The organism is Streptomyces sp. NBC_01618, assembly GCF_045209435.1.
GTDB lineage: Bacteria > Actinomycetota > Actinomycetes > Streptomycetales > Streptomycetaceae > Streptomyces.
The window spans coordinates 6918874-7149559 of the sequence record NZ_CP109297.1 but is presented as its reverse complement, the minus strand read 5'-3'; the positions used below and the strand labels follow the sequence as shown (position 1 = coordinate 7149559).

Sequence of the window (230686 nt, the reverse complement as noted above, 5' to 3'; positions counted from 1 at the left end):
GCGAGTTTGCCGGAGGCGGAGATCCGCTGGTCGGCGAGGAGGCCGGCCAGATCGTCCAGGGCGCCGCGACGGATGTCGACGACGACCGGGGACGGAATGAGTCGGGTCAGTACTGGCACGCGATCTCACGGCCCTTCGCGAGGTCGTCGTGGTTGTCGATCTCCACCCACGTCACTTCGCCGATGGGGGCCACGTCGACGGTGAATCCGCGGTTCACGAGCTCCTGGTAGCCGTCCTCGTAGTAGAGGTCGGGGTCGCGCAGATACGTGGCCTTCAGCGCGTCGGCGAGCTCGGCGGCGGCCTCCGGCTCGATGAGGGTGACGCCGATGTACTCGCCGGTCGCGGTGGCCGGGTCCATCAGCTTCGTGATGCGCCGCACACCCTTGTCGCCCTCGGTGATGACCTTCATCTCCTCGTCGGCGAGGTGCTTCACCGTGTCGAGGGCGAGGATGATCTTTCTGCCGTTGCCGCGGGCGGCGAGCAGGGTCTTCTCGACGGAGACCGGGTGGACGGTGTCGCCGTTGGCCAGGATCACGCCGCGCGTCAGGACGTCACGGGCGCACCACAGGGAGTAGGCGTTGTTCCACTCCTCGGCCTTGTCGTTGTCGATCAGGGTGAGGGTGACGCCGTACTTGGCCTCCAGCTCGGCCTTGCGGTCGTACACGGCTTCCTTGCGGTACCCGACGACGACGGCGACCTCGGTGAGGCCGATCTCCGCGAAGTTCGCCAGCGTGAGGTCCAGCACTGTCCTCTCGCCGTCGACAGGCACGAGGGCCTTCGGGAGCGTGTCGGTGTAGGGGCGCAGACGCCGTCCTGCACCGGCTGCCAATACGAGGCCGATCATGCGGGTTCTCCTTCGTCGTGAACGGCGGGTGCTCCGGAGGACACCCAGAAGCGGATGGACTCCACGAGGACCACGAGTGCCACAGCCGCTGCGAGCGCGGTCAGTGCCACGGTGAAAGCTGAATGCCGGGTGAATACGGCGGCGAGTACGGCCACCACCAGGGTGCGGCCCTCGTGCCCACCGATCGTGCGTACCAGCCACTGGGGCGGCGCGCCGGTGCCGCCGCGGATGCGGTACACGGTGTCGTAGTGATGGTAGGCGACGGCCGAGACGAGTCCGAAAGCTGCCGGAAGGGCTCCCGGGACATCGCTGCGGGCGGCGAGGACGAGGATGGTGCAGTACTCCGCCGCCCTGAATATCGGGGGTACGAGCCAGTCGAGGGCGCCCTTGAGCGGGTGGGCCACCGCCATGCCCGAGCAGATCGCGTAGAAAACCGCGGCGAAGATCATCTGCTTGCTGCCGAACGGCTGCTGCAGCGCGGCGGCGATCAGTGCCCCCGCGCCGACGAGCGCGATCACGGGTGCGCTCCAGGCGCCCCCGATCCGCGGGCCCCACGCCGCCACGATCTGGGCGAGGGGACCGGAGTCGGTCAGGTCGGCGAGTGCGCGGGCGGCTCGGTCGGTGCGCTCCGCCCTGCGGGTCAGCGAACGCAGCAGGCGGCCCGCCGTGGTGTAGCAGGCGGCGAAGCCGCAGCCGATGAGGAGAGCGTAGAAGACGATCCGGGGCGTGGTCACCGCGGTCAGTACCGCGATCAGCGCCCAGCGCTCGCCGATCGGCAGCACTATCATCCGGCGCAGCCAGACCGTCCAGCCGACGCTGTCGAGCCGGTCGGAGAGGGCTGCCGTGGGGCTCGAATTGGCCACCGCGTCGTGGTTGGCCTCGTTGAACGAGAAGTCGATGACATGGCGGCAGGCCTGGAGCACCATCGCGCCGAGGGCCAGTGCCCAGACGTCGTCGCCGCCGCGGGCGGCGCCGAGTGCGAGGCCCGCGTAGTACGCGTATTCCTTGGCCCGGTCGAAGGTGGCGTCCAGCCAGGCGCCCATCGTCGAGTACTGCAGCGAGTAGCGGGCGAGTTGCCCGTCGGTGCAGTCCAGGACGAACGAGAGGAGCAGCAGCAGTCCGGCGGCGATGTAGCCGCCGCGGGTGCCGGTCGCCGCGCTGCCCGCCGCGACCAGCGCGGTGAGCAGGGACGCGGTGGTGACCTGGTTCGGGGTGAGGCCGCGCCGGGCGCACCAGCGGGCGATGTAGCGGGAGTACGGGCTGATGAAGAACGTGGTGAAGAAGCCGTCGTGGGCCTTCACGGCGCTGCGCAGCCGTACCGCCTCGTCGTCGACCGCGGCGAGGTCGCTGTGCGCTGTGGCGCGGGAGTATTCGTCGACCGGTACGGCGGCGACCAGCGAGCCGAGCTCGGGGCGCTGCACGGGGGTGCCTTCGGCGTCCATGGTGACGGCGAGGCGGCCCGGGACGGTGCGGTCGGTGACCGTCGCCGTGGTGCCCACAGCGGTCGGGACGCCCGCGCCGACGGCCGTGGCGGTGGTGCTAAGGGCCCGGACGAGCGCGGGGCGCGCCTCGGACTGCGCGGTGAGCGCGCCGGGCACGGTGGCGGCGGGGAAGCGCGGGTCGGTGAGTCCGAGCCGCAGGGCGTGGACGTGACCGACGAAACGGGGGTCGACCAGTGCGACGCGGCGGTCGGCGGGGACCTCGGCGAGCAGCCGTGCGGCCTGAGTCACATCGGCGGCGACCTGTACGTCGAAGCCCAGCGACCGCAGATCGTCCGCGAGCGACGATCCGGGTACCGGTGCACCGGTGAGGATGGCGGTCGACAGACGAACTCACTCCTTGGTGCTGACGGGGTCGGCGCGCGACAGTGCGGCCCGGAAGCGGGCCGGCGGCACGTCGGCGCATCGGCAGAGGCTATCGGATGAACGGAAGTGGGACTTCACTGCCCGTTTGTGCTCCGTTCGGGGTGGACGGGCATGATGCGGCGCCGCCCGCGATCATCATCGTCGATCCCGGCCTCACCTGACAAAACGCGGTGGCGCGGGCCGGGGACCTTCCGCGGCGACTGAGCCGACCGCGATCGCCCCACGGCTCTGACCTGCGAGCATTTCCGCAGGTCAGAGCATATGACAACGGTGTTCAGTACCGTGTTGCCCGATACCCCCCACCCGTAGTTGACTGACAGTGCTCGGGCGGATCGCGTCCGAGTCCGCGCGACGACCGGGAGGCGTCCCCATGGGGGCAGGGCACGACCACGGGCACACACACGGCGGGCCGCCGCCCACCGGCACGGCAGCCGCCGCGTACAAGGGACGGCTACGGATCGCGCTGTGCATCACGCTCACCGTGACGGTCATGGAGGTCGTCGGCGGACTGCTCTCCGGCTCCCTCGCTCTGATCGCCGACGCGGCCCACATGGCGACCGACGCCCTGGGCCTGGGCATGGCGCTGCTGGCGATCCACTTCGCCAACCGCCCGGCCGGGCTCAACCGCACCTTCGGTTTCGCCCGCGCCGAGATCCTCGCCGCCCTGGCCAACTGTCTGCTGCTGCTCGGGGTGGGCGGCTATCTGCTCTTCGAGGCGGTCCAGCGCTTCATCACGCCGGCCGAGACGAGGGGCGGGCTGACGATCGCGTTCGCCCTGGTCGGCCTGGTGGCCAACATGGTGTCCCTGTCGCTGCTGCTCCGCGGGCAGAAGGACAGCATCAATGTGCGCGGCGCCTATCTGGAGGTGCTCGCGGACACGCTGGGCTCCATCGCCGTGCTGCTCTCGGCGGGGATCATCCTGGCCACCGGCTGGCAGGCCGCCGACCCGATCGCCTCGCTGGTGATCGGCCTGATGATCGTCCCCCGTACGGTGAAACTGCTCCGGGAGACGCTCAATGTGCTGCTGGAGGCGGCGCCCAAGGGTGTGGACATGGGGGAGGTACGGGCCCACATCACCGCCCTGCCCGGGGTCCTGGGCGTCCACGACCTGCACGCCTGGACGATCACGTCGGGGATGCCGGTGCTCTCCGCCCATGTGGTGGTGCGCCAGGACATGCTGGACTCGATCGGTCACGAGAAGCTGCTCCATGAGCTGCAGGGCTGCCTCGGCGTCCACTTCGACGTGGAGCACTGCACCTTCCAGCTGGAGCCGAGCGGCCATGCCGAGCACGAGGCCAGGCTCTGCCACTGAACTGGCGTTCAGCACCGCCGTGTAGGGTGTCCGGCGGGGCGAGGTCCTCCCCGTGTCCGAGAGAGGAGCTGAGGTTGATGACCGTCGCGACGGCGCCCACCCGGCGCAGCATCCGGTCCGTCCTCATCTTCCGGGCCCTCGGCCAGCACGCCGGCTCATAAAGGGTCGACACGTTGGCCGGAGCCCTCGTACACAAGGGTTTCCCACGGTGACCGACAACGATCACGCCTCCCGTTCCGAGGCGTTCTTCTCCCTGCACCACGATCTTCCCCGGCAGAGTCCCGGTTCCGATGCCACCACCCGGCAGCTGCTGGGGCTCGCCGGCCCGCTGCCGCACCGTCCGCGCGTCCTGGATCTGGGCTGCGGGCCCGGCCGCGCCGCGCTGCTGCTCGCCGCCGAGGCGGGCGCCGAGGTGACCGCCGTCGATCTCCACGAGCCGTTCCTCGGCGAACTGCGCGAAGCGGCGGCTGCTCGCGGGCTCGGCGACCGCATCCGTACGGTCCGGGCCGACATGGCCGAGCTCTCCGGACCCGACTTCCCGGCCGGGTCGTTCGACCTCGTCTGGGCCGAAGGGTCCGCGTACATCATCGGTTTCGACACCGCGCTGCGTGACTGGAAGCGGCTGCTCACCCCGGGCGGCACCCTCGTCGTCTCCGAGTGCGTCCGGACGACGGACACGCCGACCGACGAGGCCCGCGCCTTCTGGAAGCAGGAGACGTCGATGCGCCCCGTGGCGGCCAACGCGGCGGCGGCCGTGGCGGCCGGCTATCACGTCCTCGGGGTGCGCGTGCAGCCCGACAGCGACTGGGACGAGTACTACGTCCCGCTCGCCGAGCGCGTCGCGGCCGCCGACACGTCGGCTCCCGGCATGGCGTGGGCGCTCGCGGCGACCCGCGAGGAGCTGGCCATGCGGCGCGATCACGGTACGGAGTACGGCTACGCCGGCTACGTACTGCGCCCCGCCGACCCCCGCTGGCCGACCCGGCCGGAGACGGCGGCGGACGTGGCGGCCGTGCGCGCGGTCAACACCGCCGCGTTCCCGACGCCGGACGAAGCCGCTCTCGTCGACGCGCTGCGCGCCGATCCGGCGGCCTGGCTGCCCGGCCTCGGTCACGTCGCGGCCGGCCCGGACGGCGCCGTCGCGGCGTACGCGCTGCTGACCCGGTGCCGGGTCGGGGACGCGCCGGCGCTCGCGCTGGCCCCGGTGGCGACGGCCCCGGAGCATCAGCGGCGGGGCGCCGGTCGGGCCGTGGTGCGGGCCGTACTCGACGCGGCCCGGCTGCGGGGCGAGTCACTCGTCCTGGTGCTCGGTCATCCGGAGTACTACCCGAGGTTCGGGTTCGTACCGGCGTCCCGCTACGGTATCCGGCCGGGCTTCGACGTCCCGGACGAGGCGATGATGGCCCTGGTGCTCGACGACTCCGTGCCGGTACCGCACGGCACGATCCGCTACCCGGCGGCCTTCGGCGTCTGACGTGCCGTCCGGTCCCGCCGCGCCACGGGGCACGGCGGGGCCGGACATGCAGGACCCGAAGTGCGGACAGGCGGCTTTTGTGCGGCAGACTTGACCGGACTCGACGGGACCGGCGCACGGGGCCGGGACCATAGCGAAGGATGGGTATGCCGACCACACCAGCCACCGCGGCGAACAACTCGTCGAACGGCACAGCAGAAGCGATCATGCTCGAACTGGTCGATGAGAACGGCACCGCCATCGGTACGGCGGAGAAGCTCGCCGCCCATCAGCCGCCCGGTCAACTGCACCGGGCCTTCTCGGTGTTCCTCTTCGACGAGCAGGGCAGGCTGCTCCTGCAGCGCCGCGCGCTCGGCAAGTACCACTCCCCCGGCGTCTGGTCGAACACCTGCTGCGGCCACCCCTACCCGGGCGAGGCGCCCTTCACCGCCGCCGCCCGGCGTACGTACGAGGAGCTGGGGATCTCGCCCTCGCTGATGGCCGAGGCGGGCACGGTCCGCTACAACCACCCCGACCCGGCCTCCGGCCTGGTGGAGCAGGAGTTCAACCACCTCTTCGTGGGCATGGCGCAGGACCCGCTGCACCCGGACCCGGAGGAAGTCGGCGAGACCGCGTTCGTGACGGCCGAGGAGCTGGCCGAACGGCACGCGCAGGCGCCGTTCTCGGCCTGGTTCATGACGGTGCTGGACGCCGCGCGGCCTGCGATCAGGGAACTGACGGGTCCGTCCGCCGGCTGGTAGCGGGCGGGCGGTACCGAATGTCGCAGCGGTTTCGGGGGGTCAGAGCCGCGGGCTCAGCGGCAGTGCCGCCCAGATGATCTTTCCGCCGCCTGCGGTGTGCTCCACATCGCAGGCGCCGCCCGCTTCCCGGGTGATCTCCCGGACGAGCAGCAGGCCGCGGCCGCCGGTCTGCGCGTAGTCGGTCTCCAGGGCCGTCGGTCTGTAGGGATGGTTGTCCTCGACGGACACTCTGACCCATTCCGCTCCGACGGCCACCTCGACGGCGAGCTCCGGCGAGAGCAGCGCGGCATGCTTCACAGCATTGGTGACCAGCTCGGAGACGATGAGCAGCAGGCCCTCCGCGACGTCCTCGTCCAGCGGCACGCCCTGGCGGTTCAGCAGATCGCGTACGGCATGCCTGGCCTGCGGTACGGAGACGTCCACGGCCGGGGCGGTGAACCGCCAGACTCCCTCGTACGACACGGGCCGGGCGGGGACACTCCCGCGGCTCTCCATAGTCCGGTACCCGCTCTCCACTCGGTGGTGACTGCACGTCGAGTACAGAGTGCGGGGCGTAGTCGGTCCGGCTCGCGCTACGAACAGAAGTCGACTTCTATCGACTTGTATCGACAGAATTTGACCGGACATGCATGAACGCGTCAGCTCCTGGAGCGTTTCGGATGCTCTCCGCCGGGTGTGCCCGGCAGCCCTCCGCTCGCCTGCTGATCCGAGACCATGGAGACCACCTGGCGGCCGCCGACCCCGATCGCGATCAGGCCGAGCCCGTCGAAGAGCAGCGCCAGCGAGAAGAACAGACCGAGTACGTAAAGGCTGCTGTGCGGCCAGTCGAAGAGCACCAGCAGCCCCAGGAGCAGGCCGAAGACTCCTTGCAGCAGCGTCCAGCCGAACTGCGGGCCACGCACCACGACGCTGCCGACCAGCCGGAACAGCCCACCGGTCAGGAAGAGCAGCGCGGCGAACATGGTCAGCGCCTCGGCCGTGCCGTGCGGATGGCGGATGACGACGACTCCGGCGGCGATGTTCAGCGCGGCAACCACGACGCCCAGCCAGAAGAAGTTCGTGCCGCGGGACTCGACGGCGTGGAGCAGCCCGACGATGCCGCCGATCAGCAGCAGCCAGCCGAACAGGAGCATCGAGGTGAGCGTCGCGACGCCGGTGTACACGAGGCCGACCACACCGGCCACGACGAGAAGGGCGCCGAGCAGTGCCAGCCAGCCGAAACTACGGCTCAGCTTCTTGCCCTCGGCTGCGGGACCGGCCACGGAATGCTCCTCACGGTGCGTACCTGTTCGGCGACCCCTTCTTGATCATAGGTTCGAACCGTATGGATAGCATCCGGCGCATGGACCGTACGGAACCCCGGCTGGAGCACACCGTCGCGGACGGTGTGGCGACGGTCGTCATCAGCAATCCCGCCAAACGCAATGCGATGACGGCCGCGATGTGGAGCGCGCTGCCCGGTCTGCTGGAGCGGCTGGCCGCCGACGCCTCGGTCCGGGTGCTGGTGCTGACGGGCGCCGGGAACACCTTCTGCGCCGGGGCGGACATCTCCTCGCTCCGGGATCCGGCGGGCGATCCGCAGGCCCTCGCCGTGGCCGCCGAGGAGTCCCTCGCGGCGTTCCCCCGGCCGACGCTCGCGGCGATCCGCGGCTACTGCGTGGGCGGTGGCAGCCAGCTCGCGGCCGCCTGCGATCTACGGTTCGCCGAGGAGGGCGCGTCGTTCGGCGTCACACCGGCCAAGCTCGGGATCGTGTACGCGGCGTCGTCGACCCGGCGGCTGGTGGCGCTGACCGGCCCGGCCACGGCGAAGCATCTGCTGTTCTCCGGCGAGCTGATCGACACCGCGCGGGCGCTGCGGACCGGTCTGGTGGACGAGGTGCTGCCGGCCGGCGAGCTGGACGAACGGGTCGACGCGTACGCACGCACGCTGGCGGCGCGCTCGCAGCTGACGCAGGCGGCGGCGAAGGAGTTCGCCACCGGGCGCGCGGACCGGGACGCCTACTGGACGGACCAGGCGCGCCGCAGCGGTGACACCGCGGAGGGGGTCGGCGCCTTCCTGGAGCGACGCGCGCCGCGCTTCACCTGGACGACCGGGCCGTAACGCCCTTGCGGCTACCGGAGGATGAAGCGGTTCCCGGCGCGGAACTTCTCGACCAGCGCCGCCGGGGCCTTCGCGGGCGAGCCTGCGTCGTACGGCGGCTGCGGGTCGTACTCGGACAGCAGTTGTACGGACATGGCGTGCTCGCCCGCGATACGGACCGCCGGGGACGCGCCGTCGAAGAGGACGACGCGTACGGATCGCTGCGTCATGACCGCCATCCTGGGCAGCCGGGTGCATGGCCGCAATGACGAAGAACCCACCTTTTCCGCCATGCCGGGGTCCGCGCGCAATGGACGTCAACCCGGGGTTACGGAACGTACCAACCAGTCGGTAACGTGCCTGCATGAGTACTCTGCCGCCGCGCGCCGGACGCCGCTGCCACAACGCCATCAACCCGTTGCACTCGACGGTCTACTTCTCCCCCGACCTCGGCGAGGAGCTCGGGAAGCTCGGCATCGACGATTCGAACGCCGCCTACGTCGCCGCGCGGGCGGCGGCGCTGGGCGCCGTCGGCCCCGGCACGGTCACCGCGACCTTCTACAACTTCAACCACGATCTCGTCGCCCGGCACCTGCCCGCCGTGTGGTCCGTCGCCTCGCCGCAGGCGGTCCTGGACGCCCGGCTGCGCGCCGCCGACGCCACGTTGCGCCGGCTGCTGGGCGAGGAGATCACCGCGTCCCCCGAGATGGCCGAGGCGGCCGGGCTGGCGCTGCGCGCCGCCGAGGCGTGCACCCGACACGCCCGGCCGCTCTACGCAGCCCACGCCGATCTGCCGGTGCCCGAGCAGCCGCACCTGGCGTACTGGCACGCCGGGACGCTGCTGCGCGAACACCGCGGCGACGGCCACCTCGCGGCGCTCCTCGCGGCCGGTCTCGATCCGGTGGAGGCCCTGGTCAGCCACACCGCGACCGGCAAGGGGATGAACCCGCGCTGGGTCCTCGCCACCCGGGGCTGGCGCCGCAGCGACTGGGAGGAGGCCTCCGAGCGGCTGCGCGGGCGCGGACTCCTGGACGGCGAGGGCGAGTTGACGGAGGCGGGCGTCGCGCTGCGGGCCGATCTGGAGGAGGCCACGGACCGGATGGACAGTGCCCCGTACGAGCGTCTCGGCGCAAAGGGGGTGGAACGGCTGACCGAGCTCGCGCGCGGGTTCCTGTTCACGGCCGCCTCGGCGGGCGCGTTCCCGGAGGATCTGATCGGCAAGGGCTGAGCGGCACCGGCCCGCAAATGGGTGAGGTGGTCGGGCGACACGGCACCCGACCACCCGGCACAATGCAGGCGGAGGGGCCCCGCCCCGGCAAGCACAGCAAGCACAGCCAGTAGAGCCAGTACAGCCAGTACGAGAAGGCGAGTCGGTAGAACCGTGACGACGTCCATCGAAGGCAGGATCGCCGAGGAGCTCGGCGTACGCGAGCGGCAGGTGAAGGCGGCCGTCGAGCTGCTCGACGGCGGATCGACCGTGCCGTTCATCGCGCGCTACCGCAAGGAAGCGACCGAGATGCTCGACGACGCGCAGCTGCGCACGCTCGAGGAGCGGCTGCGGTATCTGCGGGAACTGGAGGACCGTCGTACGGCGATCCTCGACTCGGTACGCGAGCAGGGCAAGCTCGACGAGGCGCTGGAGGCGCAGATCCGGGCCGCCGACACCAAGGCGCGTCTTGAGGACATCTATCTGCCGTTCAAGCCCAAGCGGCGCACGAAGGCCCAGATCGCCAGGGAGGCGGGGCTCGAACCGCTCGCGGACGGTCTGCTCGGCGACCCCTCGGTGGAACCGCTGGCCGCTGCCGCCGCCTTCGTCGACGCCGACAAGGGCGTCGCGGACGGTGCGGCGGCGCTGGAGGGCGCCCGCGCCATCCTCACCGAGCGGTTCTCGGAGGACGCCGATCTGATCGGTGAGCTGCGTGAACGCATGTGGTCGCGCGGGCGGCTGGCCGCCAAGGTGCGGGACGGCAAGGAGGAAGCGGGGGCGAAGTTCGCGGACTACTTCGACTTCGCCGAGCCGTTCACCGCGCTGCCCTCGCACCGGGTGCTCGCGATGCTGCGGGGCGAGAAGGAGGACGTCCTCGACCTGGTCCTGGAGCCTCAGGAGCCGTCCGAGACGCCCGGCCCGTCGGCGTACGAGAACATGGTCGCCCGGCGCTTCGGGGTGAGCGACCGAGGCCGCCCGGGCGACAAGTGGCTCGCCGACACGGTGCGCTGGGCCTGGCGGACCCGGATCCTGGTGCACCTCGGCATCGATCTGCGGCTGCGGCTGCGTACGGCGGCGGAGGACGAGGCGGTACGGGTCTTCGCGTCGAATCTGCGCGATCTGCTGCTCGCCGCGCCGGCCGGGACGCGGGCCACGCTGGGGCTCGACCCCGGTTTCCGTACGGGTGTGAAGGTCGCCGTCGTCGACGCGACCGGCAAGGTCGTCGCGACGGATGTCATCCACCCGCACGTCCCGGCGAACAAGTGGGACCAGGCGCTGGCCAAGCTGGAGCAGCTGGCGAAGGCCCACGACGTCGACCTGATCGCGATCGGCAACGGCACGGCGTCCCGCGAGACCGACAAGCTCGCCGGTGAACTCATCGACAAGCACCCCGAGTTGAAGCTCACCAAGGTGATGGTGTCGGAGGCGGGCGCGTCGGTGTACTCGGCTTCGGCCTTCGCCTCGCAGGAACTCCCCGACATGGACGTGTCGTTGCGCGGCGCCGTCTCGATCGCGCGACGCCTTCAGGACCCTCTCGCCGAGCTGGTGAAGATCGACCCGAAGTCGATCGGTGTCGGCCAGTACCAGCACGACCTGTCCGAGGTGAAGCTGTCGCGCTCGCTGGACGCGGTCGTCGAGGACTGTGTGAACGGTGTCGGCGTCGACGTCAACACCGCGTCGGCGCCGCTGCTTTCGCGGGTTTCGGGGATCGGCTCGGGGCTCGCCGAGAACATCGTGGCGCACCGTGACGCGAACGGGCCCTTCCGTTCGCGGAAGGCGCTCAAGGATGTGGCCCGGCTGGGCCCGAAGGCGTACGAGCAGTGCGCGGGCTTCCTGCGCATCCGGGGCGACGACCCGCTGGACGCGTCGAGCGTGCACCCGGAGGCGTACCCGGTGGTGCGGTCGATGGTGAAGCGGACGGGCTCAGACGTCGCCTCGCTGATCGGCAACACGAGTGTGCTGCGGTCGCTGCGGGCCGACGAATTCGTGGACGAGAAGTTCGGTCTGCCGACGGTCACCGACATCCTGAAGGAGCTGGAGAAGCCGGGGCGCGACCCGCGTCCCGCGTTCAAGACGGCCACCTTCAAGGAGGGCGTCGAGAAGATCGGTGATCTGGCGTCCGGGATGGTGCTGGAGGGTGTCGTCACCAATGTCGCGGCGTTCGGCGCGTTCGTGGACATCGGTGTGCACCAGGACGGTCTGGTGCATGTGTCGGCGATGTCGCGCACGTTCGTGAAGGACCCGAGGGATGTCGTGAAGCCGGGCGACATCGTGAAGGTCAAGGTCATGGATGTCGACATTCCGCGGAAGCGGATCTCGCTCACGCTGCGGCTGGACGACGAGGCGTCGGCGGGAGGCGCGCCGCAGGGCGGCGGGCCCAGGCGGGAGCGGTCCGAACGGGGCGAGCGCGGCGGCCAAGGAAATGGCAAGGGCGGCCGGCCGCCGCGGCAGCGCCAGGGGCAGGGTGGTCAGGAGCGTGACCGGCGCGGTGGCGGCGGCTCCGCTCGTCCGACGCCCGCACCGGTGAACAGCGCGATGGCGGATGCGTTGCGGCGGGCCGGACTGACGGATCCGAAGCAGGGCGGCAAGCGGGGCTGACGTCGCAGTGGGCGGGGTGGGGTGCGGTCCGCTGCGCGGAGCTGCCCCCCGCCCCCCTGGAGTGTCGCGTGCCGGTGGTTACGCCGGGCGTGGGGCCGGGCCGAGCCAGGCGACGGCCGCGGCGGTCAGGGCCGTGACGCCGTTCGTGAGGGTGGGCCGCATGACAGGTGCGAAGAACGGCGAGTGGTTCTGGGGGATGTCGCGGTTCCGGGTGCCTGCGGCTTCGGCCTTCGCGTAGGCGTCGGGGTCGGTGCCGCCGAGCAGCCAGTAGCAGACCGGGACGTTCGCACTGGTGCCGAAGATGCCGACGTCCTCGCTGCCGGAGGAGGCACCGAGGTCGGTCAGCCTGTCGTGGCCGACCACGTCACCGATGGCGGCCAGAGTGCGGGCGCACGCGTCCTCGTCGTTGACCATCAGCGGGAAGGTGTGCATGGTGCTGATCTCCGGATCCCGCTGTGCCCCGGCGGCCGCCGCCTCACCGCGTACGATCCGCTCCACCGCGCCCAGGACGGCCGCGCGGACCTGCGGGGTGTAGGTGCGGATGTTGAGCTGGAGTTCGGCCTCGTCCGGGATGATGTTGTCCTTGGTGCCCGCCTGCAGGGCGCCGACGGTGACCACGGCCCGGTCCATGGAGGCGATCTCGCGGGAGACCACGGTCTGCAACCGCATCACGGTGGAGGCCGCCATCACCACCGGGTCGATCGCCGCTTCCGGCATCGACGCGTGGGCCCCACGCCCGAACATGCGCACCTTGAGCGCGTCGGTGGCGGCGAAGGCGAGACCGGGGTGGCAGGCGATGGTGCCGGCCGGAATCGACATCACGTGCTGGCCGAGGACGACGTCGGGGGTGCCGAAGCGGGCGTACAGGTTGTCGTCGACCATGGCCTGGGCACCCTGGCCGATTTCTTCGGCGGGCTGGAACACGGCCAGGACGGTGCCCGACCACTGGTCGCGGGCACCGGCGAGGAGCGCCATGGCGCCCAGCAGGCAGGTGACGTGCACGTCGTGGCCGCAGGCGTGCATCACGCCCTCGTTCTTCGAGGCGTAGGGCAGTCCGGTCCGCTCGGTGACGGGCAATGCGTCGAAGTCGGCGCGCAGCAGCACGGTCGGACCCTGGCCGTTCACCAGCTCGGCCACCACGCCGGTCCTCCCGACGCCCTCGATGACCTCGTACCCCAGGTGCCTTGCGCGGCGGGAGACTTCGGCGGCCGTGCGGTGCTCCTCGAAGGACAGTTCGGGGTGGGCGTGCAGGTCTTGGTAGAGCGCTTCGAGGTCCTGGGTCAGGGTGGCGTCCAGACCGGCCAGGAGTCGCTGAGCCGTGTCGCGTGTCGTCATCGTGATAGCCCTTCAAGTCCAACCCGCCCGGGTGTTCCGTCGCCTCGGCGACGAGGACACGCTTGTCCGCTGCCACGGCACGCCCGCTCGGACGCTCATGTGGTGCTGGAGCGTCCGCGTCTCCTCGTCGAGGTGGAACGGGCCAAACAGGCGGACATGTAGCCATCGGGCGTGCAGAGGATGAAACCGTCGGCGTCCGGGCTCTGCGCAGTACGGACCTCCCCGTCGGGTCCTCGGGCCGTGCAGGGCTCCAGGTGCCGGGTACCAACCAGTTGCGCTCCGGGCATCCGCACGTGGCGCTCCCTTCCCATCGGCAGCCCCGCGCCCACCTGTGCCGACGTAACCACACCCGCGGAGCCCCGGCATCCTGACAGGCCCCACCGAGGGGTTCCGCCCCCGGTGGCCGGGGGCGGCGACGACGGCGGATCCCCGTCGAGGCCCTACGCCTGGTGGTCCCTGGGGGTGCGGATGGTGACCGTCCCGGTGAGCTGCAGGTTCGGCGAGGAGTCGCCCACCTGGGCGCGACAGGCGCCGTAGGCGGTCTTCCACCTGCCGGTTCCGGCGCAACCGGTTGTCGCCCGCCTTTGGCAACAGCCTGATGGGATCTTGAATCCGCGGGAGGGTGTCGGGCTGGGGGTCAGAGCTCCGTCACCCGGCCGTCCGCCACCTCGACGCGCCGTGTCGTGCGTACCGCCTCCAGCATCCGCCGGTCGTGCGTGACCAGCAGCAATGTCCCCGGGTACGAGTCCAGGGCCGACTCCAGCTGCTCGATCGCGGGCAGATCGAGGTGGTTCGTCGGCTCGTCGAGGACGAGGAGGTTGACGCCGCGGCCCTGGAGCAGGGCGAGCGCCGCCCTGGTGCGTTCGCCGGGCGAGAGCGTGGTCGCGGGACGCATCACGTGGTCCGCGCGCAGGCCGAACTTGGCGAGCAGCGTGCGGACTTCGGCCGGTTCGGTGTCGGGGACGGCTGCGCAGAACGCGTCCAGGAGCGATTCGGAGCCGTGGAACAGCTTGCGCGCCTGGTCGACCTCTCCGACCACGACGCCCGAGCCGAGCGTCGCGTGTCCGGCGTCCAGCGGGAGGCGGCCCAGGAGTGCGGCGAGGAGGGTGGACTTGCCCGCTCCGTTGGCGCCGGTGATGGCGACCCGGTCCGCCCAGTCGATCTGCAGTGTTGCCGGGCCGAAGCCGAAGTCGCCGCGTACGGCCCGGGCTTCGCGCAGGCTCGCGACGACCGAGCCGGAGCGGGGTGCGGCGGCGATCTCCATCCGCAGTTCCCACTCCTTGCGCGGCTCATCGACGACGTCGAGCCGTTCGATCATGCGCTGGGTCTGCCGGGCCTTCGCGGCCTGCTTCTCGCTCGACTCGCTGCGGAGCTTGCGGCTGGTCTTGTCGTTGTCGGTCGCCTTGCGGCGGGCGTTCTTGACGCCCTTGTCCATCCAGGAGCGCTGCATGTGGGCGCGCCCTTCGAGGGCGGCGCGCTTGTCGGCGTACTCCTCGTACTCCTCGCGGGCGTGCCTGCGCGCCCTCTCGCGCTCCTCCAGGTAGGCGGCGTACCCACCGCCGTAGAGGTTGATCTGCTGCTGGGCCAGGTCCAGTTCGAGGACCTTGGTGACCGTACGCATCAGGAATTCGCGGTCGTGGCTGATGACGACCGTGCCCGCGCGCAGTCCGGCGACGTACCGCTCCAGCCGCTCCAGGCCGTCCAGGTCGAGGTCGTTGGTGGGCTCGTCGAGCAGGAAGACGTCGTAGCGGGAGAGCAGGAGGGAGGCCAGGCCCGCGCGGGCCGCCTGGCCACCGGAGAGCGCGGTCATCGGCAGGTCGAGGCCGACGGTCAGGCCGAGGTCGGCGGCGACCTCCTCGGCGCGCTCGTCCAGGTCCGCGCCACCGAGCGCCAGCCAGCGCTCCAGCGTCTCGGAGTACGCGTCGTCCGCGCCCGGCGCCCCGTCGACGAGGGCCTGCGTGGCGGTGTCCATCGCCGACTGGGCGTCGGCGACGCCGGTGCGGCGGGCCAGGAACTCGCGTACGGTCTCGCCCGGACGCCGCTCCGGCTCCTGCGGGAGGTGGCCGACGGTGGCAGTGGGCGGGGAGAGCCGCAGCTCGCCCTCCTCCGGGTGGTCGAGCCCGGCGAGCAGCCGGAGCAGGGACGATTTACCGGCCCCGTTGACTCCGACGAGACCGATCACATCACCGGGCGCGACGACGAGGTCGAGTCCGGCGAAGAGTGCGCGGTCGCCGTGTCCGGCGGCGAGGTCCTTGGCAACGAGAGTGGCAGTCATCAGGGTGCCGATCCTAATCGGCCGCCGGGACCGGCGCGGGTCCCGGGATCAGCCCGCCCGTGCCTGCGATCAGCCCGCCCGAGCCCGGGACCCGCGCGGGTGCCGGGTCAGCCCGACCGTGCCTGCGATCAGTCCGCCCGGGACCGGGACCGGCGCGGGTGCCGGTACCGCGCCGGGTCGCCGGGGAGGTCCGCCGTCAGCGGCAGATCTCCCCGGCCGCCCGTTCCATGTCCGTCGTGCGGCACGGATGGCGCCTTTCACGGAGGCCGATCAATCACTCTCCGTAGGAAGTGCCACACGTGGCGCTCACCTCACGAGATCAACAAGAGGTATCTCCGGCTGGCCGGTCCACCGGGCCCCGTTGTTGGTCTCGAAGCCGGTACGGGGCTGGGGCTCGGTGTGTGCGGCCTGGGCGGGCACGGTGACCAGGGGTACGGCCAGGACGGCGGCGGCCGCCGTCAGGACGAGGTTACGGCGGACCGGCCCGCGGGCGGTCGGGATACGGGGTGTCATGAGCGGCTGCCTCCCGGGATGCGGTGGGCGGGACGCGGTGGCGTCACGCCCTCGGAGTGGACTGCGCGGGAGGTGGCTGTCGCGGGTGCGGAACCCGCGCCGGCTCGTACGAAGGCTCCGGTGCCACCGGTGAACGGCAGCTTCGCGGACGTACGGGCCAGGTCGAGGGTGAGCGTCGGCGTGGAGTCCGGCGGGTCGATGAGGTCCCGGTCGGTGCCGGCGACGATCAGGGCGAGGCGGTGTCCGGCCGGGACGACGTGGTCGGTGGCCGCGAGGTCGATGGTGCCGTCGTAGCTCTTGCCGATCATTCCCGTGCGCCCGTCGGACCAGTCGGCCGTGGCGCGTTCGCCGCCGGTGCGGGTGGTGTACCCGCGGGCGCGGCCGTTCAGCCAGTCGATGACGGCCTTGGCGGACTGCGCGTCGGAGCGGCCGCCGACGTCGACGCAGCCGTCGGAGCGATTGGTTCCGGCCAGATCGACGGCGACGAACGCGTAGCCGCGCGGCACGAAGTAGTTGTCGTAGTACAGGGGGAACCGGACCGGCCGGCCGTCGGCGTCGTACGTCTTCAGCTGGCTCTCGTTGCCGCGGCCGCAGCAGGAGTAGCACGGGCCGGCGTCCATGATCACGGGTATCTTCCGGCCCTGCCGGGCGGGTTCGCGCGGCCGGACGATGTCGACGGCGACGCGGTCGCTCCTGCCGTTTTTGTCGCCGTCCAGTCCGGTGTCGACCCAGACGGATTCGCGCACGGCGTTCTCGTACGAATGGACGGGGCTGCTCTCCGGTGGCCCGCTCGCCACGGGCCCGCTCTTCCGAGGGCTCGCACCTTGTGCACCTGCCGGTAGGAGCAGGACTGCCATCAGGGCGGCGACGGCCGCCACCACCAGCGATCTGTACGTCAAGCGGGTGCCCCGCGCACGTATCGGCATGGGCGGAAGGTACCCCGGTCAACTCCTGGGCAACAGGGGGCGATCACCGATGAATATGACGTGCCCATGCGGGAAGGACCACCGTGTGCCATGTCGGCCGAATGGCGATCGTGTGACAGGAGCTGCCATGGACACGACTGATGCAAGGGTCGCTGAATAGTCTCTACGTGACGGTTCGAAAGATCCTTCACCCTCGACGAATTGGAGCATTCGTGCACCGCAGATTCATCGTCCCGAGCGCACTCGCGGCCTCCCTGCTGCTGGCGATCCCGGCCTCGGCCGCCGAAGGCACCGCGGGCGCCCCGGGAATCGGCGATCCCTACTACCCGGCCAGCGGCAACGGCGGCTACGACGTGTCCCACTACGACCTGCGGCTGACGTACCAGCCCGCCACCGACCTGCTGGAGGGCACGGCGACGATCCTCGCCACGACCACCCAGGCACTCTCCCGTTTCAACCTCGACTTCGGGCTGGACGTCTCCGAGGTGCGGGTGAACGGCAAGAAGGCCGCCTACGCCAGGAACGGCGAGCAGGAGCTCGAAATCGCCCCGGCGGCAGCGCTGGCCAAGGGCAAGGCCGTCTCGGTCGTCGTGCGGTACGCCGGAAAGCCGTCGGAGGTGAAGATCAACGGCTGGACCTCCTGGGTCCGTACGCCGGACGGCGCGGTGGCCGCGCAGGAGCCGGAGTCGGCCGCGTGGTGGTTCCCCAGCAACGACCACCCGCTCGACAAGGCGACGTACGACATCTCGGTGTCCGTGCCGGACGGCACCCAGGCGATCAGCAACGGCACGCTCCAGTCGCAGAGTTCGAAGCTCGGCTGGACCCGCTACAACTGGCGCTCCACGAAGCCGCAGGCGACGTATCTGACGACGCTGGCCATCGGAAAGTTCGACATCACCACCGACACCACGGCGGACGGGCTGCCGGTCGTCAACGCGTACAGCAGGGATCTCGGCGCCAACGGCGGTGCGGCACGCGCCAGCATCGAGCGGACCACCGAGGTCGCCGAGTGGCTGACGGAGGTCTTCGGACCGTATCCCTTCGACGCGCTCGGCGGGTACTCCCCCAATGTGAAGAGCGGGTTCGCGCTGGAGACCCAGACCAGGCCGTTCTACAGCCCGAAGCAGTTCGCGAACGGTGCGAACGTCTCCGTCGTCGTCCATGAGCTGGCGCACCAGTGGTACGGCGACAGCGTGTCCCTCAAGGGCTGGCAGGACATCTGGATCAACGAGGGCTTCGCCCGCTACAGCCAGTGGCTGTGGTCGGAGAAGGAGGGCGAGGGCACCGCCCAGGAGCTGGCGGACTACACGTACGCGCAGCATCCGGCGGACGACGCCTTCTGGACGGTGAAGCCGGGCGACCCGGGCCCGGACAACCAGTTCGACGCGGCCGTCTACGACCGGGGTGCGCTGGCGCTCCAGGCGCTGCGCAACGAGGTGGGCGACGAGACGTTCTTCGCGCTGCTGAAGGGCTGGCCGGCCGAGCACGCGTACGGGAACGCGAGCGTGGCGGACTTCGTGACGTACGCGGAACGGGTCTCGGGCAAGCCGCTCGCCGGCTTCTTCGACACCTGGCTGTACCAGCCGACGCGGCCCCAGGCCCCGGCAGCGGCCGACACGCACGCGTTGCGCGCTCCCGCGCAGCCCGCGTCGTGGAAGCAGATCGCGGCGACGAACACGATCCACGACCACCGCTGACGGGTCCGCGGGTCGGCTCCGGGCGCCGTCGCCCCTCTCCTCGGTGGGGCGGCGGCACCCGGTGGACTGCCGGGCGCCGCGTCCGCAACGAGGGCGGTTACATCGGATCGGTGATCACGTCGGCCGAGCCGGTGCGCCGCCCTTCCTCCCGGGCCTCGCGCCGTCCCGGACGGCCTCGCGCCGCGCCGCCCGCGCCCGGCGCGCGTACGGCAGGTAACGCAGCCGCTCCGGGAGCACGGGCACGACGCGCCGCACCACTGCGCAGAACCGTCGCAGCTTCCGCTCCTGCGCGTCCGTCCACTCCAGCCCGATCGCCTCCCGCGCCTCGGGCGGCATCAGGCCGATGGTGACGAAGCGGCGGAACCGGGCCAGCGGCGGGAACAACACCGGCCACAGCGCCTTCAGCAGCAGCCGTACCGGCAGCGGTCCCCGGTCCGGCGGCGGTACCGGACCTTCGGTGGAGATCAGGTCCGCCACGACGACGGTCAGCTCGATCTCGTCGGCGAGCACCTTGCGGAAGTACGGCCAGAACTCCTCGATCGTCTGCGGCATGTCCCGGTCGTGGATGCCGAGAATCCGGCCGACCTGGAGCCACTCCCGGTACAGGGCCCGTTCCTGCGCGTCGGTGAGCGGCCGGACGAGATAGCGCGCGGCGTGCTGATAGACGGGGAAGCCCGTGGCGTGCACCCACGCGTAGTTCGCGGGCGACAGCGCATGGTAGCGGCGCCCCCGGGTGTCGGTGCCCTGGATGGTGCGGTGCAGCCTGCGGAGCCTGCGTCCCTCCTCGGCGGCCGCGTCACCCCCGTACACCCAGAGCTGGAGCGAACGCAGGGACCTCTCGCCGCGCCCCCACGGGTCCGTACGGAAGACGGAGTGTTCGTCGACGCCCGCACCGACCGCCGGGTGGGCGACCTGGAGGGTGAGGGCGGCAGGCAGCATCAGCAGGGCGCGGATGTCGCCGGACAGGCTCCAGAGCACGCCGCCGGGCGGCGGCGGGACGGGGGTGTCGCCTCTGACTGCTTCGGTACTCATGACGCTCCCGGCGCTCGGCGGTGTGCCCGACCCTTGTGTGATCCAGTATGCGATCGCTGCCCGGCCGGTGCGCAGGGGCACCCGGGAGGCCCGGGTGCCCCTGCTTCTGGACGGTGCCGGGCTCGCGTGCCCCGGCACGGGGCGCGGGCGGTGTGGCCCGGGACTACCTGCGGTGGAACCGAGTTGACGGTTTCGTCGTCCAGCCAACCCGCGCGGGCCGCATACCAGCCGAGCTGGAAACGGGTCGCGGCGCCGACTTCGTCCATCAGGCCGTGCAGGCGTCGCTGAACGGTGCGATGGCCCATGCCAAGTTGACGGGCGATGGCGGCGTCGGTCAGCCCGACGTGGAGGAGCGCGACGGTCTCCCGGTCGACCGCCGCGACCGGGGACTCGTCCTTGTCCGCGACGCCGGAAACGCTCAGCCGCCACCCCTTCTCGAAATGCTCCTCGAAGAGCGAACCGAGAGCAGTGAGCAGGCTTGTACGGTGCACCACGAGCGCCACAGGTTCGGTCTCGCGCTCCGGGTCCAGGGGCAGCAGCGCGATACGGCGATCCACGATGATGAGCTTGATCGGCAGCCGGTCCGTGACGGAGATGTGCTGGCCCTGGGCGACGCAGGCGGCCATCAGGGTCGCTGTCTCCGGGTGTTCCAGCCATGCGCGTTCGACGACACTGCGCACGGTCACACCGCGGCGCATCAGTTCGGAGTCCGCCTCCTCATGGTTGTCCGCGAAGGAGAGCACCGCGGGCACGTGCCTGGCCGGCACCAGGGTGCACACCTCGCTCCTGGCCTGACGCTGCATGGTCAGCAGGCGTCACCGGATCGCCGCCGGACCGGACAGCACCTCCACGGGTGCTCCCGACGCGTGCGCCTGCGCGGAGCGGTGCCGCTCGGTGAGGTCCCCCACGAGCGACTCGACCCGGTGCAGCGCGGCCCGCCTGGATTCCAGGAGCGGCCCGAGTGCGAGGACGGGCGAGGCGGCACGGTACCGGAAGGCGCCGCCGGCGTCCGGCCGGTCGGCGCTGGCGAGCCCGCGATCGACGAGCGCATCGAGGGCGCGCGCCACCGCGTGTTCGCTCAATGGGCCCGCGAGCGCGGCCGGTTCGCTGTCGGGACGGTCCACGAGCAGCCGGTAGACCGCGTCCTCGTCCGGTCCGAGGCCGAGCAGGGTGAGCAAGGACGCGTCCATCGGGTCGTGCGGCCGGTCGTCGGGGTGCAGGTCTCAGGTCCTGTTCGGACGAGGTGCGAACGCGTCGGACGACGCGGGCCGGTCGTTGCCGGAGCCGCGGGCACCGCCGACCACCGCGGTCACCGCGGTGCGGCCGTCGCCGTCCACGCCGTAACGTTCGCACACCTTGCGCACTGCCTGGACACCCGTCACCGGACCCGCCCTTCCTGGTACGTCGTTGACGGGAGTCAGATTATCCGGCGAGTTCCGTACGGAGCGCGTCGACCACGTTCCGGGGCGCCCTGACGGTGGCACAGGCGGGCCGCCCTGACGGTGGCACAGGCGGGGCCGCCCGGCCGGCATCACCTGCCCGGCAGTTCCCGCGGCCAGCGGCCGATCTCACGGAGCAGTCCCATGAACGCACGCTCCGCCGGGGACAGCACACCCCACCGGCAGCACATGCCGGACCAGGTCAGGCTGACGCAGGGGAAGGGCTGTCCCAATGCGCGATTGGCGAATGCCCCCGATAGCCCCGACCTATCGGGGGGTGGAGCGGGAGCGGGAGTTCACGCCGATCCGGGGTCCGTGCCGGGCCTAGTCGTAGTCGTACACCGTCACCGCTATGCCCCGGCTCAGCAGCCGCTTCGCTATCAGCGGCTCGATCCCGGACCAGGTGCCGCCCGCCAGTCCGCCGCCGATCCGCGGCATATGGACCGAAGCCCCCAGCTCGACGGCCCGGTCGGCCACGGCGCCCAGGGCCGTGTCGATCGCCTCGTAGCGCACCGGGGCCCCCTTGCTGCCCGTGCGTATCCCCCGCTGGCCCACCATGTTCGCCACCCAGAGGTACGGGCTCACCTGGACGAACTGGGCCGCGCCGAGACCGAAGTCGTTCTTCGCGCGCTCGCGGTGCCAGTGGCGGTAGGCCCTTTCCGGTTCGGGCCAGCGACGCGAGACGGCCAGGACGAAGCCCTTGCCCCAGCCGCCCGTGTCGTTGCAGACATGCGCGATCAGCTTGACGCCCTTGCCCTGTGGGGTGGTCGCGTCGCCCCGTACGTACGTGATCTCCGACATGACACCAGCGTAGGAGCCACCACTGACAGCGGGACCGCGCCGGAAGCTTTCACAGCAATGGTGAGACAGCAATACTGGTGCACCTGACTGATGCAGACGCAGCAGTTCACCGCTGGGTCGGAACGCGAGGAGCAGACATGACGACCGGGACCGAGGACCCGACGCTCACCGTCGACGAGCTGGCGGCGCGCGCCGGTGTCACCGTACGCACCGTGCGTTTCTACAGCACCCGGGGTCTGCTGCCGCCGCCGGTGATCGGTCCGCGTCGTGTCGGGCACTACGGGCACGAGCATCTGTCCCGGCTCGCGCTCATCGAGGAGCTTCAGCACCAGGGCATGACGCTGGCCGCGATCGAACGCTATCTGGAGCAGCTGCCGCCGGACCTGAGCGCCCACGACCTGGCGATCCACCGGGCGCTGGTGGCGTCCTGGGCGCCCGACGCGGCACAGGACGCGACGCGGGCGGAACTGGAGCGGCGGGCGGGCCGGGCGCTGAGCGAGCAGGACATGGCGCGGCTGGCCGCGATGGGTGTGCTGGAGCGCGCGGAGCCGGTCGACGGCAGTTACCGGGTGGACCCGGGGCTGCTGCGGCTCGGGGTCGAACTGCTCGGCGTACCGATCGAGCACGAGACGATTCTGGCCGCGCGCACGGTTCTGCTGGAGCACTCCCGGTCGGCCGCGCGGGAGCTTACGCGGCTGTTCCGGGACGAGGTGTGGGGTCCGTACCGGGAGCGGGAGTCGGACCCGGAGCATGTGGCGGCGATGAAGTCGCTGTCGGCCCATATGCAGCCGATGGTGATCCAGGCGCTGGTGACCGCGTTCCAGCGGTCGTTGAAGGAGGAGCTGCGGGCCGCGTTCACGGCACAGTGAACGCGGCCCGCGGGGCTGCCGTCAGTCGTGGAAGGTCTCGCCGTTCTCGGCCTTCTCCACGAGCAGCGCGGGCGGCAGGAACCGGTCGCCGTAGCGCTCGGCGAGCTCCCGGGCGCGGGCGACGAAGCCGGGCAGGCCGCCCTCGTACCCGTTGATGTACTGGAGCACGCCGCCGGTCCACGGCGGGAAGCCGATGCCCATGATGGAGCCGATGTTGGCATCGGCGACCGAGACGAGGACGTTCTCCTCCAGGCAGCGGACACTGTCCAGCGCCTCGGAGAACAGCATCCGTTCCTTCATGTCCTCGAACGGGACATCGGCGTCCGGCTTGGCGAAGTGCTCGCGCAGCCCCGGCCACAGACGCGTGCGCTTTCCGGTCTCGTCGTACTCGTAGAAGCCCGCGCCGCCGCTGCGTCCCGGGCGGTCGAACTCGTCGACCATCCGGTCGATGACCGCGTCCGCCGGGTGTTCGGTCCAGGTGCCGCCGGCCGCCTCCACGGCGCGCCTGGTCTCGTTGCGGATCTTGCGGGGCAGGGTGAGGGTCAGCTCGTCCATCAGGGAGAGCACCTTGGCCGGATAGCCGGACTGTGCCGCGGCCTGCTCGACCGATGCGGGCTCGACGCCCTCGCCGACCATGGCGACGCCCTCGTTGATGAACTGGCCGATGACGCGCGAGGTGAAGAAGCCGCGGGAGTCGTTGACGACGATCGGGGTCTTCTTGATCCGGCGGACCAGGTCGAAGGCGCGGGCCAGGGCCTCGTCGCCGGTCTTCTCACCCTTGATGATCTCGACGAGCGGCATCTTGTCCACGGGCGAGAAGAAGTGCAGCCCGATGAAGTCGACGGGACGCGGGACGCCCTCGGCGAGGACCGTGATGGGCAGGGTCGAGGTGTTGGAGCAGAGCAGCGCGTCCGGCTCGATGATGTCCTGGATCTCCTGGAACACCTTGTGCTTGAGCGCGGTGTCCTCGAAGACGGCCTCGATGACAGCGTCGCAGCCCGCCAGGTCGGCCGGGTCGCCGGTCGGGGTGATGCGGGCCAGCAGTTCGTCGCGCTCGACCTCGGTGGTACGTCCCCGGGAGAGCGCCTTGTCGAGGAGCTTCTCGCTGTACGCCTTGCCCTTGGCCGCGGCCTCCTGCGAGACGTCCTTGAGGACGACCTCGATGCCGGCGCGGGCGCAGGAGTACGCGATGCCCGCGCCCATCATCCCGGCGCCGAGCACGGCGACCTTGCGGACCTGGCGCTCCTCGATGCCCTTGGGGCGGCCGGCGCCGGAGTTGACGGCCTGGAGGTCGAAGAAGAACGCCTGGATCATGTTCTTGGCGACCTGGCCGGTGACCAGTTCGGTGAAGTAGCGGGCCTCGATGGTCAACGCGGTCTCGAAGTCGACCTGCGAGCCCTCGACAGCGGCGGCCAGGATATTGCGGGGCGCGGGCATCGGGGCGCCCGCGATCTGCTTCTTCAGATTGGCCGGGAAGGCGGGCAGATTCGCGGCGAACTTCGGGTTCGACGGAGTGCCGCCGGGGATCCTGTATCCCTTGACGTCCCAGGGCTGCTGGGACTCCGGGTTGGCGTCGATGAAGGCGCGGGCCTTGTCGAGCATCTCCTCCCGGGTGGCGGCGACCTCGTGGACCAGGCCGTTCTCCAGGGCGCGTCGCGGGGTGTACTGGGTGCCCTGGAGGAGGACCTTCAGCAGCGCGTCGGCGATGCCCATGAGGCGTACGGTGCGGGTGACGCCGCCGCCCGCGGGCAGCAGGCCGAGGGTGACCTCGGGCAGGCCGATCCGGGAGCCGGGTGCGTCCAGGGCCACGCGGTGGTGCGAGGCGAGGGCGATCTCGTAACCGCCGCCGAGCGCCGCTCCGTTGATGGCGGCGACGACGGGCTTGCCGAGGGTCTCGATGCGGCGCAGCGAGTTTTTGATGGCGGTGCCGGTGTCGAAGGCCTGCTGGGCGTTCTCGGGACCGACCTTGATCATGTCCTTGAGGTCGCCGCCAGCGAAGAAGGTCTTCTTCGCGGAGGTGTAGATGATGCCGCGGATGGAGTCCTTCTCGGCCTCGGCGCGGTCGGCGATGGCCGCGATGGAGTCCTTGAATGCCTGGTTCATGGTGTTGGCGGACTGGTCGGGGTCGTCGAGTACGAGGGTGACGACGCCTGTCCCGTCCTGTTCCCAGCGGATGGTCGTGCTCTCGGTCATTGCTCTTCTTCTCCGTAAGCAGGGGTGGCCGGGGAACGGTCAGAGACGCTCGATGACGGTGGCGATGCCCATGCCGCCGCCGACACAGAGGGTGGCGAGGCCGTACCGCTGGTCGCGCCGTTCCAGTTCGTCGATGAGCGTGCCGAGGATCATCGCGCCGGTGGCGCCGAGCGGGTGGCCGAGCGCGATGGCGCCGCCGTTGACGTTGATCTTGTCGAGGGAGAGCCCCATGTCCCTGGCGAACCGCAGCACGACTCCGGCGAACGCCTCGTTGATCTCGACGAGGTCGATGTCGTCGATGGTCAGCCCGGCCTTGGCGAGGGCCTTGCGGGTGGCGGGCGCGGGGCCGGTGAGCATGATGGTGGGCTCGGAGCCGGAGACGGCGGCGGAGACGATCCGGGCGCGCGGCGTGAGTCCGTAACGCTCGCCGACCTCCTTGTTGCCGATCGCGACGAGCGCGGCGCCGTCGACGATGCCGGAGGAGTTGCCCGCGTGGTGGACGTGGTCGATCTTCTCGACCCAGTGGTACTTCTGGAGCGCGACGGCGTCGAAGCCGCCCATTTCGCCGATCGTGGCGAAGGACGGCTTGAGCGCGGCGAGCGAGTCGGCGGTGGTACCGGGCCGCATGTGCTCGTCGTGGTCGAGGACGAGGAGACCGTTGCGGTCCTTGACGGGGACGACGGAGCGCGCGAAGCGGCCGTCCTTCCATGCTTCGGCGGCGCGTTCCTGGGAGAGCGCGGCGAATTCGTCGACATCGCGGCGGGAGAAGCCCTCGATGGTGGCGATGAGGTCGGCGCCGACGCCCTGCGGCGCGAATCCGGTGTCGAAGTTGGTCATGGGGTCCATCGCCCAGGCGCCGCCGTCGGAGCCCATCGGGACGCGGGACATCGACTCGACGCCGCCCGCGAGGACGAGGTCCTCCCAACCCGAACGGACCTTGGCTGCGGCCAGGTTGACGGCTTCCAGGCCCGAGGCGCAGAAGCGGTTCTCCTGGACTCCCGCGACGGAGTCGGGGAGGCCGGCGGCGATGGCGGCGATCCGGGCGATGTCGGAGCCCTGGTCGCCGAGCGGGCTGACCACGCCGAGGACGATGTCGTCGATGGCCGCCGGGTCCAGGCCGGGGAAGCGGCTGCGGATTTCGTGGATGAGACCGACGACGAGGTCGATCGGCTTGGTGCCGTGCAGGGCGCCGTTGGCCTTGCCGCGGCCGCGCGGGGTGCGGATCGCGTCGTAGACGAACGCTTCGGTACTCAAGTCAGCAGCCTTTCGAGGGTGGTTGTGCGTCAGGGGTCAGGCGAGCAGCGAGCGGCCGATGATCTCCTTCATGATCTCGGTCGTGCCACCGTAGATGGTCTGGATACGGCCGTCGGTGAACGCCTTGGCGACCGGATACTCCGTCATGTAGCCGTAACCGCCGTGGAGTTGGAGGCAGCGGTCGGCGACGCGCTTCTGCAGTTCGGTGGCCCACCATTTGGCCATCGAGGCGTGCACGGCGTCGAGGGTTCCGTCGGAGTGGTCGACGATGCAGCGGTCGATGAAGGTGCGGGTGACGGTGCACTCGGTGGCGATCTCGGCGATCTCGAACCGGATGTGCTGGAGCTTGGAGAGCGGCCGCCCGAACGCCTCGCGCTCCTTGACGTACCGCGTGGTGATCTCCAGCAGGTGTTCGGCGGCGGCGATTCCGGCGACCGCTATGCCCATCCGTTCCTGCGCGAGATTGGTCATCAGGTGGATGAAGGCGCCGTCGCGCTCGCCGAGCAGGTTCTCCTTCGGGACGCGGACGTCGTTGAAGAACAACTCGGCGGTGTCCTGGGACTTCTGGCCGATCTTGTCGAGGTTGCGGCCGCGCTCGAAGCCCTCCGCGCCGCGTTCGACGACGATCAGCGAGAGCCCTTTCGCACCGCCCTCGGGGGTGGTCTTCGCAACGACGACCACCAGGTCGGCGAGGATTCCGTTGGAGATGAAGGTCTTGGACCCGTTGAGCAGCCAGTGGTCGCCCTTGTCCTCGGCGGTGGTGCGGATGCCCTGGAGGTCGGAGCCGGCGCCGGGTTCGGTCATCGCGATGGCGGTGATGACCTCGCCGGTGCAGAAGCCGGGCAGCCAGCGGCGCTTCTGCTCCTCGGTGCCGAGGCCGGTGAGGTAGGGGCCGATGATGTCGTTGTGCAGTCCGAGCGCGAGTCCGGGTGCACCGGCCCGGGTGAACTCCTCGGCGAGGACGGCGCTGTACCGGAAGTCGGGGTTGCCGCCGCCTCCGTACTCCTCGGGCACCGCGAGACCGAGCAGCCCCTGCCGGCCGGCCGCGAGCCATGCCTCGCGGGAGACGATGCCGTCCTTCTCCCACTGCTCGTAGTGCGGGAGGACCTCCTTGGTGAGGAAGGTGCGGACGGTCGCCCGGAACGCTTCGTGCTCTTCGGTGTAGATCTGCCGCTGCACTACGGGGCCTCCTGGAGCCGGTTCTTGACGGTGGGGATCACGACCTCGCGATGCCGGGTACGTCCCAGTCGGCGGCGACGGCCTCGGTGTCCGCGCCGGGCCGCGCGGGCCCGCTGCGCACGGAGACGGGGGTGGCGGAGAAGCGGGGTGCGGGGGCGGGCTGGGTGAGTCCGCCGTGCTCGACGAAGGTGGAGCGGGCGGCGATGTGCGGATGGTGAGGCGCCTCGCGCAGGGAGAGGACGGGCGCCACGCAGGCGTCCGTGCTCTCGAACACCTCGGTCCATTCCGCGCGCGTACGGGTCCTGAACCGGTCGGCGACGAGCGTGCGCAGCTCCTCCCAGCGGGTGATGTCGCGCCGGTCCGGGGCTTCTTCCCCGATACCGAGGAGGGCGGTGAACTCGTCGTAGAACCGCTGCTCCAGCGGGCCGACCGCCATGTACTGGCCGTCGGCGGTCTCGTACGTGCCGTAGAACGGGCAGCCGCCGTCCAGGAGGTTGGAGCCGCGCCGGTCCTGCCAGCCGCCTGCCGCCAGCATTCCGTGGATCATCGTGGCGAGGTGCGCGGCGCCGTCGACGATCGCGGCGTCCACGACCTGTCCCCGGCCGCCGGGGGTGCGGGCGTGCTGGAGGGCGGCGAGGACGCCGACGACGAGATAGAGCGAGCCGCCCGCGTAGTCACCGACCAGATTGGCCGGGACGGTGGGCGGCTCGCCGGACTTGCCGATCATGGAAAGGGTGCCGGTGAGGGCGATGTAGGCGATGTCGTGGCCGGCTCGTTCGGCGAGCGGTCCGTCCTGGCCCCAGCCGGTCATCCGTCCGTAGACGAGCCGCGGGTTACGGGCGAGGGCGGCATCGGGGCCGACGCCGAGGCGTTCGGCGACGCCCGGCCGGTAGCCCTCGATCAGGATGTCGGCGCGCTCGGCCAGGTCGAGCACCCTGGCGGCCCCGTCATCGGCCTTGAGGTCGATGAGCACGGACCGTTTGTTGCGGTTGGTGAGGTCGTACGCGGGGTCGATGCCGAGCCCGGAGCCGCCGGGCCGGTCGACCCTGACGACATCGGCGCCGAGGTCCGCGAGGAGCATCGCGGCGAACGGGCCGGGTCCGATGCCTGCCAGTTCGACCACGCGCACGCCTGCCAGCGGGCCGTGCTCTGTCGTTGCCATCAAGCCCCCAGCGGTATGACACAAGTGATGTAACAGTGATAATGCTAATAACGCACCGCGCTCCGCAACCCCTTTGGCCGAGCAAGCGCTTAGCACTTTCTCCGGGATCCTCCCTCACGATCGCCGCCCGGCCGCACACCGCCACGACCCCCTCCGCTAACCTCTGCGTGCTATGTCGGCGCCGGCCCCTGCGGAGGCACTCGTGAACAGGCAGAACGGGACCCAACGCCCCTACGACGTGGTCCTCTTCGGTGCCACCGGCTTCGTGGGCGCCCTCACCGCCGAATATCTCGCCGCCCACGCGCCCGCCGGCTGCCGCTGGGCGTTGGCCGGACGCAACCGGGCCAAACTGGAACAGCTGCGCGAACGCCTCACCGCGATCGATCCGCGGTGCGCGGATCTCCCGCTGCTGCGTGCCGACGCCGACGACGCGCACGCGCTGCGCGAACTCGCCGAATCCACCCATGTGGTGGCGACGACGGTGGGCCCCTACGTCTGGTACGGCGAGCAACTGGTCGCGGCCTGCGCCGTGGCCGGGACGGACTACGCGGACCTCACCGGCGAGGCGGAGTTCGTGGACCGGATGTATCTGGAGCACGATGCGCGGGCCCGCGAGACCGGGGCGCGGCTCGTGCACGCCTGCGGGTTCGACTCCGTACCGCACGACCTCGGGGTGTACTTCACCGTCCGGCAGCTGCCGCGGGACGTGCCGCTGAGCATCGACGGGTTCGTCCGCAGCAACGCCGTCTTCTCCGGCGGTACGTTCGCCTCCGCGCTCACCGCGATGGGCCGCGGCCCTCGGATGCTGCGCGCCGCGCGGGAACGCCGCCTGCATGAGCCCCGCCTGGTGGCCCGCCGCGCCCGCGCCCCGCTCGGCGCCCCGCACTTCAGTGCGAAGACCGGTACGTGGGCGCTGCCGCTGCCCACGCTGGACCCGCGGATCGTCGAGCGTTCGGCACGGGTGCTCGCCCAGTACGGCCCCGACTTCCGCTACCGCCACTTCGCCTCGGTGCGCCATCTGCCCGTGGCGCTGGGCGGCACGGCCGCGCTGGGCGCTCTTCTGGGTGCCGCGCAGGTACCGGCCGCGCGGTCCTGGCTGATGGACCGGTACGAGCCGGGCGCGGGCCCGGACGCGGAGCGCCGGGGGCGCAGCTGGTTCACCGTGCGTTTCGTCGGCGAGGGCGGCGGGCGGCGGGTCTTCACCGAGGTGTCGGGCGGCGACCCCGGTTACGACGAAACGGCGAAGATACTGGCCGAGTCCGCGCTCTGCCTCGCCATGGACGAGCTGCCGGCGACATCGGGGCAGGTCACCACGGCCGTCGCGATGGGTGACGCGCTCCTGGAACGGCTGCGCGCGGCGGGACTGCGCTTCCGGGTCGCGGCGACGCGCTGAGCGGACGGGCCGCCGGGCGTTCGGACGCCCGACGGCAAGGTCGGGAAGGACACCTGGCCGCTGCTCATCATGACGATCGACTCGCGTACGCCGAAGTCCGAGGCCGTCACGGCCGTGCAGTACCTGCTTCACCACGCGGGGTGCCGACCGACAGCACCGGCACGTACGCCCCTTCGGCCATGCGGTCGCTGAAGGAGTTCCAGGCGTCCCGGAATCTGCCGGTGACGGGCGTCGGGGACGAGAACACCTGGCGCGCGCTCCTCAACGCCCAGGGCCCGGACCGGCACAAGTAGCGTCGGAGGCGGCGCACGCTCTCGGGTCGCAGTGCCCCGGGGGGGTCAGAGCGCCCAGGCCACCAGCGTGCAGATCATCGAAACGGCCCAGGCCGCTCCCGCGAGAATGCCGAGTGTCATTCCCACCGCGACCCGGCGCTGGGCAAGATAGACGGTTCCTGGTCGCGTGGATGTTCGGTGTTCGGTCATGCGTACCAGTCTGCCGGTCATGATCGGCAGGCGTCATCCGTACGCATACTCAGGCGATCGCTCAGGCGGTCGCTTCCCGCAGGGCCTGGCGGCAGAGTGCGTCGGCCCTGCGGGTGGTCTCCGGCTGACGGAAGTCGCGGGCCAGCAGCAGGGTGTGGGCGCAGGCGTTGTCCAGGCCGGTCCGGTGTCCGACGGAGACGAAGACCGGCTTGACGCCTTCCTGGGTACGCAGTGCCCGGCCCACCTCCTCCTCGCCGTCGAGCAGCGGCGACCAGTCGCCCCGGCGGGGGCCCGGTCGCTCGTACGAGAAGGTGAACGGGTTCTTGGCGACGCCGATCACCTGGAGTCCGGTGAGTACTCCGAGGTGGCTGGCGAGCCCGAAACGGCGCGGGTGCGCCAGGCCGTATCCGTCACAGATCACCAGTCCGGGGTCGACCGGCAGCGACTCCAGCGCGGCCAGCACGGTCGGGATCTCCCGGAAGGCGAGGAGGCCGGGGATGTACGGGAAGCTGATCCGGCCGACGGCGGTGGTCTCGGCGACCACGTCGAGCGTCGCCTCGTCCAGGACGACGGCTGCCGCCACGACGACATCGCGCTCGTCGTCGTAGGCGACGTCGACCCCGGTGACCCGGCCGGTGCCGGACGGCGGGCCGGGCTCGTCGAGCACCACCCGGGAGCGCAGGGCGTCCTGAACGGCTCGGGCTTCGGCCTCGTCGGCGGGCATCGGGAGCGTTGTCATAGTGCCGTCAAGTCTAGGCAACGGGTACGACGCGACCGACCCGGCGATGACGAGGACGGATGCGGGGACGGATGCGTTCAACGGCGGCGGGCCTGAGGACGGGCCTGCCGGATACTGCCCGGGGCCGCTCGCCCTCGTCCCGTAGCCTGACGATCATGTTCGTACTCGAATTGACCTACACCGCCCCCGTCGAGCGCGTCGACGCGCTGCTGCAGGACCATGTCGCCTGGCTGGACGCGCAGTACGCGGCGGGGGTGTTCATCGCGTCGGGCCGCAAGAATCCTCGCGACGGCGGCGTGATCCTTGCCGTCGGGGACGACCGTGCGCGGATCGAGCGGATCGTGGCGCAGGATCCGTTCACGGAGCAGGGCGTGTGCGCGTACCGGATCACGGAGTTCATCGCGACGAAGACCTCGGACGAACTCGCCCCGTACCGCCAGCAGTTGCCCGGGCAGCCGTAGCGAACAGCCGGGCCCGCCTCACGTGCGTCCCAGCCGGTCCCGAGGGACCAGCGGCAGCAGTGCCCGCATCGCCTCCTCGGGGTCGGGGACGGAGATCGCCAGCCGGCTGAACGGTGCGCCTCTGCGCAGTTCCACGCACAGCACCGGCCTGCCCGCCCGTACCCACGCGAAGTCCTGTCCCTCCGGAAGGGGGCGGATACCCGCGCACAGCCGTGCGGGAATCCAGGTGCCCCGGCCGCGCCCACCGCGAAGCGCCCGCCACCAGTCGGGCTCTACGTACAGCCGGCGCAGCGCCGACACCGGAACCCGCACATCGCGGTGGCGGGCCGCCACCTTCTCGCGCCAGGTCAGGCGCACGACGATATCGGTGCCCTGCACCACCACCCGCGCCATGCCCTCTCCCTCGCTGTCGCGGTGCTCGTGAGGCGGCCGCGCGGCGCTGATTCCTCCTGCGTTCACCGTCGGCCACCTGCTGCAACTGTCCCGGGTCGCGGCGGAGTCCGCCTCCGGGGATACCTGCGCAGTTCTGGTCTTCGCCGCTGGACAGACGTATCCGATCGGGTTTCGATGGATATCTGCCGTATTCGTTGAGCGGCCCTACGGAGAGGGGCGGCCGGATTCCCGGCCGTTCGCCGGTGCATGGGCTCCCGCGGCAGCTCCGGGCAGGTGCGCAGCCGGCCCGACAAGGAGGTGTTCCCACCATGGAGCGAGGAAGCAGCCGCGTCAGCCCCCATGAGGACGACCAGCGGAAACACGAACTGCTGGACTTCCTCCGGTCCGGCCACACCTCCCGCACGACCGAGGCGTACGACCCCGAGCCGCCCGCCGACGACGATGTGCGCGTGGACCCGGGCGGCCCCGTCCCGCCACCCGGTGAGGCACGGGAACGGGCGCGCGCCGAGGCCGCGGCCGAGGAAGTCAGAGCCGAACTCGCGCGTCGTCTGAGCCGCACGGCCTTCCCTGCGGACCGCAGGTCCCTCGTGCGGACCCTCTCCGGGGCGTACGCTCCGGACACGCTGGTGGACGCGGTGCGAGAACTTCCCGCGGACGACCGGTATGCGAACGCCGGAGAGATCACCAGGGCGCTGGGATACCGGCCGCGCGTCTAGCCAGGGCCTCTCGTTCGGATCATGCCGGGCTCGCGTATGCACCGCCGTCCGACGCGGGACGTTTGACAGGACTGTCAGCGCGCCGGAGACACGCTCTACATCCTCGCTCGCGCCACTCGCCCGGTCTCGCCCGCCGCCCAGCAGCCGCCGTCCGGTGTGCAGTCGACGGTGTCGTACGACCCCGTGTCGACCGTGCGCCAGGTGCGGCCGCCGTCCGTGCTGAGGTCGGTGCCGGTCGGGCCGACCGCCAGCGCGCCCGACCTGCTGTGCGGCAGCCAGGCGACGCCCGAGCGGTAGGCGCCCGACGGGTTGGGGGACTGTTGCACATCAGTCGTCTCGTCTTCCCCTTGGCCCTCATGGCGCTGGAAGCCGGCCCACACGTTGTGCTCCGTGCAGGGTGCACCTGCGCGCAGGGGGCACACGATCGGTGCGATGGCGTGCGGTGATACAGCTCACGCCACCAACCGGTGCACGGATGAGGGAATTCCGTCGTCTCCCTCAGTGCCGGGAACCGTTCATCTGGCCGAGATAGGGAGCAGGTCTTGTCCACCGTTATCGAGCAGTCCGTGCAAGCCCGCATGGTCGCGTCCGCACCGCGGATGGAGACCCTTCCTGCCACCCTGATGTACGACCGGAGGGATCCGTTCGCCGTACGCATGGCGTTCCCCGCGACGGCGACCCTGGAAGGCACCGATGTGTCCTGGGAGTTCTCCCGCGAGCTGCTCGCGGCGGGAATGGACGGCGCCGCCGGTGTCGGCGACGTACGCATCAGGCCGTTCGGATACGACCGTACGGTGCTGGAGTTCCATGCCGCCGAGGGAATCGCGATGGTGCATGTCCGCACCGCGGAGCTGCGCCGCTTTCTGGAGCGGGCGCAGGAACTGGTACCGGCCGGCGACGAGCACCGGTTCCTGGATCTCGACCGGAGCCTGACCGAGCTGTTCGGCGGGACCTGCTGACGGCGCGTCCGGCAGGGGCGCCTTTCGTGGCGGCAGCACTGCCGCGTGACATCACCGCCGGAGAGAGACACCGCGTCCGCTCCGAGTACGCCGACCACTCTGAGCGCTCCGCGGGCGGGGGCCCGTCCGCCCCGGCGACCGGGCGTAACAGCCCCTTCAGCGCCGTATCGGTGGATCCGAGGGAGTGGCGAACACCCCGGCAAGCCCGGGGGCTGTCAGCCCCCACACCCACTCGACCTGCGTACATAACGTTACGTAATCGGGCATCACGAGGGCTGGCTTGGCGGTGGCCTTACCGCCGCTTTAACCTACGGTCTCGTAACCTACGTACCCGTAGGTACTTCTCCCGTCCCCAGGAGTCCCCCGTGACGATCACCGCTCCCCACCTCGGCAGTCCGAAGGCGTGGACCGACGCCCAGCTGCTGTACGCCCTGGAAGAGGTGGTGGAGAAGGAGCTCAACCGCCATCTCAAGGTCGCCAAGGACTGGATGCCCCACGAGTACGTGCCGTTCTCCGACGGGCGGAACTTCCCGGGCATCTTCGAGGACGGCGAGGCGTGGCAGGCCGACCAGTCCAAGGTCACCGACATCGGCAAGATCGCACTGGTCGTGAACCTGCTGACCGAGGACAACCTCCCCAGCTACCACCACGAGATCGCCTCCCTCTTCGGCCGTGACGGCGCCTGGGGCACCTGGGTGCACCGCTGGACCGCGGAGGAGGGCCGGCACGGCATCGTGATGCGGGACTACCTGCTCACCTCGCGCGCCGTCGACCCGGACAAGCTGGAGCAGTTCCGGATGGCCCACATGGCGGAGGGCTTCGAGTCCGACAACCGTCACTCGATGCTGCACTCCGTGGCGTACGTCGCCTTCCAGGAGCTGGCCACCCGCGTCTCGCACCGCAACACGGGCCACCAGTCGGGCGACCCGGTCTGCGACCGCATGCTGGCGCGCATCGCGACCGACGAGAACCTGCACATGGTCTTCTACCGCAATCTCCTCGGTGCGGCCTTCGAGCTCGCCCCCGACCTGACGATGCAGGCCGTGCGCGAAGTCGTCGTCAACTTCCGGATGCCCGGACACGGCATGCCGGGCTTCGAGCGGGCCGCCGCGCAGATGGCGATCGGCGAGATCTACAACATGCGCATCCACCACGACGACGTGATCCAGCCCGTGCTGCGCTATCTCAAGGTCCTCGACATCGACGGCCTGGGCCCCGACGGTCTGAAGGCCCAGGAGGAACTGGGCCTGTACATGAGCGGTCTGGACAGCGAGGCGTCGAAGTTCGACGAGAAGCTCGCCGCCCGCAAGGCACGGATGGTCGCGCGCGCCCAGGCCTGACGTCCACACGGTCATCACCGGCCGCCGGGCGGGCCCACCGCTCGCAAGCCCGTCCGGCGGCCCGGGTCATATCGTTTCGTGCAGGTCCCGGGCGTAGTGCTCGATCGCCGCGCGGTACTGCCGAACGTGCGGGTCCTCGCTGGTGGCGGCGAGCAGATTCAGCAGCAGCTGCGTCGACTCGTGGTGTTCGCCGGTGTTGAAGAGGGCCATGGCGAGAAACGTTCGCAGCGCCCCGTCGTCGGGGAACCGCTCGACGCCGCCACGCAGCACCTCGACGGCTCTCTCGTACTGTCCGAGCACCCGGCAGGTGCTCCCGAGGCCGAGCAGTGCGCCCCGGCGGTCCTCCTCCGACAGCCCGGTCCCGTCGAGGCAGCGTTCGTAGAACGGCACCGCCTCGGCTTCCAGCCCGAGCACATCGTGGGCCCAGGCGGTCTGGTAGGCGACTTCCGCGTCCGCGGGGAAGGCGGCACAAAGGGCGAGCAGCCGCTGTCGGGCCTCCTCGGGGCGGCCTTCGGTGCGCAGCCGCACGGCCGCAGCGAGCAGCCTGTCTCTGTCGTGATCATTCATGCGGGCATTGTCCCCGGTCAGCGGAACCGTCCGGTTACGTAGGCGCCGCCCGCACAGCGGGGGCGCGGCCCCGTTCCGGACGGGCCTCGGTCTTGCGCGGGCAGGGTGTGCTCAGGCCCGTTCGCGACCGGTTCTGCGCAGCCGGTCCCGCTCCTTCTCCGAGAGGCCGCCCCACACGCCGAACCGCTCGTCGTTGGCCAGGGCGTACTCCAGGCAGGCTTCGCGCCCCTCGCAGGCGTTGCAGAGCTGCTTGGCCTCACGTGTGGAGCTGCCGGGGGCAGGAAAGAAGAATTCGGGCCCCGCCTGTGCGCACAGCGCTGTCTCCTGCCAGGCGAGCGCGGGGGCGGCCGCGGTGTTGATCAGCATGGCACCCACGGTGCCCGGTCGCGATAAACGACTGATCAACGCTCCATCAATGCGGCGCGCCGAAGGCTTCCGGTCAGCTCTCCGGAGTCCGCGTCGGCTGCGCGCTCCTGATCACGGCTGCGCGCTCCTGATCAGGGCGAATTCCGCGCCGTCCGGATCGGCCACGTCGGCGAATTTGCCCACGCCCTCCATCTCCATCGGCTCCAGCGTCAGTTTGCCACCCAGCCGCTCCACCTCCGCGACGGTCGCGTCGCAGTCGTCGACCTCGAAGTAGGGCAGCCAGTGCGGTCCGGCGACCGCCCTGGTCGCAACGGCGTTGAGCGGTACCAGTTCACCGACGCGCGCACCGGGTGGTTCCTGTCGCAGGCCCGTCCCTGCGCGCGGGCCCTGGGGGCGGGCGCGCCGCAACCCGCCTCCCCAGCACACGGCCCGTCCCTGCGCGCGGGCCCTGGAGGTGCTGCTGCTCTCCCCGGCGGAACGCCGGCCGCCCGCGCCCTGAGCCGGAGGCGCTGTCGGTGCCGCGTGGCACGATGTGAATCGCCCGGGGCAGGTGCCGGGCGGGACGGCAGCCGGGCTGCGCGGACAGAGGAACGTACATGACAGAGGCCGGACCGACGGAGGCCGGGGCGAGGACGGGAAGGGCCGCCCGGGAACTGCTGGCGCAGGCCGAGCGGCTGCTGGAGACGGCGCGCGCGGTGCTGACCGATCACGCCCGCGCCGTCGACGCCGTGCACACCGCGCTGACGCCGCTGTTCGATTCCCTCATCCGTCGCGAACTGTCGGCCATCCCGGTCTCCCGACTCAAGGACGTCACCGAGGGACGGCTGCGGCTGGGCGCGGTCGAGCAGGCCGGGTTCACGACCGTCGGCCAGGTTCATGCGGCGAACCGTTACGAGCTCCGCCAGATCCCCGGCGTCGGCGCGCAGACGGCCGACCAGGCGCTGGCCGCGGCCGGCCAGATCGCCCACGCGGTACGGGACACGGTCGCGGTGCGGATAGACGTGGACACCCCGGACGACTCCACGACCGCGCTGGTCATCGCCCTGCACCGACTGGTCGAGGCCGGCCCGGACGTCCGCCGGGCGGTGGACGCGGCGGGCCGGCTCGTGGGGCGTCTCGAACCGTTGCTGGGCGCGGCGGGACCGGCACGGCGGCGGCTGCGCATGTGGTTCACCGGGCGCCGGGCCCGTGCCCAGGCGCTGGAGGCCGTCGCCTCGGTACGGGCAGTGGTCGACGAGGCGGCCGCGCGCGAGCTTGCGCTGCTGTTCGGTCAGGTGTCCGTCGATCTGCTGCGGGCCCCTGATTCGGACATCGCGGCGTGGGTCGACTTCGAGCTGCGGTCCGCCGAGTACTACAGCCTGCTCGCCGAGATGTCGGGCACCGGCCCCGACCGGGACGCGGCCGAGGGCTTCCTGCCGTCCGGGATCGCGGACCGGGTGCGCGGTCAGCGGCTGGACGACGCCCATCTGCGCGTCTCCCTGCGCGGCTACCAGTCGTTCGGCGCCCGGTTCGCGCTCGCGCAGAAGCGGGTGATCCTCGGTGACGAGATGGGGCTCGGCAAGACCGTCCAGGCCATCGCCGCGCTCGCGCACCTCGCCGCGCGGGGCGAGACGCACTTCCTGGTGGTCTGCCCGTCGAGCGTGCTGATCAACTGGGCGCGCGAGGTCCGTGCCCGCTCGACCCTGCACGCACTGCCGGTGCACGGCCCCGAGCGGCAGGGCGCCTTCGCCGAGTGGCGCGAGAGCGGCGGGGTCGCGCTCACCACGTTCGATGCCCTGCACACCCTGCCGGCTGCCCGGGACTGCGGCATGAGGCCCGGCATGCTGGTCGTCGACGAGGCCCACTACGTCAAGAATCCCGAGACGCGCCGCTCCCGGGCGGTGTCCGGCTGGACGCAACGCACCGAGCGGGTGCTGTTCCTGACCGGTACGCCGATGGAGAACCGGGTCGAGGAGTTCCGCAGCCTCGTCCGCCATCTCCAGCCCGAGCTGGCCCCCTCGATCCGCACCACCCACGGGGCCGCCGGATCGCACGCGTTCCGCAGGGCCGTCGCCCCGGCCTATCTGCGGCGCAATCAGGAGGACGTGCTGACCGAACTCCCGGCACTGGTGCAGGTCGACGAGTGGGAGGAGTTCAGCGCGGCCGATCTCGACGCCTATCGCAAGGCGGTGGGCGCCGGGGAGTTCATGCGGATGCGCCGGGCCGCCTACGCCCGGCCCGTCACGTCCGCGAAGCTCAACCGGCTGCGCGAGCTGGTCGCCGAGGCCGCGGAGAACGGCCTCAAGGTCGTCGTGTTCTCATACTTCCGCGAGGTGCTCCGCACGGTCGAACAGGCCCTGGGGCCGGGGGTGTTCGGTCCGCTCTCGGGGAGCCTCCCGGCTGCCCGGCGGCAGCAGCTGATCGACGGGTTCGCTGCCGTCGACGGCCACGCGGTCCTGCTGAGCCAGATCCAGGCAGGCGGTGTCGGACTGAACCTGCAGGCCGCCTCCGTCGTCATCATCTGCGAACCGCAGATCAAGCCGACGATGGAGCATCAGGCGGTCGCCCGCGCCCATCGGATGGGTCAGATACGGACGGTCCAGGTGCACCGGCTCCTCGCGGCCGACAGCGTCGACGAGCGGATGCTCAACATCCTGGCCCGCAAGGAGCGGCTGTTCGACCTGTACGCACGGCGCAGCGACGTCGCCGAGACGACGCCGGACGCCGTGGATGTGTCGGACGGAGCTCTCGCCCGACGCATCGTCGAAGAGGAACAGCTGCGCCTCGCCACGGGAGCGGCCGGGGCAGCCGGTGCGGCTGGTGCAGCCGGGGCGGCCGCAGTGGTTTCGGAGCGCTGACCGGTCAGGACGCGTGCGCCGCCGGGTCGTGGGCGGCCGTACCCTTCGGCGCGTCGAGGTCACCGGAAGCGGTCCCGCCCGAAGCCGTCTCGCCCGGAGCCGTCTCGCCCGGAGCCGTCTCGCCCGGAGCCGTCTTGCCCGGAGCCGTCTTGCCGGGGGCGGGCGTGTCGTGGTTCATCTTGGCGTGCGGGTCGTAGCCCGGCACGGTGCCGTCGGCCTTGGCGACCAGGAGCAGCCCGGCCATGCCCATGTCGGAATGGCTCTGCACATGGCAGTGGTACATCCAGGCACCCGCTCCCACGTGTTCGCCCGCGATGACCTGGAACCCGAAGGAGTCCGCCGGGCCGACGATCTTCGTGTCGATGACGCGGCTCGGGTCGTCCGGGCCGGTGAGCAGCCCGGTCCGGTTGTCCGCCCAGCGATGACCGTGGACGTGGAACGTGTGGTAGTACTCGCCGTGCGTGATCATGACCACTTCGAGCCGGTCCCCCACCGTGGCCCGGAAGTCGGGGGCCTCGTGGGCCGCCTTGTTGTTGATCGTCATGTCGTTGAAGACGATCGCGATCGTCTTGTCCGGCAGGATGTCGCCCTTGCGACGGACGATCAACGGACCGTAGAGGCCCTTTTGGATGCCGCCGGTGCCGTGATCCGAACCGACCACATGGTCGTGGTAGTGCCAGTAACCGGCGCTGCCCGGCTGCCAGGTGCCGTCGTTGCGGCGGCCCGCCGGATGGGTGTGCCAGGTGTAGGTGCGGGTGTCACCCGGCTCGACGATGCTCTTGTTCATCCGGGTGCCGTCGCTCGCGATGTCGTAGTCGACGCCGTGCGGGTGCAGGCCGACCGGCACATCCATCGTGTTCTCGAACTCGATGTGCAGGGTGTCGCCCTCATTGATCTCGATGAGAGGACCCGGGATCGATGCCTTGCCCTTCTCCAGGCCGTATCCCATCTGACCATCCGCCAGCTTCTCCGCGTACAGCTTGAGATGACGGACGGCACCCCCTGCGGGGGCGGTCTTCGGCGGGGGTTCCGCCGAGCTGGCCTCGATCGCACCCAGCGACAACGATGTCACCCCGGTCGCGGCCGCCACCCCGCCGCCCACCAGGAACCGCCGGTTGAAGCTCCTTCTGTCCATGACGAACTCCCCACTGCACTAAGGAATTTACGGAGTTTTACGCACGCACCCGGATCGCGGGGACTGCCCGGATCGCGGAGACTGCCAGGTCGCGGAGACTGCGGGACTGCGGAGTTACGGAGGTTACGGCGATCGCGGCGGCTACGGACGTTACCGGGGTTGGCGGGGCGCGGGTGCCCCCCGGACGGCCCACACCGTAGCCGGGGGAACTCCGTTGTGGTTCCCGGGCCGGCAGTACGGCGACTTCTCGCTGAAGCTCCAGTGGCGCGACGACGCCCCGGCGCGGGCAACGCCGACAGCGGTGTGTGCGTCCGCTTCCCGAACGTCCACGACAACCCCGAGGAGTCGCGTCCGGAGTGGGTCGCCATCAAGTACTCAGGTCTTCGAGCCGTCGCGGGGCGACGGCCCGGGCACCGACGGCCGGCGCTAGGCCTCCGGCGGCATTGGGCTCCAGGTCCACAGCACCACGGACGTGGTCTCGTACCGCGACATCCGGATCAAGGAGCTGTAGCCGGGACCGGCGTCAGATGGCCGTGGCCGCGTGCTGAGGCATGCGGTCACGGCCTCCGGGGTGCCGGTGGCGCCACACCCAGAACACCGTGCAGGAGACCAGCGCCCAGGCCCCGAGGACCAGGTACGGGAAGAGGAACTGGTGCCCCTGGTAATAGACGGCGGTGTGCTGGGCGTTGACCGAGGCCCCCGGGGGCAGCCAGCGGCCGATGTGCCCGAGGACCGACGGCAGCAGCGGCCAGGACACCGCGCCGCCGGAGGACGGGTTGCCAAGCAGCACCATCAGCCCCCAGGTGGGCAGCATCGCCCAGCGGCCCATGAAGGTGTTGAACATGGTGAAGACCATCCCCGACGTGAACATGGTGAAGGCGAGGATCAGCCAGGAGTGGACGAACGGCAGGTCCAGGGCGCCCAGCAGCCAGTCCACGACGGCGGCGATGGCGAAGGCCCCCAGCAGCGAGTACGCGATGATGAAGAGGATCCGCTCCAGCGGCAGCAGCGCCCGGGCGTGCACACTCAGCTGGATCGCGCCGACGAAGCCGACAATCACCGCCGCGAGCGAGATGTAGAAAAGTGCCAGCCCGCGCGGGTCGCCCTTCTGGAGCGGCTTGACGTCCCTGACCGTGACCGGCACACCGATGGTGGTTCCCACCTTCGCGGCGGACTCCGTGAGCAGTTGTGCCACGGACGCCCCCGAGGCACTGGCGACGTCCAGGGTCACTCCGTGGCTGTGCGACCGTACGATCGTGAAGGCCTCCTGTTCCTCCAGCGCCTCGCGTGCCCGTGCCGCCGTCGGATACGGGTGGATGACGAGTGAGGCGTCGAGCGCCTTGTCCATGGCTGCGACGAATTCCTTGCTCCGCGCCGTCGGCGGGCTGACCACGGCGGTCGGGATCCGGTGCGGGGTCGGATTGGCCATCGCGTACGTGTAGGAGCCGGCGAAGAGTCCCGCGGCGGCAGCGACGATGAACAGCAGGACGGTTGCGGGGAAGTACGGCGAGTCCTTGTACGCGGCCCATTTCTGGCCACGGCTCAGCGGCCGGCCATGCGCTCCGTGCGGTGCGGAGGGCTCCAGGTCGGGTGCGCTCATGCAGCGCCGTCCTCGTCGTGCCGGGCCCGGCTCGGCTGGACCCGTTTCGGTTCGCCGGGCATCTTCGGGTACTCCGGCGGGTACGGCAGTTCGCCGAGCCCGTGCTCGCGCTCGTCCCGGTCGGCCAGCTCCAGCAGCGCGTCGAGCCGGAACGCGTGCTCGTCCATGTCCGCGTGCACGTCGCCGCACTCGGCGTAACGCCCGGGCATGGTCCTGATGTCGAAGTCGCGCGGTTCGGCGTCGTCGATCTCCTCCCAGCGCAGCGGCGCGGAGACCGGGGCGTGCGGGAAGGGGCGTACGGAGTAGGCGGAGGCGATCGTGCGGTCGCGGGCGGTCTGGTTGTAGTCGACGAAGATCCGCTCGCCGCGCTCCTCCTTCCACCATGCGGTGGTCACCCGGTCCGGCATCCGGCGTTCCAGTTCCCGTCCGGTGGCGATGGCGGCGCGCCGGACCGTGGTGAAGGTCCACTTCGGCTCGATGGGCACGAAGACGTGGATGCCCCGGCCGCCGGAGGTTTTGGGCCAGCCGCGCAGACCGTGCTCGTCGAGGACGGACCGCAGTTCGTGGGCGGCCCGCACCGCGTCCGCGTAGTCCGTTCCGGGCTGTGGGTCGAGGTCGATGCGCAGCTCGTCCGGGTGGTCGGTGTCGGCCCTGCGGACGGGCCAGGGGTGGAAGGTGAGCGTGCCGAGGTTGGCCGCCCAGATGACGGCGGCGAGTTCGGTGGGGCAGATCTCGTCGGCAAAGCGGCCGCTGGGGAACTCGATCCTGGCGGTGGGGATCCAGTCGGGGAGGTTCTTCGGGGCCCTCTTCTGGTAGAAGAACTCGCCCTCGACACCGTCGACGAAGCGCTGGAGGGTGGTCGGCCGGTCGCGCAGGGCGCGGGTGATGCCGGGGCCCACGGCCAGGAAGTACTCGGCCACGTCCCTCTTCGTATAGCCCTTCGCCGGGAAGTAGACCTTGTCCGGACTGGACAGCCGTACGGCCCGTCCGCCGGCTTCGAGCTCCACCGCTTTTCCCGCTGCACCCATGACGGTCACGGTAGGCCGGGTCCACATATGCCGCATATCGGGAGACGCGGGCGCGTCGGTCGGCAAGAATCGGGGCCATGGACCTGCCGGTGATGCCGCCTGTGAAGCCGATGCTCGCCAAGTCCGTCGCGAAGATCCCGCCCGGTATGCAGTACGAGGCCAAGTGGGACGGTTTCCGCGCGATCGTGCACCGCGACGGCGACGAGGTGGTGATCGGCAGTCGTACCGGAAAGCCGCTCACCCGCTACTTCCCCGAGCTGGTCACCGCCGTCCGCGACAATCTGCCGCCGCGCTGTGTGATCGACGGCGAGATCGTCGTCGCGTACGGGGGCCGGCTGGATTTCGACCGGCTCAGCGAGCGCATCCACCCCGCCGATTCCCGGGTGCGGCTGCTCGCCGAGCGGACCCCGGCCAGTCTGGTCGCCTTCGACATCCTGGCGGTGGGCGACGATTCGCTGCTCTCCGTCCGGCAGTCCGACCGGCGTGCCGTGCTGGAGGCGGCCCTGTCCGCCGCGTCGCCGCCCGTCCACCTCGCGCCGGCGACCACGGACCCGGCACTCGCCCAGGAGTGGTTCGAGCGGTACGAGGGCGCGGGGCTCGACGGTGTGGTCGCCAAACCGCTCGATCTGCCGTACCGCCCCGACACCCGGGTGATGTACAAGATCAAGCACGAGCGGACCGCCGACTGCGTGGTGGCGGGCTACCGCCTGCACAAGAGCGGCCCGGTCGTCGGTTCGCTGCTGCTCGGTCTGTACGACGCCGAGGGCGTCCTGCAGCACGTCGGGGTCTGCGCGGCCTTCTCGATGAGGCGGCGCGCCGAGCTCCTGGCGGAGCTGGAACCGCTGCGCGTCGAGCCGGCCGATCACCCGTGGGCGGCCTGGACGGACGCGGCGGCGCACGAGGGGGCACGGCTGCCGGGGGCACCGAGTCGCTGGTCGGGCAAGAAGGACCTGTCCTGGGTGGCGCTCAGCCCGGAGCGGGTCTGTGAGGTGGCGTACGACCACATGGAGGGCGACCGTTTCCGGCACACGGCGCAGTTCCGCCGGTGGCGGCCAGACCGCACTCCGGACGGCTGCACATACGCACAGCTGGAAGAGGTGGTGCGGTACGACCTGGCCGAGGTGCTGTCAGCCGGCGGGCGCTGAGAGGCTGTCGGGTGACCTCGGATCGGAAAGCGGACGCGCTCTGGTGCGTGCGATTCCAAGGCGGAGGAGGGAGGCGACGCGGAGCGTCGCCGACCGACGACAACGCAGGAAGCGTGCGTGCCAGGGCGTGGCCGCCCGGTCAGAGGTCAGCCGACAGCCTCTGAGCCCGAGGGCGTGGGGCACGGTTCCTCGGTCGCGCCCGGGTCGGGTGTCGCGGACTCGGTGGTTCCGGTCGAGCCGGTGGGGTCCGGGGACGGCGAGCCGCTCGGGCAGCCAGAGTCCGTGCCGGGGTCGGGGGCCGAGGTGCTCGGGTCGGGGTCGGGGCTGGTGCCGGGGTCCGGGGAGGCCGGTCCGCTGTCGGTCGGGTCGGGTGAGGGGGTACCCGGGACGGTGGGGTCCGGGGAGCCGGTGGGGTGCGGGGAGCTTGTCGTTGGGCCGGAGGACTTCGGGGACGTGGCGGGCGAGGGGCCGTGCGAACCGCCGGGCTGCGGGCCGATGACGATGCCGCCGCCCGGGGCGCCGGGACCGCCCACCGGGTGCTTCGGCTTGTTCGGTCCGCCCGCGCCGGGGCTCTTCGGGGCGGTGCCCTTGCCGTCGCACCTTGTCGAGGCTCTTGCGGTTCTTCACCAGCACCGCGGTGACCCGGCCGAGCGCGTCCAGGGTGGGCTTCAGCTGTTTGTTGTTGTCCTCTACGAGACCGGTCAGCTGAGTGCCCAGGTTCCGGGTGCCGGTGAGCAGCAGATGGATGGAGTCGCGGCGCGCCTGGATCTCGCCGAGGAGCAGATTGCCGTCCTCCAGCAGGGTTTCGAAGCTGCTCTTCTTGCCGGCGAGGGTCTTGGTGAGCTGCTTGCTGCCCTTGAGGAGGGTGGCGAGCTGGGCGTCGCGTTCGGAGACCGTCCTGGAGAGGGCGGAGAGCCCGTCGGCGGCGCTCTTCACGTCGGGCGGGGAGTCCTTGAAGGTGGCGGAGATCGTCTCGAAGCTCTTGGCGAGCTGCTGGGTGTCGATCTCCCCGATGGTCAGGCCGAGTCCGTTGAACGCCTGGGTGACGTCGTACGGGGAGGTGGTGCGGCTGACCGTGATCCGCTCGTGCGGGTCCTGCGGGGCGTCGCCGAGCGGGTCGACGGCGAGGTACTTCTCGCCCAGCAGTGTCTTGATGGCGATGCCTACGGTGGAGGAGTTGCCGATCCAGACGTCCTTGACCTTGAAGCGGACCTTCACCTTGGAGCCGTCGAGCGAGACGCCGGTGACCTCGCCGACCTTCACGCCGGCGACCCGTACCTCGTCGCCCTCGTCGAGTCCGGCGGATTCTGTGAAGTCGGCGCTGTAGGTGGTGCCGCCGCCGATGAAGGGCAGCGAGTCGGCCCGGTAGGCGGCCAGGCCGACGAGGGCGAGGACGATCAGTCCGACGAGGGCCACGGCGACGGGGTTGCGTTCCCGTACGGGTTTGATTCTCATGCCCGGCACCTCGGCTTCGCGACGACGATGCCGGTGGGCGGTGCGCTGCCGTCGTCGTTGGTCACACCGCTGACCTTGGCCTCGCAGAGGTAGAGGTTGAGCCACGAGCCGTACGAGGCGAGGCGGCTGATCGCTTCCATCTTGGCCGGGGTCGTGTGCAGGAAGTTCTCGATCTGCGGGGTGCCCTTGCCCAACTGGCCGGAAAGCCGGCCGAGTTGTCTGATGTCGTCCTTGAGGGGTTTGCGGCCGTCGTCGAGGAGGTCCGCGGTGACGGTGGTGAGCGCGCCCATCGCGGTGACCGCCCGGCCGAGCGGTTTGCGGTCGCCGGAGAAGCCGGTGACGAGTTTCTGGAGCGTGACGACGAGGTCGTTGTGGCTCCTCTCCGACCCGGCCCTCCTCGATCAACTCGCGCGGCGCGAGCTGGCTCCGATCGCGGGGATCAGCACCACTCGGCGCGAGCGGCTGATCGAAACGCTCCGCGTCTGGCTCGAAACCCGAGGGACCGCGGCCCATATGGGCGAGCTGCTCGATGTGCATCCACAGACCGTCCGCTACCGGATGCGCAACCTGGAGGCCATCTTCGGTGAACAACTGGTCGATCCCGAAAGCCGGTTCTCGACCGAGGCCGTACTACGGGCACTCCAGTTGCGCGAGCACTGCACCGACGCGTCCGTCTAGCAGCAGCACGTACGTCACGATGGGTCAACTTACCTACGGGTAAGGGAAAATACCCGGTCACTCCCAAACGGTTGCCACACGGAGACGTTCTCAACAAGAAACCCGGAACTGCGTCCCGTACACATGGAGGAGTCCGCCGCCCACCCGGCGGCCGCATCGATGTCCACCTCCTGGCCGACCATCCGAGAGGGCCCCATGACCGCCTCCCACCTCCTCGTCCCCGTGCCGATCCCCGACCGGGTCGCCGCGCTGATCGGCTCCTGCATCCCGCCGCACATCCTGCAGGCGGAGTTCGACGCCGAGTGCGCCGCGCGCGAGGTGCGCAGCTTCCGCGGCCCGCGGCTCTGCGACGAGGACCGGGCCGACCGCGAGCAGGTGCTCTCCGAGCTGGCGCGCGCCAACAAGATCCTGGCCGCCCACCACCCCCGACTGACGGTGCGCCCCGGCAGTTCCTGGTGACCCGCGCGCCCTTCTCGCGAAGGAGCGACCCTCCCGAGACTTACCTTACCCAATAGTAAGATTGCTCTGGAGTAAGGGAACTGGCGTGGCCGACAACAGCAGCGGCAACCTCGTAGCCGAACTGGCCGGGCTCGACTGTGGGTCTGGCCTCGGGTCCGACCCGCTACTTCGACATCCCGAAGGCCTGAGCCCATGAGCTTCTTCCCCCTCGCCATCGGCCCGACAAGACGCTGCACATGGTCCACGGCTCCGCGGACAACGTCTGTACGCGCATCGGCTGACTCCTCGTCCCGGCCGCCTCACGCCGGTCGCCGGTTCACCCCGTAGGGATCGGCCGCGAAGGCGGGCGAGAGAATATCGGGCAGTGGCGACGCTTGCGATGCGGCCGACTCGTGCGGGGCAGACGTCATGACGCTCCAGGGTCGTGAACGGGCAACGCCGTCAAGGTTATTGACCAGCCGTCCACCTACACACCCCCGGGGGAACGCCATGCCGGCCAGCCCGCGCCCGTCCGTCCTCTACGTCACCGACCTCGCCTACGAGGCACGCGGGCGCCGCTACTGCGACGAGGACATCCATCTGACGTCGCGACTGCGCGAGGAGTTCGATGTCGCGCTCTGTCACCCCCTGGACGCCACCGCGCTGCTCGACGGGTTCGACGCGGTCGTCGTACGCAACAGTGGTCCGGTGCTGCACTACCAGGAGGCGTACGACGCCTTCCGTGCGCGGGCGCGAGAGCTGGACGCCCGGGTCTACAACCCGCTGCACGGCCGCGGCGACATGGCGGGCAAGCAGTATCTGGTCGATCTGAGCCGGGCCGGTCTTCCGGTGATTCCCACCGTGGACCGGGCCGCGGACCTGGGGCTGCTGCCCGAGGCCCCGGAGTACGTGGTCAAGCCGAAGCTGGGGGCGGACTCGGTCGGCCTGCGGTTCGTACGGGAACCCGCGCTGCCGGAGGGTGCCGACGGCACGCTGCTCGTCCAGCCCCGGATCGACTTCCGACACGAGGTGTCCTTCTACTTCATCGACCGCGATTTCCAGTACGCGCTGTACGCGCCGCACCCGGACGAGCGGTGGGTGCTGGAGCCGTACGCGCCGAGCGCGGCGGATCTGGAGTTCGCCCGGACGTTCGTGGAGTGGAACAGCCTCGACCACGGCATCCAGCGGGTCGACGCCTGCCGGACGGCTCAGGGCGAACTGCTGCTCGTGGAGCTGGAGGATCTCAATCCGTATCTCTCGCTGGACCGGGTGGCGGAGCCGGTACGGGAGGCGTTCGTGACCCGTATGAAGGCGTCCGTACGGGATCTGCTGGTCTGACGCCCCGTCCGGCCGTCCCCCGCATGCGTCGGCGCGGGGCCGGTGTGAGGGTGCAAGCGTGACCACTGCCAGCGAGACCGCCCCCGCCGCGCAGAGTGCCGCCGCGCCGCCCGTGCTCGATCCGCGCCGCCGGAACATCGTCTTCGCGACGATCGTGCTGGGAATTCTGCTGGCCGCCCTGGACCAGACGATCGTCGGCACCGCACTGCCGACGATCGTCTCGGACCTCGGCGGTGCCGCCCACATGTCGTGGGTGGTCACCGCGTATCTGCTCGCCGAGACGGTGGCGACGGTCCTGGTCGGCAAGTTCGGCGACCTGTTCGGCCGGAAGATCATCTTCCAGCTGTCGGCGATCATCTTCATCACCGGCTCGTTCCTGTGCGGCTTCGCGACCAACATGACGCTGCTGATCGTCTGGCGCGGGCTGCAGGGCATCGGCGCGGGCGGGCTGATGGTCACCTCGATGGCGTTGATCGCCGATGTGATCCCGTTGCGCGAGCGCGGCAAGTACCAGGGCGCGATCGGCGCGGTCTTCGGGGTGTCGACGGTGATCGGGCCGTTGCTCGGCGGGCTCTTCACCGACCAACTGAGCTGGCGCTGGGCGTTCTACGTCAACGTGCCGATCGCGATCGTGGTGGTCATCGCCGCCGCCCGGACGATCCCGTCGGTGAAGGCCGCCGGACGGCCGGTGATCGACTACCTGGGCATCGCGATGGTCACGGTCGGCGCGAGCGCCCTGATCCTGGCGACCAGCTGGGGCGGCAACGAGTACGCGTGGGGATCGCCCGTCGTCCTCGGCCTCTTCGCGGGCGGCGTCGTGGCGCTGGCCCTCTTCTGCCTGGTGGAGTTCCGGGCACAGGAGCCCATGCTGCCGATGCGGCTGTTCCGGAACCCGGTGTTCACCGTCTGCTCGATCCTGAGCTTCATCGTCGGCTTCGCGATGCTCGGTGCGATGATCTTCCTGCCGACATATCTGCAGTACGTGGACGGGGACTCGGCGACCCTGTCGGGGGTGCGGACGCTGCCGATGGTCCTCGGACTGCTGGTCGCCTCGATCTTCAGCGGCAATGTGGTCTCCAAGACCGGCCAGTACCGGATGTTCCCCGTCGTGGGCTCGCTGATCATGGTGGTCGGGCTGTTCCTGCTCTCCCGGATGGGTCCGGACAGCGGGGTGTGGCTGGAGTCCCTCTACATGCTGGTGCTCGGTGTAGGCATCGGTCTGGCCATGCAGGTACTGACGATCGCCGTGCAGAACACGGTCGACTACGCGGATCTGGGTACGGCGACGTCGGGTGTGACGTTCTTCCGTACGCTCGGAAGTTGCTTCGGCACCGCCGTCTTCGGCACGATCTACGCCAACGCGCTGAAGCCGAACCTGTCCGACGGCATCGCCGCGGCGGCGCGGGCGGGCGGCGACCCCGCGGTGCTGGCGAAGGCCGCGCAGAGCCCGGCGGGGCTGCACGCCCTGCCCGCGGCGCAGTCGGCGCCGCTGGCCCAGGCCTACGCCGACACGCTGCACACCGTGTTCCTGTGGACGGTGCCGGTCGCGTTCCTGGGGTTCGTCGTGGCGCTCTTCCTGAAGCAGGTGAAGCTGCGGGACACGGCACGGGTCGGATCGACGGACATGGGCGAGGGCTTCGCCCAGCCCGGCGCCGGTGACTCGGCCAAGGTCCTGGAATTCGCCGTGGCCAAGATCCTGCACGGAGCGGGTCCCGACACGGCCCGGCGGATCGTCGCCGCCTCGGACACCCGGCTGGACATGGCGGGGGCCTGGGCGGTGATGCAGGTGGAGCTGTTCACACGCATGGTGGGTCATGCGGGTCTCGGCCTCATCGCGGCCCGGCACCGGATCCCGCCGGAAGTTCTGGTGCCCGTGTTCGACCGGATGATCGAGGAGGGCTATCTCACCGGCGACGGTCGTCTGTTCACGCATACGGCCGCCGGGAGCCGGGAAACCGCGGCGATCAGCGACGCGTGGGCGCGGTGGCTCAATGAACGGCTGGACGAACACGGGACCCGCCCGGACGACCGGCAGCTGCGCGCGGCGGTGCACCGGATCGCCAAGCGGCTGCTGGCGGAGGACCTGGCGCAGGAGCTCTCGCCGGAGAAGTCGCGGGTGGGGGCCGCCGTCTGAAACGGGCGCCACCGCGCGGCCGGGGTCTTCCGTTCGGATCAGGCCGGATCGGGGAGCCGGGTCGCGACGCCGGGGCACGCGAGCCCGGCACGATCCGAACGAGAGGTACGGGGTCAGTCGGCGAAGACCGCGGTCGCGTACACCCAGGCGCCCTCGTGCCGGACGAAGCGGCTCTTCTCGTGGAGCGATTCGGGCCGCCCGTTCTCCGTGTAGTGCGCGCGGAAGGTGACCGTGCCGGTGGTGTGGAACGCGCTGCCGTCCGTCGTCTCAAGGATCTCCAGACGCACCCACCGCGTCCCGGGATCGAAGTCGACGGCGGGCGGCCGGGTGTCGGGGTGCCAGGTGCGGAGCAGGTACGCCTCGTTCCGGACGACGAACGCGGCGTACCGGGATCGCATCAGCGCCTCGCAGGTCGGCGCGGCGAGGGTCCCGGCGTGCAGGCGGCCGCAGCAGTCCGCGTAGGCGGCGGGCAGGCCGCACGGGCACGGCGATTGCGCGGTGATCGCGGAAGGCCGCGCTCCGGCGGCGGCCGGGCGTCTCGGTCGTGTGGGGCGTCGTGACATGCGTCCATTGTCACCCGCGGTCGGGCCGGCCCGGCGGACCGGGGTGGAGCGGTGACGGCACCGGCCGGTGCTCAGGGCTTGCGGGCCACGCCCGCGTAGCCCGGGATCGGCTCGTCGCCGGTGACGTCGACGGGCTCGCCGAGTTCCGGGTGCCAGTCCGCGGAGAGCGAGACGCCCGGCTCGACGAGTTCGAGTCCGTCGAAGAACGTGGTGAATTCGGCGTGGGAACGCAGGCGCAGCGTCATCCCGCGGGCCTTGTACAGGGCGGACGCCTCCGCGGCGCTCTCCGGGGCGAAGTCCCCCGTGGTGTGCGAGAGCACCAGATAGCTGCCGGGGGCGAGCCGCTCGACCAGGCTGTCGACGAGTTCGGCCGCGCCGTCCTCGTCGTCGACGAAGTGAAGCAGAGCCAGCAGCGACAGCGCGATCGGCTTGCCGAAGTCGAGGACCTTGCCGGCCTGTTCCAGGATGGCTTCCGGCTTGCGGGCATCGGCCTGGATGTACTCGGTGGCGCCCTGCGGGGTGGAGCGCAGCAGGGCCGCGGCGTGGGCGAGGACGATCGGGTCGTTGTCGCAGTAGACGATGCGGGAGTCCGGGGCGGTCCGCTGGGCGATCTGGTGGAGGTTCGGCTCGGTGGGTATGCCGGTGCCGATGTCGAGGAACTGGCGGATGCCGTTCTCGGCCAGCCACCGGGTGGCCCGGTGCATGAAGGCCCGGTTGACCCGGGCCATATCGCGTCCCCTGGCATCAAGGGCCAGCAGTTGACGGGCCATCTGTTCGTCGACCGGGTAGTTGTCCTTGCCGCCGAGGAACCAGTCGTACATCCGGGCGGGATGCGGCTTGCTGGTGTCGATCTCGATGGCTTGAGGGTCTTGCCCGGTCATATGCGCGCTCCATGGGGTTCGTGGGCCGGCGGACAACAAGAGTGTGGGGCGGAATCGGCTCCGGCGCTGCGGATTCGGGTGAGAAGGCCGTCGATTCGGGTCGCAGCGCTGTGGATTCGGCCGCGGGGCAGTCGGTTCAGGTCAGCAGGAAGTCCGCCTGGCCGGACTTGGCGCCCTGGATGAACGCGGCGATCTCGCGGTGGGTGTAGATCAGGGCGGGGCCGTCGGGATCGGCGGACTGGCGCACGGCGACCCTGCCGTCGGACAGCTTCATGGCTTCGACGCAATTGCCTCCGTTCCCACCGCTCCACGGCTTGTACCAGCCTTCGGAGCCGAGTTCGGCGGCCGGCATGCCGTTGTATATGGGATCCATCACAGCTCCTTGCGGAAGTCCCGGAGGATTTCCTTCGTGCGTTGTGCAGTTGCGGCCTGAGCCGCCATGCGGTCCATGACTTCGAGGTAGGAGGCCACCTCGGGGCGCGCGTCGAAGTAGACGGCTCCGGTCAGGTACTCGCTGTAGACCATGTCGGGGAGTTCGGGGACGCCGAAGCGGAAGAGGACGAAGGGGCCGTAGGTGCCGGGGTGGTGGCCGGTGGAGAATTCCGCGATCTGCAACGTCACATGGGGCATCTCGGTCGCTGCGAGCAGCCGGTCGATCTGTCCGCGCATGACGTCGGCGCTGTCGACGGGACGGCGCAGCACCGTCTCGTCCATCACCACCCACAGTTTCGGGGCGTCCGGCCCGAGCAGCAGGGACTGACGCTGCATCCGCAGCGCCACATGGCGTTCGATGTCCTCGGGTCTGGTCTGGCCGACCGCTCCGGTGCGCATCACCGAGCGCGCGTAGTCCTCGGTCTGCAGCAGTCCGGGGACGAAGTGCGGCTCGTACATGCGCAGGAGGCTCGCGGCGCCCTCCAGGCTGACATACATGCTGAACCAGTCGGGCAGCACATCGTGGTAGCGCTGCCACCAGCCGGGTCTATTGGCCTCCTCGGCGAGCCCCACGAAGGCGTCGGCCTCGTCGTCGGCGATCCCGTACGCCTTCAGCAGCATCTGGACATAGGGGATCTTGAGAGCGACCTCGGCGGTCTCCATCCTGCGTATCGTCGCAGGTGCGACCCGCAGCACCTTGGCAGCCTGGTCACGGCTCATACCGACGCGCTCCCGCAGATCCTGCAGGCGCTTGCCGAGAACGACCTGACCCACGGTCGGGGCGGACCGCGGTTCGCTCACTTCAGACCTCCCGATGCGGTGTTTGGCAGCAGTGTGCCATGCGCGGGCCGCCCACGACACAGCCACTCTGAAATTTTCAGAGTGCCCCTTGCCAAGTGTTCCCGACAGGGGGAGAGTTGGTGAGTGAACCAGTTCACGCAGTCACGTCCGCCCCTGTGCACATGGGATGGCGGAGCGTGGCGCAGCCCCCACTGTGAGGAATCGGTTGTGGCACCTGGCAGTGCGCTCGTCCCCCGGCTCATGGACCTCAGGCCCGGCGCGGAGGCGCTCCGGTACTGCTTCGCGCTGCCCGCGCACCCGGAGTCGGTGGCCGGCGCGCGGCGGCTGACGCGGGCCAGACTCGACGAGTGGCGGCTGGACGAGGACACGCACGAGGCGGCGGTCCTGATCGTCTCGGAGCTGTTCACCAACGCGGTCGTGCACACGATGAGCACGCGCGTCGTGTGCGAGCTGCGCTGCCTGGACGGACGACTGCGGATAGCCGTACAGGACCAGGGGCATCAGCCCGGCGGGCCACAGCTGTGCCGCACCGCCGACGACGAGCACGGACGCGGTCTGCTGCTCGTCGACGCGATGAGCAGTTCCTGGGGTTCCCATGGCGCGGGCAACGGCTCGGGACGCATCGTCTGGGCAGAACTACCGCACGGCACGGAGCAGTCATGCTGAAGAACGCGATGTCGCATCTGCTCGGAGCGCGGCGCTCCCACGAGCCCCGGCGCGCCATCGACCCGGGCATGGTGCAGTTGCCGCTGCCGCCCGCACTGTCGGCGAGCCTGGGCTGCGACGCGGTGGGGGTTCCGGCGGGGTACGGCTTCCGGCTGATGTCCCATCTGCCACGCACCGGCTGCGTGTTCGCGGACGCGGACCGCTGGTGGTGGATCGTGCCCGCGGGTTCCGACCTCGATCTGGACTGGCCCCCGCAGGTCGCCTACGCGAAGGGGGCGTTCGTTCCGGCGGTACGGCCCCGGCTGATCCACCAGCCCGACAACCGCACGCCGTACACACCGCCGATCCCGCTCTTCCTGATGGTCTGTCAGGTCACTGGCGTGACACCGTCGTGGGCACCGTCCGGTGGCGCCCGCGCGGTGTCCGCTCCCTGACGCGGCCGGTCCGCTCCCGGCCGCGTCAGGGAGACAGGGGGCGGGGTTCTTTCAGGAAACCCCGCCCCCTGACCTGCTGATTCACCCGTCGGACACCCCGTTCACGCTGCGTTGTCAGTGGCCCGTTCTACTGTGGCACCACTGATCGAAAAGCCCGCGGCGGAGCGGGCTGCGGGCGAGAAGGGGGCGGAGCCGTGCGCCGCTGGGAATTTGTCGAGGGCACTGCGTCGAAGTTCTGGGAGACCGGGGCCGAGGGCGCCGTGGTGACGGTGCGCTACGGACGGTGCGGAAGCGACGGACGTACCCGGACCAAGGAGTACGCGTCGGCCGAGGCCGCGGCGGCACAGGTCGTCAGGACGATCGCGGAGAAGGAGAAGAAGGGGTACCGCGAGGTCGCGGCGTCGGCTTCGGCCCCCGCTGCTGCTGTTCCTGCGCCGGACGCCACGACAGCCGCGACCGCCCCCGGTGCGGTTCCACAGGAGGACACACCCGTTCTCCCGGACGAGAACACCTTCATCCTGCCCACCAACTGGAAGCGGGTGCTCCACCCCCGGCGCGGCGGAGTGCGCCGAGGGCCCGTCAAGATCCGGCGGGAGGCGTTCGACACGATCGAGGCCAGGCTCGCGGAAGACGCCGCCTGGATCCAGGAGTTCGCGGACTCGCCGCGTTCGGACGCCTCGGTGGCCGAGTCGCTGCGCGCACATCTCGGCTCAGAGCCCTCACCGGTCGGTGCGGCCGCACTGACCGCGATCGTCGATGTTTCGGGGTGGGCGGACTTCTGGTCCGAGCGATACGGCCTGCCGTTCGCCGCACGGACGGCGACCGAGGTGTTCTCGGTCGACGCCGACTGGCAGCAGAGCGGCCTACAGCGGGGCGCGCCCCGGCTGATGGCGCTCCCGGGCCCCCGCCACGCGTACTGGTCCTGGCATCACCGAGCGCCGATCGACCGGGTCCGTGCGCTGCTCGCCGCGGCCGACGAAGAGACCTACCGGGCGGCGGTCGAGGCACTGGCCGAGTGCCGCACCGACACCTTGCGCAAGATCATCGTCTCCTACCTGGTGCCGAGCGAGACCGACTGGGTGGACGAGCTCTGCGCGGATCCCGCGGTGAGCGTGGAGCAAGACCGCACCCTGCGTGCCATGGTGTTCAGCTCCCTGTACTCGGCGGACCAGCTGGCGCTGCTTCCGTACCGCCCTGATTTCACCCTCGGTGTCGCGATCATCGCCACGGTGGCCGAGGGCATCGGACCGGCTGTCTCCCAGCCGCTGGCCGCCACGCTCGACGGCAACCACTACTACTCGGACAGCGTGAAGCTCGCCGCCGACGCCCTGGTGGAGCTGCCCACCGACGAGGCCTTTCGCGGCCTGCTGGCGCATGCGGACTCCAAGCATGTCCGCCCCTCGCTCCTGGAAGCCATGCGCCGCTATCCGGTGCGTGCAGTGCGTCTGCTGGCCGCCGAGGCGAGCGGCGGTTCGGCTGCCGCGTCCCGGTCCTTGCAGCTGCTCCGGAGTCATGTCGGCGCCCACCGTGAGCTGCTGACGCCGGTGCTCGGCGATCTCGGCCCCGAGGTCGTGGAGATCGTCGAACCGCTGCTCAATCCTGCGGATCTGATCGCCGACGCGCCGGTGAACGCCCTGCCGGCCGTGCTGACGGCCCCGCCGTGGTCCCGGCCCCGCACCACCGTCAAGACCAAGGCGGTGACGGGCCTGACCGCTGTGTCCGTGCCCTCCCTGGAGTGGCTGCCCGAGGAACAGGCCGCCTGGGCGGCCACCTCCTCCTGGTACACCACGCAGCGCGACAACAGCGATCTGAACGAGTACATCGACGTCCTGCGCCACGGCTCGGGCGCGGAAGATCTGCGACCGGCGTGGGTGTTCGTCCACGGCGACGAGGAAGTGGTCGCCCCGCTGCTGGCCACCTGGGATCCGACCGACCTGTGGGACGGCGAGGACACGTTCAAGCCGATCGCCGCACGCTTCGGCCTGGCCGCACTGCCGTTGCTGTTGCGGGTCGTGCCCCGGCAGCCGAGTTCGCTCGCCCCGCTGCTGCTCCCGTACGTCGATGTGGACGTCGCCCGGTCCATGGCGAACTGGGCGGTCCGGCTCAAGTCCACTGCGACGACCGCCCGTTCCTGGTTCGCCCGGCACGGCGTCGCGGCCGCCCCGCTCCTGGTGCCGGACGCCGTGGGCAAGGCGGGTGCCGCGCGGCGCTCCGCCGAACAGGCGCTGACGCTGATCGCCACGGTGCACGGCGACGCCGTGGTGCGCGAGGCCGCCCGGGCGTACGGCGCGGAGGCGGCGGCCGCGGTGGACGGGCTGCTGGCCGCAGACCCGCTGGAGCGGGCACTGCCCGCCAAGATGCCGGAACTGCCGGGTTGGGCGGAGCCCTCGGTGCTGCCGCAGATCCTGGTCCGGTCCGGCGGCGCGCTGCCGGTGGCATCGGCGCGCCATGCCCTGACGATGCTGGCACTGTCGAAGCCCGGTGAGGAATATCCGGGAATCGCCTCCCTGACCGAAACGGCCACAGCCGATTCGCTCGCCGAGTTCGCCTGGGCCCTCTTCGAGCAGTGGCGGCTGGCGAACATGCCCGCGAAGGAGTCGTGGGCCCTGCACGCGCTGGGGCTGCTGGGTGTCGACGAGACGGTCCGCCGGCTCACGCCGATCCTCCGTTCCTGGCCCGGTGAGGGAGCGCACCACCGGGCGGTGGAAGGGCTCGATGTGCTGGCGTCCATCGGCAGCGATGTGGCGCTGCTGCATCTGCACGGCATCTCGCAGCGGGTGAAGTTCAAGGCGCTCAAGGCGCGGGCCCAGGAGAAGATCGCCGAGGTCGCCGCAGGACTGGGGCTGACCGGGGAGCAGCTCTCCGACCGTCTGGTTCCGGACTTCGGCCTGGACGCGGACGGCTCGACCGTCGTCGACTACGGCACCCGCTCGTTCACGGTCGGCTTCGACGAGCAGCTGCGGCCGTACGTGCTGGACGGTGACGGCAAGCGCCGCAAGGACCTCCCGAAGCCAGGCGCCCGGGACGACGCGGAGCTCGCCCCCGCGGAACGCAAGCGGTTCATGGCGCTCAAGAAAGACGTCCGGACGGTCGCCTCGGACCAGGTGAGGCGTCTGGAGGCCGCGATGGTGACCGGACGGTCCTGGACGGCCCAGGAGTTCCAGGAGCTGTTCGTCGGTCATCCGCTGCTGTGGCACCTGGTGCGCCGGCTGGTGTGGCTGAGCGGGACGGACGGTGCGGCGCGCACCGCGTTCCGGGTCGCGGAGGACCGTACTTTCGCCGACGCCGAGGACGATGTCTTCGTCCTGCCGGAAGACGCGACCGTGCGGCTCGCGCACCCGCTGCACCTGGGCGACGAACTGACCGCCTGGGCCGAGGTGTTCGCCGACTACGAGATCCTGCAGTCGTTCCCGCAGCTCGGGCGCACCGTGCTCACGCTGCCCGAGGAGGAGGCCGGGGAGTACCGGCTCACCCGGTTCGAGGGCCTCAAGGTGCCGATCGGAAAGGTGCTCGGGCTGGAGCGGCGCGGCTGGCGGCGCGGTGTCCCGCAGGACGCCGGGGTGGAGCGCTGGATCTCCAAGCGGCTGAGTGACGACTGCTATCTCGTGATCGCGCTGGACCCCGGCATCGCGGTCGGTGTGGTCGACATGTTCCCCGAGCAGGTTCTGGAGACGGTCTGGCTCGACGATCGGCCCGACGACCACTGGAGGCGGCGCAGCCACTCGCTCCGGTTCACCGGGTTGGACGCGGTGACCATGTCCGAACTCCTCGTCGACCTGGCCGAACTCACCGAGGGCGTCGCGTCGTGACCAAGCGGGACGAGATCCGTACCGGGACAACGGGCGGCGCCGCGGCACCGGTGCAGCGACCCCCGGCCGAGGAGCGGTACGCCGAGGAGCTGGCGGCCCTGCGGGCGGACGACCGCGATCCGCGTCCGCCCGGTTGGGAGCTGAGCCTGCGAGCCGCGCGCCGGTTCATCATCGGTGACGTGGAGACGGGCATCAGCCGGAAGTTCGTCGGCAACCCTTCGCTGGTGGACCGGGCTCTGGTGACGCTGGCCACGAGTCGTGGGCTGATGCTGGTCGGAGAGCCGGGCACCGCCAAGTCGCTGCTGTCCGAACTGATCGCGGCCGCGGTCAGCGGGGACTCGACGCTGACGGTGCAGGGCGGTGCGGCCACCACCGAGGACCAGATCAAGTACGGCTGGAATTACGCGCTGCTGGTCGCCGAGGGGCCCTCCACCCGGTCGCTCGTCCCCGCCCCGATGCTGCGGGGCATGGCGGAGGGCAGGCTCGTCAGGTTCGAGGAGATCACCCGCTGTCCGCTGGAGGTGCAGGACTCGCTGCTGTCACTGCTCTCCGAGCGGGTGGTGGCCATCCCGGAGCTGACCGGGCCCGACGGCATGGTCTTCGCCCGGCAAGGCTTCAATGTCATCGCCACGGCCAACACCCGGGACCGGGGTGTCAACGAGATGAGCGCGGCCCTCAAGCGGCGGTTCAACTTCGAGACTGTCTTCCCGATCCCCGACCTGGACACCGAACTGACCCTGGTGGAGGCCGAGGTGACGGCCCTGCTGCAACGCTCCGGAGTGGAGCCGCCGCCGGACCGGGCTGTGCTGGAGGTCCTGGTCGGTACGTTCCGGGAGCTGCGTGCGGGGGCCGGTGAGCAGGGCGGGTCCGGCGCCGGTCCGGGCCGGCCCTCGGCGGTGATGAGCACGGCGGAGGCCGTGTCCGTCGCCCATGCCGTGGGGGTGCGCGGCTGGTTCCTGCGCGGCGAGCCGGGCAGTGCCGCCGATGTGGTTGCGTGTCTGGCGGGTACGGCGGCAAAGGACAGCCCGGAGGACCTGGCCCGCTTGCGCCGCTATCTGGAGCAGCAGGTGCCGCGCCGTCCCGGTCCGCACTGGAAGGCCCTGCACGACGCACGCCATCTGCTGGCCGACTGATGTCCGCGGTGTTCCTGGGGGTGCGTCACCACTCTCCCGCCTGCGCACGGCTGGTCGAGCGGACCATCGGTGAGCTCCGGCCCGCCCAGGTGCTGATCGAGGGTCCCGCCGAGATGAACGGGCGGCTGGACGAGCTGCTGCTCGGGCACGAGCTGCCGGTCGCGGTGTTCAGTCACTACCGCGACGGGGAGCGGGCCGCGACGTCCTGGGCCCCGCTGTGCGACTACTCGCCGGAGTGGGTCGCGGTGCGGGCGGGGCGGGCGGCCGGGGCGGAGGTCCGCTTCATCGATCTGCCGGCCTGGCATCCGGCCTTCGCCGAGCGCACCAACCGCTATGCCGACGCGGAGGCGCGCTATGCGGAGGCGACGGAGCGGCTGTGCCGGCACTTCGCGGTGGACTCCTCCGACGCCCTGTGGGACCGCCTGTTCGAGGTCGAGCCGGACGAGGGTCTCGCCGAGCGGCTCGACGCGTACTTCGCGCTGGTCCGGGGTGACGCGGAGGCCGACGCGGGCGACCGGGCGCGGGAGACATACATGGCCGCGTGGGTGCGCGCGGCGGTGGATGCCGCCGGGGACCGACCGGTTCTGGTGGTCACCGGTGGCTTCCACCAGCCCGCGCTCCGTGCGCTCACCGGATCCGGTGAGCGGGGCGGCGCGGGCGACGACGGCTGGGAGCGGGGCGAGGACGGCTGGCCCCGGGTGCCCGCCCCGCCGGACGGCGCCATCGCCGGGAGTTTCCTCGTGCCGTACTCCTTCCGGCAGTTGGACGCGTTCGCCGGGTACCAGTCGGGGATGCCGTCGCCCGGCTACTACCAGCAGGTGTGGGAGGCGGGTCCCGAGGCCGCGGCGGACGGCTTGCTGCGGGTGGTCGTCGAGCGGCTGCGGGCGCGGAAGTTCCCGGTGTCCACCGCCGATCTGATCGCCGCTCGGAGCCTGGCCCAGGGACTCACGGCGCTGCGCGGCCATCCGCGCCCCGCCAGGATCGATGTACTGGACGGCCTGGCGGGCGCCCTGATCACGGACGACCTGGACCGCCCGCTGCCGTGGACGGGCCGGGGCACGCTGGCGGCGGGTGCCCATCCCGCGGTGGTCGAGATGGTCGCGGCCTGCGGCGGCGACCGCGCCGGGCGGCTCCATCCCGGCACTCCGGCACCGCCCCTGGTTCACGACGTCGCGGCGCAGCTGGCCAGGCAGGCGCTGGACGGCGGCCCCGAGTCCACGTACCGCCTCGATCTCACGGACGCCGCCGGTCTGGAACGCAGCCGGACGCTCCACCGGCTGCGGGTGCTGGGGATCCCCGGACACGTGCGGACCGCCGGTCCCGCCCACGGTGTGGACCCGGTGTTCACCGAACGCTGGGAGGCACGGTCCGTCGCGGGGCGCGAGGCCGCGCTGGTGGAGGCGGGGGCGTACGGAGCCACCCTGGCCGAGGCAGCGGCTGTCGCACTTACCGAGCGGACGCGGGCCGGCTCGGCGCAGGCCGATCACCTGGCGGGGGCGCTGTTCGACGCCGTGCTGTGCGGGATGGACGGTCTCTCGGACCAGCTGCTCGGCGAACTCACCATCCGGGTACGCGAGTTGCCCGTGGTCGGCACGCTCGGGGAGGTGCTCGCCACGGCGCTCGGGCTGTGGCGGCACGACCGGGTGTTCGGCATGGCGCGTGGTCCGCTGCTCGCCACCGTGATCGACGGGGCGACGGAGCGGCTGCTGTGGCTCCTGGAGGGTGCGCGCGGCTCGTCGGGGGTGGACTTCCCCCGGCTGCGGGCCGTGGTCGCGGTGCGCGACACGGTGCTGCACGCACCGGAGTTGCTCTCCGTGACCCGGGAGACCGCGGCCGGCATCGCCTGGCGGATCGCCGGCGACCCCGAGGCACCGATCGATCTGCGCGGGGCCGCGTTCGGGCTGCGCCGCTCCCTCGGGCAGGTCCCGGGCGCGGCCGGAGACCCGGCCGAGGCGGTGGGTGCGGTGGCGAGAGCCGGTACGGACGCCCTCGGCGACTGGCTGGCCGGGCTGTTCGCGCTCGCCCGCGACGAGGTGACGGGCGCGGTGGGCAGCGACGACGGCGACGGGGCCGAATCGCTGATCGATGTGCTGGACGACCTGGTCTGCGCGCTGCCCGACGACGAGTTCCTGTGCGGGCTGCCGGCGCTGAGGCAGGCCTTCGCGTTCTTCCCGCCGCGCGAGCGGGACCGGATCGCCGGCCGTCTGCTGGAACGGCGCGGGGTGCACGGCTCGTCGCGTTCCCTGCTGCGGACCACCGCGGATCCCCTGCTGATCGCCCGGGCCCGCGCCCTGGAGGAATCCGTGTCCCGACTGCTGGCCCGCTACGAACTGGAAGCCACCCCATGACCACGTCCGAACAAGCCCCCGGCCGGGCACCCGTGCCCGGAGAGGGTCCCGGCACGGCTCCCGACGCGGGCCTGGAGCGCTGGCGGCTGGTCCTCGGCTCCGCCGCCGAACGGCACACCGGGCCGCTGGGGCCGGGCAACGCCGGCCGCGACGCCGCCCTCGACTGGCTCTACGGCCGCGACCCCGACCTCGCCCGGCGGGGGGTGCGGCGTTCCGGCACCACCTCCCGGGAGGGCGGTGACGGCCCGTCCGCGGTGACCGCGATCGACTGGCTCGACGACATCCACCGGCTCTTCCCGAAGGAGACCATCGAGCGTCTGGAGCGCGATGCCGTCGAGAAGTACGGGATCCAGGAGATCGTCACCGACCCCGCGGTGCTGGAGCGGGTCGAGCCGAGCCAGACCCTGCTGCGTGCCGTGCTGCGCACCAAGCATCTGATGAATCCGCAGGTGCTGCGGCTGGCCCGGCGCATCGTCGAGTCGGTGGTGAAGCAGCTCCTGGCCAGGCTCCGGCCGGAGATCCGCCGGGCGTTCCACGGCACCCGCTCCCGCAGGCCGAGCCGGTTCCCGCTGGCGAGGGACTTCGACTTCCGGCAAACCGTGAAGGCCAACCTCGCCCACTACCAGCCGGCCGAGCGGCGCCTGCTCATCGAGCGCGCCCACTTCCACTCCCGTACCCGTCGGCATGTGACGCAGTGGCAGCTGATCCTGCTGGTCGACCAGTCGGGCTCGATGGCCGGATCGGTCATCCACTCCGCGGTGACCGCCGCGTGTCTGTGGGGTCTGCCCGGCCTCAAGACGCACCTGGTCGCCTTCGACACCCAGGTGGTGGACCTGACCGCCGATGTGACCGACCCGGTGGAACTGCTGATGCGGGTCCAGCTGGGCGGCGGCACGAACATCGCACGGGCCGTGGAGTACGGCGCGGGTCTGGTGGAGAACCCCCGGCGCACGATCGTCGCACTGATCACCGACTTCTACGAGGGCGGCGACCCCTACCGGCTGGTGCGGGCGGTACGGGGGCTGGTGGAGCAGGGCTCGACCGTGCTGGGGCTGGCCGCGCTCGACGAGGACGCCGAGCCGGACTACGACCGGCTGACGGCCGGGCAGCTCGCCTCGGCCGGGGCGCACGTCGGTGCGATGACACCGGGCCGGCTCGCCGAGTTCGTGGCCGAGAGGCTGGGCCGATGACCGAGGCAGGAACCCGCGACGCCATGCGCCCCGATCTGCTCGCCCTCACTCCGCAGACCCTCGCCGCACTGGCCAACCGCGGCCTGGTCAAACGCGCCACGAAGGAGCTGGACGCGGGGGCGGTGCCCGCTCTCACGACCGATCCGGACACCACGGTGCACGCCCGGTTCGCCGACGGCACCACCACCGCACTGCCGCCCGGCACCGGTCTGGACGAGGGCGACTGCAGCTGCGCCGCACTTGGCGTGTGCCGCCACCTCATCGCGCTGGTGCTGGCCCATCAGCGCGGCGCCGCGGCCGATCCGGACAGCGCCCCCGCCACGTTCACCGACTGGTCCCCCGGCGGCACCGAAGACGCGGCTCTGACCGAGGCCGTCGGCACCCGCCCGGTCACCTCGGCCCGGCGCACCTTCGAGCGGGGTTACGCCGCCGTTGTGCACCGCCCCTCCCCCGATCACCCCGAGCCCCGGGTCGAGCTCCCCACCTGCGCGGTGCGTTTCCCGGTCCCCGGCGAGATCGCGTACGCGTTGACGGACGCGGCGGCCGCGCTGCGCGGCGAGGTGGTGGCGCTCGCGGTATGGGCGTTCCGGGCCGCCGACGCCACGGACACCGAGGCGCGTTCCGTACCTGTCCAGGTCGGTGGCCGCCCCACCGCACCGGCCACGGCCCTGCCCGCGCTGGACGCGGCCGTAGGGCTGGCGGACGAGCTGCTGGCGGAGGGCGTGGCCCATGTCGGGCCGGTGCACGGCGGAGCCCTGGCGCGTGCTGGTGCCGCGCTGACCGCCGCATCGATGCACTGGCCGGCGGGCGCGATCGCCGAGCTGACGGACCAGCTCACGGCGTACGCCGACCGCAACGCCCACTACCGCCCGGAGTCGGTCGCCACCCTGCTCACCGAGTTGCACGCCCGGCGGCGGGCCGCCGCGCATCCCGGCGTGCTCGGCACCCGCGAGGCCGGGGACACCCCGCTGCGCCGGGTCCGGCTCGTCTCGCTCGGCTGCCGCGTCCACGGCACCGCGCAGTCCCTGATCTCCGAGGTGTATTTCGCCCACCCCGGCGCGGGCACCGTCCTCGTGCTGCGCAGGACCTGGACGGTCCCCGAGGGCAAGGAGCTCTCCTCCCACCAGCTGGCCACCCGTCGTGTCCTCGCCACACCGCTGGGCTCGCTGGCCACCGGAAGCCTGGTCAGCGAGAGCGTCCGGCGCACCCCGAGCCGCGCGCTGACCGTCACCCGGGGCAGGCTCGGCACGACGACCATCACCCCGGTCGGCGCCGCCTGGACGGAGCTTCCCGACCCGTTGCTCGTACGGGATCTGACCACCCTGACGGCAGGCTGGGACGGCAGGCCGCCCCGGCTGATCCGGCCGCGGGTCGAGGCGGAGGCGGTCCATGTCGTCGCGCTGTCGGAGGTGGAGAACGTCGGTTACGACCCGGCCGAGCAGCGCCTCGAAGCCGTTGTGCGCGACGCGGCGGGGACCCGGGCGCTGGTGACGTCGGAGTACCGGCCGGAGTGCCCCGGCGCGCTGGACGCCCTGGCCGACGCGCTGGAGGGCGGCGCCACACACATCAGCGGTTCGCTGCACCGGTCCGGCGGTGGAGTCCGGATCGACCCGCTCGCGGTGCTCACCCCGGCGGGGACGGTCGTGCCCGATCTCGCCGCCGGTGATGGCTCCACGGCGCTGGCAGCGGTAGGACAACGCCCGTCCGAGCCGCTGACGGCGGCGCTGGACGAGGCGATATCCGCCATGTCGGCGGTGCCGCACAGCGGGCTGCGCCATCTGAACGTCCCCGCGCGCGCCCGGATCGACGAAGCGGCGACCACGCTGTCCCGCACCGGCCTGTCCCGCGCCGCGATCCTGCTGCGCGCCTTCGTCGAGACCCTGGACGACGGGGCCATGCCGAACGAGGAGGCCCTCGCCGCCCGTTCCGGGGCGTGGCTGGCGGCCCAGCTCCACCTCCTGGTCAGCAGCGAGCTCCGTTCCTCCGGAGCGGGGTCCGATGTCTGAGGGACGTCAGGGACGGTTCAGGTAGGCGAGGCCAGGATGGACCTTGAGGTATCCGTCGAGGAGACGGCGGGCCACCGTCACCGAGTCGACCAGCGGGTGCAGCGCGAAGGCCTTCAGGGCGGCGGCCCGCGAGCCGCTGTCCGCCGCGTCCAGCACCGCGCGTTCGACCGCCTTGACCGCGGTGACCAGGCCGACGGCATGGTACGGAAGCGGGTCGGCGGCGACGGGATGAGCGCCGTTCGCGTCGACGAGGCACGGCACCTCGATGACGGCGTCCGCGTCGAGCACGGAAAGCGTCGTGCGGTTGCGGACGTTGAGGATCAGCGAGGTCCGTTCGTTGCGGGCGATGGCCCGCATGAGGGTGAGCGCCACCTTCTCGTAGCCGCCGGACTCCAGATCGCTCTCGTCCCGCTCGCCGACTCCGGCGACCTCGCGGTTCTCCGACATGTAGGTGGCCTCGCGTTCGGCGCGGGTGCGGTCCCAGGTCTGCAGCGCGGGGACGGCCGGGTCCTTCATCCGGGCGTAGAAGCCCTCCTGCTGTTCGCGGAGGAAGGCGCCGCGGGTCTGCTCGGCGTCCTGGTAGGCGCGCACGGCCTCCCGGTTGAAGTAGTAGTAGTGCAGGTACTCGTTGGGGATCGCGCCCAGCGACCGCAGCCAGTCGACGCCGAAGAGGCGGCCCTCCTCGAAGGAGCCGAGCAGTTCCGGGTCCGCGAGCAGGCGCGGGAGTTCGTCGCGGCCGTCGACACGCAGTGCGCGGACCCAGCCCAGATGGTTGAGGCCGACGTAGTCGATCCGGGCCCGGTCGGGGTCGGCACCGAGCACCCGGGCGATCCGGCGGCCGAGACCCACCGGGGAGTCGCAGATGCCGATGACCCGGTCGCCCAGGTAACGGGACATGGCCTCGGTGACCAGGCCCGCCGGGTTGGTGAAGTTGATGACCCAGGCGTTCGGGGCGAGCCGCGCGACGCGCTGTGCGAGGTCGACGGCGACGGGCACGGTGCGCAGCCCGTACGCGATGCCGCCCGCGCCGACCGTCTCCTGGCCGAGTACGCCTTCGTCGAGGGCGACGCGTTCGTCGGCCGCCCGGCCTTCGAGGCCGCCGACGCGGATCGCCGAGAAGACGAAGTCGGCGCCGCGCAGTGCCTCGTCGAGGTCGGTGGTGGCGTTGACGGCGGGGGCGTCCGGGACGGTCGCGGCCTGGTCGGCGAGCACCCGGGCCACGGCGGTGAGCCGGTCGGCGTCGGTGTCGTGGAGGGTGACCGCGGTGACGCGGCCCTCGGCGTGATCGGCGAGCAGCGCCCCGTACACGAGTGGAACCCGGAATCCGCCGCCGCCCAGAATTGTCAGCTTCACGCTTCCGCATCGTACGGGGCCGGGTCCGGACGGGGCCCGAGCGACTCCGGACTGCTGCTCCCGCCTTGTGCGCACGGCGCCCGGCCCGGTGGCCGGGAACCCACGGGCGCGCGGGTCCACGGCCACCGGGCCGGTGATCGGTCTCGTCTCCGTCGCGGCGGACGGATCGGGGTCAGTCGCCGCTCCACCAGCGTGAAACGGCGCGCCACAGCCGAGCCGGTGCGGTCCCGCCCCGCTGCTGCGGAATGCGCCCGGCGGCGGACTCCCCGGCAGGGGTGCCTGCGGGCCCGTTGGCAGCCGTCGCACCCGCCCCGGTGCCCGTGGCGGCAGGGGCCGGGGCCGGGGCGCGGCCGGGTGTGGGGGCCGTGTGCCGGACCGTCGACTGGACCTCCCGGTCCTGGCATTGCGGGTTCGGCCTCCCCATGGACGGCGGTTCCTTGTCGTCCTGCGGCGGACGCGCGGCGAAGTCCGCCGGGAGTTCCACCAGGTGCCGCCCCATGAAGTTCCCGATCCAGCTCAGCTCGCTCTCGTCGACGGCGAGTTCGAGATCGGGCAGGCGCATCAGCAGGGCGTCGACGCCGACATCCGCGATGGCGCGTCCGATGTCCTGCCCGGGACATTCGTGGGGGCCGCCGCTGAACGCGAGGTGGGCGCGGTTGCCCTCCATGTCGGCCTTGAGATCGGGCCGTACGACGGGATCGGTGTTGGCCGGTGCGATGCCGACGATCAGGGCATCGCCCGCCTTGATCTGCTGACCGCCCAGTTCGGTGTCGCCCACCGCCCAGCGGCCGAAGACCGCGGTGAACGGTGGTTCGTCCCACAGCGACTGCTCGACCGCCTCGGGCACCGTCATGTGACCACCGCTGAGCCGGGCCCGGAAGCGGGGGTCGGTGAGCACCATCCGCAGGACGTTGGCGATCAGGTTCGCGGTCGCCTCGTACGAGGCGATGAGGATCAGCCGCAGATGCTCGCTGACCTCCTGGTCGGTCATCCCCGCCGGATGCTCGACGAGCCAGGTGGCGAAGTCGTCCGCGGGTTCGCGCCGGCGGCGCCGGACGAGCCGGGTCAGCGCTTCGAGGACGTACGCGTTGCTCGCGATCGCGGTCGCCGTGCCCCGGGTCATGTCGCGGGCGGCCTGGACCATCCGGTCGTTGTACTCCTCGGGCATGCCGAGGATCGCGCACATCACCATCATCGGCAGCCGCTCGGCGAACTGACTGACCAGGTCGACGCGGCCTTCCTGGCAGAAGTCGTTGACGAGCCGGTTGCTGTGGCGGTTGACGTGGCGGCGCACCCCGCGGGTGTCGATGCGGCCCATGCTGTCGGTGACCGCGCCGCGTTGGCGCTCGTGGGTGGCGCCGTCGGCGAAGACACAGATCGGCTGCCAGGTGAAGATCGGGGCGAGCGGGTGGTCCGGGGCGACGGTGCCGTCCTGCAGGGCCCGCCACCGCCGCGAGTCGCGGGAGAACTGCGAGGGGGTCCGGGTCATGTGCACGTTCTCGCTGTGGCCGAGGACCAGCCAGGCGGGCACGTCCCCGTGCAGCAGGACGGGGGCCACGCTGCCGTGTTCGGCGCGCAGTTTGTCGTACAGCCCGTTGGGGTCCCGCTCGGCCTCCGGGCCGTAGATCCGGCGTCGCCCGCCGGGGCCGATACCGAGGCCGTGGGCCGGGCACTCGGGGGGCGGAACCGGCCCCTGGGCCGCTCCGGGCTCGTAGTGGAATGGGGTTGTCACGATCGCTCCAGGGATCAGGATTCCAAGGACCAGACGGATGGGACGCGCGGGGGGGGTGCTGCGGTCAGGCGAGCGGGAGGGCCAGACTGTGCAGATAGCGCATCAGCGTCATCAGTACGTCGCGGCTGGAGGCGCGCAGCCGGGCGTCGCAGTCGATCATCGGAACCTCTTCGGGAAGGTCGAGGGCGCTGCGCAACACCTCGACCGGGTGTTTCGGGGCGTCGGGGAAGGTGTTGACAGCGACGACGAACGGGACGCCGCGCTCCTCCAGCCGCCCGATGACGTCGAAGCTGACTTCGAGGCGGCGGGTGTCGATGAGGACCACCGCGCCGAGGGCGCCCTCGAACAGGCCGTTCCAGAGGAACCAGAACCTTTCCTGGCCCGGGGTGCCGAACAGATAGAGGATCAGTTCCTCACTGATGGAGATCCGGCCGAAGTCCATGGCGACGGTGGTGGCGGTCTTGCTCTCCACCCCGAAGTTGTCGTCCACGCCGACGCCGGCCTGGGTCATGGTCTCTTCGGTGGTCAGTGGCCGGATCTCACTGACGGATCCGACCATGGTCGTCTTGCCGACCCCGAACCCGCCGACGATCACGACCTTCACCGCGGCGGTGGCCGTGGTGGGAAGGACGTCTTCGCGCCGGGGGCCGGTGATCGTGTCAGAGCTTCTGAAGTCCATGCATCACCGCTTCGAGAAGGGACCTGTCCGGGAGGGTGGCGCGGACGATGGGCGCGCGCGATTCGATGAGGTCGGCCGCGAGGAGTTCCGTGAGGAGCGATGTCACCACGCTGAAGGGCAGACCGAGGTACGCCGAGATCTCGGCAACGGATAAGGGCGCCTGGCAGAACCGCAGGATCACGGCCTGCTCGGGCTGGACCGTCGGCGTCGGCTGGGCCTTCGCGACGACCATCGTGACCAGGTCGAGCGGCGCCCGCTCGCTGCCGTCGGGATCGCCGGTGATCACGTACAGCCGTTCCGGATCGCTCAGTGCCGGATCGGCCTCTCGGCGTTCTCGTCGGGGAGAATTCATCCGGCCTGCCCGTCATGGCGCGGCGGGCTCGTCAGGTGGGCGCCGATCCTGACGACCATGTCGCGCATCCGTGCTCCGACGAGCCCCGCGTCGACCGTCTCACCGGCCAGGACGGCGAGGTACGCGCCCGTTCCGGCGGCCATCAAGTAGAAGAAGCCGCCGGTGACTTCGATGACGACCAGGCGCATCAGGCCGTCGCTGTAAGGGATTTCGGAGGCGACGGCGGCGGCCAGGCTCTGAAGTCCGGCGCAGGCCGCCGCGAGGCGGTCGGCGACATCGGGATCGCCGCCGTGCCGGGCGATGCGCAGGCCGTCGGCGGAGAGCACCACGATCTGGTGGATGTCCGGCACATCGTCGGCCAGTTCCTTGAGCATCCAGTCCATATTTCCCCGCTGCTGGATCACTTCAGGTCTCCCTTGTCCCAGGCATTGTCAGAGTCTTCGTCGGTCTTCGGGTCCTGCGGCACGCCGTTGACGGCGTTGGTGAAGGCCTCCAGCCAGAGCCCGGGGGGCTGTTCCTTGCCGCTGTCGGTCCCGCCGTGGCCGTTGCGCTGTCCCGCGGTCGGGTCGACGGGCTGTGCGGGGAGGTTGTGCGAGCCCAGGGGGGCGCGGCCGCGGCTGCGGCGTTGCGGGAGCCCTCCGGCGGTCCACTCGGTCACCACGGGGACGTCGTCCTCCATGGCGGCCGGGGGGAGTGCCGGCCGGGTGACGGGTGCGGCGGGTGCGGCGGGTGCGACGGGTCCGGTGGCGGGGCGCTGGGCCACGGGGCGGGGCTTGCGGCGGGGCGGCACGACGTGCTTCATCGCCTCCTGGTCGATGTCACTGGTGGGCCTCGACGTGGCGCCGATGCCGTGGGCGATACCGGGAGCGGGGCCGGTGGTGATCATCGCGCGGGGCACGATGAGCACGGCGCGGACACCGCCGTACGCGGACTGCCGCAGCGAGACCTGGAGGTCGTACATGCGCGCGAGCCGTCCGACGACGGCCATGCCGAGCCGGGGGGACTCGCCGAGGTCGTTCATGTTGGAGCCGGCCTGGGCCCGGGCGAGCATGTTCTCGGCCCGGGACCGGGCCTCCTCGCTGAGCGAGACACCGCCGTCCTCGATCTCGATGGCAATGCCGGTCTGCACCTCGACGGCGGTGACATGCACCCGGGTCTGCGGCGGCGAGTAGCGCGTGGCGTTGTCGAGGAGTTCGGCACAGGCGTGGATGAGCGGCTCGACGGCCGTGCCGATGATGGCGACCCTGGCGATCGAGTGCAGATCGATCCGCGGGTACTCCAGGATCCGCGACATGGCGCCGCGCAGCACGCTGAACAGCGGTACGGGCTTGGGCCACTGGCGGCTGGGGCGGGCGCCGCCGAGTACCGCGATCGAGTCGGCGAGACGGCCGATCAGCGCGGTGCCGTGGTCGATGCGGAGCAGGTCGTCGAAGACGTCGGGGTTGCGCCCGTGGTGCTCCTCCATCTCCCGCAGTTCACTCGCCTGGCGGTGGACGATCGCCTGGACGCGCCGGGCGACGTTGACGAAGGCGCGCTGCGCGGAGTCGCGCATCGCCTCTTCGTTGTCGATGATGTTCAGCACCGTGTAGACGAGGGTGCGTTGGGCGTCGGGCAGGTCGCGGTACGCGTCGTCCGCGTCGACGACGTCCCGGAGCACCTCTTCGGGTGAATTTCCCACCCGCAGCCGGTGGATGGCGGCCGGCAGGAGCTCCTTGCTGATCCGCACGGTCTCGTCGTCGTGGGTGGCGATGCGCCGTTCCAGGTCGGCGAAGCGCCGTTCGTACGCGGCACGCTGGGCGCGCATATCGCGTGCCCGGCGGGCGAGTTGAACGGTGAGTGCGGTGACCACGACGGTGGCGAGAGCACCGCACCAGACGACTGGTATCCGCGCGGCCGCGGAAACCAGCGCCGCCGCGGCGGCGGTTGCGCCGCCCGTCAGAAGCACGGGCAGCAACATGGCGCGGACGACGGGGATCCCTCGTTCGATCGGCGGTGATTCAGCACGAACCATCTAAAACCTCTGGCGGTTGATTCTGGAGGTAAACGCGCTTGAAGGACACTCAGGAACAAGCGCTCGAAATCATCTCAACTCGACTTCGCTGCGCGTGAGCTTAGTCAGATCGAATCAGGGCTTCGGCACATTCACCCAACCCCCTGCGCGAGCGCTCCCGCGGTAATACACTCACGAGTTTTCGCACGCACCGCCTCCGCGCGTGCACAGGGAGTGACGATCAAGGGAGGTCCGCGATCCGAGGTATCTGCCGTCCCGCAGTACGGGACACTTTCGCGGATGCTCGGCGAATTGCTCCGCCATCGTTGGCAATTGCCCCACGGTGAGGGACGCACGCACGCGTGATCGAAGCGGATCGAAAGGAGCGCATTGATGACCGAAGGACGGATGTACGGCGAGGTCGCCACAGCGACGGGCGCTGCGAGAGATGCGGAAGGTTCGGGCGCTGCGAGCGATGCGGAAGGTCCGCCTAGTGCGGGTGGCATGGAAGGTACGGGTGGCATGGAAGGTACGGCCGGTGTGGGCGGTACGGAGGATGCGAGCAGTACGGGGCCGGCGCGCGGCTACACCATCGAGTCGCTGGACACCGGACTCCGGCTGCTGCAACTGTTCCTGACGCATGACACCCTGACCGTCTCCGAGGCGGCCGGACTGCTCTCCATCGGCCGGTCCACCGCCCATCGGGTACTCAGCACCCTCGAAGGGCGCGGCTTCGCGGTCCGGGAACCCTCCGGGCGGGGCTACTCGGCAGGTCCGGAGCCGGCGCGGCTCGGCCGTCCGGCGGGCTTCGGCGCGGCCGTCCGCGAACAGCTCGGAGCCGTACTGGACGACGCGGTACGGCGCACCGGCGAGACCGTCCAGAGCGCGGCGCTCATCGGCGACCGGATCCTCGTCACCGACGGCCGCGAGTCGCCGCACCCGGTCCGGGTGATGCCGGAGAGGGGCCGTACGCACCCCGCACACGCCACCGCCGGCGGCAAAATGCTGCTCTCCCGGATGGCGGCGGATGAGCTCCACGCCCTCTATCCGCAGGAGCAACTTCCCCGGTTCACGCCGAACACCCTCACCTCACGGTCGGCGCTGTTCGCGGAGCTCGACGCGATCCGCTCCCGCGGATACGCCCTCAGCCGCGGGGAGTCGGTCCCGGGCCTGCATGCCGTGGCCGTTGCGCTGGCCGCGTCGAGCCGCCGGAACTGGCTCGCCCTGATGGCCTCGGCACCCGCCGACCGCGGCGACGACGCGGCGCTCGCCCGTCTGGTCGACGAACTGCGCCGGTCCGCCGCACTGTTCGGCGGGGCCTGATGTCGGCCTGATCCGAACGAGAGGCCCCGGCTAGTTCCAGAGGTCGGTGCTGTGGGCGTCGACGAGGGCGGCGATGCGGGCGAGGACCTCGTCGGCGGGCCGCGGATCGTGCCGGCGTCCGTCACGCAGGCGCAGGGCGACCCGGTCGTGGGTGGCTTCCCTGGCACCGATGACGGCTTGGTAGGGCACCAGCCGGGCTTCCCGGATGCGGGCGCCCAGGGTGCCGCGTTCCGGTCCGGCGGTCTCGGCCCGCAGCCCCAGACCGGTGCAGCGCCGGGCGAACGCCTCGGCGTCCGGCAGTTCGGCTTCGGAGACCGGGAGGATCACCAGCTGGGTGGGGGCGAGCCAGGCGGGGAAGGCCCCGCCGTACTCCTCGATGAGGTGGGCCACGGCGCGCTCGACGCTGCCGATGATGCTGCGGTGAATCATCACCGGCCGGTGTTTCGCGCCGTCCGCACCGATGTAGTGCAGGTCGAACCGGGCCGGCTGGTGGAAGTCGACCTGGATGGTGGAGAGGGTGAACTCCCGGCCGGCGCTGTCGACGAGCTGGACATCGATCTTGGGGCCGTAGAACGCGGCTTCCCCCTCCGCCGCCTCGTAGGGCAGTCCGGAGCGGTCGAGGACGTCGGTCAGCAGTGCGGTGGAACGCTGCCACAGTTCGGGGGCGGCGACGTACTTTCCGCCGGGGCCCGGGAGGGAGAGCCGGTAGCGGGCCGAACCGATGCCCAGCGCCCCGTACGCCCGGCGGATCAGTTCCAGCGCGGCCCGCGCCTCCTCGGCGGCCTGGTCCAGGGTGCAGAAGATGTGCGCGTCGTTCAGCTGGATGGCCCTCACCCGGGTCAGTCCGCCGAGCACCCCGGAGAGTTCGGAGCGGTACATGCCTCCCAACTCGGCCATCCTCAGCGGAAGTTCACGGTAGCTGTGGGAGCGGGAGCGGTACATGAGCGCGTGGTGCGGACACAGACTGGGCCGGAGCACGACCTGTTCCCCGCCCACGTCCATCGGCGGGAACATGTCGTCGCTGTAGTGCGACCAGTGCCCGGAGATCTCGTACAGCTCCCGCTTGCCGAGCACCGGTGAGTACACGTGCCGGTAGCCCGCCCGCCGTTCGGCGGTACGGATGTACTCCTCCAGGGTGTGGCGTACCACAGCGCCGTCGGGCAGCCAGTACGGCAGCCCGGCGCCGATCAGCGGATCGGTGTCGAACAGGTCCAGCTCGCGGCCGAGCTTGCGGTGGTCGTGCATGGCGGTCTCCTCGCGGTCGTGGGGCGGGTGACCGCAAGGCGAAGCCCGGGGCACTCGCCCCGGGGCTTCGGACTGAACAGCTGTCAGCGCGCCGGGACAATCTCCGGCGTCGTCGTCATGGCAGCGCGCTTCATGCGGGGGACGTTAGCAGCGACGTCCCGATGTCCGCGCGGCATTTTCGCCGGGCCGCCCAGCTCCCGGTTCGGCACCGGCCCCCGTTCGGCACCGGCCCCCGTTCGGCACGGGGCCCCGTTCGACACAGGACCCCGTTCGACAGGACCCCGTTCGACACCGGCCCGCGTTCACGTCGGCCTCCGGTTCAGCGTCCGGCGCCGCCGATGCGCCCCTCCAGCTGCACCAGCAACTCGCTGAGCTGGGCGCTGAGCCGGCTGCGGGCCTGCTCGTCGAGACCGGACAGCACCGTGCGTTCGTACGCCAGCTGGCGCGGCAGCAGCCGATCGACCATCTCGCGTCCCTCCTCGGTGAGGCGGACATGGGCGACGCGCCGGTCGCGGGCGTCGCCGCGGCGCTCGACGAGACCCCGTTCCTGAAGGGCCCGCAGACGCTTGGTGACGGCGGCGCCGGAGGAGAACGTCTCCCTGGCCAGCTCGCCGGGGGTGAGTTCGCGGTCGGTACGGCGTACCGCACCGAGCAGGTCGAACTCGGCGCGGGTCAGGTCGGCGGCGCGCAGCGGTGCGTCCTCCGCCTGCTGGAGCAGGGCCGCGCAGCGGTTGATGCGGCCGATGAGTTCCATCGGTCCGGTGTCGAGCTCCGGGTTGACGGCTTGCCACTGCCGTACCACCGAGGCGACGATGTCGTCGGTCACACCGCTCCGTTCTCCTGGACGGGGGCGATCAGCCCCTGCCGCTTCGCTGTCGCCGCGAGCGTACGGTGTCCGGCCTGCTCGGCCGCGAGTACCTGCTCCTGGGGCAGGGCGCGCTGCCACCATTCGCCCGCCGCGGTGTCATCGGCTTCGCGCAGTTCGACGAGCGAACCGGTCAGCCTGCGACGGGCGGCGTCGAGGGCGGCGGGCGTGGGCTGCGGGGCGGCCAGGGCGTGCACGGCGTGGGCGCGCGCCCGATCGGTGGCGGCGAGGGCCTTCTCCAGGCGCCCGGTGGCCCGGCGGTTCGTCACCAGCATGGCGGCGAGCAGGCCCACCGCGGCGCCGATCACGGTGTCCAGGACCCGGTCACCGATGAGTTCACCGGCCGGGTGGGTGCCGCCGAACTCCAGGACCAGCAGGGCCATCGGGGTGACGGCGATGGAGCCGAGCCAGTAGTTGCGGGTGATCAGCGCCTCGGCCGCGAAGCCGAAGAGCAGACAGAAGCCGATGAGGGCCAGGGGGCCGGTGCGGCTGACCGGGAGGACGGCGGCGAAGACGAGTACGCCGAGCAGATTACCGAGGGTCCGTTGGAGTGCCCGGTTCCAGGTCAGGGTCACATTGGCCTGGTAGAGGGAGGCGGCGGTGACGATCGCCCAGTAGGGGCGGCCCACGCCGGCCGCCTGGGAGGCGTATCCGGCGAGGGCGCAGCCGATGAGCACGCGGGCGCCGATGGGCAGCAGCGGGGAGCCCGGAGCGAGGCTGCGCAGCAGTGCGCGGCGGGCGTCGCGGCGGCTTGCGGTGCGCCGGGCGGCCCGTTCGGCGTCGATGCCGAAGAGTTCCTCCGCCGCGCCCGGAGCGGGCGGCGCGGTGGGGACGGGCCCGCGGGCACGGGTCTGCCGGGCCCAGGCTCGCAGCCGGTCCGGATCGGCGGCCGAGGCGTGGGCGGCTGCGGAGAGGGGAGCGGCCGGGGAGTCGCCGAGGGCGCCGCCGGCGAGGACGGCTTCGGCGTGGACGACGAGGCGTTCGAGCGCCCGGCGTACGGGGGTGGGGCGTCCGGCCGCGAGCAGGGTCTGCCAGGCCGCGTGCACGGCGGCGACCGCGGCGTGCCGGGTGCGGTGACCGGGTGCCGTGACGTATGCCGCGGCCGCGTCGAGTGCGCGGGCGGTCGCCCGGCGCTCCGGACCTTCCCTGCGGATCGCCGCGGGACCGACCGCGACCAGCCAGGAGACCGCGCCCGCGACCAGGGTCAGCGCGAGGTGGCCCGGGACCTGCCCGAGGTGCTGCGGGGCGAAGAGCGCGGCCGAGGTGATGAACGTGAAGATCAACGGTCCGGGCGGGCCGATGCGGGTGGCGTCGCAGAGCATCTTCTGCGCGGCCGCGAGAACCGCGCCCACCGCGATCAGCACGACGGTCGATCCGGTGAGCGAGGCCGCGACCAGGGATATCGCCAGGCCGATGACCATGGAGACGACGACTCCGGCGACGGCGCGGGCCCGGCGGGCATACGGCAGGTTGTGGCCGTACAGCGCACAGAGGGAACCGGCCATCGTGTACATCACGAGGTCGAGCCGGTCCATGGCGAACAGCACCAGATCCGGTACGGCGGTGGCGACGACCACACTCAGCGCCGGTTTGAACCACATGTCCGAGGGCCGGGCGAGGCGCAGGGGAGCCACCAGCGGGAGTCTGCGGACGGAGGGCCGACGGGGCCGGATGGTTGTATCACTCACCCAAACACTTTAGCAGGTATTACACCCGTAAAACATCACGCTCGTCCCGGCGCTCTGCCGCACGGCACCGATGGCTGACCTCTCCGTGAAGCAATAGCGTTCAGGCACAAGGACAGAGAGTCACCCATCGGTACGTCCACGTATCCATCCGTCGATGTGTCGATACATCCCGGCATCGGTACGTCCACACTTCACTAAGACCGACCGGCAAATGGGGGGTGGAAGAAGGAGCGGGGCTGGGTGCGTGCAGCTGCAAGGCGGAGGATTGAGGCATGGCGGAGCCATGGTGATTGACGACAACGCCGCAGATGTGCGTGCCCAGCCCCGCGACGCCGCCCCCCATTTGCCGGTCGGTCTAAGTCCACGCGTCCGCCCGCCCGCACATCCGCCCGTCCATGGAGGAAACCGAATGAAGCTCACCGCACCGGTGCCCGGCGGTCCCTGCTGGGTCGAGCTGAGTACCCCCGACATCCCTGCCGCCAAGTCGTTCTACGCGGCGCTCTTCGGGTGGCGCTCCGAGACCGACCCGCGCGAGGAGGCGGGCGGCTACACCATGGCGCACCTCGCAGACGCGCGCGTGGCCGCGCTCAGTCCGATCTACCAGCCGGGACAGCCGCCCGCCTGGACGGTTTCGTTCGCGACCGAGGACACCGACGCGACGGTCGAGAAGGTGAGGTCGGCGGGCGGCTCGCTGCTGGTCGGCCCGATGGACGTGTTCGACCAGGGCAGGTTCGCGGTGGTCGCGGACCCGTCGGGCGCGGTGTTCTCGTTGTGGCAGGGGCGTGCCTTCGCCGGTGCGGAGCTGCTGAACGCCCCGGGCGCGCTCGGCTGGGTCGAACTCGTCACCCGACAGGCCGACCCGGCGCTCGCTTTCTATCCCGCGGTCTTCGGGTGGACGGTGAACGCCGCTTCCGGGAACTATCCGCAGTGGGGCGTGGCCGGCGAGGACTTCGGCGGCCTGCTGGTCATGGACGACAGGTTCCCGCCACAGGCGCCGCCGAACTGGCTGCCGTACTTCGCCGTGCCGGACGTCGACCTGGCGGCGGCCACCGCGCAGGGAGCGGGCGGCGAGCTGCTGATGCCGCCGACGGACGTTCCGGGCGGTCCACGGATCGCGGTGGTACGGGACCCGCAGGGCGCGGCGTTCGGCATCCACCGGGCGGGCGACGAAGGCTAGTGCCCCTCCCGGCAAGAGGGCCTGTCCGACCCCGATCCGCCGGACAGGCCCTGGTGCCCAGCGCTGGTCCCGACACGCACGGACCCGCGTATCCATCGGTTCGACATCCGCCTGCCGGCGGGAACGGCTAACGGTCTTCCTGGAGTTCAGCTGATGTACGAGAGCGATGCCGGACTGCTCGCCCCCGGGCGGGCCGGCTCCCCCGCCGAGGCGGCCACCGGTGACGGCGCCTTTCTGCAGGCGATGCTCGACGCCGAGGCCGCGCTCACCCGCGCCCAGGCCGACTGCGGGCTCGCGCCCGCCGAGGCCGGGCGGGCGGTGACCGCGGCGGCGGCCGACGCGAGCCGGTTCGAGGTACGGAGTCTGGCGCTGCGCGCCCGGACGGACGGCAATCCGGTCATCCCGCTGGTCGTCGACCTGGCCGCCGCGGTGGAGCCCGGTGTCCGGCCGTACGTGCACCGCGGCGCCACCAGTCAGGACATCCTCGACACGGCCGCCATGCTGGTCGCCGCGCGGACCCTGGCCCCGGTGCTCGACGATCTGGTGCGGGCCGCGGACGCGGTGGCGCGGCTGGCCGTCGCCCACCGCAACACCCCGATGGCCGGCCGTACGCTCACCCAGCACGCCGTGCCGACCACCTTCGGGCTGAAGGCGGCGGGGTGGCGTGCGCTGATCCTCGACGCACGGGACCGCCTGTCGGCCGTACGGGAGTCGCTGCCCGCACAACTCGGCGGTGCGGCGGGCACGTTGGCCGTCTTCGACGCCTTCACGCCCATCGGCGCAGCCGATGCCGGTGTTTCCGGCACCGATGCGTCCGGCACCGTCGCCGCCGAGGACGGCGGCCCGGGGCTGCCCCTGCTCCAGGCATTCGCGAACGAACTCGGTCTGGCCGAACCGCTGTTGCCGTGGCACACCCTGCGGACCCCGATCGCGGACCTGGCGGGTGCGCTCGCCTTCACGGCAGGTGCGCTCGGCAAGTTGGCCGCCGACGTGCTCGTCCTGTCCCGTACCGAGATCGGTGAGGTGACCGAGGGGCAGGGCGGTGGTTCGTCCACCATGCCGCAGAAGGCCAACCCGGTGCGCGCCACCCTCGTCGTGGCGGCCGCCCGGCGCGCTCCGGGCCTGGCGGCGACGCTGTACGGCTCGCTCGTCGCCGAGGACGAGCGGCCGGCCGGGGCGTGGCACGCGGAATGGGAGCCGCTGCGCGAGCTGCTGCGGCTCGTCGGCGGGGCCGCGTACGAGGCAGCCGAACTCACCGACGGGCTGCGGGTCGTCCCGTACGCCATGCGAGAGAATCTCCAGCTCACCGACGGGCTGATCGTCGCGGAGCGGCTGGCCGCCGTGTTCGCCGAGCGGATCGGCCGCAAGCGTGCCAAGGAGGTCCTGGTGAACGCCGCCGCCCGGGCCCGCGCGGAGACCACGGACCTGGCCGACGTCCTCACCGACGTACTGGACGAGGAACCCGAACTCGCCGGTCTCGACCTGGGCGAACTGACCGACCCCGCCCGGTACACCGGCTGCGCGGGCTCCCTCACCGACCGCGCGCTCGACCGCGGCTGACCGGCCCGGTGGACCTGGGGTCTTCCGTTTGGATCAGGCCGGATCCGCCTCCTGGCCACACCAGCTGCCGCCGCACACCCAGGTGCCCCCTCGCACGGACCGATCGCGCGAGGGGGCACTTGCACGGCATCCACCCCGTCCACCCCTCATTGAAACTTCACACACCGCGTACGATGGCGGCGATGAACACGCTGAGCGAACGGACGCACCGACGACGGCAGGGCGACCACGCCTCGGCCGTTCTCGGCCTGCTGTTCGTCCTGCTCGCCGTGGTCTCGTGCTGCTCGATCGCGCTGCCGGGTTCGGCCGCGCACCACCAAAGTACCCACACCGCGGCCGTCGACCGGGCCGTGACACCCGCGCACCCCGTGGTCGTACGCACCGTGGTGGCCGACGCCCCGGAGGGCCGGGGCGGGGGCAGTTCCTGCCATGTGACGTCCGACCACGCGACGCCTGTCGTGCTGCCCGGCCAGAACGCACCCGCGGCCCTTCCCGGTGCGACCGTCACGGCCCCGGTCGCCCCGCTCACCGGCGCCGCCGCGATCCGCGGCCCGTCCAATGACGCCGTGCGGGAAGTCGACCATCTCCGTCTGCAGGTTCAACGGATCTAGAGGCAGGGCCCGTTCCTCGGAACACCGAGGACGTTCTCCCCCATGCCCTCAGCTCCATCAGTCGTGTTGAACCGAAGGACATTCCGTGACTTCCGACGAGAAGCAGAACACCGCTGCCGCCGCACGCCGCGCCAAGCTGGAGGAGGCCCGCCGCAAGGAGCGGGCCCGCGAGCGGCGCAACCGGATCATCACTCTCACCGCCTCCGTCGCCGTGGTCGCCGCGCTCGTCGCGGGCGGCGGCTATCTGATGTCGGCCGCAGACGACAAGGATCAGGCCGAGGCCGAGGCCAAGTCCGCGCCCGTACGGGGCGAGCGGACCTGGGACAAGCTCACCCAGGACCATGTCGAGAAGCCGGTCGACTACCCGATGAACCCGCCGGTCGGCGGCGATCACCACCCGGTGTGGATGAACTGCGACGCCGACGTCTACACCAAGGCGATACCGAAGCAGAACGCCGTCCACTCCCTGGAGCACGGCGCGGTCTGGGTCACGTACACGAGCAAGGCGAAGCCTGCCGACATCGAGAAGCTCGGCGAGCGGGTCGGGACGACGCCCTACTCGCTGATGAGCCCGGTCGAGGACCAGGCCGCCCCGCTGATGCTCAGCGCGTGGGGCAAGCAGGTGACGGTGACGAGTGCCACCGACGCGCGCGTGGCGCAGTTCTTCACCAAGTACGTGCAGGGGCCGCAGACCCCGGAGCCGGGCGCGGCCTGCACGGGCGGGGTCGCCCAGTGACGTCCGCGGTCCGCTCCTCGCGCCCGATGGTGGTGGCGGGCGGGGTGGTGCTGCTGCTGGCGCTGGGCCTGGTCGCGCTGATGGTCCTGCGGCCGTCGTCCTCGGCGGGCTCCGCCGCTGCCGCCGCGTCGGCGGGCGCGCCCTCGGACACGTCGGTCGATGCCGGGTTCGCCCGCGACATGTCGATCCACCATCAGCAGGCGGTCGAGATGTCGTTCATCGTGCGGGACCGTACGTCCGACGTGGCGGTGCGCCGGCTCGCGTACGACATCATCAACACCCAGGCCAATCAGCGCGGCATGATGCTCGGCTGGCTGGAGATGTGGGGCCTGGCGAAGTCGTCCGAGGCTCCGCCCATGGCGTGGATGGGGCACACCTTCACGCCGCGCGGCGACGGTTCACTGATGCCGGGCATGGCGACCGACACCGAGCTGGACGCGCTGCGGGCGGCGAAGGGCAGGGACGCCGAGGTGAGGTACCTGAAGCTGATGACGCCGCACCACCGCGCGGGTGCGGAGATGGCGCAGGCAGCGGCTGACGCGGCCGGCACCGAGGAGATCAGGAACCTGGCGGCGGGCATGGTCCGGGGCCAGCAGTCGGAGATCGCGCTCATGGCGGACATGCTCAAGGAGCGCGGTTCGACGGCCTGAGCGCCGGACGTTCCGGCACCCCACGCAGGCCGGTGCGGACGCGTAGGGCACCCGTGCAGCGCTGCGCGGGTGCCCGGTGCGGACGCGTAGGGCACCCGTGCAGCGCTGCGCGGGTGCATGCCCGGCCCGTTCGCGGCGGATTCCTCCGCCGCGAACGGGCCGGCCCCGGTCATGACACGGCGACCTCCACCCGCGCGGGGACCAGCGCGGTCCCGTCCGGCAGCCGGAAGTCCAGCGTGATCCGCTGCGCACCGGTCGCCGCCCGGGCGGTGGCGCGCACCGTCACCCTGGCGGCCGCGCCCCGGGTTCCGTGCACCTTCAGCGTGCCGCTCGCCGGTTCCAGCACCACACCCTCGGGCGCGGTCGCCGCCCAGTGGACGGTGTGACCGGTGAAGTCGACGTCCTGTGCCTCGACATCGAGCGCCGCGGCATCACCGTCCCGTACCAGCGCGAGGAATCCCGGGTCGCCGAATCCGGCGGCGGGACTCGCATAGCTGTCGACGACGTTCTGGCGGATCCTGGCGTCGTCGTACGGCGGCTGCCCGGCCGGACCGTTCCAGCGCCACAAGGCCTGCATGTTGGGCAGGCAGACGCCGTTGAACCGGTTGCGGTGCACGAGCGCCCGGTACTCCCGGCGGGCCGCGTCGACTTCGGCACTGTTCGCCGGTGCCAGACCGATGCGCATGTCGGCCAGCGCGATGTCGATGTTGCGGGTCAGCCGGTCGAGCGCCGTGCGGGCCGCGGCTCCCTTCGCCCGGCCGGTGGCTTCCTGGAGCGCGTCGCGCGCCTGCGTGTAGTTGTCGCTGAGCCGGGCGGCCGCGTGGGTGTCCGGGTCGAGGCCGGTGAGGTCGTAGTAGCGGCGTACGGCGGTGAAGGTCTCCTCGCCGAAGCGAGCCATCAGGTAGCCGTCGAGATACGCTTCGGCGTCCAGGCTGTTGTCCCAGGCCAGCGCGGCAACGAGACTCTGGACGGGTTCGTACGTGATCCAGTCGCCCGGTTCGCTGTACATGCCCATGCCGCCCAGACCGAGCCGGGCCTCGAAGGCGACGTCGCCCGCGATGGTGGCGAACGGACGCACCGGCAGGCTGCGCCAGCGGTAGCGCCGGTTCGACGTCGCCCGCGATGGTGGCGAACGGACGCACCGGCAGGCTGCGCCAGCGGTAGCGCCGGTAGTACTCGTACATCACGAGCGACCCGCGGAATCCGGCCCGCCAGGCGCGCAACGCGTCGGCGAGCCCGGTGTTGGCCTTCACGGCGGGGTCGCCGAGATTCCCGTCGTAGTTACGGGAGTACGGGGCGAAGTCGACGATGACCTCGGGGTCGCACGCGTACTCCGGGTCGGGCGGCCGGACGGTGGACGCGTACGCGATCCGTTCGACCCGGACGCCGGGCAGCTCCTCCCGCAGCACCTGGACGAGCTTGTTGACGACCACCGATTCCGCGTTGGCGGGTTTGCCGTACCGGTCGAGGATCGGCTTCTGGAACGCGCCGACGTCCGGGGGCCAGCAGTCGAAGACGGTGATCTCGGGACGGTCCCGCAGGAAGGTGACGACGCGGTCGATGTAGGCGTCGAGCGCCTCGGGGTTGTAGATGTCGAAGAGCGGCCCGCCTGACTCGTAGTACTGCGGGTAGTCGGCCTTCGGCAGGAAGCTGTCGTAGCCGTGGCCGCCGGTCTCGATGCGGATGCCGCGCTTGGTGGCCTCGCGGGCGAGGACGGTCCGCACTCCGTCGTACGTGGTGACGCCGAGGCCCAGGTAGTCGGTCGGGTAGACGAAGGTGTTGAGCCGGTTCTTCGCCATCCAGTCGAGCAGCGGCGGCAGGCTGGCTTCCGTGTGGCTGAAGCCCTCCTCGGCGTACTGCCGGCGCAGTTGCCAGTCGGGCCGTTCGGTGCGGCGCACGGGCGGGAGGGTGAGGGCCGGGGTGTCGGGGATCTGCTCGGCGTGGCCCTCGTACGCGGGGAAGGACGGGGCGAAGAACCGTACGCCGAGCCGTTCCAGGAGCGCGTAGACGGCGTAGAGCGGGGCCCGGTCGCCGAGCCCGGTCAGGAGCAGGTGGGTGTTGTCGCCGAGCAGGGTGAAGGAGTCCTCGGGGGAGCCGGAGAGTTCCCGGCCCGCGTCGGCGAGCCGGCTCGCGGGGATCGTGGTCTGACCGCCGGTGCCCGGGGCGAGGCTCACCAGGCCGGTGATGCCTTCGGGGACGGTGGTGCCGGGGGCGTGCGCGGCGCGCAGCGGCAGCCGGACACCGGTGATCCGCTGGACGTAGTCCCGCAGTTCGGTGGCGGCGAACCGCGCGCTGCCCTCTCCCCACCACAGGACCGTGGCCCGGGCGCGTCCGCCCGTGACGACACGGAGGGCGGTGGCGGTGGCGGGTACGGCCGCCGCGGCTTCGGCGGCGGTGGTCCAGGGCAGTACGGCTGCACCGGCGAGGCCCGCGGCTCCGGCGAGGAATCCCCGTCGTCTCAGCGCGCTCATGGTGCTCAGGTCGCGGGATGCGTATCCGTCGTCCGTGGCGCTCGGGTCGTTCATGTGTGGTCCGCCTTTCCGGCTGTGGCGTACAGGTCTGCGAGGTAGTAGTCCTTGGCCTTGCCTGCTTCGGGGAGCTTCTTCATCTGGACGAAGACATCGGCGAGTTCGTCGAACCAGCCGTCGACCGTGCCGTCCTTGCTGAGCTTCGTCAGCTCGGCGGACGGGAGGATCCTCACGTACTTCGTGGATCCCTTGAGCTGACCGGCGGGCAGCTTGAGGAAGTCGGCGGCGACGGTCTCCGACTCCTGAGGGTGTGCGGCGATCCAGTCACCGGCCTCCTTGAGGACCTCGGTCACCTTCTTGACGAGTTCCGGGTTTCCGGAGGCCAGCTTCGGCTGGGTGACGAAGACGTTCGGGAAGGTCAGCTTGGGGTAGTAGTCCTGGGTCCGGCTGATCTCCTTGAGATCGGGGACCTTCTTCTTCATCGTGTCGATCAGTGGGTACCAGGTGGCGGCCGCGTCCACCTGGCCGGACGAGAAGGCCGTGACGACGGTCGAGGCGTCCATGGCGACCTTGGTGACGTCGCTCTGCTTCAGGCCGGCCTCGCGCAGCGCCAGGTTGAGGATCATGTCGCCGGAGGTGCCTTCGGCGACGGCGATCTTCTTGCCCTTGAGGTCGGCGGGCTTGTCGATGCCGGAGCCCGGCCGGGCGATGACCCGGTCGGCGAGGCCCAGCATGTTGACGGAGACGATCGAGGCGCGGCCGGAGGCGGGGAGCCAGAGCGCGCCCGGGCCGAGGTAGCCGAAGTCCAGGTTGCCGGAGCCGAGTGCCTGGACCTAGAGCGGGCCGTTGGTGAAGACCTTCAGCTCGGGGGTGATGCCCGCCTTCTTCCACAGGCCCTGCTTCTGGGCGACGGCGAGCGCCGCCGAGCCGCTGTAGTCGGCGATGTAGCCGAAGCGGACCTTGTGGCTGTCACCGCCCGAGGAGCCGGCGGACGAGTCGCCGCCGCATCCGGTGGCTGCGGGGACGAGGGCGAGGGCGAGGAGGAGGCCCGCCGTGCGACGGCCGATGACCCGGGTTTTCTTCACGACGCTGTTCCTTCGAGGGGAGCGGGCTGATGGTGGACGGCATGCCAGACCCGGGCGCGCAGCTCGGCGAACTCGGGCGAGAGGCGGTGTTCCTCGGTGCGCGGGTAGGGCAGCGTGACGGGGATGATCGTGTGGATGCGGCCCGGACGGGCGGCCATCACGACGACCCGGTTGGCGAGGAAGACCGCCTCGTCGACATCGTGGGTGATGAACATGACGGTGCGCCGGTCGCGGCTCCAGGTGTCGAGCAGGGATTCCTGCATCCGGACCCGGGTCAGTGAGTCGAGGGCGCCGAAGGGTTCGTCCATGAGGAGGACCTTCGGGTCGACGGCGTAGGCGCGGGCGATGGCGCAGCGCTGCTTCATGCCGCCGGAGAGTGTCTTGGGCAGGGCGTCGGCGAAGTCGGTGAGGCCGACGAGTTCGATGACCTCGCGGGCGCGGCGGCGGCGTTCGGCCTTGCCGACTCCGGCGACCTTCAGTCCGTACTCGACGTTGGCGGCGACGGTCATCCAGGGGAAGAGCGCGTACTGCTGGAAGATGACGCCGCGTTCGGGGGCCGGTCCGCGGACGGGGACACCGTCGACGGTGACGTCGCCGTCGGTCGCGTCCAGGAGACCGGCCGCGATGTTCATCAGGGTGCTCTTGCCGCAGCCGGACGGGCCGACGACGGTGACGAACTCGCCGTCCTCGATGTCGAGTCCCACCCGGTCCAGGGCCAGGAACTCGCCGTCCTTGACGGCGAAGCCCCTTGATACGTCATGGAAGTTGATGGTGGGCATGGTTACCGCCGTTCCTGCCAGTGGGTGAGCCGGCGCTCGGCCCGGAGCAGCAGCCGGTCCATGGCGAGGCCGATCGCGCCGATCGCGATGAGCTGGACGAAGATGGTCGGCAGGTCGTAGAAGAGCTGTGCCTGCTGCATGCGGCGGCCCAGTCCGTCCTGGGCCGCGATGAGTTCGGCCGCGACAACGGTCGCCCAGGAGGCGCCGAGGCCGATCCGCATGCCGACCAGGATGAACGGCGTGGACGCGGGGACGACGACGCCGAGGAAGACCTGTGGGTCGCGCGCGCCGAGCACCCTGGCCGCGTTGACGAGGGTGACGTCGACCGCGACGACGCCCTGGAAGGTGGAGACGACGGACGACAGGAACGAGGCCAGGAAGATGACGAAGATCTTCGGGGTCTCGTCGATGCCCATGAGGACGATGGCGAGCGGGATGATCGCGAGCGGCGGCACCATGCGGAAGAACTGCAGCCAGGGTTCGATCAGCCGGCGGACGACCGGGTACCAGCCCATCAGGAAGCCGACCGGGATCGCGAGGGCGACACCGAGGACATAGCCGATGAGCACGCGCTTCAGGCTGGCGCCCGCGTCGGCGAAGAGTGTGCCGTCGCCGATGAGGGTGAGGGCCCGGCGGGCCACTTCGACGGGCCCCGGAAAGCCGTCGGTGCCACTGTTGGCGAGGACGAACCAGGCGGCCAGGCCGAGCGCGGCGGAGGCGAGGCCGAGCAGCACGGAACCCAGCCGGCCCGTGGTACGGGCCTTCTTCTTCGGGTACTTCGCCGATTTCGGGGTCTTCACCGGTGCGGCCGTGGGCGGTTGGTCCGCCGGTTCGTCCGCCGGTTCGTCCGCCGGGGCGGGGCCGGACATCAGTTTCTGTCTCATGCGACTTCCTCCGCGACTCCGTCGACGTCCGCCGCACGATCGCCGCCGATGTCCGCCATGTAGCTCATCCAGGTGTAGGCCGGGTCGCCGCGGCGCAGCAGCTCGCGGTAGAGCCGCACGGTGAGGTCGCGCCGGACGCCGGCGTAGGCGGGTGCCTCGTACACGTTGTGCAGTTCGTGCGGGTCGGTCTCCAGGTCGTACAGCTCGTGCACGCTCTCCGGGTTGTGCACCAGCTTGTGGCGCCGGTCGCGGAGCATGCGCTGGGAGTAGGGGAAGTGGTGGCCGTGGAATTCGGCGACGATCTCGTCGCGGGTCTTCCCGACGGACGTCTCGGACGTCTCGGCGGTCCCGGCGGTCCTGGACCTCTCGGCGGCCCCGGCGTTCTCGGCGGTCCCGGCGTTCTCGCTGGTCAGCAGGTCTGCGCAGGGCCAATGAAGCCGCCGTGCTCGGTGAACTGCGCAGGTCGGGCGCGCTGAGCCGCGGCGAGCTCAAGGCAAGGGTCGGGCTCTCCCGCACCACCCTGTTCGCGATCGTCTCCGATCTGCTGGAACGCAAGGCCGTCGTCGAACAGCCCGCCCCCGACCCCGAGCATCCGCGCGGCCGGGGCAGGCCCGCCCTGGAGATCGCGCTCAACGCGCGCGGCGCCGAACTGATCGGCATCGACCTCCAGCGCCACCGGATCCATGTGGTCGTCGCCAACTGCGCCCATGACATCGTCGGCCGGTACAGCGTCCCCGTCCCGGCGGACAGCGGCGCCGCCGAACGGGCCGCGCAGGCCATCGCCGCCGTGGACGAGCTGGTACGGCGCGAGAACATCAGCCTCGCTCCGGTCGAGGGCATCGGCCTCGGGCTCCCCGGATTCGTCCAGAATCCGGCCTCCGGCGACCCGCGCAACATGACACCTTTCGCCAGCCATGTCGCCGCCGAACTCGGCCGGCACTTCGACGCCCCCGTGCTCACCGACAACAACTCCAGGCTCGCCGCGCTCGCGGAGGTCACCTGGGGTGCGGCCCGCGGCCTCGACAACACCGTCTATCTGGGGTGGTCCCAGGGGGTCGGCGGGGGGCTCGTCGTCAACGGCCTGCTGGTGCGCGGCGCCCACGGCGCGGCCGGCGAGATCGGCCACACCAGTTGCGATCCGGAAGGCAAGCCCTGCCACTGCGGTGGCCGCGGCTGTCTGGAGGGCCTCATCAGCGTTCCCGCTCTGCTCGCGGCCTGTGCCGACCGGGGCGTGGTGGTCGAGGACGCCGAGGAGATGGTCGCGCTCGGCGGGGTGGCCCTGCTCCTGCGTACCACCGGCCAGGAACTGGCCGGGCTGCTCGACGACAGACCTGTACCCGGCGACGCCACCGAAGACGGCTCGCCTCTCGTCACCGGAGTGACACGATGAGCGCATGCTGCGGACCGTCCCGAGCGGACGCGACGGTTGCGGCCGCCGCCCCGGCGGACTCCTCGCTCGCCGCCCCGCCGTCGGACGGCTCGCTCCGCCCTCCCCCGGCGGAGGCCTCTCTCTGCCCTCCCCCGGCGGGGGTCTCGCCCTGTCCTCCCCCGGCGGAAGTCTCGCCCTGTCCTCCGCCGGCGGATTTCGCCGTTCCTGTGCGCCGGTCGGCCGACGTCCTTCGAGGCATGGTGGCCATCCCGGGTGGCCCGTTCCTGATGGGCGGCGCGGACGAGGACGGGTTCGCGGCAGACGGTGAGGGGCCCGTACGGGAGGTCATCGTCGGCCCGTTCCACATCGACGCGACGTGTGTGACCAATGCCCAGTTCGCCGTGTTCGTGAAGGCCACCGGCTACCGCACCGAGGCCGAACTCATCGGCTGGTCCTATGTGTTCGGCTCCTTCGTGCCCCCGCAGGCACGACACGCGGTGCTGCCCGGCATCGTCCCCGGTGCCCCCTGGTGGCGGGCGGTGAGCGGTGCGTACTGGCGGGCGCCCGAGGGGCCGGGGACCTCGATCGGTGACCGCCGCAATCACCCCGTGGTCCACATGTCGTGGCACGACGCGACGGCCTACGCCCGATGGGCCGGCAAGCGGCTGCCCACCGAGGCCGAGTGGGAGAAGGCGGCCCGTGGCGGACTGGTCCGGGCCCGCTTTCCGTGGGGCGACGAGCTCACGCCCAGGGGCAGGCACCGCTGCAACATCTGGCAGGGCGACTTCCCCGTGCGCAACACGGGCGAGGACGGCTTCCTCTCCACCGCCCCTGTCAACTCCTACCCGCCGGGCGGCTTCGGCCTGTACAACACCTCGGGCAATGTGTGGGAGTGGTGCGCCGACCGGTTCAGCGCCGACTGGCACGTCGCCGACCGCCCGCAGACCCGCGTCGATCCCGTCGGGCCGCCGGTCGGCGAGAACCGGGTACTGCGCGGCGGCTCCTACCTCTGCCACAGCTCCTACTGCACCCGCTACCGGGTCGCCGCCCGCACCTCCAACACCCCCGACAGCACGACGGGCCATGGCGGATTCCGCTGCGCGCTCTGAGCGGGCCGGGGACATCGCGGAAGGGATCGCACCGGGAGTCGCACAGGGGATCGCATAGGCTCGGATCCAATATGAAGAGCAACCTCGCACCGCTGGGGCCCAAGGCCGACAAGGACACCGTGCGCCGGAGCAACCTCAGCCTCGTGCTGCGGGCCGTCCGCGACGAGGCCGAGGGCGAAGCGACCAGGGCCGGGGTTGCCGCGCGGGTGGGTCTGACCCGGGCCGCGGTGTCCTCGCTCGTCGAGCAGCTCCTCGACATCGGGTTCCTCACCGAGTCCGGCAAGACGTTCAGCGGGCAGGCGGGCCGCCCCGGGACCGCGCTCAAGGTAACGCGCACGGGGCCCGCCGGGCTCGGCGTCGAGGTCAACATCGACTACGTGTCGGTGTGCGTCGTCGATCTGGCGGGCACCGGCCGGGTGCGGCTCACCGAGCACCTGGACAACCGCGGCGCACCGCCCGCGGAGGTGCTGGCGCGGGCGGCCGGGATCGCGGCGCGCACCCTGGAGTCGGCCCGCGAGCAGGAACTCTTCCCGGTCGGGGTGACGCTCGCGCTTCCCGGTCTGGTCTCCGGCGGCGCCGTGCGCCAGGCACCCAACCTGGGCTGGAACCAGGTTCCGGCCGGGGAGCTCTTCGCCGCGTCGCTCGCCGCCGAACGCCCCGGTCGCGCGGCGCTGCCGGTGAGTTCGGAGAACGAGGCCAATCTGGCGGCGCTGGCCGAACTCTGGTTCGGCGGGCTCGGCCCGATCCGCAGTTTCCTCTATCTGACGGGTGAGATCGGGGTCGGCGGCGCCCTGGTCATCGACGGTGAACTGCTGCGCGGGGCGCACGGGTTCGCCGGGGAGATCGGGCATGTGGTGGCCGACGCGGAGGGGCCGGCGTGCCGGTGCGGATCGCGTGGCTGCCTGGAGCAGTACGCGGGACAGGGGGCGCTGCTGCGGGCCGCCGGGATCGAGGAGCCCGGCAGCGGTGCCGGGGTGGCCGAGCTGGAGCGGCGCGTTGGGGCCGGGGACGATCGGGCGGTGGCCGCTGTCGCGGAGGCCGGCCGGATGCTGGGGCGGGTGCTGTCGGGGGCGGTGAACCTGCTCGACCCGGACGCGGTGGTGCTCGGCGGGATCTACCGGAACCTGATGCCGTGGCTGTCACCGCCGGCCGACGAGGAGCTGACCGGCCGCGTGGTGTCCGGGCTCTGGTCCCCGGGGAGCGGCCGGCTGCGCGCCTCGTCCGTCGCGGGTGACGCCGCGCGGGGCGCCGCGGCGCTGGTGATGACGGCGGTACTGGCCGACCCGGTAACGTACGCGGGCGGCCGGGCGGCCTCCTGAACCACGCGAACGCGGGCGGCCGGGTCGTCTGCTGAACCACGCACACACGGGCAGCCGGGTCGTCTGCTGAACCACGCACACACGGGCAGCCGAGCCCGCCTGCCAAACCACGCACACACGGGCAGCCGGGCCCGCCTGCCGAACCACGCGAACGGGTGCGGGCCGGACACCCGGTCCGGTCCGGTGTCCGGCCCGCGCCCCTGGCCGTGCGTCGCTGCGGGCCGGGGTCAGCGGACCCCGAGCAGGTGGTCCATCGCCAGCTGGTCCAGGACCTCGAACGCCATCCCTCGTTCCGCTGCCGCGTCAACGTCGAACTCCTCGAACGCCGACCGGTCGGCCAGCAGTCCGGCCACGCCGTCCGCGGCGGTCGGGCGGGCCAGCTCGTCGAGCCGGGACGTGCGCAGTGCCTCCTGCACGGCGGGGTCGGCGCGGAAGGCGGCGGCGCGCTCCTTGAGGATCAGGTAGTTGCGCATGCAGCCCGCGGCCGAGGCCCACACACCGTCGTAGTCCTCGGTCCGCGGCGGCTTGAAGTCGAAGTGCCGCGGCCCCGCGTAACCGGCCGTCTCCAGCAGGTCGACGAGCCAGAACGCCTGGCGCAGGTCACCCGCGCCGAAGCGCAGGTCCTGGTCGTACTTGATGCCGGACTGGCCGTTCAGGTCGATGTGGAAGAGCTTGCCCGCCCAGAGCGCCTGCGCGATGCCGTGCGGGAAGTTGAGCCCGGCCATCTGCTCGTGCCCGGTCTCGGGGTTGACGCCGACCAGTTCCGGGCGTTCGAGGCGCTCGATGAAGGCGAGGGCGTGACCGATGGTCGGCAGCAGGATGTCGCCGCGCGGCTCGTTCGGCTTGGGCTCGATGGCGAACTTCAGGTCGTACCCCTGCTCCGTGACGTAGTCGCCGAGCAGATCGAAGGCTTCCTTCATGCGGTCGAGGGCGACCCGGATGTCCTTGGCGGCGCCGGACTCGGAGCCCTCGCGGCCGCCCCAGGCCACATAGGTGGTGGCGCCGAGCTCGACGGCGAGGTCGATGTTGCGCAGGGTCTTGCGCAGGGCGTAGCGGCGTACGTCCCGGTCGTTGGCGGTGAACGCGCCGTCCTTGAACACCGGGTGGGTGAAGAGGTTCGTCGTCGCCATGGGGACGACGAGTCCGGCCGCGTCCAACGCCTGCCGGAACCGCTTCACGATGCCTTCGCGCTCGGTGTCCGTCGAGCCGAACGGGATCAGGTCGTCGTCGTGGAATGTCACACCGTACGCACCGAGCTCCGCGAGCCGCCGCACGGAGTCGACAGGGTCGATCGCGGTCCGGGTCGCATCGCCGAAGGGGTCGCGCCCCTGCCAGCCCACCGTCCACAGTCCGAAGGTGAACTTGTCCTCGGGGGTGGGCGTGAAGCGTTCCGTCATCGTCTGGCCGCCTTCAGTGCTGTCGGGTTCCATGACCGGTCGAGGTGGCCGAACCCTATTTGTTTACTGTCATGACTAATCATGCACGCGGGCACCTCGGGCACGTAACCCCCCGTCGGCGGAAATTGGCGGCGATCACTGTTCCCGGCGGACACGATCGCGTAATTTGTTAACCGCACGATCAAATAGATGTGGCGCACAGGAATGAGGTCACCCATGCCGCCGCGTACCGTCGTCATCGGAGTGGACAGCTCCACCCAGTCCACCAAAGCCGCCTTCGTCGACGCCAAAACCGGCCGGCTGCTGGCCGTCGGCCGCGCACCCCATGTCGTCACCGGCGACGCGGGCGCCCGCGAGAGCGACCCGGAGGTGTGGTGGCAGGCGCTGCGGGACGCCGTCGCCGCCGGGCTGAAGGAGTCCGGCGTCGCCGCCTGTGCGGTGGCCGGCATCGCGGTCGCCGGGCAGCAGCACGGGCTGGTCGTCCTCGACCGGGCGGGACGTCCGCTGCGCCCGGCGATGCTGTGGAACGACACCCGCTCCGCGCCGCAGGCCGCCGCCCTCACCGCGGCACTGGGCGGGGCCACGGCCTGGACCGCGCGGACCGGTTCGGTGCCGGTGGCCTCCCTCACCGCGTCGAAGTGGCAGTGGCTGCGGGAGCACGAACCGGCGAACGCCGCCGCGGCCGCGGCCGTCCGCCTCCCCCACGACTTCCTGACCGAACGCCTCGCCGGCGCCGCCGTGACCGACCCCGGTGACGCCTCGGGCACCGGCTGGTACTCCACGGCAATCGGTGCGTACGATCCCGAGCTGCTCGAACTCCTCGGCCTGGACGCCGCGTTGCTGCCCGAAGTGGCCGAGACCGGGGCGACGCGCGTCGGCTCGCTCATCGATGCGGCGGCCGACGCGCTCGGCCTGCCCGCCGCAATCGCCGTGGCCGCGGGCACCGGGGACAACATGAGCGCCGCCGTCGGCCTCGGACTGGGCGGCGCCGGACTGCTGGACCACCCCGTGCTCAGCCTCGGCACCTCGGGAACGGTCTTCGCCGCGTCCCGGACCCGGCCCGCGTCGACGGCGCTGTCCGGCTTCGCCGCGGCGGACGGTACGTACCTCCCGCTGGCCTGCACCCTCAACTGCACGCTCGCCGTGGACAAGGTCGCCGCGCTGCTCGGCCTGGACCGCGACGACGCGGCGCCCGGCGGCGAGGCGGTGTTCCTCCCCTACCTCGACGGCGAACGCACCCCCGATCTCCCGAACGCCTCCGGCCTCCTCACCGGGCTCCGGCACGACACCACCCCGCGGCAACTCCTCGGCGCCGCCTACGAAGGCGCGGTCGTCACCGTGCTGCGCGCCCTCGACGAACTCCTGTCGGCCTGCGGCCTCGACCCGACCGGCCCCGAGGTGGCCGCCCGGCCGCTGCGCCTGGTCGGCGGCGGCGCCCAGGGACGCACCTGGGTGGAGACCGTGCGGCGGCTCTCCGGCCGGCCGGTGATCGTGCCCGGCGGCGGCGAACTGGTGGCCCTGGGCGCGGCCGCACTGGCCGCCGCGGCGGCGACGGGCGGGGACCCGGTCGCGATCGCCACCGGCTGGAGGACCGAGGAGGATGTCCAACTACCCGCCATCGAGCGGGACTCGGCCACCTGGGAGCGGGTCGGCTCGGTGCTGGAGCGGGCCGCGGGCCCTTTGCTGGGCGGCGCCTGACATCCCCGCACCGGTTTGGGGAAGCGAAGCGATCTTCACTAGTATCCGGCGATGATCATAAGAAGAAGGCTGACGGTCGGGGTGGGCATCCTGCTCGCCACCCTGACCGCCGGGCTCGGTTCGGCACTCCCCGCCGCAGCCGATGAAACCCCCACCAAAGCCTCCCCCAAGGTCGAGCTCGTGCTCGACGTCAGTGGCTCCATGCGGACCCGCGACATCGACGGCCAGTCCAGGATGGCCGCGGCGAAGCAGGCGTTCAACGAGGTCCTGGACGCGGTGCCCGAGCAGGTGGAGCTCGGCATCCGGACGCTCGGCGCCGACTACCCGGGCGATGACCGGAAGGTCGGCTGCAAGGACACCAAGCAGCTCTACCCGGTCGGCCCACTGGACCGCACCGAGGCGAAGACCGCCGTCGCCACCTTGGCCCCCACCGGCTGGACCCCGATCGGCCCGGCCCTGCTGGGCGCCGCCGACGACCTCGAAGGCGGCGACTCCACCCGCCGGATCGTGCTGATCAGCGACGGCGAGGACACCTGCGGCCCGCTGGATCCGTGCGAGGTGGCACGTGACATCGCGGCCCGCGGTATCCATCTCGTCATCGACACGCTGGGTCTGGTACCGAACGCGAAGATCCGCGAGCAGCTGACCTGCATCGCCGAAGCCACCGGCGGCACCTACACCGCCGTCCAGCACGCCGATGAACTCTCCAGCCGCGTCAAGCAGTTGGTCGACCGGGCCGCCGAGCCCGTCGTCACGCCCGTGGCGACCGAGGGCGCGAACAGCTGCTCCACGGCTCCCCAGCTCAAGCCGGGCCTGTACACCGACCGCGAGAAGTTCGGCGAGCACCGCTGGTACCGGGTGGACGTGCTGCCCGGCCAGGAGCTGCGCGCCTCCGTCAGCGTCTTCGCCGACCGCGCCGTGAACAACGACTACGGGGTACTGCTGCGAGCGGTGACCGTGCACGGCCGGGAAATCGTCCGGGGCTCGGAGTCGGGCACCGGCCGCACCGACGCGATCTCCTCCGGCCTGCGCTACCCGAAGGCCGAGCAGGACGGCACGGACAGCGGCGACAAGCCCGCCGCCGAGACCGTGTGCCTCCAGGTCAGCAACTCCTACTCGGCCCCCGCCTCGGTGAAGACCACGCCGGGCATGCCCGTCGAGCTGACCGTGGACCTGGTGGACGCCCCGGACGACGCGGCCGATGTCGCCGCGTTCGGTCTCGGCCGCGGCTGGTGGCTGCTCGGCGTACTGGTTCTCACCGGACTGGTCGCGGGACTGCTGACCGGCTGGATCTCGCGCTGGCGCATCGCCGTCTGGAGGACCAACTGATGACGCGTACGAGACGTGTACTCGCGGGTGCACTGCTGACCGGCCTCGCCCTGCTGACCTCGGCGGGCGCCGCCTCGGCGGACGACCCGTCGGCGAGCCCGAGCCCGAGCGCCTCCGACGGCGCGTCCGGCCCCACCGAGGCCGGCACCACCTTCCGTACGGCGACGGCGATCCAGCAGAACCAGCGCGCCACCGCCGGGGCGTCCACGGGTGACTACCTGTACTGGGTGTTCCCCGCCGACGCGGGCCAACGCGCCACCGTCAAGGCGCAGATCACGCTGCCGGAGAGCGCCGCTTGGCACGGCGCGTCGACCTGGCAGGTCGATGTGTACGACGGGCTGCGGCGCCGACAGGCCTGCATGTACGGCCGCCAGACCGGGAAGGCGGCCCCCGACGCGTCGACGGTCGAGCTGACCTGCGTACTGCGGACCGTCCGCGCCTGGTCCGAGCCGTGGGCCAACGACCCGCTGCCGGGCAGTTATTACGTACGACTCACGGTCGTCGACCTGCCCTCGGCGGACCTCGGTCTGCCGGTACGGACCGAGGTCGAGGTCACGTCGGTCGACAAGGGCGGTGCCGGGGACGTCGACGGCATGCTCGCCCAGCCGCTGGTCCCCGGTGCGTCCTCGGTCGAGCAGGCCGCCGACGCATCGGACGCCTCGGCCACGGGTGACGACAACACGGCGCCGGCCAAGGTGGCACTCGGCAGCGAGCCGGAGGACGGCTGGGCATCCGGCTGGTGGACCGACCGCTGGCTGTGGACGGTCGGCGGCGGAGTCCTCGGGGCACTCGCAGCCGTCTTCGGCTACTCCCTCACACGCGGCACCGGCCGCCCCTCCCGGGTCCCGCCCGGCGTCTGACCCGCACACCGCGGGACGGGTTCCGGACCACGGCCCACCGCACCGCCGGGCGGGTTCCGGACCCGTCCGGCGGTGCCGGGCGCCTCCCGGCGTGACAGCCGCTACCCTCGACAACTCACGTACCGCACAAGGCCGATGAAACTTTTTCCACGCCGTGCGGTACAGCTGACGTCAGGTCGCCGCGCACCGATGCGGTGCGCCACAAGGGAGCGGAGACTTTCATGTCCACGGAGACCGGCGAGGCCGTAGCTGCCGAGCCGCGCGGCCACAGGATCGTGCCGGGCCCGAAGGGGCTGCCCTTCCTCGGGAACATGCGCCAGTTCGCGAAGAACCCCCTCGCCTTCTTCGAGCGGCTGCGCGCGCACGGAGACATGGTCGGCTGGCGATTCGGCCCCCACTCATGTGTGTACATAGCCGATCCGGAGTGCATCGGCGAGCTGCTCACCGAGACGGAACGCACCTTCGACCAGCCGGCGCTCGGCATCGCGTTCCGCACGGTGATGGGCAACGGCGTGGTGGTCGCCCGGGGCGCGGACTGGCGTCGGAAGCGGTCGCTGGTGCAGCCTTCCGTGCGCCCCAAGCAGGTGCGGTCGTACGCGGCGACGATGGCGGGCAGCGCGGTGGAGCTGGCGGACACCTGGTCCGGCGGCGAACGCATCGACATCAAGCGGGAGATGGCGGCGCTCACGCAGAGGATCGCGGTCCGTACGATCTTCGGCGTCGACACCCCCGCCGACGCGGATGCGATGGGCCGGGCCATGGATGTGGCGCAGCAGGAGATCGGCAAGGAGTTCGCCGGTATCGGCGCGCTCTTGCCGGACCGGGTGCCGACACCGGGCCGGGCCAGGATCAGGAAGGCCGCCGCGGTCATCGACGCCGAGGTGGGCCGGGTCGTCGCCCGTCACCGCGACGGCGGGGACGATCGCCCCGACCTGCTGAGCCGGCTGCTGACCGCGGTCGACGAGACGGGCGCGCACCTCACGGACCAGGAGATCCGCGACGAGACGGTCACGCTGTACATCGGCGGGCACGAGACGACGAGCTCCACTTTGGTGTGGGCCTGGTATCTGCTGTCCCGCAATCCGCGGGTGCGCGCCGCGCTCACCGAGGAGCTGGACCGGGTACTCGGTGACCGGGAGCCGGAGTTCGAGGACTATGCCCGGCTGACGTACACCCAGTCGGTGGTCAAGGAGACGCTGCGTCTCTACCCGACGATCTGGCTGGTCACCGGCGTCGCCAAGGAGGGTGCGCGGATCGGCGGTGTCCCGATACCGGAGGGCACGAGGGTGTGGACCAGTCAGTGGGCGACGCACCGTGACGAACGGTGGTTTCCCGAGCCGGAGGAGTTCCGCCCCGAGCGCTGGGACCCGGAGCAGGGCGACGACATCGAGGAGTACGCCTGGTTCCCGTTCGGCGGCGGCCCCCGGGTCTGCCTCGGCACCCGGTTCGCGATGGTCGAGGCCGTACTGATCCTGGCCGTCCTGGCACGCCGGTTCGAACTGGACGTGGACCCGGGCACGATCAACCCCGTACCGACACTGACGCTGCAACCGGACCGCGAGGTGATGGCGACGGTCCGGGCGCGGTAGCGGTGGCCGGGGCGCTGGGCTGACGGGCGGGCGACCGTCCGCCCCAAAGAGGCCTGGGGAGCCCGCGGTACTCTCAGCCCACCCGCACCGTCCCCACGCCCTCCCCCGCCGCCCCGTGCAGCAAAACCGGGAAGCACTCCAAGTCGTTCTGCGTCATCACCGGCAGTTTGCGGAGCTCCTTGTCCGGCACAGCGAGCAACAGCCGGGGAAAGCGCCCGAACAGTGCGGGAAGGGCGATGCCCGCCTCCACCCGCGATAGTGCGGCCCCGGGGCAGATGTGCGGGCCGTGCCCGAAGGCCATGTGCCGGATCGGGGCCGGCCGGGTGATGTCGAAGGCATCGGCGTCCGGTCCGTGCTGCTCGACGTCACGGCCGATGACCCGGTAGGAGATGACCACGCCCTCCCCCTTGGCGATCACCTCGTCGCCGACCTGGATGTCCTCGGTGGCGAACCGCATCAGAAGATGGGTGGTGGGAGTGTCCCAGCGCAGCGTCTCCTCGATCACTGTCTCCCACGAGATCTCGCCGTCGAGGACCTTGCGCAGCTGATCGGGGTGGGCGAGCAGGGCCCGTACCGCGTTGAGGATCAGCCCGATGGTGGTCTCGTGCCCGGCCGCAACCATCGCCTTGAGATTGCCGACCACCTCTTCTTCGGTGAGCGGGTCCCCGCCTTCCTCGGCGAGGATGAGCGCACTGGTGAGATCGTCCTTCGGCCGTGCCGTCCTCTCACGGACGAGCGCGGCGTAGAAGACGTCCAACTCGGCCAGCAGCGCCATCCGTTCGTCGTGCGGAGTGAGCATCGAGAAGAAGGCCTTGTAACTCTTCGTCAGCATGGCGTGCTCGGCTTCGTCCACGCCCATCAGCATGCCGACCACGCGCATCGGCAGCGGCTGCGCGAACACGGACTTGAGGTCGACCACACCGTTCTTGCCCTGATCGGCCAGAGCGTCCAGCAGCTCCTCGGTGAACCTCTCGATGTCCGGCCGTATCGCTTCGAGCCGACGTGGCGTGAGGGCCTGGGAGGTCTTCGTGCGCAGCCGCCGGTGCTCCGCGCCGTCCACGGTGAACATCGAACGCCCGGCGTCGATCATGCCGATCAGCGGCCAGGCATGCGTCACCGCTCCGCTCTGCCAGAGCCCCCAGGCGTCGAGGTCCTTCACCAGACGGGTGTCGACGAGCAGCTGGCGGGCTTCGGCGTGCCGGGTGACGGTCCAGGCCGGTACGCCGAGCAGCTCGATCCTCGCGAGCGGTCCTGCGTCGCGCAGCCGCGCCGTCTCACCGTCCAGGTCCTGCACCATGGGGTCGATGACGACGGTCCCGCCGACCCAGGCGGAATCGGCCTGCTGGGCAGCGGCGTGAGGGCAGTTCAAGAGACATCTCCTGTCGTACGTACGGGGGTGAACAGGACCGGCAGTGATTCCATCCCCCGCAGGAAGGCGGACTGCCGCCGCACAAGCATCTCCTCGGGAACCGCCAGGGCGAGATCGGGCAGCCGGTCCAGGAGCACCTCGATTCCGGTACGGGCGGTGATCTCGGCGATTTCCTGAGCGGGGAACGGGCAGCGGTACTCCCCGTGGCTGAACGCAAGGTGCGCACTGTTGCCGCTCTGGCCGGAGGGGTGGCCGGTGGAGAGATGCTGCCGCACATGCGGATCGGAGTTGGCCGCTCCCAGGCCGAGAAGCAGCATGTCTCCGGCCTTGATGTCCCGGCCGGCGAGCCGGGTGTCCCGGGCCGCCCAGCGGCCGGCGAGGATCGGGGTCGGACTCTCCTCCCAGAGAACCTCGTTCATCGTCTCGCCGATGCTGTGCCGGCCGCCGAAGAGGGAGTCGGCGAACTGGTCATCGGTGAGCATCAGCCGCAGGGAGTTACTGATCCAGTCTGCTGTGGGCAGATGCCCGGCAGCCGTGACGGCCATCAGGTCGAGGGCGTACTCCTCATCGGTGAACGGCTCGTGATGGGCCATCATCCGCGTGGTCACGTCGTTCCCGGGAACCGCCCGCTTGGCCGCCACCAGCCGCTGCATGTGCTCCCCGAACCGCGCATACGCGCTCTGCGCCCCGGGACCGCCGTCGGCCAGCTCCTTCAGCACCCGGGCGATGTCCGCGCCTTCCGCGTCCGGGAAGCCGATGAGCCTGGCGAGGACCAGCACGGGCAGTGGCTCGGCGAACTCGGCGACCAGTTCGGCGCTTCCGCGTGTGCAGAGATCATCGATGAGCCGGTCGGCCAACTCCTCGCAGTGGCGACGGATTTCGAACGGATCCGCCCCCTCCAGGGCCGGCCCCACCATCTCGGCGTGGCGGCGGTGCTCGGCGCCCGCGGTGAAGTAGATCGACGGCATGGGTCGCCCGACCATCGGGAGCAGCGGCCAGTCCTCGGGAATGTGCTCCCATTGGTTCCATAACCCGACGTCCCGGGGGAACAACTGGCCGTCGCTGGTGACCTGGTGGAGTTCCCGGTAGCCAATGACCAGCCAGGCCGGAAACCCTCCGGGAAGCTCGACGGGCACCACGGGTCCATGGTCGCGCCGCATGGTGCGGTAGAGGACCTGGGGGTCGGTGTGGAACTCGGGGCCGCTGAGCGGCACTGCGGCCGGGCCGTGCCCCATGGCACAGCCCCCGCCGGTTGCGTCGGGCTCGGGCGGCGCAGGCACGGCGGAAGAGGGGCGCGTCATCGAACTGACTCCTGTGGCGGCGGTTTGGCGTTACGGACCCACGGTCAACGCGGGACCACTATAGGGATGTCCCGTGAAGCTTTAGCTGCCGATCACGACCGTACCTGCCACTTTTATGACAACAAGAGGCGGACAGTGGCGCATGTTTGATCACAAGAGGGGTGAACTCCCCTGCCCATCCCGTCCGTTGACATTCACCTGAGCGATGGAAGCCGCTGAGCTTCGGCCTCCACAGAACCGACAACCGGACCCGGATCTGGCAGGAGGACAAGCTCCTGCGCTGGTCCACCGGCGGTATGCGGCAGAGCCTGGAACGCGGCGCGGACGAACAGTTCTTCGGCGGGGGCGAGCAGAACGGCAGCTTCTCCCACCGTGACAAGACGGTGTACGTCGCCAAAAACACCAACTGGAACGAGGGCGGCTACAACAACTCCCAGCCCAACGACGGTTACGGCTGCGGTTACAAGAACCTGCCGGAGACCGCCAAGGGGTTCCAGGACCACAACGCCCAGCTGGGCCTGTGGACCAGAACGGCCTCGACAAGCTCGGCGAGCAGGTGAAGGCGGGCCAGCGGGTCGCGAAGCTGGACGTCCTCGCCCGGCCGTATTCCCTCTGTCCCACTGAAGCCTGAGACCGTTCGGACGTCAGGGGCGCGAGAATCCGGAGCGGCGCAGGGCCTGGTCCAGTGACCAGAATGCCTTGTCGATGGCGTGGCGGGGAAAGGTCGCGGTACGTGGGGTGCCGGTAAGAACGCTGTCAGCGATCCTGCTGGCTTATTCGGGGTCATACGGCGAGGGAGAGGTCGAGCCGGGCGAGGTGGCTGACGCGGGTGCGGTCCAAAGGATGCCCGTTCCACCAGGCGTCGAGGCGTATGAGGTTGAGTGTTCCGCAGCGTCTCGGTATTCACTCCGAGGTCGATGGCGACCGACTTGATCGTCGCTCCCGGACGCGACCGGTACAACGCGACCGCATCCGCCTTGAACTCGGCGGGGTAGTGCTTCATCCCCACAGGGACTCCGTTCTCCTGGACCATCACGATCCAAGTCTCTCCGGTGTCCAAAACCCGGGGTCAGGGCCCGTAGGACCGTCACCAGAGCCAGCCGGCCCGGTGACCAACCAGGCCGCCCCCGCGCCCCGAACGTCTCGGCGAACTCGGCATCGGTCCCGCGAGCGGGCGCGAGCCGTCACCCTGCCCTTCCGCTGCCCGCCTCCGCGATACTTCTTCGAGACCGTCGGTCCGGTGCCAGGTGCATGGACAAGCCCCTCGCACGATGTCCGCCGGCGCGTTCGGCGGCTTCGCCGAGGGCGGCGTCACCCGGACCGCTGCGGCCCTGACCGCGTGCGGCGTCACCGCCGCCGCTTGCCGCCCCTGCCCCTGCCCTTGCCGCCGGCGCCCGGCCGGCGCCGCTGATGGCTGCGGCCGAGACGCACGACCGGCTGCCGCCGGGCCTGCTCGGCGACCGCCCTCAGGTCTGCCAGGCCCGCCCGGTCGGGGTGACCGGATCCGAGAGCGGCCTCAAGAGCCTTATGGGCAGAGAGTTCCTGGCCTCCCAGGATTGTGAGGAAGCCTTCGGGGCCCGCCGTCTCCAGGAGCTGGAGCAGACTCTCGGCGACCATGAGGAGGCTCTCGGGCTCGGTGAGGTCCTCGGCACCGAGGACCTCCCGGCGTACCAGGACACTCAGGACGGTGGGGGCGAGGAGCGGGTCGCCGCGCAGGCCGCGCAGCATGGCCTCGCCATCCGGGTACGCCTCGACGAGAGCGTCGAGCATGGCTTCGGCGCGGGTGCGGAACGGGCAGGTGCGCACCGCGTCGGTCAGCTTCTCCAGCGCCTCGGCAGGGCCCTCCTGGGCGGCGGTCCAGGCAGCGAGTTCGGTGCGGGCGGCGTCCGGGTCGTAGTGCTCTGCGATGACACCGAGGAGACCGGCGGCGGAGGCGTGGGCGAGTTCACCGATGAGCGGGGCATCGCGCCCCTCGGCAAGCAGCCGACGGCGTACGGAGTCGTGACCGAGGGCGGTGAGACGGATCAACTCGACGGGTCCGCCGACCAGTTCCGCCCGCTGTTCCTCACGCCTCTCTTCGGCCTCCTCGCTCTCCCCCTGTCCACCGGCGACGGCACCGAAGAGCTCGGCGAGCTCCGGCGGCATCCCGGCGGGCGGCAGCGCGTGCTCCTCGAGCGGTATGTCGAGGAAGACCGGGTCGGCCATGCCCTCGTGCCGCTTGATCGCACCCAGGTCCTCCAGCGCGTCCAGTACGGTGCGCAGATCACGGTCCGCGTGTCCGAGCTCCATCTGCCAGGCATAGCGCCCGGTCAGGTCGTACTCGGCGCGATAGCGCAGGTGCAGCGAGTCGCGCAGCCGGGGCCAGGGCATGGCGTGCGGCAGGCTGTAGAGGGCATTGAGGACATCCTGCACGGCGTCCTCGAAGCTGTCGAAGAGCATCGACTCGACGTGTCGGCCGCTGCGGGCGCCCAGGAGCGGCCCGCGCAGCTCGGAGAAGGTCTCGAAGGCGTGCCGCCACAGCCCGAGCGGGTCTTTCATCAGGGGCTGCGCCTTGGCGACCGCGTACAGGCGCCCCTTGGCCACCCGTACCAGCCGCGCCTTCTTCGCCCACTCGACCGCAAGCGCCAGGCGCGGCAGCTGCGTGGAGGAGCGCACCGTTTCCACCGCGTCGTCTGTCCCCAGCTCGGCGACGAGGGCTCGCGCGTCTGCCATGCGCAGGCTGCCCGACGCGGTGAGCACGCGCCCCTCACGGCCCGCCCAGTCGGCGATCCCTCGCAGCCACCGCAGCGCGCGGGACGTGTCGGCGCGTGCGCGCAGCTCCTTCTCCCCGGGCAGCAGGACCGGCAGCTGCGGTTCGGCGCGTGTCACGGCTGCCGGGCCGCGCGTCAGATGGTTCCGCACCACCTGGTCCAGTACGTCTCGGTCGTACGGCACCTTGTCTCGCTGAGCTTGCTCCACGAAGTGCTCGAGCGCCGCCGGATCCTGGATGTCGACGCCTTGCTCGGCTGCGGTGACCGCCCAGAACTTCACCATTCCCCAGCGGCCGCGGTCAGCCATGGCGGGGACGTACCGCGGTACGAGGGTCTCGATCGCAGCAAGGTTTTCGGCCTGCGAGGCCCCGCGCGGGTCGCTGAGGCCCATCGCGTCGAGGTAGCGCAGCAGGACCGCGAGCGTGCCGGGCGCATCCGCCGGCTCTTCGCCGGGCAACACGGTGACCGTGCGCGGCAGCCAGTCCAGCAGATACTCCTCGATGTGCCGGGGTTCCCACAGGCCGAGCCGCCCGTCGCAGGTACCTCGATGGCGATAATCGAGCGCTGCCTCGACGACGAAGGGGTCCATGCTCTCGCCCCGCTCGCGGGCCCACTGCCCCATGCGGTGGATCAGCAGCGAACGCGCTGCCTCGTATTCCTCGGTCTCCTCAGGCGCGAAGAACATCCGCATCACACCGGCCCTGCCTGTCCTGTCGTACGGCCGCGGTCGCAGAGCATGCCGGCGACCTTCGGGCCCGGCGGAGATCGCGGTTCCACGGGACCGGGCGATCACTATTGAACCGTAATCGGTCCACCGGCGACGGCAGCGGCGGACGAGGTCGGACGCGATGATTCGGTCACGGTTGGCAACGGGTCCCCGTCGGGCTCGGGACGCTGCAAATTGTCGGGCAGCGGGGCGCGAGCCGGGCCGGCTCGACCCGCTGCGTGTCCTCGTCGTCGTGCACAACGTGACCGCCGCGACGCGACTGCTCGATGTGCTACCTCTGTTCGACGACGATTGGCGTGTCCAGCAGACGTGCACGGGATCCTCGGCGTTCGCGGCCGGTACCGCCGAGTTTCCTTGCCGATACCGGAATTCCGGTCCTGTCGTGGGAGCAGGCTGTCGAGACAGCGGCGGACCTGGTCGTCCCGGCCAGTTTCGGCGTCCAACTACACCTGCTTTCGGGAAAGTTGCCCGTCCACTCACACGGCGTCGGATACGCTGAAAGGCTGGCAACACCGAACACCGGATCGGGGGCGGAGCCTGCGTCCGTCTTCGGGATGGCTCCGGAGCGGCTGCTGTCACGGGGTGCTCCTGTCGCGGACGCGCTCGTCCTCTCCCATCCCGAGCAGTACGAACGGTTGCGCATCGCCTGTCCCTGGACGGCACCTACCGCCGTACTCGCCGGGGACCCCTGCTTCGACCGGATACTCGCCGCCCGGCCCTGTCGCGAGCGCTTCCGCCGTGCACTGGGTGTGCGGACCGGTCAGCAACTGATCCTGCTCAATTCGACCTGGAATTCCGAGTCGCTCTTCGGTGACGCCGCTCCCACTGCCCGATCACGAGGCCGGGACAACCACCGCCCGCCTGCACGTCCTGTCGCGGGTCCTCGGACAGGGTGAGGTTGCGGTCAGTCGCCGGCCGGGGCCGCGGGCGTCGGTGGGTTCGGTCGACGACTGGGAGCTGCATGTCGCCGTGCACGAGGACACCCGTGACGTGGACCAGTTGGATCTGGCCGATGTCATCGTCCGGATGGAGCACCCGACGATCCGCGTCCCCGTCGATCTGGACCGCCGAGGTGCTCCGGCGCTATCAGGGCTGTTCCCTTGCCGCCTATGTGACCGGACCAAATGTCAGGGGCCGTCCACGGACCGTCCCTGACGCCTGTCCCCCGCCCCTACGACTTGCGGGAAATCGCTCCCTGGTGCGACCGCGGTACGAGCGTCCATGTACCGACGCCCGCCGCGTACGAGGCGGTCCCCCGGACGACCGCACGGACAACCGGGGAGCCGGCAGCCGCCGACAGCCCGCTGAGCGTCACTCCTTGACGCCGATTCCGCCGAAGGCGTCGACATCCGCGGACACGGTCGCGCTGTCGGCGTCGGGCCGCCACTCACTGAGCCGGACGAAGCCGGGGTCGAGGATCCGCAACCCGTCGAAGAGCGTAACGATCTCGCCGGGCTCGCGGACGTAGTACGGCACCGCGCCGCTCTCCATGTACGCCTTCTCCGCGGCGATCATGCCCTCGCTCGTACGCGTGCCGTCGTACAGCACGAGGTGGCTGCCCGCCGGCAGGCCCGCCATCAGCTTGCCCACCACCTCACGGGCCCCCTCGAAGTCGCCCGCGTGGCCGAGTATGCCGAGCAGCATCAGGGCCACCGGCCGGTCGAAGTCGAGCGTCTTCGCGGCCTCGGCGAGAATGATCTCCGGCTGGTAAAGGTCGGCATCGATGTAGTCGGTGACCCCTTCGGGTGTGCTGGTGAGCAGGGCACGGGCGTGCGCCAGCACGAGCGGGTCGTTGTCCACGTACACGATGCGCGCCTCGGGGGCGATGCGCTGCGCCACCTGATGGGTGTTGTCCGCGGTGGGCAGCCCGGTCCCGATGTCGAGGAACTGCCGGATACCCCGCTCCTCCACCAGATGACTCACCGAACGCCGAAGAAACTGCCGCCCCGCCACCGCCACGTCGACGAGGCCCGGAAAGAGCTTCCTGATCTGGTCACCGACCTCACGGTCGACCTCGTAGTTGTCCTTGCCGCCCACGAAGTAGTTCCAGAAACGGGCGGAATGAGGCCGGGTGGTATCGATCCGCTCCGACACCGGCGTGGCGGGAGGGGTGACGGACGACTGCTGCTCACTCATGGAGACCTCCGAACGCGAAAGCGATCAAACTATGGCCTCAACCTACCTGGACGTCAGGGTAATTACGCTCCGTGTACGTCACCGCGCAGGCATCGCCACGATCCGAACGGGCCGACTTCCCTGCCTCGGCGGTCGGTTCACCCGTCGGTGATCCGGGTCCAGTGTTTGCTTCACGACAACACCGGGTCTCGGCCCGGTATTTGGCATCGACCACTATTTGGCATCGACCACGGTCGGGCTGCTTCACCGGCCCGCGGTGAGGGTGTCGAGGAGGGCCGCGGTGAACTCCTTGGGTTTGTCGATGTGGACGGCGTGGCCGGCGTCCGGGATGGCGGTTTCGCGGACGGTGCCGCCCGTGGCGGCGTAGTGATCGAGTGCATGGCGGGTCTGGGCGACCATGGGTTGGGCGGGGCAGTGCGCGGCGCCGGGCCAGCCGGGGACGGCGCCGAGTGCGCCGAGGTGGGCGAGGTCGAAGAGGGAGGTGTCGGAGACGATGAGGTCGTCGGTGCCGCGGATCCAGCCGATCGGCGGCTTGGGGTCGATCCGGTGCAGGTCGTCGATGCGGAAGTGGGTGGGGGCCATGGCGTTGAGGACACCTCGAGGGCCGGGGGCGGTGCCGGGCCAGTGGTCGCTGGGGCGGGTGTCGCCGGGGTAGTGATCGTCTCCCGTGCGGGTGGAGAGCATGGCGTCGACGAAGGCGTCCTCAAGTGCGGGGCGGAGCGGCGGTTTGACGTAGCTGGAGGCGAGGACGGCGCGGGGGGAGAGTGGTGAGTTCTCGCTGCGGTCGCCGTCTTTGAGGCGCTGGACGAATTCGGGGTTGACGGTGCCCGCGCCGGAGCCGGCGCCGTCGGGGTGGTTGAGTCGGCCGTCCGGGCCGTGGGTGCCTCCGAAGCCGTACGGGGAGACGGGGTTGACGAGGGTGAGGCTGCGGACGGCTGTGGGGTGATCGCGCAGGTGTTGGAGGGCGATGCCGCCGCCCATGCTCCAGCCGACGAGGTGGAAGCGGTCGAGGAAGAGGGCGTCGCGGAGGGCGGTGAGGTCGTCGCTGTAGTCCCGGACGCCGCGGGTGGCGTCGACGGGGAGGGAGTCGGTGTCGCCGAAACCGCGGAGGTCGACGGCGAGGGGGCGGTAGGGGCGGGGCAGGTCGAGCATGGTCTGCTGCCAGAAGGTGGCGGCGGAGACGTTGCCGTGGACGAAGAGGACGGGTTCGCCGGTCCGGTCGGGGACTTCGAGGAGGTTGAGGGTGAGCCGGGGGGTGGTGATGCGTCGGGCGTGGATGCCGGGCAGGAGTACGGTCGGGGTCATGGTCCGTCCTTGGGAGTGGCGGGGTCAGCCGAGCCAGGTGGCGATCTGGGCGCAGGCGGAGGAGTGCCAGCCGAGTTGCAGGTGGTTGGCGGTGGAGATGAGGGCGGTTGCGGCAACGTTGGCGATGCCGGTGCGGTCGAGGGCGCTGTTGACGAAGACCACGCCGTCGCTGGGGCCGCGGTTCTCGTTGTAGATGCCGAGGACGCTGGGGGACCCGCCGGCGAGGAGGTAGGTGGCGACGGTTCCGGGGATGCCTGCCTTGTGGAGGGGGGCGATCAGGGAGCCGGCGTCGATGGCGGTCTGGATGCCGCTGCCGGAGGTGTAGAAGCCCTGGCCGCCGTGGTAGGTGGTGTACCAGTCCTGTTGGGTCGTGTCGATGCCGTACGTGGCGTCCCAGCGGGCGAGCATCTGACGCTGTCCGGGGTAGACGTCGTAGCCGCTGGTGGGAGCGAAGGCGAATTCGGGGTGGGCGGTGTACGTGCCGTAGCAGGTCATGTAGAGGTGGGGCGAGGGGGCGTTGACACTGCCGCCGCACTGGGGCCAGATGCTGAAGTCGTGGGCCCAGCCGTGGGCGTAGGGGTAGTCGTAGCCGCCGTTGGGGCCGCCGAGTGTGATGAGGCGGCGTACGTCTCCGGCGTAGGGGCGTCCCCAGGTGGGGCGCACTGAGGACACGTAGGCCCGGGTGGACATCTCCCCCTTGCTCCAGCCGACGAGGTCGACCTGGCTGACGCCGAGCCGGTCCTTGATGACGGCGATGGCGTCGCCGACCTGCTGGGCCTGCATCAGGTTGTCGCCCTGCTTGTGGGCGAAGTTGACGGCGAAGACGCGGTGGCCGCGGGCGGCGAGGTACTGCATGAGTCCGGTGCTGGGACAGGACATGGCCCCGCAGCCGTAGCCACCGGCTTCGCCGGGATTGGCCCAGGCGCGGTCGGCGTTGTCGTTGGCGCCGTGGACGAGGAGGACCGGGGTCTGGTGACTGCCGCTGTTCCAGCCGGGGGCGGAGTAGAGGAGGAAGCGGCCGGAGTAGGGCTGCTTGACGCCGCCGAAGAAGGTGCGTCGCTGGCCGTCCTGGTCGCCACGGCCGTCCGGGGGGTACTGCTCGGCGTGGAAACCGCTGGTGGTGTCGAGGTAGCGGTCGACGCGGTCCCAGCCGTTGGCGACGGTGGTGTACGTGGCTTCGAGGGTGAGGTAGCCCGGTGGGGCGGCGTGGGCCGGTGTGGTCGCTGCTCCGAGGCTCAGCAGTGTGAGAAGCAGGCCGAGCAGTGTGCTCGTTGCTCTGCGCATCGCGGCTCTCCCGTCCGTGGGGGGGGTGGGCTCGGTGGTTCGAGTCCGCCACGGTAGGGCGGTGCGGGTGACCTTCCCATGGGGTGAGCAGCCATAGGTGCGGGGCGCAGGGGTGTGTGGTGCCGCCATGCGCCGGGTCTCGAAACCTGGGCTTCGAGACCCGAATTGCGCTATCGCCCTCCTCACTCCTTCGTGGGTACTCCGCGATGCCGGGCAGCTCCGATTGCGCAGAGCACACCGCACACCCCATCGCGCCCGTTCCCGGGCGACCGGTCACCTACCGGGCCGGTACCTCCGCCCCACATGGCCCTCGAGGTCATCGGGATAGAAGTAGACGGGCCGCAGGTCGCCGCTCGCGTAGCGTTCGGCCTGGTCGTCGAAGTGCGGCGAGTCGGGATGCCCGCTCACCCCGCCCGCCGTCACCGCCCAGGCGCGCAGTCGCGGCCCGAACTCCACCACCGCCACGAAACTGTTGCCGCTGGTGCCGTAGTAGCGCTTCGTTCCCGGGTAGGCCTTGGCTCCGAACGAGGCGAGGGAGCCCCATCGCGCCGAGGTGAAGGGCACGGGGATGCTCGGCTTGGCGTCGCTGAACTCCTGGACGATCGCTCCGTCGTTGCGCTGGTAGCGGTTGATCTCGCCCCACGGCACCTTCCAGCTGCCGAAGTCCCGCCGCAGCCGCTGTGTCGCTGTCTCGAGTGCCCCGAGCCGCTGCGCGTCCGTGGCGCGGTCGGCCATGTAGTCCCATACCGACATCCCGGCTTCCGCCGCCGCCTTAGACGTGAGCGCCCACAGGTCCTCACCCCAGAACACGGCCACCGACGTCGCGGTCGACTCCGCGGCCCACCGGTGGTCCCAGTCGCGAAGCAGGCCGATCGGATCGGCCAGCTTCGCCTTCTGCCCGTTGTGCTCGGGCAGTTGGTCCCACGCGGCGACGAGCCCCGGCACCAGCCGCGCAAAGGCGGTGAGGTACGGATCGAACGCGGCCTCGATCAGCGTCTGCGGGGTGAAGTCGTCGCGCGCGGTCAGCACCCGGACCGCCTGTGGCCCGCGCGGGTTCTCACCGAACCGGTCGAAGTAGCGTGGATGGTCGGCCGCGTCGGGGCTGTCCGCGCCGGCGGCGGTCCAGGGCCAGTTGTTGGTGTTGAACGCCCAGCCGTTCTTCGGGTTCACAGCCTGCGGCAGGCTGTCCAGGCTGTGCAGTCCACGCCAGTCGGTCGCCGGATCACTGCCGTCGACGGGCTTGAGATAGTCGAACCGATCGTCTCTCACCGGCATGAACTGCGGCATCAGGAAAGCGATATCACCCTTCGAGTCCGCGAAGAGTGTGTTGTTCGAGCTGTTCGCCTTCAGTCCCGCGACCTTCAAGTACTGCTTGTAGTCCCGCGTCGTGGTGCGCAGGAAGCTCTGCTTGAGCGCCTCGACAGGCTTGTTCATCAGCGCACACGCGACCCACTTGCCGTCCGCCTCGCGCACGATCGGGCCGTGGTGTGTGGCGAACGTGGTGAAGCTGCGCTTGGCCTGCCCGCCGGTCGCAGTACGGAAGGACAAGGTGATCGTCTTCGTGGTGACGGGGCGCAGTTCGTCGCCGTAACGGTAGGAGCGGGTTCCTTTGGCCCCCGTCACGATCGTCTCGGCGAACTCGTCGATGTTGTCGACGCCGCTCGTCGTGTGCATCCAGCCCGTGTGCGCGTTGAAGCCCTGGTAGATGAAGAACTGCCCCCAGGTGGCGGCACCGTAGACATTGAGTCCCTCGCCGCTCGTCACATGCTGCTCCGCACGGAAGAAGAAGCTGGTGTGCGGGTTGATCAGCAGCAGCGCGTGGCCGTCCCGCGTGTGGCTCGGCGCGATGGCTATGCCGTTCGAGCCGGTGGGTTCACGCAGCACCAGCCCGCGCTCCTCGTCGGTCATCGGCACGTCCCGCTTGCCGTAGAAGGCTTCGAGTTGGGTGAGCAGCACCGACTCGATGTCGCCGCCGATGCTGCCCTCCGAGAAGCTCAACGGCATCCACGGCTCGAACCGGTCGAGCACGCGTGGACGCACATCGGGGTGTGTCGCGAGGTAGTAGTTGAGTCCGTCCGCCCAGGCCTGCATCAACTTCCGCAGCCACGCCGGGCACTTCGCATAGTCCTTCTTCAGCGCCTCGGGGTCGAGGAACAGCCGCTGACGCAGGTCCTGCCAGATCGCGCTCTCGCCCTCGGCCTCGGCAAGACGACCCAGGGCGACGAGGTAGTTCTGCTCGATCCGGTTGAAGTCGTCCTCCGCCTGGGCGTACATCATCCCGAACACCGCGTCGGCATCGGCCTTGCCCACGATGTGCGGAACGCCCCAGTCGTCCCGCGTGATTGTCACCTGGGCAGCGTGTCTGCGCCAGCGGGCCTCATCGGCCGGCGCCGATGCCGCGAACGCGGTGCCGGACGGCAGCCCCGCCGCGGCAACGGCCAGCCCGGCTGCTCCGCCCAGGACGCGGCGTCGACTCAGCCCGGAGTTCTGCGCATCGCTCATGAGTGGCTCCTTCTTCCTTCAAGCATCAGGGGATCGTGCAGCTTTACGTGATCTTGTGGGTGGTGGTCCGCCGCTGGGCCCGCGGCGCTCTGTCCGGCCGGCACGGCATGCCCGTCAGACCGCTGCGTCGCCGCACCGCCCGCCCCGGGCACAATGAGCGCGGCGTTCTCGCGGCATGAAGCCCTGGCCCGGTCCGTGCGCCCGCGCTCCTCACGGCCCACGACCGGACGCATAACCGCCATGCGAGGCTCGGGTCCCGAACAGCCCATTGCGGCCGGCGTCTTCGAGGCGAGCGGAGTGGTCGCCGTCCATGGTCACGAAGGCGCCCGTCGCTCGAGGGGCTCCGCCGGGATCTCACCTCGGTCGCCGACAACCTCACCCACGGCGGCAGCAGGGCAGGCCGGCCGGTCGACAGGCACATCACGCCGGCCTCGGAATCGTGTCGGCAACCTGCCGCTGCAACGCTGCTCGGCCCAACGCCCTTGGTTGTCCCGCCGAGATGACGCCCACGGTCATCGCCCTGATCGTCACCTCCACCGCGCACCCGGCAATCATGACCAGGTGACCTCCCTGACAACACACGCGAGTTCCGTGATCACCCACGCGGACAGTCCTACCCAGGAAGAGGCGCCCTGACAAGGCCTTGCCCCTCTGCAAGCGGAAGCTCTCCGTTCATCGCGGAGCAGGGTGCGTCAATCCCCTCGAACCGCGGAGGCTTCCTGAGGGGCCGGCCCCATGGGGGACTCTGACGCGGCCGGAGCCGCGTACATCACTCCGATGTACGCGGCCCCTGTCGTAACGGAGTGCGCCTGCAATCCGGCGGCGGAGCTGAAGGCCGGGCAGCCAGTCATCCAGTGACGGGGCAGCAGCTGGACCTGTGCCCCGACTCCGGTCCCGGGCACATACGCGGCTCTTCGGAATGACGAAGTCCCGGATCAGACGCGCGTGACCCGGAAGTCGGAGTTCGCGGAGAGCCTGTGGCTGCGTACATCCTCGGCCCATCGGGCCTGAGCCGCGTGCGCGGACGGCACCGGACGGTGCACACGGGCGTCGGCCTTCCCGCGCGGGGCAGCGGAACTACGGGGTTCCTTGCCACGCTGGACGAGGCCACCGGGGGTGAGAGCGAGGCCCGGAGTCTGGATGCCGAACGAGGTCATGCGGCAGGCGGAAAGGGGAACCCATTCGACCGGGGTGTCGGGATACTGGGTTCCGATCTCCACGATGCGCGTGGCTCCGGACGGTCGGCATCGGATGCGAAGGGCGTGACCCTGCCGGTCCACCTGCCAGTTGGCCAGCATGCTGTCCGGGCCGAAAAGCCACTCGATGCCTGCCCATTCGCTCCGGAGGCGAGAGTCGTCCGCCTCCCACAACGCCTTGGACTCGACGGCGAGCTGAACGCGGAGCAGCCGTGACTGCCGTGCCGCACACAGGACCCCGTCCTGGTCCGCCCCATGCTCGGTCCCATGGTCGGCCCGGTGGTCGCGCTGGTTGACTATCGTGGCTGAGCTGGACTGGTTGACTTCCTCCCCCTCGTGAGCGAGGGGGATTCCTACGGCTCGCGCCGTGGGGGTTTCTGCTTCGTCGCCGACTGCCCGCCCGGAGAACTCCGTTGAGGTCTTACACCAGCTCCACAGACTGTTACCGCCAGCCCGGCGGCCAGAAGGTTCTTCGCCGCGTTCACGTCCCGGTCGTGGGTCGCTGCGCAGTCGCACGTCCAGGTACGGACGTTCAGCGGCATCTTCTCGGCGAGGGTGCCGCAGACGGAGCACAGCTTGGACGAGGGAAACCATCGGTCGACGGCGATCACCTCGCGCCCGTACCAGGCGGCCTTGTACTCCAGCATGGAGCGGAACTCGCTCCAGCTCGCGTCCGAGATGGCTCGGGCGAGCGTGTGGTTCTTGACCATGTTGCGCACGGTCAGGTCCTCGATCACGAGCGTTTGGTTTTCACGCACGAGCCGAGTGGTCAGCTTGTGGAGCAGGTCACGGCGACGGTCGGCGATCCTCGCGTGGATCTCGGCGACCTTGCGCCGGGCCCTGGCCCGGTTGGCACCCTCGCCCCTGGCCTTGCGGGACAGTTTCCGCTGAGATTTGGCGAGTCGGGCGCGGTCCCGCCGTTCGTGCCGGGGGTTGGCGATCTTCTCCCCGGTGGACAGGGTCAGCAGGTGGTCCAGGCCGACATCGATTCCGAGCGCGCTGTCGGTGGCGGGGAGGGGCTGGACGGACGGGTCGTCACACAGCAACGAGACGAACCACCGTCCCGCCGCGTCCTGGGAAACGGTCACCGTGGACGGCCTCGCCCCCTCGGGGAGCGGCCGGGACCACACGATGTCCAGCGGTTCGGTCATCTTCGCCAGGGTCAGCTCCCCCTCACGGAAGCGGAACCCGCTGGTGGTGTACTCCGCCGACTTCCGCGACTTCTTCCGCGACTTGAAGCGCGGGTACTTCGCCCGCTTGCCGAAGAAATTGGTGAACGCGGTCTGCAGGTGCCGCAGCGTCTGCTGGAGCGGCACCGACGAGACCTGGTTGAGGAACGCCAGCTCCTCGGTCTTCTTCCACGCCGTCAGCATCGCCGACGTTGCGTTGTAGTTGACCCGCTCCTGCCGCACCCATGCCTCCGTGCGGGCGGCGAGCGCCAGATTGTAGACCTTCCGCACGCAACCGAACGTGCGCGACAGCTCGGCTGCCTGCGCATCGGTCGGATAGAAGCGGTACTTGAACGCCCGCTTCACACGGCTCGTGGTCACGCTCACAAACTAGCGGTGCTGCGAGTTAAGATCAAATCTGCGGGTCACAGCACGGCCTTTCACCCCGGGGGCGACACTCCGCCCCTTACCCTGCTCCGCAGGAGTCCGTTTCCTCCCCGCCCTGAAGGGCGGAGTATCCACGGAGGAATCCGATGAAGGGGCGTGCGGACGGATGGCGTACGGGCTGGCCGGGCGGGTGCGGGTGCCGGTGGGGGACGATGCGGCGCGGTGGACGACCCGGGGCAAGTGCCTGCGCGTGCTCGTCGTCGTGCACAACGTGACCGCCGCGACCCGGCTGCTCGATGTGCTCCCCCTGTTCGACGACGACTGGCGCGTCCAGCTTCTGGTGACCTGTACGGGCTCCTCGGCGTTCGCGGCCGGCACGGCAGAGTTGCTTGCCGATACCGGGGTGCCGGTCGTGCCGTACGAGCAGGCGGCCGAGACGGAGGTGGATCTGGTCGTCTCCGCCAGCTTCGGCGGCCAACTAGACTTTCCTGACGGGAAGTTGGCCATCCTTTCGCATGGGGTCGGCTACACTAAGAGGCTGGCAACACCGGACACCGGACACCGGGTCAGGGGCGGGGGCAGTGCCCGTGCCCGTCTTCGGGCTCGCGCCGGAGTGGCTTCTGTCGCAGGGCGTGCCCGTCGCGGACGCGCTCGTCCTCTCCCACCCCGAGCAGTACGAACGATTGCGCATTGCCTGCCCCGAGGCGGCGCCGACCGCCGTTCTCGCCGGGGACCCCTGCTTCGACCGGATGCTCGCCGCGCGGCCCCGTCGCGAGCGCTTCCGCCGCGCGTTGGGGGTGCGGCCGGGGCAGCGGCTCGTCCTGCTCAATTCGACCTGGAACTCCGATTCGCTGATCGGTGACGGCCAAGAGGGCGGTGGTGACGTCATCGCTGCACTGCTGGATCGGGTCGCCACGGAGTTCCCCGTGGACGAGTACCGGTTCGCCGCCGTACTGCACCCCAACATCTGGCACGGCCACGGACCCGGTCAGATCCGTGCCTGGCTCGATCGCGCGCGGCGCGGCGGGCTGGCGCTGATCGATCCGCTGAAGGGCTGGCGGCAGGCTCTGCTGGCCGCCGATGCGGTGATCGGGGACCACGGTTCCGTCACCTATTACGCGGCCGCCCTCGGCACTCCTGTACTGCTGGGCGCCGCGCCGCTCGACGTTCTCGATCCCGATGCGCCGATCTCCACGTTCATGCGGGAGGCGCCGCAGCTCGATCCCCAAGCATCGCTGGCGGCGCAGATCGATCGACTCATCGCCCGTCACCGGCCGTTGCCGGGGCCCGCCGAGTTCACCACATCCGTGCCGGGCGAATCCCCAGAGCGCCTGCGCAGGCTCTTCTACTCGATGATGGGCGCGCCCGAGCCCGCCCGGCCGGCCTCCTTGAAGCCGCTCCCGCTGCCCGATTACGAGGCCGGAACGGTCACCGTCCCCCTGCGCGTTCTGTCGCAGGTACGCGGGCCGGGCGAGATCGCGCTCAGCCGCTGGGCGGGGCCGCCGCCATGGACGAGTGCGGATGGCGGCGGCGACGGGGACCGGGACGGTGAATCGCACGTCGCCGTGCACGAAGACACCCGCGACGTGGACCAGTTGGATCTCGCCGACGTCATCTTCCGGGACGGGGCGCCGGACGATCCGCGCTTCGGGTCTCCGTCGCTCTGGACCGCCGAGGTGCTCCGCCGCCATCAGTGCTGTTCCCTCGCGGCCTACGTGACCGGGCCGTCGGCGTGTGTGGTCCGGATGCGCGGCGAAGAGCCGCTGCGGGTGGTGGCGGCGCCCACGACCGACACGGAGGGCGCCTGCGGTGTGGATCCCGCCGCGTACGCCTCAGCCCTGTACGCCTGGCTGGCCACGGGCAGCCATGATGCGGCCGCCCCCGACCAGCGGCTCGCGCGAGTGGTGACCGACGGGCTCTGCGTGCGGACAGGTGCTCGGCTGCACCACGTACGCATCGAGCCTCTGGCACCTCCGGGATGACGTAGGTGCCAAAGGTGCCGGAGCCGGGAACGGCGCCTACGGGGCGACGCAGCGTTCTCGCATGCGCCGCAGATGCGTCAGGTGGTACTCCGCGCGCTGGCCGTCGAGTGTGGTGATCGCCTCGTCGATCAGGGGCAGCGCCGCTCCGGTGTCCCCTCCGTCCAGCCAGGTCTCCGCCAGATCGGTGAGCGTCCGGGCCGTGTTGTACGTATCGCCGCTCGCCCGGAATCGGCGTAGCGCGGTCTCCAGCCTCTCCCGGGCCTCCGCTCCGCGCCCGAGCCCGCGCAGGGCCCGTCCGCGGTGGCGCTCCAACAGGGCCTGGGCGCGCGGCAGATCAGCTGCTCCTTCGTCGTGCGCGCCCAGCGTGCTCAGGATGTCGCCCGCTCCTTCGAAGGACTCGTACGCCTCCTGGTAACGCCACTGACGCAGTCTCAGCAATCCCAGGAACTCCACGGCCGAGGCGTGGCCTCGCTTGTGGCCTGCCGATTCCTCGGCCCGCGCCGCAGCCAGCGTCTCCGCCTCCGCTTCCTCCCAGCGTCCCAATTCGGTGAGACCGTGCGCCAGTTGCGCGTGCAGCGCTCCGGCGTCGAGGCTGCCCGGGAGACGGGAGTCGACGAGACGTGCTCCGATACGCAGCGCGGGCAGCAGCATCTCGTGATGCCCCGCCTTGAGCTGCAGCGGCCACAGGGAACGGCACAGGTGTACGGCGGTGTCCGGGTCACCGGACTCCTCGGCGCAGCGAACGGCCTCGACCAGATTGCCCGACTCCGTGAGCAGCGCGTCGAGGGCGGCGCCCCGGTCCTCGTACACCTGCCCGGTCCGATCGTCGGAGGGCGCCGGGACGCGCCAGCTCTCCGGGAGTGCCTGGTGGGCCGCCGATGCCGCCAGGTCCGTGTAGGCGAGGAGCGTGCGGGCCAGGGCTGCTGAGCAGGCCGCGATACCGTCCACGCGGATCGCTGTCGCCTCGGCGTGTGCGCGGACTCCGGGGCGGTAGTGGTAGCGCCCGTCGTCGCTTCCGTTCCGGCTGCGCTCCAGGAGCATCCTGTCGGCGAGATCCTCCAGGAGCCCGGCCGTGACCGCCGGGTCGAGTCCGGTGGTCCGTCCCGCCGCCGCGGCGTCGAAGGCAGGCCAACCGCGCAGCGCCATCAGCCGGTACAGCGTGCCGGCTTCCGGCGTCAGGAGTTGGTAGTTGTCCTCCGCCGCTCCTTGGACCGGGTCGCCGTTCACCACGGCCCTGTGTGGCGCAAGCGTGGGGGCGGAGAGCCGCTCCGCCGCGGCGCGCAGGGCGTACGGCGATCCGCCGCACCGGTCGAGCAGCGACGGCAGTGTGGCGCGCGCGGCGGCGACGGTGGATTTGCCGGTGATATCGGTGAGCAGACGCACGGCGTCCCGGTCGGTGAGCGGACCGACGGGGACCCGTACGGCGTCGAGACCGGGGAACGGGGTCCGGGCGACCACGATCGTGAACACCCCGGGCGCCGACGTGAGGAACGGTCGGACCTGGGCTGCCGAGTGCGCGTGGTCGAGCACGACCAGGAGCCTGCGGCCGGCCACACAGTGCCGGAAGAACTCGCCGAGCCGGTCGGTCGCGGGCGGCATCTCTTCGTCCCGCACGCCCAACTGGCGGAGCAGTGTGCGCAGTACGGTTCCGGAGTCGCGCGCGCTCCCGATGCCCCCGCCTCCGAGGTCGGCGTAGATCTGGCCGTCCGGGAAGAGCCGCGTCGGCCGGGATCCGAAGTGCACGGCGAGCGTGCTGGAACCCATGCCGTCCGGACCGTGCACCAGGGCGAGCCGGGGCCGTCCGTCCGCGCGCCGGGATGCCTCGCGCTGGAGTTGCTTCATCGCTTCCTTGCGGTCCGTGAAGAACCTGATGGAGGCGGGGAGGTGTGACTGCGTGGCTCGGGCGGGAGTGGGGCCGCCGTGCACTCTCGACGCGAACGCGCTCCAGGAGGCGGCCAGTTGTGGGTTCGCGCGGATCTGTTCGTGGACCATGCGAGCGACGTCGTCCCGTTCGCCGGGGGCCACGGGCGCGGGGACCTCCCGCCCGACGATTCTCCGTACGAAACCGCCGGTCGACTCCCAGGCCCATTTGCCGGCCTCGTTGGCCATCCCCGAACCAACCGCGCCGAGTACCGCCGAAATCGCCGCCACCGAAGTGGGATCCAGCATGTCGCGCACTCCTCGTTCCCGGTGTTCCGCGCGATGCGCCCTCCCCGGCACCGCCGCTGCCACCGTGCGGATCAACGTTAGCGTCAGAGGGGCCGGCATCCCTTGGACATGGCAATGGTGATCGTCCGGAGTTGACGCGGGACGATCCGCCCGCCCCTCAGGGCGCCGTGAACAGCCCGGGGAACCGTGGCGCGAGCCAGGGTTTGCGGCCCCAGGTGAGGACACAGCCGCGGGCCATGGCGCCCCACGGGTTGCAGCGGCCGAGTGCCATGAGGAAGAAGGTGACCGGTTCGATGAGAATGACGCAGTCGGGGCGCGAGGGCGGCTGCGGGGTGACGGACACGGCGCCGTCGGTGAACGTGACGCCGAAACGGCCGCCGCCCCACAGCCGGATCGTGTAGCGCGCCGTCAGCCGGGCGGTGGCGTCGGCGTCGGTCACCCGGGGCATCGCCGTGATCAGGAAGGGCAGCGACAACTCGACGCGGGAGCGGTCGATCATGTGCGGGCGGCCCAGCGCACGTGCCAGGTCGTAGCCGTGGCCGAGCATGTGTGTCAGCAGGTACGAGCCCAGCACCGCCCGGCTCATCGGACCCAACGGCGTGACCACGCTCGCGTTCTCGTCCGTCGCGCACCGGTCCACCGCCTTGAGGTACGCGTCCGCGTGCGCCGCGATCAACCCGGCCAGCGGTTCGGCGTCCCGCTCCTCGAAGGCGGCGAGCGCACGCTCGTTGGCCGTGGCCAGGCTCTGCGGCGTGCCGTCCCCGTAGCTGCGTTCCTGCCCGGCCGCGAGGTCGGCCATCAGCTCGTTGGCCTGCGCCAGGTGCGCCGCCGCCTGCCCTACGGTCCACTCCGAGCCGGGCACCGGAACACTCGTGTCCGCAACTCCGCGCAGCACTTCGGCGATCTCCGCGGCGGTGGCACGTATCGCCTCGCCGAGCCCTTCGGGCAGCACGCCCGGGACGTCGCGTGCGTCGTATCCGGTTCCTGGTTCCACAGTTCTCCCCGCCTCGACCACTTCTGTGCACTCGTCCGCATGTGCGCACTCGCCCGTGGACCTCGTCATGGATCGCCCATGGTAGGAGGTCGGCCCGCTCGGCGTCCGCGGTGTAGCGGGGCGCCCGCGGGAGCTCATCTACGATCGTCCGCGTGTGCGCAAACGTCATAGTCGCCGAAGACGACGAGAAGCAGGCCGAACTCATACGCCGCTACCTCGAACACGAGGGGCACGCGGTCAGAGTCGTCGGGGACGGCCTCGCGGCCCTCGCCGAGGTCCGGCACCGGGAGCCCGATCTGCTGGTGCTCGACGTGATGATGCCGCGGGCCGACGGTCTGGACGTCGTACGTGTGCTGCGCGCCGAGCACCGGGAGGTGCCGGTGCTGATGCTCACGGCCCGCAGCACCGAGGACGATCTGCTGCTGGGCCTGGATCTCGGCGCGGACGACTACGTGACGAAGCCGTACAGCCCACGTGAGTTGATGGCGCGTGTACGGACGCTGCTGCGTCGCGCCCGGCGAGTCGCCGCGGAGGTCGATCCCACCTCGGATCAGGTACTGACGGTGGGCGCGCTGACGGTCGATCCGGTCCGGCACGAGGTGTCGGTCGAGGGCCGGTTCGTGGAGTGCACGCCCGGTGAGTTCCGGATTCTCGCCGCCATGGCGGCCGAGCCGGAACGGGTCTTCACCCGGCAGCGGCTCCTGGAGGAGCTGCACGGCTTCGACCGGTACATCAGCTTTCGCACGGTCGACGTGCACATCATGAACCTGAGGAAGAAGATCGAGCCCGCACCGCGTCGGCCGGTGCGGTTGCTCACCGTTTTCGGTGTGGGGTACAAGCTGACGGATCCGGTCAGGAACGCATCGCGTGCGTCGTCGTAGCGAGGGCCGTAGCGAGGGCCGTAGCGGGGTGGGTGACGTGCCCGTTCGTCGTGAGCGGCGGGCCCGACTGCCGCTCCGCAAGAGCCTGTTCGGCCGCCTGCTCGCGGTATCGGCTCTGGTGGCGGCGTGTTCGGTGGCCGCCACCGCCTGGCTCGCCGTCCAGACCACCTCCGGCGCCATCAAGCGGGAGCAGGGGCAGAATCTCACCGCCGACGCGCGGATCTACAACACCCTGCTCGGATATGCGGCGGCCCATCCCACCTGGGACGGTGTCGGGAGCACCGTGCGTGACCTGGCGCGGCAGTCCGGCCGGCGGATCACCCTCACGACCGAACAGCGCCGGCCCCTCGCCGATTCCGTCACCCTGCCGTCACCGCCCGCGCTGCCGCCTCAGGCGTCGGCGATCGTCGATCCGCTGTCCGTGGACACGGCGCTGTCCCGGACGGTGGGCCTGGCGGCGGGTGCCACGTCCGACCGCGTCGACCCGCGCGCGGTCGGTCCGTTCCGGCTCCCGAAGGCCGAACGTGCGGCCCTGCAACGTGCCGCCGAGCGGAGTGTGGCCTGCCTGAGCCGGTCCGGGGTCGCGGCGGACGCGGTCCAGGATCCGAGTGGCCGCCCGCGCATCGAGGTCGTCGGCAACGATCCCGGCCGGGTGGCGGACACCCGGTGCGCGTCCGACGACCTGGTCTACCCGACAGCGACCGAGCGCAAGGCGCTCGGGGAGCTCAACCAGTTGGCCAATGCCTGCCTGAAGCGTCAGGGCCGCGCGGGCGTCGTGCTCAATCTGGACCTGTCCTGGGGCGGCCGTCCCGAACCGGTGCCGAGCGAGGCTGCCGAGGACCGGACTGCCGTCCCCGTACCGAGCGTCCGCACCGGCGACGACGACCGGGCCACCGCCTCCTGTGTGGGCACGGCCCGCCGCGAGCAGCTCAGTTCCTATGTCGCTGCGCCCGCGCTGCTGTTCATCAGTGACGAGGGCAGCACGACCGTGCCCGGCTTCGATCTCTCCCCGGCGAACACCGCGAAGATCGCGGGCGCCGCGGCGCTCGTCCTGGCACTCACCGTCGGGGCCACGGTGCTGGCCGGGGCACGGCTCGTACGTCCGCTGCACGCCCTCACCGGTGCGGCGCAGCGGATGCGGGACGGGGAGGACTCGGCGCCCGTACTGGTCACCGACGACAACGAGATCGGGCGACTCGCCGCGGCCTTCAACGACATGGCCGCCCACCGCGCCCGCCTCGAAGGACAGCGCAAGGACATGGTCAGCGATGTCGCCCATGAACTGCGCACCCCGCTGAGCAATATCCGCGGCTGGCTGGAGGCGGCGCAGGACGGTCTCGCGGAGCCCGATCCGGCGTTCATCTCCTCGCTCCACACGGAGGCCGTGCAGCTGCAGCACATCATCGACGACCTCCAGGATCTGGCCGCCGCCGACGCGGGTGTGTTGCGACTGCATCCTGAGCCGGTACGTATCGAGGAGGTGCTGGACCAGGTCGCCGCGGCCCACCAGGGGCGGGCCGAGACCGCGGGAGTCACGCTGACGGTTCTCACGGCGGCGATCGGCTCCCCCTCTCCCGAGCTGACGGCCGACCCGGTCCGGCTGCATCAGGCCATCGGCAATCTGGTCTCCAACGCGGTGCGTCACACCCTGGCGGGTGGAACTGTCACATTGCGTGCGTACGGCTCATTGCGTGCGGACGGCTCCGAGTCCGCGGACGAGGTGGTCGTGGACGTCGCCGATACCGGCAGCGGCATCTCGGCCGATGATCTGCCGCATGTCTTCGACCGTTTCTGGCGCGCCGAGAAGTCCCGCAGTCGCCGCACCGGCGGCAGCGGTCTGGGCCTGGCGATCGTACGGAAACTCGTCGAGGCGCACGGCGGATCGGTGAGCGTGGTGAGCGTCGAGGGGCAGGGCTCGGTGTTCACGCTCCGACTGCCGACGGACGCGGCGGGGTTGGGACCGGGGACAGGGCCTGAGCCGGGGACGGGGACGGGGCCGGGGCCGGGGACGGGGCCGGGGACGGGGCCGGGGACGGGGCCGGGGACGGGGCCGGGGACGGTTCCGCAGCTGAGGCTGGGTGAGGGGTATGGCTCGGGTGAGTCGGGAGGGACCTCGGCTGTCACGTCGAGGAACGGTTCTGGCGGCGGCGGGAGCGGTGCGGACAGCGGAGAACGCGATGCGGGGCGGATCTGATGCGATGACCACAGCGATCTGACAGCTTCTTCATAACTTCACGCCAGCCTGTCGGCATGCCTTGCGCCCGGTGCGAACCGGTATCCGGGCACCACCGAGGCCGACCTGGAATGGAGCCATGTCCATGCCCCACCGTCTGTCCCTCCGTACCGCCGTCCTTGCCGCTGTCGCGGCCGGCGCGGTACTCGTCCCGTCAGCAGCGGCGTTCGCCGACAGCACGCCCATGCCCGCGCCTTCGGCGCCGTCCGTCGAGCGGTCCACCGTAGCCGCGCAGGGAGCGCAGCCGTCGGTGGCACCCCGTGGCGGCGTCGCCGCCGGCGACACTCCCGCTCCGGTACGTTCCGAGCGAGCTGCCGTGGTCGAGCGGGGAGCGCAGCCCTCGGTGGCGCCCCGGGGCGGGGTCGCCGCCGGCGACACTCCCGCTCCGGTACGTTCCGAGCGAGCTGCCGTGGTCGAGCGAGCGGGTGCCGCCAAGGCTTCGGCTGTCCCCGCTCCGCGTGGCGGAGTCGCCGCGGGTGAGCGACCGGCCGGCACCTCGGGCGACCGCACCACCGCCCTTGCCGGGTCGGCCGCGGCCGCTCTGCTGATCGCGGGAGCGGGAACGGTCGTGCTGCGCCGTCGCTCTGCCGCACAGCAGGGCAGCTGAGCCGACGACATGTCACATCACTTCACAGCATGTGACATTGCACGGAAGTAGCCGTGTTCGACATGTGACGTTGCACAGTACGTGACCGTGCATGACATGTGACATCGCACGAACACGTGACATCACGGCACGTGACATCGCTCGGCACGTGACCGAGCACGGCAGTCGACGGCGCACAGCAGTCGGTCTTCCGCGTGGCGCCGCCCAGCCCGGGCGGCGCCACTCCCCTTCTCCGCATCTTCCTGGAGCCCCCACCATGTCCCGTAAACACCCACCGCTTTGGCGCGCTCTCCTCCCGGCGCTCGCCTGCCTCGCCCTCGCAGGCTGCTCCTCCCCCTCCCCCTCCGACGCCGTGGACGCTTCGTCCGCCGCACCACACGGCAGTGGCGGTTCGTCCGGCGTCCCGGATGCTCTCAACTCCCCGAAGGAAACAGGTTCCAGGGCGGCGAACGAGCCCGGCTCCCCTGAATCCGCCGCTAGCCCCACCCATGTCAGCATCCCGTCGATCGGGGTGAACAGCTCACTGATGCGGCTCGGGCTGAACAAGGACGGCACGGTGGAGGTCCCGCCCGCCGAGAAGGGCATGACGGTCGGCTGGTACACCGGGGGCGCGGTCCCCGGCGAACGTGGCGCCGCGGTCCTCATCGGGCACAACGACACCCGCCTCGGCAAGGCCGTCTTCCACGATCTCAAGAAGATCGGCAAGGGGGCGGACATCGCGATCCGGAACGACCGGGGAGCCGAGATCCACTTCAGGGTCACCGGCACCGAGACCGTCAGCAAGAAGGCATTCCCGACCGAGAAGGTCTACGGTGCCACCAACGCACGCGCCCTGCGCCTCATCACCTGCGACGGCGCCTTCGACGCCCAGGGCCACCCGGTGGACAACCTCATCGTGTACGCCGCCCGGAGCTGAAGGCGCCCGCGACCGTCACCCCCGAAGGAGTTTTTGAAGGCCCAGGGGCCCTTCCGGTGATCTGCCCGGCGATCTTCAACAAACGGTGGTTTATTGAAGATCTTGATCGCTTGGCCTGCGACGGCGGACCTCCGGCACCGGACATCACGAGCCGGTGGCACGGGTGAAGCGGGCAGCCCACTCCCGGACGAAGTCGACGAACTCGGGAGGGCCGAGCACCTCGAACTCCGCACCCACATTACCCAGTGCCTGAGTCGGCCAGTCCAGGGTCTGCGAGGTCATCCGTACCCGGCACCGCTGCTCGTCGACCTCCTCGACCGTTGCCCACGGGCCAACGCGCGCGCGAACAGCCGCTGCGGGGGCGTGCACAAGCGCTTCGACGGTGTGCGGAACGGGGACGCCGCCGCTCCCCGCACGGACGAAGGCCGAGGCGTCGTCGGCAGGTAGCTCGCGTGGGCGGAACCGCTCTCCGGTCCCGCGCGGACCGTCGAGACGGTCGAGGCGGAAGCTGCGCCAGTCCTGCCGGGTCAGGTCGTAAGCGACCAGGTACCAGCGGTACCCGAACGAGACCAGCCCGTGGGGCTCGACATGGCGGACACTGCGCTCGCCACCGCGGGCGGTGTAGGAGAAGCGAAGTCGTTCCTCGTCCCGGCACGCCTGCGCGATGGCGGTCAGCAGACCGGCCTCGACGGTCTTCCCACCGCCCTCGACCGAGGGCACGGTCACCACTCGCAGGGCGTCGACCCGTCGGCGCAGTCGCGCCGGCATGACCTGCACGACCTTGGTGAACGCGCGGATCGAGGACTCCTCGATTCCGGTAACCGCGCCCTGGGCGGCCGCACGCAACCCAATGGCGAGCGCGACCGCCTCCTCGTCGTCGAGCACCAACGGCGGCAGGGCGGCGCCTGCCGTGAGCTGGTAGCCGCCATCGACGCCGCGACTGGCCTCGACCGGGTAGCCCAACTCGCGCAGCCGGTCGACGTCGCGCCGCAGGGTACGCGCAGAAACCCCGAGTCTGTCGGCCAACTCGCCGCCCGGCCAGTGCCGGTGGGTCTGGAGCAGGGACAGCAGCCGCAGAGTCCGTGAGCTTGTGTTCGCCATGTCCTCCAGGATGGCGGCAATTGAGGTCGGAAAGTGACCGCTATGGCTCATAGCGTGGGTCTCACGAGAACGGCACGGGCCCAGGCCGGGTGCGCCGACTGATCGAAACGAGGAGAACCATGACCGACAGCACGATGTCGACGACCCCCGACACGATGTGGGAGGTGCGACTGGCCAAACACCTGAAGGGCGACCTCGGGACCGACACCTTTGACCTCGTACAGGTGCCGACGCCCGAGCCGGCCACGGGAGAGGTACTGGTCCGCACGGACTACCTGGGTCTGTCGGTGGCGTACCTGGAGATGCTGCGGGCCGACTCCCGTCTGCCGATCCCGCCGTGGGAGGTCGGCCAACGCATCGGCGGCGGCGCGGTGGGCACGGTCGTGCGGTCCATCAGTGCGGACCTGGCCGTCGGCGACCAGGTATGCACCGTGGCCGGCTGGTGCGAGTACTCGGCCGGGCCTGCCGACCAGTACCGCAAGGTGGACCCCGACTTGTTCCCGAGCCCGGTGCACTACCTCAGCCAGGGGCCCACCGCCTACTACGGGATGTCCGAGATCGCCAAGGCCGGTGCCGGCGATGTCGTCTTCGTCTCCGGCGCGGCGGGCGGCGTCGGGTCGCTGGCCGGACAGATCGCCAAGTGCCAGGGCGCCGCGAAGGTGATCGGTAGTGCGGGTAGCCAGGCGAAGATCGACTACCTGGTTGAAGAGCTCGGCTTCGACGCGGCGTTCGACTACCACGACGGCCCCGTCCTCGATCATCTGCGGGACCTGGCGCCCGAGGGCATCACCGTGTTTTTCGACAACGTCGGCGGAGAGCAGTTCGACGCGGCGGTCGAGGCGGCGGCGCCGGGGGCCCGCTTCGCGCTGTGCGGCGCGCTGTCCACTCAGATCGGCTACCACGAGGACCGGTTCCCCGAGCCGGATCTCGCTGCGGCGGCCGCCAAGGGGATCGAGGTTCTGCCGTTCTCCACCTATCACACCCCGGAGCAGATCGCGGCGTGGACCGAGCGCTTCAGTACGTGGTTGAGCAAGGACCGCTTCGTGTTCCCCCACACGATCGTGGAAGGCGGCCTCTCGGCAGCTCCCCAGGCGCTCGTCTCCCTGCTGAAGGGCAGCTACAAGGGCAACGTCTCCGTCAGGGTCGCCGGCTGAGGATCGAAGCACGCCGCCCGTCACACACGGACGGGCGACGCGCTCCCGGTGACGTCCCCACCATCCAAGGAGAACCGGCACCACATGACCGACGCCTCCGTGCTGTCCACCCGCACCCTGAACCGGACACTGCTCCAGCGACAGTTCCTGGCCGCCCGAACCTCCCGCCCGGTACTTGACGTCGTCGAACACCTGGTCGCTCTGCAGGGGCAGGAGCCCAACTGGCCTTACGTGGGGCTGTGGACCCGGCTGGCCGACTTCCGACATGACGACCTGATGGCACTGCTCCGCGACGGGCGCGTGGTGCGCTCCGCAGCCCTACGCAGCACCCAGCACCTGACCAGCAGCAACGACTTCCGCTGGCTGCGGCCCGTCGTCCAGCCCGTCCTGGACCGCACCGCCGGGGCGCAGTACTTCGCCGCGCAGACCGCCGAGTTGGACATCGCCGAGCTCACCGACGCCGGTCGGGAGCTGATGGCCGGCCAAACCCTGCCTCGGCGGAAGCTCGCCCTGTCGCTCGCCGAGCGCTTCCCGGGCCGCGACGGCCGCGTGCTCGCGGGGGCGGTGGAGCTGCGGGTACCGATGGTGCACGCCCCGGCCACCGGCGCCTGGGGCGCCTGGGGCAACCGCCCCAACATCGCCATCACCCTCGCGGAGCACTGGATCGGCCGACCGATGGCAGCGCCACGAGTCGAGACGATGATCCGCCGCTACCTGGCGGCGTTCGGCCCGGCCGGCGTCATGGACATCCAGACATGGTCGGGGCTGACCCGCCTGCGTGAGACTCTCGACGGGCTGCGGTCACAGCTGCGCGTCTTCCACGACGAGCGGGGCACTGAGCTCTTCGACCTGCCCGACGCGCCGCTCGCCGACCCGGACCTGCCCGTCCCCGTGCGATTTCTGCCGGCCTTCGACAACCTCCTCCTCGGGCACACGGACCGCGCGCGAGTGATCAGCGAGGCAGACCGCAAGCTGGTGATGCCGGGGCAGGCCATGTTGCGGCCCACCTTCCTCGTTGACGGCTTCGTCCACGGCACGTGGTCGGTGAAGGGCTCCGTACTGCTCATCTCCCCCTTCCGGCCGCTGTCGCAAGCGGGCACACAGGCAGTACTGGACGAGGCCGAGCGACTTCTCGCCTTCATCGCACCTGATGCGACCGAGCGGGGGGTCACGTTTACCTGAGAACGACGGGACGTTTTTCCCTCATGCGGCGGCCGCCTCGTCCTCGCCGAGCACGCTGAAGTCCATGTCCAGGTGGGCGTCGTAGTCGTCCGGGGTGATACCGAGTTCGTGGGTGGAGTACTCGCCGAACCGTTTGATGTGCTCGGTCAGGTAGGGGAGCCCGGACTGGACCGACCATGCACACCCAGAGGTGACCGGGCCCACCGACGTTCAACGCGCCGTCACGCATACCCACGCCGGCCGACCTGAACTCCGCTTCCACATCGATACGATCCTCGGCACCGACGATTTACTGTCCGTGGTCGGCGGCGTCGGCCACGAAAGTCGCCCCGGCACCATCGACAGCCATCTCATCTGGCTGATCCGACTCCTCGACGGTCAGATGGCCGAGATGTGGACCTACCGCCGGAGCGCTCCCTGATACTGCTGATCCACAAGTCTTGACGATTACTCGCGGGCCCAGAGGCAGGCTTGCCATGATGGCGGCCATGCCTTCTCTGGTCGCTCCTGTCATGCCCCCTGGCAGCCTCAACGCCTCTACCCAGCCGACGCTGCCGATCGACGACGACTTGCTTCTGCGGCCATGGCTGCCTTCCGACGCAGCCACCGTCGCGCGAGTGTTCCAGGACCCAACGATCCAGCACTGGCACCTGCGCAAGGCGGACTCCGAAGACGAAGCCCAAGAGTGGATCAAACAGTGGCGACGTGGCTGGGAGAGCGAGACCGCCTGCCATTGGGCCGTGGTCGATGCCGGCGGCGACAGGGTTCTCGGACGGGTCTCCCTCCAGTCCGTCATCATGGTCGGCGGCCAAGCAGAGATCTCCTACTGGACCACCCCGGAGTCCCGTGGCCAGGGTGTCTGTTCCCGGGCTGTGGCCCGAGTATCGAGCTGGGCACTGGAAGAGGCCGGCTTCAACCGACTCGAACTCAGCCACTCAACGGTAAACATCGCATCCTGCCGCATCGCCGAGAAGACAGGCTTCGCCCTGGAAGGCGTACGACGTCAAGCGCTGCTCCACGCCGACGGCTGGCACGACATGCATCTGCACGCCCGAGTCCACGAAGCCTGACGAGGAGACGGCGGAACCAGGTCTGACCGACCCGGCTCTTGGTTCGACTCCTTGCGCCGCTGCTTCTTCCGCGCCTGCTGCCACCCGCCCCTCCAGAGCCCGCGGGGGTCAAGGCCGGCGGTTCGGTCCCGAGCGGGAGCCGCCGTGTCCCTGCAGACCGAGGGTGCCGTGGCCGTGAGCAGGACGACGACGGCCGCGGCGTCGACCTCCACCCCGTTCAGGCGACGGCGCTTTACCCTCGGTGAACCGCGTTCTACCCTCCGATAGGCAGTTGACCTGCAAAGAAGCGGCGCGGTTCGACCCTCAGGCGAAGAAGGTGGGGTTTCGGCCACCCACCGCGTCCTGGCTGCTGGCCCAGCACGTCGGACGCCCGACGCCACCGAGTGGGCAGGACCCTGACCTGAGTGTGAGAATTGGGTACTGGATCGCAGTTCGGTGTCCAAGGCACGCCCGGCGATGCATGGGAGCGGGCGCATCACCTGAGGTCCCCCTCCCCTTGATCCCATCGACACGCTGGGAGGCTCTCCGTGAGCGAACGTCTCAATGCGTGGCCGACGCTGGTCTATGAGGACCTGGCGCCCATGGTCGACTACGTGAACCGGGTGGTACAGGTCGCAGGCAAGTACACCCTCGACGAGCCCTTCGAAGTCGGCTGGGGAAACATCGTCCTCAATGTCACCCCCCGGGGGCTCAGTACGCCAACCCTTCGGCAGCGAGGCGTGACCTTCACGGTGCACTACAGCCTGCTCGACGGACGCGTGGTCATCGAGGCCGACAATGGTTCGCGGACGGTGCCATTGTCCAAGGGATCGGTGGCCATGTTCTATGCGTCCTTCTGCGATGCGGCAGACGAGCTCGGCATACACCGACCGCGCAGCTCGTTGATCTGCGAGATTCCCGATGCCCCGCCGCGCTTCGAGGACGATCACGTCGAACGCACCTGGGATGGCCACGCAGCCCGGCTGATCTGGACAGCGTTGAACCTCGCCGCTGACGGGCTCGAGGCGTGGCAGGCCCCCTTCCTGGGACACCGCCCCCGGGTCGGTGTGATGTGGGGCGGCTTCGACCTGTCAGCCACGCGTTTCCGGGCGCAGCCCACCGTGCCGCCGCCCGGCCGACCGCCGTTCATGCAGAATGCCCAGCTCGACGCGTACGTGTCGGTGGGATTCTCCTTCGGGGATGACAAGGCGCCGAACGTGGGCATGTACGCGTACATCTGGCCCCAGCCGGACGGTCTTGAGGGCCGGCCCTGGGGTGTTGAGGGCGCCGCCTGGTATCCCGACGCTGGTCTGGTTCGTCTGCCGTGGGCCAAGCTCAGGGAGACAGCGGACCCGCACCAGGCCATTGTGGCGTTCGGTGACGCCGTCTACGATGCCGCCGTCGAGACGGCAGGCTGGCCGTCCGACCTTGTCGGACCCCGCGTCGAGGGTTGGTACATGAGCAGGACACCGCCCGAGCTCGTCCAGCACCAGCACGGCTGACTCAGGTCGAGATTCCGACTCGGAAGAATAGGCGCCCGGTCAGCTCTTCAGTTACCGGCCGAAGAGATAAGCATCGCGGGGCAGTACCCGGCGCACGCTCCTCTCCGCCGTCGCATCACCCCGCTCAGCCGCCCCTCTTCCATTCCGCGCAGCGGTTCGTCTTGAAGTACTCGCCCTTGTTGAGCGTCACACAACCGGGGCCGTTCAAATTGTTGTTGGCGATGATGGAGCCGAACTCCCCGCTCGCGTCCTTGGCACGCTCCCAGTCCGCGAGGAGGGCGTGGGGACGAGTAGTCCCGCAACACACGGGGAGGGTGCCGCCGTTACGCCTGTGCGGCGCGGCGGGACCCTCCTGGCGTTGCGTGCCTCAGCCGGCGACGAGGCCGATGAATCCGGTCCACGCACCTGGCCCAACGGTCAGCATGGGGCCGCTGAGCTGCTTCGAGTCGCGGATGTGTACGTGGGTGGCCGCAGCGGCGAACTCCAAGCATTCACCGCCATTGCCGGTGCTGTAGCTGCTCTTGCGCCAGGCGACCTCTACGCATTCGCCGCCTTCGCCACTGCTGTAGCTGCTCTTGAACCAAGCCGTCTCCGGCACGCTCGGCATCTCCGTCCGGCCCATCATCCCTCTTCCAGAAGTCCCTTGACGACGTCCAGCGATTCACTCGGTGTCAGAGCCTGAGCTCGGATGATGCCGTACTGCTCCTCGACATCCCGTACAACCGTTCGCTCGGTGTGCAGACGGCTGTCTCGCTGAACCTCAACGTACGCCATCCTCCGCCCGTCGCATTTTTCGATCAAGGTGAACGGTCCCGCAAGCCCGCAGTGTTCCTGCCGATCGGTCGGCATAATCTGGATCTCCACGTTCCGCCGGTGGCCATGGAGAATGATCTGTTCCAGTTGGCCACGTTGCACGCCCCAACCCCCGACCGGGCGTCGCAACACCGACTCCTCGATCACGAAACTCAGAGTTGGCATCGGTTTCCGAGCAAAGATGGCCTGGCGCGCCAAGCGTGCCGATACGCGCTGCTCGATCGTCTCCTCGTCGAGAAGCGGCCGCCGCACGGCAAACACGGCGTGCGCGTATTCCTCAGTTTGCAACAGGCCAGGTACAGCCATCGTTGCGTACACGTGAAGGGTGATCGCCTCCGCCTCCAGCCGCGCCATGTCCCGGAAGAACGGCGGATACTGCGCCCGCGCAACCTCCTCCTTCAGGGCCAGCAACAAACCCCCGGCCTCCAGCACCGCGTCCGCCTTGTCGATGAACTCGGGCTGCGGAATCCGCCGCCCCTGCTCGAACGACGCGACGGACTGTGCCGCGTAGCCCACCCGTTTCCCGAACTCTGTCCGGTCCAGCCCCGCCCGCAGACGTAACAGCTTCAACTGCCGTCCGAACGCGGCCATCACCCCGGACCCTGGCTCGTCCTCCGGCCGCTTCTCGGACTCCACGCCCGAGCCCGAACCCGAACCCGAACCCGACCCCATGTCCGCGTCCGTGTCGCCCCGCGTCACCGTCATCGCCACCGCCTGTCCCACGCACGTACATGCCGAACGCCCCGCGTACAAGCAGTCCGCGACGGCGCGTCACCCCTGATCACGCTATGCCACCGAACGACACCGTGGAGCCATGACCAGCAATCCACCACTCCCCGTGCGCCCCATCCGCACCGCCCAACCCCGGCCTTGCGGGCCTTCCCGGCCACGACCAACGGCTGGCGGCATGCCGGTTGCTTTGTCGGTTCTTCGCCGACCGCCCGGTGGCAGCGGGACCCGGCCCACCGGCGGCGCAGTCGTCGTGCAGCGGTCAATGAGTGCGCCTTGACGCGCGATTTGATGCACAGTCATAACTTACAAACACTGTACTGATCACGTTTACACATACTTTACTTTACGGTCTCTCCTCATGGACAAGCTTTGCGGGGCGCGCACGCGCCCCCAGCCCTACGACTAGGGCGTTCCCACCCCAGCGGAGAAACCTTGAAAACGATCAGAGCCCTCCTCGCGGCAATAGGCTGCGCTGTGCTCGCACTGACCGGTGCGTTGATTGCGCCGTCGTCCGCGAGCGCCGACACCGTGACACGGGTGACGGCGCCGCAGTTGCGGTTCACCAGCTACAACATCTGCGGCAACATGTGCGGCAACCCGAACTACTACGACAACCAGCGCCGCATCGACCAGGTGGTCGCCGAGGCGTCGGCGGATGTGTGGGGCGCGGACCAGATCTTCCTGTCGGAGGTGTGCCGCTCGCAGTACGACGCGATCCTGGCCAAGCTCGCCCCCAAGGGGTTCAGCGGCCTGTACACCGCGACACTGTCGGGCTATCCGACGATCTGCCACGGCAGCGACTACGGAATGGCGGTCTTCGTCAAGGGGCCGGCGCTGGAGACCACCGTCCTGGACCTGACCCAGGGCGGCGAGTCGGAGCCGATCAAGAACCCCTGCATCAAGTCCCGGCTGCAGGGCCGGATCACCTGGTCCTGCTCGATCCACCTGTACTGGTCGGCCTCGCCGACGCTGCGCGACGCCGAAGCGCGTGAGCTCGCCGCGCAGGCCAAGGCATGGGAAGACGCGGGCATCCCGGTGGTGCTGGGCGGGGACTTCAACGCCCCGCCCGCCAGCACCATGGCCTCGTATTTCTACGAGCCCGCCCTCGGTGGCGGTGCCAAGGGAACCATGATCGAGGTCGACGAGACCGACCGCGACTACTTCACCCCCGCCTGCGTCTCGGCGGAGGTGTCGCAGTGCCGCTCGGGTCAGGACAGCAAGGACGGCGGCAAGATCGACTACGTCTTCCTCAGCGCCAAGTACTTCGCCAACCCCGAGGCCGACGTGCTGCCGATGGACACCAAGGTCTCCGACCACAAGCTGCTGCGCGGTGCGGCGACCTGGAAGCACAGCGGCCAGACCACCGGCAGCCTGTCCAGCTAGGCAGTCGGCGATGACCTGGATCAGCACGCGGGCAGCCCCTTGCAAGGGCGGCGGCTTCTAGCCGGCGAACCTGCCAGCCGCTGCGGGGAATTTCTCTGGTGACGGCCGAGCCGACCTGGTCGGCCGGGACACCGCCGGTGACCTGTAGCTCTACAAGGGCAACGGAGCGAGCTACTGCGCACCCCGCACTCACGCGGGCAGCGGATACGCCGCAGGCGAGCTGATCTTCTAGACACGGCGGATACGACGAAATTGTCACACCGCTCGAACCCCACGTCTGATCCGCTCCAAGAATGAATGGCCGGCCGCTGGCCGCTACAGAAACGGAAGGCCGCCACCCTCGCAGGGGTGGCGGCCTCGCCGTCCTTGCACCGCGCGAGCTGATGTTCGGGCCGGGTCACGGCCGAGCCCTTCACCCGGGTGGCGAACACCCCGCAGGCGGCCAGGCCCCGGCCGTCTCGTCGGCCGTGGCCAGGTGGATCCGGCGCCGTCCGCCGGCCGGCTTCTTGACCCGACCGACGGACACCCCGTCGAAGTTGAGCAGCAACGTCGTATCGTTGAACAAGCCCGTGGCTCCTGGGCGATCGTTCTGCGTCGAGAACAGAAATGATCACTCAGAACCACGGGAATCCTGCATCCAGGCCGCCAGACAGCGACTCGAACACCGACAGTGACAGCACGTCAGCTCCCCGACGAGGCGCACCGCTCAACTTCGAAGACCCGGTTCCCCTGGCACCACTTCTCGATGCGCTTCAGCTCCACGCCACGTGGAGCCCGCCTCGCCCGGCGCCTGGCCGGCGAGCGGCTCGACGCGTGGGGCATCCCGTACAGCAGCGACACGCACGACACGCTGTCGCTGATCGTCGCCGAGCTCAGCGCGAGGGCCGTCCGCGAGCCGCAGTACGCCCCTCACTCCTGCTCGGCCTGTTCGTCAAGGAGCGCCAGTGCCATGTCAGAGAGGGTCAAGCCTCCTCCGTCCACAGTCCACCGGGCGGGACCCTGGACTGCGACTGGGGCTTGCTCCCAGCCCGCGAGTTCGTACATGTGCAGGACCAGGCGCGTAGGCGATAGGCCCGGTTGTCCCCCGCCCGCAGAAGGCACTTCGACCGGTCATTGACCCACGTCGCCTCACTACGTTGAGGTTCTTGGGCGAGCCATGCTTCGAGAGCTTTGATCTCTGGCTTGTTCCACAGCCGCAGACGTAGGGGAGTCCCATCCTCCGGCCGCTTCCCGGGCTTCACACCCGAGCCTGACCCCGAGCCCGAGCCCATGTCCGCGTCCGCGTCGCCCCGCGTCACCGTCATCGCCACCGCCCGTCCCACGCACGTACATGCCGGACGCCTCCGCGTACAAGCAGTCCGCGACGGCGCGTCACCCCTGGTCACGCTACGCCACCGAACGACACCGTGGAGCCATGACCAGCAATCCACCACTCCCCGTACGCCCCATCCACACCACCCAACCCCGGTTCCCCTGGCACCACTTCTCGATGCGCTTCAGCTCCACGCCACGCGGTGCCCGCCTCGCCCGGCGCCTGGCCGGCGAGCGGCTCGACGCGTGGGGCATCCCGTACGGCAGCGACACGCACGACACGGTGACGCTGATCGTCGCCGAGCTGAGCGCCAACGCCGTACGCCACGGCCACGTGCCCGGCCGCGACTTCCGTCTGCGCCTGTCCGCCGAGGACACCACCCTGCGCGTCGAGGTCACCGACACCCGCGGCGAGAGGATCCCCACCCTCGCCGAACCGGCATCGGACGACCAGGAAGACGGCCGCGGCCTGCTCCTCGTGGCCGCACTCACGGACCGCTGGGGCTGGTACCCGTGCGCGGACGGCCCCGGCAAGACGGTCTGGGCCGTGCTGGAAATGGGAATGCCATCGTCCGGCCCTGCGCCATGGGGGAGCGCCGGGGCAGGCTCTGATTCCCTTACGGCGCCGACGCTGACGGTCGGCGAGCCACCGTCTTGAGCCCCAGGACCCAAGCAACGGGTCCTGGGGCCTACGCGTCACAGGATCAGACGCAGTTGTGCGCGGCGCTGGTGCTGGAGCCGATCACCACGTCGATCCCGCCGAGGCCGGTCACATGGAGTGCGTTGACCGTGAGCCCGTCGGCGGTCTCCGTCTGCTCGTTGATGACGGCCTTCACTCCCACCCCGAGATCGATCGTGTGGTTCGGAGTGTCCGGCACCGTGACCGGAGTGCCCGCGATGCTCAGGGTGAGCGCCGTGGACCCCTTCTTCAACGTGCAGGTGCTGGTCGAGGACGCAGTGAGCCCCGACGCCTGGATGACGGGCAGGCCCGGCAGCCCCACTGTGGCCTTGGACACGGTCGACGTGGCGGTCGCCGAGCTCGGACCGACGTCCGTGACGACCTCGGCGCAGAGGGCGTCGGCGGACAGGACGAGCGCGTTGATGCCCTGCGCACAGGCCGGGGCCACCGTCTGGGCACCCGCCGTACGCACCTCACCGGTGTCCGGAGTCGGCGCGATCACGAGGGGCAGCAGCAGGACGGGAACCTTCGCCGACAGACCGTACGCCCGCCCGCTCACGTACTGGAGCTTCAGCTCGGCAGACGTCTCGGACGCCTTGTAGTCGTCGTCCCCCGCGAACGTCACCGTCAGCGGGATAGTGGCGCCCTCCGCCCACGGCTGGTCGACGGAGTCGATCGGGCAGCTCGCCACACCCTTGGCATCCGTCGTGCCCTCACACGTCTGCGGGTTGTCCCCCTCCCCCAGGGCGAAGCTCACCTCACGCCCGTCGACCGGCGCGCCACCCTCCTTCTCCGTCAAGGTGGCCGACAGCTCCACCGGCGAACCGTTCGCGATGCTCGTCGGACCGTCGTACGCGAGGGCCGTGTCCTTCTGGACCGGCGGTTCCTGGCCGTCGCAGCCGTTGGTGCTGGTGATCTCCGCGGCGTTCTCTTCGTCGTAGGGATACTCGAGCTCCTTGCCCTCCATCCAGATCGGCACGAGGGACCCGTCATGCCACTGCTCGTGGTGCAAGTGGGCGTAATCGACGCCACCGGTCTTGCCGACGGTGCCGATCTGATCGCCTCGCTTGACCTCATCGCCGGTCTTGACGGTCAGCTCGTTGAGGTGGAGGTACTTGCTCACCCAGCCGTCGGGGTGCGCGAGCTGCACATACTGACCGCCGTCGGCCCCCCAGTCGCCGGCCTCGGCGGTCCCATCGGCCGCGGCGAGCACGGGCAGACCGAGGTCCTCGTCACCGGCACCCAGGTTGAAGTCCAGTGACAACTCGCCGTCGCCGCCGCCCCCGTGCCCGACACGGGTGAAGTACTTCCAGGTGGTGTCGCACTCGAACGGGGCCAGAAAGTCCGGCCTCGCCATGACCGAGACGTCGCCGGCCGGCGCGGGTTCGGCCGCCTGCGCGACCGGAGCCGCCAGGATCAGGCCGAGCGTCGCGGCCAGGGCCGCCAGTAAGGTTCCGCTTCTCTTCTTCACAGTGATGTCCCCCTGAGTCAGGCGCAGTTGTGCGCAGCCGTGGTGCTCGAAGCGACCACGATGTCGATGCCGCCGACGGCGGTCAGATGTACGGCGTTGACGGTGAGCCCGCCCTCGGACTCGATCTGCTCGTTGACGACGAGCTTCGCCCCCACGCCCAGGTCGATCGTGCGGTTCGGCAGGTCACCGATCTCCACCGGAGTGCCCGCGATCGTCAGCGTCAGGTCGGTGCTGCCCGTGGTGTCCGTGCAGCTGCTGGTGGATGTGGCCCGTACGCCGGAGAGGCCCACCACCGGCAGCCCAGCCAGCCCGATCCGTGCCTCCGCCACGCTCGCGGTGGCCGAAGCGCTGCTGGGGCCGGTCGTGGCCGCCACCTTGGCGCAGAGGGCTTCGGCGGACAGCAGAAGGGCGTTGATGCCCTGCGCGCAGGCCGGGGCCACCGTCTCGGCACCCGCCGTACGCACCTCACCGGTGTCAGGGGTCGGAGCGATCACGATGGGCAGCAGCAGGACCGGCACCTTCGCCGTCAGCCCGTACGCCCGACCGCTCACGAACTGGAGCTTCAGGTCCGCGGAGATCTCGGACTTCTTGTACGCGTCGTCCCCCGCGAACACCGCAGTCACCGGAACAGTGGCGTCCGACCTGAGCGGCTGGTCGACCGAGTCGATCGGGCAGCTCGCCTTGCCCTTCGCATCCGTTGTGCCCTCACACGTCTGCGCACCGCCCTCCTCCCCGAGGGAGAAGCTGACCGCACGCCCGGCGACCGGCGCGCCGCCCTCCTTCTCCGTCAGCGTCGCCGACAGCTCCACCGGCGAACCGTTCGCGATGCTCGTCGGACCGTCGTACGCGAGGGCCGTGTCCTTCTGGACGGGCGGCTGCACCACACCCTCGCCCACATCGATCTGGTTCTCGTCGATCGTGAACTCCACACCGCCGTACGCCGTGGTGACATCACCGCTGTACTGCTTGATGCGCTGGTGGTCGGCCCACAGGTGGTCCGGGATCGCCGGGTCGTCGGTGGTTCCGTTCCCATCCCACTTCGCGAAGTCGATGACATCGGGCATGGGGTAGTTCGACCCGTCCGCCTTCACCAGGTCGGCGATGAGCGAGGACAGACTCCCGTAGACACCGGAGACGTAACCCAGTTCGTGCAGGGTCGTGGTCCACGACGCCAGGAAGGGCATGACCAGGGCCGTGGTGTCCGGCCCCGATTCGTAGTTCTCCATGTTGAAGTAGAGAACCGACCCTTTCCCGAAGCCGACGCTCTCCGCCTGCGCGATCGCGTCCCGGGCCGCTTCCGCGCCCTGCGGTTCCGGGTCGGTGATCACTTCGCATTCCCGGCCGCCGTCGTCACCGCAGCTGCCCGCGTCCGCCGATGCCTGGCGGCCGACGTAGATGGGGAAGAAGCGCCACTCGTTGTCGTACTGGGTCTGGACCCACTGCGCGTCGATGGTGATGTCGCAGCCCGCGTTGACACCGCCGATGTACACACCGATGGCGCTGTACGGGGATGCCTCCTGCCAGACGTTCATGTCGCCCGTGGAGGGGGCTGCGCATTTGTCGAAGCCCTGGCCATGGAAGGAAGTTGCGTCTGCCGGAACGGCCGCGACCGAGGGCGGTTCCTCCGCCGTCGTGGCGGGGCCGGCGTCGTCGACCGGCAGCGAGGCGCTGCGCAGTACATCCTGGATCCGTTGCCGGTCGCCGCCGTAGACCGCGGTGACCGAGATCCCGTCCACGGTTGCCTCGTACGTACCCGATGCGCGGTTCTCGGTGACGCGCGCCGCGTCGGTGGTGACCTCGGCGGGCTCCAGCAGGAGCGCTTCGGTGCGGCCGAACACCTTGGCCGGACAGTCCTGTTGGGTACCGGGCGCGCCGAGGTACACGGCGTGCCGGTCGAACCGGACACAGGTCTCCGGATCGTCGCGGAGGTCGATGACCTCCCACGATTCCGGAACGGTGAACGTGCGTCCCTGGTAGGTCACTTCGGTGGTGCCGGCCGATTCGGCCGCATGGGCCGGGCCCAGCGAGCCTGCGGTGAGCGCGGCGGTGACGGACAGTGCGAGCAGCGCGCCGCGCACGGATCGGCGCATGCTGAAGAGAGGTCTGTGCTCAGTGATGGTTCCCCCTGAACCCGGGCGCCGGGTTCGACTTCCGGCGCATCTCGAGCGTTGACCTCGGCGAGACTGGAGCAGTGACGTGACACACGTCAATCGACGGCTCGCGGATCCGGCCACCACTACCGGTGGGTCACCCGGGATCACGGGGTGTGATGTTTGCGGCAGGTGCAAAACGGACTGTGGAGGGCCGGTGAAGCACCGGGTCACTCAATCGGCCTCACCCGCGCCTCCAAGGGGCGTCCACCGAAAACCCACCGCGCCTTCACGGTGCCTGTTTGTCTGGATAGCGACCGCGGTACGTCGTATTCCGCGTACTGGTCCTATGCGAAGGCGGCGATGTGACGCCGGGCCCAGTCCGCGAAGGTGCGGGGCGGGCGGCCGAGGATCTGCTCGACGGCGGGGCTGAGGCGCAACTCGGCTGCGTTGGGCTCACCGAGGATGGTCAGCGTGGTCTCGACGACGGGCGCGGGCATGAACGCGAGCATCTGCTCGCGGGCCTCCTCGCGGGTCAGTTCGATGAACCGGACCGGCTCGCCCAGCGCCTCGGCGAGCGCCTCGGCCTGCTGCCGCGGCGTCGTGAGGGCGGGTCCCGTCAGCTCGTGGACCTGCCCGGCGTGACCGTCCTCGTGCAGGGCCGGAGCGGCAACATCGGCGATATCGGCCGGGTCGATGACCGGCAGACCGATGCCGGCCAACGGTGCGGCCACGGTCCGCCGCGTACGGACCGGCTCGGCCCAGGCGTACGCGTTGGAGGCGAAACCGCCGGCCCGCAGGACCGTCCAGTCCATCCCCGACTCGCGGACCGCGCGGTCCAGCGCCAGACCCGTACCGCCGTGCGACTCCGAATCCGATCGGCTCGCGACCCCGATGGAGGAGAGAAGCACGACCCTCCGGGCTCCCCCAGCCTTCGCCGCATCGAGGATGTCTGCGCGCTGCCGCAACTGCTCGACGCGTGACTCGACCTCCTGCCTCGAAAGAGCCCACCGGCGGATAAGCGCCTCGTGCGTCACCTGTGCGTACGGCTCGTGGCCGGACACCACGTCCCTTGTGTCGCACCGACACGGACACCCGAGTCCTGCTCCACACAGTCACGAAGCGCGTCCAGGAACTGCGACCGTTCCCGTTCGCCGGCCAGCGTGACAACCTCTTCGAGCTGGTCGATCACCACAAGCACACGCCGGAACCTGCCGCCGCGAAGCCTCGACAGTTCGGCCTTCAGAGCCCCAGGCCCCTGACGCAGTCGTCGCAGGACGGCGTTCACCGGTTCCTGTCCGCCGCCGCGGCCGCGATGGCCGAAGTCAATGCACCAAGCGGATTGGGACCAGGTGAGGGGGCGGGCAGGAGCACCCGGTCACGCGGCCACTCGGTTCGCGGCGGAGAGGGGTTCTCCAACTGGTACACGACGACCTGTCCCACCACCGTCGCGATGACCAGCACTCCGAAAGTTCGCCAGGCGCTTCCGCCGTGAGGCCCGTATCACCGCGCGGATCCAGCACCCCGGCGTGCCGCAGGTGTACGACGCGGTGCTCGACGACACGTACGAGCGGCTGTTCCTGGTCATGGAGCTGGTGGACGGGGTGTCCCTGTCCACGTACATCCACCCGGATCGGCTGCTTCCGGTCAGTTGGGCGGTGGCGGTGGCGGCCCAGGTCGCCACCGTACTGTCGTACGCGCACGAGGTACCGGTCATCCACCGCGACCTCAAACCCAGCAACGTCCTGGTCGCCCGCGACGGGACGGTGAAGGTCCTCGACTTCGGGATCGCGGCGATCCTGCGGACCGATGTCACGAAGCTGACCGCGACCGGCACCCCCATCGGCACCTACCAGTACATGGCGCCCGAGCAGGTGCGCGGCGGGCGGACCACTCCGCAGACCGACCTGTACGCGCTCGGCTGTGTGCTGCACGAACTGCTCGGCGGACGCCTGCTGTTCACGGCGGACAGCGAGTACATGGTGATGCACCAGCACGTCAACGCCGCTCCCACCCCACTGCGGGTACTGCGTCCCGAGGTGCCGCAGGAGCTGGAGGAGCTCGTCCTGCATCTGCTGCTCAAGGCACCGGAGGCACGGCCCGCCGATGTGCAGGAGGTGTACGAGCGGCTTCGGCCCTTCCTGCCGCCGCCCGGCCGGATACCCGGGCCCGGTGAAGCCGGACCTGCGGGGGCGCCGGACCCGACCGGGGTCTTCCTCAACCCGCGTGAGCGACGGTGTGCTGCCGTACCCGCGTGCGGTGACTCCGGCCTACATCGACCGGCTCCAGCACGAGTCGGACCTGCTGGCGGAACGCTGTCTGCTGTTCGTCGCGTGCACGCGGGCCCGGGACGGGCTGCATGTGTCGTGGTCGGGCGCGCCGAGCGAGTTCCTGGTGGAGGCCGGGGTGCGTCAGGCCTTGTAGGCGGGAGGGCCGGGCCGGGGGCGTCGCAGTGCCAGGGCCACCAGCGCGGCGGGGGCGCCCTTCGGTCCGCGGATGCCGGGGAAGGCGTTGATGTCGACGACGACGGGCGCCCCCTCGCGGTCCAGCAGGTCGACACCGTAGACATCCAGGCCGAAGACCTCTCCCGTGTGGAGGGCGAGTTCGGTCCAGGCCTGCGGCAGGTCACGGACCAGTGGCGCGGGCTGCGCACCGTCCGGCGGTGCGCCCACGGGTGCGGGGCGTACCCCTGCGAACACCTCCTTCGCGATCACCCACAGCTTGTGGTCCCAGCCGCTGTTCGCGACGAACTCCTGTAGGACGACGGGCTCGTTGGGCCACTTGGCGGCGAGGTCCCGGAGCTCGGACGGGCAGTCCACGCGGGCGACCAGGTCCGCGCGCCGGCTGTGGCGGCTCTTGACCATGAGCGGATAGCCGCTCTGCGGCCGCTCCGCTACGGGGAGGGCTTCGGACAGCGCGTCCAGGGTCCTGGTCCGGGGCATCGGCAGGCCGGCGCCTTCCGCCACGGCGGCGATCCGGCTCCTGTCCTGGCACAGCTCCGTCGCGGCAGCGGAGTTCACCACCCGGGCGCCGTGTGCTTCGAGGAAACGGGCCAGCACCAGTGCCCGGGGGGTGTGAGCCTTGAGGAGGTAGACGTCGGCGAGATCGTCCGGGGTCACCAGTTGTGACGGGGATCCGGTACCGGTGTCCGGGTTCAGGAACGTCACCCGGTGCTCCGCCTCGATCAGTGCGGCAGAGGCTGTGGCGAGCAGCGGATGATCCGGCTTGTCGGTCAGCAGACACACCCTCATATCTGCGCGACTCCCGGCACGGCTGCCAACATGTCCGATTCGGGGCCAGGGACGGGGTGCAAATGAGGCAGTCCATGGGCGATTTGCGGCTGCGCGGGAATGCGCGGAGCAGGGGCGAGCATGCCCGTCCTGGCAGCGCCGCCCGTCCTGGCCAGGTCGAGGACGGCTCCGGCCAACCGGGATACGGCGTCGGGGACCTGACGGAAGCTCGGGAAGTCGTTGATGTCGACGATCACGGGGCCGTCGGGGCCGAGCACCACGTCGATGCCGTACAGATCGAGGCCGAAGACCGCTCCCACCTTCGCCGCCACTGCGGCCACCTCGGCGGGCAGGGGAACGGCTCCCTCGTCGACCGGCCCGTCCGGGTGGAGCGGGGAGCGGCGCAAGGTCGCGTGGAACTCGCCCGCGAGACAGTAGACCTTCAGGTCGGAGCCCGAGTTGGACACGTAGGGCTGTGCGATGAGTTGGCCCTCCCCCGCCTGCTCCGCCTCCGCCAGCCGCCCGGGGTCCGACACGAGCCGCACCCCGCGCCCCGAGCTGCCGTCGGCGGGCTTGACCACCAGGGGGAAGAGCTCGTCGGGAACATCCGCGAACAGTGTGGCCCTCGGGGCCGAATAGGTCACCGGAACCGGTAGCCCGTGCTGTCGCGCGATGACCGAGGTGAGGACCTTGTCGCGCACCGCGCGGATCGACCGCGCATCGTTCACCGTGGTCAGGCCCACAGCCGCCGCGGCCTCCAGCAGGGTGAGCCCGGGGCCGCCGGACACGGTCTTGAGCACCCAGGCGTCATGGGTCCCCGCCCGCACCTCTTCCGAGATCCGCAGCAGTGAGTTGCCGGGGCGCACCACGTCCACCTGGTGTCCCCACGACAACAGTCGTCGGACCACGTCAAGCGGCATGCCGTCATGCCGGTACAGCTCTTCGACGAGGAAGCAGAGCTTCATCCCAATACCCCTCGGTGCCCCACGACTGATGAGGGCACAACGGTGCCTTGCAGTGCTCTTCCGAACACCACCAAAGGGGCAACGCTACGTCACGCTCACCCCAAAGCGACCGCCACCGGGTGTTACTGATGGTGCGTTGCCTCATCCAAGCAGATCTCCGTCTGGCGTGGCCACGGAGTGGAGGGCATTGCACCGACCGAATCCGCCCGGGGGCACGGAGTACGGATCTCTCTTGAGGGGCCGACATCGTGGCGCGCACGGGCCGACGCACGGGCACGCCGCGGGTCACGAGAGGGATGGGTTGGGCGAGGGAGCCCGTCAGTACTGTCGACGGTTCACCGGGATCCGCACCGTCTGCATCGGCGCATACACGTGATGGGCCGCCCTCCGAAGAGGAATGCGGCCCATGCCGACTGCGGGGTGATCGCGCCGGAGACCGCGGTGACCACCGCGCAGACCCGTCGTCCGCGATTCGTAATGACGGTTGAGGATTCCCGCCTTCCGGCCTGAGCGGGAAGATCCGCCCGCCCCTCAGGGTGCTGTGAACAACCCCGGGAACTCCAGCGGTCCACCGGCCGAGCTGATCCCGCTGCCCCGGCGTCGACAGTGTCACGCCGGGGCAGCCGCAGCCGTCAGGGTCAGTCTTCCGCCGCCACTGGCTTGGGGATCAGGAAGGACGCCACGGTGGCGAGGCCCAGCAGGACCACGCCCGCGATCATGCTGGCGACGTACCCGTCGATTGATGCCGGGTCGGCGGGCTGGACGGCCGTCTGGACCGCGTAGAGCACCGCGAAACTGAGCCCGGCGCCGAGGTTGAACGCGCCGGCGTTCAACCCGGGCAGGAATCCGGGGTTCTCGCGCGGGGACAGCACGATACCGAGGCCGTTGAGCATGATGTTGCCCACGCCCGCGTAGGTGATGCCGACCAGGAGCGAGGCCACGAGCAGCAGGGCACGCGACTGGTCGCCCAGGGTGAAAATGATCAGGACGACGGAGGCGGCCGCGCCGATCAGGCCCAGACGCAGGATGCGGCGGTAGCCGAAGGTGGCGGCGAGCCGGCCGGCGATGGGGCCCATGGCAAGCCCGGCCAGCGCGTACGGCGTGAGCGTCCACCATGCGGAGGCTTCGGCGGACATGCCGAGCCCTGCGTTTGCGTCCTGGGCGAACGCCGGGATCAGCCCGTTCATGATGGCGAACACGCCGGTCATGGTGAGCACGGTGGTCAGCAGCGTCGCCCAGGTCGCGCGCTGCCGCAGGTGCCGGGTCGCGACCAGCGGGTGCCCGCTCCTGCCCTCGGTCCGCCAGAACAGGGCGAAGGCGATCGCCGCCACGACGACAAGGACGGCGAAGAGCAGCCAGTTCGCGGCGCCGAGCTTTCCGGCCTCGTTCAGCGCGATCAGCAGTGCTCCGACCGAGACGACCAGGAGTGTGACACCGGGCCAGTCCATCCGGGACGCGACGGCCGCCTTGGACTCCGGCGTCATGGTGGCGACCAGAACCGTGGCGATCACCGCCACCAGGGCCATCACCCAGAACACCGAGGCGAAGCCGTGCTTGTCGGCGAGGAACCCGCCGGCGAGGGAGTCGACCCCGGCGATGCCACCGTTGACGGCGGTGATCACGCCCAGCAGGGTGCCGTACTTCTTCGGCTCGGTGACCTCGACCCGCAGCATGATCAGGCACAGCGGCACCGTAGGCCCGGAGACGCCCTGGATGATGCGGCCGACGAACAGCATCGGCACGTTCTGTGCCAGTGCGGCGACCACGCAGCCGACCGCCATGAGCGCCATCATCGCGACCAGCACCCGGCGGCGGCCGATGATGTCGCCCAGCCTCGGCAGGAACAGCGAGAACAGGGCCGCCGAGGTGAAGAACGCGGTCTGGGTGAGCCCGATCTCGGCCGAAGTGGCACCCAGGCTGTCCTCGATGCTCTTCAGGGCCGGGCTCAGCATGCTGGCGTTCAGCTGGAAGGCGAAACACGCCACGAGGAGCGCGGCGACCAGCACGCCCACCCGGACCGGACGCCGGTCGGTGACCGGCGGCGGCCCACCCGGGACAGCTTTGGTACCGGTGAAGGCGTTCATTCTGCGCCCTCACCGATCCGCGTCAGGGCGTCCACGACGAGGTCCCAGAAGCGCTCGTGGTCGAGCTTGACGGCGACCTGGGTGTGGCAGTCGGGCGGTGCGGGCGCCCGGAAGTCGGTCACGGTCATGCCGAGGGTCAGCCCGCCGGTGAGCTCGATGTCCACGGGGGCCTTGCGCACCGTCATGACGGTCGGGTCGATGACGTAGGCGACCGCGCACGGGTCGTGCACCGGAGGGTGCTCGAAGCCCTGCGACTCGAGGTAGGTGGCGCCGAAGAAGTCGAGCAGCTCGCCCACGAACGCGGCCGGCTTGGTGCCGACCGCGGCGATCTTCTCCCGCACCTCCGGGGTCGCGAGCGCCTGGTGGGTCAGGTCGAGACCCACCATCGTGACCGGCCAGCTCTCGTTGAAGACGATGTGCGCGGCCTCCGGGTCGATGATGATGTTGAACTCGGCGACCGCGCTCCAGTTGCCCTCGTGGTAGCCGCCGCCCATCAGCACGACCTCGCGGACGCGGGAGGCGATGCGCGGCTCCTTGCGTACGGCGAGCGCGATGTTGGTCAGGCCGGCCGTGGGGACGATGGTGATCTCGCCCGGCTCATGGGACATCACCGTGTCGATGATGAGGTCCACGGCGTGACGTCGGTCCAGCTCCAGGGTCGGTTCGGGCAGCACCGGGCCGTCCAGTCCCGACTCGCCGTGGATCTCCGGCGCGGTCTCGATGGTCCGCACCAGCGGCCGCGGACAACCCGCGGCGAAGGGAATCCCGGTGATACCGGCGATACGCGCCACGGACAACGCGTTGCGCGTCACCTTCTCCAGCGTCTGGTTGCCGACCACGGTGGTCACGGCGACCAGATCCACGTCCGGGTTCCCGTACGCGAGGAGCATGGCAATCGCGTCGTCGTGCCCGGGGTCGCAGTCCAGGATGATCTTTCTGGCCATCGGAAGAGCCCCTTCGCTCAGCTGAACAGTTTGAGATGGATCTCGGCCAGCGCCGCAAAAGGGCTACTGCACAGAGTGCGCCGGTACGGTCCCCGACCGCCGTTACGGTCCGCGCCGGCATGCGGCGCCGACCCGCGGGCGGGCAGCGAGACAGACGGGTACCGCGCACTCTTCCTTGATCACGCGGTGGGGAAACGTTGAGAAAACGTTTCGGGAAATCGTTCTCCGAGAACTTTGCGCACCGACGCCCACGATGTCAATGGGTGAAGTCATATCTCACGTTGTGACCCGTTTGGGACAGGGGATCGGGGTCTGGGCACGGGTAAGGGCCGGTGATAACGTTTGCCAACTCCCCGCGGGCACCCGCCCGCTTCGCGACTGGACCAGACGAACAGGGCAGGCGATCCGAAGTGGCGGAAGTAACACTGCGAGACGTGGCCCACCTGGCGGGCTGTTCCATCGCGACGGTGTCCCGGGTGCTCGTCGGCAACCGCCCGGTCGGCACGGAAACCGCCCGGCGAGTACGCGCGGCTGCCGACAGTCTCGGCTACCGGCCCAACCACGTGGCCCGTGCGCTGCGCAGCCGCTCGACAGGCACCATCGGCCTCGTACTGCCGCAGATCACCAACCCGTTCTACCCCACTCTGGTGCGGGAGCTGACGCGCGCGCTGCACGTCCACGACCGTGCCGTGATCCTCGCCGACTGCGACGACGACCCGGTGACCGAAGCGGCCCGGATCGACGCCTTGCTGGCCCGGCAGGTCGACGCCCTGCTGGTCGTCCCGGTCGACGAGAAGCGCAGCGTGGCCGCGGTGACCGCCGCGGCGGCCCGGGTGCCGCTGGTCCTGCTGGACCGAGGCTGCGGCCCCGGCGTCGCCGACTCCGTGGTCGTCGACAACGCCGCCGGCATAAAGCTCGTGCTGGACCACCTCGCGGCCGCGGGGCGTCGCCGTCCGTGCTTCATCGGGGCTGCGGGCACCGCCTCGGCGGCGGTCGAACGCCGCGCCGCGTACGAGTCCGGCGCCGGAGCACTGGACCCGCAGGCGCCCGGACGTGTCGAACTCGGCGAATTCTCCGTCGAATGGGGGCGGGCCGCGGTGGACCGGGTCCGCGCGCACCGTCCGGACGCCATCGTCTGCGCCAACGACCTCATCGCCATCGGTGCGTTGCAACGACTGCGACAGCTGGGCGTGGACGTCCCGGGCGAGATAGCCGTCACCGGCTTCGACGACATCCCCATGGCGAGCCTCACCGACCCTGACGTGACCACCGTCCGCCAACCCGTCGCCGAACTGGCCGCGGAGGCCGCCCGGTTGCTGAACCGGCGGCTGGCCGGAGAGGCGGCCGGTCCGAGCCGCACGGTACGACTCGGTCCGGAACTCCACGTCCGCGGCTCCAGCGCGACGGACTCCACCGGTCCGGCCGACGCCGCACCCGGCGCCGACCCGGCGTGGGCCCGGGAGCCTGCCGGAAACCCGGCGTCATGAGACCCGGCGCGGCCGGAGCCCGGGCTCCTGATCTGGACCGTGCCTCCTCGGCCTGCTCGCCGCTGAGTGGCGGCTGTAACCGGCCGCTCAAGGGGCCGGATCGGGATGGGCGTACCCACGTCGCAGATCAGTACCCCGTCACCATGGCCCAACTCGGCCGGCGCCCCACGAGATAACGGTTGAGGATTCCGCCTTCTTCACAGCGCGGAGACTTCCTCCTTCACAGCGCGGAGATTTCCTCTGCGCTCGGGTAGGACTCCTGCGCGCCCTGCCGGGTGACGGCCACCGCACCGACCTTGACGGCGAACGCGGCGGCCTCGGCGAGTTGTTCTCCCAGGCCGAGCCGCCAGGCCAGGGCGGCGGTGAACGCGTCGCCCGCCCCCGTCGTGTCCACAGCCTCGACCTTGGGACTCGGTACGAGTACGACGTCACCCGTACGGCCGTCGGCTACGAGCGCGCCCGCCGCACCCAGTGTGACCACGACCGACTGCGGGCCGAGCTTCAGCAGGGCACGCGCCCACTCCTGAGGCGTGGCGCCGGCGGCTTCCCCCAGCATGTAGCGCGCCTCGTGCTCGTTGACGACCAAGGGGTCGCAGGCGGCCAGCACGTGATCGGGCAGGGGTGCGGGCGGGGACGGGTTCAGGACCAGCCGGGTACCGGGTGAGATGGCACCGGCCACCTCCGCAACCGTCTCCAGCGGAATCTCCAGCTGTACGGACACGACCCGCGCCGCCTCGAAGAGGGGTCCGGCCGCCCGGATGTCCTCGGGGGTCAGCCGGGCATTGGCCCCCGGCGACACCACGATGCTGTTGTCGCCGGAGGGGTCCACGGTGATCAGCGCGACTCCGGTCGGTGCCCCGCCCACGAGGACGCCCTCGGTGTCCACCCCGGCCGCCCGCTGCGATTCGAGCAGCAGGCGGCCGTGGGCGTCGTCGCCGACCCGTGCCAGCAGCGCAGTGACGGCCCCGAGGCGGGCGGCGGCCACCGCCTGGTTCCCTCCCTTGCCGCCCGGGTGGACGGCAAGATCGGAACCGAGCACGGTCTCACCGGGTGCCGGGCGGCGTTCGACACCGATGACCAGGTCGGCGTTGGCCGAGCCCACAACCAGCAGGTCGTACTGGTGGTGGTCGTTGACGTGCATTGTTCCTGCTTTCCGAGGTCAGACGCTACTCAGGCGCTTTTCAGGAGAAATTGGCGGCAATCTTCTCAATGACTACCTTGAACTGGCACCCGCACCATGCTAATGACCTTCATTCCCTCTGCGGCTCGCGCCGCGTTCTGCGCGGCGTGTGCCCAGTTCGTGCGCCTGGGCCTTGCGTATGCCTTCGATGCGCAGCAACTCGCCCTGGGTGCTCACAGGTTGTTCCTCCGGTTCGAATCGTGTTCGCCGCAGGAACTGCGTACGACAAGGCGGGCGGGAAGGGTCACGGATTGTGGGGACCGCCCCTCGACGATGTCGACCAGCGCGCGTACGGCGGCGCGGCCGAGTTCTCCCGTCGGCTGGGCGATCGCCGTGATCGGCGGATCGGTGTGCAGGAACCACGGGATGTCGTCGAAGGCCGCGAGCCCGATGTCCCGCGGTACGCGAAGCCCGCGTGCGCGGATCGCGTCCAACGCGCCGAGCGCCATCGGATTGTCGGCGGCGAAGACGATCCCGGGCGGTTCGGGAAGGTCCAGAAAGCGCTCGGTGATGTGGCGCCCGCTGTCTGCCCGGTAGTCGCCCCGGCCGATGTAGGCGTCGGGCAGCGCCAGTCCGTGCTCGCGCAGCGCCTCGCGGAAGGCTTCGACGCGCTCGTTGCCCGTGGTGGTGGTCGCCGGGCCGGCGATGATCGCGAGGCTGCGGTGGCCGAGGCGGTGCAGGTGGGCCACCAGGTCCCGGATGGCGTCGCGGCCGTCGGCACGCACCACGGGGACGTCCACGCCCTGGATCCAACGGTCCACGAAGACCATCGGCGTGCCGCTGCCCGCGGCACCCGGCATGAGCGGGGAGCTACCGTCGGCCGGGGAGACGAGGAGTCCGTCGATCCGGCGGTCGAGGAGCGTGCGTACGTGGTGTTCCTGCAGGTCCGGACGCTCGTCGGCGTTTCCGATGATGACGCTGTAGCCGAGGGCGCGAGCCTCCTCCTCGACGAAGCGGGCCAGTTCGGTGAAGTACGGGTTGAGTACGTCACTGATGACCAGGCCGAGGGTCCGCGTCCGATCGGTACGAAGCGAACGGGCGACAGCGTTGGGCCGGTAGCCGAGGACGTGGACCGCGGCAAGGACGCGAGCGCGCGCGTCGGGGCTGACGGAGGGATGGCTGTTGAGTACGCGGGAGACCGTGGCGACGGACACTCCCGCCTCGGCCGCGACATCCTTGATGCTCGCCATTTCCGGACCCCCTCCTTGCGGTTTCCGTGAGCCTCGAAACCAGCGGTCCAGAGCTGGGAAATCGATTACAGACACGATTGAAATCGATTACATGACCGAAAGCAAGACGTGGCCGGTCACTCGATACCGGATCGCAATAAAAAGGGGGTCGCGCCGCGCGTCCACGCGCGGCGCAAAGCATGGGCATGGGCATGGGCCCGCCCTGGAAGGCGGACCCATGCCCATGACGTGGTGCGGCAGTTGATGCGGTTGCGGAAATTGCTGCACTTACGGCAGTCGCCGCACCAATGCGTACCGCCTGGCGTGCTCGGGCTGTGCTCAGGCTGTGGAAACGGCGGCTTCCGGCTGCGCGTCGGCGGTTCCGCGCGGCAGCGTCAACACGGCCAGGAAGCCGAACACCGCGACGGCGGCGAAGAAGTAGAAGCCCCACGGGTGGCCGATGCCGGCGGTGACCAGGGCGCCGGTGATCGACGGGCCGACGATCGAGCCGATGCGGCCGATGCCGGAGGCCGAGCCGAGCGCCGTGCCGCGGACGGACGCCGGGTAGTAGTTCGTCACGTAGGCGTAGACGAGCACCTGCGCCGAGAAGACGAACACACCGGTGAAGAAGATGATGGTGTTGAGCAGGAGATCGCTGCTGATCTTGATGCTCAGGCAGGCCAGCATGAGCACGGAGACTGCGAACCAGCCGAGCGTGGTGCCCTTGATACCGCGCCGGTCGGCGACGTATCCGCCGAGGACCAGGCCGACGACTCCGCCGACGTTGAGCACGAGGAGCTGGGTGACGGCCGTGGGCACCGGGTAGCCGGCGTCGTTCATGAGCTTGGGCAGCCACGTGTTGAGGCCGTAGACCAGGAGCAGCCCCATGAACGAGGCGACCCAGATCCCGATGCTCGCGCGCAGGAAGTTGGGCTTGAGCAGTTCGGTGAACGCCACGCGCTGAGCCTTGGGCGCCTCCTTCGCCTGCACGAAGACATCCGACTCCGGCAGGCGGAACCACTGGATCACGGCGACGCCGAGGCCGGCGACGCCCAGGCCGTAGAAGAGGACCTGCCAGTTGTCGGTGACCTGCAGGGCCAGCAGTGAAGTGATCACGGCACCGGTGTGGTAGCCGGTCATCGTCAGGGTGGAGGCCCGCGCCCGCCGGTGCGCGGGCATGTGCTCGGACATCATCGTGAGCGAGACCGGCATGCAGGCGCCGAGGCCGAGGCCGGCGATGAGCCGCAGCGCGGCGAACATGGCGACGGAGTCGGCCAGCGGGACGAGGATGGTGAAGACGGAGAACAGCACCACCGACCCGATCAGCAGGAGGCGCCGGCCAAGACGGTCGGCCAGCGGCCCGACGCAGACCGCGCCGATGGCCACGCCGACGAGCGAGAGCGTCGCGATGGTGGTCGCGTCGCCCGCGGTCATGCCGAGATGGTGGGTCTTGAGGAGCGTGGGGATGATGGCGCCGAGGACCACGAGGTCGTAGCCCTCCAGCAGGACGGTGATCCAGCACAGGATCACCGTCCAGGAGCTGCGAGAGGCGGTGCCGGATCTGGCCGGAGACTGCGTCGATATGTTGTTTGCCACGGTGGGCCCCCTGGGGCGGCTACGGGAGACGGAGTGCGAAGCGGGTCAGAACGGGTAGTCGGCGATGTCGGGGCGGACGGTGACCCACTGGGTCTCGGTGAACGCCTCGACGTTGGCCGCGGCGCCGCCGAAGCGGGAGCCGGTGCCGGATGCCTTCACGCCGCCGAAGGGCGCGTTGGGCTCGTCGGCCACGGTCTGCTCGTTGATGTGGACCTTGCCGGACTCGATCCGGTCGGCGAGCTTCATCGCGGTGCCGACGTCGCCGAGGATGCCGACGGACAGGCCGAACTCGCAGTCGTCGACGATGCGCGCGGCCTCCTCCAGCGTCGAGAAGCCGATGACCGGTGCGACGGGGCCGAAGACCTCCTCGCGCCAGGCAGGCATGTCCGTGGTCACGTCACTCAGCACGGTGGCCCGGTAGCAGGCACCGGAGATCTCGCCGCCCGCGGCGAGCGTGGCGCCCGCCGCGACGCTCTCGGTGACGATGCCGTGCACGCGCTCCAGCTGCCGGCGGTCGATGATCGGGCCGAGGGCCACGTCCTCGCGGGCGGGGTCGCCGACCGGCAGCGCACGGGCCTTCGCCGCGAGCACGGCCGTGTACTCCTCCACCAGTGACTCGTGGACGATGTGGCGGCCGGTCGTCATGCAGATCTGGCCCTGGTGCAGGTACGAACCGAACGCGCCGGCCGATGCCGCCTTCTGCACATCGGCACCGGGCAGCACGACCAGAGCGTTGTTTCCGCCGAGCTCCAGGTGGGCCCGCTTCAGGAGGCGACCCGCCCGCTCGCCGATGGCCCGCCCGACCGGCGTCGAACCGGTGAAGGAGATCACCCGGACCTCCGGGGCCTCGACGACCGCCTGCCCGACCGCGCCGTCGCCCGGCAGCAGGTGCAGCACACCGGCCGGCAGTCCGGCCTCCTCGAAGATGCGCGCGATGACGACGCCGCCGGTCACCGTGGTGCGCGGATCCGGCTTGAGCAGCACCGCGTTGCCCAGGGCGAGCGCGGGCGCCACCGAACGCAGGCCGAGGATGAGGGGGAAGTTGAAGGGAGCGATGACGCTCACGACACCGGCGGGGCGGCGGCGGGCGAGCGACCAGCGCGCCTCCTCGGTGGTGAGCACCTCGCCCTGCGGGTGCGTGGGCAGCGACGCGCATTCGAAGCACTCCCCCACGGCGAGCTGGACCTCGAAACCCGCCTTGGCGCGCACCGAACCGGCCTCGCGCACGAGCCAGTCCTCGATCTCCGCCGCATGCTCGTTGAACAGCTCGCCCGCACGGCGCAGCACCGCGGCCCGTGCCTGCGGCGAGGTCGCGGCCCACGCCCGCTGCGCCTCGGCGGCACGGGCGGCGGCGCGGTGCGCGTCCTTCTCCGTGGCCAGGCCCACGGTGCCGAGCTGGGCACCGGTCGCCGGTTCGACCACCGGGTGGCCGGAGGCGGATTCCTGCCAACCGTCGCTGTAGAGCTTCCCGCCCCAGACGGCGCTGTCCAGGAGTGTCATCGATCTGCCTTTCCTCGAACTCTACGAACTCTTCGTGCTCTTCGTGCTCTTCGTGCCCTTCGCACTATTCAGGCACTTCGAACTCTTCGGGCACTTGGGGTACTTCAGGCACTTGCGGTACTTGCCGTGCGTCGAATTGGCTACGACGGCGTGGTGAGCACCGTGTCCACCTGCACGAGGCGCGGGTGGTCGGGGTGCTCGGCGAGCACGGCCCGCAGTTCCTCCGCACTGCGGACGTGCTGCGACGCGACGCCGTAGCCCTCCGCGATGCGGGTGAAGTCCAGGCCCGGAATGTCCAGGCCGGGCGCGTCCGGGACGCCCAGGAGTCCGCCGAACCAACGCAGGGCGCCGTACGTGCCGTTGCGCAGCAGCACCACGGTCAGCGGCACTCGGTGCTGGGCCGCGGTCCACAGGGCGGTGATGCCGTAGTTGGCGGAGCCGTCGCCGACGACCCCGACGACGGGCCGGTCCGGTTGGCCCATCGCGACGCCGACCGCGCCGGGCAGCCCGAAGCCGAGCCCTCCGGCGGCCGGGAAGTAGTAGGAACCGGACCTGCGCAGGTCCATCTGCCGCCACCACGCGGAGTTCGTGGACGTGGACTCGACCACGTACGCGGTGTCGCGGGGCATCCGGTCGCGCAGCGCCGCGAACACCTCCTCCGGGTGCAGCCGATCGCCCTCGGCCGTCGGCGGCTCGGGGTCGGGCCGGTACTCGCCCGCGGCCTCGCCGGGTGCGTCCAGCGCGTTCACCAGCAGGTCGATGACGGCGCCGGGCGCGGCGACGAGCGCCTCGCCCATCGGCGCCCGCGCGGCGGCGGAGGCGTCGTCGGTCACCTGGATCAGGCGGGTGCCCTCCGGCAGGTATCGGCCCGGGAGGTACTCGTGGTAGCGGAACGCCGGGGCGCCGAGCACGAGTACGAGGTCATGGCCCTCGAACGCCTCCGATACGGGCTTGATGCCGGCGGGCAGCACGCCCCGGAACAGCGGGTGCCGGTTGGGGAAGGGCAGCCGGAACAGCGACGGCGCGGCCCACACCGGGCTGCCCAGGCGCTCGGCGAGCCGGACGGCGTCGTCGAAGAGACCGGCCGAGTCGATGTCGCCGCCGAGCACGAGCAGCGGCCGCCGCGCCCCGGTCACCCGCTCGACGAGCCGGCGGGCCTGCTCACCGCTGGGCGCCGAACCACGCTCGACCTGCCGGTCGAGGATGGGGAGGCAGTTCTCGCCGGCCTCGGCGGCCCAGTCGTCGTAGGGAACGGAGAGGTACGTCGGCCGCCGCTGCAACTCGGCCTCGAACAGGGCCTGCGCGAGCGCACGCGGTACGTCCTCGGCGCACGCGGGCTCCGCCGCCCAGCCCACGAGGGGCTTCATGAGCGCGGGTGCGTCGACGCTCGCCAGGTTGGCCTCGGGACCGATGGCGGGCCGTACCTGCTGGCCGGCGACGACCACCATGGGCGTACGGGAGGCGACCGCGTTGGTCAGCGCGCCCATGGCGTTGCCGGAGCCGGAGGCGGCGTGCAGGTTGACCAGGACGGGGCGGCCGGTCGCCTGCGCGTAGCCGTCGGCCATACCGACCACCGCGCCCTCGTGAAGACCGAGGACATAGCGGAAGCTGTCGGGCAGTTCGGCGAGGAAGGGCAGCTCGTTCGAGCCGGGGTTGCCGAAGATGGTGGTGAGTCCTCGGCGCTCCAGGAGCTCATGGGAGACACGGCGTACGGACGGCACGGACGTTCCTTACGTTGTTGGTGGCGGACACGCTAGGCAACGCTCCGACTTAGGCACCAATAGATGTTGCGGATCTGCGATATAGAGTTCATCGATATGAGCAACTTCGATCTCAACCTCACCCGGGTCTTCGTGCTGCTGTACGAGACCGGCAGCGTCACGGCCACCGCCGAGACGCTGCACGTGACACAGCCGACCGTCAGCTACAGCCTGGGGAAGTTGCGGCGGCATTTCGGCGACGAGCTGTTCCGGCGCACCGGGCGCGGGCTGACCCCGACCGCGGGCGCGCGCCGGCTGTACGAACCGTTGCAGCATGCTCTCGCGGAGATCGACGGAACCGTGCGCCAGGGCGACGACTTCGACCCCGAGACGATGTCGGGCCGCTTCACCATCGCCCTCTCGGACCTGGGCGAGACGTCGTTGCTGCCCCGGCTCCTGGCGAAGGCGCACGAACGGGCGCCCCGCGTCTCGTTCACCATCCAGCCGCTCGACGTGGCCGACGCGGAGGGCCAGCTGCGCCGGGGCGAGCTGGACGCGTTCGTGGCCACCCCGGTGCTGAGTTCACACCGGACCGTGCGGATTCCCCTCTTCCGGGAGCGCTACGTCGGGATGGTCTCGGCCGACCACCCCCGGGTGACGGGCGACTCGATCAGCCTCCAGGCGCTGGCGGCGGAGCACCACGCGACCGTCCACGGCCCCAGCGGTCACGCCGCGCCGCACACCGCGCTGGCCGCGAACGGACTCCTGGACCGGGTCGCCGTCGACGCCACGCGCTTCTCGATGCTCCCGTACCTGCTGGAGCAGACCGACCTGATCGCCTTCGTCCCCGAGTTCGTAGGGGAGGTCTTCACCGCCTCCCACCGCCTGCGCCTGGTACGCCTCCCGTTCGAGGCGGAGCCGGTGGAAGTGGCTCTCTACGCGCGCCACGAGGCCTCGCGCAGCCCCTCGCAGCGGTGGCTCGTCCAGTTCATGACCGAGGTACTGGGCGAGCGGGTGAGCCCCGCGCAACTGCCCCCTTCAGCCGACCGGTAGCCGGCCGAGCCCACGCCCGCACCTGCACCCGCGTCCACGTCCGCACAGCACAAAGCCCCGGTCGGGATCACTCCCGGCCAGGGCCTGGTTGGTAAAACAGCTGTAGTAGCTGGTGTCCGAGGGGGGACTTGAACCCCCACGCCCGATAAAGGGCACTAGCACCTCAAGCTAGCGCGTCTGCCATTCCGCCACCCGGACCAGGTGGTCGGCCCCGGTTTCCCGCGGCGACATGGAAAACAATACCAGGGGTTCGGGGTGGCTCTCACCTGCGTTTCCGGTGGTCAGTGCGGTGCGGTGGGCGCCCTCGGTGCAATCCGGCGGACTTTCCCCCCTCCGAACGCACAGTCCGCCACAGGATACTTACACACGGTATCGATCAGCGGTCACGGCATCGGGTGACGGTCCGGAAAGTTGCCCGGCAGCCGCTCCCCCGCCGGGCGCGGTTCGCGGTGCTGGTCGGGCACCGTACGCTCCGGGCGACTGCCGTGGAGCGTACGGTGCCTGACGTCACCGGGCGGGCGTTTGCGCTGTTCCCCGGTGTTCAGGAATTCGGGGTGCGGCGCGGACCGCCCCTCCGGTGCCGCCGACGGACCTACTTGCGCAGCGCCGCCAAGTTGTCGTAACCGGTCCGCGCATGGTTCAGGGACTGCGCGGGGACGGTCGAGCTCGGTGCGTTGTCCTGCTCGACCATCGGGTTGTGGTAGTTCTTCGCCCCGACGCGGCGGAAGAACGTGCGGTAGTCGATGACCCCGGTACCGAAGGGGACCATGTCGTAGCCCTGGCCGCTGGTGGTGTTGACGACGCCGTCCTTGGCGTGGAACAGCGGGTAGCGCTTGGTGTTGCCGCGGACCAGCGCCGCCGGGTCGAAGATGTTCTCCTGCTGCGACCCGTCGTGCGCCGTGTAGGTGTGGAACTTGTACTGGGCGACGTGCGCCCAGTAGATGTCCATCTCCAGCCATACGGACTTCGGGTCGGTGACCTGAAGGAAGTACTCCAGCTTGCGGATGCCGGAGCTGCGGGTGGGGCGGCCCTGTGCGTCCAGCGGACCGCCGTCGAGCAGGAAGCCGTAGGCCGCGTCGTGGTTGTGGGTGTACAGCTTGATGCCCGCACCCTGAGCGATCTGTCCCATCGTGTTCCACTTGTCGGCGGCCACGTCCCAGTCGGCACGGTAGGCGCTGCCGGTGGGGTCGCCACCGGTGCCCATGTGCTCCATGCCGAGGATGTTCGCTATCTCGAGGTGACGCTTGAACCGGTCCAGGTCGCTCTGGTTCAGCGGCCAGGACGACGGGATGAAGCCGTGGTTGCCCTGGGCGCGCAGACCGTACTCGTCCAGCCACGAGCGCAGCAGCTTCGCGCCTTCCACCGTTTCGAGGTTGCTTCCACCGGGTGCGTTGGCGTGCTGGCCGTACCCGGCGAACTCGACCTGCCGGTAGCCGTAGCGGGCCAGCTCCCCGAAGACCTCACGGAAGCCCGAGGGAAGGTCGGTGGTGAGCGGATCCCGGCCCGTGGCGTCGCGCACGGTGTACAGGATGATCCCTCGTCTGTCCGCCGGGACCAGAGCCAGGCCGACGCCCTTCCCCTGGTCGGGGGCGGGCTGGGCAAGGGCCGGCGACGCGCCGAAGGCGGGCGCGGCGATCGCCGCTGCCGCAGCGGCCGTGCAGGTACTCAGAAAGCGGCGGCGACTGACGCCGAGGCTGCGGCGCAGGGCGCCGTCCGTTCCGGATTCGTCGTTGTACGCGGTCACGGTCTCTCTCTTTCTCGAAGATGCTCGAAACGCTGTGCACGGACCGATCTCATGCGAGGCCGGCAAGCGTGAGGAGCAAGGACTTCACCTCGGTGGCCCGGACGGGTCCGGTGAACGCATGGGGGGTGGAACAGAGGATGAGCGGACCTTCTTCGTCGCTCATGGGGAGGCGGCCGTGGCTGCCGCGAATGGGTGACGGGTCGAGGGGCACGACCGCCATGCGGTAGCGCATGCCGAGTTTCTTGCGGGCCACGGCGGTGGCCGCCTTCACCCGGACGTACGGGTCCTGGGGGTCCAGGAAGAGTTCGACGGGGTCGTAGCCGGGTTTGCGGTGGATCTCGACGAGCTGTGCGAAGTCGGGCGCGTGGGCGTCGTCGAGCCAGTAGTAGTACGTGAACCAGGCATCCGGTTCGGCGACGGCGACGAGTTCTCCGGAGCGGGGGTGGTCCAGGCCATTGGCCTTCTTGCCCTCGTCGTCGAGGAGCTGCTCGATGCCCGGGAGGTCCTGGAGGGCTTCGCGGGTCGCTTCGAGGTCCTCGGGGCGGCGTACGTAGACGTGGGCGAGCTGGTGGTCGGCGACGGCGAAGGCGCGGGAGGCCATCGGGTCGAGGTACTCCATGCCGTCCTGGGTGTGGACCTCCAGGAGGCCGGCGCGGCGCAGGGCCCGGTTGATGTCGACGGGCCGGTCGACGCGCGTGATCCCGTACTCGGAGAGGGCGACGACGGTGCGGCCCTCACGGCGGGCGTCGTCCAGGAGGGGTGCCACGGCCCGGTCGAGATCGGTGGCGGCGCGGTGGGAGCGGGGATCGTCGGGGCCGTAGCGCTGCAGGTCGTAGTCGAGATGCGGGAGGTAGCACAGGGCCAGGTCGGGGTGGCGGGTGTCGAGGATGTGCCGGGTCGCGTCGATGATCCACTGGGAGGAGACGAGGTCGGCGCCGGGTCCCCAGAAGTGGAAGAGGGGGAACGTGCCGAGTTTCTCGGTGAGTTCGTCGTGCAGGGCGGGCGGCCGGGTGTAGCAGTCGGGTTCCTTACGGCCGTCGGCGTAGTAGACGGGTCGTGGGGTGACGGTGATGTCGGTGTCGGCGCCCATCGCGTACCACCAGCAGATGTTGGCGACGGTGTAGCCGGGGTGGGCGCGGCGGGCGGCGTCCCAGAGTTTGTCTCCGGCGACCAGACCGTTGTGCTGGCGCCAGAGCAGGATGTCACCGAGCTCGCGGAAGTACCAGCCGTTGGCGACGATGCCGTGCTCGGCGGGGGTGGTGCCGGTGAGGAAGGTGGACTGGGCGGCGCAGGTGACGGCGGGGAGGACGGTGCCGAGGGGGGCGTGGGTGCCGGACTGCCCCAGGGCCTTGAGGTGGGGCATGTGGTCGAGGAGTTGCGGGGTGAGGCCGACGACGTCGAGAACGAGGAGGGGAATGGGTGCGGTGGGTTCGGTGGCCGTAGTGGTCTGCTCGGCCGGGTGCTCGGCTGCGGTCATGGGAGCTCCTTGAGGCCGAGGTCGACCAGGAGGTCGCGGGCGAGGGTGAGTTCGGCGGCGATGCCGTCGGCGAGCTGGGTGCGGGTGCGCGGGCGCAGCGCGGCCGGTAACGCCTGCCAGGTGTACGTCTCGACCTCCAGGTGCCGGGTGAGGGGCCGGGCGCCACCGACGAGCCGGGTCAGCGTGGACCGCAGGACGGGAAGGGTGGAGGTGAGTGGTGGTGCCGGGGGTGCGTGCAGGGGGACGTGGAAGTGGGCGCGCCACGGGGCGCCGTCGGGCAGGACCCGGCCGGTGAGCGCCGCGGCGAGGTCGTCGGTGCCGCGCAGTCCGGCGGCGGTGCTGGTACGGGTCTGGTGGAGGAAGCGGGGCTCGGCGAAGGCGGCGAGCGCGGCGCGTACCTCGGGGAGGTGGGGGTGTTCGGCGTGCAGTGCGGCGGAGAGCTGTGCCTTGGCGACCGGGATGCCCGCTGTGCGGAGCGCGTCGACGGCGGTGTTGGGGTCCTCGAAGGAGGTTGCCAGGTGGCAGGTGTCGATGCAGATGCCGATGCGTGGGTGTCCGACGGCGGTGAGGGGTGCGATGGCGTCGGCGGTGGTCTCGACGGTGCAGCCCGGCTCGGGTTCGAGGCCGATGCGGATGGATTTGCCGGTGAGCTCGGCCAGCGCGTCGAGGCGTTCCGCGAGGGTGGTGAGCGCGGTGCGGGCGAGAGCGGCGGCCTCGGCGTCCGTGTCGAAGGGGGTGCGCCAGGCTATGGGAAGGGTGGAGATGGTTCCTTCGGTGACGTCGTCGGGGAGCAGGCCGGCGAGGAGCCGGGCGAGGTCGGTGGTGTGGGCGAGCCGCTCGGGGTCGGTCCAGTCCGGTTTGTACACCCGGTACTTGACCTCGTCGGCGCCGAAGCCCTCGTACGGGAAGCCGTTGAGGGTGACGACCTCCAGGCCGCGCCGGTCCAGTTCGGCGCGCAGGGAGCGCAGTTGGGAGGGATCGTTGATCAGGCTGCGGGCGGCGTCCCTGGCCAGCCAGAGGCCGATGCCGAGCCTGTCCCGGCTCAGGCGTTTGCGGACCGGTTCACAGTGGTCGCGAAGTTGGGTCCGGACCCCGTCGAGCGTCTCGGCGGGGTGGACGTTGGTGCAGTACGCGAGGTGAACGGTGGAGCCGTCGGGGTGGCGGAAGCGCATCGCCTCACTCCCCGCCGCGCAGGATGGAGTTGCCCTCGTGGAGTGGTTGCGGTGCGACGATGTCGAGCTGGAGGCGGCCGCTCTGGCCGTAGAAGGCGACGGGGTTGCGCCAGAGCACCTGGTCGACGTCGTCCTCGTCGAATCCGGCGGCGAGCATCGCGTCGCCGACCTTGCGGGTCTTGAGCGGGTCGCTCCGGCCCCAGTCGGCGGCCGAGTTGACCAGGACCTTCTCGGTGCCGTGGCTCTTGAGGATCGCGATCATGCGGTCCTCGTCCATCTTGGTGTCGGGGTAGACGGAGAAGCCGGCCCAGCAGCCACTGTCAGCGGCATCCTTTACGGTCGTCTCATTGAGGTGATCGAGCAGGACCCGCTCCGGGGGGAGGTGGGATTCGCGGATGACGTCGAGGGTGCGGTGCAGCCCGGCGAGCTTGTCGCGGTGCGGGGTGTGTACGAGGGCGGGCAGGCCGTGGTCGGCGGCGAGCTGGAGCTGGGCGGCCAGGGCGGTGTCCTCGGCCGGGGTCATGGAGTCGTAGCCGATCTCGCCGACGGCGACGACGGAGTCCTTCACGAGATAGCGGGGCAGGGCGTCCAGGACGGGTGTGCAGCGGGGGTGGTTCGCCTCTTTGGGGTTGAGGGCGAGCGCGCAGTGGTGGGCTATGCCGTACTGGGCGGCGCGGAAGGGTTCCCAGCCGAGCAGGGCGTCGAAGTAGTCGAAGAAGCTGGCGGGCGAGGTGCGGGGCTGGCCGAGCCAGAAGGAGGGTTCCACGAGGGCGCGGACGCCCGCGTCGTACATCGCCTGGTAGTCGTCCGTGGTGCGGGAGGTCATGTGGATGTGGGGGTCGAAGATACGCATCAGGACTCCTCCGTGGGTGCCGCGGGGCCAGGGGTGGTGAGGTCGAGGACGCGGGTGAGACCGGCGGGGACACTGCGGCCCGCGGCGATACGTTCGGCCGCGAAGTCGCCGAGCATGCGGGCGAGTTCCGCGTCGCCGCGCGAGCGCCGGGCCAGTTGGTCGACGGCCTCGACGGGGACACCGGTGAAGAGGCATTTGAGAATGGCGTGGCGCCAGTTGTGCGCATCGAGATGGGCGGCCGCGTACGGTCCGACGGCCGCGGCGACCAGCCGGGTGTCATTGGTGCGCAGAGCGTCCTCGACGAGCGGAAGGGCGGTGGGGCCGAGGTTCAGCCGGTGCAGAGTGAGCAGGACGGCGCGTCGTTCGGCGGCGGTTCCCTGCTCGTACAGCCTGGTGAGGGCAGGCAGTGCGGCGCGGGCCTCGATGAGCAGCAGGGCGCGTACGGAGTCGGCGTGTTCGAGTCCGCAGTACCGGCCGGCGGCCGCGTACCGCAGCTCCCACGACGGTGCGGCGTTCGGGCTGCCGGGCCGCTGTTCGGTGTCTTGGTGGGAGGCGGCGTGTTCGGCCTCGGCGAGGGCCTCGTCGAGCCAGGCGCGTGCGGCTCCGCCGAGTTGGGCGTCGAGTTCCTTGCGGGTCAGCAGCCGGGTGGTCGTCGGGTTCATCGGCATGGCGTCGTCGCTCCCTTCGCGGTTTCAGCGTCCTGATGGGCCGTGCTTGCGGAGGAACTCGATGGAGGTGCGGGCGAGTTCGGGTCCGGCGTGGGAGTGACGGGGCAGCTCGACGACGGTCAGGCCGCGGTAGCCGGTGTCCGAGAGGGCGTCGAGCGCTTCGAGTACGGGCGGGAAGTCGATCTCGCCGTCGCCGAACGGAAGGTGTTCGTGGACACCGCTGCGCATGTCCTCGATCTGGACGTGCCGCAGCCAGGGGGCGGCGTCGCGGACACAGTCGGCGGGTGGGGCGGGCTCCAGGCATTGGCAGTGGCCGATGTCGAGGGTGAGTCCGAGCGGTGGTGGATCGCCGCTGAGGACGCGCAGGTGGTGGAAGTCGGCGAGGTCGGCGAGGAGGTGTCCGGGTTCGGGTTCGATGGCCAGGGGGATGCCGGAGCGGTCGGCGGCTTCCAGGACGGGGGCGAGGGAGTCGGCGAGCCGCTGCCAGGCGGTGTCGGGGGTGGTGTCCGGTGGGGTGATGCCGCTGAAGCAGTGCACGGCGTGGGCGCCGAGATCGGCGGCGATGCCGAACGCCCGGACGAGCAGCCGGGTGCGGGCGGCGCGGGCCTCGGGGTCCGGGTCGAGGAGGGACGGGCCGTGCTTGCGGCGGGGGTCGAGGATGTACCGGGCCCCGGTCTCGACGGTGACGCCGAGGCCCAGCTCCTGGAGCCTGGACGCCACCCGACGGGTGCGGGCGCAGAGGTCCGGGGCGAGGGGGTCGAGGTGCATGTGGTCGAGGGTCAGGCCGACCCCGTCGTAGCCGAGGTCGGCGAGGAGGCCGAGGGCGTCGTCCAGGCGGAGGTCGGTGAGTCCGTTGGTGCCGTAGCCGAAGCGGATCGTCATGTGGGGCTCACCTTCCGGGCGAGAGTGCGGGCGAGCGGGACGAGTCCCATGACGGCGAGCCCGGTTCCGGCTGCTCCGGCGCGGGCGGCCAGGGCTGCCTGGAGCGGGATCATCGCCCGGATGCCGCCGCCGACGGCGCGCTGGGTGAGCGGCGGCGACGGGTTGAGGGCGGCGTGGAGGAGGGGCCCGGCGGCGGTACGGAAGTAGCTGCCGGTGAGCGCGGTGAGGAGGAGGCGGGGGGTGGCGGACGCCGGGGTGGCCCGGGGCCGGTGCGAGAGGCCCGCCGTCCGCGTACGGCCGTGAGGCGCGTGCGGGAGCGTGTCCTCGGGCCTCCCCGGTTTCGGGAGTGCGCCCCCGGGCTCGCGCAGTGCCGCGGCGCCCAGCGCGGTGACGGCCGCGAGCGCGGCCAGGGGGACGGTGGTGGATCCGCCCTGCGCCTCGTGCCGGGAGACGGCGGTGACGGCGTAGGTGTGCGCACCGAGCAGTCCGGCCGCCGGGAGAGCGCTGCGCATGCCGCCGAGCATCCCGCCGCGCGCAGCCGCACCAGGGTCCGGGCCCGGGCCCGGACCCGAGCCCTTCGGTGTCTTCGCGGTCCCCGTGGCCGTGGCTCCGAGCAGGAGATCCAGTCCTCGCGCCGCCGCCATCGCCGCCGGTCCCGCCGGGGTGTGTTTGAGCCGGAGGTCGTACGCCCAGACCGTCGCCGCCAGCCCCGTGGCGACCGCGAGGGCCGGGCGGCCGGCCCGGGCGGCGAGGCCCAGGCCCGCGGCCGTCAGCGCGCCCGCCGCCGCGAGGGCCGCGCCGGGGGCGATCCGTCCCGAGGGGATCGGCCGGTGCGGGCGGTCGATGGCGTCCTCGTCACGGTCGGCCCAGTCGTTGAGGGCCATCCCCGCCTCGTACAGGCAGAGCGAGGCGCCGACGGCCAGCGCGGTGCCCCGGTCGGGGCGCAGGCCCCTTGCCGCGGCTCCGGCGAGCGCGTCGCCGGGGACGGTGAACAGCGCCGACACCCGCAGCAGTTCCGCCCAGGCCCGTACCGTCACTTCGCCCCCCGCAGCGTGTCGGCGAAGGCCAGCAGTTCCCCGTACTGCTCGAAGAGTGCGGCCGGGCCGCCGTCCGGGTCCTTGAAGTAGAAGCCGAGCTGGGGCAAGGGGCCGGTCAGTCCCTTCTCGTGGGCACGGGCGACCAGTCTCGCCAGGTCCAGGACCAGGGGTGCGGCCAGTGCGGAGTCGCACCCCTGCCAGGTGGTCTGGAGCACCATGCGCGCCCCGAGGAATCCGTCGAACGCGATGTGGTCCCACGCCGTCTTCCAGTCGCCGAGGGCCGGCACGTCGTCGATGTGGACCTCGCCCTCGGGCGTCGTTCCCAGCGTGTCGGCGAGGACGCGTTCCTTGCCGGCGTTCTTGGCGGCGGCCGCGCCCGGGTCGGCCAGCGCCGCTCCGTCCCCGCCGCCCAGCAGGTTGGTGCCCGACCAGGCCCGTACGGGCAGGGCGCGTTGCACGAACATCGGGGCGAGTACGGAGCGGAGCAGCGTCTGGCCGGTCTTGCCGTCGCGGCCCGCGTGAGGAAGTCCGCAGCCCGCGACGGCGTCCTGGAGCGCGGGGGTGCGCAGCCCGGTGGAGGGGGTGAAGTTGACGTACGGGCAGCCGGCCCGGAGCGCTGCCGCGGCATAGAGCGAGCTGGCGGCCATTCGCGGGTCGCCGGGGGCCGGGACGGATTCCGTGGAGGCGACGTTGACCACGACCGTCCTGGCCAGGCCGTTGCGGTGCCCGAAGTCGACGAGGTCGGCGGCGAAGGCGGTGATGAGTTCCTCGTCGCTGCGGGTGTCGCCGGGCAGCGGCCCGCCGGTCCGTATCTCCGCGTCGGCGGCAGCGAGTTCGGAACGGACGGCCTGCGGCAGTCCGTGCGGCAGCACTCCCCCGGCGGCGAGGGCCTCGGCCCGTTTGGGCAGGGGACAGCCGACGGTGTCGTGTCCGCCGAAGACGAGTGAGTCGAGGGCGGGCAGCCCGCTGTCGGCGAACGGCGTGGTCTCGGTGACCATGCCGGCCGCCGGGTGGAGCCCTGCCACCACCGCCGCGCACCCCGCCGCGGCGGTGGTGGCGACGGAACCACGTGCTCCGATGAACCAGACTCCGGTACGAACGGCGGATGCTGACACGGGCTGCCTCCCTGGCTGAGGGTGCTGGCTGGGCAGAGCGAGTGGCGCTGCGCAACGACGGAACAGAGTCGAAGAGGGAACCGGATCGAAGAGGGAACCGGATCGAAGGCGGAACAGGAACGACAAGGGAAGAGGAACGACGAAGCGAGACGGCCGGGTGGTGACGGCGGGTGGGGAGGTTTTCCCTTCCCCGCCCGCCGTCGGCCGGTGACCGCCCTACGCCGAGGGCAGTTCCTTCAGCTGGATGTTGCGGAAGGACACATGGTCATTGGCACCGTGGTTCTGGAGGCCGATGTAGCCGTCCTTCAGGCTCCGTACGGGATCGGTGTTGGTGAAGTCGTTGATCTTCACTCCGTTGAGGAAGACCTGGAGACGTTCGCCCTGGACCTTGATCTCGTAGCTGTTCCACTGGCCGGGCGGCCGCAGGGCCTCGTCGCGGGCCTTGATGTCCGCCGCCTTGAAGGTGTAGATCGAGCCCGTGGTGCGGTCGGGCGCGTCGGTGGCGTCGATCTGGACCTCGTAGCCGTTGTTCACCGCGGACCAGGGGTCGTCGGACTGCGGGAAGCCGACGAAGACACCGGAGTTGTCGTCGCCCTGCATCTTCCAGTCGAGCTTGAGCGAGTACGACCCGAGCTCCTTGGCCTGGTAGGTGAGCAGACCCATGCCGCCCACGGAGCGCAGTTCACCGTCGACGATGTCGAACTTTCCGGGGCCGGCCTGCTTCCACCCTGCGAGGGTCTTGCCGTTGAAGATCGACCGGTAGCCGGTGTCGGGCTTGCAGTCGGCCTTCACCTGACCGGCCGCGTACCGCATGCCGCCGAGCAGGAGTCCTCGGAAGGCCGGTTCGGCGTACGACTCCTTGGTGTGGCCGAGGCCGGTGTAGAAGGAGCGGCCGCCCTGGTATGCCTGGCACCAGGTGATCGGGTGGTCACCCTTCATGCTGCCGCCGGTGTAGGTCGTCTCGTCGAGTGTGGCGAGGACCTTGGCCTGACCGCGCGGGTTGGTGCGGTAGTTGTACCACTCGTCGGTGCGGTTCCACTCGTCGTCGAGGTGGGCGGTGGCCGGGTGCTTGTGGTCCTCGACGCGGACGGTGGCGGGCTGGATGGCGGGGTGCGAGGAGAAGTACGCCCCGACGAGTCCGCCGTAGAACGGCCAGTCGTACTCCGTGTCCGCCGCCGCGTGGACGCCCATGTAGCCTCCGCCGGTGGCCACGTAGTTCTCGAATGCCTTCTGCTGGTCGGCGTTGAGCACATCACCGGTCGTCGACAGGAAGACGACGGCGTCGTACCGCGCCAGGTTGTCCGTGGTGAACTGGCGGGCCTCCTCCGTCGCGTCGACGGTGATGTCGCTGCCCTTGCCGAGTTCCTTCAGCGCGGTGATGCCGGCGGGAATCGCGTCGTGGCGGAAGCCGGCTGTCTTCGAGAAGACCAGGACCCGCTTGGCGGCCTTGGCCGCGGTGCTGTGGGTGAGCTCGAAGTCGTCGACGTCGTACAGTGCTCCGTCGCCTCCCTTGAAGACGAGGAAGAGCTCGGTGGCCTTCTTGGGGACGTCGCGCAAGGTCACGTCGACGTTCTGGAAGGTCTCCCAGCCGCCGGTCACCGGTACCGGGGTCGAGCCCAGGAGCGTACCGGTCGCCGAGCCTGCCCGTACCTCCAGGAATCCTCCGCTGCCACCGGACGATATACGGGCGGTGAGCTTGTTGGAGTCGCCGAGGATGTACGGCTTGAAGGAGACCCAGTCGCCGTTGTTGATGTCGCCGACGGTCTTGCCGCCGTTGGCGGTCGCCTTGTTGTAGACCGTGATCCCGGACGAGGCGGTGAAGTGCTCGGCCTGGCGGTGCCTCGGCTGGAGCTGCGCCTGGTCGTGACCGGACAGGGATGCCTGGCCGCCGCCTCCGCCGTCCGTGTAGGAGGCGTCGATGACCCCGAAGATGTTGGCGTTCGGGTCGTGTCCGCCGTCGACGGCGGTCTTGATCACGCCGGAGCACCCGTTGACGGTGGTGATGGGGTGGCCGTGGCTGTCGTGGCCGAGGACGAAGCGGACCTCGACCTTGGAGCAGTCGATCGTGCCGTCCTCGGGATCGGTGACGGTCACCTTGAACGGGACATCGTCGCCGAAGGCGAACAACTGCCCGTCACCGGGGAGTTTCAGTTCCACCTTCGGTGCCGTGTTGCCGACCGTGACATGGACACTCGCGGAGGCGGTCCGGCCGGTCGGGTCCTTGGCGGTGACGGTGGCCGCGTAGGTGCCGTTCTTCTTGTACGTGTACGTGGGGTTGGCCGCCGTCGAGGTGCCGCCGTCACCGAAGTCCCAGGCGTACGTCAGCGGGTCGCCGTCCGGGTCGACGGTGCCCGCCGAGGAGAAGCTCACCTTGAGCGGCGTCGTGCCCGAGGTCTTGTCGGACGACGCGACGGCGTTGGGTGAGCGGCCGCCGGTGGCGTTCTCGATGCGGTAGAGACCGGAGTTCGCGTCGCCGCCGAACCAGCTGGTGCCGTAGTCGAGGACGTACAGGGCCCCGTCGGGTCCGAAGGCCATGTCCATCACCTGGGTCCCGGTCCACGGAACGGGGTTGATGGACTGGACGGTGCCGTCGGCGTCGTGCTTGATGGCCTTGATCCAGCGCCGGCCGAACTCTCCGGCGAAGAACTGCCCGTCGTAGGCCTCGGGGAACTTCACGGGCGAGTCGAGGTCGGCGTCGTAGTGGTAGACGGGGCCGCCCATCGGCGACTCCGAGCCGGTGCCGAACTCGGGCACGGATCCGCCGTCGTAGGGAATCCAGGCGGGCTGGGCGGGCGGCAGGTCCACGAGGCCGGTGTTGTGCGGCGAGGTGTTCTTCGGGGCGTTGCAGTCGAAGGACGCGCCGGACGTCTTCGTCGCGAAGTCGTAGTCGACGTAGGCGTCGTTCTTACCGGTGCAGAACGGCCAGCCGAGGTTGCCCGGCTCGGTCACCCGGGCGAACTCGACCTGGCCGGCCGGGCCGCGCTTGGGGTTGGCCGCGCCCGCGTCGGGCCCGTAGTCGCCGACGTAGAGGATGCCGGTGGCCTTGTCGACGGAGAACCGGAACGGGTTGCGCAAGCCCATCGCGTAGATCTCGGGGCGGGTCTTGTCCGTACCCGGTGCGAAGAGGTTCCCGTCGGGGATGGTGTACGAGCCGTCCTCGGCGACCTTGATCCGGAGAATCTTGCCGCGCAGGTCGTTGGTGTTGCCGGAGGTGCGCCTGGCGTCGAACGCCGGGTTGCGGTCGGGGCGCTCGTCGATCGGTGTGTAACCGTCGGAGGCGAACGGGTTGGAGTCGTCGCCGGTCGACAGATACAGGTTGCCCTGGGCGTCGAAGTCGATGTCGCCGCCGACGTGGCAGCAGATGCCGCGCGAGGCCGGGATGTCGAGGATCTTCTTCTCGCTGGCGTTGTCGAGGGTGCCGTCGGCCTTCAGGACGAAGCGCGAGAGGCGGTTCACCCCGTCGAACTTGGCGAAGTCGGCGGCCGTGCCGTTCTCGGGCGCGTCCCCGGAGGGGGTGTTCAGCGGGGGCGCGTAGTAGAGGTAGATGGCCCGGTTCTTGCTGAAGTCGGGGTCGATGGCGACGCCCTGGAGGCCCTCTTCGTCGTGCGAGTACACGGGGACGGACCCGACGACCCGGGTGTTTCCGCCGCTGTCGGTGAGGCGCAGCTCGCCGGTGCGCGAGGTGTGCAGCACGCTGCGGTCGGGGAGGACGGCGAGGGTCATGGGCTCGCCGGTCTCGGCCGCGCCCTTGGCGAGGGTGACCTGCTGGAATTCCTCGGCCGCGGCGTCGGCGGCGGCCGGCGACGCCGGTCCTTCCACGGCGGCGCCGGGCGAGGCGCCGAGGGTGAGGGTGGCCGCGGTGAGCAGGCCGCCGGTGAGCAGTGCGAGGGATGTACGGACGCGGAGCCGGGTTCTGCTCCTGTACCTGGTTATGTGCACGAGTGTCCTCCGGAGAGTGCCGGTGGTACGGGCGGGTGCTGCCGTGCCGTTCCGCGCGGGGGCTGCCGCGCAGGTCGTTCGGGGCCTGTAGGGCGCCCGCGACGCGAGTTATGCCATGTACACGTTGTGGACGGTATCCCTGTTCGTCCTGAACGGAAAGCCCTTACACAGCGGCCATGTTGAACTTTTCCCTGAGTCAGGACAAAGCGGGGTGAGGGCAGGGGCGAGCACGGGGTGGTGGCTGGGCTCCATCCCCCACCCCGCACGGCCCGCCCCTTCCCGGACCGGGGCCCGGGGACAACATCCCCGGGAAGGACCCGTCAGTCGCCACCCCCGAACGCCGCGTCGAACGATGCCGACGGCGGTTCGAAGTCGTACCGCTTCAGCGTAGAAAGCGCTTCCGGCGCACCTGCCAGCCGGTCCATCCCCGCGTCCTCCCACTCGACGGAGACCGGCCCCTCGTATCCGATGGAGCGGAGCATCCGGAAGACGTCCTCCCACGGCACGTCACCGTGCCCGGCGGAGACGAAGTCCCAGCCGCGCCGCGGGTCGCCCCACGGCAGATGGGAGCCGAGGCGGCCGTTGCGGCCGTCCAGGCGCTTGCGCGCCTCCTTGCAGTCCACGTGGTAGATGCGGTCCCGGAAGTCGTACAGGAAGTTGACCGGGTCGAGGTCCTGCCAGACGAAGTGGCTGGGGTCGAAGTTCAGCCCGAACGCGGCCCGGTGGCCGACGGCCTCCAGCGCGCGGTGGGTGGTCCAGTAGTCGTACGCGATCTCGCTGGGGTGCACCTCGTGGGCGAACCGCACGCCCTCCGCGTCGAAGACGTCCAGGATCGGGTTCCAGCGCTCGGCGAAGTCCTCGTACCCCCGCTCGATCATGTGCGGCGGGACCGGCGGGAACATCGCGACGAGGTGCCAGATCGAGGAGCCGGTGAAGCCGATGACCGTACGCACTCCGAAGGCGGCGGCCGCGCGGGCGGTGTTCTTGATCTCCTCGGCGGCACGGCGGCGTACCCCTTCGGGTTCACCGTCGCCCCAGATCCGCGCCGGGAGAATTCCCTGGTGCCGTTCGTCGATCGGACTGTCGCAGACGGCCTGGCCGACGAGGTGGTTGGAGATCGCCCAGCACTTCAACCCGTACTTGTCGAGCAATTTCCGCCGGTCGTCCAGGTAGCCGGGGTCCGCCAGGGCCTTGTCGACCTCGAAGTGGTCTCCCCAGCAGGCGAGTTCGAGACCGTCGTAGCCGAAGTCCCGGGCATGCCGGCAGACCTCCTCCAAGGGCAGGTCGGCCCACTGACCGGTGAAGAGCGTGAAGGGACGGGGCATGAGCAGGACCTCCTACAGAGCCACGGGGGTGTGTACGGAATTCTTCTCGGCACTCTCCTCCACCGCCGCGAGCACCCGTTGCACCTGCAGTCCGTCGGCGAACGACGGTGCGGGGGCGGTCCCTTCGGCGATCGTCCGCACCACATCACGGGCCTGGTGGGTGAAGGTGTGCTCGTAGCCGAGGGCGTGGCCCGGCGGCCACCACGCCTCCAGGTAGGGATGCTGGGGCTCGGTGACGAGGATGCGCCGGAACCCTGCCGTGGTGGCGGGTTCGGTGTGGTCGTGGAAGGACAGCTCGTTGAGCCGTTCCAGATCGAAGGCGAGCGAGCCGAGCTGCCCGTTGATCTCCAGCCGCAGCGCGTTCTTCCGGCCGGCCGCCATCCGGGTCGTCTCGAACGAGGCCAGCGCCCCGGAGGCGAGCCGGCCGGTGAACAGGGTCGCGTCGTCGACGGTCACCGCCCCACGCGCCGCCGAGTCCGCGGCGCCGGAGAGCCCGGCGGACGGACCGGTGAGCAGCGGCCGTTCGCGTACGAACGTCTCACGGACCGCCGACACCCCGACCAGCTTCTCCCCCGCCAGATACTGGGCCAGGTCGACGATGTGCGCCCCGAGGTCGCCCAGTGCTCCCGAGCCGGCGTGTTCCCGCTTCAGCCGCCAGGTGAGCGGCGATTCCGGGTCGACGAGCCAGTCCTGGAGGTAGGCGGCCCGGACATGCCGCAGGGTGCCGATCCGGCCCTCGGCGATCAGCTGCCGGGCGTATGTGATCGCGGGCACCTTGCGGTAGTTGAAGCCCACCAGGGCGACCTGGCCTCGGGCCGCCGCGCGTTCCGCGGCCGCGGCCATGGCCTCCGCCTCGGCGACCGTGTTGGCGAGCGGCTTCTCGCACAGCACGTGCTTGCCTGCCTCCAAGGCGGCGATGGCGATCTCGGCGTGGCTGTCGCCGGGGGTGCAGATGTCGACGAGTTGCACGTCGTCCCGGGCGATGAGGGCCCGCCAGTCGGTCTCCGCCGCCGCCCAGCCGTGGCGGGCCGCCGCCGCGTCGACGGCCGCCCGGTCACGTCCGCAGATCGCGGCGAGAGCCGGTCGCATCGGCAGTTCGAAGACGTGTCCCACGGTGCGCCACCCCTGCGAGTGGGCGGCGCCCATGAACGCGTATCCGACCATGCCGACTCCGAGCGTGGGTGCGCTCGCCACCGGCGGATGCGTGGGTGCGCTCGCCACCGGTTGTTGCGTGGACACGTTCGGCGTCGGCTGATGCGTGGACACGCTCGGCTTCGGCCGTTGCATCGGCGGACCTGCGGCCTCCTGATCCGTCTCTTCCCTACGGGCCATCCGGGCTTCCTCCTCGTCGGTCGTTCGATGGGTGCGGCAGGAGGGTCAGCACCCTCCTGCGGGGCGGCTCAGCTGAAGCCCGTCGGCAGGTACTGGTCGATGTTCTCCTTGGTGACCACGGCCGAGTAGAGAGTGAGACTGGTCGGGATCTCCATTTCGGCCAGGCCGCCGACGCCCTTGCCCTGGGCGAGGGCGCGGGCCAGGTCGATGGCGGACGCGGCCATCGTGGGCGGATAGAGAACGGTCGCCTTCAGCACGCTGTTGTCGGCCTTGATGGCGTCCATCGCGGACTTCGCGCCGGCGCCGCCGACCATCAGGAACTCGTCGCGGCCCGCCTGCTGGATGGCGCGCAGCGCGCCCACACCCTGGTCGTCGTCGTGATTCCACAGAGCGTCGAACTTCTTCTGCGCCTGGAGGAGTTGGGCCATCTTCGCCTGACCCGACTCGACGGTGAAGTCGGCGGCCTGACGGGCCACCAGTTTGATGTTGGGGTAGTTCTTCAAGGCGTCGGCGAAGCCCTGACTGCGCTGCTTGGTGAGCTCCAGGTTGTCGATGCCGGCCAGCTCGACGACCTTGGCTCCCGCCTTGTCCTTGAGCTGCTCACCGATGTACGTGCCGGCGTTGAGACCCATGCCGTAGTTGTCGCCGCCGACCCAGCAGCGGTAGGCCTGCGGGGAGGCGAAGATCCGGTCCAGGTTGATGACGGGGATGCCCGCCCGCATGGCCTCAAGGCCGACCTGGGTGAGCGCCTTGCCGTCGGCGGGGAGGATGACGAGGACATCGACCTTCTTGTTGATGAGGGTCTTGACCTGGCCGATCTGGGCGGCGGTGTCATTGGAGCCCTCGGTACTCTCCAGCGTCACCTCGGAGTACTTCGCCGCCCGCGACTTGGCGTTCTCGTTGATGGCGTTGAGCCAGCCGTGGTCGGCCTGCGGACCCGCGAAGCCGATGGTGACGGGCTTGCCGGGCTTGTCGTCGGCGGCGGGCTGATTGCTCTGCGCGGTCTCCGATTTCTTGGGCTCGTTGCTGGTGCAAGCGGTGAGAACGGCGCCTGCGGAGACGGCTGCGGTGCCGAAGAGCAGTCGTCTGCGGCTGGTTTCTGGCATGGCTGTCAAACCCTTCATCCGGTGCGTGATATGTCATGCCGGTGCGTGACGTGTCACATGTGGCGAACGGAGCGGTGGGCGGTGCGGTGGGCGATGCGGAGAAGCGGGCGGTGGGCTCAGGTCTCCCCGTGCGCCGGTGTGCGGCGCTGGACCAGGACTGCGGCGACGATGATCGCGCCCTTGGCGATCTGCTGGACGTCGGTCTGCAGATTGTTGAGCGCGAAGATGTTGGTGATGGTGGTGAAGACGAGAACGCCGAGTACGGAACCGACGATGGTGCCGCGCCCGCCGCTGAGCAGGGTGCCGCCGATGATCGCGGCGGCGATGGCGTCGAGCTCGTACAGATTGCCGTTGGTGTTCTGTCCCGATCCGGCCAGGACGATCAGCATGAAGGCCGCGATGCCGCAGCACAGTCCGGAGAGCAGATAGAGGTAGAGCCGCTGCCGTCGTACGTCGATGCCGGCCAGCCTGGCCGCTTCCGCGTTGCCGCCGACCGCGACCGTACGCCGTCCGAAGGTCGTGCGGTTCAGTACGAGCCAGCCGATGACGGTCACGGCGGCGAACATCATGACCAGGGGTGGGATGCCGAGGACGTACGAGTCGGGCAGTCCCAGGTCGAGGACCGACTTGACGGTGACGATCTGGGTCTTGCCGTCGGTGATCAGGAGGGCGAGCCCGCGGGCCGAGGCGAGCATGGCCAGCGTCGCGATGAACGGCACCATCCGCCCGTACGCGATGAGTACCCCGTTCACCAGCCCGGCACCGAGTCCGACGATCACGGCGGTGAACAGGATTCCCGCGAAGCCGTACTCCTGGGTGGCGAGCGTGGTCGCCCATACGGAGGCGAGCGCGACCATCGCGCCGACCGACAGGTCGATGCCGCCGCTGGTGATGACGAAGGTCATCCCGACGGTGACCACTCCGATGACGGAGGACTGGGTCAGGATCAGCTGAAGGTTCCCGGTGTCCAGGAAGGCATCGGGCTCGGTGAATCCGCCGACGACGATCAGTGCGGCGAGGACGCCGAGCAGCGAGAGGTTGCGCATGTCCATGCGCAGGCCGAAGGCGCGCGAAGGTCCGTCCTGCTTCCTGGGTCCGGCGGCCGGGGCGGGGACGGCTCCCTTGTCCGGCCCGCTCTGCTGCGCCGAGGAGACGGGCTGCGTCATGACGTCGGGCTCCCTTCCATCACTATGTCGAGTACGCGGTGCTCGTCGAGCTCCCGGGCGTCCGCCGAGTGCACGACGCGGCCCTCGCGGAGCACCAGCACCCGGTCGGCGAGGCCGAGCACTTCGGGCACCTCGCTGGAGACGAGCAGGACGGCGAGGCCTTCGTCGGCCAGCCGGCGGATCACGGCGTAGAGCTCGGCGCGGGCGCCGACGTCGACACCGCGGGTCGGTTCGTCGAGCAGCAGAACCCGGCAGCCGCGCAGCAGCCAGCGGGCCAGGACGGCCTTCTGCTGGTTGCCGCCGGACAGTGTGCGGACCGGGGTGTCCGGGTTGTCGGGTCGCAGGGAGAGCTCACGGGTTGCGGTGCGGGCGGCCCGGCGTTCGGCCCCGCGGTCGAGCCAGCCGGCCCGGGAGAAGCGGGACATCGAGGAGACGGAGACGTTACGGGTGACGGTTTCGAGCATCAGCAGGGCCTGCGCCTTGCGTTCCTCGGGGGCGAGCCCGATTCCGGCGGCGACGGCGGCGCGGACGCTGCCGGGCCGGAGCTGCTGCCCTGCCACGGTGACGCGTCCGGCGCTCGGCCTGCGGGCCCCGTAGATGGTCTCCAGGATCTCGGAACGTCCCGAACCGACGAGTCCGGCCAGGCCGACGATCTCGCCGGGCCGCAGCTCCAGGTCCACCGGGGCGAATTCGCCCTTCCTGGTGAGCCCTTCGACCTTCAGGACCGGTTCTGCGACGGCCGCCCCCGCACGGTCCGCGGTGCGCGGCGGGAAGACGTGTTCGACGTTGCGGCCGGTCATCATGGCAACTACGTCGCGTGTCGGTGTGGACTTGGCGGGCAGCCCCACGGCGACGGCGCGGCCGTCCTTGAGCACGGTCACCCGGTCGCCGATGCGGCGGATCTCCTCGAGGCGGTGCGAGATGTAGACGACGGCGACCCCGTCGGCGGTGAGAGCGGCGACGACACGGAAGAGGTTGTCGACCTCGTCCGGGTCGAGCGCGGCGGACGGCTCGTCCATCACGATGAGCCGTACGTCGTGGGAGAGTGCCCGCGCCATGGAGACGATCTGCTGCTGTGCGGCGGACAGTTCTCCGACCGCCCGGGCCGGGTCGATCTCCGGGTGACCGAGACGCTTCAGCAGCGCGGCGGCCGCCGTACGGCCCTCGCGGGTGCGGACGATGAAGCGGGCGGTGGTGGGTTCATGGCCGAGGAAGACGTTCTCGGCGACCGACAGGCCCTCGACCAGGTCGAGTTCCTGGTAGATGGTGGCGATGCCGAGCCGCATCGCGGCGATGGGCGACTTGAGTGCGGCCGGTTCGCCGCGCCAGGTGATCTCGCCGCCGTCGGGCTGGTGGGCCCCGGCGAGCACCTTGATGAGGGTGGACTTGCCGGCGCCGTTCTGCCCGAGGAGACAGTGGACTTCGCCGGCCTGTACCTCCAGGTCCACGCCGTCGAGGGCGCGTACTCCGGGGAACGACTTGGTGATGCCGGACATGGTGAGCAGGGGCGGTTCTGGTGCCATGACGAATCCCCTCGGCGAATGGGTTCTCCCCTTCTCGAGCGCAGCCGAGAGCTGGGGGAAGGCCGGTGAGCGGGCAGGGCGCAGTACTGTCCCGGGGGTGACCCCCGGACCCCCGGCCAAAAGAGGCGGGAGCGGTTCGGTGGTACGTACCGGCCGAGGATCAGGCCGGTGAGAACAGGTGGTCGCTGATGAGCCGGGCGGCGCCGATCACTCCGGCGGCCGGTCCCAACTCGCCGAGCACGATGGGGAGATTACCGGTGGCCAGCGGCAGCGACTGCCGGTAGACCTGGGTCCGGACGCTGGCGAGGAGCGTGTGCCCGAGGCCGGTCACTCCGCCGCCGATCACCACCAGTCCGGGATTGAAGAAGCTGACAAGTCCCGCGATGACCTGCCCCACCCGGTCGCCGCCTTCGCGGATCAGGTCGAGCGAGGTGGCATCGCCGGCGGCCGCGGCGGCGGCCACATCGACGGCGGTGAGTTTGCCGGCCGCCTCCAGTCGGCCCGCGAGCTCCGGTGACCGCCCGGCACTCGCCGCGTCCTCGGCGTCGCGGGCGAGCGCGGCACCGCTGAAGTGGGCTTCCAGACAACCCCGGTTGCCGCAGGCGCAGGCGCGCCCTTCGGGTTCGACCTGGATGTGGCCGATGTCTCCGGCGCTGCCCGTCGTGCCGCGGTGGACCTCGCCGCCGACGACGATGCCGCAGCCGATGCCCGTACCGATCTTGACGCAGAGGAAGTCGCCCACGGAGCGTGCGACGCCCGCGTGCTGCTCCCCCATCGCCATCAGGTTCACATCGTTGTCGACCATGACGGGGCAGCCCAGTTCCTGGCTCAGCGCCTCGCGGACCGGGAAGCCGTCCCAGCCGGGCATGATCGGCGGTGCGACCGGCACACCTTCGGGGAAGCGGACCGGTCCGGGTACGCCGATGCCCGCGCCGTCGAAACCTTCGGCGAGCCCCGAGGCCCGGAGCTTGGCCGCCATGGCCAGCACCTGCTCGAAGATGGCGACCGGCCCTTCGCGTACGTCCATGGGATGGTTGAGGTGGCCCAGAACCTCCAACTCGGCGTTGGTGACGGCCACATCGACGGATGTGGCACCGATGTCGACGCCGAGGAAGCGCAGTTGCGGAGCGAGCCGGATGTTGTGCGAGCGACGGCCGCCGCGGGATGCGGCGAGTCCGTCGGCCACGACAAGTCCGGTCTCCAGCAGCCTGTCGACCTCGACGGCGAGCTTGGAGCGGGAGAGATCGACCTGATCCCCCAGCTGTGCCCGTGAGTTGGGCCCGCCGTCGCGCAACAGCCGGAGCAGTCGCGCCTGATGAGAATTCGCGGGTCGTGCCGTCATACGTCTCACGCGCCCCTCCCCGCCACATCGGCCTGTCCGTCGGGCTTTCGAGGGAAACGTAGCAGCGGTTGCCGGGGGTGGGAAGAAGTTGCGCAGGAATCCACTACAACTTTCTCCAGATCGAGGACAAAGCCGCTCGGCCCACGACGACCACGAGCCCTGGAGCCCCCGAGCCCCCGAGCCCCCGAGCCCCCGAGCCCCCGAGCCCACAACGGCCACAACGGCCACAACGGCCACAACGGCCACAAACCCACGAAGGGCCGGGGCTCAAGCCCCGGCCCTTCCGTTACGACCCCGTTCGACCACCCTGCCGCGCGCTACTCCCCGTTGCGCTGGTGGTACGTCTTGCGCGTGTGTTCCGTGTGCGCCCGCATGATCTCCGTGGCCCGCTGTTCGTCGCGCGAGGCGATCGCCGCGATGAGCGAGCGGTGCTCGATCCAGGACTGGGTGCCACGCCGGCGGGCCACCGGGGTGTAGTACCAGCGGACCCGGCGGTCCACCTGCCCGGCCAGCTCGGAGAGGACGACATTGCCCGCCAGCTCCATGACCTTGGCGTGGAAGGCCGCGTTGGTGGCGACCGCCAGGTCCACGTCGTCGTCGGCGACCGCCTGCTCACCCTTGGCGCAGAGCTCCTCCAGGACGGCGATGCCCGCGGCGTCGGAGTTGACCGCGGCGAGGCGGGCGGCCTCGGCCTCCAGCAGGGTGCGGACCGAGAGCAGCTGGTCCGCCTCGCCCTCCGTGGGCTCATGCACGAACGCGCCCTGGGCGGGCCGGAGATCGACCCAGCCCTCGGTGTTCAGCCGCTGCAGCGCCTCCCGCACCGGCTGCCTGGACACCCCGAGATGGCCGGCCAGTTCGCTCTCGACCAGGTGCTGGCCGGGACGGAGCGCACGCGTCGTTATCAGTTCGAGCAGCGCCTCGTACACGCGCTCGCGTAGCGGACCGGGCCGTTCCAGCTTCGGCACAGCCCCTGGCGGCAGTCCTGCGGACAACATCGCGGTCCCCCTCCGGGCGACGAGCAATTGCTTATCGTCTACAGTCTACCGAGCACAGCGCCCCTCAGGGGCAGCGGATCACCTGACCCGCGTACGAGAGATTCCCGCCGAAGCCGAAAAGCAGCACCGGCGCGCCGCTTTGGACCTCGCCGCGTTCCACCAGCTTGGACAGGGCCATCGGGATGGACGCCGCGGACGTATTGCCGGAATCCACGACATCCCGGGCGATGACCGCGTTGACCGCGCCGATCTTCCTGGCGACGGGTTCGATGATCCGCAGATTGGCCTGGTGCAGCACGACCGCGGCCAGCTCCTCGGGGGCGACACCGGCCTTCTCGCACACCTTGCGGGCGATGGGCGGCAGCTGCGTGGTGGCCCAGCGGTACACGGACTGCCCTTCCTGCGCGAAACGCGGCGGCGTCCCCTCGATCCGCACCGCGTTGCCCATCTCCGGCACCGAACCCCACAGGACCGGGCCGATCCCGGACCGGTCCCCGCCGTCCGGGTCCGCGACGACGACCGCCGCGCCGGCCCCGTCACCGAGCAGGACACAGGTGCTGCGGTCCGTCCAGTCCGCGATGTCCGCCATCTTGTCGGCACCGATGACGAGGACGCGCTCGGCCGCGCCCGCCCGGATCGCGTGGTCGGCGGTGGCGAGGGCGTGGGTGAATCCGGAGCAGACCACGTTGATGTCCATGACCGCGGGCGAGCCCATGCCGAGCCGGGCGGCGACCCGCGCCGACATGCTCGGCGAGCGGTCGATCGCGGTGGAGGTGGCGACCAGCACCAGATCGATCTCGGCGGGCCGCAGCCCCGCCGCGGCGAGCGCCTTGCCCCCCGCGTACGCGGCCATCTCGTCCACCGGCTCGTCAGGGCCTCCGACGTGGCGGGTCTTGATGCCGACGCGGCTGGTGATCCACTCGTCGCTGGTGTCGACCATGGCCGCCAGATCGTCGTTGGTGAGCACCTTGGCGGGCTGATAGTGGCCGAGCGCCACGACACGTGAGCCGGTCATGTACAGGATCTCCTCGCTACGTACGGCAGGAACCATCCAGTCTTGGTCGCTACTGCCCGGTACGGGGGCACGTGTTCGCACAGGAATAGGACCCGGTTGTTGGAGGCTTGGCGACAGCCTTGACCTCGGAAAGCATACTGTAGACAATATTCTGTCGGCGTGATGTGATATCGCCTCCTGCTCTCCGGCTGAGCCCGCTCGGTCCGCTGGGCCCAATCAGTCATTTCAGCCCGTTCAGCCCGCTCCTCGGACCACCCCGGTCCGCCCCCCCTGGCCCGTCCCCTGGCCCGCTCCTCGGTCCGGGTGGCGTCCCGGCGGGGCACGGTCACCGCCCCGGTGCGGCGAGCAGTGGCAGAGCACCTTCGTGATCGCCGTGGCGGGCCGCGGCTTCGACGCCCGCGTCTCCACCGAGCACGACGCGCCGCTCACCGATTCGGCGTGCGTCTACTGCGGCAACTGTATCGAGGTGTGCCCCACCGGGGCGCTCTCCTTCAAGTCCGAATTCGACATGCGCGAGGCCGGGACCTGGGACGAAGGGGCCCAGACGGAGACCACCACGATCTGCGCGTACTGCGGATTCGGCTGCGATGTCACACTCCATGTGCAGGACAATGAGATCGTCAAGGTCACCTCTCCGCACGACAATCCGGTGACCCACGGCAACCTCTGCATCAAGGGCCGGTTCGGCTTCCAACACGTACAGAATCGGGTTTAACCGCTATGGGACGGGTCACCGAGCGCCGCCGCACCATCCGTATCCGGGACGGGGCGGTGTCCACGCGCCCCGACACGCTCGTCGCCGAGGAGCCCCTGGAGATCCGGCTGAACGGCAGGCCGCTCGCCATCACGATGCGCACGCCGGGCGACGACTTCGCGCTGGCGGCGGGCTTCCTGGTGAGCGAGGGTGTGATCGGTGACGGCTCCGAAGTCCAGTCGATCGTCTACTGCGCCGGGGCCACGGCGGACGGCGTGAACACGTACAACGTCGTGGACGTGAAGCTCGCGCCCGGTGTCCCGGTTCCCGACATCACCCTCGAACGCAATGTGTACACCACGTCGTCCTGCGGGCTGTGCGGCAAGGCGAGCCTCGACGCGGTACGCACCACGACCCGTCATCCGATCGCCGACACTCCCCCGGTCCGGGTCGAACCCGCGCTGCTCGCCGCCCTCCCCGACCGGCTGCGGGCCGCGCAACAGGTCTTCGACCGGACCGGGGGCCTGCACGCGGCGGCGCTGTTCTCCGAGACGGGTGAACTGCTCGACATCCGGGAGGACGTCGGCCGGCACAACGCGGTCGACAAGCTGGTCGGCCGGGCCCTGACCGACCACCGGCTGCCGCTGTCCCGGGCGATCCTGCTGGTGTCGGGGCGGGCCTCGTTCGAACTGGCCCAGAAGGCGGTGATGGCCGGGATCCCGGTGCTCGCGGCGGTCTCGGCGCCGTCGTCCCTCGCCGTCGATCTGGCGGCCGAGACCGGACTGACCCTGGTCGGTTTCCTGCGGGGTCCTTCCATGAACGTGTATGCGGGTGAGCACCGCATCACCCTGGAGGCGACGATCGTCCAGGGCTGAGGCGCCCCGCCCGTCTGCACGGGTCAGGGTCCGGCCGGCGGGGAGCGCCCCCTGCGCCGGCCGGCCCCGTCCCCGGGCGGGGCTCCGGGCGCACCCTCAGCTCACCGTGACGGGCTCCCGTGACACCGCACTGTGCTCCCGGTTCTCCTCCAGCGGATCGCGCGAGCGGCGCTTGGCGATCACCGCGCACACCATCAGCTGCATCTGGTGGAAGAGCATGAGCGGCAGTACGGCGAGGGACGCCTGCGCCCCGAACAGGACGCTCGCCATCGGCAGCCCGGCGGCCAGGCTCTTCTTCGAGCCGGCGAACTGGATGGCGATCCGGTCCCCACGGTCGAAGCCGAGCCGCTTCGCGCCGAACCAGGTCAGCGTCAGCATCAGCGCGAGCAGCACCGCCTCGGCGCCGAGCAGCGCGCCGAGCCTGGCCGGGGTGACCTGGTGCCAGATGCCCGCGACCATGCCCTCGCTGCATGCCGTGTAGACGACGAGCAGGATCGAGCCGCGGTCGACATAGCCGAGGGCCTTCTTGTGGCGGGTGATGAAGCCACCGATCCAGCGACGCAGCAGCTGCCCGGCGACGAACGGCAGCAGCAGCTGGACCCCGATCTTCAGCAGCGCGTCGGCCGAGAATCCACCGCCGCTGTTGCCCAGCAGCGCCGCGGCGAGCAGCGGCGTGAGGAAGATTCCGGCGATCGAGGAGAAGGAGCCCGCACAGATCGCCGCGGGCACATTGCCGCGGGCGATCGAGGTGAAGGCGATCGACGACTGGATCGTCGAGGGGACGAGGCACAGGAAGAGGAAGCCGCTGTGGAGCTGCGGCGTCAGGACGTACGGCACCAGTCCCTTGCCCGCGAGACCGAGCAGCGGGAACGCCACGAAGGTGCAGACGAGAACGGTGAGGTGGAGCCGCCAGTGCTTGAGGCCGTCGAGTGCCTCGGCGGTGGAGAGACGGGCTCCGTACAGGAAGAAGAGAAAGGCGACGGCTCCGGTCGAGGCGCCGCCCGCCACATCGGCGGCGGTCCCCGATGCGGGCAGGATCGCCGCCAGCACGACCGTGCCGATCAGCGCCAGGATGTACGGGTCGATCGGCAGCCAGGACGGCAGTTTCAGGGTGCGGCGGCTCATGTGCTCCACATGTTCTCTTGGTTCTGGTCGTGCCCTCTCCATCCTGCTCTTGATCACCGCGATCGGGAATCCGGCATACCGCTCTCACTGTCATCACGGTTCGCGATAGCCTGGGGCCCATGTACGACCCCGCGCAGTTGCGTACCTTTCTCGCCGTCGCCCAGACACTGAGCTTCACCCAGGCGGCCCGCCGACTGGGTGTACGGCAGTCCACGGTGAGCCAGCATGTGCGGCGCCTGGAGGATGCCACGGGGCGGCAGCTGTTCACCCGGGACACGCACCGGGTCGATCTCACCGTGGACGGTGAGGCGATGCTCGGTTTCGCCCGGACGATACTCGAGGCCCATGAGCGGGCGGCGGCCTTCTTCACCGGCACGCGACTGCGCGGGCGGCTGCGGTTCGGGGCGTCCGAGGACTTCGTGCTGACCCGGCTGCCGGAGATCCTGGAGTCGTTCCGCCGCGACCACCCGGAGGTCGAGTTGGAGCTGACGGTGGAGCTCTCCGGGACGCTCCACCAGCGGCTCGCGGCAGGCCGGCTCGATCTGGTGCTCGCCAAGCGGCGCGTCGGCGACACACACGGGGAGCTCGTCTGGCAGGACGCGCTGGACTGGATCGGCACTCCCCGGCTGCGGATCGACCCGGACCGTCCGGTTCCGCTGGTCCTCTTCCCACCGCCGGGCATCACCCGGGCCCGCGCCCTGGAGGTCCTGGAGGAGCACGGCCGGGCCTGGCGGATCGCCTGTACGAGCACCAGCCTGAGCGGGCTGATCGCGGCGGCCCGTGCGGGGCTGGGCGTGATGGCTCACAGCCGCGGGCTGATCCCGCCGGGTCTGGTGCCGGTGCCGGCCAGAGCGGGGCTGCCGGAGCTGGGCGAGGTGGACTTCGTGCTGCTGCACGGCCACCGCCGGGGCAGGGCACAGGAGGCCGCGGACGCACTGGCGGCGGCGATCCTGGCGGGCGGCGACCGGCTGATCCGCGGACCAATACCCCGTAACGACCTCGCCGCGATAGAGAACGGGTGAGGTCGTAACCGCCCAGAACGGGAGTGACCGTGTCGTACAGATTTGGTGGAGATTCCCGCGCCGGCCGCTTACTCCGTGGTCTCAGCCACGCCCGAGCCTTGCCCATCTGGCCGTATTTCGGTGGCTGACCTGTGCATATGCCACAGGGTCCGCCGGTACGGGCCCTCCCGCCGCGCCGTCTGTTGGGGTAGCGTCACGGCGCTGTGCGTAGCGCCACGAGGAGCAGGTCATTGCGCGAGTTCACTGTCCCACCCATGGCGGCCGCGCCCCTCGTAGGCGGGCTGGCCGATGTGGTGTTCGACTACGCCGAGGAGGATCCGGACCGGGTCGCGCTCGGCCGAAAGGACGCGAGCGGACGCTGGCGGGATGTCACCGCCGCGACGTTCCGCGACGAGGTGCTGGCCCTCGCCAAGGGCCTGATCGCGCACGGCGTCAGATTCGGCGACCGGGTGGCCCTGATGTCGCGGACGCGCTACGAGTGGACGCTCTTCGACTTCGCGCTGTGGACGGTCGGCGCCCAGTCCGTACCGGTCTATCCGACGTCCTCGGCCGAGCAGGTCCTCTGGATGCTGCACGACGCCGACGTGTCGGCCGTGATGGTCGAGCACGAGGACCACGCGATGACGATCGCCTCGGTGATCGACCAGCTACCCGGTCTCAAGCGGCTCTGGCAGCTGGACGCCGACGCGGTGGGCGAGTTGCTCGACGCGGGCGCCCAGGTCGAGGACGAGGTGGTGCACCGCCACCGGCGCGCGGTGACGCCCGAGTCGGTGGCGACGATCATCTACACCTCGGGGACGACGGGACGCCCCAAGGGCTGTGTGATCACGCACGCCAACTTCATGTTCGAGACGGACACCATGGCCTCGCGCTGGGAGCCGGTCTTCCACTCGAAGCCGGGCGACGAGGCTGCCACTCTCCTCTTCCTGCCACTGGCGCATGTCTTCGGCCGGATGGTGGAGCTCGCCGCGGTCCGCGGCCGGGTGAAGCTGGGCCATCAGCCGGAGCTGTCGGCGAAGGCCCTGATGCCGGATCTGGTGTCGTTCCGGCCGACGTTCATCCTGGCGGTTCCGTACATCTTCGAGAAGGTCTTAGGCGGCGCCCGGCGCAAGGCCGAGGCGGAGGGCCGGGTCGGGGCGTTCGACAAGGCCGTCGACATCGCGGTGAAGTACGCCGAGGCGGTGGAGGCACGGGCGTTCGGGACCGGTCCCGGGCCGTCCGCCGGGCTGCGGATGCAGCACCAGTTCTTCGACAAGGTCGTGTACAGGAAGGTGCGCGAGGCGATGGGCGGCCGGATCCGGCACGCCATGTCCGGCGGTTCGGGCATGGCGCGGCAGCTGGGGCTGTTCTTCGCGGGTGCGGGCGTGACCGTGTACGAGGGGTACGGGCTGACCGAGTCGACCGCGGCGGCCACCGCCAATCCGCCGGAGCGCACCCGGTACGGCACGGTCGGGCAGCCGATCCCCGGCACGACCGTGCACATCGCGGAGGACGGCGAGGTGTGGGTGCACGGCGACCATGTGTTCGCGGGCTATCTCGGCGCCCCGGAGGCCACCGCCGCGGTGCTGCGGGAGGGCTGGCTGGCCACCGGGGACCTGGGGGCGCTCGACGAGGACGGCTTTCTGACGATCACGGGGCGGAAGAAGGAGATCCTGGTGACGTCGGGCGGCAAGAGTGTGTCTCCGACCGGTCTGGAGGAGCGGGTGCGGGCGCATCCGCTGGTCGCGCAGTGCATCGTCGTCGGCAACGACCGGCCCTACGTCGCCGCGCTGGTCACGGTCGACCAGGAGTGGGTGGACCACTGGCTCGCCATTCAGGGGCGGGCGCCCCTGCGGCCGGAGGAAATGGTGCGGGATCCGGGCCTGGAGACGGAGGTCCGACGTGCGGTGGTCGCCGCCAATACGGCGGTGTCGCAGGCCGAGTCGATCCGTACGTTCCGGATCCTGGCGCATCCGTTCAGCGAGGAGCACGGCCTGCTCACCCCGTCGCTGAAGCTGAAGCGCAAGGCGATCGAGACGGCGTACGCGGCGGAGGTCGACGCCCTGTACCGCTGAGGCACGGCGGGCCGTGCCTCAGCGGTACAGGGCGAACAACGTGGGTTCTACGCGGTGTCGGGGATGAGCCCGGTCAGCTTCTTCGTCGTGACGGTGCCCGCCGCCTCGGCGAGCGCGAGCTTGTTGCCGTGTTCGTAGATGTCGTACGCGGCGACGCCCACGTTGTCCGTCGCGGCAACTCCGCATAGCTGTCGGTGACGTTGTCGCCATTGAGGGAGCCGGTCCCGGGGTAGCCGGGGTGGTTGGACTCTGCGGCGCGTGACGATGGTCGTCGCGGACTCCGCCTCGTACCGGGTGGCCGCAGCGGCCGCGCGGGTGGCGCGTCGAGCAGGGGCAGCAGCGGTCCGGCGGCGAGTGCCGTGCCGCCGATGGCCGGTTTGCTCGTGATGCAAGGAAATCGGAACGGCCGGGAATGCACGGCCCACGGTGATCGTTGACCATGAGAATCCCAACCGACGACGTAAGGATCGACCGCTCGTGAGCAAGGTCCCCTCCATCACCCTCAACAACGGCGTCGAGATGCCGCAGCTCGGCTTCGGTGTCTGGCAGGTGCCTGACGACGAGGCCGCGAAGGCGGTCGCGACAGCCATCGAGTCCGGATACCGGAGCATCGACACCGCCGCGATCTACGAGAACGAGGAGGGCACCGGCAGGGCCGTCGCGGCCTCCGGTGTGGCCCGCGAAGAGCTCTTCGTCACGACAAAGCTGTGGAACACCGATCAGGGCTACGATTCCACCCTGCGCGCCTTCGACAGCTCGCTCGACAAGCTGGGGCTGGAGTACGTCGATCTGTATCTGATCCACTGGCCCGTGCCGGCCAAGGACGCGTACCTCGACACGTACAAGGCCTTCGAGAAGATCTACTCCGAGGGCCGCGCGAAGGCCATCGGAGTCTCGAACTTCCTCCCCGAGCACCTGGAGCGCCTGCTCGGCGAGACCTCCGTGATCCCGGTGATCAACCAGATCGAGCTCCACCCGCAGCTCCAGCAGGCCGAGTCGCGCGCGTTCCACGCCAAGCACGGCATCGCGACCGAGGCGTGGTCGCCGCTGGGCCAGGGCAAGGGGCTCCTGGAGGTGCCGACGGTCGTCGCGATCGCCCGGAAGCACGACCGCACACCGGCTCAGGTGGTGCTCCGCTGGCACATCCAGACCGGCAATGTGGTGATCCCGAAGTCGGTGACGCCGTCCCGGATCGTGGAGAACCTCGATGTGTTCGGCTTCGAGCTGGACGCCGACGACCTGGCCGCGTTCGCCGCACTGGACGAGGGCAAGCGCCTCGGCCCGAATCCCGGCGAGTTCAACCTCGGCGCCTGAGCCCTGTCATCGCACCGTTGACGCACACGGACCGCCGCCCGGCTGCCGAGCCGGGCGGCGGTCCGTGCCGCAGGAAGGAACCGGAACATGAGCGGGGACACCGCGCCCGTCGTCGCGGCTGGCCGCTACCGGCTGCGCAATGTGGGCAGCGGACTGCTGCTGGAGGTGTACGGCTCCGCCAAGGGCGGCGGCGCCCCGGTGCAGCAGGGCGCGGAGAGCGGTTCGGCGGCCCAGCACTGGCAGCTCTCCCCCGTGCACGAGGGTGCGGCGCTGTACCACCTGGTCAACATCCACAGCAGCAAGCGGCTGGACGTCGCCAATGCCTCCACCGAGAACGGCGCCGCGGTCCAGCAGTGGCGGGCCAACAACTACGGCGCCCAGGAATGGCTGATCGAGCAGCACCTGGAGGCGCCCGGGGTGGTGACGCTGGTCAGCTTCATCAGCGGGCTCGTCCTGGAGGTCGCCGACGGCAGCACGGCGGACGGTGCCCGTGTCCAGCAGTGGGAGGACACCGACTCCCCCGGCCAGTGGTGGCAGTTGGAGCCGGTACGGGACACTCCCGGAACATAGGCCGGACAGTGGCCGGCGTGCGGATGCGTGCGGACCGGAATGGGGGTGGCCCTTCGGGGCCGTGCCGCCGGGGCCGTCACCCATCTGGGCCAAGGCCCGTCGTCAGGTGCCTTCGAGCAGCGCGAGTTTCGTCGATCGCCGGTATCCCGGCCGTACGGCCGGCCGGCTCCCTGGCGGCCGGGACGTGGGCGGCGTCTGCCGCGCCGGCGCCACGTTCTGCCGCCCGGTTGCCGGGCCCCACCGAGGGCCGCAGGCCGAGAACGAATCCGGAAGCCGCGTCCCGGAACGGAGCCCGGAACCGCAACCGGATTCCGGAAGCCGAGTCCCGGAAGCGGAATCCGGATCCGGAGCCCAAAAGCCGAACTCCGGAACCGGATGGGAACCGGAACCGGAGCCCGGTGGCCGCGTGCGGCGCGGCCGTGCCGGTCGGCTGGCAGTGCCTCGCCGTCCGGCTCTAGTATGGCGTGGCAGGTGTTCGGGTTTGTCAGTCGTCGTTCAGGTGTGGGCATCCGACTGGGTCGCTCCGATCGGATGCCCTGACTGGAGCCCCGGCCCGATTCCGGCGGGCCGGGGTTCTACGTCAACCGAGTGACTCGGTCACCAGTCCCCGTCGCCGCCGCGATCGCCGCCGCGGTCACCGCGGTCGCGGTCCTCGTCGAAGTGGTGGATCACCCGGAAGCTGCCCACCACTCCGTTCTTGACCCACAGGCCGCCCTTGACGTGCCCCGGGAACACCCCGTCGCTGGAGCTCCACGGTCCGACGGTGGCGATGGGGGCGCCGTTGTCGCAGGTGGCCCCGCGGAAGACCTCGACGGTCCGGCGGCTGTCGTTGCGGATGTTGAGGCTCTTGGCGCCGAGGCCGCTGACCACGACCATGCAGCCGCCCGGCTCGGCGGAGTACGTCCGCTCGTTGATGTGGATACGGCCCTCGAAGTGCTCACGGCCCTCGAAGCCACGGCGCTCGTAGCCGCGGCCCTCGTTGCCCCTGCCCTCGTTGCCCTTGCCCTCGTTGCCCTTGCTCTCATTGCCCTTTCCGGCGTCGCCGCCGTCGAGAGCCGAAACGGGAGTGGCCTGCTGGACGGCCGGGGCAGCCTGGACGGGCTCGGAGGGGGCGGCCGAGGCGTAGGTGATGCCGGTGGCGGCCAGAGCCGCAGCGGCCGCGACGGCGGCGGTAACGATGCTGGAACGGGTAACCATGTCGCTTCTCCTGTCTCAGAGAGGTCGGCTGAGCAGTCGACCCGTGGATGAACGTACTGACGGCTCACATACCTGTCATATCGGACACGTTGAAGGTTGGCGACTGCACGCCGATCGAGGTACATAAAGTACGCCATATGCTATTTCCATATAATTAGACAAGCTGCCAATTGCCTTTATTCGTAGGCAAATTGATCCGCTATTAGCCTGTCCAGGGGACTTTCTGATGCCCGCTCACCCTGGCGGCAGCGTGTCTTGTCTTGACACGGTCCGGGCAGCGGCCGGGGGCCGTGAATGCCGGTCGTTCACGGCCCCCGGACGCTGGTCGACGGACGGTCAGCCGTCCAGCCAGCGCCTGAGGTCCTCGGTGTGCTCGCCGAGGCGCGGCGGTCGCCGTTCGTACCGCGGCGGGGTACGGGACAGTCCGATGGGGTTGGCCACCAGGCGCATGGGGTCGCCGGGGCCCGCGTCGGCAGGCGTGACCTGCGGGGACAGGCCCAGGCGTTCGGCGAGCCCGAAGGCGCCCGCGAGGTCGTTGACCGGACCGCAGGGCACCCCGAGCGGGGTGAGCAGGGCGAACCACTCGGCCGCGGTGCGCCGGGCAAGCCGCGCGGAGATCTCCTCGGCCAGCGCGTCGACGTGCGCGACCCGGTCCGCGTTCGACGCGAACCGGGGGTCGGTGGCCAACTCCTCGGCGCTCAGGCCCCGACACAGGGCGCGGAACTGCCGGTCGTTGCCGACGGCCACGACCAGCGGCCGGTCCGCCGCCCGGTAGATCTCGTACGGGGCGATGGACGGGTGACGGTTGCCGAGGATGCCCGGCACCTGACCGGCCAGGGTGTAGCCGCCCGCCTGGTTCACCATGCTCGACAGCAGCGAGGACAGCAGATTGACCTCGACGTGCTGGCCGTCACCGGTCGCATCGCGGTGGCGCAGCGCCGCCATGACGCCCACGGCCGCGTGCAGTCCGGTGAGCACGTCGACGAGCGCCACACCCGTCTTGACGGGCTGTCCGGGCGCGGGCCCGGTGACGCTCATCAGCCCGCCGACCGCTTGCAGCAGCAGGTCGTAGCCGGGCAGCGCGGCTCCTTCGCCGGCTCCGAATCCGGTGACCGAGCAGTAGACGATGCCGGGGTTGAGTGCGTGGGCCTCCTCGTAGGAGAGCCCGTACTTGCCCATGGTGCCGGGGCGGAAGTTCTCGAAGAGCACATCGGCGCGACGCACCAGTTCGTGGGCGTGCCGGCGTCCTTCCGCCGTGCCGAGATCGAGGGTGAGGGACCGTTTGTTGCGGTTCACGGACAGGAAGTAGGTGGATTCGTCATGGGCGCGCGGCGGGCCCCAGGCCCGGGTGTCGTCGCCGGAGCCCGGCCGTTCCACCTTGATGACGTCGGCGCCCAGGTCCGCGAGCAGCATCGTGGCGTACGGGGCGGCCAGCACCCGCCCGAAGTCGGCGACCACGACACCGGACAGAGAGCCGGGAACGGCGGCGGTCATCGGGTCACCGTCCGGGAGCCGCGTGCGTACACCGTGGCAATGCCGGTACGGAAGTCCCGTGCGGCGCGGACCTGTTCACGTGGCTCCAACACCTCCTCGCGCCACAACGGGTCCTCACAGCGGGGCAGTTCGACAACGGTGCGGCGTACGTGGGCGCCCTCGGCCCGCGGCAGGATGGCTGAAGTGTGCTGCATGGGCTTCCTCTCGATACGCGTCCTCGCGCGAGGCGACGTGTCGCGAGCCGGGCCGGTGACGGCCGGGCTCGCGAAGCCACATCCTGGGCCCGCAGCACACGTCACCGCAGTGGACGAGATGTCCAACTCGGCTGCCGGGGAGCACTCCAATCCGTCCATGGGCGGTGCCGAGGGGACCATCGATCCCTTTGCGCGAGGGGACGACCGGAGCCTTTGCAGGTCAGCCCCGTCGGCCCAGGTGCACCGTGCGCGCCATGAGCAGGAAGACGTCGGGGCGCTGACGCAGTCCGGCCGGGTCCTCGGGGTCGAGGAGCCGGTCCAGTACGGCGACGTCCTCGACCGAGAGCACCTCTTCGAACATCTCGCGCCGACGGGTGAACTCGGCGATGACATGGTCACGTGCGGGCTCGGAGAGCGGCGCCGGGAGGTCGAGCAGGAAACTGCGGGTGCCCTGCGGGTCCAGCCCCACCGCGGTGAACAGGGCGCTCCAGTCCTCGGTCTCCCGCTTGGTGCCGGGCAGCGACGCCCGCATGTCCTCGAACCAGTCCGCGGTGATCGCGTCGAGCCTGGCCTCCAGACCGGGCCGCCCGATGCCGATGTCGCGCGGGAGCTGGCGGGGCGGCAGACCGCCCTCGACCAGGGCGATGATCCCGCCGGGGCGCAGGAGAGCGGCGAACCCGGCGAGGACGGCGCGCTGGTCGCCCATGTGGTGCAGAGCGTTGCCCACCCAGATCAGATCGGCCTCCCCCAACTCGTCGAGGTCCTCGGGGAGCTCGGCCCGCTGGACCTGTACGCGGTCGCCGAGACCGAGCCGCTGGGCACGGGCCCGGGTGCGTTCCAGCAGGGCCGGGGTGCCGTCGACGGCGATGACTTCGGCCTCGGGGAACACCTCGGCGAGCAGACAGGAGATCACACCGGGACCGCTGCCGATGTCGAGCACCCTGCGCACGTCCGGGGCCGTGGGCAGGCCGGCGATCCAGCGGGCCGCCTCCTCGTACTGCGGGCGGCTGAGCTCGGCGTTCTGCTCCAGCACCGGGCCCATGACGTCCCAGTCGAATTCGGTGGTGTCGTGGTGATGCACGTGGGTGGCGTCGTTGTGCCGGTGGCCGTGAGTGGTGGTGTGCTGGTGACCGTGGTCGGTGTGCTGGCTCATGGGGACAGCCTCACCACACATCGGCGTCCTGGCCAGATTTGTTGCCGATTCGGCAAGGCGCCGTGCCGGTACGGGCAGGGCGGTGGGGCGGGACGGCGGGCGGTGGGGCGGGGCGTGGGAGGGGTGGTCCAGGGTCAGTCGCTCCGGCGCAGTGCCAGCAGCCGGTAGCGCGGGTCGGCGCGCGGTCTGTCGGGCTCGGGCAGCGCTGTCAGGGCGGCGGCGAGCCGTTCGGCCGCCGTCCCCGGCAGGTGCAGCCGTGAGGCGTAATGGCCCGCACGCACCGCGTCCGCCGCGCTCGACGGGCTCCTGCCCTGGCCGTGACCCCGGAAGTGGGCCTCCCCCACCACGTCGAGCCCTGCCTCCGAGCCGTACCCGACGATCAGCTCCGCGGCGTCGGACGGATCGGCGTTCAGGTAGGGGGCGAACGCCACGTCGATGTCACTGCCGACGTCATGGGCGGACGTGCCGGGCGACGGCTGCTTCGCGGACTGTTTCGTCGGCGCCTGCGCCCGGGCCGGGTTCAGCCCGGTCTCGGTGTACGAGACGGACACGGCGTCCGTCGTCCACCTGGTCCAGATGGGGCGGGCGGTCGGGCTCTGCCGGGCGACGTTCCCGCCGACGCCCGGGCTGGTGAGACGCCCGCTCACCGGTTCACCGCTGAGCCGTCGCCACCTGCTGGGCTGGCACCCTCGCTCTTTTCCGGACTAAGAAATCGATCATGAGCCTGCCGCGCCTCGACCGTCCCGGCAGGCTGGTCTTGCACATGCGTGCTGGGCAGTGCCGCTGATGTCCCGTACGGCCGCTGGTGGCGGGGGAGAGCCCTGGCTACCTGAAGTGCTCAGGGGGCGGCATGATTGGCCCATGCCAAAGGGGCGGATAATCGCAGTCGTCGGCTATTCACACTGCTGTGCGCGGCGGCGGCAGCCTGGACAGTGTTCACCGGCATCGCACGGCTGAACCTGCTGGGGAACGCCGTGGAGGTTCGGCTCACGGAGTGCCACCGTGAGGACGGAGCACGGAACACAACCCACACCGCATGCAGCGGCCCATCGCAGAACACCGCGAACGCGGGCACCATAAAGGTCACGTACGACGGCCACCAAGGCGAGACCATCCGAGCTGCACAAAAGCCCTGGGGAAGCTACGAAGCGGTAGACACGGGCTTTGTTTCATGGGGGATCGCGGTATTGTTGCCCGTTTTGCCGCTCGGGGCGACAGCGGCTGCTGGGGCCCTTGCCGTCAGAGAGTTTCGCCGAGCAAGGCAACCAGCCACCTCCGTCAAAGCTGCGTGAGCTCTTGCTGCAAGAGCCCCTGCCTCCGAATCAGGGCAGGGTCGAGTCAGGTGCAGGGTCTGGTTCTCCTCCCGGCGCTGATGTGGGTGCGTGGTCGGTGAAGACGGGCATGCCGAGGTCGACCAGCTGTGGCCGGCCATCGGTCGGGGTTCGGCTGAGGCTGTTGAGCTTGGCGGTGGCGGCATCGAGGTGCCGGCGTCGGCCGACGCGTTCGTGTGGCTGCGCCTATATCAGCAGGAGGTGCATGGCCATGTGCCACGCGGTCGCACCCAACCGGTGTGGTGGACACGGCGGAGCCCGTTCCGGCCGCTGACCTATCACGGTGCCCACCGGATGTTTGAGCGGGTCAATGCCTCGCTCGGCGCCAATTGGACCCTTCACGACCTGCGGCACAGCGCGGCCGTCCGCATGGTGGGCGACCCGAAGTTGACGTTGGCCGACGTGCAATGGGTGCTCGGACATGCGCATTTGTCCGCCACGGAGGTGTATCTGACGCCCCGCAAGGACGAGGTCGTGGCCGGGGTGCTGGCCCATCACGAGCGTCATGCCCGTGAGCGCAGCCAGCCGGTGCCGCCGCCTCCGGCGCCGGGCTACAACCCGGCGTCGCTGGACGTCCTGTTCGGGCGGTTGCCGTGACCGCTGTCTTCAAACACGTGACACGCAGGCCGTTGGAAGTCTCGAATGCGACGGCGGAGCAGGCGCAGGCGAGGAACAGCCAGCTGCGGGCGCGTTTTCCAGCCCGGGCTGCCGAGTTGTCGTGGCCGCACACCGGACAGCCGCTGGAGGAGACGCTGGGGCGGCTGACCGCGCCGCCGTTCGACTCGGCGGCCAACGGGACCCGAGCCGGTCGTCGACGCGGGGTGACCAAGCTGCTGCGCTGGCTGTCGGCCCTGCCCGGGGAGACCTGGCAGCAACGGTGGATGGCCAGCGGCGCGGAGGATCTCCGCGGTGCTGCCTGGGTGGATCTTCCGCTGTGGTGGCTGCGCGAGCGCGGGCACTCGCCGTCGCATGACCGCGATGACCTGTCCTCAGGGTTGCTCATGATGATCTGCGGCGACGTCATCCGACCTGGTCTGCCGTGGATGCTCACCCGTACGCATCGGTATCTCGCCTCCGTCATGGCCGGGGTCCGGGACCCCGACGGGTTCGCGCGCCTGCACCAGCCGGCCGAGTCCGGGCCGGCGAGCTCACGCAAGGACGCCCAGGTCGCGGCGACGCGCATCGCAACTCTGCTGGCCTGCAAGGGCGGACAAATCCGCGACATCACGGTCGGCGACTGCGTGGAACTCGTCGACGCCCAGCGCCGGGTACATGCCCGCGGCGGGCAGAAGAAGGTCGACTTCTACCTGCGGCTGCGCGCCCTGGGCATCTTCCCCGAGGACGCTCCCGCAACAATCCGTGCGTTTGGTCTTGCACTTGGCCAGTTGAGCATCGAGGAGTTGGTGGACCGCTACCGGATCCGGTGCCGGCCGGTCCGCGATCTAATCGTGGACTACCTGCGGGAGCGGCAGCCTTCGCTGGACTTCGCCAGCCTGGACGCGGTCTCGCGCACGCTCGCGGGTCTGTTCTGGGCCCGGATCGAAGCCCTGGCGCCGGGGATCGACTCGTTGCGGCTGCCGTCGGCAGTGGCCCGCGCCTGGAAGGAGGACTTGAAGGTCAAGAAGCGCACCGTCACCGGCCCCGACGGCACCATCGAGGTCTCCAGTCCGCGGCTCAATGCCAAGGACGAGCTCATACGGGTGCGGGCCTTCTACCTCGACATCGCACAGTGGGCGGCCGAGGAACCAGCCCGCTGGGGGCCATGGGCCGTGCCCTGCCCCATCAGCGACGACGAGATCCGCAAGGCGAAGGAACGCAAGCGGCGCAAGGCCCGGATGGATCAGCGCACGCGCGAGCGGCTGCCCGTCCTGCCCGTTCTTACCAGCACCGCCGACCGTCGGCGACGCGCGGCCGCCGAGCTGCTCCAGGTGGCGAGGAATACCGAGCCCGGGGCGCTGGTCCCCGGCACCGACGGGTCGCTGCGCAGAGCCGTCGCCCCCACGGCGGCGGGCCACCTCACCTGGGTCGAAGAGACATCCAGTGGACGGCGGCGGAACCTGACCTACGAGGAAGAGGAGGCGTTCTGGGCCTTCGCCGCGATCGAGGTTCTGCGCCTGACCGGCATCCGCAACGAGGAACTCCTGGAGCTGACGCACCACAGCGTTACCCAATACCCACTCCCGTCTACCGGCGAAGTCGTACCGCTGCTGCAGATCGCCCCGTCCAAAACCGGCTCTTCACAGTTGAGGGTGTAGTCGCTGGTTGGATGGTGGCTGGCGCGTCGGTCCCGGGGCAGGTGTCGAGGTCTTCCGAGGATGGAGGTTCCTACGCCGCCCATCTGGAAGACTTCGACGTGCCTGACGCTACCTTCGGCTGCCCTGACCTGACCACGTTCTGCCGCCTGGATGAGCTCGGCCTAGTCGTGGTCGGCCAGCGTTCTGGAGCCCGATCGCGCGGTCCTGGCGTGCCGGGTCCTGGAGGTCAATGACGGCACCGAGGGCTGGTGCCGACGCTGCGGGTGTGCAGGAAGACTCCGGGACACCGTCACGCGGGAGCTGGCGCACGAGCCCGTGGGCTGGCGACCGACCACCCTTGTGGTGACGATCCGCCGGTACCGGTGCACCGGGTGTGGGCATGTGTGGCGCCAGGACACCAGCCGCGCGGCCGAGCCGCGGGCCAGGCTGTCGCGTCGTGGACTGGCCTGGGCGCTGGAGGCGATCGTGTGTCAGCACTTGAGCATCGCTCGCGTCGCCCAAGGGCTCGGCGTCGCGTGGAACACCGCCAACGACGCGGCCCTGGCCGAGGGCCGGCGGGTGCTGATCAACGATCCCGGCCGGTTGAACGGTGTGAAGGTCATCGGGGTCGATGAGCACGTGTGGCGCCACACCCGCCGCGGGGACAAGTACGTCACCGTGATCATCGACCTCACGCCGGTGCGCGCCGGTACGGGTCCAGCGAGGCTGCTGGACGTGATCCCGTGCCGCTCCAAGGCCGCGTTCAATGCCTGGCTTACCCAGCGCCCCCAGGCGTGGCGCGAGGCCGTGGAGGTCGTCGCGATGGACGGCTTCACCGGCTTCAAGACCGCCGCCGCTGAGGAGAGCCCCGCCGCGGTCGCGGTGATGGACCCCTTCCACGTGGTGCGCCTGGCCGACGACGCCCGCAACGACTGCCGCCGCCGCGTTCAGCAGACCACCTGCGGCCGCCGCGGCCGCAAGAACGACCCGCTCTACCGTGCCCGGCGAACCCTGCACACCGGTGCCGACCTGCTCACCGACAAGCAGGCCGCCCGACTCACGGCCTTGTTCGCCATCGATGAGCATGTCGAGGTCGAGGCCACCTGGGGCATCTACCAGCGGATGATCGCCGCCTACCGGCACCCCGACCCAGCCGCGGGCCGCGAGCTGATGGTCAAGCTGATCGAGTCGCTCAGCGCCGGCGTCCCCAGGCCGCTGGTCGAGATCACCAAGCTCGGCCGCACCCTGAGCAAGCGAGCCGCTGAGACTCACTCCTGCTCACTACAACGCACTTCAGCCCAGCAAACCGACAGCAGCTCACAGCCCCGACTACACCCTGCATTGTGAAGAGGCGCTCTTCTGTGCGACATCCCGTGAGTTCTTCTGAGCCTCGCTGAGTCCCTGGCCGCATGGCCAGGGGGTTCTTCCTCCTTCGGGTGCTCTGTGGCCTTGTGACGTAACTTCGGGATTCTTGAAGCGTTCTCACCTCGTCCGACCGATCCGCAGTCGGGCCGAAGGCGAGGAGGCTCGGGTTGGCGGCGCTGGCAGTCGTACGGGACCTGCGTGAGCACTGGGCACCGGTGTCGGCGGAGGAGCTGGAGCGGTTCGAGACCGACGTGCTGTCCGGGTTTGTCCTTGCGCGGGCCTCGGCTGGCCTGGCGGACGGCACGATCCGTGGGGACGTCGGGCACCTGGACCAGATCAGGTCCTGGTTCGGCCGGCCCCTGTGGGACATGGAGCCCGCTGACGCTGACGCGTACTTCGGGAAGGTGCTGCGGAACTCGCCCAGCGGCACCCGGCTGGCCCGGTCGCAGGCGCTGACGACGTACTTCATGTTCCTGGAGCTGCGGCACAAGGTCGAGCTCCACCGGATGACCGGCCGGGTTGTTGAGTGCCCGATCGACGAGATGAACCGGCCGCGTGGGGCCAAGGACGCCCACTTACGGATCCCGCCGAGCGAGCCGGAGGTCGGGACACTGTTCACGGGCTGGGGCGGCGAGCTGGCGACGTGCCGCAAGTTCGCCCCTACGGCCAGGAACTACACCGCCTCGAAGCTGATGTCCCAGGTCGGCCTGCGGGTGAGCGAGGCATGCAAGCTCGACCTGGCCGACATCAAGTGGGACCTGGGCCGCTTCGGCAAGCTCCACGTTCGCCACGGCAAGGGCGCCCGTGGATCGGGGCCACGTGAGCGGATGGTGCCGTTAATCAACGGCGCTGATCGGACGCTTCGATGGTTCATCGAGGACGTCTGGGGCCAGTTCGACGACGACCACACACGCCCTGGTGCCCCGCTGCTTCCCTCCGAGCGAAAGAACACCGACGGCTCCTCCCGCCGGGTGGGCGACGACGCCCTGCGAAGCGGGCTCAAGGATGCCGCCAAATCACACCTGCCGGGGTGGGGCGAGAGGCTGACTCCGCATGTCCTGCGGCACTTCTGCGCGTCGCAACTCTACGGAAACGGGCTTGACTTGCTCGCAATCCAGGAGGTTTTGGGGCACTCCTGGATCGCCACGACCATGCGATACATCCACGTCCAGCAGACCCGGGTTGAAGATGCCTGGGTCGCCGGGACGGAACGGGCCGCGAAGCGGCTGGAAGGACTGGTCCGATGAGGTGGAACCTACGGCTGACCGCCGCGAACAAGGGGTGCCGTTAACGAGCGGCGAACCAAGTGACAAGTGACCCGCCGGTAGCTTTCAGGCATTCGGCGCGGTGGTCTTCTTCGGCTGTCGGGGCACGGTCTTGGTCTTGTCGAGGTGTCCGTACACCGTGGAACGGGGCACGTTGAACATGTCGGCGATCTGCTGGACGGTCTTCTCGCGGGCGTCGTAGAGCTGCTGGGCCAGCTCGGCCTGGTCGGCCGTGAGCTTCGGTCGCCGGCCGCCGACCCGGCCGCGGGCCCGCGCGGAGGCGAGCCCGTCGTTCGTATTCGCCACGATCAGCTCGCGCTGGAGCTCCGCGAGCACGCTGAGCATCCCGAACATCGCGCGGCCCTCCATGGTGGCGGTGTCGATGCCCTGCTCGATGACGTGCAGCCCGATCCCGCGCTCGCGTAGCTCGGCGCCGAGGGTCACCAGGTGCAGCACGGAGCGGGAGAGCCGGTCGAGCCGGGTGACCTTCAACGTGTCGCCCTCGCGCAGCAACTGCATGACGAGATCGAGTTTGGGGCGGGAGGCTTTCGCGCCGCTGGCGACGTCGACGTGGATGTTGTCGCGGTCGACGCCGTTGCGCAGTAGTGCGTCGATCTGATGATCGGGGTTCTGGTCGGCCGTCGATGTGCGGCAGTAGCCAATGAGCATCGTCGGAATCTATCGGCCGGACCGTTCTCCGACATTGATTGTCGACGCGAGTTGTCGACAGTGCTCACCTGCGGGTTCGTGATCGCGAGGTGGAGTGTCGACAGACGGTCGTTTGCCGACACTCAGGGGCAGCCTCTCGGCGGTTGGTCGGATCATCCTGCGAGTCGTTCCCGGGCGTACTCGCGCAGCTCGATCATCGGTTGCTCGGTCCGGTCGTCCAGGCGGTGGATGAGTGCGGAAGCGAGGTCGATGCACCGAGTGGCCCCGGAGGCGAGTGCGGTGTCGAGAGCGGCGCGGGCATCGGCCGCAGCGGCGGAGGCGTCGCGGTTGCGGAGTGAGCCTTCGGCCCGGTAGGTCAGGAACACTGCTCTGGTACGGGAGCGGCGTGGATCGAGGCCGCCCAGTCCGGAGTCGATCGCGGTGGCGGCACGACCGGGGTCGCCGAGGTCGAGCCAGCACCGCCCCGCGTCCGCGTTGACGTCCGCCATCGACATCCAGGACACCACCGGGGGTGTGTCCTGTGGGCGCATCCGGTCCAGTTCGTTCTCAGCGGAGGTAAGGCGCGCCCGGTTCCGGTGTGATCTTGGAGTACGGCGCAGGCCCGTGCACGGCGTACGTCGAGCAGGGAGCGGGCGGCCGGCGTACGGGTCCGGGAGCGGGCATGCTCCAGCACTTTGATCGCGTCGGCGGGCCTGGACAACCAGGTGGCCTGGTAGCCGAGATCGGATAACGCGACGGCGGCGAGATCGCGGTCACCGGCCTGGTGTGCGGCGTGGACGGCGGCCTGCCAGTGGCGTTGGGCATCCGCGTGCCGGTCGGCGTCGAAGCGCAGCCAGGCGGCGCAGTGCGCGAGGTCGGCGGCCACGGCGTGGAGGCGGCGGCCCATTGCTGAGCTGTAGCGGTCCTGGGTGATCAGGTCGATCGCAGTGTTCAGATGGGCGTCGATGAGACCGGAGACCTGCCGGTGCGTTCCGGCGGCAAGGGTGCGCAGCTCGCCGGAACGCTGCTCCAGCCACCTCAGGAGTTCCTCGTCGATCTGTTGTCCGCCCAGGGCCTGGGACAGGTGGCGTGGCTCGATGCGGGCCCAGTCGGCGGCGACCTCGATGAGGGCGCTGCTGCTGAGTACCAGGAAGGATCGTCGGTCCATGCGGGTGATCTGCACCTCTTTCAGGGCGGCCCGGCTTCCCGAGGGGCTGAACGGGGCGGGATGTTCGAAGGCGGGCAGCCAGTGGGGCCATCGCAGCTGGTCGAGCGCGGCGGCGGGAACATCGAGGACCTCGGCCAGCAGCAGCTGGCTCTCCTCGCTCGGGGTGGTTCCTGTCTCCCAGAGCCAGATCCGGTTGCGGTCGATACCGCTGCGCAGGCCACGCCTGCGGGCCTGCGCACGAAGCAGACGGGCGAGGTCCTCTCCGGACCAGTGGTGACTGCGGCGCAGATGCGCCAGCGGATGACGGTCCAGCTCCATGTCGCACCCTCCGATACTGACGCCGCCCCTTCACCATGCCGTACCCGGGCAGGGGTTGAGGAGGCTTCACCGAGGCCGGGCACACACCGGCCACACAGTCATCCCCTGGAGCAGGGCGGGGCCCGGTGGTGTCCTCGACGGCGTGACGCCGCGCATCCGCGCGGTGCCGTCGAGAAGGGCTGGTCCTTACGTGAACACACGGGATCGCTTCGCTGATCTTTCCGGAGCCACCGTCACCGTGACCGGAGGCTTCGGACTGGTCGGCAGCCGCATCGTGCACAAACTCCGCACGCTGGGCGCCAAGCCGCTGGCCGTGGGTCGCCTGGATGCCTACGGAAGTTCCGTCTACTCCTCCGTGTTCGGCATCTCGCCCGGGGGCGTGGACGTCGTCGCCGGCGACATCACCGACGCCCCGCTGATGAACGACCTGATCTCGCGCAGTGATTACGTCATCCACGCCGCGGCGCTGGCCGACGTCGCGGAGTGCACCCGTAATCCGGCGGCCGCGCTGGAAGCCAATATCCGCGGTACCCAGACTGTGCTGGATGCCGCGGGCCGGCACAGCGGCACGCTGAGGCGACTGGTCTTCGTCTCCTCGGCCAGCGTCTACGGCGTCGGCAACGGTTCGCCGGACGCGGGGGCAAAGTTCAGCGAGGACGATGTGCTGACGCCCGGGTCGATCTACGCCAACACCAAACTGTGGGGCGAGCATCAGACCGCCCTCGCCCTGGGCGGCTCCGACAATTCGTACGCGATCGTGCGGTACTTCTCCGTCTACGGACAGCCGCAGGTGGTCAAGGAGAACAGTCACAGCTGGGTGGTGGCCTGGTTCGCGATGCGGGCCGCGCTCGGCCTGCCGCTGCATCTCAACGGCGGGGGCCACCAGGTGCGGGACTTCGTGCACGTCGACGACATCGCGGAGGCGACCCTGCTGGCGGCGGTGACCGAGCGCGCAGATCGTACGACGCTCAACGTCGGCACCGGCCGGGCCACTTCCATCCGGCAGATCGCCGACCTGGTACGCCGCCGCCATTCCGGTGCGCGGATCATCGAGACCCCGCGGCCGCAGGGCGATCCGCTCGGCGCTTGCGCCGACATCACCCGCATGACCGAGGTGCTGGGCTGGGCTCCGCGGGTGAACATCGAGGACGGGGTGCGCCGCTACCTGCAGTGGCTGGAGCAGACCCCGGAAGCGATTCCGGCGTGGCTGCACACCGAGGCCCAGGCTGCTTCGTGAGTCGCTCAGATCACCGGGGGGCGGCCGAGGCGGGCCAGTCGGAGCACGGTGCGCCAGCGCATCGGTTGGCGGCGCCCGCACTCGGTGCGCCAGCCCTCGGCGAAGCCGCCGAACCAGGCCCGCAGCCCGGTGAGGCTGCGGGTGCGGACCAGCGTCAAGGCCACCCACACCCCCAGGTAGACGGGGACGAGCACCGCGGGCAGGTGGCGGCGGGCGAGGTAGACCCGGTTGCGGGCGTTGACCTGGTAGAAGAACGCGTGCCGGGCCGGGGAGGTCCGCGGGTGCTGGAGAAGCAGTTGGGGTGCGTAGCGGACCTTCCAGCCGGCGTCGATCGCCCGCCAGGCCATGTCGGTCTCCTCGTGCGCGAAGAAGAACGCGTCCGGCCAGTAGCCGATCTCCTGCAGCATCTTCACGGACAGGACGTGGGCGCCGCCGAGGAAGCCGGTCACCTCCCCGCCGCGCATCGGATCACCGGCCCGCAGCCGGGGGACGTGGCGGCGCTGGGTCACTCCAGTCTCGTCCGCGATACGGAAGCCGATGATCCCCAGCCGCGGGTCCGCCGCGTACAGCGCGTGGATCGTGGCGAAGACGTCGTCGGCGACCAGCAGGCCGTCGTCATCCAGGTCCAGCACCAGGTCCATGTCCGAGAGGTGTTCCAGGGCGGCGTTGCGGCCGCCGGTCACTCCCAGGTTCTCTGCCAGCTGCACCGTCTCGACCCACGGCGGCAGCTCGGGCATCGCGCATCCGTTGGCCACCACCACCGTCCGCGCAGCCGGGGCCGTCTGCGCATGGACCGAGGCCAGCAGCTCGGCCAGTTCCTTGGGCCGGGTGCCCATCGTCAGGATCGCCACGCCCAGCTTCACGCCTGCCCTGTTCCCATCTGTGTGAAGGACGCCATGACCGATCGAAATCCGCCCGGCCGCGCCTGCCTGCATGAACTCGCCGCCCAGCGCCGACTGCCCGCCCACCAGCCGATGGACCAGATGACGCTCGGGTGGATTTCGGACCACCGTCCGGCGAACTTCGACGCCGCGCCCAGCTTCCCACGCCCCGGACTCATGCTCGTACCGGCCCGCTCGTGGTTCCTCTCCGAGCGCCAGTCCGACGCCAACCACGGGGTGCGCCACAACGCCCGCGTCAGCCTGTACGCCGCCCTCCTCGCCCAGGAGCACGAGCTCGGCGCCGACGACATCGCGGCCCTCTGCGCCGCCGGAGCCGTCCACGACTGCCGACGGCGCGACGACCGGGCCGACCCCGGTCACGGACAACGAGCGGCAACGTGGTTCCGCCGCCGCACCGCCACGGTCAACCGCGCGCTGGGCCGCGAAGTTCCGGCCGCCACGCTGCACCGGGCGGCGCAGGCGATCGCCGTGCACGACGTGCCCTACGACCACTTCACCACTCGCCAGAAGCGCGCCTACCGACAAGCTCCGCATCTCGTCGATGTCCTCAAGGCGGCCGACTGCCTGGACCGCTACCGCCTGCCGCTTACGCGGTGGTGGCCGGACTTGACCCGGCTGCGTATCGCCGTGCCCGACTGGCTGCCCCCGGCCGCCTTCGCCCTGGTCGTACGCAGTGAACAGGCCGCCCTTGACGGAGCCACCACCCCCTGCGCCCTCGCCGCCGCCCGACGTTCCCTTACCCCCGGCCAGTAGGAGCCCCGCGTGGACATTGACCTCGACGACGCCCACACCGACTACACCCACCCCCGCACCCGCCCCGTCCCGGCCGGGTGCACCGAGAGCGAGGACGACTGGCGCCGCCGACTGCAGCACGACACCCCCGGCGGCCATCTGCTCGCCCACAACACCATGACCCAGACGCTCGCCAGCGGCCGCCCGATCCATCTGATGCACACCACGAGCGCCCTGGACGCCATCCGCGCCAGCGGCCAGCTCTATGCCTCCTCCGGATGCCTGCTCGCCGCCCTGTACTGCGCGCCCCTGGCCGAGACCCCCGCCGGCCTGCGCCCGCACAACCTCGGCGCCTACCTGCTGCAGACCAAGCCACACACCCAAACCCTGATGATCGAGATCACGCCCACCGCACCGGCACCGGCCAAGGGCATCGACTACCTGCGGCTCGGCCCCCTCCACCTGCACACCTACCTCGACCACCGCAGCTTCCTCACCCAGGCCGAGGACCTCCAACTACGCGACAGAGCACTGCACCAAATCCGTCACGCCGCCCCTTTCCTCGACACGGTCCTGGCCAACGCCACCGGACGCCGGACAACGCCGAGCACGTTCGTGGACCAGCTCGCCGCTGCCGTCCCAGGCCTTCCGTTCCTGGGCTACGTGTACTTCGAGGTGCTCTCCGAGTACCTGATGCTCCACTCCACCAGTGCCGAGACGAAGGCGTTCGCGGAGGCCGGCGAGATGAACAACCCCCTCTACAAGCGCCTGGCGTTCTCCGCGGTCAACGGCATGGACAAACTGTTCGACCTGTCCCGCTTCCACCCCGACCACCAGCGCCTGCACGACCTGATCGCCGACATCGAGCCCCCTCTCGCCCCTGGAGCGGCGCAGTACACCCGAGACCGGCTCTCCCACCTGCTCACCGCTCTGGCCCTCCACCCCAACCAGGACGCGAGCGCCTTCACCTTCCGCGGCCAGGACTTCGACAGCCTTGCCCAGGCCGCGCCGTCCCTGCTGGGCCAGACGCTCTTCCGCGAGATGCGCATTCTTCAGCGCTATCCGCAGCTCTACCTCGCTTTCGAGCAAGCCAAGGCCCTTCGGGCCTGGAACTACTGGAACCACCACCAGATCCGGGCGCCGTTCAACGGGTTCCTCCCCAAGGGCGAGATCGGCGTCAACCCCGCCTACCCCGACCGCTGCGCGGTGTGGCTGGTGGAGACCTGCGAGCGGGGCCTGCTCCACCCGGTCGACGAACTCGACGTCGCCTTCGTGCCCCGCCTGGCCGATCTGGGCATGACCGCCATGCGCCGGGATGCCACCGGCAAGGCGGCCGGGCATCCGGCCGCCGCCTGAACTGATCGGCTGCCGCTGTTACCAGGCCCTCCCACCCTGCCGGACTGCTTCGCCGAAGTTCGTCCGCCGTGTACAGCGGCGCCTCTACCGTCCAGCCCGAATGCTGATCACGGGGGCGTGCGGAAGGGGCTGTCGAGTGGGGCGGGATCTGGGTCTGGACGGGGTGGTGGACCACTTCACCCTGTCCGGCGACGAGGTGGGCTGGTTACGGAACAAGACCGGGGCCACGAGGCTGGGCTTCGCCGTCCAGCTCAAGTTTTTGACCTGGCGCGGACGGTTCCCCAAGATGCGTCTGGAGCTTCCGCCCGACGCGGTCGAGCACGTCGCCAAGCAGGTCGGCGTCACCGCGTCCGAGCTGGGGTTCTACGACTTCACCTCCCGTGCCGCGAAACGGCACCGCAGCGAACTGCGGAATCTGACCGGATGGCACGAGTGCAGCGTGACCGACCAGGTCAAGCTCGTCTCGCACCTGGTGGATGTGATCTGGCACGACGAGCGCCGCGAGGAACAGGTGCGGGCCGAGCTGCTGCGGCAGATGCGCGTGGACTTGATCGAGCCGCCGACAGCGGCCCAGATCGACTCGGTCATCCGGTCCGCGCTGCACCAGGCCGATGAGCGGGCCGTCGCCGAGGTCGCCGCACGGCTCGCGCGCGTGGAGGACTGTCCCCGTCGGCTGGACGCGCTGGTCTTCACCGACCCGACCGACGACGGCGCCCAGAATGACGGCCCCGGCACCGAAACGGTGGACAGCGACGGCGGTGAGGACGAGGACGACGTGGAGTCGGTGCTCTCCGACATCAAGGCCCATCCGGGCAACGTCAGCCTCAACTCGCTGCTGGACGAGATCAAAAAGCTCAAGCAGGTCCGCGCCGTCAGCATCCCGGCCAAGGCGTTCACCGGCATCGGCGTCCAGGTCATCAACGCCTGGCGGGCCAGAGCCTCAGCCGCCTCCCCGAGCCACCTGCGGCGCTTCGACGACCCCGTGCGGCACGTCCTGCTCGCGGCCCTGCTCGCACCGTCGCCCTCATCGACATCCTGAAAGAGGCCGCCCTGCGCACCGGGATGCTCAAGGCCCTGGCGCCCGTGGGCACCCGGGAGGCGATCGACGAGGCGAAGCTCCTGGAACGCCTGCTCCTGATCGCATACGCGTACGGCACCAACTCGGGGATCAGCTCCGTCGCAGCGGGCGAGCACGGGCACAGCGAGGAAGAGCTGCGCTACACCGCCCGCCGCTACCTGACCGCCGTCGAGCTGAAGGCCGCCGGCGTCGAGATAGCCAACGCCACCTTCGCCGCCCGCTCCGAGGCGGTCTGGGGGCAAGGCACCACCACCGTCGCCTCGGACTCCACGCACTTCAAAGCCTGGGACCGCAACATCTTCACCGAGTGGCACTCCCGGTACGGGGGCCGCGGGGTGCTCGTGTACTGGCACATCGAGAAAGGCTCGATGGCCATTCACAGCCAGCTTCTGAACTGCACCGCCTCCGAGGTCGCCGCCGCCATCGAGGGCATGATGCGGCACGCCACAACGATGCAGGCCGAGGGCAACTACGTCGATTCACATGGCCAGTCGGAAATCGGGTTCGGACTCACGAGGCTCCTGGGCTATGATCTGCTGCCGCGCATCAAGCAGATCAACAAGGTCAAGCTGTACCGGCCCGGCCGCGAAGACGAAGACACCTACGAGCGCCTGGCCGACGCGATGACCCGCCCCATCCGCTGCGACGTCATCGAGAACAACTACGACCAGCTCATCAAGTACGCCACCGCGATCCGGGTCGGCACCGCCTCCAGCGAAGCGATCTTGCGGCGCTTCACCCGCACCGCCTCCCACCCCGTCTACCAGGCCATGCTCGAAGTCGGCCGAGCACAGAAGACCATCTTCGTCGCCCGCTACCTGCGCGACCGCGACCTCCAACGCGAAATCCAGGAGGGCCTCAACGTCGTCGAGGGCTGGAACGGCGCCAACGACATCATCTTCTTCGGCAAGAGCGGTGAACTCAGCAGCAACCGCCGCGACCAGCAAGAACTCTCCGTCCTCGCGCTCCATCTCCTCCAGACAGCCCTCGTCTTCGTCTTCTCTGAACTTACTTCCAGAAGGCTGATCAGGCACTGGCAGGCGCCCTACGGGACCGGCCGGTGGGATGTCATGGGCTGGACGGTGGCAGGTGGAGTGCTTCGGGGTCGAGGTCCAGGCGCATCATGCGACGCATGGTGTTGAAGGCGTCGAACCACGCTTGGTTATCGCGCTTGAGCTCATCCCAACTGCTATACGTCTGTCCGGCGTTCAACCTGTTTGTCAGGTCGCGCATGCCACGCATGGTTTGGTCGGATAGAGCGACGACGTTCGGCGGAGCGGTGATGGATACCTGGTAGCGCAGCTCGTATACACCGCCGTTCCGATAGGCGAGGCTCGCCAAGCGTGCGCGCTCCGGCCACGCATCGTCGCTGTCGATCACGGCCGCGCGGATCTCGTTCCATGACTGTGCTACGGCCGCAAGGTAGGCGGCATATAACTCTCGTTTGATCATGGTTTGACGCGTCGCCTGTTCTCGGCGCCATCTTGACCGGTCGGCCAGAGAAGTGGCGCCCACGCCGATGAGTGCGCCCGTAACGGTGCCGACGATTGCTCCCCAGTCCATGCTCGCAGAGTAGGAGCCACAGCCCGGGAGGAACAGGCTTGGGTGAGAGTGGCCTACCTGAGGAGTCAACTGACTCAACGTTCTCTGAAGGCCGCCGCGCCCGCGGTTGAAGGTCACGTCAGGTTCTCCGCGGCTGTGACGGTGTGGCCGGCGATGTCGCGAAATGAAGGAATGCCGAGGTTCACGGTGGTGGCCCGACGGTCACGTTCGCCGAGTTCGGCGAGCTTCTGCCGGGCCCCGGCTAGGCTCACTTTGAGTCCTTCGACTTCGCCGAGCCAGCCCTCCCGTTTGGCTTCAGTGATGCGGTCGAGCAGGTTGTCGCGGATCTCCATGATGCGGCCAGCCTGTCCGGGATCAGGGCGGAGGAGGCTGCATCGCAGGTCCCGTTGACCGAACTAGGTTGGACGCGTCCTGGGCTCGTGCTGAGGTCAACGCATAGTGACCGCAAGGTGGTTGTAGCTGCTGCTGGAGCTCGTTGTAACTGCGCGTGTCGGGGCGGATCTGGTCTGATCGCGTGTCGTCGAGCACGTACGCCCCGTGGAGGTATGGATGCCAGAGCACAGCAGGACGGTCCGGGATGTGGCGGCGTTGACGGTGGCGCGGGTCGGCCGTGTCGAGAAGAGCGGTGACCCGCTGCGGCCGTTCCGGCTCGTGGACGCCGATGGCACCGAGGTGGCAGCGGTCAGTGAGTTTCTGCATCACATGCTCGCCGACGATGCGAGTCCGGCGTCGTTGCGGTCCTACGCGTACGAGCTGTTGGCGTGGGTCCGGTTCTTACGCGCGGTGGAGGTGCCCTGGTATCTCGCGAGCCGGGTCGAGGCCCGTGACTTCACACTGTGGCTGAAGACCACGAAGAAACCGCCGCGGCAGCGCCGTCCCGATGCGCCCGCGCCGGGCTCGGTGAACCCGATTACGGGGAAGGCCGCGCCTGGCGAGAACTATGCCGCTCGGACCAGGCGGCACGCTCGCGCGGTGATCCGGTCGTTCTACGAGTACCACCGTGAGACGCACGGCCGACCGCTGATCAACCCGTTTCCCCAGGGCGGGGCAGCTGAGGAGGGGAGCCCGAATGCCCACCACAATCCGATGCAGCCGTTCCGGCGCCCCGCCCGCCGGGGGACGTATCAGCCCAAGGAACCCAAGCCAACCCCGCGGATCATTCCTGACCAGGCATTCAATGACCTGTTCGCCGCGTTGAAGTGCAACCGGGACAGGGCCCTGGTCGCGTTCTACATCTCCACCGGCGCTCGCGCCTCTGAGCTGCTCGGCGTCGAGCAGGGCCTGGTCGCGCCCGAGGGCCAGACGATCGGCGTGGTCCGCAAGGGCAGCCAGACCCTCCAGCACCTTCCTGCCTCTGCGGACGCGTTCGTGTGGTTGCGGCTCTACCAGCAGGAACTCCGCAGCATGGTTCCCAAGGGCCCGTCGGAGCCGTTGTGGTGGACGCTTCGTCGGCCCTTTCGTCCGCTGGAGTACGACGCGGCCCGGATGGTCTTCACCCGCGCCAACCAGCTGCTCGGCGCGAACTGGACTCTGCACGACCTGAGGCACAGCGCGGCCAAGAGGATGGTCCGCGATCCGAATCTGACCCTCGCCGACGTGCAATGGGTCCTGGGGCATGCCCACATCACCACCACGGAGATTTATATCGCTCCCACTCCCGACGAGGTCGTCGCTCACGTCCTGGCCCACCATGAACGGCAGCGCACCGAGCTGGCCAAGCCGCCGGCCCCGCCGGCGCCCGGCTACCGCCCCGAAGTGCTGGCAGCACTGTTCGGCACATCGACTGCCCACGGGACTCGCCGGTGAATCCGATCGCGCAGGCCGCTGTCCCCACGCCCGTCGAGTCGCCGGAGGAGGACAAGCCTCTGGAGTGGGAACCACGAGTGTGCGAAGCGAGCTGGTGGCAGACCCGTCAGAGCCGGGAGAGCCTGGCCAAACGGCTGCTGGGATTGTTCACCGACCCCAGTGCGGGCCTCACCCGTGACAAGACACGGCGGCGGGGCCTGAGTAAGGCGCTGGACTGGCTCGAAGGTCAGCCGGGAGAGACCTGGCAGGACCGCTGGATGGCCAGCGGAGCGGACACCGCCGGCTTCGAGTGGACCGATTTGCCCCTGAAGGGACGCGGCGCAACCAAACGCCACCTGCGCGATGAACTGGCCACGGGGCTGGCGCTCCTGGTCGCCGGGCAGGCGATCCGCCCCAGCTACCTGTGGCTGCTGCGGCAACGCCTGACAGTGATGCTCACCGAGACCCGGGCCGCCAGCGACCCCGACGTCTTCCAGCGGCTCGACCAACTGGCTCAACACGCGACAGCCGCAGCCAGGTCCGATGCCCTGAACAAGCTCACCTGGATCGTGATCCGCAAGGGCGGACTGGTCAGCGACATCACCGTCGGCGACTGCATCGAGCTGACAGCCGCGCTGGAGGAACACCACTTCCGCGGCAGCGCGGGCCGGCCGCTGTTCTACGCCCTACTCAAGGAGACCGGCGTGCTCCCGGTCAGTGCACCACCGCGGCTGCGGGTGCTTCGGATCGAGGGCCGTCGCAGCGTCGAGCAGATCGTCGACGGGTACGGCATCGAGTGCCGGGCCGTCCGTGATCTGCTGGTCGAGTACTTCACCGAGCGGGCTCCCGAGCTCGACCACGTCTCGCTGCGTTCCATCGCCCGCAACCTGTGCCGGTTGTTCTGGCGCGACCTGGAGATCCACCATCCGGGCATCGACTCGCTGCGACTGGCACCTGAGGTCGCGCAGGCGTGGAAAGAACGTCTGGCCCACATTCGTGACGATAAGGGCCACCCGGTGCGTCCGCGGGTGAACTTCCGCAGCGAGCTGGTGTTCATCCGGGCGTTCTACCAGGACATCGCCCGCTGGGCCGCCGACGATCCGGCTCGGTGGGCGCCCTGGGTGGCGCCGTGTCCAATCAAGGCGAGCGAGTGCGCGACGAAGAAGTCCAGGTCCCGGGTGAAGTCCCGGATGGACCAACGGACCAGGACCCAGCTGCCGTTGCTGCCTGCCCTGCTTCGCGTCGTCGACCAGCAGCGCAAGGACGCCGAGGCCCGCATCACCGCAGCTCGCGCGACACCGGCCGGTGGACGGTTCCTCATTGCCGGGGAGGAGTTCGAACGCTGCCGGTCCGGGCAGGCCGGCCGCGTCTACGTCACAGAGGTGGCCACCGACAGGCGGCGGAACCTGACGCACGAGGAAGAGGCGGCTTTCTGGTCCTGGGCAACGGTGGAGGTGCTGCGGCACACCGGTATCCGGATCGAGGAGATGCTGGAGCTCACCCACCACAGCTTCATCGCCTACGCCCTGCCCACCACCGGCGAGGTGGTGCCGATGCTGCAGGTCGCCCCGTCCAAGACCGATGCGGAACGCCTGCTGCTGGTCTCCCCGGAACTGGCGGAGGTACTGACCGCGGTCATCTTCCGGGTCCGGGCTGGGAACGTCGCCCTTCCTTTGGTGTCGGCATACGACGTGTTCGAGCAGACCTGGAGCCCGCCCATGCCGTTCCTGTTCCAACGCCGGTACGGCACCGAGGACCGACCGCTCACCCGCAGCTACATCCGCGAGTGCCTGGTCGCCACCTCGCAGTCCGCCCAGATCACCGTGGCAGGCGACCCGCTCGAATGGCGCCCCCACGACTTCAGAAGGATCTTCGTGACCGACGCCATCCGCTCCGGACTGCCCCCGCACATCGCCGCGAAGATCTGCGGCCACGCCGCTCTGGACACGACCATGGGCTATGCCGCGATCTACCCGGAAGATGTGATTTCCCACCACCGGGCATTCATCGCCCGCCGCAGAACCGAGCGGCCCAGCGAGGAGTACCGCGAGCTCACCGCCACCGAATGGGCTGAGTTCCTCTCGCACTTCGAACTCCGCAAGGTCGCTCTGGGAACCTGCGGCCGCGACTACGCGACCCCCTGCCAGCATGAAAACGCCTGTGTCAGGTGTCCCCTACTTCTCGTGGACCCGGCCCAGATGCCTCGCCTCCAGGAGATCCACGGCAACCTCATCGACCGGCTCCAGGAGGCCAAAGACCAGGGCTGGCTCGGTGAGGTCGCCGCGATCGAGACCACCCTGGCCGCTGCCGCGCAGAAGCTGGAGGCCATGCGCGACCGCGCAGCGCAACCGTCCACCGTTCACCTCGGCATGCCCGACATCCGCACGGCTGCCGGCAGGCTCACCGACCAAGGAGGGGGAACAGCCGGGTGACCGCAGCTACGGCCACGGTGCCTGCCGGGCGCGCGGCGGGTCGTTGGTCCCGTTCGCGATAGTCGGCCAGTAGGCAGCGGATGGACGTGGCGAGTTCGGCCATTTCCGCTGGAGTGAGGTGGACCACGGCGCTGAAGGACTCGTCGTGCTGCCACTCGCTCGGCGCCTGCTCTCGGTGAGCCAGCCAATGTTGATAGCTCTCATCTTCCAGTCCACGCGCGAGCGCGGCGAACTCTTCCGGCGCTTCCCGGTCGGACTGATCTGAGGACGCCCAGCGCAGCTGCCACGGCCGTGCCCGGCCGCCGTTGTGTGGCGCTTCTTCAATGAGGCCGTGCCGGGCGAGTTGGCGCAGATGAAAGGAGCAGAGGCCGGAACTGTGGCCAAGGCGGGCGGCGGCCTGGGTCGACGTGGCTGTGCCGACCTCGGCGAGCAGGTCCAGCAAGGCGACGCGCACGGGATGGTCGGGAAGTTGCTGCCGGGCGCGATGCGGCAGTGGGTCCGTGGACGCGGCTTGACGGTTTTCATCGCTCATTTTGCAAAGGGTGCTACTTTGCAAAGCATTCGGTCAAGCTGGGCCGCGGGCCGGCCGGGGCCTCAGCCCTGGCCGACTGAGGCATGTGCGGAAGGCGTTGATATTTCATGGCTGTTGGGTTCGGTGACACCTCGCAGGACCACCGGGTGCGCGTGCTGGGTGAACCCGTCGATTCCTATCCGCGGCTCGCGCCGGAGGTCGAACGGGGTTCGGTGCGCCGCATCACCGTCGTCGGGGAAGAGATTCTGCGGCAGCGGTGCCGGGAGGTCACGCAGTTCGGTACGCCGGAGCTGTCGCAGCTGGTGGACGACATGTTCGCTACGAACCAGGTGGCGGAGGGCGCGGGGCTTGCCGCCAACCAAGTCGACGTGGACCTGCAGTTGTTCATGTGGGACATCACGGACGAGTGGGGGGTGCGTCACGTCGGGCACATCGCCAACCCCGTCCTGGACGAGGTGCCGACCGAGCAGCGCAGGCTGGTCGAAGAACCCGAAGGCTGTCTGTCCGTTCCCGGCCCCTACCGGGTGGTGCCCCGCCTCGACCGTGCTGTCGTGCGAGGCCGTGACAAGAACGGCAAGCCGCTCGTGATCGAGGGCAGAGGGTACTTCGCCCGGTGCCTGCAGCACGAGACAGACCACCTTCATGGTCACCTGTATCTGGACCGGCTTGCCCAGCGGGAACGAAAGGCAGCCCTCCGCGAGATGGCTGCGTCCAAGGACGAGATGTTCGCCCGGCGTGCCGCCCTGGCCAAGAAACTGGGCAAGTAACACCGTTCCCCACATATTCAGTGATGCCGCCGACTGACGAACCGCCGAGCCCGCCTACTCCAGCGAGCGTTGAGCTATGTCCGCTCTTCCTCCACGTCTTCCTGTTTGCCAGGGTCTCGCAGGGGCGCAGGCCAAGTAAGAGGGGTGATCCTCCTCGACTCGCGACACGCCCGGCAGGGCCCGGTCGTCCAACTTGTCCACCACTACGTTCTGTGGTGGGCGCGGCCTGGAACCCCAACCCGTCTTCATGCTGGGTTAGTTCGGATAAGCAGCTGTGCTCGTGGGCACAGTTGGTTCCGTAGGCGCGTCCGCAGTCGCCCAGGGCGACCCTGCGGCGTTCGAAGTGGCCGAGGAAGTCGTTCCATTCCTCGTCGGTGGGAGTCCGGTACTCCTCGCTGGGTCGAGCGGTGCGGCGGCGGGCAATGAAGGCCCGGTGGCCGTTGATGACCTCCTCGGGATAGATCGCCTTGTATCCCATGGTGGTGTTGATATCCCGGTGGCCGACCACGAGTTGGGTGATGTGGGGCGGCATCCCGTTCATGATCGCGTCCGTGATGAACAGCCTGCGGAAGTCGTGGGGAGTGAAGGTCAGTGGCCGGTTGGCGACGTCGGTGAGGCCAGTGTGGGCGAGTGCCTCGGTGAGCACCTTTCTGATGCCGGAAAACGGGATGGGCCGGTTCTCCACTCCGGCGCGCCGTTGGAACAGCAGCGGCATCGGCGGGTTCCAGACGCGTTCGTGGCTGTCGTAGGACACCACGAGCGGGACTGCGCCGGTGGCATCACGGATGCGGCTGATGATCGCGCTGAGCACGTCGGCGAGCTCGGGGCTGATGACGAGCAGGCGTTCGGCGTCAGTCTTGGACGGGGCGATGTGGAGGAGCGGGATGAGCTCGCCGGTGCCCGGCAGCCGGTACTGGACAAGGCCCTGATGGGAGAGTTCGGTCAGCTCCTCGATGCGGATTCCGGTGTGCCGGAGGACTTCGACGATCGCCCAGGACCAGAACGCCCGGTGTTCCTCCAGGGTGAGGTCACGGCGGCGTCCGGTCTCGGGGTCGTCAGCCCAGACCTTGGCGGCCGGATTCTTGGTAACCGGCCGGTGCCAGGTCTGGCCGGCCGCTGTGAAGTCGGACCCCGGACTGGCGGCCCGGGCCGCCTTCAGCCGCTCGGCTGCCAGCCTGCGCTCGGTGTCGACCGTCTGCACCAGGACCGGCAGAACAGGCAGCCGTTCGCGGGTCCGCTGATCCATGCGGGACTTGCGGCCGGAGCGTTCCTTTCGGCGCGACATCTCCTCTTCCCGGATCGGGCAGGGAGCCGCCCAGATGCCCCAGCGGGCGGGGTCGTCCATCGCCCACTGGCCGAGATCGAGGTAGAAGGCCCGGACCATGGCCACGTAGTTGATGCCCCGATCGGCGCGCGGGGTGTCCGTCTCGACGCTCTGACCGTTGGCGGTCTTGCCACGGGTCTTCTTCATCGCGATCCGCTGCTTCCACGCGGCCGCGATGTCGGGCGTCAGACGTAGTGAGTCGATTCCCGGGTGATGGTTCTCCAGGTCTTTCCAGAACAGCTTGCCCAAGCCGAACGCCACGGCCCGCAACGAGGCGTAGTCGAGGGAGGGCCTGCGCTCGCGCAGGTAGTCGACGAGGAGGTCGCGCATGGGGCGGCAGACGATGTCATAGCGGTCGATCATATGCTCGACGCTGATCTGTCCCTGGTTCTTGGGGTTGAAGATACGGACGGTCGGCAGGGCAGCGTCCGGGAAGACGCCCGTCGCGTGCAGCAGCTGGTAGAAGTACACGCTCGTGTCCGCCGAGCGGCCGCCGATGCCCGGAAGCAGGGCCGCCAGTTCAAGACAGTCCCCGACGGTGATGTCGCTGACCATGCCGCCCTTGGCGGCCATCATCGTGGCGATCCGGCGCAACGCGCCATCCTTTGTATGGGAGTTGGCAGGGTCTTCCCGGCAGAGGGCAGCCAGAGCCATGAAGCCCTGCGGGTCGCGGCTGCGGGCCATCTCGGCGGTCAGGATCTGCACTGTTCCGGGAGTCAGCAGCCACGACAGGCTGGGGCGGATGACGTCACCGCTGATCAGCGGCAGCATTCCGCTGCCCAGGGCGTCGAAGTCCTTCTTCGGGTCCTGGTAGGACCAGCCGGTGGACTGGAGCCACCCGGTCGCCAATCGCCGCCAGGCGATGTTGCCGACCGCGTCTGCGCCGCTGGCCATCCACCGGTCCTGCCAGGTCTGTCCGGGGTACTGCTCCAGCCACGCCAGGATCTTGGTCATGCCGGTCTTGCGCCGGGCCTGAGATGCCGAAGATTCAAGGACGAACGGCGACGCGAGCATCTGTTCCATCACCTGCTCGCGCGACTGCTCGGTCGCCTTCCGGCTCTGCTCAGGTCTGCGGGGCGGAAAGCTCTTCAGCATCGCCGCCATCTCAGGGCTGTACTGCCGCTGCGGGGAACGTGCTGTGGTCAGCGCCTGAGTAGTCACGCGGTGCCCTCCCCGAACAGGACGTTCAACGCCTCCGGCCGATACGACACCGCCGAAGAGATCCCCGCTGTTCCGGTTGCCGGTGATACCCCTGCCGCCCTGCGGGCGTGGTGGGCGAGCACTCCCGCGATCACGTCCTCGGGGAGCGGGTTCAGGTATAGCTGAGTGGTGGACAAATGCGCATGACCAAGAACCCACTGCACGTCCGTGATCGGCATGTCGGGGTCACGGGCCATCCGGTAGGCCGCGGTGTGCCGCAGGTCGTGCAGGGACCAGTTGGCCCCCAGCGCCGCGTTCGCGCGGCGGAACATCCGATACGCGGCGTGATAAGCCAGCTGACGGAACGGCCGCCGCAGCGTCCACCACAGCGGATCATCGCCACCTGCGGGGACCAGGCCGTGCATCTGCGCCTGATAAAGCCTCAACCAGACGAACGCATCCGGCGAGGCCGGCACCTGCTGGATCGCCCGCGTGCCCTTCCGAACTACCGTGATCAGCTGCTGACCGGGATCGGCATCGCCGTACTGAGCTCCGAGCAGCTCTGATGCCCGCGCCCCCGAGGACACCCAAAAGGCCACGAGTGCCCGGTCCCGGTGCGATCCCAGCTGAGCGAACAGCTCGTTGAACTTCTCGTCGGGGATACTGCGCGGAACTCGCTGAACATGCCGAGGCCGATAGAGTCCCGTCCGCTCATTGCGGTAGAGGTCCATCGGATTGTGGTGGGCATGAGCCCGGGCACCACGACGGGCCAGCGGAAACGGGTCGACCATCGGCCCCGACCCGGCATCGCGGTGGAAGTCGTAGAAGCCGCGCAGCACACTCTCGCTGTGACCACGTGTGGCCGATGCGTAGGTGCGGGCCGGCCCCGTCTTTCCCGTCACCGGGTTCGGTCCTTTCGCGGCGACCATGGCCCCCGTCCGCCCCGGCTTGTCGCTGATCTGGATCCAGCGGGAGAAGTCCCGGGCCTCGTCCCGGGTCGCCTGATCCCAGGGGATCTCGATCGCCCACAGGAACCGGAACCAGCGCAGCAGATCCATCCCGTACGAACGTTGCGTCGTCGCAGGCCGTCCGATCGCCTGGAGGTCCCTCATGTACACCGCGACTGGCTCAACCACTTCGCCCGTCGGATCAAGCAGCCTGTACGGCTCCCACACATCGCCGGTCTCCGCGAGTGAACCGACCCGCGGTACGACCAGCCACCTCAGATCCCGGCCTTGCCCGTCTCTCTCGATCATGATTCGGGACCGTAGCCACCTGTAGACGGCGCTGTCGCCTGAACTGGGCAAACCCTCCTGGTAGTTCAGTCAACAGGTAAACACGCTGATGATCCAGGAGATGCTCGCCGACCCGGAGTGGGCCAACCTCCTGACCGAGGAGGACAAACGGGCCCTGACCCCGCTGTTCTGGATGCACATCCAGCCCTACGGCGAGGTACGGCTCAACATGGGCCGACGCCTCCAGCTCGCCCAGCCCGTGCATCAGGAACCGGACCCCGAGCCGGAGCCGGCGGCCGCGTAGCCCGACGCCCCGGAACAAGCAGAGGATCCCGGCCACGGCCGGAGTCCTCTGCTGCGCGGTGCGCCTTCGATCCGAAAGCTACTGGCGGGTTACTTGTCACCTGGTTCGCCACTCGTTAACGGCACCCCAACAAGGGCGTCTGGAAAGCCTCCGAGCTCCAGCGGAGCCTGGCAGAGCACGGCCTGGTGATCTCGGCCGGGAAGATGTCCGGACTGTGGTCCGGCCAGCCCGTCTCACTCAAGCTGGAGGACCTGGACGTCATCTGCGTCGCCCTCGGCTGCGAAATCAGCGATCTGCTGATCCCCGAGCCGGAGAAAGTCCGGCGCCCCGGCGAGGAGACCGGCCTGCAGGCCGCCGTTGCGGCTGGCCCGGCCCCGGTGGTGGTTCCGCGTCGCCGTGACGGCCGGTCTCTGCCACCGATGTGATGGCCTACGTTCTGCCGGCGGGCAAGTGCAAACCGCCAGCCAGTTGCCCGACTTGCTTCGGCTGGGGCGTGCTGCCCGGCCGCGCCTGCGGCGCATGCGAGAGTTTCCGCCGCAACGAGGAGCCTGCCGAGTGCAGGGGTTGTCGGCGAACAGTGCGGTTGAAGAAGGGCTACTGCCGTCTGTGCTGGCATCAGGCGAGCCAGGACGCCAGGGGGCAGGTCACCGTCTTGGAGCCCTACTTGGAGAAGGTGCAGCATCATCAACTGTTTTTCACCAACCTCCACCGTCCGCGTCAGCCCGGCCCTCCCAGAGGTAAGCAGGGACGACGTCGGGGTCGCCCGCGCCACCCCGACCCGACCCCCGCCCACCGGCCGGTCCCCGGTTGGCTCCAGCCGCCGCTGTTCGAGGCCCGCCGAGATTTCACCCGGTTCAATCGCCAGGAACATGCCCGGCTCGACAACCCGTGGCTGGCCTGGGCCCGGCATACCGCACATCGTCTCGGCGAAGCGCATGGCTGGCCTCGCGGTGTCCGCCTCGACGTTGGCCGAGCCCTGGTCATCGTGCTGTCCGGCCATGTCAGCGGCGAAGTCGTGCGGCACTCCGAGATCTTCCCGGCCCTGCGGTCCCGCGGGCTCAGCGTCCAACGCACAGTGGAAGTACTCGCCGACATCGGCGTCTTCCAAGACGACCGGACGCCGTTGTTCGAACAGTGGCTGGAGCGCAAGCTCGAAGGCATCGCCCCCGGAATCCGCCGCGACGTGGAGCACTGGGCTCGCCTCCTGCACGACGGTGGCCCCAGATCCCAGCCCCGCGACGAGGCCACGGTCTGGGGCTATCTCAACCGGATCCGTCCCGTCCTGCTGGAGTGGTCTGTCCCCTACGGCCATCTGCGCGAGGTGACACGCGACGACGTCCTCACCCAGCTCGATGCTCTCCACGGCAGCCAGCGACGGCACACGCTCATCGTGCTGCGGTCGCTGTTCGGCCGAGCGAAGAAGAGCGGCACCATCTTCAAGAATCCGACCAACCGCATCCGTGTTGGCCAGCACGAGTACGGCATCCTCCAACCCCTGGAGCCCGAGCACGTCAACAACTCCGTTGCCGCGGTCGCCAAGCCGGCGGACCGGCTGGTCCTCGCGCTCGCCGCGGTGCACGCCGCGCGATCCGGTGCGATCCGGCGCCTTCAACTCGACGACCTCGACATCGGCAGTCGCAAGCTCGTGATCGACGGCCGCGTCCGGCCTCTGGACGCGCTGACACTGCACGTCGCCCGCGAGTGGCTGGACCACCGACGCTGCCGCTGGCCCGACACCGCTAACCCGCACCTGCTGATCAACAAGTTCACCGCCTTGGGCACCGGCCCGGTCAGCGCGGTCTCCCTGACCAAACCGCTTCGCGGCCAGGCCGCCACCCTGGAACAGTTCCGCGTCGACCGGCAGCTCGAAGAAGCCCTCGTCCATGGCCCCGACCCCCTCCACCTCGCCGAGGTCTTCGGACTCGATGCGAAGACCGCGATTCGCTACACGGACTCCGCGCGGGCGCTGCTGGAACAGGCCGCTGAACAACAGCTTCGATGAGACCTGCTCGACCAGACGCACGATGAAGGCAATCATGTGCGAGTGACCTCGACCGAAGCAGCAGCAACCGCTCTACAGGACCATGCCGTCCTCTGGAGCATGGGCGAGATCCGCGCAACCGACGTCGTCACTACTGCCTGTGATGCACTCGTTGCCGGCCTCGACAGTCCTGCCCTGCGGATCTTGGCCGCGTGCACACGCGCGGAGGCGGATTACGAGGTCCCCGACCTCCTTCCACCGGCACTCGACGAACTGGGCCTCATCTTCCACCCAGCGGGCAGCGTTGCCGGACAGGAAGCCGCCGCGCGTGCACTTGCCGCCCGGATGCTGGTCGGCGAGCTGACACCACGCGAGCTGGCCTTCCGGATCCACGGTCGTTTCGGGCACGATCTGCCTCTGGTTGAACGACTCGCCAACCTGGATGACGATTACGACGTCCTCGAATACGGCGACAGAACACAGGCGCAGGTCGACGCCGAGGTCACGGCCGAAGCTCTTCGGCTTGTACAGCATCCTCGTGTTCCAACCGAACCCACGGGTCTACCGGCCTGAAGCAGACCGGTGGACCCGTGGGTTCAAGCTGAAGGACCTTCGGTTTCCTTGAACCCACGGAGATCCTAGGGGTCGGCCAAGATACGACGGAAACCGAAAACCAGTGATCTTGAGTTGAACTTGCCGCAGGTGAGGTGCTGGGGCGGATCGGCGTCGGCTGCTCGACAAGGGACAGCGATGCGCAAACGCAGCCGGAGGCCCTCTCACCGTTCGTAGTGGACTTCTTCGCGTACCCGCTCAGATCGGTCAACGGCGCACTCGATAGCGCAGGTGAAGCACCCGGTTGCCCTGAATCACCACGTCAGGATCCTCCAACAGGTGCTGCGCGTGGACCGACCCGAAGTAGCGCTTGCCGGACCCGAACACGACGGGTACGACGTCCATGCGCACCTCGTCGACCAGGCCCGCGGCAAGCACCTGGCCACCGACCTCGCCAGCGGCGACCTCGACCATGCGGTCACCCGCAAGCTCCTGCGCCTTGGCCACGGCTGCCTCGACGCCCTCGACGAAGTGAAACGGCGCCTCGGGGTCCCAGCCCTCGGGCTCCGGCCGGTGCGTCACGACGACCACGTGGTCGATCCCGCCCGGAGGCTTCCCGCCCCAGCCGTCCGTCATGTCGAAGACGTGGCGGCCGACGAGTGTCGCCCCGATCTGGTCCCAGTACGGCCGGGTGTAGTCGTAGGACGTCTGCGACACCTTCACCTCGCCGCTCTCGTCCAACGGGACGTCACCGCTGGACAACCAGTCGAACAGCGGTCCGGGCTGGTCATTCTCGTCCGCGACGAAGCCGTCCACCGACACCGAGCTGTACATGACCACCTTGCCCACGGGGCTCTCCTCTGCTTTGGGGTGCCCCCAAATTAGCCTGTCGTGAGCTGTCGCTCTTGTAAGAAATCAATCGGCCGGCAGCGGCCAGCTGTCCAGCACGTGGCCGGGATGTTCGCGCAGGAACCGCCGCCGGATTTCGACGTACCGGGTCGGCGTGAGCCCGGTGAACGCCCGGAACTCGTGGCCGAAGTGGGCCTGGTCGAAGTAGCCTGCGCCAGCGGCGAGGTCGCCCCAGTCGATCGGTCCGGCGGGGTTGATCGCGAACACGGTGGCGGCGAAGCGGTAGTTGCGGGCCAGCCGCTTCGGCGTGACGCCGATGAGCTCCTTGAACCGCTGTGCCAGATGAGTGCTGCTGACACCGGCTGCCACGCACAGGTCGCCGATCGCCACCGCCCCGCTGGTCGCCGCGATGACGCTGCTCGTATGGTGGACCAGCCCCAGGCCGGCGGTCTCGCACAGCCGTCGCATTAGCTCCTCCTCGAGCAGCGTCAGCATCTCGTGCGGTCCGTCCGCCGTGGCCAGCCGGTCTCGCAGCTCAGCAACGGCGGGCCGGCCCCAAACCTGCTCTACCGTCACCGGCCGGTCACACAGCTCGGCCGCGGGCATCGGCAGGAACGGCGCCAGCCCCCACGGCTTGAAGTGCACGCCGACGGACCGGGTCCGGAGTGGGTAGCCGAACTCCAACGCGCGGGTGGGCATGGTGACCACGCAGCCGTCGGCGTACTCGGCCGTGTCGATGTCGGTGCCGACGCGGATGCGAAACGGCGCCCCGAGGTTGACGATGAGCAACGCCGACGGCATCGGCGGCAGCGTCAGCCGGGCGTACGGCGGCGCACCCGCCAGGTAGTAAAGGTCGTCGAGCAGCCCGTCCAGCGGCGGTCGCGGCACCCTGGACACGTACTCCACGCCCACAGTATCGCCGACGCCCCGCCCCGACTACACCCTGCATTGTGAAGAGCCCCAAAACCGACACCGAACGACTCCTCTTGGTCAGCCCGGAACTCGCCGACGTCCTCAGCGCCATCATCAGCCGCTTGCGCGGCCATAACGGGGCGATACCGCTGGTGGCCTCCTACGACGTTCGCGACACTGGCTCGTCCACGCCATCACCCAGGCTTACGGACCACATCCATGGGCCGACCGGCTGCTGCGGTAATCCCAGCAACACGATTGGCGACACGCCCGGGATCCCTGGTGGCCCCGCTGGCGTCTACTCAGAGTGAGCTGATCAGGCGCGCAGGCAGGCTCTCAGCCACCCACCGCAAGTTCGGTTAAGCAGGCGTGTTCGTGCTTGCACGGGGTGCCGTAGGGCCGTCCGCAGGTACCGAGGGAGACCTTGCGCCGCTCGAAGTGCTGCTGGAAGTCGCGCCACTCCTGCTCGGTGGGCTCGCGGTACTCCTCCTGTGGCCGGTCGGCCCGGCGCCGGTCCAGGAAGCCGCGGTAGGTCCGCACCAGGTCGTCCTGGAAGACGGCGAGGTATGCCTGGGTGGTGGTCAGCGTCTTGTGCCCGAGGATGCGGGCGGCGATGTGGACGGGCAGGCCCCCGGTGACGGCTTCGGTGGCGAACACGCTCGGTGGCGGCCGCCGCGGCATCCGGAGCGGTGAGCGGACACACGCGGGCGGCGTACGCGGAGGTGGTGGAGCGCAGCGAAAGCTGTGCGGGATGGCTTGCTGCGCATCCACGCTTCGGCCCGGCGATGTGACCTGCCATCGCGGGTCGGCGGGTTCAGGTCGGGTTGGGTTGGGATGTGACATGTCATCGCACGGCCGTGGCGCGCCCGTTCGCCCGGCTATCTCACGCCGTGCCCGGGGGCGATCGCCACCACTCGCGCGGCCAGGTTCAGGTCGTTCTCGGTGACCACACCGCCCGCGTCGTGAGTGTTCACGGACAGGGTGACGGTGTTGTATCCGAGGGTCATGTCGGAGTGGTGGTTCAGCTCGTCCTGGATCTGGGCGATGTGCACGGTCAGACCCAGAGCGGCGAAATGCGTGTGGAGCCGGTAGGTGCAGGTGATCCGGTCCCCTTTCAGCGACCAGCCGGGCAGATCCCCCAGACGGTCCTCGATCTCCTTCTGCGACAAGGGTGCGGCGGGCATGCTGAGACTCCCTCACGAGCGATCGGTTCCGGTCGACGGTGCCGGTGACGTTACGGTCTGGGTATGACAACTGTCGCGCTTGACACGGGGGTAGGGCCGCTGCTGCGCAGCTGGCGGGAGCAGCGTCGGATCAGCCAGCTGGAGCTGGCGCTGCGGGCCGATTCCTCGGCCCGGCACATTTCCTTCGTCGAGACCGGCCGCTCCCGGCCCAGCGAGGATATGATCCTGCGGCTGGCCGAGCACCTCGACATCCCGGTCAGGGAACGCAACGCTCTGCTGGTGGTGGCCGGTTACGCGCCCCGCTACGCACAGACCGCGCTCGACGACCCGGCGTTCGGCGCGCTGCGCGAGGGGATGGAGCGGCTGCTCCACGCGTACGACCCGTACCCTGCGCTCGTCGTCGACGGCAGGTACAACGTGGTGGCGGCCAATCGGGGTATCACGATGCTGCTGGAGGGCGTGGCCGGGCATCTGCTGGCGCCGCCGCTGAACGCCATGCGGCTCACCCTCCATCCGGAGGGCCTGGCTCCGCGGATCCGTAATCTCCGGGAGTGGCGGGCCGATCTGCTGGCCCAGATGGAGCGCCAGATCGCCCTGGCCCGGTCGGCGGAGCTGCGTGAGCTGTACGAGGAGGTTTCCGGCTATCCCGCGCCCGGAGGCTCGGACCGGGCCGACGACGCCGGGCCGGCCGGGGACGGCGACGGCAACGGCAACGGCAACGGCAACGGGGCGATCGAGAGGTCCGGCCCCGCTTTGCCGCTGCCATTCGCGTTGCCGTTGCACATCGAGCACGGCGGGCGGGTGCTCTCGTTCGTCGCCTCCATCGCAACGTTCAATACGCCGATGGATGTGACGGTGGCCGAGCTGGCCATCGAGACGTTCCTGCCTGCCGACCGGGCCACCGCCGACCATCTGCGGTCCCTCACATCCTGACGATCGGGCGGACCCAGAGGGCGTCGGCACGCGCCAGGACGATCGCGGCCGTGGTCACCGCGGCCAGGAGCGCCAGGGCGAACAGCAGGGGAAGTCTCGGGTGCCCGTGCAGTACGGCCATGGCGCCGACGAGCGCTCCGGTCATCATGGCGGCGGCCGAGAGCACCCGTCGTCCGGCCTTGCTGCCGGCTCCGCCCGCGAACCGGCTGTCGGAGAGGATGCCGGTGATCGTCAGCGTCAGCACGGTGGTGTCACGACGGTCAGGGCGAGCATCAGGGGCGGCAGCGGTCCGTGCCGGTCGTTCATGTCGGGTACGACGGTGGACCATGCCTCACGCAGCACGACGGGCACGGGCATGGTCACGGGCGCGCTCCGATCACAGGTGGGTGCTCGGAATTGTGCCGTCCCGGGCGCACGGAACGCCACGACCGACGCAGGTCGCCCCCGGCCTGAAGGAAGCCGGGCTTCCTTCAGGGCGGGGGCGTCGCACGTTCCGGAGCGGTTATACGCGTGCTCCGTTGTCGAGCGGGTCCCGGCGTGCCGTCGTCCGCGTACCGGACCGGCGTCCGGGAGCACGCTTGCGGGCGGGCGGCGGGGCCTTGCTGCTCTGTTCCAGGACGAGCGCGGCCGGCACTGCGGTCAGCACCGAGGAGTACGTGCCGACGCAGATGCCGATCAGGAGGGCGAGCGCGAAGTCGGCGAGGGAGTCGCCACCCAGCACGGCCAGTGCGGCCAGGATGAACAGGGCGCCCATTCCGGTGTTGACCGTTCTGGGAACGGTCTGGAGAACGGCCCGGTTGGCGACCGTGGCGATGGGTTCGCGGCGGGCCTTCGCCCACAGTTCCCGTACCCGGTCGAAGACCACCACGGAGTCGTTGACGGAGTATCCGATGACGGTGAGGAGTGCGGCCAGGAAGATGCCGTCGACGGTGCGTCCGAGCCAGGCGAAGGCGCCGACCAGGATGATGACGTCGTGGACCAGCGCCCCGACCGAGGCCACGGCGAACGTCCAGCGGAACCGGATCACCAGATACGCCAGCTGCACGAGGACGGCGATGGCGAGCGCGATCAGGGCGTTGCGCCGGAGTTCGTCACCGAGGCTGGGGCCGATGAGTTCGTCGCGGACCTTGGTGGTTTCGCCGCCCTCCTTCGCGAGGGCGGCGCGCAGGGCGTGTTCGCCGTCGTTGTCGAGCTTTCCGGTGCGTACGGAGAGGTCGCCCGCGCCCGCGGTGGTGACCTCGGCGTCGCCGAAGCCCGCGTCGGCGAGGGCGGTGCGGGCCCGCTCCACCTCGACGGGCCTGCTGGTCGAGTACTCGACGAGCCGGCCGCCGGTGAATTCGACGCCCAGGTTGACGCCTCGTACGACGATACCGAGGACGGCGACGGCGACCAGTGCCGTGGAGACCAGCAGCCAGCGGCGCGGGAACCGCATCAGCTGGGGATCGCGGCGGGTCAGCCAGGTACGTACCCGGCCGGGGGAGGCAAGGCCGTTGATGCCCCGGTAGTCGCTGACGAATCGTGAACGTGCGGCGATCTCGGTGAGCGCGCGGGCGATGACGAGTGCGGAGAACATCGAGGCCAGCACACCGATGGCGAGCGTGACACCGAAGCCCTTCACCGGCCCGGAGCCGAGGAAGAAGAGCAGTCCGGCCGCGATCAGCGTCGTGACGTTGGAGTCGGCGACGGCGCTCCAGGCACCTCGGAATCCGGCGGTGAGCGAGGAGCGCAGGGTGCGGCCCGGGTGTTGCGCGTATTCCTCTCTGGCCCGTTCGAAGACCAGCACGTTGGCGTCGACCGCCATCCCGATGGCCAGGACGAATCCGGCGAGGCCGGGCAGCGTGAGCGTGACGCCGAGGGCGACCAGGGCCGCGTAGGAGATCAGTCCGTAGGCGGCGAGCGCGACGGCGGCGAGTGCGCCGAAGAGCCGGTAGATGATGGTGATGAACAGCGCGGTGGCCGCGGCTCCGATGAGGGCGGCCCGGGCGCTGGCGTCGATGGCGGCGGCGCCGAGCGTCGGGCCGACGGTCCGCTGTTCGACGATCTCGACGGGGAGCGGCAGGGCGCCGCCCTTGATGAGCAGGGACAGTTCGCGGGCCTCGTCGGCGCTGAACGAGCCGGTGATCTGGGTGGAGCCGGACGGCAGACCGACGTTGCAGCCGACCGACGGGGAGACCTGCGGCGAGGAGATGATCTGCTGGTCGAGGACGATGGCGACGCGGCGCCGGTCGTCCTGGACCGGGTGGCAGGCCGCTTCGCCGGTCAGCCGGGTCCAGTCCCGGCCCGCCTTCTTGTGGAAGTCGAGGGAGACGGTCCAGCCTGCGCCCTGCTGGGCGTCGAACGCGGCGGTGGCGTCCTTGACACCCGCGCCGGAGAGCCTGGTCGGGCCGAGAGCGAGGGGGCGGCCCTGTTCGTCGGGGAGGGTCAGCCCGTCGCCGGTCGTGCCGTCCGCCTTGTCGTCGGACCCGGTGCCGGCCTTGTCGTCCGCCTTGTCGTTCTTCTGGGTGCCGGGGCCCTGGACTGCGTGGAAGCTGAGCTGGGCGGTTTTGCCGATGACTTCGGCGGCCTTGCGCGGGTCCTGGACGTCGGGGAGTTCGACGATGATCCGGTCCTCGCCGGAGCGGGTCAGGGTGGGTTCGGCGACGCCGAGGGAGTCGATGCGCTGGCGGAGCACCTCAAGGGTGCGGTCGGTGCTCTCGCGGTCCGCTTTCGCGGTGTCGGAGTCCTTGGCCTGCAGCACCATTCGGGTGCCGCCCTGCAGGTCGAGGCCAAGTCTGGGTGACATGGTCAGCGTGATGAGCACGGAGACGAGCAGGACGGCCGCAGCCAGAACCGCTCGCACCGTGGTGGCGCGAGTCATGGGTTTCCTCCGAGGGGGCGCCGGGCGCCCTCACCTCTGCGGGGACGGCACGGCGTGCGTGTGGGACGGGACCGGTGGCAGGACCGGTGGCCGGTGAACAGCCGTCCTCGGAGGACCGCGTACGCCGGGGAGCGTGACGCGGAAACGGTCGGTGGCACGAGGGGGTGCGGCGGGGGTTTGCCGGTGCGCCCGGTGCGGTACGCGGATGCCCGGTGCGCCGGGCAGCAGGATGTCGGGGCCAGGCGGCGGGAGATGGTGCGCGGTGCGGGCGTGGTCGGCCCCGGCCCTGGGCCAGGGCGGGGGCGTCGGCGCCGGGCGGCGGCCGTCGGTCGCCGTGGCGGTGCGGACGTGGCTGCGGTGGGTGTCGTGGGCGGTGCCGGTGCGGACGGTCCGGTCGCTGTGCAGGGCTGGCTGAAGGGCGCCGGGTGAGGACGCGGCGCAGGGCGGCACGTCGGCGAACGGCCGGGCGGGGAGGGAGGATCCGGCGGCCGCGGGGGCGCCGCCGATGACGGTGAGCACGGCGAGCAGGACGGCGACGACGAGCCGCCGGGCCTCCTGCGCGCGCCCGCGCCGTGCCGAGGTGCCCGGTCGTGGCCTCGGGGGCGCGATCCCCGGGGGCGGCCCCGGGAGGGGGGTCACCGCTCTCGGCCGGGCCGGGCCGGTGCCGTGCCGGCGGTCTCCCGCCGGGCCGGTGTCTCGCCGGCCCGGCGGAGCACGGAGCTGAGGATCAGCCCGGCGCCTCGTACGACCGTGGTCGCCGGGTCGTCCGCGAGACGTACCGGAACGCCGAGGCAGGCCGCGATCCGGTCGGTGATGTCGGGGCGGGCGGCGCCGCCCCCGGCGAGCAGCGGGCCCTTGCGCAGGGCCCCCAGGACGGCGCCGTGCCGGTCCTGCTTCCACATCTCCGTCACCATGTCCAGGACGGTGCGGACGACGGCGGTGGGTGGCTCGCAGGGGTCGAGGTCGCTCAGTCCCGTCTCGGCCTGGCGCGCGTCACGGACCATTCCGTCGACGAGGAGCGTCGCCTCGGTCAGCTCGGCGCCGAGGTCGACGACGAGCAGTGGGCCGCCGTCCTGCGGTCCGGCGCACGCGGCGGCGGCCCGTGCGCTGTCCAGGGCGATGACGCTGACCGGCCCGAGTGCGGCGATCAGTTCCCTTGCCGCGGCGCGGTGCTCGGCCCCGGCGAGGACGGGGTGGCTGAGGACGATCACGGTGTCGGTTCGGTCCGCGCCCAGGGCCGTATCGGCGATACGGCCGAGCATCCGGCCGCAGGACACGGGGTCGACGATGCGTCCCCGCCGGACCGGGCGGGCGTGCCCCGGCCCGGCGCCGAAGTCGCCGCACGCCTCGGTGTCGGCAATGACGCCGTGTCCCGGCATCCAGGCGCGGGTCCGCGAACTGCCCAGGTCGAGGGCGAGACCGCGGGTGAGACCGCGGTCCTCCTGGCGGACGGACCGGCCGAGTCGCGGTCCGTCGTGCGACGTATGCATCCGCCCCTCCTCCCCCTGCGCGCCACCATGGCCGTTCACCTGTCCATGGACCCGCTGATAGCGAGGCATGGCTGAGCCATCACTATGCAATAGGGAGGCAAAGAAAGCCACTCTCCGGCAAAATCCAAGGGCTCGGGCGTTGCGAGGTCTCCGTATTGCCTCAAACCTCCGACGGCAGGTTTCCGGGTATTGCCTCAAACCTCCGACGGCAGGTACCCGGGTATTGCCTCAAACCTCCGACGGCAGGTACCCGGCAATCAGTTCGGCGAACTCGTCCGGTGCGGCGATCCGGATGCCGAGGCCCTCCGCCTTGGTGCGCTTGGATCCGGCCTTCTCCCCGGCGACCAGGAGCGTGGTGCGCTTGGAGACGCTGGACGAGGACTTCCCGCCGGCCCGCTCGATCAGTTCGTTCATCTGATTCCGGGAGAGCTTCTCCAGTACGCCGGTCATCGCGCCCGTCACCACCACGGTCATCCCGCCCAGCGGCAGCCCGCCGACCCCCTCGCCGTCCGTGGTGGGCGCTTCCGTGCCTGCCTCGCCGGGCGCGGGCGGCGGCGTCGCGCCGGGCTCCGTCATGTTGACCCCGGCGGCCACGAGCTTCTCGATCAGCGGGGCCAGCTCCACCAGCTCCGCGACGACGCCCGCCGCCTTCTCCTTGCCGATCCCGTCCACCCGCTGGAGCGCCTCGGCGTCGGCCGCCCTGATCCGGTCCATGTCCGCGAAGTACCGGGCGATACGGCGTGACATGGAACGCCCGGTGCCGCGTACCCCCAGCGCGCAGAAGACCCGGGAGAGCGGCTGGGTCCGTGCCGTTTCGATGGCGGCGAGGAGGTTGTCGGTGCTGGTCTCGCCCATGCGTTCCAGGCCGAGCAGCTGTTCCCGGTCGAGGGTGAACAGGTCGGCGAAGTCGGCCACCAGGCCCGCGTCGACGAGCTGGACGACCCGGGTGGCGCCGAGGCCCTCGATGTCGAGCTGGTCGCGGCCCGCCGCATACGAGATGGAGGCGACGAGACGGCAGTCGCGGCCCCGGACACAGCGCCAGCGCTGCTCGCTGGTGTCGATCTCGGAGCCGCACTGCGGGCACGCCTCGGGGAAGACGACGGGCTGCTCCTCACCGGTGCGCAGATGGGCGACGGGCGCCTCGATACGGGGGATGATGTCGCCCGCCTTGTAGACCATCACCCGGTCGCCCAGGCGCAGATCGCGGCGGGTGATGTCGGCCGGGTTGTGCAGTGTGGCGTAGCTGACGGTCGAGCCGTCGATCTCGACCGGTTCGAGCACGGCGCGCGGCGCGATGATGCCGGTCCTGCCGACGTTCCACTCGACGTCGAGGAGCCGGGTGACCTTCTCCACGGCGGGGAGCTTGTAGGCGATGGCCCAGCGCGGCGCCCTGGTCCCGGAACCGGCCTCGCGCTGGTCGGCCGCGAGGTCGGCCTTGATCACGATGCCGTCGATGCCGAACGGCAACGAGGCACGCAGCGCCGCTATGTCCTCGACCCGGCTCTGCACCTCCTCGACGGTGGTGACGGTGCGCGGTGCCACGTCCGTGTCCGCCGCGGTGTGCACGCCGAGCCCGGCGACGTACTCCAGGACCTCGCTGTGCGGGAGTTCGGCGAGGGTGTCGGTGAGCTCGCCGGTACCGGGGAGCGGCAGGGCACCGTAGGCGAAGAACGTCATCTCCACCGTGTACGCGCGGTCCTTGGCCCGGAGTGTGCCCGCCGCGCCGTTCCTCGGGTTGGCGAAGGGGGCGCCGCCGTGCTCGGTGCGCGCGGTGTTGGCCTGCTCGAACTGCTCGTTCGTCATGAGGATCTCGCCGCGCACCTCGATCGTCACGGGCTCGGCGAGCTGCTCGGGGAGGCCGGCCACGGTGCCGATCGCGTGCGAGACGTCCTCGCCGGCGGTGCCGTCGCCGCGGGTGATCAGCCGCTCCAGACGCCCCGCCCGGTAGCGGGCGGCGACGGCCAGCCCGTCGAGCTTCGGCTCCACGCTCCACGCGGCGACGGGCCTGCCGATCCGGCGCTCCAGCGACGCCGTCCAGGTGGCGAACTGCTCGGCCGAGAAGACGTTGTCCAGAGACAGCATCGGCACCGTGTGCGGCACGTCGCCGCTCGCGGCGCCGCCCGCCACCTTGCCGGTCGGGGACGCCTCCAGCACTTCCTGCGGGTGCTCCTGCTCGTAGTCGGCGATCCCCCGCACCAGCCGGTCGTACGCATCGTCGTCGAGCGTGCTCTCGCCGATGGCGTAGTACGCGGCGGCGGCCTGCGACGCTTCTTCGACCGCGGCGGCGTAGGCGGCGGTATCGGCGAGCACAACAGCTGAGTTCGTCATGTCCCCCATCCTGCCGCCCACCACTGACAACGCCCTCCCAGCAGGGACGACGACCCTCAGCCGACCGCCTGAACCGTTCCGTCCGCCTCGTCGGCGCCACCCACCGCGCCGGGCGCCGCCAGCGGGATCTGCGGCCCCGGGCACTCCCGCAGCCACCGCCGCAGCACCCCGTGCACCTGCTCGGCCCCCACCAGCTCCGTGCCGTCCGCCACCGGCGCCGACAGTTGCGCCGGCCACAGCAGGAACGGCCGGGACTGCTCACCGCCCAGACCGCCGTGCGAGCCGATCTGCTCCTCGAAGGCGTGCACCTGGCCCGTGCCCTCGTCGTACATCGAGTTCACCATGATGTCGGCGACGTGCGGGAAGGTGTCCGTGCGGCGCACCGCGGCCGCCGCGCCCGGGCCGAAGGACGCCAGCGGCCCCTGCCCGTCCTTCAGTTCCGACACCGGAACCTCGATGCCCCCGCGGCCCAGGACGACCGATCCGTGCCGTTCGCTGCGGACCAGCAGGAAGCCGATGCCGGGGTGGTTGGCGAGGGTGCCGAGCAGTGCGGGGCGGCTCCGGTCGAGCTGTTCGCGCGAGGCGCGTCCCTCGATGTCCGGGAAGGAGATCAGGCCGAGGTTGCCGGAGGCGAGGACGACCGGGTCGGACGGCTTCGCGCGGTGTTCCGCCTCGCCCTCCTCGACCGGCCGGCGGTGCAGGGCGATCCGTACCGCGTCCCGCGCCTCCGAACCGCTGCGGGTGCGCTGTGCCCGACGGGGCACGGGCAGTCCGCAGCCCGCCCGCACCAGGTCCCTGAGCGTCAGTCCGTACGCCCCCGCGAAGGTCTCCCCGGGGCTCTGTCCGTGGTCGGAGAGCAGCACGATCCGGTAGGTGCGCGGGGTGTGCTCGGCGACCTTCTCGATCAGGGCGAGCGAGCGGTCCAGGCGTGCGAGGACCTTCTCCGCGTCGCGGCTGTGCGGTCCGGAGTGGTGCGCCACCTCGTCGTACGCGACCAGGTCGGCGTAGACGGCGGTGCGTCCGGCGAACATGTCCCCCATGACGGCGGCGACCACCACATCACGTTCGACGACGGTCGCGAAGGCCCTGATGAAGGGGTAGAAACCGCCACGTTTGATCCGGGGCGTGTCCTTCCGTATCCGTGCCCGGGTCGACTGGCCGATCTCGCGGCAGACCTCGGCAACGAACGACAGCGCGGTGCGTACGGCGTTGGCCGGGTCGGAGAAGTAGGCGAAATACCCCGACCTGGAACGGCGGCCCTTGCCGAGCCGGGCCGCCATGGACAGGACGAGCGCCAGCTGATCGGCGCCGCCGCTGAAGAGGTTGCCGCGGCTGGCGCCGTCGACCGTGAGCAGCCCCCCGTCATGGGTGCGGGCGATGGCCCGGCGCTGGATTTCGAGGGCGCTCGCGGGGCGGCTGGAGACCATGACGTCGCCGGTCTCCTTCTCGTACCAGCGGAAGGCGGGGACGTCGTGATTGCTGCCGTGCAGGATGCCCAGCTGGCTGGCGCCGGTCTGGCTGGACCAGTCGGTGCGCCAGAAGGTCAGCCGATGGCCGTCCTCGTCCGCGAGCCACTGAGCGACGGTCGGCATCAGGCCGGAGCCGGCGGCACGGACGAGCACGTCGTGGCCGACGCCGTCGAGCTGGATGAAGACGGTGCCGGGCGGTCCGCTGCGCCCGCTGTCGGCGCCGCTGCGCCGCCTGCGGCGGTCGGCGAGCCGGGAGAGGCGGCGCCGGTAGGCGTTGTCGTCGCGGACCGCGAGCGCCGTGGAGGTCGCGGAGGCGACGGCGGACATCACGGCCGCGACGACGACCGCGGTCTCCGGGTTGGCGGCGCCGCGCCCGTCCGGTATGAGCCGCAGGGCGAGCAGCAGCAGCGAACCGTTCAGGAAGAAGACGAGCATCCCGAGGACGAGTGCGGGCACGATGAGCAGCGCCCGAACCAGGACCGGCCAGACCAGTGCGGAGAGGAGACCGAACGCTCCGGCACCCCAGGCCGCGGTGAACGCGATCTTGGTGATGCTGTCGCCGTTGTCCGACTGGAGCTGGAAGTCCGGCAGAATCCCGGCGAGTGCCAGCATCGTGAGCGTCGAGACCGCCCAGACCACAATCACCCGCATCAGGGCGTTGCCGGCCGTTCGCCATCGCCCGTCACTCACGCCGTTTCCACCTCACGTCCGGACCCCGCCGTTCCGGGCCCTGGCCCCCCAGCCTTTCACAGCGGGGGCGCGGAACGCCGGCGACAGCGGTCGGCGGGACGGTCAGCAGCCGTCGTATCCGGCGGTCGGCATGGAGAGTCTGCGGTGCACGCTCGCCTTCGTTCGGGCGCTGTACGGCGGCTCGTCGAGTCCCACGATCTCCAGCCGTACGCCGCGCCGCTCGCACTCCGCGGCGAACTCCGGCACCGAGGTGAGGGCCCGCGCCAGCACCCGGTCGTTGGCGGCGACGAACACCTCGACCTCGCCGCTCTCGACGTCCGCCCACAGGGCGTGGTGGTCGGGGCGCAGTCCGTAGAAACGCAACTGCCGGGTGACGACGTATCCCTTGTCGGCGGCCCAGCGGGCGCACATGTCGTGCTGGCTGCGGGTGTCCACGAGGAACGGTTCGCTGTCGAGTTCCTCGAGCGGCGTGAGACTGGCGATGGCCGCCACCCGTACGTCCATTGCGTCCCCCATGGCCGTTCCCCCGTGCTGGGCGTACCGGCGACCCTACCGTTCCTGGGCAGTGAGCAGGAGTGAGTCCCGACTCACCGGCACGCCCCGAACGGTCTTGGGCGCACTGGTCCTCCGCTTTCGCATCCTGGTCGGCGACGCATATCCCGTATGCGGTCCGTCCCGGGCGGGCGGAATTCCTACGACCTGGCCATATGGGTGTGGCCAGAGGCGACGGGGAGGCCCCGAACCATCTCGCTGGTGAAACGGGGGCCCCGACTGCTGACGCCACACCCGACGTCCCAGATCGCACCGAATACGTTACGCACACCCTGCCGGGCATACCTGCAGCTTGTGACACCGTTCACCCAATCGAGTCCATGTTCGCCAAAACGATGTGTCTGCCCAGCAGTTGTGAACCCCTCCGGCTCCCGCGCAAAAAGGCGCGTGCCGGTACGGGAGGAGCGAGGGGGCGTGCGGCGTACGGACACGGAACGCCGGTGCGCCCCCGCCCTGGGGGCGCACGTGGCGCGGGTGGGTCGGAGCGAGGTCATGACGTGCTTGATGCGGGTGTAGTCCTCGAAGCCGTACGCGGAGAGGTCCTTGCCGTAGCCGGACTTCTTGAATCCGCCGTGCGGCATCTCGGCGACGAGTGCCATGTGGGTGTTGATCCACACGCAGCCGAAGTCGAGGTTCTTGGACATCCGCATGGCGCGGGCGTGGTCCTTGGCCCATACCGAGGACGCGAGGGCGTACTCGACGCCGTTGGCGTACGCGACGGCCTGGGCCTCGTCGGTGAACTTCTGGACGGTGATGACCGGGCCGAAGACCTCGTTCTGGATGACCTCGTCGTCCTGCTGAAGACCGGAGACGACGGTCGGGGCGTAGAAGTAGCCCTTCTCGCCGACCCGGTGGCCGCCCGCCTCGACCTTGGCGTGGGCGGGGAGGCGGTCGATGAAGCCGCTGACCTGCTTCAGCTGGTTGGCGTTGTTGAGCGGGCCCGTACAGCACGTCCTCGTCGTCCGGCTGCCCCGTCTTCGTGTCGGCGGCGGCCTTGGCCAGGGCAGTGACGAACTCGTCATGGATGGACTCGTGGACCAGGACGCGGGTCGCGGCCGTACAGTCCTGACCCGCGTCGAAGAAACCGCCGACGACGAGGTCCACGACCGCCTTCTCCAGGTCCGCGTCCTCGTCATTGGGGGCGGCCGGGTCGACGTACTTGGCGGCCTTCGACGCGATGATCGAGGCGGTGGCCAGGCCGAAAACGAACGGCAGCAGCGTGGCGATCTGGGCGGCCACGGGGCCCTGGCGGAGGTCTGGCTGGCCATCCAGGCGGCGGGGGCGCTGGGCCTCACCGACTGAGAGTGACCAGCCGGAGGCGACGACCGGACGGAGCCGGGTCACCCGGTCCGGTCACGGCACTAGGCTCGATACCAGGGCCGGAACAAGGAAACCCGGGAACGAGGAGGCACCGCGTGCCGGTGGAAGTCACCTGGTGGGGTCATGCCACCTGCACGATCGAGGACTCCGGGGTCCGGGTGCTGACCGATCCGCTCTTCGTACGGCGCTTCGCGCATCTGCGCCGGCGCCGCGGCGAGCTGCCCGGCCCCGAGGCCGCGGTCGCCGATGTCGTGCTCGTCTCGCATCTGCACTCCGACCATCTGCATCTGCCGTCGCTGGCCCGGCTCGCGCCCGGCAGCCGGCTGATCGTGCCGACGGGTGCGCTGCGCTCCGTGCCGGGGCTGCGGGTGCTGCGCTCGGTGCGCGGGCTGCGGATCACCGAGGTCTCTCCGGGCGACGTGGTCCGGGTCGGCGAGGTCCGGGTCCGGGCCGTTCCCGCGCTGCACGACGGCAGGCGGCTGCCCGTGGGCCCGCACCGCTCCCCCGCGCTCGGCTATGTGGTCGAGGGCGAGGCGCGGACGTATTTCGCCGGTGACACCGGGCTCTTCGACGACATGGCCCGGGCCGTCGGTCCGGTGGACGTGGTGCTGTTGCCGGTGGGCGGCTGGGGTCCTTATCTGGGCCACAGTCATCTGGACGCGAGCCGTGCCGCGCAGGCGCTGGCCCGGCTGGCTCCCCGGTCGGCCGTGCCGGTGCACTACGGCACGTACTGGCCGATCGGCATGGACGGGGTCAGGCCGCACGAGTTCCACGCGCCGGGTGACGAGTTCGTCCGCAAGGCGGCGCTGCTGGCGCCGGAGGTGGCGGTGCACCGGCTGTCGCACGGCGAACACGTGCGGCCGGAGGCCGCCCGGTGATCCAGGACGTCGTGAGACAGCTGCCCCCGGAGTCGACGCAGCAGGCCGTCGGCTACCCGTCCCTGTTTCTGCTGGTGGCGCTGGGCGCGCTGGTGCCGGTGGTGCCGACGGGAGCTCTGGTCAGTTCGGCCGCCGTGGTGGCGCTGCATCAGGCGTCGCCGTTCTCGCTGCTGATCGTCTTCGGGGTGGCGTCGGCCGCG

Annotated in this window: 198 protein-coding genes, 1 tRNA gene and 20 pseudogenes (2 of these 219 running past the window's edge); 89 read left to right on the top strand and 130 right to left on the bottom strand. The window is 70.3% G+C overall.

Annotated features, from left to right (window positions below; genetic code table 11):
- The 3 genes in view from OH735_RS33230 to OH735_RS33220 are tightly spaced (each overlapping or abutting the next) and all read right to left on the bottom strand, a layout consistent with a single transcriptional unit that may run on beyond the window.
- Positions 1-119: the start of an iron-containing alcohol dehydrogenase family protein gene (locus tag OH735_RS33230; RefSeq protein WP_406385351.1), read on the bottom strand. It extends 943 nt beyond the left edge of the window; 119 of the gene's 1062 nt are visible here — the first part of the coding sequence; the start codon lies at positions 117-119; its stop codon lies beyond the left edge, outside the window.
- A complete protein-coding gene (locus tag OH735_RS33225) occupies positions 107-844 on the bottom strand; it encodes a sugar phosphate nucleotidyltransferase (RefSeq protein ID WP_406385350.1) in 738 nt (245 codons plus the stop codon). Before OH735_RS33225 ends, OH735_RS33230 begins: the two co-directional genes overlap by 13 nt.
- Entirely contained in the window at positions 841-2613 is a 1773-nt protein-coding gene (locus OH735_RS33220) for a DUF5941 domain-containing protein (RefSeq protein WP_406386853.1), read from the bottom strand. The genes OH735_RS33225 and OH735_RS33220 overlap by 4 nt, the downstream gene beginning before the upstream one ends.
- A gap of 466 nt (positions 2614-3079) precedes the next feature.
- On the opposite strand from OH735_RS33220, the gene OH735_RS33215 reads away from it, so the two are divergent.
- The 3 genes from OH735_RS33215 to idi all read left to right on the top strand — a co-directional run bounded on the left by OH735_RS33215 (position 3080) and on the right by idi (position 6235).
- Entirely contained in the window at positions 3080-4021 is a 942-nt protein-coding gene (locus tag OH735_RS33215) for a cation diffusion facilitator family transporter (protein WP_406385349.1), read from the top strand.
- Between the two features lie 208 nt (positions 4022-4229).
- Positions 4230-5495, top strand: a complete 1266-nt coding sequence (locus OH735_RS33210; RefSeq protein ID WP_406385348.1) for a bifunctional class I SAM-dependent methyltransferase/N-acetyltransferase — start codon at positions 4230-4232, stop codon at positions 5493-5495.
- A 146-nt stretch (positions 5496-5641) separates the two neighbouring features.
- Positions 5642-6235, top strand: coding sequence for an isopentenyl-diphosphate Delta-isomerase (gene idi / locus OH735_RS33205; protein WP_406385347.1), 594 nt, complete (start codon positions 5642-5644; stop codon positions 6233-6235).
- A gap of 39 nt (positions 6236-6274) precedes the next feature.
- Here the strand turns inward: idi and OH735_RS33200 are convergent, their stop codons facing one another.
- Positions 6275-6730: an ATP-binding protein gene (locus OH735_RS33200; RefSeq protein WP_406385346.1), complete on the bottom strand. Its 456-nt coding sequence runs from the start codon at positions 6728-6730 to the stop codon at positions 6275-6277.
- A gap of 143 nt (positions 6731-6873) precedes the next feature.
- Positions 6874-7497 carry an HdeD family acid-resistance protein gene (locus tag OH735_RS33195; RefSeq protein WP_406385345.1) on the bottom strand — a complete coding sequence of 208 codons (624 nt, stop codon included), beginning with the start codon at positions 7495-7497 and terminating at the stop codon, positions 6874-6876.
- A gap of 80 nt (positions 7498-7577) precedes the next feature.
- Between OH735_RS33195 and OH735_RS33190 the strand changes: the two genes are divergently transcribed.
- Positions 7578-8336 carry an enoyl-CoA hydratase/isomerase family protein gene (locus tag OH735_RS33190; protein ID WP_406385344.1) on the top strand — a complete coding sequence of 253 codons (759 nt, stop codon included), beginning with the start codon at positions 7578-7580 and terminating at the stop codon, positions 8334-8336.
- 11 nt (positions 8337-8347) lie between these two features.
- Here the strand turns inward: OH735_RS33190 and OH735_RS33185 are convergent.
- Positions 8348-8491: pseudogene (locus tag OH735_RS33185) on the bottom strand (DJ-1/PfpI family protein); the annotation flags it as partial.
- 188 nt (positions 8492-8679) lie between these two features.
- On the opposite strand from OH735_RS33185, the gene OH735_RS33180 reads away from it, so the two are divergent.
- Together OH735_RS33180 and OH735_RS33175 are read left to right on the top strand one after the other, a co-directional pair.
- Complete coding sequence (locus tag OH735_RS33180; RefSeq protein ID WP_406385343.1) at positions 8680-9543, top strand: SCO6745 family protein; 864 nt, start codon at positions 8680-8682, stop codon at positions 9541-9543.
- 153 nt (positions 9544-9696) lie between these two features.
- A complete protein-coding gene (locus OH735_RS33175) occupies positions 9697-12120 on the top strand; it encodes a Tex family protein (RefSeq protein ID WP_406385342.1) in 2424 nt (807 codons plus the stop codon).
- A gap of 78 nt (positions 12121-12198) precedes the next feature.
- Here OH735_RS33175 and OH735_RS33170 read toward each other — a convergent pair whose 3' ends face one another.
- From OH735_RS33170 to OH735_RS33155, 4 genes are all read right to left on the bottom strand, one after another.
- Positions 12199-13455 carry an amidohydrolase gene (locus OH735_RS33170; protein WP_406385341.1) on the bottom strand — a complete coding sequence of 419 codons (1257 nt, stop codon included), beginning with the start codon at positions 13453-13455 and terminating at the stop codon, positions 12199-12201.
- 637 nt (positions 13456-14092) lie between these two features.
- The gene (locus OH735_RS33165) at positions 14093-15730 is read right to left on the bottom strand and encodes an ABC-F family ATP-binding cassette domain-containing protein (RefSeq protein ID WP_406385340.1); all 1638 of its coding nucleotides are present in this window, start codon (positions 15728-15730) and stop codon (positions 14093-14095) included.
- Between the two features lie 306 nt (positions 15731-16036).
- Entirely contained in the window at positions 16037-16243 is a 207-nt protein-coding gene (locus OH735_RS33160; RefSeq protein WP_406385339.1) for a hypothetical protein, read from the bottom strand.
- Positions 16240-17169 carry a CocE/NonD family hydrolase gene (locus tag OH735_RS33155; protein WP_406385338.1) on the bottom strand — a complete coding sequence of 310 codons (930 nt, stop codon included), beginning with the start codon at positions 17167-17169 and terminating at the stop codon, positions 16240-16242. Before OH735_RS33155 ends, OH735_RS33160 begins: the two co-directional genes overlap by 4 nt.
- Positions 17170-17381: 212 nt before the next feature.
- Here OH735_RS33155 and OH735_RS33150 point away from each other — a divergent pair, with 212 nt between their 5' ends.
- A complete protein-coding gene (locus OH735_RS33150) occupies positions 17382-18866 on the top strand; it encodes a M1 family metallopeptidase (RefSeq protein ID WP_406385337.1) in 1485 nt (494 codons plus the stop codon).
- 114 nt (positions 18867-18980) lie between these two features.
- On the opposite strand, the gene OH735_RS33145 is transcribed toward OH735_RS33150, so the two are convergent.
- The 5 genes from OH735_RS33145 to OH735_RS33125 all read right to left on the bottom strand — a co-directional run bounded on the left by OH735_RS33145 (position 18981) and on the right by OH735_RS33125 (position 22138).
- Positions 18981-19898: an oxygenase MpaB family protein gene (locus OH735_RS33145; protein ID WP_406385336.1), complete on the bottom strand. Its 918-nt coding sequence runs from the start codon at positions 19896-19898 to the stop codon at positions 18981-18983.
- Positions 19895-20665, bottom strand: a complete 771-nt coding sequence (locus tag OH735_RS33140) for a LuxR family transcriptional regulator (RefSeq protein ID WP_406385335.1) — start codon at positions 20663-20665, stop codon at positions 19895-19897. Before OH735_RS33140 ends, OH735_RS33145 begins: the two co-directional genes overlap by 4 nt.
- A gap of 48 nt (positions 20666-20713) precedes the next feature.
- Positions 20714-21088, bottom strand: a complete 375-nt coding sequence (locus OH735_RS33135; RefSeq protein ID WP_406385334.1) for a hypothetical protein — start codon at positions 21086-21088, stop codon at positions 20714-20716.
- A 33-nt stretch (positions 21089-21121) separates the two neighbouring features.
- Entirely contained in the window at positions 21122-21280 is a 159-nt protein-coding gene (locus OH735_RS33130; RefSeq protein WP_406385333.1) for a hypothetical protein, read from the bottom strand.
- A 381-nt stretch (positions 21281-21661) separates the two neighbouring features.
- Entirely contained in the window at positions 21662-22138 is a 477-nt protein-coding gene (locus OH735_RS33125; RefSeq protein WP_406385332.1) for a macro domain-containing protein, read from the bottom strand.
- A gap of 137 nt (positions 22139-22275) precedes the next feature.
- Between OH735_RS33125 and OH735_RS33120 the strand changes: the two genes are divergently transcribed.
- A complete protein-coding gene (locus OH735_RS33120) occupies positions 22276-23007 on the top strand; it encodes a MerR family transcriptional regulator (RefSeq protein WP_406385331.1) in 732 nt (243 codons plus the stop codon).
- A 21-nt stretch (positions 23008-23028) separates the two neighbouring features.
- Here OH735_RS33120 and OH735_RS33115 read toward each other — a convergent pair whose 3' ends face one another.
- The 4 genes from OH735_RS33115 to OH735_RS33100 are packed head-to-tail and all read right to left on the bottom strand — an operon-like array spanning position 23029 to position 28795.
- Positions 23029-25200 carry a 3-hydroxyacyl-CoA dehydrogenase NAD-binding domain-containing protein gene (locus tag OH735_RS33115; protein WP_406385330.1) on the bottom strand — a complete coding sequence of 724 codons (2172 nt, stop codon included), beginning with the start codon at positions 25198-25200 and terminating at the stop codon, positions 23029-23031.
- Between the two features lie 39 nt (positions 25201-25239).
- Positions 25240-26454 carry an acetyl-CoA C-acetyltransferase gene (locus OH735_RS33110; protein WP_406385329.1) on the bottom strand — a complete coding sequence of 405 codons (1215 nt, stop codon included), beginning with the start codon at positions 26452-26454 and terminating at the stop codon, positions 25240-25242.
- 36 nt (positions 26455-26490) lie between these two features.
- Entirely contained in the window at positions 26491-27633 is a 1143-nt protein-coding gene (locus OH735_RS33105) for an acyl-CoA dehydrogenase family protein (RefSeq protein ID WP_406385328.1), read from the bottom strand.
- A 37-nt stretch (positions 27634-27670) separates the two neighbouring features.
- A complete protein-coding gene (locus tag OH735_RS33100) occupies positions 27671-28795 on the bottom strand; it encodes a CaiB/BaiF CoA transferase family protein (RefSeq protein WP_406386852.1) in 1125 nt (374 codons plus the stop codon).
- Between the two features lie 202 nt (positions 28796-28997).
- Here OH735_RS33100 and OH735_RS33095 point away from each other — a divergent pair, with 202 nt between their 5' ends.
- Both OH735_RS33095 and OH735_RS33090 read left to right on the top strand, forming a co-directional pair.
- Complete coding sequence (locus OH735_RS33095) at positions 28998-30188, top strand: saccharopine dehydrogenase family protein (protein WP_406385327.1); 1191 nt, start codon at positions 28998-29000, stop codon at positions 30186-30188.
- Positions 30189-30328: 140 nt separating this feature from the next.
- On the top strand, positions 30329-30481 hold the full coding sequence (locus OH735_RS33090) for a peptidoglycan-binding domain-containing protein (protein ID WP_406385326.1): 153 nt from the start codon (positions 30329-30331) through the stop codon (positions 30479-30481).
- A gap of 45 nt (positions 30482-30526) precedes the next feature.
- Here the strand turns inward: OH735_RS33090 and mmpA are convergent, their stop codons facing one another.
- Complete coding sequence (mmpA, locus tag OH735_RS33085; protein WP_406385325.1) at positions 30527-30670, bottom strand: morphogenic membrane protein MmpA; 144 nt, start codon at positions 30668-30670, stop codon at positions 30527-30529.
- A gap of 61 nt (positions 30671-30731) precedes the next feature.
- Entirely contained in the window at positions 30732-31409 is a 678-nt protein-coding gene (locus tag OH735_RS33080) for an endonuclease V (protein WP_406385324.1), read from the bottom strand.
- 155 nt (positions 31410-31564) lie between these two features.
- Between OH735_RS33080 and OH735_RS33075 the strand changes: the two genes are divergently transcribed.
- On the top strand, positions 31565-31870 hold the full coding sequence (locus OH735_RS33075; RefSeq protein ID WP_406385323.1) for a YciI family protein: 306 nt from the start codon (positions 31565-31567) through the stop codon (positions 31868-31870).
- 18 nt (positions 31871-31888) lie between these two features.
- Here the strand turns inward: OH735_RS33075 and OH735_RS33070 are convergent, their stop codons facing one another.
- Positions 31889-32329 carry a hypothetical protein gene (locus tag OH735_RS33070; protein WP_406385322.1) on the bottom strand — a complete coding sequence of 147 codons (441 nt, stop codon included), beginning with the start codon at positions 32327-32329 and terminating at the stop codon, positions 31889-31891.
- Between the two features lie 242 nt (positions 32330-32571).
- On the opposite strand from OH735_RS33070, the gene OH735_RS33065 reads away from it, so the two are divergent.
- Entirely contained in the window at positions 32572-32979 is a 408-nt protein-coding gene (locus tag OH735_RS33065; RefSeq protein WP_406385321.1) for a DUF2795 domain-containing protein, read from the top strand.
- A gap of 95 nt (positions 32980-33074) precedes the next feature.
- On the opposite strand, the pseudogene OH735_RS33060 reads toward OH735_RS33065, so the two are convergent.
- Positions 33075-33287: pseudogene (locus OH735_RS33060) on the bottom strand (oxidoreductase); the annotation flags it as partial.
- Between the two features lie 234 nt (positions 33288-33521).
- On the opposite strand from OH735_RS33060, the gene OH735_RS33055 reads away from it, so the two are divergent.
- Together OH735_RS33055 and OH735_RS33050 are read left to right on the top strand one after the other, a co-directional pair.
- Positions 33522-33938, top strand: a complete 417-nt coding sequence (locus OH735_RS33055) for an SsgA family sporulation/cell division regulator (RefSeq protein WP_406385320.1) — start codon at positions 33522-33524, stop codon at positions 33936-33938.
- Positions 33939-34303: 365 nt separating this feature from the next.
- The gene (locus OH735_RS33050; protein WP_406385319.1) at positions 34304-35278 is read left to right on the top strand and encodes an acyl-ACP desaturase; all 975 of its coding nucleotides are present in this window, start codon (positions 34304-34306) and stop codon (positions 35276-35278) included.
- A 66-nt stretch (positions 35279-35344) separates the two neighbouring features.
- Here OH735_RS33050 and OH735_RS33045 read toward each other — a convergent pair whose 3' ends face one another.
- The 3 genes from OH735_RS33045 to OH735_RS33035 all read right to left on the bottom strand — a co-directional run bounded on the left by OH735_RS33045 (position 35345) and on the right by OH735_RS33035 (position 36619).
- Complete coding sequence (locus OH735_RS33045) at positions 35345-35845, bottom strand: tetratricopeptide repeat protein (protein WP_406385318.1); 501 nt, start codon at positions 35843-35845, stop codon at positions 35345-35347.
- A 111-nt stretch (positions 35846-35956) separates the two neighbouring features.
- Positions 35957-36211 carry a WhiB family transcriptional regulator gene (locus OH735_RS33040; protein ID WP_406385317.1) on the bottom strand — a complete coding sequence of 85 codons (255 nt, stop codon included), beginning with the start codon at positions 36209-36211 and terminating at the stop codon, positions 35957-35959.
- A gap of 111 nt (positions 36212-36322) precedes the next feature.
- On the bottom strand, positions 36323-36619 hold the full coding sequence (locus OH735_RS33035) for a VOC family protein (RefSeq protein ID WP_406385316.1): 297 nt from the start codon (positions 36617-36619) through the stop codon (positions 36323-36325).
- Between the two features lie 188 nt (positions 36620-36807).
- On the opposite strand from OH735_RS33035, the gene OH735_RS33030 reads away from it, so the two are divergent.
- The gene (locus OH735_RS33030; protein ID WP_406385315.1) at positions 36808-39048 is read left to right on the top strand and encodes a DEAD/DEAH box helicase; all 2241 of its coding nucleotides are present in this window, start codon (positions 36808-36810) and stop codon (positions 39046-39048) included.
- Positions 39049-39052: 4 nt separating this feature from the next.
- Here the strand turns inward: OH735_RS33030 and OH735_RS33025 are convergent, their stop codons facing one another.
- Complete coding sequence (locus OH735_RS33025) at positions 39053-40183, bottom strand: multicopper oxidase domain-containing protein (RefSeq protein ID WP_406385314.1); 1131 nt, start codon at positions 40181-40183, stop codon at positions 39053-39055.
- A gap of 172 nt (positions 40184-40355) precedes the next feature.
- Here OH735_RS33025 and OH735_RS33020 point away from each other — a divergent pair.
- Positions 40356-40694 (top strand): annotated as a pseudogene (locus tag OH735_RS33020) (glycosyl hydrolase); the annotation flags it as partial.
- Positions 40695-40706: 12 nt separating this feature from the next.
- Here the strand turns inward: OH735_RS33020 and OH735_RS33015 are convergent.
- Together OH735_RS33015 and ligD are read right to left on the bottom strand one after the other, a co-directional pair.
- Positions 40707-41783 carry an ABC transporter permease gene (locus OH735_RS33015; RefSeq protein WP_406385313.1) on the bottom strand — a complete coding sequence of 359 codons (1077 nt, stop codon included), beginning with the start codon at positions 41781-41783 and terminating at the stop codon, positions 40707-40709.
- Positions 41780-42790: a non-homologous end-joining DNA ligase gene (gene ligD, locus OH735_RS33010; protein WP_406386850.1), complete on the bottom strand. Its 1011-nt coding sequence runs from the start codon at positions 42788-42790 to the stop codon at positions 41780-41782. The genes OH735_RS33015 and ligD overlap by 4 nt, the downstream gene beginning before the upstream one ends.
- Positions 42791-42888: 98 nt before the next feature.
- Between ligD and OH735_RS33005 the strand changes: the two genes are divergently transcribed.
- Entirely contained in the window at positions 42889-43956 is a 1068-nt protein-coding gene (locus OH735_RS33005; protein ID WP_406385312.1) for an ATP-dependent DNA ligase, read from the top strand.
- Between the two features lie 597 nt (positions 43957-44553).
- Here the strand turns inward: OH735_RS33005 and OH735_RS33000 are convergent.
- Positions 44554-45411 (bottom strand): annotated as a pseudogene (locus tag OH735_RS33000) (MCE family protein); the annotation flags it as partial.
- A pseudogene (locus tag OH735_RS32995) lies at positions 45408-45794 on the bottom strand (MCE family protein); the annotation flags it as partial. The pseudogenes OH735_RS33000 and OH735_RS32995, both read right to left, overlap by 4 nt.
- Between OH735_RS32995 and OH735_RS32990 the strand changes: the two are divergent.
- From OH735_RS32990 to OH735_RS32975, 4 genes and pseudogenes are all read left to right on the top strand, one after another.
- Positions 45778-46089 (top strand): annotated as a pseudogene (locus OH735_RS32990) (helix-turn-helix domain-containing protein); the annotation flags it as partial. The pseudogenes OH735_RS32995 and OH735_RS32990 overlap by 17 nt on opposite strands.
- Positions 46090-46284: 195 nt before the next feature.
- A complete protein-coding gene (locus tag OH735_RS32985) occupies positions 46285-46548 on the top strand; it encodes a hypothetical protein (protein ID WP_406385311.1) in 264 nt (87 codons plus the stop codon).
- Between the two features lie 489 nt (positions 46549-47037).
- Positions 47038-47865: a hypothetical protein gene (locus tag OH735_RS32980; RefSeq protein ID WP_406385310.1), complete on the top strand. Its 828-nt coding sequence runs from the start codon at positions 47038-47040 to the stop codon at positions 47863-47865.
- Positions 47866-47923: 58 nt separating this feature from the next.
- Entirely contained in the window at positions 47924-49999 is a 2076-nt protein-coding gene (locus OH735_RS32975; RefSeq protein ID WP_406385309.1) for an MDR family MFS transporter, read from the top strand.
- A gap of 113 nt (positions 50000-50112) precedes the next feature.
- Here OH735_RS32975 and OH735_RS32970 read toward each other — a convergent pair whose 3' ends face one another.
- From OH735_RS32970 to OH735_RS32955, 4 genes are all read right to left on the bottom strand, one after another.
- Positions 50113-50562, bottom strand: a complete 450-nt coding sequence (locus OH735_RS32970) for a YchJ family protein (RefSeq protein WP_406385308.1) — start codon at positions 50560-50562, stop codon at positions 50113-50115.
- 71 nt (positions 50563-50633) lie between these two features.
- Complete coding sequence (locus OH735_RS32965) at positions 50634-51443, bottom strand: SAM-dependent methyltransferase (protein ID WP_406385307.1); 810 nt, start codon at positions 51441-51443, stop codon at positions 50634-50636.
- 136 nt (positions 51444-51579) lie between these two features.
- Positions 51580-51816: a DUF397 domain-containing protein gene (locus tag OH735_RS32960; protein WP_406385306.1), complete on the bottom strand. Its 237-nt coding sequence runs from the start codon at positions 51814-51816 to the stop codon at positions 51580-51582.
- Positions 51816-52676, bottom strand: coding sequence for a helix-turn-helix domain-containing protein (locus tag OH735_RS32955; protein ID WP_406385305.1), 861 nt, complete (start codon positions 52674-52676; stop codon positions 51816-51818). The genes OH735_RS32960 and OH735_RS32955 overlap by 1 nt, the downstream gene beginning before the upstream one ends.
- A 207-nt stretch (positions 52677-52883) precedes the next feature.
- Here OH735_RS32955 and OH735_RS32950 point away from each other — a divergent pair, with 207 nt between their 5' ends.
- The 7 genes from OH735_RS32950 (at position 52884) to OH735_RS32920 (ending at position 64262) form a co-directional block, all read left to right on the top strand.
- Positions 52884-53342, top strand: a complete 459-nt coding sequence (locus OH735_RS32950; protein WP_406385304.1) for an ATP-binding protein — start codon at positions 52884-52886, stop codon at positions 53340-53342.
- A complete protein-coding gene (locus OH735_RS32945) occupies positions 53336-53776 on the top strand; it encodes a hypothetical protein (RefSeq protein WP_406385303.1) in 441 nt (146 codons plus the stop codon). Before OH735_RS32950 ends, OH735_RS32945 begins: the two co-directional genes overlap by 7 nt.
- Before the next feature lie 194 nt (positions 53777-53970).
- Positions 53971-57585, top strand: a complete 3615-nt coding sequence (locus OH735_RS32940) for a WGR and DUF4132 domain-containing protein (protein WP_406385302.1) — start codon at positions 53971-53973, stop codon at positions 57583-57585.
- On the top strand, positions 57582-58718 hold the full coding sequence (locus tag OH735_RS32935) for an AAA family ATPase (protein WP_406385301.1): 1137 nt from the start codon (positions 57582-57584) through the stop codon (positions 58716-58718). The genes OH735_RS32940 and OH735_RS32935 overlap by 4 nt, the downstream gene beginning before the upstream one ends.
- Positions 58718-61066, top strand: coding sequence for a DUF5682 family protein (locus OH735_RS32930; RefSeq protein WP_406385300.1), 2349 nt, complete (start codon positions 58718-58720; stop codon positions 61064-61066). Before OH735_RS32935 ends, OH735_RS32930 begins: the two co-directional genes overlap by 1 nt.
- Positions 61063-62256 carry a VWA domain-containing protein gene (locus tag OH735_RS32925; RefSeq protein ID WP_406385299.1) on the top strand — a complete coding sequence of 398 codons (1194 nt, stop codon included), beginning with the start codon at positions 61063-61065 and terminating at the stop codon, positions 62254-62256. The genes OH735_RS32930 and OH735_RS32925 overlap by 4 nt, the downstream gene beginning before the upstream one ends.
- Positions 62253-64262, top strand: coding sequence for a hypothetical protein (locus OH735_RS32920; protein ID WP_406385298.1), 2010 nt, complete (start codon positions 62253-62255; stop codon positions 64260-64262). The genes OH735_RS32925 and OH735_RS32920 overlap by 4 nt, the downstream gene beginning before the upstream one ends.
- Before the next feature lie 6 nt (positions 64263-64268).
- Here the strand turns inward: OH735_RS32920 and OH735_RS32915 are convergent, their stop codons facing one another.
- The 6 genes from OH735_RS32915 to OH735_RS32890 form a co-directional block, all read right to left on the bottom strand.
- On the bottom strand, positions 64269-65615 hold the full coding sequence (locus OH735_RS32915; protein WP_406385297.1) for a 6-phospho-beta-glucosidase: 1347 nt from the start codon (positions 65613-65615) through the stop codon (positions 64269-64271).
- Between the two features lie 172 nt (positions 65616-65787).
- A complete protein-coding gene (locus tag OH735_RS32910) occupies positions 65788-67347 on the bottom strand; it encodes a cytochrome P450 (RefSeq protein ID WP_406385296.1) in 1560 nt (519 codons plus the stop codon).
- Positions 67348-67411: 64 nt separating this feature from the next.
- Positions 67412-68026 (bottom strand): GTP-binding protein, encoded by a 615-nt coding sequence (locus OH735_RS32905; protein ID WP_406385295.1) that lies wholly within the window; start codon positions 68024-68026, stop codon positions 67412-67414.
- Positions 68007-68378 carry a DUF742 domain-containing protein gene (locus OH735_RS32900; RefSeq protein WP_406385294.1) on the bottom strand — a complete coding sequence of 124 codons (372 nt, stop codon included), beginning with the start codon at positions 68376-68378 and terminating at the stop codon, positions 68007-68009. The genes OH735_RS32905 and OH735_RS32900 overlap by 20 nt, the downstream gene beginning before the upstream one ends.
- The gene (locus OH735_RS32895; protein ID WP_037698641.1) at positions 68375-68782 is read right to left on the bottom strand and encodes a roadblock/LC7 domain-containing protein; all 408 of its coding nucleotides are present in this window, start codon (positions 68780-68782) and stop codon (positions 68375-68377) included. The genes OH735_RS32900 and OH735_RS32895 overlap by 4 nt, the downstream gene beginning before the upstream one ends.
- The gene (locus tag OH735_RS32890; protein ID WP_406385293.1) at positions 68779-70389 is read right to left on the bottom strand and encodes a sensor histidine kinase; all 1611 of its coding nucleotides are present in this window, start codon (positions 70387-70389) and stop codon (positions 68779-68781) included. The genes OH735_RS32895 and OH735_RS32890 overlap by 4 nt, the downstream gene beginning before the upstream one ends.
- A 501-nt stretch (positions 70390-70890) precedes the next feature.
- Between OH735_RS32890 and OH735_RS32885 the strand changes: the two genes are divergently transcribed.
- Positions 70891-71691 carry an IclR family transcriptional regulator gene (locus tag OH735_RS32885; RefSeq protein ID WP_406385292.1) on the top strand — a complete coding sequence of 267 codons (801 nt, stop codon included), beginning with the start codon at positions 70891-70893 and terminating at the stop codon, positions 71689-71691.
- A gap of 30 nt (positions 71692-71721) precedes the next feature.
- Here OH735_RS32885 and thrS read toward each other — a convergent pair whose 3' ends face one another.
- The 3 genes from thrS to OH735_RS32870 form a co-directional block, all read right to left on the bottom strand.
- Positions 71722-72990: a threonine--tRNA ligase gene (thrS, locus tag OH735_RS32880; protein WP_406385291.1), complete on the bottom strand. Its 1269-nt coding sequence runs from the start codon at positions 72988-72990 to the stop codon at positions 71722-71724.
- A 265-nt stretch (positions 72991-73255) separates the two neighbouring features.
- Entirely contained in the window at positions 73256-73762 is a 507-nt protein-coding gene (locus OH735_RS32875) for a MarR family winged helix-turn-helix transcriptional regulator (RefSeq protein WP_406385290.1), read from the bottom strand.
- On the bottom strand, positions 73759-75489 hold the full coding sequence (locus OH735_RS32870; RefSeq protein ID WP_406385289.1) for an FUSC family protein: 1731 nt from the start codon (positions 75487-75489) through the stop codon (positions 73759-73761). The genes OH735_RS32875 and OH735_RS32870 overlap by 4 nt, the downstream gene beginning before the upstream one ends.
- Before the next feature lie 409 nt (positions 75490-75898).
- Between OH735_RS32870 and OH735_RS32865 the strand changes: the two genes are divergently transcribed.
- The 5 genes from OH735_RS32865 to OH735_RS32845 all read left to right on the top strand — a co-directional run bounded on the left by OH735_RS32865 (position 75899) and on the right by OH735_RS32845 (position 80223).
- Positions 75899-76666 carry a VOC family protein gene (locus tag OH735_RS32865; protein ID WP_406385288.1) on the top strand — a complete coding sequence of 256 codons (768 nt, stop codon included), beginning with the start codon at positions 75899-75901 and terminating at the stop codon, positions 76664-76666.
- Between the two features lie 153 nt (positions 76667-76819).
- The gene (gene pcaB, locus OH735_RS32860; protein WP_406385287.1) at positions 76820-78226 is read left to right on the top strand and encodes a 3-carboxy-cis,cis-muconate cycloisomerase; all 1407 of its coding nucleotides are present in this window, start codon (positions 76820-76822) and stop codon (positions 78224-78226) included.
- A 182-nt stretch (positions 78227-78408) separates the two neighbouring features.
- Positions 78409-78837: a hypothetical protein gene (locus tag OH735_RS32855; RefSeq protein ID WP_406385286.1), complete on the top strand. Its 429-nt coding sequence runs from the start codon at positions 78409-78411 to the stop codon at positions 78835-78837.
- An 85-nt stretch (positions 78838-78922) separates the two neighbouring features.
- Complete coding sequence (locus OH735_RS32850; RefSeq protein WP_406385285.1) at positions 78923-79573, top strand: DUF3105 domain-containing protein; 651 nt, start codon at positions 78923-78925, stop codon at positions 79571-79573.
- Positions 79570-80223: a DUF305 domain-containing protein gene (locus OH735_RS32845; protein WP_406385284.1), complete on the top strand. Its 654-nt coding sequence runs from the start codon at positions 79570-79572 to the stop codon at positions 80221-80223. The genes OH735_RS32850 and OH735_RS32845 overlap by 4 nt, the downstream gene beginning before the upstream one ends.
- Positions 80224-80392: 169 nt before the next feature.
- Here OH735_RS32845 and OH735_RS32840 read toward each other — a convergent pair whose 3' ends face one another.
- Positions 80393-81301, bottom strand: coding sequence for a hypothetical protein (locus OH735_RS32840; protein ID WP_406386979.1), 909 nt, complete (start codon positions 81299-81301; stop codon positions 80393-80395).
- A 148-nt stretch (positions 81302-81449) separates the two neighbouring features.
- A pseudogene (locus OH735_RS32835) lies at positions 81450-82121 on the bottom strand (DUF4838 domain-containing protein); the annotation flags it as partial.
- Here OH735_RS32835 and OH735_RS32830 point away from each other — a divergent pair.
- Positions 82056-82793 carry a hypothetical protein gene (locus OH735_RS32830; protein ID WP_406386978.1) on the top strand — a complete coding sequence of 246 codons (738 nt, stop codon included), beginning with the start codon at positions 82056-82058 and terminating at the stop codon, positions 82791-82793. The pseudogene OH735_RS32835 and the gene OH735_RS32830 sit on opposite strands and share 66 nt — an antisense overlap.
- Here OH735_RS32830 and OH735_RS32825 read toward each other — a convergent pair.
- The 4 genes and pseudogenes from OH735_RS32825 to OH735_RS32810 form a co-directional block, all read right to left on the bottom strand.
- Positions 82745-83776: pseudogene (locus OH735_RS32825) on the bottom strand (aliphatic sulfonate ABC transporter substrate-binding protein). The gene OH735_RS32830 and the pseudogene OH735_RS32825 overlap by 49 nt on opposite strands.
- Positions 83773-84555, bottom strand: a complete 783-nt coding sequence (locus tag OH735_RS32820) for an ABC transporter ATP-binding protein (RefSeq protein WP_406385283.1) — start codon at positions 84553-84555, stop codon at positions 83773-83775. The pseudogene OH735_RS32825 and the gene OH735_RS32820 overlap by 4 nt, the downstream one beginning before the upstream one ends.
- A 2-nt stretch (positions 84556-84557) precedes the next feature.
- Positions 84558-85439 carry an ABC transporter permease gene (locus tag OH735_RS32815; RefSeq protein WP_406385282.1) on the bottom strand — a complete coding sequence of 294 codons (882 nt, stop codon included), beginning with the start codon at positions 85437-85439 and terminating at the stop codon, positions 84558-84560.
- Positions 85436-85750: pseudogene (locus tag OH735_RS32810) on the bottom strand (sulfatase/phosphatase domain-containing protein); the annotation flags it as partial. The gene OH735_RS32815 and the pseudogene OH735_RS32810, both read right to left, overlap by 4 nt.
- A 131-nt stretch (positions 85751-85881) precedes the next feature.
- On the opposite strand from OH735_RS32810, the gene OH735_RS32805 reads away from it, so the two are divergent.
- The 3 genes from OH735_RS32805 to OH735_RS32795 all read left to right on the top strand — a co-directional run bounded on the left by OH735_RS32805 (position 85882) and on the right by OH735_RS32795 (position 89236).
- Complete coding sequence (locus OH735_RS32805; RefSeq protein ID WP_406385281.1) at positions 85882-86829, top strand: ROK family protein; 948 nt, start codon at positions 85882-85884, stop codon at positions 86827-86829.
- Entirely contained in the window at positions 86826-87917 is a 1092-nt protein-coding gene (locus tag OH735_RS32800; RefSeq protein ID WP_406385280.1) for an SUMF1/EgtB/PvdO family nonheme iron enzyme, read from the top strand. Before OH735_RS32805 ends, OH735_RS32800 begins: the two co-directional genes overlap by 4 nt.
- Before the next feature lie 71 nt (positions 87918-87988).
- Entirely contained in the window at positions 87989-89236 is a 1248-nt protein-coding gene (locus OH735_RS32795) for an ROK family protein (protein WP_406385279.1), read from the top strand.
- Positions 89237-89463: 227 nt separating this feature from the next.
- Here the strand turns inward: OH735_RS32795 and xylA are convergent, their stop codons facing one another.
- Positions 89464-90633, bottom strand: coding sequence for a xylose isomerase (xylA, locus tag OH735_RS32790; protein ID WP_406385278.1), 1170 nt, complete (start codon positions 90631-90633; stop codon positions 89464-89466).
- A gap of 216 nt (positions 90634-90849) precedes the next feature.
- On the opposite strand from xylA, the gene xylB reads away from it, so the two are divergent.
- From xylB to OH735_RS32770, 4 genes are all read left to right on the top strand, one after another.
- A complete protein-coding gene (xylB, locus tag OH735_RS32785; protein ID WP_406385277.1) occupies positions 90850-92331 on the top strand; it encodes a xylulokinase in 1482 nt (493 codons plus the stop codon).
- Positions 92332-92382: 51 nt separating this feature from the next.
- A complete protein-coding gene (locus OH735_RS32780) occupies positions 92383-93660 on the top strand; it encodes a VWA domain-containing protein (RefSeq protein WP_406385276.1) in 1278 nt (425 codons plus the stop codon).
- Positions 93660-94520 carry a hypothetical protein gene (locus OH735_RS32775; RefSeq protein WP_406385275.1) on the top strand — a complete coding sequence of 287 codons (861 nt, stop codon included), beginning with the start codon at positions 93660-93662 and terminating at the stop codon, positions 94518-94520. The genes OH735_RS32780 and OH735_RS32775 overlap by 1 nt, the downstream gene beginning before the upstream one ends.
- Before the next feature lie 221 nt (positions 94521-94741).
- Complete coding sequence (locus OH735_RS32770) at positions 94742-96109, top strand: cytochrome P450 (protein WP_406385274.1); 1368 nt, start codon at positions 94742-94744, stop codon at positions 96107-96109.
- 73 nt (positions 96110-96182) lie between these two features.
- On the opposite strand, the gene OH735_RS32765 is transcribed toward OH735_RS32770, so the two are convergent.
- On the bottom strand, positions 96183-97478 hold the full coding sequence (locus tag OH735_RS32765) for a cytochrome P450 (protein WP_406385273.1): 1296 nt from the start codon (positions 97476-97478) through the stop codon (positions 96183-96185).
- The gene (locus OH735_RS32760) at positions 97475-98779 is read right to left on the bottom strand and encodes a cytochrome P450 (RefSeq protein WP_406385272.1); all 1305 of its coding nucleotides are present in this window, start codon (positions 98777-98779) and stop codon (positions 97475-97477) included. Before OH735_RS32760 ends, OH735_RS32765 begins: the two co-directional genes overlap by 4 nt.
- A gap of 296 nt (positions 98780-99075) precedes the next feature.
- Between OH735_RS32760 and OH735_RS32755 the strand changes: the two genes are divergently transcribed.
- Positions 99076-99339, top strand: a complete 264-nt coding sequence (locus OH735_RS32755; RefSeq protein ID WP_406385271.1) for a hypothetical protein — start codon at positions 99076-99078, stop codon at positions 99337-99339.
- 323 nt (positions 99340-99662) lie between these two features.
- On the opposite strand, the pseudogene OH735_RS32750 reads toward OH735_RS32755, so the two are convergent.
- Together OH735_RS32750 and OH735_RS32745 are read right to left on the bottom strand one after the other, a co-directional pair.
- Positions 99663-99788, bottom strand: a pseudogene (locus OH735_RS32750) (transposase); the annotation flags it as partial.
- A 338-nt stretch (positions 99789-100126) separates the two neighbouring features.
- A complete protein-coding gene (locus OH735_RS32745) occupies positions 100127-102214 on the bottom strand; it encodes a hypothetical protein (protein ID WP_406385270.1) in 2088 nt (695 codons plus the stop codon).
- Between the two features lie 852 nt (positions 102215-103066).
- On the opposite strand from OH735_RS32745, the gene OH735_RS32740 reads away from it, so the two are divergent.
- Positions 103067-103411 (top strand): hypothetical protein, encoded by a 345-nt coding sequence (locus OH735_RS32740; protein ID WP_406385269.1) that lies wholly within the window; start codon positions 103067-103069, stop codon positions 103409-103411.
- A gap of 156 nt (positions 103412-103567) precedes the next feature.
- On the opposite strand, the gene OH735_RS32735 is transcribed toward OH735_RS32740, so the two are convergent.
- The 4 genes from OH735_RS32735 to OH735_RS32720 all read right to left on the bottom strand — a co-directional run bounded on the left by OH735_RS32735 (position 103568) and on the right by OH735_RS32720 (position 109483).
- A complete protein-coding gene (locus OH735_RS32735) occupies positions 103568-104392 on the bottom strand; it encodes an SAM-dependent methyltransferase (RefSeq protein ID WP_406385268.1) in 825 nt (274 codons plus the stop codon).
- Positions 104393-104635: 243 nt separating this feature from the next.
- On the bottom strand, positions 104636-105697 hold the full coding sequence (locus tag OH735_RS32730) for an alpha/beta fold hydrolase (protein ID WP_406385267.1): 1062 nt from the start codon (positions 105695-105697) through the stop codon (positions 104636-104638).
- A 24-nt stretch (positions 105698-105721) separates the two neighbouring features.
- Positions 105722-106981 carry an esterase/lipase family protein gene (locus OH735_RS32725; protein ID WP_406385266.1) on the bottom strand — a complete coding sequence of 420 codons (1260 nt, stop codon included), beginning with the start codon at positions 106979-106981 and terminating at the stop codon, positions 105722-105724.
- Positions 106982-107254: 273 nt separating this feature from the next.
- Positions 107255-109483, bottom strand: a complete 2229-nt coding sequence (locus OH735_RS32720) for a penicillin acylase family protein (RefSeq protein WP_406385265.1) — start codon at positions 109481-109483, stop codon at positions 107255-107257.
- Between the two features lie 735 nt (positions 109484-110218).
- Between OH735_RS32720 and OH735_RS32715 the strand changes: the two genes are divergently transcribed.
- Positions 110219-110341 carry a hypothetical protein gene (locus OH735_RS32715; RefSeq protein ID WP_406385264.1) on the top strand — a complete coding sequence of 41 codons (123 nt, stop codon included), beginning with the start codon at positions 110219-110221 and terminating at the stop codon, positions 110339-110341.
- Positions 110342-110418: 77 nt separating this feature from the next.
- On the opposite strand, the gene OH735_RS32710 is transcribed toward OH735_RS32715, so the two are convergent.
- From OH735_RS32710 to OH735_RS32700, 3 genes are all read right to left on the bottom strand, one after another.
- Positions 110419-110703, bottom strand: coding sequence for a hypothetical protein (locus OH735_RS32710; RefSeq protein WP_406385263.1), 285 nt, complete (start codon positions 110701-110703; stop codon positions 110419-110421).
- Positions 110704-111032: 329 nt separating this feature from the next.
- A complete protein-coding gene (locus OH735_RS32705; protein WP_406385262.1) occupies positions 111033-112235 on the bottom strand; it encodes an RNA-guided endonuclease InsQ/TnpB family protein in 1203 nt (400 codons plus the stop codon).
- Between the two features lie 79 nt (positions 112236-112314).
- Positions 112315-112713, bottom strand: a complete 399-nt coding sequence (locus OH735_RS32700) for a hypothetical protein (protein WP_406385261.1) — start codon at positions 112711-112713, stop codon at positions 112315-112317.
- Positions 112714-112816: 103 nt separating this feature from the next.
- On the opposite strand from OH735_RS32700, the gene OH735_RS32695 reads away from it, so the two are divergent.
- A complete protein-coding gene (locus OH735_RS32695) occupies positions 112817-114217 on the top strand; it encodes a hypothetical protein (protein WP_406385260.1) in 1401 nt (466 codons plus the stop codon).
- 36 nt (positions 114218-114253) lie between these two features.
- On the opposite strand, the gene OH735_RS32690 is transcribed toward OH735_RS32695, so the two are convergent.
- Both OH735_RS32690 and OH735_RS32685 read right to left on the bottom strand, forming a co-directional pair.
- Entirely contained in the window at positions 114254-116386 is a 2133-nt protein-coding gene (locus OH735_RS32690) for a tetratricopeptide repeat protein (protein ID WP_406385259.1), read from the bottom strand.
- A gap of 157 nt (positions 116387-116543) precedes the next feature.
- Positions 116544-117449, bottom strand: coding sequence for a maleylpyruvate isomerase family mycothiol-dependent enzyme (locus tag OH735_RS32685; protein ID WP_406385258.1), 906 nt, complete (start codon positions 117447-117449; stop codon positions 116544-116546).
- A gap of 83 nt (positions 117450-117532) precedes the next feature.
- Here OH735_RS32685 and OH735_RS32680 point away from each other — a divergent pair, with 83 nt between their 5' ends.
- The 4 genes from OH735_RS32680 to OH735_RS32665 all read left to right on the top strand — a co-directional run bounded on the left by OH735_RS32680 (position 117533) and on the right by OH735_RS32665 (position 122017).
- Positions 117533-118261 carry a response regulator transcription factor gene (locus tag OH735_RS32680; RefSeq protein ID WP_406385257.1) on the top strand — a complete coding sequence of 243 codons (729 nt, stop codon included), beginning with the start codon at positions 117533-117535 and terminating at the stop codon, positions 118259-118261.
- Between the two features lie 37 nt (positions 118262-118298).
- A complete protein-coding gene (locus OH735_RS32675; protein ID WP_406385256.1) occupies positions 118299-120455 on the top strand; it encodes a sensor histidine kinase in 2157 nt (718 codons plus the stop codon).
- 124 nt (positions 120456-120579) lie between these two features.
- Positions 120580-121101: a hypothetical protein gene (locus tag OH735_RS32670; protein ID WP_406385255.1), complete on the top strand. Its 522-nt coding sequence runs from the start codon at positions 120580-120582 to the stop codon at positions 121099-121101.
- A gap of 256 nt (positions 121102-121357) precedes the next feature.
- Positions 121358-122017 (top strand): class F sortase, encoded by a 660-nt coding sequence (locus tag OH735_RS32665; protein ID WP_406385254.1) that lies wholly within the window; start codon positions 121358-121360, stop codon positions 122015-122017.
- A 144-nt stretch (positions 122018-122161) separates the two neighbouring features.
- Here the strand turns inward: OH735_RS32665 and OH735_RS32660 are convergent, their stop codons facing one another.
- Positions 122162-123118, bottom strand: a complete 957-nt coding sequence (locus OH735_RS32660; protein WP_406385253.1) for a helix-turn-helix transcriptional regulator — start codon at positions 123116-123118, stop codon at positions 122162-122164.
- 119 nt (positions 123119-123237) lie between these two features.
- Here OH735_RS32660 and OH735_RS32655 point away from each other — a divergent pair, with 119 nt between their 5' ends.
- Both OH735_RS32655 and OH735_RS32650 read left to right on the top strand, forming a co-directional pair.
- Positions 123238-124272, top strand: a complete 1035-nt coding sequence (locus OH735_RS32655; protein WP_406385252.1) for a zinc-binding dehydrogenase — start codon at positions 123238-123240, stop codon at positions 124270-124272.
- A gap of 84 nt (positions 124273-124356) precedes the next feature.
- The gene (locus OH735_RS32650) at positions 124357-125454 is read left to right on the top strand and encodes a winged helix DNA-binding domain-containing protein (protein ID WP_406385251.1); all 1098 of its coding nucleotides are present in this window, start codon (positions 124357-124359) and stop codon (positions 125452-125454) included.
- Between the two features lie 21 nt (positions 125455-125475).
- On the opposite strand, the gene OH735_RS32645 is transcribed toward OH735_RS32650, so the two are convergent.
- Entirely contained in the window at positions 125476-125658 is a 183-nt protein-coding gene (locus OH735_RS32645; RefSeq protein ID WP_406385250.1) for a hypothetical protein, read from the bottom strand.
- Here OH735_RS32645 and OH735_RS32640 point away from each other — a divergent pair.
- From OH735_RS32640 to OH735_RS32630, 3 genes are all read left to right on the top strand, one after another.
- Positions 125645-125875 carry a hypothetical protein gene (locus tag OH735_RS32640; protein ID WP_406385249.1) on the top strand — a complete coding sequence of 77 codons (231 nt, stop codon included), beginning with the start codon at positions 125645-125647 and terminating at the stop codon, positions 125873-125875. The genes OH735_RS32645 and OH735_RS32640 overlap by 14 nt on opposite strands.
- 67 nt (positions 125876-125942) lie before the next feature.
- Positions 125943-126524, top strand: a complete 582-nt coding sequence (locus OH735_RS32635; RefSeq protein WP_406385248.1) for a GNAT family N-acetyltransferase — start codon at positions 125943-125945, stop codon at positions 126522-126524.
- A gap of 527 nt (positions 126525-127051) precedes the next feature.
- Entirely contained in the window at positions 127052-128005 is a 954-nt protein-coding gene (locus OH735_RS32630; protein ID WP_406385247.1) for a DUF5996 family protein, read from the top strand.
- Positions 128006-128129: 124 nt separating this feature from the next.
- On the opposite strand, the gene OH735_RS32625 is transcribed toward OH735_RS32630, so the two are convergent.
- From OH735_RS32625 to OH735_RS32615, 3 genes are read right to left on the bottom strand one after another with little or no spacing between them, the layout of a single operon-like run.
- On the bottom strand, positions 128130-128312 hold the full coding sequence (locus OH735_RS32625; protein ID WP_406385246.1) for a hypothetical protein: 183 nt from the start codon (positions 128310-128312) through the stop codon (positions 128130-128132).
- A gap of 60 nt (positions 128313-128372) precedes the next feature.
- Positions 128373-128612: a DUF397 domain-containing protein gene (locus OH735_RS32620; protein ID WP_406386849.1), complete on the bottom strand. Its 240-nt coding sequence runs from the start codon at positions 128610-128612 to the stop codon at positions 128373-128375.
- Positions 128613-128626: 14 nt separating this feature from the next.
- On the bottom strand, positions 128627-129490 hold the full coding sequence (locus tag OH735_RS32615; RefSeq protein WP_406386848.1) for a helix-turn-helix domain-containing protein: 864 nt from the start codon (positions 129488-129490) through the stop codon (positions 128627-128629).
- A 492-nt stretch (positions 129491-129982) separates the two neighbouring features.
- On the opposite strand from OH735_RS32615, the gene OH735_RS32610 reads away from it, so the two are divergent.
- Entirely contained in the window at positions 129983-130933 is a 951-nt protein-coding gene (locus OH735_RS32610) for an endonuclease/exonuclease/phosphatase family protein (RefSeq protein ID WP_406385245.1), read from the top strand.
- Between the two features lie 412 nt (positions 130934-131345).
- On the opposite strand, the gene OH735_RS32605 is transcribed toward OH735_RS32610, so the two are convergent.
- Positions 131346-131498, bottom strand: coding sequence for a hypothetical protein (locus tag OH735_RS32605; protein WP_406385244.1), 153 nt, complete (start codon positions 131496-131498; stop codon positions 131346-131348).
- Between the two features lie 180 nt (positions 131499-131678).
- On the opposite strand from OH735_RS32605, the pseudogene OH735_RS32600 reads away from it, so the two are divergent.
- A pseudogene (locus OH735_RS32600) lies at positions 131679-131825 on the top strand (ATP-binding protein); the annotation flags it as partial.
- 522 nt (positions 131826-132347) lie between these two features.
- Positions 132348-132902, top strand: a complete 555-nt coding sequence (locus OH735_RS32595; RefSeq protein WP_406385243.1) for an ATP-binding protein — start codon at positions 132348-132350, stop codon at positions 132900-132902.
- Between the two features lie 46 nt (positions 132903-132948).
- On the opposite strand, the gene OH735_RS32590 is transcribed toward OH735_RS32595, so the two are convergent.
- The 4 genes from OH735_RS32590 to OH735_RS32575 form a co-directional block, all read right to left on the bottom strand.
- Positions 132949-134394: a choice-of-anchor P family protein gene (locus tag OH735_RS32590; protein WP_406385242.1), complete on the bottom strand. Its 1446-nt coding sequence runs from the start codon at positions 134392-134394 to the stop codon at positions 132949-132951.
- A gap of 17 nt (positions 134395-134411) precedes the next feature.
- Positions 134412-136484, bottom strand: coding sequence for a choice-of-anchor P family protein (locus OH735_RS32585; protein ID WP_406385241.1), 2073 nt, complete (start codon positions 136482-136484; stop codon positions 134412-134414).
- Between the two features lie 347 nt (positions 136485-136831).
- Positions 136832-137551 carry an NAD(P)H-binding protein gene (locus OH735_RS32580; protein ID WP_406385240.1) on the bottom strand — a complete coding sequence of 240 codons (720 nt, stop codon included), beginning with the start codon at positions 137549-137551 and terminating at the stop codon, positions 136832-136834.
- The gene (locus OH735_RS32575; RefSeq protein ID WP_406385239.1) at positions 137518-137772 is read right to left on the bottom strand and encodes a hypothetical protein; all 255 of its coding nucleotides are present in this window, start codon (positions 137770-137772) and stop codon (positions 137518-137520) included. Before OH735_RS32575 ends, OH735_RS32580 begins: the two co-directional genes overlap by 34 nt.
- 181 nt (positions 137773-137953) lie before the next feature.
- On the opposite strand from OH735_RS32575, the pseudogene OH735_RS32570 reads away from it, so the two are divergent.
- Both OH735_RS32570 and OH735_RS32565 read left to right on the top strand, forming a co-directional pair.
- Positions 137954-138787 (top strand): annotated as a pseudogene (locus tag OH735_RS32570) (serine/threonine-protein kinase); the annotation flags it as partial.
- A pseudogene (locus tag OH735_RS32565) lies at positions 138711-138908 on the top strand (hypothetical protein); the annotation flags it as partial. The pseudogenes OH735_RS32570 and OH735_RS32565, both read left to right, overlap by 77 nt.
- Here the strand turns inward: OH735_RS32565 and OH735_RS32560 are convergent.
- The 4 genes from OH735_RS32560 to OH735_RS32545 all read right to left on the bottom strand — a co-directional run bounded on the left by OH735_RS32560 (position 138896) and on the right by OH735_RS32545 (position 143707).
- Positions 138896-139735, bottom strand: coding sequence for a RimK family alpha-L-glutamate ligase (locus OH735_RS32560; protein WP_406385238.1), 840 nt, complete (start codon positions 139733-139735; stop codon positions 138896-138898). The pseudogene OH735_RS32565 and the gene OH735_RS32560 sit on opposite strands and share 13 nt — an antisense overlap.
- Positions 139732-140679 (bottom strand): RimK family alpha-L-glutamate ligase, encoded by a 948-nt coding sequence (locus OH735_RS32555; protein ID WP_406385237.1) that lies wholly within the window; start codon positions 140677-140679, stop codon positions 139732-139734. The genes OH735_RS32560 and OH735_RS32555 overlap by 4 nt, the downstream gene beginning before the upstream one ends.
- A 638-nt stretch (positions 140680-141317) precedes the next feature.
- Positions 141318-142763, bottom strand: a complete 1446-nt coding sequence (locus OH735_RS32550) for an MFS transporter (protein WP_406385236.1) — start codon at positions 142761-142763, stop codon at positions 141318-141320.
- Positions 142760-143707 (bottom strand): nucleoside hydrolase, encoded by a 948-nt coding sequence (locus OH735_RS32545; RefSeq protein WP_406385235.1) that lies wholly within the window; start codon positions 143705-143707, stop codon positions 142760-142762. Before OH735_RS32545 ends, OH735_RS32550 begins: the two co-directional genes overlap by 4 nt.
- A 434-nt stretch (positions 143708-144141) precedes the next feature.
- Here OH735_RS32545 and OH735_RS32540 point away from each other — a divergent pair, with 434 nt between their 5' ends.
- Positions 144142-145194 carry a LacI family DNA-binding transcriptional regulator gene (locus OH735_RS32540; RefSeq protein ID WP_406385234.1) on the top strand — a complete coding sequence of 351 codons (1053 nt, stop codon included), beginning with the start codon at positions 144142-144144 and terminating at the stop codon, positions 145192-145194.
- A gap of 92 nt (positions 145195-145286) precedes the next feature.
- Here the strand turns inward: OH735_RS32540 and OH735_RS32535 are convergent.
- The 6 genes and pseudogenes from OH735_RS32535 to mdlC form a co-directional block, all read right to left on the bottom strand.
- Positions 145287-145381: pseudogene (locus tag OH735_RS32535) on the bottom strand (RbsD/FucU domain-containing protein); the annotation flags it as partial.
- A gap of 33 nt (positions 145382-145414) precedes the next feature.
- Complete coding sequence (locus OH735_RS32530; protein ID WP_406385233.1) at positions 145415-146335, bottom strand: ribokinase; 921 nt, start codon at positions 146333-146335, stop codon at positions 145415-145417.
- Positions 146336-146547: 212 nt separating this feature from the next.
- Positions 146548-147564 carry a LacI family DNA-binding transcriptional regulator gene (locus OH735_RS32525; RefSeq protein WP_406385232.1) on the bottom strand — a complete coding sequence of 339 codons (1017 nt, stop codon included), beginning with the start codon at positions 147562-147564 and terminating at the stop codon, positions 146548-146550.
- Between the two features lie 318 nt (positions 147565-147882).
- Entirely contained in the window at positions 147883-149139 is a 1257-nt protein-coding gene (locus OH735_RS32520) for an MFS transporter (protein ID WP_406385231.1), read from the bottom strand.
- Between the two features lie 45 nt (positions 149140-149184).
- Positions 149185-150639, bottom strand: a complete 1455-nt coding sequence (locus OH735_RS32515; protein ID WP_406385230.1) for a benzaldehyde dehydrogenase — start codon at positions 150637-150639, stop codon at positions 149185-149187.
- Positions 150640-150779: 140 nt separating this feature from the next.
- Positions 150780-152360, bottom strand: coding sequence for a benzoylformate decarboxylase (mdlC, locus tag OH735_RS32510; protein WP_406385229.1), 1581 nt, complete (start codon positions 152358-152360; stop codon positions 150780-150782).
- A gap of 96 nt (positions 152361-152456) precedes the next feature.
- Here mdlC and OH735_RS32505 point away from each other — a divergent pair, with 96 nt between their 5' ends.
- A complete protein-coding gene (locus OH735_RS32505) occupies positions 152457-153392 on the top strand; it encodes a LysR substrate-binding domain-containing protein (RefSeq protein ID WP_406385228.1) in 936 nt (311 codons plus the stop codon).
- A 110-nt stretch (positions 153393-153502) separates the two neighbouring features.
- On the opposite strand, the gene OH735_RS32500 is transcribed toward OH735_RS32505, so the two are convergent.
- The 18 genes from OH735_RS32500 to OH735_RS32415 form a co-directional block, all read right to left on the bottom strand.
- Positions 153503-153590: transfer RNA gene (locus OH735_RS32500), tRNA-Leu, on the bottom strand.
- Positions 153591-153984: 394 nt separating this feature from the next.
- The gene (locus OH735_RS32495; RefSeq protein ID WP_406385227.1) at positions 153985-155136 is read right to left on the bottom strand and encodes a sugar phosphate isomerase/epimerase family protein; all 1152 of its coding nucleotides are present in this window, start codon (positions 155134-155136) and stop codon (positions 153985-153987) included.
- Between the two features lie 49 nt (positions 155137-155185).
- Positions 155186-156613 (bottom strand): nucleotide pyrophosphatase/phosphodiesterase family protein, encoded by a 1428-nt coding sequence (locus tag OH735_RS32490; RefSeq protein ID WP_406385226.1) that lies wholly within the window; start codon positions 156611-156613, stop codon positions 155186-155188.
- Positions 156610-157785: a metabolite traffic protein EboE gene (gene eboE / locus OH735_RS32485; protein ID WP_406385225.1), complete on the bottom strand. Its 1176-nt coding sequence runs from the start codon at positions 157783-157785 to the stop codon at positions 156610-156612. The genes OH735_RS32490 and eboE overlap by 4 nt, the downstream gene beginning before the upstream one ends.
- A gap of 4 nt (positions 157786-157789) precedes the next feature.
- On the bottom strand, positions 157790-158638 hold the full coding sequence (locus OH735_RS32480) for a TatD family hydrolase (RefSeq protein ID WP_406385224.1): 849 nt from the start codon (positions 158636-158638) through the stop codon (positions 157790-157792).
- The gene (locus tag OH735_RS32475) at positions 158638-159306 is read right to left on the bottom strand and encodes an EboA domain-containing protein (protein ID WP_406385223.1); all 669 of its coding nucleotides are present in this window, start codon (positions 159304-159306) and stop codon (positions 158638-158640) included. Before OH735_RS32475 ends, OH735_RS32480 begins: the two co-directional genes overlap by 1 nt.
- Before the next feature lie 24 nt (positions 159307-159330).
- Entirely contained in the window at positions 159331-160188 is an 858-nt protein-coding gene (locus OH735_RS32470) for a sugar phosphate isomerase/epimerase family protein (RefSeq protein WP_406385222.1), read from the bottom strand.
- Positions 160185-161225, bottom strand: coding sequence for an SCO3242 family prenyltransferase (locus OH735_RS32465; RefSeq protein WP_406385221.1), 1041 nt, complete (start codon positions 161223-161225; stop codon positions 160185-160187). Before OH735_RS32465 ends, OH735_RS32470 begins: the two co-directional genes overlap by 4 nt.
- Entirely contained in the window at positions 161222-162340 is a 1119-nt protein-coding gene (locus OH735_RS32460; protein WP_406385220.1) for an inositol-3-phosphate synthase, read from the bottom strand. The genes OH735_RS32465 and OH735_RS32460 overlap by 4 nt, the downstream gene beginning before the upstream one ends.
- A 216-nt stretch (positions 162341-162556) precedes the next feature.
- Positions 162557-166279: a ThuA domain-containing protein gene (locus OH735_RS32455; RefSeq protein WP_406385219.1), complete on the bottom strand. Its 3723-nt coding sequence runs from the start codon at positions 166277-166279 to the stop codon at positions 162557-162559.
- Between the two features lie 320 nt (positions 166280-166599).
- Complete coding sequence (locus tag OH735_RS32450) at positions 166600-167604, bottom strand: sugar phosphate isomerase/epimerase family protein (protein ID WP_406385218.1); 1005 nt, start codon at positions 167602-167604, stop codon at positions 166600-166602.
- 12 nt (positions 167605-167616) lie between these two features.
- Complete coding sequence (locus OH735_RS32445) at positions 167617-168768, bottom strand: Gfo/Idh/MocA family protein (protein ID WP_406386846.1); 1152 nt, start codon at positions 168766-168768, stop codon at positions 167617-167619.
- A gap of 236 nt (positions 168769-169004) precedes the next feature.
- Complete coding sequence (locus OH735_RS32440) at positions 169005-170042, bottom strand: substrate-binding domain-containing protein (RefSeq protein WP_406385217.1); 1038 nt, start codon at positions 170040-170042, stop codon at positions 169005-169007.
- 116 nt (positions 170043-170158) lie between these two features.
- The gene (locus OH735_RS32435; RefSeq protein ID WP_406385216.1) at positions 170159-171208 is read right to left on the bottom strand and encodes an ABC transporter permease; all 1050 of its coding nucleotides are present in this window, start codon (positions 171206-171208) and stop codon (positions 170159-170161) included.
- Positions 171205-172731 (bottom strand): sugar ABC transporter ATP-binding protein, encoded by a 1527-nt coding sequence (locus OH735_RS32430; protein WP_406385215.1) that lies wholly within the window; start codon positions 172729-172731, stop codon positions 171205-171207. The genes OH735_RS32435 and OH735_RS32430 overlap by 4 nt, the downstream gene beginning before the upstream one ends.
- 160 nt (positions 172732-172891) lie before the next feature.
- The gene (locus OH735_RS32425) at positions 172892-174073 is read right to left on the bottom strand and encodes an ROK family protein (protein ID WP_406385214.1); all 1182 of its coding nucleotides are present in this window, start codon (positions 174071-174073) and stop codon (positions 172892-172894) included.
- Positions 174074-174390: 317 nt separating this feature from the next.
- On the bottom strand, positions 174391-175068 hold the full coding sequence (locus tag OH735_RS32420) for a GntR family transcriptional regulator (protein ID WP_406385213.1): 678 nt from the start codon (positions 175066-175068) through the stop codon (positions 174391-174393).
- Positions 175069-175132: 64 nt separating this feature from the next.
- On the bottom strand, positions 175133-176083 hold the full coding sequence (locus OH735_RS32415) for a beta-ketoacyl-ACP synthase III (RefSeq protein ID WP_406385212.1): 951 nt from the start codon (positions 176081-176083) through the stop codon (positions 175133-175135).
- 337 nt (positions 176084-176420) lie between these two features.
- Between OH735_RS32415 and OH735_RS32410 the strand changes: the two are divergent.
- A pseudogene (locus OH735_RS32410) lies at positions 176421-176798 on the top strand (4Fe-4S binding protein); the annotation flags it as partial.
- A gap of 5 nt (positions 176799-176803) precedes the next feature.
- Positions 176804-177652: a formate dehydrogenase accessory sulfurtransferase FdhD gene (fdhD, locus tag OH735_RS32405; protein ID WP_406385211.1), complete on the top strand. Its 849-nt coding sequence runs from the start codon at positions 176804-176806 to the stop codon at positions 177650-177652.
- Positions 177653-177748: 96 nt separating this feature from the next.
- Here the strand turns inward: fdhD and OH735_RS32400 are convergent, their stop codons facing one another.
- Positions 177749-178777, bottom strand: coding sequence for a bile acid:sodium symporter family protein (locus tag OH735_RS32400; RefSeq protein WP_406385210.1), 1029 nt, complete (start codon positions 178775-178777; stop codon positions 177749-177751).
- A 119-nt stretch (positions 178778-178896) separates the two neighbouring features.
- On the opposite strand from OH735_RS32400, the gene OH735_RS32395 reads away from it, so the two are divergent.
- From OH735_RS32395 to OH735_RS32380, 4 genes are all read left to right on the top strand, one after another.
- Complete coding sequence (locus OH735_RS32395; RefSeq protein ID WP_406385209.1) at positions 178897-179799, top strand: LysR family transcriptional regulator; 903 nt, start codon at positions 178897-178899, stop codon at positions 179797-179799.
- Positions 179800-180053: 254 nt separating this feature from the next.
- Positions 180054-181853 carry an AMP-dependent synthetase/ligase gene (locus tag OH735_RS32390; protein WP_406385208.1) on the top strand — a complete coding sequence of 600 codons (1800 nt, stop codon included), beginning with the start codon at positions 180054-180056 and terminating at the stop codon, positions 181851-181853.
- Positions 181854-182330: 477 nt separating this feature from the next.
- Entirely contained in the window at positions 182331-183167 is an 837-nt protein-coding gene (locus tag OH735_RS32385) for an aldo/keto reductase (protein WP_406385207.1), read from the top strand.
- Positions 183168-183254: 87 nt separating this feature from the next.
- Entirely contained in the window at positions 183255-183737 is a 483-nt protein-coding gene (locus tag OH735_RS32380; RefSeq protein ID WP_406385206.1) for an RICIN domain-containing protein, read from the top strand.
- 597 nt (positions 183738-184334) lie between these two features.
- Here OH735_RS32380 and OH735_RS32375 read toward each other — a convergent pair.
- The 5 genes from OH735_RS32375 to OH735_RS32355 form a co-directional block, all read right to left on the bottom strand.
- Entirely contained in the window at positions 184335-184934 is a 600-nt protein-coding gene (locus tag OH735_RS32375; protein ID WP_406385205.1) for a hypothetical protein, read from the bottom strand.
- A gap of 336 nt (positions 184935-185270) precedes the next feature.
- The gene (locus OH735_RS32370) at positions 185271-186428 is read right to left on the bottom strand and encodes a CaiB/BaiF CoA transferase family protein (protein WP_406385204.1); all 1158 of its coding nucleotides are present in this window, start codon (positions 186426-186428) and stop codon (positions 185271-185273) included.
- Entirely contained in the window at positions 186425-186622 is a 198-nt protein-coding gene (locus OH735_RS32365; protein WP_406385203.1) for a hypothetical protein, read from the bottom strand. The genes OH735_RS32370 and OH735_RS32365 overlap by 4 nt, the downstream gene beginning before the upstream one ends.
- A gap of 220 nt (positions 186623-186842) precedes the next feature.
- Positions 186843-187775: a class I SAM-dependent methyltransferase gene (locus OH735_RS32360; RefSeq protein ID WP_406385202.1), complete on the bottom strand. Its 933-nt coding sequence runs from the start codon at positions 187773-187775 to the stop codon at positions 186843-186845.
- Positions 187776-187909: 134 nt separating this feature from the next.
- Positions 187910-188206, bottom strand: a complete 297-nt coding sequence (locus OH735_RS32355; protein WP_406385201.1) for a hypothetical protein — start codon at positions 188204-188206, stop codon at positions 187910-187912.
- 19 nt (positions 188207-188225) lie between these two features.
- On the opposite strand from OH735_RS32355, the pseudogene OH735_RS32350 reads away from it, so the two are divergent.
- The 5 genes and pseudogenes from OH735_RS32350 to OH735_RS32330 form a co-directional block, all read left to right on the top strand.
- Positions 188226-188471: pseudogene (locus OH735_RS32350) on the top strand (LysR family transcriptional regulator); the annotation flags it as partial.
- Between the two features lie 686 nt (positions 188472-189157).
- Entirely contained in the window at positions 189158-189703 is a 546-nt protein-coding gene (locus tag OH735_RS32345; protein WP_406385200.1) for a tyrosine-type recombinase/integrase, read from the top strand.
- A gap of 116 nt (positions 189704-189819) precedes the next feature.
- Positions 189820-191361, top strand: coding sequence for a hypothetical protein (locus tag OH735_RS32340; protein WP_406385199.1), 1542 nt, complete (start codon positions 189820-189822; stop codon positions 191359-191361).
- Positions 191362-191459: 98 nt separating this feature from the next.
- Positions 191460-192606, top strand: a pseudogene (locus tag OH735_RS32335) (ISL3 family transposase); the annotation flags it as partial.
- 266 nt (positions 192607-192872) lie between these two features.
- Complete coding sequence (locus OH735_RS32330; protein WP_329164891.1) at positions 192873-193952, top strand: site-specific integrase; 1080 nt, start codon at positions 192873-192875, stop codon at positions 193950-193952.
- Positions 193953-194036: 84 nt separating this feature from the next.
- On the opposite strand, the gene OH735_RS32325 is transcribed toward OH735_RS32330, so the two are convergent.
- From OH735_RS32325 to OH735_RS32315, 3 genes are all read right to left on the bottom strand, one after another.
- The gene (locus OH735_RS32325; protein WP_406385198.1) at positions 194037-194639 is read right to left on the bottom strand and encodes a recombinase family protein; all 603 of its coding nucleotides are present in this window, start codon (positions 194637-194639) and stop codon (positions 194037-194039) included.
- Positions 194640-194791: 152 nt separating this feature from the next.
- Positions 194792-195004: a hypothetical protein gene (locus OH735_RS32320; RefSeq protein ID WP_406385197.1), complete on the bottom strand. Its 213-nt coding sequence runs from the start codon at positions 195002-195004 to the stop codon at positions 194792-194794.
- Positions 194995-196104, bottom strand: a complete 1110-nt coding sequence (locus OH735_RS32315; RefSeq protein ID WP_406385196.1) for an XRE family transcriptional regulator — start codon at positions 196102-196104, stop codon at positions 194995-194997. Before OH735_RS32315 ends, OH735_RS32320 begins: the two co-directional genes overlap by 10 nt.
- 238 nt (positions 196105-196342) lie before the next feature.
- Here OH735_RS32315 and OH735_RS32310 point away from each other — a divergent pair, with 238 nt between their 5' ends.
- Entirely contained in the window at positions 196343-197341 is a 999-nt protein-coding gene (locus OH735_RS32310; RefSeq protein ID WP_406385195.1) for an NAD-dependent epimerase/dehydratase family protein, read from the top strand.
- 5 nt (positions 197342-197346) lie between these two features.
- On the opposite strand, the gene OH735_RS32305 is transcribed toward OH735_RS32310, so the two are convergent.
- Positions 197347-198177: a glycosyltransferase family 2 protein gene (locus tag OH735_RS32305; protein ID WP_406386845.1), complete on the bottom strand. Its 831-nt coding sequence runs from the start codon at positions 198175-198177 to the stop codon at positions 197347-197349.
- 60 nt (positions 198178-198237) lie between these two features.
- Between OH735_RS32305 and OH735_RS32300 the strand changes: the two genes are divergently transcribed.
- The 4 genes from OH735_RS32300 (at position 198238) to OH735_RS32285 (ending at position 202551) form a co-directional block, all read left to right on the top strand.
- Positions 198238-198996 carry a hypothetical protein gene (locus tag OH735_RS32300; protein WP_406385194.1) on the top strand — a complete coding sequence of 253 codons (759 nt, stop codon included), beginning with the start codon at positions 198238-198240 and terminating at the stop codon, positions 198994-198996.
- A gap of 9 nt (positions 198997-199005) precedes the next feature.
- Positions 199006-200331, top strand: coding sequence for a hypothetical protein (locus tag OH735_RS32295; RefSeq protein WP_406385193.1), 1326 nt, complete (start codon positions 199006-199008; stop codon positions 200329-200331).
- 136 nt (positions 200332-200467) lie between these two features.
- The gene (locus OH735_RS32290; protein WP_406385192.1) at positions 200468-201370 is read left to right on the top strand and encodes a DUF4158 domain-containing protein; all 903 of its coding nucleotides are present in this window, start codon (positions 200468-200470) and stop codon (positions 201368-201370) included.
- Positions 201371-201393: 23 nt separating this feature from the next.
- On the top strand, positions 201394-202551 hold the full coding sequence (locus tag OH735_RS32285; RefSeq protein ID WP_406385191.1) for a Tn3 family transposase: 1158 nt from the start codon (positions 201394-201396) through the stop codon (positions 202549-202551).
- Here OH735_RS32285 and OH735_RS32280 read toward each other — a convergent pair.
- Both OH735_RS32280 and OH735_RS32275 read right to left on the bottom strand, forming a co-directional pair.
- Positions 202478-202972 (bottom strand): hypothetical protein, encoded by a 495-nt coding sequence (locus OH735_RS32280; protein ID WP_406380415.1) that lies wholly within the window; start codon positions 202970-202972, stop codon positions 202478-202480. The two genes, OH735_RS32285 and OH735_RS32280, sit on opposite strands and share 74 nt — an antisense overlap.
- Positions 202973-203085: 113 nt before the next feature.
- Positions 203086-203304, bottom strand: a complete 219-nt coding sequence (locus OH735_RS32275; protein WP_406385190.1) for a hypothetical protein — start codon at positions 203302-203304, stop codon at positions 203086-203088.
- A gap of 217 nt (positions 203305-203521) precedes the next feature.
- Here OH735_RS32275 and OH735_RS32270 point away from each other — a divergent pair, with 217 nt between their 5' ends.
- Positions 203522-204778: a tyrosine-type recombinase/integrase gene (locus tag OH735_RS32270; protein ID WP_406379328.1), complete on the top strand. Its 1257-nt coding sequence runs from the start codon at positions 203522-203524 to the stop codon at positions 204776-204778.
- Positions 204775-207189: a tyrosine-type recombinase/integrase gene (locus tag OH735_RS32265; RefSeq protein WP_406379326.1), complete on the top strand. Its 2415-nt coding sequence runs from the start codon at positions 204775-204777 to the stop codon at positions 207187-207189. Before OH735_RS32270 ends, OH735_RS32265 begins: the two co-directional genes overlap by 4 nt.
- Here OH735_RS32265 and OH735_RS32260 read toward each other — a convergent pair.
- Complete coding sequence (locus tag OH735_RS32260) at positions 207158-207721, bottom strand: helix-turn-helix domain-containing protein (RefSeq protein ID WP_406379324.1); 564 nt, start codon at positions 207719-207721, stop codon at positions 207158-207160. The two genes, OH735_RS32265 and OH735_RS32260, sit on opposite strands and share 32 nt — an antisense overlap.
- A 107-nt stretch (positions 207722-207828) precedes the next feature.
- Between OH735_RS32260 and def the strand changes: the two genes are divergently transcribed.
- Positions 207829-208488, top strand: coding sequence for a peptide deformylase (def, locus tag OH735_RS32255; protein WP_406379322.1), 660 nt, complete (start codon positions 207829-207831; stop codon positions 208486-208488).
- 466 nt (positions 208489-208954) lie between these two features.
- Here def and OH735_RS32250 read toward each other — a convergent pair.
- Both OH735_RS32250 and OH735_RS32245 read right to left on the bottom strand, forming a co-directional pair.
- A pseudogene (locus tag OH735_RS32250) lies at positions 208955-209734 on the bottom strand (tyrosine-type recombinase/integrase); the annotation flags it as partial.
- Between the two features lie 1235 nt (positions 209735-210969).
- On the bottom strand, positions 210970-212208 hold the full coding sequence (locus OH735_RS32245) for a tyrosine-type recombinase/integrase (protein ID WP_406380419.1): 1239 nt from the start codon (positions 212206-212208) through the stop codon (positions 210970-210972).
- An 88-nt stretch (positions 212209-212296) separates the two neighbouring features.
- On the opposite strand from OH735_RS32245, the gene OH735_RS32240 reads away from it, so the two are divergent.
- The 4 genes and pseudogenes from OH735_RS32240 to OH735_RS32225 all read left to right on the top strand — a co-directional run bounded on the left by OH735_RS32240 (position 212297) and on the right by OH735_RS32225 (position 215045).
- The gene (locus OH735_RS32240) at positions 212297-212491 is read left to right on the top strand and encodes a hypothetical protein (RefSeq protein WP_406385189.1); all 195 of its coding nucleotides are present in this window, start codon (positions 212297-212299) and stop codon (positions 212489-212491) included.
- 128 nt (positions 212492-212619) lie between these two features.
- Positions 212620-212916, top strand: a pseudogene (locus tag OH735_RS32235) (helix-turn-helix domain-containing protein); the annotation flags it as partial.
- 560 nt (positions 212917-213476) lie between these two features.
- Positions 213477-214493, top strand: a complete 1017-nt coding sequence (locus OH735_RS32230; RefSeq protein ID WP_406385188.1) for a hypothetical protein — start codon at positions 213477-213479, stop codon at positions 214491-214493.
- Between the two features lie 42 nt (positions 214494-214535).
- Positions 214536-215045, top strand: a complete 510-nt coding sequence (locus tag OH735_RS32225) for a hypothetical protein (protein WP_406385187.1) — start codon at positions 214536-214538, stop codon at positions 215043-215045.
- A gap of 246 nt (positions 215046-215291) precedes the next feature.
- Here the strand turns inward: OH735_RS32225 and OH735_RS32220 are convergent, their stop codons facing one another.
- From OH735_RS32220 to OH735_RS32205, 4 genes are all read right to left on the bottom strand, one after another.
- On the bottom strand, positions 215292-215873 hold the full coding sequence (locus tag OH735_RS32220) for a dihydrofolate reductase family protein (protein ID WP_406385186.1): 582 nt from the start codon (positions 215871-215873) through the stop codon (positions 215292-215294).
- Positions 215874-215939: 66 nt separating this feature from the next.
- Positions 215940-216779, bottom strand: a complete 840-nt coding sequence (locus OH735_RS32215) for a helix-turn-helix domain-containing protein (RefSeq protein WP_406385185.1) — start codon at positions 216777-216779, stop codon at positions 215940-215942.
- 342 nt (positions 216780-217121) lie between these two features.
- Positions 217122-217442, bottom strand: a complete 321-nt coding sequence (locus OH735_RS32210) for a hypothetical protein (protein WP_406385184.1) — start codon at positions 217440-217442, stop codon at positions 217122-217124.
- Between the two features lie 221 nt (positions 217443-217663).
- Positions 217664-217969, bottom strand: coding sequence for a 4a-hydroxytetrahydrobiopterin dehydratase (locus OH735_RS32205; RefSeq protein ID WP_406385183.1), 306 nt, complete (start codon positions 217967-217969; stop codon positions 217664-217666).
- A gap of 63 nt (positions 217970-218032) precedes the next feature.
- On the opposite strand from OH735_RS32205, the gene OH735_RS32200 reads away from it, so the two are divergent.
- On the top strand, positions 218033-218902 hold the full coding sequence (locus OH735_RS32200; RefSeq protein ID WP_406385182.1) for a helix-turn-helix domain-containing protein: 870 nt from the start codon (positions 218033-218035) through the stop codon (positions 218900-218902).
- On the opposite strand, the gene OH735_RS32195 is transcribed toward OH735_RS32200, so the two are convergent.
- The 9 genes and pseudogenes from OH735_RS32195 to OH735_RS32155 all read right to left on the bottom strand — a co-directional run.
- A complete protein-coding gene (locus OH735_RS32195) occupies positions 218892-219146 on the bottom strand; it encodes a hypothetical protein (RefSeq protein WP_406385181.1) in 255 nt (84 codons plus the stop codon). The genes OH735_RS32200 and OH735_RS32195 overlap by 11 nt on opposite strands.
- Positions 219140-219265 (bottom strand): hypothetical protein, encoded by a 126-nt coding sequence (locus OH735_RS32190; RefSeq protein WP_406385180.1) that lies wholly within the window; start codon positions 219263-219265, stop codon positions 219140-219142. The genes OH735_RS32195 and OH735_RS32190 overlap by 7 nt, the downstream gene beginning before the upstream one ends.
- A 139-nt stretch (positions 219266-219404) precedes the next feature.
- On the bottom strand, positions 219405-221759 hold the full coding sequence (secD, locus tag OH735_RS32185; protein ID WP_406385179.1) for a protein translocase subunit SecD: 2355 nt from the start codon (positions 221757-221759) through the stop codon (positions 219405-219407).
- A 30-nt stretch (positions 221760-221789) separates the two neighbouring features.
- The gene (locus tag OH735_RS32180) at positions 221790-222398 is read right to left on the bottom strand and encodes a hypothetical protein (RefSeq protein WP_406385178.1); all 609 of its coding nucleotides are present in this window, start codon (positions 222396-222398) and stop codon (positions 221790-221792) included.
- Positions 222395-223249, bottom strand: coding sequence for a rod shape-determining protein MreC (locus tag OH735_RS32175; RefSeq protein WP_406385177.1), 855 nt, complete (start codon positions 223247-223249; stop codon positions 222395-222397). Before OH735_RS32175 ends, OH735_RS32180 begins: the two co-directional genes overlap by 4 nt.
- A gap of 228 nt (positions 223250-223477) precedes the next feature.
- Positions 223478-225586, bottom strand: coding sequence for an NAD-dependent DNA ligase LigA (gene ligA, locus OH735_RS32170; RefSeq protein WP_406385176.1), 2109 nt, complete (start codon positions 225584-225586; stop codon positions 223478-223480).
- A gap of 47 nt (positions 225587-225633) precedes the next feature.
- Positions 225634-227736, bottom strand: a complete 2103-nt coding sequence (locus tag OH735_RS32165; protein ID WP_406385175.1) for a phage holin family protein — start codon at positions 227734-227736, stop codon at positions 225634-225636.
- Positions 227737-227838: 102 nt separating this feature from the next.
- Positions 227839-228252, bottom strand: coding sequence for a hypothetical protein (locus tag OH735_RS32160; protein ID WP_406385174.1), 414 nt, complete (start codon positions 228250-228252; stop codon positions 227839-227841).
- 518 nt (positions 228253-228770) lie between these two features.
- Positions 228771-229419: pseudogene (locus tag OH735_RS32155) on the bottom strand (aldehyde dehydrogenase family protein); the annotation flags it as partial.
- Between OH735_RS32155 and OH735_RS32150 the strand changes: the two are divergent.
- From OH735_RS32150 to OH735_RS32140, 3 genes are all read left to right on the top strand, one after another.
- Positions 229309-229590: a hypothetical protein gene (locus OH735_RS32150; protein ID WP_406386977.1), complete on the top strand. Its 282-nt coding sequence runs from the start codon at positions 229309-229311 to the stop codon at positions 229588-229590. The pseudogene OH735_RS32155 and the gene OH735_RS32150 overlap by 111 nt on opposite strands.
- Positions 229591-229703: 113 nt before the next feature.
- Complete coding sequence (locus tag OH735_RS32145) at positions 229704-230486, top strand: MBL fold metallo-hydrolase (protein ID WP_406385173.1); 783 nt, start codon at positions 229704-229706, stop codon at positions 230484-230486.
- On the top strand, positions 230483-230686 hold the 5' portion of the coding sequence (locus OH735_RS32140) for a DedA family protein (RefSeq protein WP_406385172.1). Its footprint extends 417 nt past the window's final position; only the first 204 of its 621 coding nucleotides appear in the window; the start codon lies at positions 230483-230485; its stop codon lies off the right edge, out of view. Before OH735_RS32145 ends, OH735_RS32140 begins: the two co-directional genes overlap by 4 nt.

Bases quoted from the DNA above. Each gene is read 5' to 3' on its own strand.
- OH735_RS33225 (WP_406385350.1), bottom strand. From the start codon at position 844: ATGATCGGCCTCGTATTGGCAGCCGGTGCAGGACGGCGTCTGCGCCCC.
- OH735_RS33215 (WP_406385349.1), top strand. From the start codon at position 3,080: ATGGGGGCAGGGCACGACCACGGGCACACACACGGCGGGCCGCCGCCC.
- idi (WP_406385347.1), top strand. From the start codon at position 5,642: ATGCCGACCACACCAGCCACCGCGGCGAACAACTCGTCGAACGGCACA.
- OH735_RS33200 (WP_406385346.1), bottom strand. From the start codon at position 6,730: ATGGAGAGCCGCGGGAGTGTCCCCGCCCGGCCCGTGTCGTACGAGGGA.
- OH735_RS33190 (WP_406385344.1), top strand. From the start codon at position 7,578: ATGGACCGTACGGAACCCCGGCTGGAGCACACCGTCGCGGACGGTGTG.
- OH735_RS33180 (WP_406385343.1), top strand. From the start codon at position 8,680: ATGAGTACTCTGCCGCCGCGCGCCGGACGCCGCTGCCACAACGCCATC.
- OH735_RS33170 (WP_406385341.1), bottom strand. From the start codon at position 13,455: ATGACGACACGCGACACGGCTCAGCGACTCCTGGCCGGTCTGGACGCC.
- OH735_RS33165 (WP_406385340.1), bottom strand. From the start codon at position 15,730: ATGACTGCCACTCTCGTTGCCAAGGACCTCGCCGCCGGACACGGCGAC.
- OH735_RS33160 (WP_406385339.1), bottom strand. From the start codon at position 16,243: ATGACACCCCGTATCCCGACCGCCCGCGGGCCGGTCCGCCGTAACCTC.
- OH735_RS33155 (WP_406385338.1), bottom strand. From the start codon at position 17,169: ATGCCGATACGTGCGCGGGGCACCCGCTTGACGTACAGATCGCTGGTG.
- OH735_RS33145 (WP_406385336.1), bottom strand. From the start codon at position 19,898: ATGAGTACCGAAGCAGTCAGAGGCGACACCCCCGTCCCGCCGCCGCCC.
- OH735_RS33135 (WP_406385334.1), bottom strand. From the start codon at position 21,088: ATGGACGCGTCCTTGCTCACCCTGCTCGGCCTCGGACCGGACGAGGAC.
- OH735_RS33125 (WP_406385332.1), bottom strand. From the start codon at position 22,138: ATGTCGGAGATCACGTACGTACGGGGCGACGCGACCACCCCACAGGGC.
- OH735_RS33120 (WP_406385331.1), top strand. From the start codon at position 22,276: ATGACGACCGGGACCGAGGACCCGACGCTCACCGTCGACGAGCTGGCG.
- OH735_RS33115 (WP_406385330.1), bottom strand. From the start codon at position 25,200: ATGACCGAGAGCACGACCATCCGCTGGGAACAGGACGGGACAGGCGTC.
- OH735_RS33100 (WP_406386852.1), bottom strand. From the start codon at position 28,795: ATGGCAACGACAGAGCACGGCCCGCTGGCAGGCGTGCGCGTGGTCGAA.
- mmpA (WP_406385325.1), bottom strand. From the start codon at position 30,670: ATGACCGAACACCGAACATCCACGCGACCAGGAACCGTCTATCTTGCC.
- OH735_RS33080 (WP_406385324.1), bottom strand. From the start codon at position 31,409: ATGACAACGCTCCCGATGCCCGCCGACGAGGCCGAAGCCCGAGCCGTT.
- OH735_RS33075 (WP_406385323.1), top strand. From the start codon at position 31,565: ATGTTCGTACTCGAATTGACCTACACCGCCCCCGTCGAGCGCGTCGAC.
- OH735_RS33065 (WP_406385321.1), top strand. From the start codon at position 32,572: ATGGAGCGAGGAAGCAGCCGCGTCAGCCCCCATGAGGACGACCAGCGG.
- OH735_RS33045 (WP_406385318.1), bottom strand. From the start codon at position 35,845: ATGAATGATCACGACAGAGACAGGCTGCTCGCTGCGGCCGTGCGGCTG.
- OH735_RS33040 (WP_406385317.1), bottom strand. From the start codon at position 36,211: ATGCTGATCAACACCGCGGCCGCCCCCGCGCTCGCCTGGCAGGAGACA.
- OH735_RS33030 (WP_406385315.1), top strand. From the start codon at position 36,808: ATGACAGAGGCCGGACCGACGGAGGCCGGGGCGAGGACGGGAAGGGCC.
- OH735_RS33025 (WP_406385314.1), bottom strand. From the start codon at position 40,183: ATGGACAGAAGGAGCTTCAACCGGCGGTTCCTGGTGGGCGGCGGGGTG.
- OH735_RS33015 (WP_406385313.1), bottom strand. From the start codon at position 41,783: ATGAGCGCACCCGACCTGGAGCCCTCCGCACCGCACGGAGCGCATGGC.
- OH735_RS33005 (WP_406385312.1), top strand. From the start codon at position 42,889: ATGGACCTGCCGGTGATGCCGCCTGTGAAGCCGATGCTCGCCAAGTCC.
- OH735_RS32985 (WP_406385311.1), top strand. From the start codon at position 46,285: ATGACCGCCTCCCACCTCCTCGTCCCCGTGCCGATCCCCGACCGGGTC.
- OH735_RS32980 (WP_406385310.1), top strand. From the start codon at position 47,038: ATGCCGGCCAGCCCGCGCCCGTCCGTCCTCTACGTCACCGACCTCGCC.
- OH735_RS32970 (WP_406385308.1), bottom strand. From the start codon at position 50,562: ATGTCACGACGCCCCACACGACCGAGACGCCCGGCCGCCGCCGGAGCG.
- OH735_RS32965 (WP_406385307.1), bottom strand. From the start codon at position 51,443: ATGACCGGGCAAGACCCTCAAGCCATCGAGATCGACACCAGCAAGCCG.
- OH735_RS32960 (WP_406385306.1), bottom strand. From the start codon at position 51,816: ATGGATCCCATATACAACGGCATGCCGGCCGCCGAACTCGGCTCCGAA.
- OH735_RS32945 (WP_406385303.1), top strand. From the start codon at position 53,336: ATGCTGAAGAACGCGATGTCGCATCTGCTCGGAGCGCGGCGCTCCCAC.
- OH735_RS32930 (WP_406385300.1), top strand. From the start codon at position 58,718: ATGTCCGCGGTGTTCCTGGGGGTGCGTCACCACTCTCCCGCCTGCGCA.
- OH735_RS32925 (WP_406385299.1), top strand. From the start codon at position 61,063: ATGACCACGTCCGAACAAGCCCCCGGCCGGGCACCCGTGCCCGGAGAG.
- OH735_RS32920 (WP_406385298.1), top strand. From the start codon at position 62,253: ATGACCGAGGCAGGAACCCGCGACGCCATGCGCCCCGATCTGCTCGCC.
- OH735_RS32905 (WP_406385295.1), bottom strand. From the start codon at position 68,026: ATGGACTTCAGAAGCTCTGACACGATCACCGGCCCCCGGCGCGAAGAC.
- OH735_RS32900 (WP_406385294.1), bottom strand. From the start codon at position 68,378: ATGAATTCTCCCCGACGAGAACGCCGAGAGGCCGATCCGGCACTGAGC.
- OH735_RS32890 (WP_406385293.1), bottom strand. From the start codon at position 70,389: ATGGTTCGTGCTGAATCACCGCCGATCGAACGAGGGATCCCCGTCGTC.
- OH735_RS32885 (WP_406385292.1), top strand. From the start codon at position 70,891: ATGGAAGGTACGGCCGGTGTGGGCGGTACGGAGGATGCGAGCAGTACG.
- OH735_RS32865 (WP_406385288.1), top strand. From the start codon at position 75,899: ATGAAGCTCACCGCACCGGTGCCCGGCGGTCCCTGCTGGGTCGAGCTG.
- pcaB (WP_406385287.1), top strand. From the start codon at position 76,820: ATGTACGAGAGCGATGCCGGACTGCTCGCCCCCGGGCGGGCCGGCTCC.
- OH735_RS32855 (WP_406385286.1), top strand. From the start codon at position 78,409: ATGAACACGCTGAGCGAACGGACGCACCGACGACGGCAGGGCGACCAC.
- OH735_RS32820 (WP_406385283.1), bottom strand. From the start codon at position 84,555: ATGCCCACCATCAACTTCCATGACGTATCAAGGGGCTTCGCCGTCAAG.
- OH735_RS32815 (WP_406385282.1), bottom strand. From the start codon at position 85,439: ATGAGACAGAAACTGATGTCCGGCCCCGCCCCGGCGGACGAACCGGCG.
- OH735_RS32800 (WP_406385280.1), top strand. From the start codon at position 86,826: ATGAGCGCATGCTGCGGACCGTCCCGAGCGGACGCGACGGTTGCGGCC.
- OH735_RS32795 (WP_406385279.1), top strand. From the start codon at position 87,989: ATGAAGAGCAACCTCGCACCGCTGGGGCCCAAGGCCGACAAGGACACC.
- xylA (WP_406385278.1), bottom strand. From the start codon at position 90,633: ATGACGGAACGCTTCACGCCCACCCCCGAGGACAAGTTCACCTTCGGA.
- xylB (WP_406385277.1), top strand. From the start codon at position 90,850: ATGCCGCCGCGTACCGTCGTCATCGGAGTGGACAGCTCCACCCAGTCC.
- OH735_RS32780 (WP_406385276.1), top strand. From the start codon at position 92,383: ATGATCATAAGAAGAAGGCTGACGGTCGGGGTGGGCATCCTGCTCGCC.
- OH735_RS32775 (WP_406385275.1), top strand. From the start codon at position 93,660: ATGACGCGTACGAGACGTGTACTCGCGGGTGCACTGCTGACCGGCCTC.
- OH735_RS32770 (WP_406385274.1), top strand. From the start codon at position 94,742: ATGTCCACGGAGACCGGCGAGGCCGTAGCTGCCGAGCCGCGCGGCCAC.
- OH735_RS32760 (WP_406385272.1), bottom strand. From the start codon at position 98,779: ATGACGCGCCCCTCTTCCGCCGTGCCTGCGCCGCCCGAGCCCGACGCA.
- OH735_RS32755 (WP_406385271.1), top strand. From the start codon at position 99,076: ATGCGGCAGAGCCTGGAACGCGGCGCGGACGAACAGTTCTTCGGCGGG.
- OH735_RS32745 (WP_406385270.1), bottom strand. From the start codon at position 102,214: ATGTTCTTCGCGCCTGAGGAGACCGAGGAATACGAGGCAGCGCGTTCG.
- OH735_RS32735 (WP_406385268.1), bottom strand. From the start codon at position 104,392: ATGAGTGAGCAGCAGTCGTCCGTCACCCCTCCCGCCACGCCGGTGTCG.
- OH735_RS32730 (WP_406385267.1), bottom strand. From the start codon at position 105,697: ATGACCCCGACCGTACTCCTGCCCGGCATCCACGCCCGACGCATCACC.
- OH735_RS32725 (WP_406385266.1), bottom strand. From the start codon at position 106,981: ATGCGCAGAGCAACGAGCACACTGCTCGGCCTGCTTCTCACACTGCTG.
- OH735_RS32720 (WP_406385265.1), bottom strand. From the start codon at position 109,483: ATGAGCGATGCGCAGAACTCCGGGCTGAGTCGACGCCGCGTCCTGGGC.
- OH735_RS32715 (WP_406385264.1), top strand. From the start codon at position 110,219: ATGGGGGACTCTGACGCGGCCGGAGCCGCGTACATCACTCCGATGTAC.
- OH735_RS32690 (WP_406385259.1), bottom strand. From the start codon at position 116,386: ATGCTGGATCCCACTTCGGTGGCGGCGATTTCGGCGGTACTCGGCGCG.
- OH735_RS32685 (WP_406385258.1), bottom strand. From the start codon at position 117,449: ATGACGAGGTCCACGGGCGAGTGCGCACATGCGGACGAGTGCACAGAA.
- OH735_RS32670 (WP_406385255.1), top strand. From the start codon at position 120,580: ATGCCCCACCGTCTGTCCCTCCGTACCGCCGTCCTTGCCGCTGTCGCG.
- OH735_RS32665 (WP_406385254.1), top strand. From the start codon at position 121,358: ATGTCCCGTAAACACCCACCGCTTTGGCGCGCTCTCCTCCCGGCGCTC.
- OH735_RS32660 (WP_406385253.1), bottom strand. From the start codon at position 123,118: ATGGCGAACACAAGCTCACGGACTCTGCGGCTGCTGTCCCTGCTCCAG.
- OH735_RS32655 (WP_406385252.1), top strand. From the start codon at position 123,238: ATGACCGACAGCACGATGTCGACGACCCCCGACACGATGTGGGAGGTG.
- OH735_RS32650 (WP_406385251.1), top strand. From the start codon at position 124,357: ATGACCGACGCCTCCGTGCTGTCCACCCGCACCCTGAACCGGACACTG.
- OH735_RS32635 (WP_406385248.1), top strand. From the start codon at position 125,943: ATGCCTTCTCTGGTCGCTCCTGTCATGCCCCCTGGCAGCCTCAACGCC.
- OH735_RS32620 (WP_406386849.1), bottom strand. From the start codon at position 128,612: ATGCCGAGCGTGCCGGAGACGGCTTGGTTCAAGAGCAGCTACAGCAGT.
- OH735_RS32615 (WP_406386848.1), bottom strand. From the start codon at position 129,490: ATGGGGTCGGGTTCGGGTTCGGGTTCGGGCTCGGGCGTGGAGTCCGAG.
- OH735_RS32595 (WP_406385243.1), top strand. From the start codon at position 132,348: ATGACCAGCAATCCACCACTCCCCGTACGCCCCATCCACACCACCCAA.
- OH735_RS32585 (WP_406385241.1), bottom strand. From the start codon at position 136,484: ATGCGCCGATCCGTGCGCGGCGCGCTGCTCGCACTGTCCGTCACCGCC.
- OH735_RS32560 (WP_406385238.1), bottom strand. From the start codon at position 139,735: ATGAGGGTGTGTCTGCTGACCGACAAGCCGGATCATCCGCTGCTCGCC.
- OH735_RS32555 (WP_406385237.1), bottom strand. From the start codon at position 140,679: ATGAAGCTCTGCTTCCTCGTCGAAGAGCTGTACCGGCATGACGGCATG.
- OH735_RS32550 (WP_406385236.1), bottom strand. From the start codon at position 142,763: ATGAACGCCTTCACCGGTACCAAAGCTGTCCCGGGTGGGCCGCCGCCG.
- OH735_RS32545 (WP_406385235.1), bottom strand. From the start codon at position 143,707: ATGGCCAGAAAGATCATCCTGGACTGCGACCCCGGGCACGACGACGCG.
- OH735_RS32530 (WP_406385233.1), bottom strand. From the start codon at position 146,335: ATGCACGTCAACGACCACCACCAGTACGACCTGCTGGTTGTGGGCTCG.
- OH735_RS32525 (WP_406385232.1), bottom strand. From the start codon at position 147,564: ATGGCGAGCATCAAGGATGTCGCGGCCGAGGCGGGAGTGTCCGTCGCC.
- OH735_RS32515 (WP_406385230.1), bottom strand. From the start codon at position 150,639: ATGACACTCCTGGACAGCGCCGTCTGGGGCGGGAAGCTCTACAGCGAC.
- OH735_RS32505 (WP_406385228.1), top strand. From the start codon at position 152,457: ATGAGCAACTTCGATCTCAACCTCACCCGGGTCTTCGTGCTGCTGTAC.
- OH735_RS32490 (WP_406385226.1), bottom strand. From the start codon at position 156,613: ATGACCGCAGCCGAGCACCCGGCCGAGCAGACCACTACGGCCACCGAA.
- eboE (WP_406385225.1), bottom strand. From the start codon at position 157,785: ATGCGCTTCCGCCACCCCGACGGCTCCACCGTTCACCTCGCGTACTGC.
- OH735_RS32480 (WP_406385224.1), bottom strand. From the start codon at position 158,638: ATGCGTATCTTCGACCCCCACATCCACATGACCTCCCGCACCACGGAC.
- OH735_RS32475 (WP_406385223.1), bottom strand. From the start codon at position 159,306: ATGCCGATGAACCCGACGACCACCCGGCTGCTGACCCGCAAGGAACTC.
- OH735_RS32470 (WP_406385222.1), bottom strand. From the start codon at position 160,188: ATGACGATCCGCTTCGGCTACGGCACCAACGGACTCACCGACCTCCGC.
- OH735_RS32450 (WP_406385218.1), bottom strand. From the start codon at position 167,604: ATGCCCCGTCCCTTCACGCTCTTCACCGGTCAGTGGGCCGACCTGCCC.
- OH735_RS32445 (WP_406386846.1), bottom strand. From the start codon at position 168,768: ATGGTCGGATACGCGTTCATGGGCGCCGCCCACTCGCAGGGGTGGCGC.
- OH735_RS32440 (WP_406385217.1), bottom strand. From the start codon at position 170,042: ATGCCAGAAACCAGCCGCAGACGACTGCTCTTCGGCACCGCAGCCGTC.
- OH735_RS32435 (WP_406385216.1), bottom strand. From the start codon at position 171,208: ATGACGCAGCCCGTCTCCTCGGCGCAGCAGAGCGGGCCGGACAAGGGA.
- OH735_RS32430 (WP_406385215.1), bottom strand. From the start codon at position 172,731: ATGGCACCAGAACCGCCCCTGCTCACCATGTCCGGCATCACCAAGTCG.
- OH735_RS32425 (WP_406385214.1), bottom strand. From the start codon at position 174,073: ATGACGGCACGACCCGCGAATTCTCATCAGGCGCGACTGCTCCGGCTG.
- OH735_RS32420 (WP_406385213.1), bottom strand. From the start codon at position 175,068: ATGTTGTCCGCAGGACTGCCGCCAGGGGCTGTGCCGAAGCTGGAACGG.
- OH735_RS32415 (WP_406385212.1), bottom strand. From the start codon at position 176,083: ATGACCGGCTCACGTGTCGTGGCGCTCGGCCACTATCAGCCCGCCAAG.
- fdhD (WP_406385211.1), top strand. From the start codon at position 176,804: ATGGGACGGGTCACCGAGCGCCGCCGCACCATCCGTATCCGGGACGGG.
- OH735_RS32400 (WP_406385210.1), bottom strand. From the start codon at position 178,777: ATGAGCCGCCGCACCCTGAAACTGCCGTCCTGGCTGCCGATCGACCCG.
- OH735_RS32395 (WP_406385209.1), top strand. From the start codon at position 178,897: ATGTACGACCCCGCGCAGTTGCGTACCTTTCTCGCCGTCGCCCAGACA.
- OH735_RS32390 (WP_406385208.1), top strand. From the start codon at position 180,054: ATGGCGGCCGCGCCCCTCGTAGGCGGGCTGGCCGATGTGGTGTTCGAC.
- OH735_RS32380 (WP_406385206.1), top strand. From the start codon at position 183,255: ATGAGCGGGGACACCGCGCCCGTCGTCGCGGCTGGCCGCTACCGGCTG.
- OH735_RS32375 (WP_406385205.1), bottom strand. From the start codon at position 184,934: ATGGTTACCCGTTCCAGCATCGTTACCGCCGCCGTCGCGGCCGCTGCG.
- OH735_RS32370 (WP_406385204.1), bottom strand. From the start codon at position 186,428: ATGACCGCCGCCGTTCCCGGCTCTCTGTCCGGTGTCGTGGTCGCCGAC.
- OH735_RS32365 (WP_406385203.1), bottom strand. From the start codon at position 186,622: ATGCAGCACACTTCAGCCATCCTGCCGCGGGCCGAGGGCGCCCACGTA.
- OH735_RS32360 (WP_406385202.1), bottom strand. From the start codon at position 187,775: ATGAGCCAGCACACCGACCACGGTCACCAGCACACCACCACTCACGGC.
- OH735_RS32325 (WP_406385198.1), bottom strand. From the start codon at position 194,639: ATGCTCATTGGCTACTGCCGCACATCGACGGCCGACCAGAACCCCGAT.
- OH735_RS32315 (WP_406385196.1), bottom strand. From the start codon at position 196,104: ATGGAGCTGGACCGTCATCCGCTGGCGCATCTGCGCCGCAGTCACCAC.
- OH735_RS32305 (WP_406386845.1), bottom strand. From the start codon at position 198,177: ATGGGCACCCGGCCCAAGGAACTGGCCGAGCTGCTGGCCTCGGTCCAT.
- OH735_RS32300 (WP_406385194.1), top strand. From the start codon at position 198,238: ATGACCGATCGAAATCCGCCCGGCCGCGCCTGCCTGCATGAACTCGCC.
- OH735_RS32285 (WP_406385191.1), top strand. From the start codon at position 201,394: ATGCTCAAGGCCCTGGCGCCCGTGGGCACCCGGGAGGCGATCGACGAG.
- OH735_RS32280 (WP_406380415.1), bottom strand. From the start codon at position 202,972: ATGGACTGGGGAGCAATCGTCGGCACCGTTACGGGCGCACTCATCGGC.
- OH735_RS32275 (WP_406385190.1), bottom strand. From the start codon at position 203,304: ATGGAGATCCGCGACAACCTGCTCGACCGCATCACTGAAGCCAAACGG.
- OH735_RS32270 (WP_406379328.1), top strand. From the start codon at position 203,522: ATGCCAGAGCACAGCAGGACGGTCCGGGATGTGGCGGCGTTGACGGTG.
- OH735_RS32260 (WP_406379324.1), bottom strand. From the start codon at position 207,721: ATGAGCGATGAAAACCGTCAAGCCGCGTCCACGGACCCACTGCCGCAT.
- def (WP_406379322.1), top strand. From the start codon at position 207,829: ATGGCTGTTGGGTTCGGTGACACCTCGCAGGACCACCGGGTGCGCGTG.
- OH735_RS32245 (WP_406380419.1), bottom strand. From the start codon at position 212,208: ATGATCGAGAGAGACGGGCAAGGCCGGGATCTGAGGTGGCTGGTCGTA.
- OH735_RS32240 (WP_406385189.1), top strand. From the start codon at position 212,297: ATGATCCAGGAGATGCTCGCCGACCCGGAGTGGGCCAACCTCCTGACC.
- OH735_RS32205 (WP_406385183.1), bottom strand. From the start codon at position 217,969: ATGCCCGCCGCACCCTTGTCGCAGAAGGAGATCGAGGACCGTCTGGGG.
- OH735_RS32200 (WP_406385182.1), top strand. From the start codon at position 218,033: ATGACAACTGTCGCGCTTGACACGGGGGTAGGGCCGCTGCTGCGCAGC.
- secD (WP_406385179.1), bottom strand. From the start codon at position 221,759: ATGACTCGCGCCACCACGGTGCGAGCGGTTCTGGCTGCGGCCGTCCTG.
- OH735_RS32175 (WP_406385177.1), bottom strand. From the start codon at position 223,249: ATGCATACGTCGCACGACGGACCGCGACTCGGCCGGTCCGTCCGCCAG.
- ligA (WP_406385176.1), bottom strand. From the start codon at position 225,586: ATGGGGGACATGACGAACTCAGCTGTTGTGCTCGCCGATACCGCCGCC.
- OH735_RS32160 (WP_406385174.1), bottom strand. From the start codon at position 228,252: ATGGGGGACGCAATGGACGTACGGGTGGCGGCCATCGCCAGTCTCACG.
- OH735_RS32150 (WP_406386977.1), top strand. From the start codon at position 229,309: ATGGATGGACTCGTGGACCAGGACGCGGGTCGCGGCCGTACAGTCCTG.